Annotated in this window: 207 protein-coding genes, 1 tRNA gene, 3 pseudogenes and 2 riboswitches (1 of these 213 running past the window's edge); of the genes and pseudogenes, 86 read left to right on the top strand and 125 right to left on the bottom strand. The window is 63.5% G+C overall.

The genetic code is table 11. The annotated features are described in order from the left end of the window. From PIN31009_RS02465 to alkB, 5 genes are all read left to right on the top strand, one after another. A protein-coding gene (locus PIN31009_RS02465; RefSeq protein ID WP_150682864.1) for a copper resistance CopC family protein crosses the window boundary here: on the top strand, positions 1–9 show its end. It extends 414 nt beyond the left edge of the window; only the last 9 of its 423 coding nucleotides appear in the window; its start codon lies off the left edge, out of view; it ends in the stop codon at positions 7–9. Then, entirely contained in the window at positions 9–998 is a 990-nt protein-coding gene (locus tag PIN31009_RS02460) for a copper resistance D family protein (RefSeq protein ID WP_150789192.1), read from the top strand. The genes PIN31009_RS02465 and PIN31009_RS02460 overlap by 1 nt, the downstream gene beginning before the upstream one ends. Before the next feature lie 105 nt (positions 999–1,103). Next, complete coding sequence (gene ada, locus PIN31009_RS02455; RefSeq protein WP_150789191.1) at positions 1,104–2,357, top strand: bifunctional DNA-binding transcriptional regulator/O6-methylguanine-DNA methyltransferase Ada; 1,254 nt, start codon at positions 1,104–1,106, stop codon at positions 2,355–2,357. Beyond that, on the top strand, positions 2,354–3,100 hold the full coding sequence (locus PIN31009_RS02450; protein WP_150789190.1) for a 2OG-Fe(II) oxygenase: 747 nt from the start codon (positions 2,354–2,356) through the stop codon (positions 3,098–3,100). Before ada ends, PIN31009_RS02450 begins: the two co-directional genes overlap by 4 nt. After that, positions 3,097–3,765, top strand: a complete 669-nt coding sequence (gene alkB, locus PIN31009_RS02445; RefSeq protein WP_150789189.1) for a DNA oxidative demethylase AlkB — start codon at positions 3,097–3,099, stop codon at positions 3,763–3,765. Before PIN31009_RS02450 ends, alkB begins: the two co-directional genes overlap by 4 nt. Positions 3,766–3,875: 110 nt before the next feature. On the opposite strand, the gene PIN31009_RS02440 is transcribed toward alkB, so the two are convergent. Then, entirely contained in the window at positions 3,876–4,496 is a 621-nt protein-coding gene (locus PIN31009_RS02440; protein ID WP_150789188.1) for an NAD(P)-dependent oxidoreductase, read from the bottom strand. An 82-nt stretch (positions 4,497–4,578) separates the two neighbouring features. Continuing rightward, positions 4,579–5,319: a DsbA family protein gene (locus PIN31009_RS02435; protein WP_150789187.1), complete on the bottom strand. Its 741-nt coding sequence runs from the start codon at positions 5,317–5,319 to the stop codon at positions 4,579–4,581. 156 nt (positions 5,320–5,475) lie between these two features. Here PIN31009_RS02435 and PIN31009_RS02430 point away from each other — a divergent pair, with 156 nt between their 5' ends. Further along, on the top strand, positions 5,476–6,408 hold the full coding sequence (locus tag PIN31009_RS02430; protein ID WP_150789186.1) for a LysR family transcriptional regulator: 933 nt from the start codon (positions 5,476–5,478) through the stop codon (positions 6,406–6,408). A gap of 1 nt (position 6,409) precedes the next feature. Here the strand turns inward: PIN31009_RS02430 and PIN31009_RS02425 are convergent, their stop codons facing one another. After that, the gene (locus PIN31009_RS02425) at positions 6,410–7,834 is read right to left on the bottom strand and encodes a Fic family protein (RefSeq protein WP_246185482.1); all 1,425 of its coding nucleotides are present in this window, start codon (positions 7,832–7,834) and stop codon (positions 6,410–6,412) included. 386 nt (positions 7,835–8,220) lie between these two features. On the opposite strand from PIN31009_RS02425, the gene PIN31009_RS02420 reads away from it, so the two are divergent. Next, entirely contained in the window at positions 8,221–9,930 is a 1,710-nt protein-coding gene (locus tag PIN31009_RS02420) for an acid phosphatase (protein WP_150789185.1), read from the top strand. A 117-nt stretch (positions 9,931–10,047) separates the two neighbouring features. On the opposite strand, the gene PIN31009_RS02415 is transcribed toward PIN31009_RS02420, so the two are convergent. Next, on the bottom strand, positions 10,048–10,503 hold the full coding sequence (locus PIN31009_RS02415) for a MarR family winged helix-turn-helix transcriptional regulator (protein WP_150789184.1): 456 nt from the start codon (positions 10,501–10,503) through the stop codon (positions 10,048–10,050). 195 nt (positions 10,504–10,698) lie between these two features. Here PIN31009_RS02415 and PIN31009_RS02410 point away from each other — a divergent pair, with 195 nt between their 5' ends. The 6 genes and pseudogenes from PIN31009_RS02410 to PIN31009_RS02385 all read left to right on the top strand — a co-directional run bounded on the left by PIN31009_RS02410 (position 10,699) and on the right by PIN31009_RS02385 (position 15,805). Beyond that, positions 10,699–12,402 (top strand): FAD-dependent monooxygenase, encoded by a 1,704-nt coding sequence (locus PIN31009_RS02410; RefSeq protein ID WP_150789183.1) that lies wholly within the window; start codon positions 10,699–10,701, stop codon positions 12,400–12,402. A 66-nt stretch (positions 12,403–12,468) separates the two neighbouring features. Further along, complete coding sequence (locus PIN31009_RS02405) at positions 12,469–12,654, top strand: DUF2783 domain-containing protein (RefSeq protein WP_150682852.1); 186 nt, start codon at positions 12,469–12,471, stop codon at positions 12,652–12,654. A 96-nt stretch (positions 12,655–12,750) separates the two neighbouring features. After that, positions 12,751–14,154, top strand: coding sequence for an MFS transporter (locus tag PIN31009_RS02400; RefSeq protein ID WP_150789182.1), 1,404 nt, complete (start codon positions 12,751–12,753; stop codon positions 14,152–14,154). Between the two features lie 33 nt (positions 14,155–14,187). Continuing rightward, positions 14,188–14,955 (top strand): annotated as a pseudogene (locus PIN31009_RS02395) (NYN domain-containing protein); the annotation flags it as partial. Between the two features lie 136 nt (positions 14,956–15,091). Then, positions 15,092–15,168 (top strand) — tRNA-Val (locus PIN31009_RS02390). 337 nt (positions 15,169–15,505) lie between these two features. Then, positions 15,506–15,805 carry a PXPV repeat protein gene (locus tag PIN31009_RS02385; protein WP_087690137.1) on the top strand — a complete coding sequence of 100 codons (300 nt, stop codon included), beginning with the start codon at positions 15,506–15,508 and terminating at the stop codon, positions 15,803–15,805. Positions 15,806–16,043: 238 nt separating this feature from the next. Here the strand turns inward: PIN31009_RS02385 and PIN31009_RS02380 are convergent, their stop codons facing one another. Further along, on the bottom strand, positions 16,044–16,973 hold the full coding sequence (locus PIN31009_RS02380; RefSeq protein WP_150789181.1) for a LysR family transcriptional regulator: 930 nt from the start codon (positions 16,971–16,973) through the stop codon (positions 16,044–16,046). 168 nt (positions 16,974–17,141) lie between these two features. Between PIN31009_RS02380 and PIN31009_RS02375 the strand changes: the two genes are divergently transcribed. The 8 genes from PIN31009_RS02375 to PIN31009_RS02340 all read left to right on the top strand — a co-directional run bounded on the left by PIN31009_RS02375 (position 17,142) and on the right by PIN31009_RS02340 (position 25,578). Beyond that, positions 17,142–17,825, top strand: coding sequence for a glutathione S-transferase family protein (locus PIN31009_RS02375; protein ID WP_217426752.1), 684 nt, complete (start codon positions 17,142–17,144; stop codon positions 17,823–17,825). A gap of 156 nt (positions 17,826–17,981) precedes the next feature. After that, positions 17,982–18,866 carry a pyridoxamine 5'-phosphate oxidase family protein gene (locus PIN31009_RS02370; protein ID WP_246185516.1) on the top strand — a complete coding sequence of 295 codons (885 nt, stop codon included), beginning with the start codon at positions 17,982–17,984 and terminating at the stop codon, positions 18,864–18,866. Between the two features lie 160 nt (positions 18,867–19,026). Continuing rightward, the gene (locus PIN31009_RS02365; protein WP_150789179.1) at positions 19,027–19,212 is read left to right on the top strand and encodes a hypothetical protein; all 186 of its coding nucleotides are present in this window, start codon (positions 19,027–19,029) and stop codon (positions 19,210–19,212) included. Between the two features lie 191 nt (positions 19,213–19,403). Next, entirely contained in the window at positions 19,404–20,252 is an 849-nt protein-coding gene (locus PIN31009_RS02360; protein ID WP_150789178.1) for a DMT family transporter, read from the top strand. 121 nt (positions 20,253–20,373) lie between these two features. Beyond that, on the top strand, positions 20,374–21,270 hold the full coding sequence (locus PIN31009_RS02355; RefSeq protein ID WP_150789177.1) for a LysR family transcriptional regulator: 897 nt from the start codon (positions 20,374–20,376) through the stop codon (positions 21,268–21,270). Positions 21,271–21,372: 102 nt separating this feature from the next. Then, a complete protein-coding gene (gene argG, locus PIN31009_RS02350) occupies positions 21,373–22,707 on the top strand; it encodes an argininosuccinate synthase (RefSeq protein WP_150789176.1) in 1,335 nt (444 codons plus the stop codon). Between the two features lie 242 nt (positions 22,708–22,949). Beyond that, positions 22,950–24,350, top strand: a complete 1,401-nt coding sequence (locus tag PIN31009_RS02345) for an HdeD family acid-resistance protein (protein ID WP_150789175.1) — start codon at positions 22,950–22,952, stop codon at positions 24,348–24,350. Between the two features lie 55 nt (positions 24,351–24,405). Continuing rightward, positions 24,406–25,578 carry an alpha/beta fold hydrolase gene (locus PIN31009_RS02340; RefSeq protein ID WP_150682842.1) on the top strand — a complete coding sequence of 391 codons (1,173 nt, stop codon included), beginning with the start codon at positions 24,406–24,408 and terminating at the stop codon, positions 25,576–25,578. Between the two features lie 265 nt (positions 25,579–25,843). On the opposite strand, the gene PIN31009_RS28445 is transcribed toward PIN31009_RS02340, so the two are convergent. From PIN31009_RS28445 to PIN31009_RS02315, 5 genes are all read right to left on the bottom strand, one after another. Further along, complete coding sequence (locus PIN31009_RS28445; protein WP_322788735.1) at positions 25,844–26,014, bottom strand: DUF6726 family protein; 171 nt, start codon at positions 26,012–26,014, stop codon at positions 25,844–25,846. Between the two features lie 233 nt (positions 26,015–26,247). After that, positions 26,248–26,529: a DUF1653 domain-containing protein gene (locus PIN31009_RS02330; RefSeq protein WP_150789173.1), complete on the bottom strand. Its 282-nt coding sequence runs from the start codon at positions 26,527–26,529 to the stop codon at positions 26,248–26,250. 32 nt (positions 26,530–26,561) lie between these two features. After that, on the bottom strand, positions 26,562–27,353 hold the full coding sequence (locus PIN31009_RS02325) for a bestrophin-like domain (RefSeq protein WP_174996899.1): 792 nt from the start codon (positions 27,351–27,353) through the stop codon (positions 26,562–26,564). Between the two features lie 156 nt (positions 27,354–27,509). After that, complete coding sequence (locus tag PIN31009_RS02320; protein ID WP_150682838.1) at positions 27,510–27,986, bottom strand: GNAT family N-acetyltransferase; 477 nt, start codon at positions 27,984–27,986, stop codon at positions 27,510–27,512. Further along, entirely contained in the window at positions 27,973–30,093 is a 2,121-nt protein-coding gene (locus tag PIN31009_RS02315; RefSeq protein WP_150789171.1) for an ATP-dependent helicase, read from the bottom strand. Before PIN31009_RS02315 ends, PIN31009_RS02320 begins: the two co-directional genes overlap by 14 nt. Before the next feature lie 123 nt (positions 30,094–30,216). On the opposite strand from PIN31009_RS02315, the gene PIN31009_RS02310 reads away from it, so the two are divergent. Next, a complete protein-coding gene (locus tag PIN31009_RS02310) occupies positions 30,217–31,224 on the top strand; it encodes a DUF72 domain-containing protein (protein ID WP_150789170.1) in 1,008 nt (335 codons plus the stop codon). Here PIN31009_RS02310 and PIN31009_RS02305 read toward each other — a convergent pair. Beyond that, on the bottom strand, positions 31,210–32,547 hold the full coding sequence (locus tag PIN31009_RS02305) for a voltage-gated chloride channel family protein (protein ID WP_150789169.1): 1,338 nt from the start codon (positions 32,545–32,547) through the stop codon (positions 31,210–31,212). The genes PIN31009_RS02310 and PIN31009_RS02305 overlap by 15 nt on opposite strands. Before the next feature lie 146 nt (positions 32,548–32,693). Further along, positions 32,694–32,772: riboswitch (Fluoride riboswitch) on the bottom strand. Between the two features lie 166 nt (positions 32,773–32,938). Between PIN31009_RS02305 and PIN31009_RS02300 the strand changes: the two genes are divergently transcribed. Further along, positions 32,939–33,496 (top strand): PDDEXK family nuclease, encoded by a 558-nt coding sequence (locus tag PIN31009_RS02300; protein WP_150789168.1) that lies wholly within the window; start codon positions 32,939–32,941, stop codon positions 33,494–33,496. A 14-nt stretch (positions 33,497–33,510) separates the two neighbouring features. Next, complete coding sequence (locus PIN31009_RS02295; RefSeq protein WP_150789167.1) at positions 33,511–34,059, top strand: hypothetical protein; 549 nt, start codon at positions 33,511–33,513, stop codon at positions 34,057–34,059. Between the two features lie 95 nt (positions 34,060–34,154). Here the strand turns inward: PIN31009_RS02295 and PIN31009_RS02290 are convergent, their stop codons facing one another. Further along, complete coding sequence (locus PIN31009_RS02290; protein ID WP_150789166.1) at positions 34,155–35,624, bottom strand: catalase; 1,470 nt, start codon at positions 35,622–35,624, stop codon at positions 34,155–34,157. A 186-nt stretch (positions 35,625–35,810) separates the two neighbouring features. Continuing rightward, positions 35,811–36,587: an SDR family NAD(P)-dependent oxidoreductase gene (locus PIN31009_RS02285; protein ID WP_150789165.1), complete on the bottom strand. Its 777-nt coding sequence runs from the start codon at positions 36,585–36,587 to the stop codon at positions 35,811–35,813. A gap of 172 nt (positions 36,588–36,759) precedes the next feature. On the opposite strand from PIN31009_RS02285, the gene gcvA reads away from it, so the two are divergent. Next, positions 36,760–37,674 (top strand): transcriptional regulator GcvA, encoded by a 915-nt coding sequence (gene gcvA, locus PIN31009_RS02280; protein WP_087721714.1) that lies wholly within the window; start codon positions 36,760–36,762, stop codon positions 37,672–37,674. Positions 37,675–37,766: 92 nt separating this feature from the next. Here the strand turns inward: gcvA and PIN31009_RS02275 are convergent. From PIN31009_RS02275 to PIN31009_RS02265, 3 genes and pseudogenes are all read right to left on the bottom strand, one after another. Continuing rightward, positions 37,767–38,924, bottom strand: a pseudogene (locus PIN31009_RS02275) (cysteine desulfurase family protein); the annotation flags it as partial. A 130-nt stretch (positions 38,925–39,054) separates the two neighbouring features. Then, positions 39,055–40,467, bottom strand: a complete 1,413-nt coding sequence (locus PIN31009_RS02270) for a sensor histidine kinase (RefSeq protein ID WP_150789163.1) — start codon at positions 40,465–40,467, stop codon at positions 39,055–39,057. A gap of 54 nt (positions 40,468–40,521) precedes the next feature. Continuing rightward, positions 40,522–41,226: a response regulator gene (locus PIN31009_RS02265; protein ID WP_150789162.1), complete on the bottom strand. Its 705-nt coding sequence runs from the start codon at positions 41,224–41,226 to the stop codon at positions 40,522–40,524. A gap of 154 nt (positions 41,227–41,380) precedes the next feature. Between PIN31009_RS02265 and PIN31009_RS02260 the strand changes: the two genes are divergently transcribed. From PIN31009_RS02260 to PIN31009_RS02245, 4 genes are all read left to right on the top strand, one after another. Next, entirely contained in the window at positions 41,381–42,484 is a 1,104-nt protein-coding gene (locus PIN31009_RS02260) for an ABC transporter substrate-binding protein (protein WP_150789161.1), read from the top strand. Between the two features lie 169 nt (positions 42,485–42,653). Next, entirely contained in the window at positions 42,654–44,417 is a 1,764-nt protein-coding gene (locus PIN31009_RS02255) for an ABC transporter permease (RefSeq protein ID WP_150682826.1), read from the top strand. Next, positions 44,410–45,480: an ABC transporter ATP-binding protein gene (locus PIN31009_RS02250; protein ID WP_150789160.1), complete on the top strand. Its 1,071-nt coding sequence runs from the start codon at positions 44,410–44,412 to the stop codon at positions 45,478–45,480. Before PIN31009_RS02255 ends, PIN31009_RS02250 begins: the two co-directional genes overlap by 8 nt. A 97-nt stretch (positions 45,481–45,577) precedes the next feature. Then, positions 45,578–46,663 carry a porin gene (locus PIN31009_RS02245; protein ID WP_058376929.1) on the top strand — a complete coding sequence of 362 codons (1,086 nt, stop codon included), beginning with the start codon at positions 45,578–45,580 and terminating at the stop codon, positions 46,661–46,663. A 98-nt stretch (positions 46,664–46,761) separates the two neighbouring features. Here PIN31009_RS02245 and PIN31009_RS02240 read toward each other — a convergent pair whose 3' ends face one another. The 9 genes from PIN31009_RS02240 to PIN31009_RS02200 form a co-directional block, all read right to left on the bottom strand. Continuing rightward, positions 46,762–48,288: an ABC transporter substrate-binding protein gene (locus PIN31009_RS02240; protein WP_174996983.1), complete on the bottom strand. Its 1,527-nt coding sequence runs from the start codon at positions 48,286–48,288 to the stop codon at positions 46,762–46,764. A 65-nt stretch (positions 48,289–48,353) separates the two neighbouring features. After that, positions 48,354–49,058, bottom strand: a complete 705-nt coding sequence (locus PIN31009_RS02235) for a GntR family transcriptional regulator (protein ID WP_150789158.1) — start codon at positions 49,056–49,058, stop codon at positions 48,354–48,356. Next, positions 49,055–50,824: an ABC transporter ATP-binding protein gene (locus PIN31009_RS02230; protein ID WP_246185481.1), complete on the bottom strand. Its 1,770-nt coding sequence runs from the start codon at positions 50,822–50,824 to the stop codon at positions 49,055–49,057. The genes PIN31009_RS02235 and PIN31009_RS02230 overlap by 4 nt, the downstream gene beginning before the upstream one ends. Further along, complete coding sequence (locus tag PIN31009_RS02225; protein ID WP_058376928.1) at positions 50,821–51,642, bottom strand: ABC transporter permease; 822 nt, start codon at positions 51,640–51,642, stop codon at positions 50,821–50,823. Before PIN31009_RS02225 ends, PIN31009_RS02230 begins: the two co-directional genes overlap by 4 nt. Then, positions 51,639–52,583: an ABC transporter permease gene (locus tag PIN31009_RS02220; protein ID WP_058376927.1), complete on the bottom strand. Its 945-nt coding sequence runs from the start codon at positions 52,581–52,583 to the stop codon at positions 51,639–51,641. Before PIN31009_RS02220 ends, PIN31009_RS02225 begins: the two co-directional genes overlap by 4 nt. Positions 52,584–52,703: 120 nt before the next feature. Further along, a complete protein-coding gene (locus PIN31009_RS02215) occupies positions 52,704–53,573 on the bottom strand; it encodes an alpha/beta hydrolase (protein WP_087690192.1) in 870 nt (289 codons plus the stop codon). A gap of 85 nt (positions 53,574–53,658) precedes the next feature. Continuing rightward, positions 53,659–54,801: a C45 family autoproteolytic acyltransferase/hydrolase gene (locus PIN31009_RS02210; protein WP_058376925.1), complete on the bottom strand. Its 1,143-nt coding sequence runs from the start codon at positions 54,799–54,801 to the stop codon at positions 53,659–53,661. A gap of 133 nt (positions 54,802–54,934) precedes the next feature. Then, positions 54,935–55,576: an FMN-binding negative transcriptional regulator gene (locus PIN31009_RS02205; protein ID WP_150789157.1), complete on the bottom strand. Its 642-nt coding sequence runs from the start codon at positions 55,574–55,576 to the stop codon at positions 54,935–54,937. 59 nt (positions 55,577–55,635) lie between these two features. Then, entirely contained in the window at positions 55,636–56,625 is a 990-nt protein-coding gene (locus tag PIN31009_RS02200; RefSeq protein WP_150789156.1) for an alpha/beta hydrolase fold domain-containing protein, read from the bottom strand. Between the two features lie 155 nt (positions 56,626–56,780). On the opposite strand from PIN31009_RS02200, the gene PIN31009_RS02195 reads away from it, so the two are divergent. Next, positions 56,781–57,599 carry an AraC family transcriptional regulator gene (locus PIN31009_RS02195; protein ID WP_174996897.1) on the top strand — a complete coding sequence of 273 codons (819 nt, stop codon included), beginning with the start codon at positions 56,781–56,783 and terminating at the stop codon, positions 57,597–57,599. Positions 57,600–57,633: 34 nt separating this feature from the next. Here the strand turns inward: PIN31009_RS02195 and PIN31009_RS02190 are convergent, their stop codons facing one another. Continuing rightward, positions 57,634–58,704 carry a porin gene (locus tag PIN31009_RS02190; protein WP_150789154.1) on the bottom strand — a complete coding sequence of 357 codons (1,071 nt, stop codon included), beginning with the start codon at positions 58,702–58,704 and terminating at the stop codon, positions 57,634–57,636. Positions 58,705–59,110: 406 nt separating this feature from the next. Next, positions 59,111–60,139 carry a histone deacetylase family protein gene (locus PIN31009_RS02185; protein ID WP_150789153.1) on the bottom strand — a complete coding sequence of 343 codons (1,029 nt, stop codon included), beginning with the start codon at positions 60,137–60,139 and terminating at the stop codon, positions 59,111–59,113. A 139-nt stretch (positions 60,140–60,278) separates the two neighbouring features. Here PIN31009_RS02185 and PIN31009_RS02180 point away from each other — a divergent pair, with 139 nt between their 5' ends. After that, complete coding sequence (locus PIN31009_RS02180) at positions 60,279–60,764, top strand: Lrp/AsnC family transcriptional regulator (RefSeq protein ID WP_058376919.1); 486 nt, start codon at positions 60,279–60,281, stop codon at positions 60,762–60,764. Positions 60,765–60,898: 134 nt separating this feature from the next. Here the strand turns inward: PIN31009_RS02180 and PIN31009_RS02175 are convergent, their stop codons facing one another. The 4 genes from PIN31009_RS02175 to PIN31009_RS02160 all read right to left on the bottom strand — a co-directional run bounded on the left by PIN31009_RS02175 (position 60,899) and on the right by PIN31009_RS02160 (position 65,534). After that, positions 60,899–61,996, bottom strand: coding sequence for a saccharopine dehydrogenase family protein (locus PIN31009_RS02175; RefSeq protein WP_058376918.1), 1,098 nt, complete (start codon positions 61,994–61,996; stop codon positions 60,899–60,901). A gap of 351 nt (positions 61,997–62,347) precedes the next feature. Continuing rightward, a complete protein-coding gene (locus PIN31009_RS02170) occupies positions 62,348–62,623 on the bottom strand; it encodes a hypothetical protein (protein WP_246185480.1) in 276 nt (91 codons plus the stop codon). Positions 62,624–62,889: 266 nt separating this feature from the next. Continuing rightward, on the bottom strand, positions 62,890–63,441 hold the full coding sequence (locus PIN31009_RS02165) for a hypothetical protein (protein ID WP_150789152.1): 552 nt from the start codon (positions 63,439–63,441) through the stop codon (positions 62,890–62,892). Then, on the bottom strand, positions 63,438–65,534 hold the full coding sequence (locus PIN31009_RS02160; RefSeq protein WP_150789151.1) for a DUF637 domain-containing protein: 2,097 nt from the start codon (positions 65,532–65,534) through the stop codon (positions 63,438–63,440). Before PIN31009_RS02160 ends, PIN31009_RS02165 begins: the two co-directional genes overlap by 4 nt. A gap of 512 nt (positions 65,535–66,046) precedes the next feature. On the opposite strand from PIN31009_RS02160, the gene PIN31009_RS02155 reads away from it, so the two are divergent. From PIN31009_RS02155 to PIN31009_RS02145, 3 genes are all read left to right on the top strand, one after another. Continuing rightward, positions 66,047–67,198: a porin gene (locus PIN31009_RS02155; protein ID WP_058376914.1), complete on the top strand. Its 1,152-nt coding sequence runs from the start codon at positions 66,047–66,049 to the stop codon at positions 67,196–67,198. A 191-nt stretch (positions 67,199–67,389) separates the two neighbouring features. Then, complete coding sequence (locus tag PIN31009_RS02150) at positions 67,390–68,487, top strand: asparaginase (RefSeq protein ID WP_174996895.1); 1,098 nt, start codon at positions 67,390–67,392, stop codon at positions 68,485–68,487. A gap of 236 nt (positions 68,488–68,723) precedes the next feature. Continuing rightward, positions 68,724–69,488, top strand: coding sequence for a COG4705 family protein (locus PIN31009_RS02145; protein ID WP_150789150.1), 765 nt, complete (start codon positions 68,724–68,726; stop codon positions 69,486–69,488). A 215-nt stretch (positions 69,489–69,703) separates the two neighbouring features. On the opposite strand, the gene PIN31009_RS02140 is transcribed toward PIN31009_RS02145, so the two are convergent. From PIN31009_RS02140 to PIN31009_RS02115, 6 genes are all read right to left on the bottom strand, one after another. After that, positions 69,704–70,291 carry a hypothetical protein gene (locus tag PIN31009_RS02140; protein ID WP_246185479.1) on the bottom strand — a complete coding sequence of 196 codons (588 nt, stop codon included), beginning with the start codon at positions 70,289–70,291 and terminating at the stop codon, positions 69,704–69,706. Positions 70,292–70,566: 275 nt separating this feature from the next. Further along, positions 70,567–72,396 (bottom strand): glutamine--fructose-6-phosphate transaminase (isomerizing), encoded by a 1,830-nt coding sequence (gene glmS, locus PIN31009_RS02135; protein ID WP_150789148.1) that lies wholly within the window; start codon positions 72,394–72,396, stop codon positions 70,567–70,569. Between the two features lie 94 nt (positions 72,397–72,490). Beyond that, a complete protein-coding gene (gene glmU / locus PIN31009_RS02130) occupies positions 72,491–73,852 on the bottom strand; it encodes a bifunctional UDP-N-acetylglucosamine diphosphorylase/glucosamine-1-phosphate N-acetyltransferase GlmU (RefSeq protein ID WP_150789147.1) in 1,362 nt (453 codons plus the stop codon). 124 nt (positions 73,853–73,976) lie between these two features. Next, positions 73,977–74,933, bottom strand: a complete 957-nt coding sequence (gene ttcA, locus PIN31009_RS02125; RefSeq protein ID WP_150682809.1) for a tRNA 2-thiocytidine(32) synthetase TtcA — start codon at positions 74,931–74,933, stop codon at positions 73,977–73,979. A 1-nt stretch (position 74,934) separates the two neighbouring features. After that, a complete protein-coding gene (locus PIN31009_RS02120; RefSeq protein ID WP_087690214.1) occupies positions 74,935–75,330 on the bottom strand; it encodes a dihydroneopterin aldolase in 396 nt (131 codons plus the stop codon). Between the two features lie 21 nt (positions 75,331–75,351). After that, positions 75,352–76,197 carry an SDR family oxidoreductase gene (locus PIN31009_RS02115; RefSeq protein WP_246185478.1) on the bottom strand — a complete coding sequence of 282 codons (846 nt, stop codon included), beginning with the start codon at positions 76,195–76,197 and terminating at the stop codon, positions 75,352–75,354. Between the two features lie 238 nt (positions 76,198–76,435). Here PIN31009_RS02115 and PIN31009_RS02110 point away from each other — a divergent pair, with 238 nt between their 5' ends. The 4 genes from PIN31009_RS02110 to PIN31009_RS02095 all read left to right on the top strand — a co-directional run bounded on the left by PIN31009_RS02110 (position 76,436) and on the right by PIN31009_RS02095 (position 80,212). After that, positions 76,436–77,650 (top strand): class I SAM-dependent methyltransferase, encoded by a 1,215-nt coding sequence (locus PIN31009_RS02110; RefSeq protein WP_150789146.1) that lies wholly within the window; start codon positions 76,436–76,438, stop codon positions 77,648–77,650. A gap of 30 nt (positions 77,651–77,680) precedes the next feature. After that, complete coding sequence (locus PIN31009_RS02105; RefSeq protein WP_058376905.1) at positions 77,681–77,875, top strand: DUF2905 domain-containing protein; 195 nt, start codon at positions 77,681–77,683, stop codon at positions 77,873–77,875. Between the two features lie 261 nt (positions 77,876–78,136). After that, positions 78,137–79,048, top strand: coding sequence for a glutamate/aspartate ABC transporter substrate-binding protein (locus tag PIN31009_RS02100; protein ID WP_150789618.1), 912 nt, complete (start codon positions 78,137–78,139; stop codon positions 79,046–79,048). Positions 79,049–79,306: 258 nt separating this feature from the next. Next, on the top strand, positions 79,307–80,212 hold the full coding sequence (locus tag PIN31009_RS02095) for a YopJ family acetyltransferase (protein WP_174996893.1): 906 nt from the start codon (positions 79,307–79,309) through the stop codon (positions 80,210–80,212). Between the two features lie 3 nt (positions 80,213–80,215). Here PIN31009_RS02095 and PIN31009_RS02090 read toward each other — a convergent pair whose 3' ends face one another. The 4 genes from PIN31009_RS02090 to PIN31009_RS02075 all read right to left on the bottom strand — a co-directional run bounded on the left by PIN31009_RS02090 (position 80,216) and on the right by PIN31009_RS02075 (position 85,232). Beyond that, positions 80,216–81,469, bottom strand: coding sequence for a multifunctional CCA addition/repair protein (locus tag PIN31009_RS02090; protein WP_150789144.1), 1,254 nt, complete (start codon positions 81,467–81,469; stop codon positions 80,216–80,218). Continuing rightward, the gene (locus tag PIN31009_RS02085; protein ID WP_150789143.1) at positions 81,466–82,110 is read right to left on the bottom strand and encodes a glutathione S-transferase family protein; all 645 of its coding nucleotides are present in this window, start codon (positions 82,108–82,110) and stop codon (positions 81,466–81,468) included. Before PIN31009_RS02085 ends, PIN31009_RS02090 begins: the two co-directional genes overlap by 4 nt. Before the next feature lie 104 nt (positions 82,111–82,214). After that, entirely contained in the window at positions 82,215–83,165 is a 951-nt protein-coding gene (locus tag PIN31009_RS02080; RefSeq protein WP_150682804.1) for a complex I NDUFA9 subunit family protein, read from the bottom strand. Between the two features lie 51 nt (positions 83,166–83,216). Next, entirely contained in the window at positions 83,217–85,232 is a 2,016-nt protein-coding gene (locus tag PIN31009_RS02075; protein ID WP_150789142.1) for a lytic transglycosylase domain-containing protein, read from the bottom strand. A 24-nt stretch (positions 85,233–85,256) separates the two neighbouring features. Here PIN31009_RS02075 and PIN31009_RS02070 point away from each other — a divergent pair, with 24 nt between their 5' ends. The 6 genes from PIN31009_RS02070 to PIN31009_RS02045 all read left to right on the top strand — a co-directional run bounded on the left by PIN31009_RS02070 (position 85,257) and on the right by PIN31009_RS02045 (position 89,779). Beyond that, a complete protein-coding gene (locus PIN31009_RS02070) occupies positions 85,257–85,940 on the top strand; it encodes a 5-formyltetrahydrofolate cyclo-ligase (RefSeq protein ID WP_246185477.1) in 684 nt (227 codons plus the stop codon). 3 nt (positions 85,941–85,943) lie between these two features. Further along, positions 85,944–86,597, top strand: coding sequence for a 5-oxoprolinase subunit PxpB (pxpB, locus tag PIN31009_RS02065; protein ID WP_150789141.1), 654 nt, complete (start codon positions 85,944–85,946; stop codon positions 86,595–86,597). Then, positions 86,594–87,628, top strand: coding sequence for a 5-oxoprolinase subunit C family protein (locus PIN31009_RS02060; RefSeq protein WP_150789140.1), 1,035 nt, complete (start codon positions 86,594–86,596; stop codon positions 87,626–87,628). The genes pxpB and PIN31009_RS02060 overlap by 4 nt, the downstream gene beginning before the upstream one ends. Positions 87,629–87,671: 43 nt before the next feature. Next, complete coding sequence (gene pxpA, locus PIN31009_RS02055; protein ID WP_150682800.1) at positions 87,672–88,412, top strand: 5-oxoprolinase subunit PxpA; 741 nt, start codon at positions 87,672–87,674, stop codon at positions 88,410–88,412. Between the two features lie 162 nt (positions 88,413–88,574). Continuing rightward, positions 88,575–88,967 carry a VOC family protein gene (locus PIN31009_RS02050; protein WP_150789139.1) on the top strand — a complete coding sequence of 131 codons (393 nt, stop codon included), beginning with the start codon at positions 88,575–88,577 and terminating at the stop codon, positions 88,965–88,967. Between the two features lie 11 nt (positions 88,968–88,978). Then, positions 88,979–89,779, top strand: a complete 801-nt coding sequence (locus PIN31009_RS02045) for a CmcJ/NvfI family oxidoreductase (protein WP_150789138.1) — start codon at positions 88,979–88,981, stop codon at positions 89,777–89,779. Positions 89,780–89,906: 127 nt separating this feature from the next. Here PIN31009_RS02045 and PIN31009_RS02040 read toward each other — a convergent pair whose 3' ends face one another. Together PIN31009_RS02040 and aptA are read right to left on the bottom strand one after the other, a co-directional pair. Next, positions 89,907–91,433, bottom strand: a complete 1,527-nt coding sequence (locus tag PIN31009_RS02040) for a CoA-acylating methylmalonate-semialdehyde dehydrogenase (RefSeq protein WP_058380023.1) — start codon at positions 91,431–91,433, stop codon at positions 89,907–89,909. 37 nt (positions 91,434–91,470) lie between these two features. Further along, positions 91,471–92,799, bottom strand: a complete 1,329-nt coding sequence (aptA, locus tag PIN31009_RS02035; RefSeq protein WP_150789137.1) for an omega-aminotransferase AptA — start codon at positions 92,797–92,799, stop codon at positions 91,471–91,473. Positions 92,800–93,127: 328 nt separating this feature from the next. Here aptA and PIN31009_RS02030 point away from each other — a divergent pair, with 328 nt between their 5' ends. Continuing rightward, positions 93,128–94,576, top strand: coding sequence for an aminotransferase-like domain-containing protein (locus tag PIN31009_RS02030; protein WP_150789136.1), 1,449 nt, complete (start codon positions 93,128–93,130; stop codon positions 94,574–94,576). Here the strand turns inward: PIN31009_RS02030 and PIN31009_RS02025 are convergent. The 8 genes from PIN31009_RS02025 to PIN31009_RS01995 all read right to left on the bottom strand — a co-directional run bounded on the left by PIN31009_RS02025 (position 94,500) and on the right by PIN31009_RS01995 (position 104,602). Then, positions 94,500–96,080, bottom strand: coding sequence for a TolC family protein (locus PIN31009_RS02025; RefSeq protein WP_150789135.1), 1,581 nt, complete (start codon positions 96,078–96,080; stop codon positions 94,500–94,502). The genes PIN31009_RS02030 and PIN31009_RS02025 overlap by 77 nt on opposite strands. 74 nt (positions 96,081–96,154) lie before the next feature. Beyond that, complete coding sequence (locus PIN31009_RS02020) at positions 96,155–98,320, bottom strand: peptidase domain-containing ABC transporter (RefSeq protein ID WP_150789134.1); 2,166 nt, start codon at positions 98,318–98,320, stop codon at positions 96,155–96,157. A 15-nt stretch (positions 98,321–98,335) separates the two neighbouring features. Further along, positions 98,336–99,589 carry an HlyD family secretion protein gene (locus PIN31009_RS02015; RefSeq protein ID WP_150789133.1) on the bottom strand — a complete coding sequence of 418 codons (1,254 nt, stop codon included), beginning with the start codon at positions 99,587–99,589 and terminating at the stop codon, positions 98,336–98,338. Between the two features lie 49 nt (positions 99,590–99,638). After that, positions 99,639–100,427 (bottom strand): hypothetical protein, encoded by a 789-nt coding sequence (locus PIN31009_RS02010; protein WP_150789132.1) that lies wholly within the window; start codon positions 100,425–100,427, stop codon positions 99,639–99,641. Between the two features lie 219 nt (positions 100,428–100,646). Continuing rightward, the gene (locus PIN31009_RS02005) at positions 100,647–101,819 is read right to left on the bottom strand and encodes a radical SAM protein (RefSeq protein ID WP_150789131.1); all 1,173 of its coding nucleotides are present in this window, start codon (positions 101,817–101,819) and stop codon (positions 100,647–100,649) included. A gap of 79 nt (positions 101,820–101,898) precedes the next feature. Then, positions 101,899–102,057, bottom strand: coding sequence for a hypothetical protein (locus PIN31009_RS27805; protein WP_174996892.1), 159 nt, complete (start codon positions 102,055–102,057; stop codon positions 101,899–101,901). Between the two features lie 243 nt (positions 102,058–102,300). Continuing rightward, on the bottom strand, positions 102,301–103,287 hold the full coding sequence (locus PIN31009_RS02000) for a GlxA family transcriptional regulator (protein ID WP_150682790.1): 987 nt from the start codon (positions 103,285–103,287) through the stop codon (positions 102,301–102,303). 22 nt (positions 103,288–103,309) lie between these two features. Further along, the gene (locus PIN31009_RS01995) at positions 103,310–104,602 is read right to left on the bottom strand and encodes an MFS transporter (protein ID WP_150789130.1); all 1,293 of its coding nucleotides are present in this window, start codon (positions 104,600–104,602) and stop codon (positions 103,310–103,312) included. A 556-nt stretch (positions 104,603–105,158) separates the two neighbouring features. Here PIN31009_RS01995 and urtA point away from each other — a divergent pair. From urtA to ureG, 17 genes and pseudogenes are all read left to right on the top strand, one after another. After that, positions 105,159–106,325 (top strand): annotated as a pseudogene (gene urtA, locus PIN31009_RS01990) (urea ABC transporter substrate-binding protein); the annotation flags it as partial. Positions 106,326–106,487: 162 nt separating this feature from the next. Then, positions 106,488–108,119 (top strand): urea ABC transporter permease subunit UrtB, encoded by a 1,632-nt coding sequence (gene urtB / locus PIN31009_RS01985; RefSeq protein WP_150789129.1) that lies wholly within the window; start codon positions 106,488–106,490, stop codon positions 108,117–108,119. Continuing rightward, positions 108,120–109,331 carry an urea ABC transporter permease subunit UrtC gene (gene urtC / locus PIN31009_RS01980; protein WP_150789128.1) on the top strand — a complete coding sequence of 404 codons (1,212 nt, stop codon included), beginning with the start codon at positions 108,120–108,122 and terminating at the stop codon, positions 109,329–109,331. Next, positions 109,328–110,206, top strand: a complete 879-nt coding sequence (gene urtD / locus PIN31009_RS01975) for an urea ABC transporter ATP-binding protein UrtD (protein ID WP_150789127.1) — start codon at positions 109,328–109,330, stop codon at positions 110,204–110,206. The genes urtC and urtD overlap by 4 nt, the downstream gene beginning before the upstream one ends. A 2-nt stretch (positions 110,207–110,208) precedes the next feature. Next, on the top strand, positions 110,209–110,910 hold the full coding sequence (gene urtE, locus PIN31009_RS01970) for an urea ABC transporter ATP-binding subunit UrtE (protein ID WP_150789126.1): 702 nt from the start codon (positions 110,209–110,211) through the stop codon (positions 110,908–110,910). Between the two features lie 104 nt (positions 110,911–111,014). Further along, on the top strand, positions 111,015–111,872 hold the full coding sequence (locus PIN31009_RS01965) for an urease accessory protein UreD (RefSeq protein WP_425495453.1): 858 nt from the start codon (positions 111,015–111,017) through the stop codon (positions 111,870–111,872). A gap of 369 nt (positions 111,873–112,241) precedes the next feature. Further along, complete coding sequence (locus PIN31009_RS01960; RefSeq protein WP_150683413.1) at positions 112,242–113,012, top strand: transporter substrate-binding domain-containing protein; 771 nt, start codon at positions 112,242–112,244, stop codon at positions 113,010–113,012. An 18-nt stretch (positions 113,013–113,030) separates the two neighbouring features. Then, on the top strand, positions 113,031–113,711 hold the full coding sequence (locus tag PIN31009_RS01955; RefSeq protein ID WP_150789125.1) for an amino acid ABC transporter permease: 681 nt from the start codon (positions 113,031–113,033) through the stop codon (positions 113,709–113,711). Further along, on the top strand, positions 113,708–114,358 hold the full coding sequence (locus PIN31009_RS01950; protein WP_150682784.1) for an amino acid ABC transporter permease: 651 nt from the start codon (positions 113,708–113,710) through the stop codon (positions 114,356–114,358). Before PIN31009_RS01955 ends, PIN31009_RS01950 begins: the two co-directional genes overlap by 4 nt. Then, positions 114,345–115,067, top strand: a complete 723-nt coding sequence (locus PIN31009_RS01945) for an amino acid ABC transporter ATP-binding protein (RefSeq protein WP_150682783.1) — start codon at positions 114,345–114,347, stop codon at positions 115,065–115,067. Before PIN31009_RS01950 ends, PIN31009_RS01945 begins: the two co-directional genes overlap by 14 nt. A gap of 171 nt (positions 115,068–115,238) precedes the next feature. Further along, a complete protein-coding gene (locus PIN31009_RS01940; protein ID WP_058376877.1) occupies positions 115,239–115,541 on the top strand; it encodes an urease subunit gamma in 303 nt (100 codons plus the stop codon). 51 nt (positions 115,542–115,592) lie between these two features. After that, positions 115,593–116,228: a HupE/UreJ family protein gene (locus PIN31009_RS01935; RefSeq protein WP_150789124.1), complete on the top strand. Its 636-nt coding sequence runs from the start codon at positions 115,593–115,595 to the stop codon at positions 116,226–116,228. Between the two features lie 31 nt (positions 116,229–116,259). Continuing rightward, the gene (locus tag PIN31009_RS01930) at positions 116,260–116,565 is read left to right on the top strand and encodes an urease subunit beta (protein ID WP_058376875.1); all 306 of its coding nucleotides are present in this window, start codon (positions 116,260–116,262) and stop codon (positions 116,563–116,565) included. Then, positions 116,562–118,262 (top strand): urease subunit alpha, encoded by a 1,701-nt coding sequence (gene ureC, locus PIN31009_RS01925; protein WP_087690275.1) that lies wholly within the window; start codon positions 116,562–116,564, stop codon positions 118,260–118,262. The genes PIN31009_RS01930 and ureC overlap by 4 nt, the downstream gene beginning before the upstream one ends. Positions 118,263–118,382: 120 nt before the next feature. Next, positions 118,383–119,201, top strand: a complete 819-nt coding sequence (gene ureE / locus PIN31009_RS01920) for an urease accessory protein UreE (RefSeq protein WP_150789614.1) — start codon at positions 118,383–118,385, stop codon at positions 119,199–119,201. Continuing rightward, a complete protein-coding gene (locus tag PIN31009_RS01915) occupies positions 119,170–119,895 on the top strand; it encodes an urease accessory protein UreF (protein WP_150789123.1) in 726 nt (241 codons plus the stop codon). The genes ureE and PIN31009_RS01915 overlap by 32 nt, the downstream gene beginning before the upstream one ends. An 81-nt stretch (positions 119,896–119,976) precedes the next feature. Then, positions 119,977–120,615, top strand: coding sequence for an urease accessory protein UreG (gene ureG / locus PIN31009_RS01910; RefSeq protein ID WP_058376870.1), 639 nt, complete (start codon positions 119,977–119,979; stop codon positions 120,613–120,615). Positions 120,616–120,646: 31 nt separating this feature from the next. On the opposite strand, the gene PIN31009_RS28440 is transcribed toward ureG, so the two are convergent. The 14 genes from PIN31009_RS28440 to PIN31009_RS01840 form a co-directional block, all read right to left on the bottom strand. Continuing rightward, entirely contained in the window at positions 120,647–120,949 is a 303-nt protein-coding gene (locus tag PIN31009_RS28440) for a type II toxin-antitoxin system RelE/ParE family toxin (RefSeq protein ID WP_174996890.1), read from the bottom strand. Continuing rightward, the gene (locus PIN31009_RS01900; RefSeq protein ID WP_150789122.1) at positions 120,946–121,317 is read right to left on the bottom strand and encodes a hypothetical protein; all 372 of its coding nucleotides are present in this window, start codon (positions 121,315–121,317) and stop codon (positions 120,946–120,948) included. The genes PIN31009_RS28440 and PIN31009_RS01900 overlap by 4 nt, the downstream gene beginning before the upstream one ends. 147 nt (positions 121,318–121,464) lie before the next feature. Next, the gene (locus tag PIN31009_RS01895; protein ID WP_322788724.1) at positions 121,465–122,412 is read right to left on the bottom strand and encodes a TraB/GumN family protein; all 948 of its coding nucleotides are present in this window, start codon (positions 122,410–122,412) and stop codon (positions 121,465–121,467) included. A 50-nt stretch (positions 122,413–122,462) separates the two neighbouring features. Then, entirely contained in the window at positions 122,463–123,509 is a 1,047-nt protein-coding gene (locus PIN31009_RS01890) for a peptide ABC transporter ATP-binding protein (RefSeq protein ID WP_150789121.1), read from the bottom strand. Further along, positions 123,506–124,531, bottom strand: a complete 1,026-nt coding sequence (locus PIN31009_RS01885; protein WP_150682777.1) for an ABC transporter ATP-binding protein — start codon at positions 124,529–124,531, stop codon at positions 123,506–123,508. Before PIN31009_RS01885 ends, PIN31009_RS01890 begins: the two co-directional genes overlap by 4 nt. Then, positions 124,528–125,448 (bottom strand): ABC transporter permease subunit, encoded by a 921-nt coding sequence (locus PIN31009_RS01880; RefSeq protein ID WP_150789120.1) that lies wholly within the window; start codon positions 125,446–125,448, stop codon positions 124,528–124,530. Before PIN31009_RS01880 ends, PIN31009_RS01885 begins: the two co-directional genes overlap by 4 nt. A gap of 12 nt (positions 125,449–125,460) precedes the next feature. Further along, positions 125,461–126,465: an ABC transporter permease subunit gene (locus tag PIN31009_RS01875; protein WP_150679690.1), complete on the bottom strand. Its 1,005-nt coding sequence runs from the start codon at positions 126,463–126,465 to the stop codon at positions 125,461–125,463. Positions 126,466–126,665: 200 nt separating this feature from the next. Beyond that, on the bottom strand, positions 126,666–128,306 hold the full coding sequence (locus PIN31009_RS01870) for an ABC transporter substrate-binding protein (RefSeq protein ID WP_150682775.1): 1,641 nt from the start codon (positions 128,304–128,306) through the stop codon (positions 126,666–126,668). Between the two features lie 261 nt (positions 128,307–128,567). After that, complete coding sequence (metF, locus tag PIN31009_RS01865) at positions 128,568–129,398, bottom strand: methylenetetrahydrofolate reductase [NAD(P)H] (RefSeq protein WP_087690290.1); 831 nt, start codon at positions 129,396–129,398, stop codon at positions 128,568–128,570. Positions 129,399–129,435: 37 nt separating this feature from the next. Further along, positions 129,436–130,305 (bottom strand): TlyA family RNA methyltransferase, encoded by an 870-nt coding sequence (locus PIN31009_RS01860; RefSeq protein WP_150789119.1) that lies wholly within the window; start codon positions 130,303–130,305, stop codon positions 129,436–129,438. A gap of 99 nt (positions 130,306–130,404) precedes the next feature. Continuing rightward, positions 130,405–130,764 (bottom strand): phage holin family protein, encoded by a 360-nt coding sequence (locus PIN31009_RS01855; RefSeq protein ID WP_058376861.1) that lies wholly within the window; start codon positions 130,762–130,764, stop codon positions 130,405–130,407. A 115-nt stretch (positions 130,765–130,879) separates the two neighbouring features. Continuing rightward, entirely contained in the window at positions 130,880–132,295 is a 1,416-nt protein-coding gene (gene ahcY, locus PIN31009_RS01850) for an adenosylhomocysteinase (protein WP_150789118.1), read from the bottom strand. 32 nt (positions 132,296–132,327) lie between these two features. Continuing rightward, positions 132,328–132,455: riboswitch (S-adenosyl-L-homocysteine riboswitch) on the bottom strand. Positions 132,456–132,578: 123 nt separating this feature from the next. After that, positions 132,579–133,262: an LrgB family protein gene (locus tag PIN31009_RS01845; RefSeq protein WP_058376859.1), complete on the bottom strand. Its 684-nt coding sequence runs from the start codon at positions 133,260–133,262 to the stop codon at positions 132,579–132,581. A 123-nt stretch (positions 133,263–133,385) separates the two neighbouring features. Continuing rightward, the gene (locus tag PIN31009_RS01840; protein ID WP_150682773.1) at positions 133,386–133,844 is read right to left on the bottom strand and encodes a CidA/LrgA family protein; all 459 of its coding nucleotides are present in this window, start codon (positions 133,842–133,844) and stop codon (positions 133,386–133,388) included. A 198-nt stretch (positions 133,845–134,042) separates the two neighbouring features. On the opposite strand from PIN31009_RS01840, the gene PIN31009_RS01835 reads away from it, so the two are divergent. The 3 genes from PIN31009_RS01835 (at position 134,043) to PIN31009_RS01825 (ending at position 136,654) form a co-directional block, all read left to right on the top strand. Continuing rightward, a complete protein-coding gene (locus PIN31009_RS01835; RefSeq protein WP_058376857.1) occupies positions 134,043–135,005 on the top strand; it encodes a LysR family transcriptional regulator in 963 nt (320 codons plus the stop codon). 126 nt (positions 135,006–135,131) lie between these two features. After that, positions 135,132–135,905 (top strand): exodeoxyribonuclease III, encoded by a 774-nt coding sequence (locus PIN31009_RS01830; RefSeq protein ID WP_087690298.1) that lies wholly within the window; start codon positions 135,132–135,134, stop codon positions 135,903–135,905. Positions 135,906–135,916: 11 nt separating this feature from the next. After that, positions 135,917–136,654, top strand: coding sequence for a hypothetical protein (locus tag PIN31009_RS01825; RefSeq protein ID WP_150789117.1), 738 nt, complete (start codon positions 135,917–135,919; stop codon positions 136,652–136,654). On the opposite strand, the gene PIN31009_RS01820 is transcribed toward PIN31009_RS01825, so the two are convergent. From PIN31009_RS01820 to PIN31009_RS01725, 20 genes are all read right to left on the bottom strand, one after another. Then, positions 136,639–137,949: an AmpG family muropeptide MFS transporter gene (locus PIN31009_RS01820; protein WP_150789116.1), complete on the bottom strand. Its 1,311-nt coding sequence runs from the start codon at positions 137,947–137,949 to the stop codon at positions 136,639–136,641. The genes PIN31009_RS01825 and PIN31009_RS01820 overlap by 16 nt on opposite strands. A gap of 125 nt (positions 137,950–138,074) precedes the next feature. Next, positions 138,075–138,749: a methionine biosynthesis protein MetW gene (gene metW, locus PIN31009_RS01815; RefSeq protein WP_246185476.1), complete on the bottom strand. Its 675-nt coding sequence runs from the start codon at positions 138,747–138,749 to the stop codon at positions 138,075–138,077. Beyond that, positions 138,746–139,954 carry a homoserine O-succinyltransferase MetX gene (gene metX / locus PIN31009_RS01810; protein ID WP_425495452.1) on the bottom strand — a complete coding sequence of 403 codons (1,209 nt, stop codon included), beginning with the start codon at positions 139,952–139,954 and terminating at the stop codon, positions 138,746–138,748. The genes metW and metX overlap by 4 nt, the downstream gene beginning before the upstream one ends. A 379-nt stretch (positions 139,955–140,333) precedes the next feature. Beyond that, a complete protein-coding gene (slmA, locus tag PIN31009_RS01805; RefSeq protein WP_150682768.1) occupies positions 140,334–140,990 on the bottom strand; it encodes a nucleoid occlusion factor SlmA in 657 nt (218 codons plus the stop codon). Positions 140,991–141,000: 10 nt separating this feature from the next. Beyond that, positions 141,001–141,819: a pyrimidine 5'-nucleotidase gene (locus tag PIN31009_RS01800; RefSeq protein WP_174995943.1), complete on the bottom strand. Its 819-nt coding sequence runs from the start codon at positions 141,817–141,819 to the stop codon at positions 141,001–141,003. A 180-nt stretch (positions 141,820–141,999) separates the two neighbouring features. Beyond that, positions 142,000–143,400: an MFS transporter gene (locus PIN31009_RS01795; protein WP_246185475.1), complete on the bottom strand. Its 1,401-nt coding sequence runs from the start codon at positions 143,398–143,400 to the stop codon at positions 142,000–142,002. A gap of 426 nt (positions 143,401–143,826) precedes the next feature. Then, entirely contained in the window at positions 143,827–144,873 is a 1,047-nt protein-coding gene (locus tag PIN31009_RS01790; protein WP_150683411.1) for a porin, read from the bottom strand. Between the two features lie 195 nt (positions 144,874–145,068). Beyond that, positions 145,069–145,539 carry a nuclear transport factor 2 family protein gene (locus PIN31009_RS01785; protein WP_246185474.1) on the bottom strand — a complete coding sequence of 157 codons (471 nt, stop codon included), beginning with the start codon at positions 145,537–145,539 and terminating at the stop codon, positions 145,069–145,071. After that, positions 145,536–146,312: an alpha/beta fold hydrolase gene (locus tag PIN31009_RS01780; RefSeq protein ID WP_150789114.1), complete on the bottom strand. Its 777-nt coding sequence runs from the start codon at positions 146,310–146,312 to the stop codon at positions 145,536–145,538. Before PIN31009_RS01780 ends, PIN31009_RS01785 begins: the two co-directional genes overlap by 4 nt. Then, a complete protein-coding gene (locus PIN31009_RS01775; RefSeq protein ID WP_150789610.1) occupies positions 146,309–147,457 on the bottom strand; it encodes a 4-oxalomesaconate tautomerase in 1,149 nt (382 codons plus the stop codon). Before PIN31009_RS01775 ends, PIN31009_RS01780 begins: the two co-directional genes overlap by 4 nt. A gap of 2 nt (positions 147,458–147,459) precedes the next feature. Continuing rightward, positions 147,460–148,173, bottom strand: a complete 714-nt coding sequence (locus tag PIN31009_RS01770; protein WP_174996888.1) for a 4-carboxy-4-hydroxy-2-oxoadipate aldolase/oxaloacetate decarboxylase — start codon at positions 148,171–148,173, stop codon at positions 147,460–147,462. After that, positions 148,170–148,925: a PIG-L deacetylase family protein gene (locus tag PIN31009_RS01765; RefSeq protein WP_058376845.1), complete on the bottom strand. Its 756-nt coding sequence runs from the start codon at positions 148,923–148,925 to the stop codon at positions 148,170–148,172. Before PIN31009_RS01765 ends, PIN31009_RS01770 begins: the two co-directional genes overlap by 4 nt. 50 nt (positions 148,926–148,975) lie before the next feature. After that, positions 148,976–149,686 (bottom strand): ABC transporter ATP-binding protein, encoded by a 711-nt coding sequence (locus PIN31009_RS01760; RefSeq protein WP_150789113.1) that lies wholly within the window; start codon positions 149,684–149,686, stop codon positions 148,976–148,978. Continuing rightward, positions 149,679–150,428, bottom strand: a complete 750-nt coding sequence (locus PIN31009_RS01755) for an ABC transporter ATP-binding protein (RefSeq protein WP_087721760.1) — start codon at positions 150,426–150,428, stop codon at positions 149,679–149,681. The genes PIN31009_RS01760 and PIN31009_RS01755 overlap by 8 nt, the downstream gene beginning before the upstream one ends. Beyond that, positions 150,425–151,510 (bottom strand): branched-chain amino acid ABC transporter permease, encoded by a 1,086-nt coding sequence (locus tag PIN31009_RS01750; RefSeq protein WP_150789112.1) that lies wholly within the window; start codon positions 151,508–151,510, stop codon positions 150,425–150,427. Before PIN31009_RS01750 ends, PIN31009_RS01755 begins: the two co-directional genes overlap by 4 nt. Before the next feature lie 13 nt (positions 151,511–151,523). Beyond that, positions 151,524–152,396 carry a branched-chain amino acid ABC transporter permease gene (locus PIN31009_RS01745; RefSeq protein ID WP_058376841.1) on the bottom strand — a complete coding sequence of 291 codons (873 nt, stop codon included), beginning with the start codon at positions 152,394–152,396 and terminating at the stop codon, positions 151,524–151,526. A gap of 118 nt (positions 152,397–152,514) precedes the next feature. Further along, entirely contained in the window at positions 152,515–153,711 is a 1,197-nt protein-coding gene (locus PIN31009_RS01740) for an ABC transporter substrate-binding protein (RefSeq protein ID WP_150682763.1), read from the bottom strand. 395 nt (positions 153,712–154,106) lie between these two features. Further along, positions 154,107–155,447, bottom strand: coding sequence for a LysR family transcriptional regulator (locus PIN31009_RS01735; protein WP_058376839.1), 1,341 nt, complete (start codon positions 155,445–155,447; stop codon positions 154,107–154,109). 13 nt (positions 155,448–155,460) lie between these two features. Beyond that, complete coding sequence (locus PIN31009_RS01730; RefSeq protein WP_087690323.1) at positions 155,461–155,820, bottom strand: protocatechuate 3,4-dioxygenase; 360 nt, start codon at positions 155,818–155,820, stop codon at positions 155,461–155,463. Next, on the bottom strand, positions 155,817–156,659 hold the full coding sequence (locus PIN31009_RS01725; RefSeq protein ID WP_150789111.1) for a gallate dioxygenase: 843 nt from the start codon (positions 156,657–156,659) through the stop codon (positions 155,817–155,819). The genes PIN31009_RS01730 and PIN31009_RS01725 overlap by 4 nt, the downstream gene beginning before the upstream one ends. A 214-nt stretch (positions 156,660–156,873) precedes the next feature. Here PIN31009_RS01725 and PIN31009_RS01720 point away from each other — a divergent pair, with 214 nt between their 5' ends. The 4 genes from PIN31009_RS01720 (at position 156,874) to PIN31009_RS01705 (ending at position 160,860) form a co-directional block, all read left to right on the top strand. Continuing rightward, complete coding sequence (locus tag PIN31009_RS01720; RefSeq protein WP_058376836.1) at positions 156,874–157,542, top strand: GntR family transcriptional regulator; 669 nt, start codon at positions 156,874–156,876, stop codon at positions 157,540–157,542. A 96-nt stretch (positions 157,543–157,638) separates the two neighbouring features. Further along, positions 157,639–158,697 carry an aromatic ring-hydroxylating dioxygenase subunit alpha gene (locus tag PIN31009_RS01715; protein WP_150682761.1) on the top strand — a complete coding sequence of 353 codons (1,059 nt, stop codon included), beginning with the start codon at positions 157,639–157,641 and terminating at the stop codon, positions 158,695–158,697. Continuing rightward, a complete protein-coding gene (locus tag PIN31009_RS01710) occupies positions 158,694–159,638 on the top strand; it encodes a PDR/VanB family oxidoreductase (RefSeq protein ID WP_150789110.1) in 945 nt (314 codons plus the stop codon). The genes PIN31009_RS01715 and PIN31009_RS01710 overlap by 4 nt, the downstream gene beginning before the upstream one ends. 61 nt (positions 159,639–159,699) lie before the next feature. After that, positions 159,700–160,860 carry a hypothetical protein gene (locus tag PIN31009_RS01705; protein WP_150789109.1) on the top strand — a complete coding sequence of 387 codons (1,161 nt, stop codon included), beginning with the start codon at positions 159,700–159,702 and terminating at the stop codon, positions 160,858–160,860. Here the strand turns inward: PIN31009_RS01705 and PIN31009_RS01700 are convergent. The 3 genes from PIN31009_RS01700 to mdlC form a co-directional block, all read right to left on the bottom strand. Continuing rightward, complete coding sequence (locus PIN31009_RS01700) at positions 160,828–162,213, bottom strand: MFS transporter (RefSeq protein ID WP_150789108.1); 1,386 nt, start codon at positions 162,211–162,213, stop codon at positions 160,828–160,830. The genes PIN31009_RS01705 and PIN31009_RS01700 overlap by 33 nt on opposite strands. Positions 162,214–162,322: 109 nt before the next feature. Continuing rightward, positions 162,323–163,783 carry an aldehyde dehydrogenase gene (locus tag PIN31009_RS01695; protein WP_150789107.1) on the bottom strand — a complete coding sequence of 487 codons (1,461 nt, stop codon included), beginning with the start codon at positions 163,781–163,783 and terminating at the stop codon, positions 162,323–162,325. Between the two features lie 116 nt (positions 163,784–163,899). Further along, on the bottom strand, positions 163,900–165,528 hold the full coding sequence (gene mdlC / locus PIN31009_RS01690; RefSeq protein ID WP_150789106.1) for a benzoylformate decarboxylase: 1,629 nt from the start codon (positions 165,526–165,528) through the stop codon (positions 163,900–163,902). Positions 165,529–165,736: 208 nt separating this feature from the next. Between mdlC and PIN31009_RS01685 the strand changes: the two genes are divergently transcribed. Further along, entirely contained in the window at positions 165,737–166,642 is a 906-nt protein-coding gene (locus tag PIN31009_RS01685) for a LysR family transcriptional regulator (RefSeq protein WP_150789105.1), read from the top strand. Between the two features lie 9 nt (positions 166,643–166,651). Here PIN31009_RS01685 and PIN31009_RS01680 read toward each other — a convergent pair whose 3' ends face one another. The 4 genes from PIN31009_RS01680 to argB form a co-directional block, all read right to left on the bottom strand. Next, on the bottom strand, positions 166,652–167,641 hold the full coding sequence (locus PIN31009_RS01680) for a hypothetical protein (protein ID WP_150789104.1): 990 nt from the start codon (positions 167,639–167,641) through the stop codon (positions 166,652–166,654). A gap of 97 nt (positions 167,642–167,738) precedes the next feature. Next, a complete protein-coding gene (locus PIN31009_RS27800; protein WP_174996886.1) occupies positions 167,739–168,737 on the bottom strand; it encodes a hypothetical protein in 999 nt (332 codons plus the stop codon). 81 nt (positions 168,738–168,818) lie between these two features. Beyond that, positions 168,819–169,511 (bottom strand): adenine nucleotide alpha hydrolase, encoded by a 693-nt coding sequence (locus PIN31009_RS01665; RefSeq protein WP_150789101.1) that lies wholly within the window; start codon positions 169,509–169,511, stop codon positions 168,819–168,821. A gap of 144 nt (positions 169,512–169,655) precedes the next feature. After that, entirely contained in the window at positions 169,656–170,561 is a 906-nt protein-coding gene (gene argB / locus PIN31009_RS01660; protein WP_150682751.1) for an acetylglutamate kinase, read from the bottom strand. A 435-nt stretch (positions 170,562–170,996) separates the two neighbouring features. Here argB and PIN31009_RS01655 point away from each other — a divergent pair, with 435 nt between their 5' ends. Beyond that, positions 170,997–171,263: a cysteine-rich CWC family protein gene (locus PIN31009_RS01655; protein ID WP_246185473.1), complete on the top strand. Its 267-nt coding sequence runs from the start codon at positions 170,997–170,999 to the stop codon at positions 171,261–171,263. A gap of 24 nt (positions 171,264–171,287) precedes the next feature. Here PIN31009_RS01655 and PIN31009_RS01650 read toward each other — a convergent pair whose 3' ends face one another. Then, the gene (locus tag PIN31009_RS01650; protein ID WP_150789100.1) at positions 171,288–171,788 is read right to left on the bottom strand and encodes a copper chaperone PCu(A)C; all 501 of its coding nucleotides are present in this window, start codon (positions 171,786–171,788) and stop codon (positions 171,288–171,290) included. A gap of 218 nt (positions 171,789–172,006) precedes the next feature. On the opposite strand from PIN31009_RS01650, the gene PIN31009_RS01645 reads away from it, so the two are divergent. Together PIN31009_RS01645 and PIN31009_RS01640 are read left to right on the top strand one after the other, a co-directional pair. Further along, the gene (locus PIN31009_RS01645; RefSeq protein WP_087690349.1) at positions 172,007–173,275 is read left to right on the top strand and encodes an ATP-binding protein; all 1,269 of its coding nucleotides are present in this window, start codon (positions 172,007–172,009) and stop codon (positions 173,273–173,275) included. Further along, positions 173,272–173,814: a response regulator transcription factor gene (locus PIN31009_RS01640; protein ID WP_058376821.1), complete on the top strand. Its 543-nt coding sequence runs from the start codon at positions 173,272–173,274 to the stop codon at positions 173,812–173,814. Before PIN31009_RS01645 ends, PIN31009_RS01640 begins: the two co-directional genes overlap by 4 nt. Positions 173,815–173,920: 106 nt before the next feature. Here PIN31009_RS01640 and hslU read toward each other — a convergent pair whose 3' ends face one another. The 7 genes from hslU to PIN31009_RS01605 all read right to left on the bottom strand — a co-directional run bounded on the left by hslU (position 173,921) and on the right by PIN31009_RS01605 (position 181,929). Further along, positions 173,921–175,279 carry an ATP-dependent protease ATPase subunit HslU gene (gene hslU, locus PIN31009_RS01635; RefSeq protein ID WP_058376820.1) on the bottom strand — a complete coding sequence of 453 codons (1,359 nt, stop codon included), beginning with the start codon at positions 175,277–175,279 and terminating at the stop codon, positions 173,921–173,923. A gap of 198 nt (positions 175,280–175,477) precedes the next feature. Further along, on the bottom strand, positions 175,478–176,029 hold the full coding sequence (hslV, locus tag PIN31009_RS01630) for an ATP-dependent protease subunit HslV (protein ID WP_058376819.1): 552 nt from the start codon (positions 176,027–176,029) through the stop codon (positions 175,478–175,480). Positions 176,030–176,313: 284 nt separating this feature from the next. After that, positions 176,314–178,401, bottom strand: a complete 2,088-nt coding sequence (locus PIN31009_RS01625) for a TonB-dependent receptor (protein WP_425495461.1) — start codon at positions 178,399–178,401, stop codon at positions 176,314–176,316. A 273-nt stretch (positions 178,402–178,674) separates the two neighbouring features. Further along, the gene (locus PIN31009_RS01620; RefSeq protein ID WP_150789099.1) at positions 178,675–179,148 is read right to left on the bottom strand and encodes a hypothetical protein; all 474 of its coding nucleotides are present in this window, start codon (positions 179,146–179,148) and stop codon (positions 178,675–178,677) included. Between the two features lie 285 nt (positions 179,149–179,433). Beyond that, complete coding sequence (gene dksA / locus PIN31009_RS01615) at positions 179,434–179,853, bottom strand: RNA polymerase-binding protein DksA (RefSeq protein WP_058376817.1); 420 nt, start codon at positions 179,851–179,853, stop codon at positions 179,434–179,436. Positions 179,854–180,242: 389 nt separating this feature from the next. Beyond that, the gene (locus tag PIN31009_RS01610) at positions 180,243–181,343 is read right to left on the bottom strand and encodes a CobW family GTP-binding protein (RefSeq protein ID WP_150789098.1); all 1,101 of its coding nucleotides are present in this window, start codon (positions 181,341–181,343) and stop codon (positions 180,243–180,245) included. A 91-nt stretch (positions 181,344–181,434) separates the two neighbouring features. Continuing rightward, entirely contained in the window at positions 181,435–181,929 is a 495-nt protein-coding gene (locus tag PIN31009_RS01605) for a Fur family transcriptional regulator (RefSeq protein WP_150611035.1), read from the bottom strand. 135 nt (positions 181,930–182,064) lie between these two features. On the opposite strand from PIN31009_RS01605, the gene PIN31009_RS01600 reads away from it, so the two are divergent. Continuing rightward, complete coding sequence (locus PIN31009_RS01600; protein WP_058376814.1) at positions 182,065–182,940, top strand: DMT family transporter; 876 nt, start codon at positions 182,065–182,067, stop codon at positions 182,938–182,940. 50 nt (positions 182,941–182,990) lie between these two features. Here PIN31009_RS01600 and PIN31009_RS01595 read toward each other — a convergent pair whose 3' ends face one another. From PIN31009_RS01595 to PIN31009_RS01575, 5 genes are all read right to left on the bottom strand, one after another. Continuing rightward, positions 182,991–184,205, bottom strand: coding sequence for a class I SAM-dependent rRNA methyltransferase (locus PIN31009_RS01595; RefSeq protein WP_150789097.1), 1,215 nt, complete (start codon positions 184,203–184,205; stop codon positions 182,991–182,993). Positions 184,206–184,352: 147 nt separating this feature from the next. Continuing rightward, entirely contained in the window at positions 184,353–185,240 is an 888-nt protein-coding gene (xerC, locus tag PIN31009_RS01590; RefSeq protein ID WP_150789606.1) for a tyrosine recombinase XerC, read from the bottom strand. A gap of 159 nt (positions 185,241–185,399) precedes the next feature. Next, complete coding sequence (locus tag PIN31009_RS01585; RefSeq protein ID WP_087690358.1) at positions 185,400–186,077, bottom strand: DUF484 family protein; 678 nt, start codon at positions 186,075–186,077, stop codon at positions 185,400–185,402. Positions 186,078–186,247: 170 nt separating this feature from the next. Continuing rightward, positions 186,248–187,099 carry a diaminopimelate epimerase gene (dapF, locus tag PIN31009_RS01580; RefSeq protein ID WP_150789096.1) on the bottom strand — a complete coding sequence of 284 codons (852 nt, stop codon included), beginning with the start codon at positions 187,097–187,099 and terminating at the stop codon, positions 186,248–186,250. A 42-nt stretch (positions 187,100–187,141) separates the two neighbouring features. Then, entirely contained in the window at positions 187,142–188,038 is an 897-nt protein-coding gene (locus PIN31009_RS01575; protein ID WP_150682744.1) for a lipid A biosynthesis lauroyl acyltransferase, read from the bottom strand. Positions 188,039–188,230: 192 nt separating this feature from the next. Here PIN31009_RS01575 and metK point away from each other — a divergent pair, with 192 nt between their 5' ends. After that, positions 188,231–189,409, top strand: a complete 1,179-nt coding sequence (metK, locus tag PIN31009_RS01570; RefSeq protein ID WP_150682743.1) for a methionine adenosyltransferase — start codon at positions 188,231–188,233, stop codon at positions 189,407–189,409. A 147-nt stretch (positions 189,410–189,556) separates the two neighbouring features. Here metK and PIN31009_RS01565 read toward each other — a convergent pair whose 3' ends face one another. Beyond that, positions 189,557–190,945 (bottom strand): coniferyl aldehyde dehydrogenase, encoded by a 1,389-nt coding sequence (locus tag PIN31009_RS01565; RefSeq protein WP_425495460.1) that lies wholly within the window; start codon positions 190,943–190,945, stop codon positions 189,557–189,559. Between the two features lie 199 nt (positions 190,946–191,144). After that, complete coding sequence (locus PIN31009_RS01560; RefSeq protein WP_150789095.1) at positions 191,145–192,809, bottom strand: isovaleryl-CoA dehydrogenase; 1,665 nt, start codon at positions 192,807–192,809, stop codon at positions 191,145–191,147. Between the two features lie 312 nt (positions 192,810–193,121). Between PIN31009_RS01560 and PIN31009_RS01555 the strand changes: the two genes are divergently transcribed. After that, the gene (locus tag PIN31009_RS01555; RefSeq protein ID WP_150789094.1) at positions 193,122–194,801 is read left to right on the top strand and encodes a GMC family oxidoreductase; all 1,680 of its coding nucleotides are present in this window, start codon (positions 193,122–193,124) and stop codon (positions 194,799–194,801) included. On the opposite strand, the gene PIN31009_RS01550 is transcribed toward PIN31009_RS01555, so the two are convergent. From PIN31009_RS01550 to gatC, 15 genes are all read right to left on the bottom strand, one after another. After that, entirely contained in the window at positions 194,772–195,662 is an 891-nt protein-coding gene (locus PIN31009_RS01550; RefSeq protein ID WP_174996884.1) for a prepilin peptidase, read from the bottom strand. The two genes, PIN31009_RS01555 and PIN31009_RS01550, sit on opposite strands and share 30 nt — an antisense overlap. 2 nt (positions 195,663–195,664) lie before the next feature. Continuing rightward, a complete protein-coding gene (locus tag PIN31009_RS01545; protein ID WP_150789093.1) occupies positions 195,665–196,777 on the bottom strand; it encodes a type II secretion system F family protein in 1,113 nt (370 codons plus the stop codon). A 36-nt stretch (positions 196,778–196,813) separates the two neighbouring features. Then, positions 196,814–198,538: a GspE/PulE family protein gene (locus PIN31009_RS01540; RefSeq protein ID WP_174996882.1), complete on the bottom strand. Its 1,725-nt coding sequence runs from the start codon at positions 198,536–198,538 to the stop codon at positions 196,814–196,816. Next, complete coding sequence (locus PIN31009_RS01535; protein WP_150789091.1) at positions 198,522–198,998, bottom strand: hypothetical protein; 477 nt, start codon at positions 198,996–198,998, stop codon at positions 198,522–198,524. Before PIN31009_RS01535 ends, PIN31009_RS01540 begins: the two co-directional genes overlap by 17 nt. Further along, complete coding sequence (gene pilO2, locus PIN31009_RS01530) at positions 198,988–200,283, bottom strand: type 4b pilus protein PilO2 (protein ID WP_150789090.1); 1,296 nt, start codon at positions 200,281–200,283, stop codon at positions 198,988–198,990. Before pilO2 ends, PIN31009_RS01535 begins: the two co-directional genes overlap by 11 nt. A gap of 1 nt (position 200,284) precedes the next feature. Next, on the bottom strand, positions 200,285–202,045 hold the full coding sequence (locus PIN31009_RS01525; protein ID WP_150789089.1) for a secretin N-terminal domain-containing protein: 1,761 nt from the start codon (positions 202,043–202,045) through the stop codon (positions 200,285–200,287). Between the two features lie 50 nt (positions 202,046–202,095). Further along, positions 202,096–202,614 carry a toxin co-regulated pilus biosynthesis Q family protein gene (locus tag PIN31009_RS01520; RefSeq protein WP_150789088.1) on the bottom strand — a complete coding sequence of 173 codons (519 nt, stop codon included), beginning with the start codon at positions 202,612–202,614 and terminating at the stop codon, positions 202,096–202,098. Between the two features lie 41 nt (positions 202,615–202,655). Next, the gene (locus tag PIN31009_RS01515; RefSeq protein ID WP_174996880.1) at positions 202,656–203,279 is read right to left on the bottom strand and encodes a type II secretion system protein; all 624 of its coding nucleotides are present in this window, start codon (positions 203,277–203,279) and stop codon (positions 202,656–202,658) included. Between the two features lie 526 nt (positions 203,280–203,805). Beyond that, entirely contained in the window at positions 203,806–206,970 is a 3,165-nt protein-coding gene (locus PIN31009_RS01510) for an efflux RND transporter permease subunit (RefSeq protein ID WP_150789086.1), read from the bottom strand. Continuing rightward, entirely contained in the window at positions 206,967–208,325 is a 1,359-nt protein-coding gene (locus PIN31009_RS01505; RefSeq protein WP_150789085.1) for an efflux RND transporter periplasmic adaptor subunit, read from the bottom strand. Before PIN31009_RS01505 ends, PIN31009_RS01510 begins: the two co-directional genes overlap by 4 nt. A gap of 204 nt (positions 208,326–208,529) precedes the next feature. Further along, positions 208,530–209,336, bottom strand: a complete 807-nt coding sequence (locus PIN31009_RS01500; protein WP_058376798.1) for a polyphosphate kinase 2 family protein — start codon at positions 209,334–209,336, stop codon at positions 208,530–208,532. Between the two features lie 254 nt (positions 209,337–209,590). Next, the gene (gene gatB / locus PIN31009_RS01495) at positions 209,591–211,063 is read right to left on the bottom strand and encodes an Asp-tRNA(Asn)/Glu-tRNA(Gln) amidotransferase subunit GatB (RefSeq protein WP_150789084.1); all 1,473 of its coding nucleotides are present in this window, start codon (positions 211,061–211,063) and stop codon (positions 209,591–209,593) included. A gap of 118 nt (positions 211,064–211,181) precedes the next feature. After that, positions 211,182–211,715, bottom strand: a complete 534-nt coding sequence (locus PIN31009_RS01490) for a hypothetical protein (RefSeq protein WP_246185470.1) — start codon at positions 211,713–211,715, stop codon at positions 211,182–211,184. Positions 211,716–211,717: 2 nt separating this feature from the next. Continuing rightward, on the bottom strand, positions 211,718–213,208 hold the full coding sequence (gene gatA, locus PIN31009_RS01485) for an Asp-tRNA(Asn)/Glu-tRNA(Gln) amidotransferase subunit GatA (protein WP_150682730.1): 1,491 nt from the start codon (positions 213,206–213,208) through the stop codon (positions 211,718–211,720). A 154-nt stretch (positions 213,209–213,362) separates the two neighbouring features. After that, positions 213,363–213,662: an Asp-tRNA(Asn)/Glu-tRNA(Gln) amidotransferase subunit GatC gene (gatC, locus tag PIN31009_RS01480; protein ID WP_058376796.1), complete on the bottom strand. Its 300-nt coding sequence runs from the start codon at positions 213,660–213,662 to the stop codon at positions 213,363–213,365. Between the two features lie 549 nt (positions 213,663–214,211). On the opposite strand from gatC, the gene PIN31009_RS01475 reads away from it, so the two are divergent. The 10 genes from PIN31009_RS01475 to PIN31009_RS01430 all read left to right on the top strand — a co-directional run bounded on the left by PIN31009_RS01475 (position 214,212) and on the right by PIN31009_RS01430 (position 225,128). Next, complete coding sequence (locus tag PIN31009_RS01475) at positions 214,212–215,255, top strand: rod shape-determining protein (RefSeq protein WP_010805637.1); 1,044 nt, start codon at positions 214,212–214,214, stop codon at positions 215,253–215,255. A 184-nt stretch (positions 215,256–215,439) separates the two neighbouring features. Continuing rightward, on the top strand, positions 215,440–216,408 hold the full coding sequence (gene mreC / locus PIN31009_RS01470; RefSeq protein ID WP_150789083.1) for a rod shape-determining protein MreC: 969 nt from the start codon (positions 215,440–215,442) through the stop codon (positions 216,406–216,408). Positions 216,409–216,417: 9 nt separating this feature from the next. Then, on the top strand, positions 216,418–216,930 hold the full coding sequence (gene mreD, locus PIN31009_RS01465; RefSeq protein ID WP_150682728.1) for a rod shape-determining protein MreD: 513 nt from the start codon (positions 216,418–216,420) through the stop codon (positions 216,928–216,930). Between the two features lie 52 nt (positions 216,931–216,982). Next, the gene (gene mrdA / locus PIN31009_RS01460) at positions 216,983–219,268 is read left to right on the top strand and encodes a penicillin-binding protein 2 (RefSeq protein WP_150789082.1); all 2,286 of its coding nucleotides are present in this window, start codon (positions 216,983–216,985) and stop codon (positions 219,266–219,268) included. After that, positions 219,268–220,416, top strand: coding sequence for a rod shape-determining protein RodA (gene rodA / locus PIN31009_RS01455; RefSeq protein ID WP_150683401.1), 1,149 nt, complete (start codon positions 219,268–219,270; stop codon positions 220,414–220,416). Before mrdA ends, rodA begins: the two co-directional genes overlap by 1 nt. 274 nt (positions 220,417–220,690) lie before the next feature. After that, on the top strand, positions 220,691–221,641 hold the full coding sequence (locus tag PIN31009_RS01450; RefSeq protein WP_150789081.1) for a hypothetical protein: 951 nt from the start codon (positions 220,691–220,693) through the stop codon (positions 221,639–221,641). A gap of 150 nt (positions 221,642–221,791) precedes the next feature. Then, positions 221,792–223,111 carry a protein-tyrosine phosphatase family protein gene (locus tag PIN31009_RS01445; protein ID WP_150789080.1) on the top strand — a complete coding sequence of 440 codons (1,320 nt, stop codon included), beginning with the start codon at positions 221,792–221,794 and terminating at the stop codon, positions 223,109–223,111. A 129-nt stretch (positions 223,112–223,240) separates the two neighbouring features. Beyond that, a complete protein-coding gene (locus tag PIN31009_RS01440) occupies positions 223,241–224,119 on the top strand; it encodes a hypothetical protein (RefSeq protein WP_150789079.1) in 879 nt (292 codons plus the stop codon). Beyond that, positions 224,094–224,477, top strand: a complete 384-nt coding sequence (locus tag PIN31009_RS01435; RefSeq protein ID WP_150789078.1) for a CesT family type III secretion system chaperone — start codon at positions 224,094–224,096, stop codon at positions 224,475–224,477. The genes PIN31009_RS01440 and PIN31009_RS01435 overlap by 26 nt, the downstream gene beginning before the upstream one ends. A gap of 30 nt (positions 224,478–224,507) precedes the next feature. Further along, the gene (locus PIN31009_RS01430) at positions 224,508–225,128 is read left to right on the top strand and encodes a hypothetical protein (protein WP_150789077.1); all 621 of its coding nucleotides are present in this window, start codon (positions 224,508–224,510) and stop codon (positions 225,126–225,128) included. A gap of 66 nt (positions 225,129–225,194) precedes the next feature. Here PIN31009_RS01430 and PIN31009_RS01425 read toward each other — a convergent pair whose 3' ends face one another. Genes PIN31009_RS01425 through PIN31009_RS01415 form a run of 3 tightly spaced genes read right to left on the bottom strand, consistent with a single transcriptional unit; the run spans position 225,195 to position 228,471 of the window. Next, a complete protein-coding gene (locus PIN31009_RS01425) occupies positions 225,195–227,639 on the bottom strand; it encodes a hypothetical protein (RefSeq protein ID WP_150789076.1) in 2,445 nt (814 codons plus the stop codon). A 14-nt stretch (positions 227,640–227,653) separates the two neighbouring features. Then, complete coding sequence (locus PIN31009_RS01420) at positions 227,654–227,995, bottom strand: hypothetical protein (protein ID WP_150789075.1); 342 nt, start codon at positions 227,993–227,995, stop codon at positions 227,654–227,656. Between the two features lie 8 nt (positions 227,996–228,003). Then, entirely contained in the window at positions 228,004–228,471 is a 468-nt protein-coding gene (locus PIN31009_RS01415) for a hypothetical protein (RefSeq protein ID WP_150789074.1), read from the bottom strand. Positions 228,472–228,640 lie beyond the last annotated feature (169 nt).

Below are 228,640 nucleotides of genomic sequence, written 5' to 3'. Positions count from 1 at the left end.
GTGAAGTGATGCCGGCCGATCTCGCGGCGGGCACCTGGCAGCCGGCAACCGCCGGCCTGCTCAACCTCGCGCTGGCGTTGGCGCTCGGCGTGTTGTTGCTGCGCAGTCCGCACGCGGTGCGCCGCGGGCTCACGTTGCGTGTGCTGCCGGGGTTTGCGGCCGGGCTCGCCGTCGTGGCGTGGGCCGCCTATGTGCTGGCGAGTACGCAGGCCATGACCGGCGGCGATTGGGAGAGCACGTCCGCCATGCTCGGCGACGTGTGGCTGGTACTCACGCAATCGCATTACGGACGCATGCAATGGGTCGCGGCGCTGGGCGTCGCGCTGCTCTGTGCGGGCGCGTGGACGTGGTACGACGCGCGCCGCCGTTTGCGCGACTCGCCGCCTGTCGCAGACGATCCCCGCGACCGTCACCATCTCCGCGAGCATCAGCAGGAGCGTCACGCACGCACCATCTACGCGGTCGGGGCCGTGTTGCTGGCACTGGCCCGGGCAGGCACCGGCCACGCCGCCGACGCGCCCATGCCGTGGCTTGCCATCGGCATACACACACTGCACGTGGGTGCGGCGGCAACGTGGACCGGCGTACTGCTGGTCGCCGGCTGTGTCATCCCGGGCTGGCGGCATTGGCCGGTCGGCGCGAGAGCCGCCTACGGCGAACGTCTGTCGTCGGTGGCCACGCTGGCGATGTTCGTCGCGCTCGTTACCGGGGCGTTCAACGCGTGGCGTACGCTGGGCGAGACGCCCTCTATGTGGTTTGCAACGCAGAACGCGCCGTATCTCGCGTGGCTGATCACCAAGCTCGTGCTCGTCGCCTGTGCTGCCGTGCTGGGCGCATGGAACCGCTGGCATTTTCTGCCGCGTCTGGCGCTCGATACCGGCGAGGCGCATCTGGACACCACGGCCTTCGCTCGCGTGATCGCCATCGAAGCCCTCGTGCTGGTGATGGTCATGAGCTTCGCGGCCAAACTCGGCACAACCATGCCACCGGGCGTGTGAGCCGCGCCGGCACTGGGTCGAATTCAATAGCAAGAAGCGGAGCGCGGTATCGCGGCCGGCTCCCTACACTGAAGGCAAGTCATCAGTCATTGGGAGAACACTGCGATGTGTGCCAATCAAGTGAGTACCAAGCCTTCAGTTCGTCACGTCAGCCCTGCGAGTGCCGGCCATACGCCGGATAGCGCGAATACCCATACCGCGAAGCACACGAATGGCGCACGCCAGTCTTCGGCAACGGCGGGGCAGTCGAATACGTCCGCGACCCGGTACGCGACCGACGCCGCCAAATGGGCTGCCGTCGCCGCGCGCGATAAAGAGGCCGACGGGGCATTTTTCTATTCCGTGCGCACGACCGGCGTGTATTGCCGGCCGTCGTGCGGGGCACGTCTTGCACTGCGCGAGAACGTGGCGTTTCACGCCGATATGGCCGAGGCCGAGCGGGCTGGTTTTCGTCCGTGCAAGCGTTGCAAGCCGGATCAGGGCACGCTCGATGCACGTCATGCCGAACTGATCACCGCCGCGTGCCGCCGTATCGACACAGCCGAGGTCGCGCCACGTCTGGAAGACCTCGCCGCCGAGGCCGGTCTCAGCCCGCATTACTTCCATCGCCTGTTTCGGGCCGTCACCGGTGTGACACCGCGTGCCTATGCCAACGGACGCCGCGCCGAGCGCGTGCGCGATGCCCTGCCCGCCGCCGGCAGCGTGACATCGGCGTTCTACGACGCAGGCTTCAACTCAAACGGCCGTTTCTATGAGAACGCCGATGCGTTGCTCGGCATGAAACCGGCCGCATTCCGCGCCGGCGGACAAGCGGAGTCGATTCGCTTTGCCGTCGCGCAGTGTTCCCTTGGCGCGTTGCTCGTGGCTGCCACGCCGCGCGGGTTGTGCGCGATCTCGCTGGGCGACGATCCGGAAACCCTTGTGCACGAATTGCAGGATCGTTTCCCGAAAGCAGAACTCACGGGCGCCGATGCCGAATTCGAGCGCTGGGTCGCCCAAGTGGTCGGCTTTATCGAGTCGCCGCGCCTCGGGTTGTCGCTGCCGCTGGATGTGCGGGGCACCGCTTTTCAGCAACGGGTCTGGCAGGCGTTGCGCGATGTGCCGGCAGGCAAGGTCGCAAGCTATTCCGAGATCGCCGAGCGGATCGGCGCGCCGCGAGCCGTGCGGGCCGTCGCACAGGCCTGCGCATCGAACACGCTGGCCGTGGCGATTCCGTGTCACCGGATCGTGCGTCATGACGGCGGGCTGTCGGGCTATCGCTGGGGCGTGGAGCGCAAGCGCGCACTGCTCGCGCACGAACAGGCCGAGATGGTTGGCGCGGTCGGTGCGGTTGGCGCGTCCGCAAAGGGGAAGCGATGACCGCGCGTGAACAGGTCGGCCGGGTGCAGACGCTCGACTGGCAAGCGATCGAAGGCGAGCTCAATGGTTTCGGTGCCGCACGTGTACCGAATCTGTTGAGCGCAGCGGAATGCGCGGCGATCGCCGACATGTATGGCGAGACCGACGGCCGCCCGAGCATTACGCCAACGTCATCGCGCTTTCGCAGCCGGGTGGTGATGGCGCGCCACGGTTTCGGGCTGGGGGAATACCAATATTTCGCCTATCCGCTGCCACCGCTCGTTGCCGAATTGCGCGAAGGGTTCTACGCGCCGTTGCGAGAGATCGCCCACCGCTGGCACGCCGCGCTTGGCATCGACGTTCGTTATCCATCGACACACGCCGCGTTTCTCGAACAGTGTCACGCGGCAGGTCAGCGCCGCCCGACACCGCTCCTGCTGCGATATCGCACCGGCGACTACAATTGCCTGCATCAAGACCTTTATGGGGAACATGTGTTCCCGTTGCAGGTGGCCATTCTGCTTTCGCAACCGGGCGAAGATTTCACCGGCGGCGAGTTCGTGCTGACGGAGCAGCGTCCGCGGATGCAATCGCGCGCCGAAGTGATGCCGTTAATGCGCGGGGATGCGGTGGTGTTCGCCGTGAATCATCGCCCGGTGAACGGCACACGCGGCGTGTATCGCGTGAATCTTCGCCATGGCGTGAGCCGCCTGCGCAGTGGTCACCGGCACACGCTGGGCCTGATTCTGCACGACGCCACATGACACTCGACCTCTTCTCTCATTCCAACGATTCGCCAGATTCCCGCGCGACGCAAACCGTGCAGGCCGACGAACTCGGCCCCGGCGCGTTCGTGCTGCGCGGCTATGCCGGTGCGAGCCTCGATGCGTTGCAAACCGATATCGATGGGGTGATGGCACAGGCGCCGTTACGCCACTGGCTCACGCCGGGCGGCAAACGCATGTCGGTCGCCATGACCAATTGCGGCGAAGTGGGTTGGATCAGTGACCGGATGGGGTATCGCTATGGCACTAGCGATCCGCTCTCGGGAAAGGCGTGGCCTGCCATGCCGGCGTCGTTCGTGAAACTGGCGCGGGAGGCGGCAAACGCCGCCGGGTACGCCGACTTCGCGCCGGATGCCTGCCTGATCAATCGCTACACGCTGGACGCACGTCTCACGCTGCATCAGGACAAGGACGAACGCGAGTTGGGCGCACCGATCGTATCGGTCTCGCTCGGCTTGCCGGCGGTCTTTCTCTGGGGAGGATTGCAGCGCGGCGACCGCACGCGAAAGGTGCGGCTGGAACCGGGGGATGTCGTCGTGTGGGGCGGCCCGTCGCGGCTCGTCTATCACGGCATCGCCAGCGTGGAAGGCAGCTTCGACGCCGACGCGGTGCGTTTTAACCTGACGTTCCGAAAGGCACGCTGACGTCAGCGTTCAGCGATGATTCTCGACCGCGCCAAAGACTTCGAGCGAGGACGTCACCGCCCTCGCTCGATATCCGATCCGCCGTCAAACCGCCGCGGCTGCGTCGCGAATCAGTACCCGATGGTGAAACGCGCGCGCGGGTGCTGATTCTTTTCGAGTTCATCGACCAACGCGATGGCGTAGTCTTCCATCGAAATCCAGCTCTTGCCGTTGGCATCGACCAGCAGGCCATCGCCCCCGAGACGGAACTTGCCCGTGCGCTCACCCGGCTCGAACAGGGCCGACGGCGACAGAAAGGTCCAGTTCAGCGACGAGTCTTTGGGCTCGGCACGCAGCACGTTAAGGAAGTCGCGGCCCGCACTGGCTTCCGCCTTGTACGCTTCGGGAAATTCCGGCGTGTCGATCAGTGCCTTGCCCGGCGCCACCTCCAGACTTCCCGCACCACCCACGACGAGCAGACGCGGCACGCCTGCGCGCTTCACGGCGTCGACCAGCTTCGCTGCGTCCATCGACACGAAACGACCGGCGCTGATCACGGCGTCGTTGCCTGCGAGCAGCGGCGCGAGCGATGCCGGATCGGCAGCATCGCCCTTGACGACGCGCAGGCCCGCTTCGGCTTCGACGCGCTCGGGGTTGCGGGCAATACCCGTGACCGTGTGACCACGTTGCAGCAACTCGGCCGCAACACGCGTACCCACGCGGCCGGTAATACCAATCAATGCGACTTTCATCGGGAGTCTCCTGAGAGTGGGGGAAAAGTGAGGGGGGAATTCAGCGGTGGTGGCGTCATCCGCCGACGCCACCGCCGCAGCATCAGATTGCGCAGCCGTCGGGGCCGCATTGCGGGGGCGTGCCGGCGTCGTTGCCGGTGGTTTGGGCGCCCGCCGAGGCGTTGCCTTGCACCGCTTGCGCCGCGAGCAGGCGTTCACGCAGTGCGTCGCGCCACGCGTCGGGTTTGCCGAGATAGCGCCCCGGTTCCAGTCGTTCGAGTTGGCCGTCGATCTCCAGCGCGAACGTCGGAAAGCCACTGCCGCCGACACGCGTCAGCCACGCGCGGCTTTCGCGGAAATGGCGCATGAGCGCGGCATCGTCCTGCGCATCGAACGCGTCGGCAAAGGCGTCGCGATCGAGACCGAGTCCGGCAGCGAGATCGATGAGCACATCGCGATCGGCGATGCGCTTGCCGTCGACGTAGTGCGCCCGTTGCAGGGCGGCAAACATATCGAGACCACGCCCGGCGAGCGTCTCGGCGGCCAGCACGGCGGCCGTCGGCGGTGCCGAGTCGAATACGGCGCTGTCGTCACGCAGCAGGCCTTCGAAGTAGGCATCGCCAAACGGCTGGCCGGTGAGCGCGGCGATGCGGTGATCGTGCGGCATCACGTAATTACGCAATTGCGGCGTGACCGCCTGCGCATTGGGCCCGGCCATCATGCCGCCGCCGTGCAGGGCGATGTCGAGACCGGCGACGTCACGGGCAGCGCGTACGAGCGGTGCGGCGGCGTAGCACCAGCCGCACAGCGGATCGGCGATGTAATGCAAACGGGCTTGAGTCATGTCGGGGGTGTCCTTTTGAACGGGCTGCCGGCGTACCGGCGCTCTTGCTTGCCTGCGTCGGCGCTCGACGCGTTCCATGAGTGACATCGTAGACGCGCCAATCGCTCAGAAAAAGCCCATAATGACGATCACTTTGTTGCATCGATCGAGCAAATCATGGATCGGCTGACAGCCATGCGTGTCTTTACCGAAGTGGCCGAGCGCGGCTCGCTTACGGCGGCGTCGCAGCGGCTCGACATGTCGCGCGCGATGGTCTCGCGTTATCTGGCGGAGTTGGAGGCGTGGCTCGGCACGCGGTTGTTGCATCGCACGACGCGGGCGGTGAGTTTGACGGAGGCGGGGCTCGACGCGCTGCCCCGGTGCCGCGAGATGCTGGGCATCGCCGACGATCTTGCCAGCGTGTCGCATGACGACACGACCCCGCGCGGGTTGTTGCGGGTGGCGTGCAGCACGTCGCTCGGGCAGGCGTTTCTGGCAGCGGCGGTCACGCGGTTCATTGCGCGGCATCCGGGCGTGGCCATCGATCTCGTGGTGGCGGATCGCACCGTCGATCTGGTCGACGAGCGCATCGATCTGGCGATTCGCGTGACATCCGAGCCGGCGCCGGGATTAATCGTGCGGCGGCTGGCGACCTGCCATTCCGTGGTGTGTGCAGCACCGGCGTATCTGCAACGCCATGGCACGCCCTCGCGCGCCGAAGATCTGGCGTTGCATAACTGTCTGACGTACACGTACTTCGGCAAGAGTCTGTGGCAATTCACGCATGACGGTACGCCATTGGGCGTCCCCGTCGGCGGCAATCTGTCGGCCAACGAGGCCAACGTATTGCTCTCGGCGACGCTGGCCGGTGCCGGCATCGGCATGCAGCCGGTGTATGCGGCGTTGCCACACCTGCGCGACGGCACGTTGCAGGCGCTGCTACCCGATTACGTGCCACGCGAAATGACGGTGTACGGCGTCTACACGTCACGTAAGCAGATGCCGAGCGCACTGCGTGCCCTGCTCGACGATCTGGTCGAACAGTTCCGTACCGGGCTGTTTGAGGATAGTGGGTACAACGCCTCTAAGCCTGCGACGCGCAACCTCTGAATCAACTCGGGCGCCCCGCATCAATCCACGTTTGCGTCATATGCGGTGTCAGGTAATAGCGTGCGCAGTTGAAAGGCCCGAGCTCCGACAACTCCTCCTCCAGAATCGGCACAAAGGTTTGGCAGGCGCCCGTCGTGAGACTGAGTGCCGATACCGCATCCGACACCGTGGCGCCGGCCCGGACGATGCGATCGATCGCGACAGTCAATTGCGCGCGAAAATTCACACGCTCCAAATCCGGTGAATCATCCGAGAGCGCCGCAGTGGCGTACTTCGTCAACGATCTGCGGTAAGTTCGTTCGAACAGCCGAACTGCGAGCGATGTGTCGCGAAACTCGTACACGCCGATCATGGCTTGCGCATATTCCATCGGATCAACATCAAGAAATGACAGTGGCGCGCAGTTCTTGAGCATCAACGGCACATTGGCAGCGAGGCGGCTCGTTCGCTTGTTGCCGTCTTCGAACGGTTGCAGATACGGCAACTGCACCCAGAGGAAGAATGCCGCCTCGATAGGATTTCGGATTTCTGCCGCCTTCGTCACGATCTGCGTGAACATTTCGTCGAGCACGCAAGGTGTCTGCTCCGGCTGAAAGCGCGTATCCGTAATACCAACGGGCCGGCACCGGATCGTGCCGAGGGCGTTCCGGTTTGAGAGCAGGTCCTGCATAAGCAAGGCGTGCAAATTGCGCAGCAAGCTCGTGGTTAGCCCCTCATGCGGCACCGCATCCACCAGAAACTCAATCGCGCGTTTGTGATTGAGCAACATCACCGCATCGCGATCCCCGTCGATCGTCTTTTCGCGAAACAGTGCTTCGGTTTCCAGCAAGCTATAGCGGTTACCTTCCAGTCGCGACGACGACCACGACAGATCGATCAGCAATTCCTCCAGCACACGCCGTGCAAATGTGCCCGCCGGTTGACGGCCGGGAAGCCGCCCTGCCCCAAACAATCCGCGCGCCAACTCCGCGGGCAATAGCGATGTTTGATTGGGGACGTAACTGTCGACGAAATCCCGCAGGTAGCCCACCGCAGTGCGCGTCGAGAGCGGTGCCTCCAGTCGACGGCGCAACACCGCCTCCGGCGACGTGTCGGCCCACACTGCCTCGGTGTCGGTTGCAGGGGACGTATCAAGCGGCGGACTGACGTCGTGCGTCAAATGCGGTTCGCAAACAACGCTGCCTGCCGCCTCGCTCACCACGACGTATCGTGGGGCCTCGCCGCCCCCAAGCCGAACCACATCGCCCCCTGCCCACAAGCGGCCGAGTGCATCGCGCACGGTTTCAAGGCCAACCGTTGTCGCGTCGGCAAGTTGTTCGGAGGTCGACATCTCCTGCCCTTCCATCGATCGCTCTCGCATGACGCGAAGCAAGCGAACATCGAACGGCAGGTCGGACCGCAGGCGGGTACTCAGTAGGGAAGTCATTGGCGGGATGGGCAACATGCCCCGAACATGCGTCCGGGGAATTGGGGAATTGGGCGAATGGAGATACGGAGAATCGGGACACTTTCGAAGTGCAACGGTGCATTGTAGAAACCGCAAAGCCCGCGTGGCACATCGCCCCAAAACATTCGGAATTTCCCCGCCGCACCCTGCCGCCCCCCGTAGCACCTAGCCCGCCCCAGCCACTTCCGCCCCCTCACCGGGAAGTGCCTTTGTTTCGTCACTGAATTGTCACAATCGACGCGTAAAAACGTCGTCTGCCTCGCCCGCCCGGGCAGGGTGACGACCTGACTCGTACGTCGTACCCTTGCCGACCGTCTGCGGGCGCCCACGCGCGCACCAAGCCCGACACGTCACACAAGGACATCATGACGCACGACGCCACGCCCCAGCCGCACGACCCCGCCCTCGACAGTCAGGACGACAATCCGTCCGACCCGTCGCGTCGCCGCATTCTGCAAGGCCTGGCCGCCATCGGTGCCGCCGGTGCCGCAGGCGCCACCACCGCCCTCACGGGCTGCGCCGCCGAAGGCGGTGCCGGTGCCCCGACCGTTGTCGCGCCCGGCGGTACGTTCGACGCGCAGCTCAAGGCCAGCATCAAGACCGTGGTCGTGATCTACCTCGAGAACCGCAGCTTCAACAACCTGTTCGCCGACTTCCCCGGCGTCGAGAAGCCGCTCTCGAAGGTGCCCGCCTCCGCCTACACGCAGATCGATCGCGACGGCAAAACGCCGATGTCGCTGCTCCCGCCGTTCTTCGATGGCCTCGTGCCCAAGGCCCAGACCATCGGCGGCAAGAAGTACCACATCACCGAAAAAGACATCCCGCGCCAGCCGAACGCCCCGTTCATGCTCAAGGACGCCGAAGGCAAGCTGCTGCCGGAATCGGTCATCACCCGTGACCTCTGGCACGTGTTCTGGCAGAACCAGATGCAGATCGCCGATGGCACGAACAACCAGTTCGCCGCGTGGGCCGACTCCGGTGGCCTCGTCATGGGCTACTACGGCGAGACCGCCAAGACGCTCAACATGTACAAGATCGCGCAGCAGTACACGATGTGCGACAACTTCTTCATGGCGGCTTTCGGCGGTTCGTTCCTGAATCACCAGTTCCTGATCACCGGCCGCCCGCCGGTGTACCCGAACGCCGCGCAAAGCCCGGCCAAGGACAAGATCGCCGTGCTCGCCGACGGCCCGCAAGGCGTGCGTCTGGCCGTGCATGCCGAATCGCCGGCCGCCGCGGCCGACGGCAAGCCGAAGTTCGTGCGCGACGGGGCCATCACGCCCGATAACTTCGCCGTGAACACGATGATGCCGCCGTATCAGCCGTCGCCGGTCAAGCCGTCGGCCAGTGGCGACAAGAACCTCGCCGATCCGTCGAACCCGAGCACGCTGCCGCCGCAAAACTTCGCCACCATCGGCGACCTGCTCTCGTCGAAGGGTGTCTCGTGGGCCTGGTATGCGGGCGCATGGCAGGCCGCGCTCGATCACAAGGGCGGGCCGGATACGCCGAACTTCCAGTACCACCACCAGCCGTTCAACTACTTCGCCCAGTTCGCACCCGGCACCGCCGCGCGTGAAGAACATCTGCGCGACGGCGGTCTCGGCGACGGCCCGATCTCGAACAAGTTCATCGCCGACGCCATCGCAGGCAAGCTGCCCGCCGTGACGTTCTACAAGCCGCAAGGCAACCTGAACCAGCACGCCGGCTACTCGGATGTGGAGTCGGGCGATCAGCACGTGGCGAACATCCTCGCCCACCTGATGAAGTCGCCGCAGTGGCAGAACATGATGGTTGTGATTACGTACGACGAAAACGGCGGCTGGTGGGATCACGTCGCCCCGCCCAAAGGCGACCGCTGGGGCCCGGGTTCGCGCATTCCGGCACTCGTCGTGTCGCCGTTCGCCAAGCGCGGCAATGTCGATCACACGTTCTACGACACCACCTCGGTGCTGCGCTTCATCACACGTCTGTATGACCTGCCCACGCTCGAAGGCATCGCCTATCGCAATGCCGCCTTCGCGGCACGCGGCGCCATGCCGCCGGGTGACCTGACGAAGACGCTTTCGTTCGCGTAATGGCTGCGGGGCGTCAGCCACGCTGCTGAACCGCCGGACGTCGCCGCAATGCAAGAGGGGCACCGACTCACGTGGGTGCCCCTCTTCTTTTGAAGCTTTTGTAAAGTCGGGTCGCGCTCAGTCCGACCCATCCAGTTCATCCGAGCGCAACAGCAACTTGTCGAGCAATCGCTCGTAAACGCGCATCTCTTCATCTGTGAGCGCTTCGAACAAGTGTTCATAGTGCTCGCGCGCCGCACCGATCACCACGCGCCACACGGCCTCGCCTTCCGGCGTCAACGTGACCTTCACTGCCCGGCCGTCGAATTCATCCGGCGCGCGCCTCACCAGCCCGCGCGACACCAATCCGTCCGCACCACGGCTCGCCTGACTCTTGTCGAGATTCGCACGCCGCGCCAGCTCGGAGTTCGACAACGCCCCCGCCGAACCCACCGCCGCCAACACGCGCGATTCGGCCAGACTCAACTGCGCCGCATCCGCGTACGACTGCGCAATGCGCTTGTCGTGCTGCTTCATCAGGCGGTGCATCTTGTACGTCAGGAACTGATCGAGGGTCTTGTGAGCAGGCCGCATTTCAGTGTTTTCCCCTAGTCAAAATGAGACGATATTTGGTTGCGGGCGCAACCTTAGCACACTAGAATGGTTGCGTTAGCAACTAAATACGCAAAGGCCAGATTGGCCTTTCCTGCGCGCTTGTGCTGGCCGGCTCTGCGCTGACACGAGACGGTCGACGGCGGGCGCGTCGAGCCGTTTTTCGGGTGTCGCACCATGCATCGACCAGAGACTTCCCCGCGCGCGTCGCTTTATCACGCGTACCGCGTCCATCCGCACTTTTTCCCGCAAGGCGAGCCGCCCGAAGTGCCTGTCGCCATCGTCGGCGGCGGCCCGATCGGCATGGTCGCGGCGCTGGCGCTGGCGCGTCATGGCGTGCGCTGCGTGGTGCTGCAAGCCGAGCAACAAGTCTCCGAAGGCAGCCGCGCGATTGTCTTCACGCGCCGCTCGCAGGAGATTCTGCAAGCCGTCGGTGTGGCCGAGGCCGTGGTCGCGAAGGGCTTGCCATGGACCAGCGGTAATTCGTTCTATCGCGGCCAGCGCGTGTTCCGCATGGAATCTCCCGTGAGCGAGGATGATCGCTTCGCCCCGCTCATCAACCTGCAACAGAACGTGCTCGAGAGCTATCTGGTGGACGCCATCGAGCGCGAGCCGCTCGTCGAGATTCGTTGGGGGAACAAGCTGGTCGGCGTGACACAAAGCGAGCAGAACAAGCAGAACAACGGCCAAGTCACGCTGCAAATCGACACGCCCGACGGCGAATACACGCAACACGCGCAGTGGCTCGTAGCAGCGGATGGCGCGCGCTCGACGGTGCGCACGGCCATGGGACTGCGCTTCGAAGGGGCGAGTTACGAAGGGCGCTTCGTGATCGCCGACATCCGCATCGATCTCGACCTGCCGACCGAACGCCTCGCCTATTTCGCACCGGACTGGAACCCGGGCAACACGGTGCTGATGCATCGCGAACCCGACGGCATCTGGCGAGTGGATTATCAGTTGCCCGCCACGGAAACCTCCGAACACGCGCTGCAACCGGAGACGATCCGCGAGCGCATCAACGCGCAGCTCGACATGATGGGTCTGGGCGGTAAACCGTGGGAGCTCGACTGGTGCTCGGTCTATTCCGCGCGCGCACTCACGCTGCCCGATTACGTGCACGGACGCATTCTGTTCGCGGGCGATGCCGCTCACCTGCTGCCGATCTTCGGTGTGCGCGGCGCGAATACCGGCTTTCAGGACGCCATCGATCTGGCATGGAAACTGGCCGCTGTGGCCAAAGGCGTGGCACCGTCGGCGTTGCTCGCGTCGTACACGCATGATCGCGTGGGTGCCGCGCGCGAGATCATCGCCGAAGCGGGCAAGAGCACGCGCTTCATGACACCGCCTTCGCATGGCTTCCGCCTGCTGCGCGACGCCGTTCTCGACCTGTCGCTCGACCACGCATTCGTGCGGCCGCTGTTCCACTGGCGCACGTCGCGTGCACACGACTATCGCGACTCACCATTGAACAGTCTCAGCGATGACAACGCTTGCATGAGTGCCGGTCCGACCGTCGGCGCGCCCGCACCGAACGTGAAGCTCGGCGCGAACGACTATCTCTACGATCATCTCGGCGCCGCCTTCCATCTCGTGACCTTCGGCGACGCGCCACTCTCCGGCGCGCTGCGCGACACCATCGCGACGTGGCGTGAGCGCGGTGTGCCCGTGACGGTGATCGCATTCGCCGACAAGCAAACCGCGGTGGCCGGTGCCGACATCACGTTGCCCGATCCGACGGGTCATGCGTTCGAACGGTACGGTGCAGAACACGGCACGGCCTATCTCGTGCGTCCCGATCACCACATCTGCGCGCGCTGGCAGACGCTCGACGCCGCGCGTCTTGCCGATGCGCTCGCGCACGCGACCGCCTGCGTCTGAACCGCGTGAAGTGCTGCACGCGTTGCAGCATTTCACACACCACGTACTTTTGGGGAAGCCCCTGTCATGACCGCACAACCCACCGCCATCGCCGGGCTTGAAGAGATTTACGACACCCTCGCGCTGGCCATCGATGCCGCCCCCGCAGACCGGCGTGAACTGCTGCTCGCCAAACTCGCCTTGTTGCTAGCCAACGAGATCAGTGACCCGCAGCGCGTGATCGAACTCATTGGCGAAGCCGCACGCACCTGATCGATTCTTTCGGCGCCTGCCCTCGACGGCAGGCCCGCTTTCCTTACACCGCCACACGACAAGTCAAGGCGGGGCGCGTTGGAGAAGACACTTATCATGAGCCGCACGACCCCTGCCGCCAGCCTCGCTGGCGGCATTGCTACACCTGTACCCGTTGCATCGCACGCCGACGCGCCCAGCGCCGCCATGGAGCAAGCAGTCGTCCGCAAAGTCTCGCGACGCCTGCTCGGCTTTCTGTTCGTGCTGTTCCTGTTCTCGTTTCTCGATCGCATCAACGTCGGCTTTGCCGCGCTGACGATGAGTCAGGACCTCGGACTCACGAGCACCATGTTCGGCATGGCGTCGACGGTCTTCTATCTGACCTATGTGCTGTGCGGCGTGCCGAGCAATCTGATGCTCGTGAAGTTCGGCGCACGGCGCTGGATCGGCGCCATCCTCATCGCGTGGGGACTCGCCTCGAGCGCCACGATGTTCGCGCACGATGCCACCAGCCTCTACCTGATTCGCGCGATTGTCGGCATTACCGAAGCGGGCTTTCTGCCGGGCATGCTGCTGTACATGGGCGACTGGTTTCCCTCGGCGGCACGGGCACGCGCGAACGCGTGGTTCATGATCGCGATGCCGGTCACGTCGGCGCTCGGTGCGGCGGCATCCGGCTATTTGTTGCGGCTCGACGGTGTGGCAGGCCTCGCCGGCTGGCAATGGCTCTTCGTGCTCGAAGGGTTGCCGACGGTGTTGCTGGGCTTCGCCACGTGGTGGTATCTCGACGACAAACCGGCGGATGCACGCTGGCTCTCCCCCGCAGAGAAGCGCACGCTCGACGGCATGATTGCACGTGACCGTGAAGCGGCGATTGCCGTCGCGCAGCAGGCTGGCAATCGTCACGCCGCGACGCAGACACACAGCGTCTGGCGCGCCATCCTGACGCCCACGGTGGCGAAGTTCGCACTCGGCTACTTCTGTCTGGTCAACACGCTCTCACTCGCGTCGCTGTGGATTCCGCAGATCGTGAAGAGCTTCGGCACGACGAGCAGCAACGTCACCATCGGCCTGCTCGCCGCCATTCCCTCGCTTTGCACCATCGCCGGCATGATCTGGTGGGGGCGCCGCTCCGATCGCCTGCAAGAGCGCCGCTGGCATCTCGTGCTGCCGATGTTGTTCTCGGCGGCGGGCTGGGTCGTCACTTGTTTCGCACCCGAAGCGTCGCTGCGTCTCGCCGGGGTTGCCATGGCCTCGACCGGGGCGTACACCGCGATGGCGATCTTCTGGACCGTGCCCGATCGCAGCCTCACGCCGCAAACACGCGCGCTCGGGCTCGCCGTCATCAATGCGGTGGGCAACCTCGGTTCGGCACTGAGCCCGATCGTCGTGGGGGCGCTCAAGGACTGGACACACTCGTTCACGTCGGGGCTGCTGTTTGCCGCCGCGAGTCTGCTGGTGGGGATTGCCGTGTTGTGGTTTGCGCCGCTGGGACAGCACCGGCGGCAAACCGCGCCATAATGCGTTACCTCTTCGCCCACAGGGAACCCATTCATGTCACCGACTTCCGCAGTGGCCGTTCAAGGATCGACCCTCGTCGTTCTCATCGACGCCGATAACGCCGCGCCCGCCATCGTCGAAGGTCTGCTCACTGAAGTGGCCAAGTACGGCGTGGCGAGCGTGAAGCGCATCTATGGCGACTGGACCAAGCCGAATCTCGACGGCTGGAAGAAGTGCCTGCTCGAATATTCGATTCAGCCGATCCAGCAGTTTCGCTACACGGTCGGCAAGAACGCGACCGACAGCGCGATGATCATCGACGCAATGGACCTGCTCTACACCGGGCGCTTCGACGGCTTTTGCCTCGTGTCGAGCGACAGCGACTTCACACGGCTGGCCTCGCGCATTCGCGAACAAGGGCTGATCGTGTACGGCTTTGGCGAGCGTAAGACCCCGCAGCCGTTCGTCACCGCCTGCGACAAGTTCATCTACACCGAACTGCTGCGGCAAGATCACGAACGCGACGATGACGACGACGAGGAAGCGCCCACGCGGCGTAATAAACGCCGCAGCGCCGCCGAACTCAAGCGCGATGCGCGTCTCGTGCGGCTGCTGCGCAACGCCGTGACGGACGTCTCGGATGAGGACGGCTGGGCCAGTCTCGGCTCCATCGGCAGCCACGTCGCCAAGCAGGCACCGGACTTTGATTCGCGCAACTACGGGTTCGGCAAGCTCAGCGATCTCGTCTCGACCATCGGCTTGTTCGATGTGGAGCAGCGCGCAGGCACGGGCGGCAAGCAAGGCATCTGGGTGCGACTCAAGCCAACCAAGCCGCGCCGTGGCACGGCAAAACGCGGCGAGGCGTGATCGATACGAAAGCGCTTCACAAATTTTTTTCAGAAATTTTCGCCAAAGACTTGCCACCTTCAGAAATTGACCCTATACTCGCGGTCTTTCTAGGCTCGTAGCTCAGCTGGTTAGAGCACCACCTTGACATGGTGGGGGTCGTTGGTTCGAGTCCAATCGAGCCTACCAACGAACAAAAGCACAAGGCGTCCCGCGTTTTTCGCGTGACGCCTTTTGTTTTTTCCGCCGTGCCTTTTCACTTTCTGGCGTGCCCGACGTCCCACCGCTTTGCCGTCCTCTGCGCGTGACGTGACAAGGGAAGAGCGCGTCCACTCGCGTTACAAAACGACACATCCCCGACAGACTCGTTGCACCTGCCACGCCGTGCGCTCGCTACACTTGGCTCAACGATTCGACAACAGGCCAACACAGTGCTTCGTGCGAATCGATCCGACTCACCGCAAGCGCTCGCCTCATCTCGCACCGACACATCGTCACCGATTCGCGAGCGCCACTGGAGGACACCATGAAACGCTTTCTCATCATCGCTGCCCTTGGCGTAGCCGCCGCTGCCGCATCAGGTGCCGCATCGGCTCACGTGGACGTCGGTGTGTATCTCGGCGTGCCGGCACCGGTCTATGCCGCGCCGCAGCCGGTCTACGTGGCACCGCAACCGGTGTACGTGCAGCCGCGCCCTGTGTATGTCGAACCGCGCCCGGTGGTCTACTACGGCCGCGATCGCTGGGACGACTGGCGCGAACGCCGCTGGGACGATCGCCATGACCGTCATGACCGCGGCTGGCATCGCGGCTGGCGCCGTGACTGATCGCGCAGTTCGCGATTAGCCCCCTTCCACGCGATGGGCGCGATGAGCACCTGACGCATGACGCCCAAGCCTCTGATACAGCGATCGACTCGTACGATTCACACGGTTCGAGCGACATGAACGAAGCGGCCCGCCGGTTGGCGTCGGCGGGCTTTTTAGCGGAAAGCGGCACTGTCGCTTTCCGCCTTCTTTTGTCTGGCGCCCGAATTTCGCTTCGATGCCCGCCTTCGCGCATGCCTCACACCATCGGCACGTCGCGCAATTCCTTCTTCATCCACTCGACGAATGCACGCGTGCGCGACGGCAGCAGCCGTGCGTGCGGATAGACGATGCTGACCGGACGCGCGGGTCCTTCGTAGTCCGTGAGTACGCGCTTGAGGCGGCCATCGGCCAACGGCCCGACCACCTGATAGGACAAGAAGCTGCCATAGCCAAGTCCGCCGATGCAGGCCTCGATCGCCGCCAGTCCGTGATTGACCTCCAGATTGCCGTCGACCGGCACCGCAAACTCGCGGCCACCTTCGCCCTTCTCGCCCTTCTCCCCTTTTTCGCCTTTCTCCCAGAAGCGCCACTGCGCGTAACCGACCCCATAAGCACGGATACAGTTCTTGCCGATCAACTCGCGCGGATGCGTCACCTCGCCCTGCTCCGCCAGACACGCGGGGCTGGCGACCACCACGCGCCGGATGGCACCGAGCGTCTGCGCGACCAGCGTGGAGTCGTCGAGCGGTGAGATGCGAATACCCACGTCGATCCCCTCTTCCCACAAATTCACCACGCGGTCGTTCAGCAACAACCGGCATTTGATGGCGGGATACGCCCGCAGGAAGCGATGCAAGGCGGGCGCCACGTGCAACTGGCCGAAGAGCACCGGCGCCGTGACCACGAGCGTGCCGGTCGGCGCCTCGTGGCGTTCCGCCAGACGTGCCTCGGCCTCGTGCAACTCACCGAGGATCCGGCGGCAGGTGTCCAGATAGGCGAGCCCTTCTTCGGTCAGCGCCTGACGCCGCGTGGTGCGGTTGAGTAATCGCACGTCGAGCGAGGTTTCGAGCGCCGCCAGCGTGCGCACCACCGCCGGCAGTGAGGAATCGAGGGCGCGCGCCGCCGCGCTCAGGCTGCCCTGATCCACGATGGCGACAAAGGTCTGCATGGCACGAAGTTTATCCATGGGAAGTCACATTACTCCACTTACCGGAGTAGTCAAATCAGTTCTTCGCCATTTATCCGGAATTCAATAGGAATAACAATGCAGGTGTCGGATACGTGAATGGCGCGCCGGTAGCAGAAAGTGCGACGCCAGCGCGCCCACAACTCGCGACGTCACCGGAGCTTTCTCATGACTGCATCAGCCGCTTCATCCCACGCTTCCCCGAACCACCTGAACCGCCCGATCCGGCTGTATCGGTTCGCCCTCTCTGGGCACTGTCATCGCGTCGAGCTGATGCTGCACCTGCTGAACCTGCCGTTCGAGACGGTCGATGTCGATCTTCCGGGCAAAGAACATTTGCAACCGCCGTTTCTCGCCATCAATCCCTTCGGACAGGTGCCGGCGATCGACGACAACGGCGTGATTCTCAGCGATTCGAACGCCATTCTGGTCTACCTCGCGTCGCGTTATGACCCGGCCGGCACGTGGCTGCCGCGCGATCCGGTGGCGGCCGCTAACGTGCAACGCTGGCTTTCGGTCGCCGCCGGCGATCTGGCCTTCGGGGCGGCTGCCGCCCGCATCGTGGTGGCGTTCAAGCGCCCGGGCGATACCGTGGACATGATCCAGCGCGCCAACCAGTTGCTCACGCGCATGGAAGCGCACCTGACGGCGCCGGCCGCGACAGCATTCCTCGCCAGCGCCACACCCACGATTGCCGATCTCGCCTGTTACGCGTATCTGGCGCACGCCCCGGAAGGGAATGTGACGCTCGAACCCTATCCGGCTGTGCGTGCGTGGCTTGAGCGCGTCGCCGCATTGCCGGGGTTCGTGCCGATGGCATCGCTGCCGTGCGGCCTGAACGCGGCCGCGTGAACCGAGTGTGAGGCGATCATGAACGACATCCGCCATGCTCCCGCTGACTGGGAGAATCTGTTGCCGCTGCCGCTGCCCGTGCCGATCTTGAGCCCCGACTCGCCGTTCCACGCGGGCGAAGCGGTGGTGCAAACGCTCGCGGGCTCGCGTGAGGCGATGGCGGAAGTCGGTCCCAAAGTGATCCGCACAGCAATGCCCGAGCAGCATCGCCAGTTCTTTCCGCAACTGCCGTTTCTGGTGGTCGGCGGGCTGGATGATGCCGCGCAACCGTGGGCCACACTGCTTAGCGGCACGCCGGGTTTCGTCCACTCGCCCGATCCCACGGTGCTGCGCGTCGATGGGCTGCCGCCGCCGACCGATCCGCTCTACGGCACGATGACGCCCGGCGCCCCGGTAGGCGTACTCGGACTCGAACCGTCGACGCGACGCCGCAATCGCATCAATGGGCCAGTCATCGAGAGTGATGCGCAGGGCTTTGCCGTGCGTGTAGCGCAGAGTTTCGGCAATTGTCCGCAGTACATCCGCAAGCGTGAGATCACGCCGGAGGCGCATGCTGCGCCGCCCGAAGCCGAGGCGCCGCAGACCGCACTCGACGACGACGCGCAGTGGCAAATCGCCAGCGCGGAAACCTTCTTCGTCGCGTCGTTCTACGCCGGCGAAAGCGCCACCGCACGCAGCGCGGGCGCCGACGTATCGCATCGCGGCGGCAAGCCGGGGTTCGTGCGCGTCGACGATGCGCACACGCTGACGTGGCCCGACTTTCGCGGCAACTCGTTTTTCAATACGCTGGGCAATTTGCTCGTGAACCCGCGCGTCGGGTTGCTCTTCGTCGACTTCGCTTCAGGCGATTTTCTGCACGTGGCGGGCGATGCCGAAATTCTTTGGCATGACGAAACACAGAGCGGCTTTGTCGGCGCGTTGCGGCTCGTACGTGTTCACGTGCGTGAAGTACGTCGCGTGCGCGGCGCGTTGCCCGTGGCATGGCGCGATGGCGAGACCTCACCGAGCGTCGAACGCACTGGGGACTGGCAAATGGCGTGAGTGCAGGTGCTGCGAGCGACTGATCTCGAACGGGCGAAGCGGCACATGCGTTCAAAGGGTCGCCGCTGCGCCAACCAACTTGCCGCCAGCGAATGTGCCGTGTACAGTGTGTGCACGCCCGTCGAGTGACGTGCGCATTTTTCATCACCCAATTTTCTCCATGACTGCTCACGCGTCCATCCGCCTTGCCGTATCGCCGCCCTCGCGCGGTGTCGGCTCGCGCCTGCGAGGACGCTTTGCAGCCGTAGCGCCTCCCCCGCCAGCCGGCGTGGCACCGCCCGACGCTGTCGTCGTCGCGGCTGTCGCCAGTGTCGTGGCCGTGGTGACCGACGTCACCGTGGTCTGACGCCACCGGACGTCGTTCGGGTGTTTGACACCCGCAGCGCGACGTCCTGATTCGATTCCGAATTCTGTTCCTCCTGTTGCGTCGTCTCGCCATGACGACAGCGTTACCTCGTGCGCACGACAACGCGCATTGCGGCACGCATGTCATGGCCATACGCCACAGGCCGGACTACCTGCGTAGGGGAAAGCACAATGCAAGTCGATGGTCTCTGGTTGCGCCGGCATGGCACAACGATGTTGTTCGTCCTGCTGTGGAGCGGCGGCGCACTCGCTGCCAAATGGGGGCTGACGCACGCGTCGGCATTCGCGTTTCTGGTAATACGTCTCGGTGTGGCGCTGGCCGCGCTCACGTTGCTCGCCATCACGCGGCGTCAGTGGTGGCCAGCACCCGGCACACGCTGGCGCGTTGCAGGTACCGGGGTGCTGCTCATCGGCGGTTATCAGGCGGCGTATCTGCTGGCACTGGCACACGGCATCACGCCCGGTGCGCTCGCCACGGTGCTCGGCGTGCAGCCGATTCTCACGCTCGTGGCGCTTGAGCGATCGCGCAGCGCGCAACGCCTCGCGGGGCTGGCATTGGCGCTGGGCGGTTTGGCACTCGTCGTGGCGCAGAGTCTGATGTCGGCGCGGTTGTCGGCGGCCGGGTCGATATGGGCACTCACCGCGCTCGCCTGCATGACGCTCGGCACGATTGCGCAGAAGGGCTCCCGGCAGACGCCTCTCGACGTGCTGCCCCTTCAGTACGCCGTCGGGTTGGCACTCGCCGTGCTGGTCGCGCCGACACAGCCGTGGCACTTCGATAACTCGGCGGGCTTCTGGTTGCCGCTGCTCTACATGGGCGTGGTGATTTCGGTCGGTGCGACGCTGCTGCTCTACCGCATGATCGCGGCGGGCAACCTCGTGACGGTGACCAGCCTGTTTTATCTCGTCCCCGTGGTGACTGCGCTACTCGACTGGGGCATCTTCGGGCATCAACCGACCCTGCTCGCCGTCGGCGGCACAGCGGCGATTCTGCTCGGACTGCGGCTGGCATTGCGGTAAGGCGCCGAACCGTCCCGGGACAGTTCATAGGACTCGGTTAAGATTGTCGGCTCTCAGGTGACAATGACGCCGCATCGCTGCGCGTTGTCACCTAACCCTTCCCATGACTGGAATTTGACGGATGGATCTGCTCGACGACATGCGCATCTTCGTGAGCGCGGTGGAAGCGATGAGCTTTACCGGGGCGGCGGCCAGACTCGGCTTGTCGAAGCAGTTTGTGAGCCGGCGCATCTCGACGCTGGAACAGAACCTTGGCGTCCGGCTACTGCTGCGCACGACGCGGCGGCTTGCCGTGACCGACCTCGGCCAGATCTACTACGCTCGGGCACGGCGCATTCTCGATGACGTGGAAGCCGCCAATCTTGCTGTGAGCAGTCAGGGCGAGCGCCCGCGCGGCAATTTGCGCGTCTCGGCGCCGATGTCGTTCGGCACGATGTTTCTCGGCTCGGTCATCCCGTCGTTTCTGGCGACCTACCCCGACGTCACCATCGAACTCGAGTTGAACGACCGCACGGTCGACATCATCGGCGAAGGCTACGACGTGGCGGTGCGCATCGGCGCGCTGGCCGATTCGTCGCTGATTGCGCGTGCGGTGGCGCCCATGCGCATGGTGACGTGCGCCAGCCCCCGCTATCTGGCCGCCCACGGCACGCCGCTCACCCCCGAAGACCTGCGCGAGCATGCCCTGCTGCCCTACGGCCATAGCCAGCGTGTGAGCTGGACTTATGCGCGCGACGGGAGTCCGGTAGAGATTTCCGTGTCGGGCCGTCTGCGGGTCAATAACGGCGAATTGGCACGCGATGCCGCCGTGGCGGACCTCGGGCTGACGTGGCTGCCGGTGTTCATCGTCGCGCCGGCCTTGCTGAGCGGGCGTCTGGTCACCGTGCTCGATGACTTCGCCCCGGCGCCGACGGCCATTCACGTCGTCTACCCGCAGCATCGTCAGGCATCGCTCGTGATTCGCGCGTTTTCCGAGTTTTTGGCCTCGGCATGCAGCGTGGCGGGGGTGCAGTGGTAGCCCGAAGCCCATCCTAATGGATGGGAATCGGCCATCAGACTTGACCATCCATAGCCCTGACAGGGATACTTGACAGGTTAAAAACCCAGCTTTTCCACGCCGATGACCACGATTCTGCAACACATTCCCACGGGACAATCGGTCGGCATCGCCTTCTCGGGCGGTCTCGACACCAGCGCTGCGCTGCTTTGGATGCGCAAGAAAGGCGCGATTCCCTACGCTTACACGGCCAATCTCGGTCAGCCGGACGAACCCGATTACGACGAAATCCCGCGCCGCGCGATGGCCTACGGTGCCGAACAAGCCCGTCTGGTCGACTGCCGCGCCCAACTCGTGTCCGAAGGGATCGCCGCCCTGCAATCGGGCGCGTTCCATATCTCGACGGCCGGCGTGACGTACTTCAACACCACGCCGATCGGCCGCGCCGTCACGGGCACGATGCTCGTGGCCGCCATGAAGGAAGATGGCGTCAATATCTGGGGTGATGGCAGCACGTTCAAGGGCAATGACATCGAGCGCTTCTATCGCTACGGTCTCTTGACCAACCCGGGCCTGCAAATCTACAAGCCGTGGCTCGATCAGCAGTTCATCGACGAACTCGGCGGCCGCAAGGAAATGTCGGAGTTCCTGATCGCCAACGGCTTCGACTACAAGATGTCGGTCGAGAAGGCTTATTCGACCGACTCGAACATGCTCGGCGCCACCCACGAAGCCAAGGATCTGGAACACCTGAATTCGGGCATCAAGATCGTGCAGCCGATCATGGGCGTGCCGTTCTGGCGCGATGACTGCGCGATCAAGGCCGAAGAAGTCACGGTGCGCTTCGAAGAAGGCCAGCCGGTGGCCCTGAACGGCAAGACGTTTGCCAACGCCGTCGAACTGTTCGAAGAAGCCAACCGCATCGGCGGCCGTCACGGTCTGGGCATGAGCGATCAGATCGAGAACCGCATCATCGAAGCGAAGAGCCGCGGCATCTACGAAGCCCCGGGCCTCGCGCTGCTGTTCATCGCCTACGAGCGTCTGGTGACCGGCATCCACAACGAAGACACCATCGAGCAGTACCGCGAAAACGGCCGCCGTCTGGGCCGTCTGCTGTACCAAGGCCGTTGGTTCGATCCGCAGGCCATCATGCTGCGCGAATCGGCACAACGCTGGGTGGCGCGCGCCGTGACCGGCGAAGTGACCATCGAGCTGCGTCGCGGCAACGATTACTCGCTGCTCAACACCGTGTCGCCGAACCTGACGTACAAGCCGGAGCGCCTGACGATGGAAAAGGGCGAATCGAGCTTCACGCCGCTCGACCGTATCGGCCAGCTGACCATGCGCACGCTCGACATCGTCGACACGCGCGAGAAGCTGATGACGTACGCCAAGGCCGGTCTGCTCACCTCGACGAGCGACGACGCCCTGCCGCAACTCGAAGGCAAGAAGGACTAAGACGGGCCGTCCGGCAGCCCAGCCCCCCGATGTTGTAAGGGGCGGTTAGGGTGCCGGCGCTGTCTTGCCGCAACAAAGGCGGCGCGTTCCTCATGGAGCGCGCCGCCTTTGTTTTTGGCCTGTCACGGTACACGCGCTAACATAGCACCACAAAACAAGCTTTTTCCCACATCCCCCGTGAACGGGATGCCCGTGACGCCCGGCACCGACGGCGTTGCGACGCATGCGATGGAGACCCTGCGTTGGTACGTCTGATCCTGTTGTTGCTCGGCGTCGATTATTTGCGCCGGCGAGCCCGTGCGCTGATCTGGATTGGCGCGCTGTTCTTTGCCTTCGGGCTGGCACTCATCGTCGACGCGCTCGACGGTGTCGTGCATTTCCCGATCAACGTGTTTGCGTGGCTGTTGCTTGCCGAAGGGCTGGCGACGCTGGCCATTGTCGGCATCGGCGTCGGCGGACAGCGCATCGTGCGCAGTCTGAAGGGCGGTACGTTCACGCTCACGGCGCTGCTGGTGCTCTTCTTCCATCAACAGCATGGCAACTTCTGGCTGTCGATGCTGTTCGGCACGCTGTTCCTCGCGGACGGACTGCTCCAGTGCGTTGCCGCCTACGTCGTCCGCTACCCGCGCTGGGCATGGGCGATGGCTGGCGGTATTTTCGAAATCGCCGTGGCGGTGTTCTTCTATCAGCCGTACCCCACGCATTACAAGGGCACGCTGCCGTATGCCATCGGGCTGGGGCTCGTGTTCACCGGCTGGAACGTGCTGGTGCTGGCCATGCGCGCACGCCGCATGCGCAGCAGCTTCCGCGTCGAGCAGATTCTCGGCAGCCCCGAAGACAAGCGCAAGCTGTGGCGTGACCGTCCGCGCGCACCGCGCTGGGAAGGCCCGCCCTCCGAAGGCGAGCCGGCGCTGACGGTGCACGTCTGGACGCCCTCCGGCTCGTCCAAGGCCCCTGCGCGGCGACAACCGCTGATCGATCGCTATATCGCCGCCGTCGACAAGAACGGTGTGATTTCGACCGGTCACGCCGCGCTCGAAAGCCACGAAGGCGTGTATCTGAGCCTGTATCCCGCGCAAGAGATCGACCGCTCGCCGGATCAATTCGGTCAGTTGCTGCGCGCGACCCGCGAGAACGACGTGCCCGGTGTGTTCCAGCCCGATTACGTGACCGAGTCGAAAGCGTGGTGCCCGTCGACCGTCAAAGTGCGCATCCGGAACTACAGTCCCCAGCAGTTGACCGCGTTCTGGGAGACGTACCGGCAGAACCCCACGTATAACCTCACCCACCGCAACTGTTCGAGCAGCGTGGCGAAGGCCCTCGAAGCCGCTATCGAAGGACGCGTCGGACGACTGACCAATGGCGACGATGCGGGCTGGTGGACGTTCGTTCGTCTGTGGCTCACGCCCGAATTGTGGGTCGCCGCACAATTGCGCAAACGTGCCAAGACGATGGCGTGGACCCCGGGTCTCGTCCTCGATTACGCGCGGGCGGTGAGCATGCTGGTCGACCCGCGTCCGTTCGGCTGGATCACGATGTCATCGCTCGCCTTACGCCGCATGCGCCGGTCGCGTCGCGCATGGCGTGAGGCTGCCGAGCAGGCCGCCGCACAAACCCAAAGCAATCAGGCCTCGCACGGCTGAAATCGCCGGACGAGGGTTGCCATTAGCAGCAGTCAACTCACGAGGACAGCTCAACATGTTCAACCGTCTGTGGCGTTACGCGAGCGCCGCCCTGTTCGCCAGTCTGGTCATCGGACGTGCCGCTCACGCGGTCACGCCCGAGGCCGCCCCCACCGTCATCCCGCACGGCGCCATCGTCGAGCGATTACCGCTCGAAGCCGACCACGGCCTGCCAGAAGCCGGGGAACAGTTCCGTATTCGCTATAGCTCCATCGATGGCGTCGGCGGTATCGAAGCCCGCGAGGACACCGGTGCCGTGTTTCTGCCGAAGGGCCCGACGCCCGCCGGTGGCTGGCCCGTCGTCCTCTGGGCACACGGCACGGTCGGCGTGGCGAGCCCCTGTGCACCGTCGCTCAACGTGCGCAGCCAGCGCGACACCCAGTATCTCGGTACGTGGCTGTCGCTCGGCTTTGCCGTGGTGGCGCCCGATTACGCCGGTCTGGGCTCGCCGGGGTTGCATCACTATCTGAATGCGCGCGCCGAGGCGTACAGCGTGCTCGACAGCTTGCTGGCCGCACGCAGCGTGTTCCCATTGCAGAACCGGGTGGTGATCGTCGGGCAGTCGCAAGGCGCGCACGCGGCGTTCGCCGCCGCCGGGTATCAGCCGGTGTACGCGCCGGACATGAAAGTGATCGCAACGGTGCTGACGGGCACGCCGTACTTCAACGCCCAGACCTCGGCGGCCGCCATCTTCGCCGGCCAGCCCGACCCCGGCGCCCCCGATCCGAAGATTCCCTACGCGATGTACATCTTCCTGTCAGCGGCCGATCGAGACCCGTCGCTGCAAGCGTCGCGCTACTTCTCGCCGCAGGCACTGCCAGTGCTGGATATGGCGCGCTCGCTGTGCATCGGCGAATTGACCGAACGCTCCACGGCCGCCGGGCTGAACGGGGGCAACAGCATGCAACCGGCGATCCAGAAGCTCATGCATAACCAGACGCCGTCGCTGCGTTACCCGACGCTGCGCATCAAGCATCCGGTGTTCATCGGCATGGGTTCGGAGGACATCGACGTGCCGGTCATGATGCAGCAGGCTTTCGCGCGCGATGTCACGGCGGCCGGTACGACCACGGTGGTGCGTGTCTACGAAGGGCTCGACCACGATGCAGCGGTCAATCCGTCGCTCAGAGACTCGGTGCCGTTCATCCTCAAGCAGATGTCACCCGAGAAGCGTGCACGCGCACAATAAATAGAGGGGTGATTCGGAATCTGGGAAAGACAGGAGTGAGGCGAGTTGGCAACAATAGAAATAAGTCTTTGATTTATTTGAAATTATCTCTCGTTGCATGAACGCAACATGCGGACACTTACGCAAAACTACATATGGTGCGTCGCAACACGTTGTCCTATACTGAACTCGTCTCCTCCATGTCTCCTCCTGATATGGATTAAGCCCGCAACTCGCGGGCTTTCTTTTTTTCTGCGCTCGAAAACTCTCTTAGTCGCTTAGTCGATTAGTCGATCACGGCGGCACAGGCGTCGGTCGGCGCCGCCAGCACACCTCCCACACCCGGCACGATCTTCAAGCCCGCCGAGGCCACGCGGCACGGGGCCGCGACCAGCCCGCATCCCGCCACCGAAGTCACGAACGGCAGCACGGCAAACAGCGCCCACCAGCGACGCAGATTGCGCGGTGCGGGCGTTGATACCGCACGTGCATCGTCCGCTGACGGCGCTGCGGAAGGCCGGGACGGCTGCAGCGAACGGCGCGAATCATCCGCCTTTGGCTGAGCCGGTTGGGCAGGCGGGCGGGACATCGAAGCTACGGTGTTCATAGGCGTGAAGCATCCAGAAAGAAGGCTCGGGGGGCCGGATAGCGTGATAGCGCGGGTAGCGCGAATAGCGTGAAAATCGCCGGTTACTCGGCAGGTGACGTGTGCCCGACATACGTGAAGCGTGCCACCGGGCCGTCGTCCATCGTCACAGGCTCGTTCCAGACGCGCAACAAGCGAGTGCTCATCGGCAGGCCTTCGCGCGGATAAAGGCGGGTGTAGACCACCACCGGCTCATCGGTCTCGTCGGCGCGGGCAATGCCGAGCGCGAGGTAGTAGTTGCCTTTGTAGTGGCGGTAGACGCCCGGGCGGAATGCCTCGATCTCAGGCGTGGATTCGGCGGAAGGTGCCGGTGAATTAGGAAACATCGTCTTCAACTCCTGCAAACTACAAACGGCTGTCACTTGGGAATGACGATGCCGACCGATTTCGCCAGCGGCGCCGGCGAGATCCCGGACACGCCACGAAATGGCTCGTCCAGATTAATGATCAGTGCGACCACCATCCCGATCGCGCCCATGTGCAGCGCAATGATGAAATTGCTCTTCCACGACCCCGGATACCGGCCGTTCATCGCCATGGCCGCGACCAGAAACAACGTAATCACCCACCAGAACACCGAGGGCACCGTCTTCGTGGAGTTCTCGAAGCGGCCCTGCCGCGCTTCCTCCAGACGGTCGAGCAGTATGCGTATCGAGCTGGCGCTTTCGTCGTGCTCCTTCAGCACCCGTCGGGTCGCACCGACGAAAGCCGACAACGCGTCTTCCGTGCGGGGCGAGAGATCCGGGTCGGCGGTACTCAGCGTCTTCCACTCGTCGTTGACGGCGGACGTCACATAGTTGCGCAGCAACACCCGCGCGGCTTGCGCATCGGCGTCGCCAACGGCCTTCAACTCGCGGTCGAGACGCCGCACCACCGACGCTTCGTGCAGCGCCTGATCGTCGGCATGTCCGAGATTCGCGCGCACGTCGGTAAGCACGTGGGCCAGCACAAAAACAATGAAGGCGAGCAGGCTGCCGTGCACCACGTCGGCCACGGTGCCGCGCACTTCGGAGGGGTCGGCCAACCGGTCGAACAACCAGACGCGCGCAAGCCACGCCACGGCCACGGCCGTGAGGGCTGTCACGATCGCCAACGACACGAGCAACAAGCCCGTCGGCATCAGCGTCATTTGGTCAACCAGCCATTGCATCCGTCCCTCTCCCCTGACAATGTTATTGGGGCGAACAGGCATCCCGCATCAGGGTACCCGCCGCCGATGCGGCGACTATACCTGATGCGCCGAGGACGGCAACCTTGCGAAAATTTCCGCGCATGTCGGCGGAAAGGAAAAAGAAGATGGCAGCGCTCAGAGCGCTTTCGTCAGCAGTACCGTGGTGAAACCGCTATCCCATTCCTCGTCGGGATACGTCGCGACCTCGGCATAACCGTGCTTGCCGTAAAACGCGCGGCTCTGCGTGTTGAACGTATCCGTTTCGAGCCGCGCCAGTGTCTGCCCGCTCGCACGCATCTGCGCTTCGGCATGGACGAGCAGCTTTGCCCCGACACCCAATCGCTGCCGGGCCGGCGAGACGTGCAGCGCGTCGATGAAATCGCCCACCACGTGCACCATGCCCACCACGGCCCCATCAACGGTAGCGACCGTGAATTCCGGCCAATGCGTCTCCACATAAGCGCGGGTTCGCTCGCCCGAGCCGTGCGTCGCAGCGGCCTCGGGGCGCAGTTCCGGTGCCCATGTGGCGAGATAGGTTTCCATCAGCAGCGCGGTCACCGCATCGATATCCGCCGCACTGGCCGTGCGCAGTGTCACTTCAGGACCAGGCATTACGAAGCCTCCGTGCTACGTCGATATGCACCGTCACATCGCCCACCGGACCGGCAGGCCCCTCACCTTCTCGCGGCTTGGGCAGCATCTCGAACAGCGGCAGCATCTTGTCGGAGACGAAGCGGCTGCGTGTGCCGTACACGTGACGGTCGCCCAGACCGGTTTGCTGATGCACGTAGAACCGTTGCGGCACCACCAGTTGCAGCGACGCCTTCGCGCGCGTCATGGCCACGTACAGCAAACGGCGTTCTTCCTCGATGTCCTCGTCGTCGCCGGTACTCATATCGGACGGGATACAACCATCGACCACGTTAAGCACGTAGACCGAGTTCCACTCCTGCCCCTTCGCGCTGTGAATCGTCGAGAGAATCAGATAGTCCTCATCGAGTAGCGGCGGGCCGGATTGGGCACTCGTCGCGTCGGGCGGATCGAGCGTCAGTTCGGTCAAAAACTGTTCGCGCGAACCGTAAGTCCCGGCAATGCGGGCGAGCTGTTCGAGATCGGCCTGACGCACTGCCGCGTCGTCGAAGCGCTGGGTGAGCAGCGGCGCGTACCAGCGCAAGGCGAGATCGACGTCGGCGGGCCACGCAAGGCGCGTGTCATTCAACGTTCTGAACACCTCCACGAAACCGCGCCAGTCATGCGCGGCGGCCGACGGCGGTTTGAAATCGGTCAGCACCTGCACCGGCGTCGCGGACTGCGCCATCGCATCGAGCAGGCGCGTGGCGCTCACGGGCCCGATACCGGGAATGAGCTGCGCCACACGAAAACCCGACAGCCGGCTCGCGGGGTTATGCGCCCAACGCAGAATCGAGAGCATGTCCTTAACGTGCGCTGCTTCGAGAAACTTCAAGCCGCCGAACTTCACGAACGGAATGTTGCGCCGTGTGAGTTCAAGCTCGAGCGCGGCGCTGTGACTGCCCGTGCGAAAAAGCACGGCCTGTTGTTTCAGCTTCGTGCCGGTCTCGCGCTGTTCCAGCACCTGATCGGCAACCCAGCGCGCCTGACCGGACTCATCGCTGACGTTGACCAACTGCGGCAATTGCGTCGACTGACGATCCGTCCAGAGCGCTTTGGCGTAACGCTCGGTCGATTCCGCAATCACGGCATTCGACGCATCGAGAATGGGCTGTGTCGACCGGTAATTGCGCTCCAGCGTGATCACGTGCGCCGGCTCGGCAAACTGCCCGGGGAAGTCGAGGATGTTGCGAATGGTGGCGGCACGAAACGCGTAGATCGACTGGGCATCGTCACCGACCACCGTAAGCCCCCGTCCGTCCGGCTTCATCGCGAGCAGAATCTGCGCCTGAAGGCGGTTGGTGTCCTGATACTCGTCGACCAGCACGTGATCGAAGCGCGCCCCGAGTTCGCGCGCCAGTTCGGGCGCCGTCATCATCTCGGCCCAGTACAGCAGCAGGTCGTCGTAGTCGAGCACGTGCTGCGACTGCTTGGCGTCGACGTACGCGCCGAACAACGTCTTCAACTGCGCTTCCCACTGCGCGCACCACGGAAAGTGTTTCGCCAGCACCTCGGCGAGCGGCGCCTGACTATTCACGGCCCGCGAGTAAATCGACAGGCAGGTGCCTTTCAGCGGAAAGCGGGACTGCGTGGCCGAGAAGCCCAGTTCATGCCGCGACAGGCCGAGCAGGTCTTCCGCATCGCTACGGTCATGAATAGTGAACGCTTCCGAGAGCCCGATACGCGTTGCGAAGTCGCGCAACAGCCGCGCGCCGATGGCGTGGAACGTGCCCGCCCATGGCAGCGACGGCGGTTGCGACGAGGCCAGCCCGAGCACCTTTTGCAGCACGGCACCGGCGCGGCGCTCCATCTCTCCCGCAGCGCGCCGGGAAAACGTCAGCAACAGGAGGCGATTGGGGTCGGCCCCGCGCGCGATCAGGTTGGCCACGCGATGGGCCAGCGTACTCGTCTTGCCGGAGCCTGCACCTGCGATGACCAGCAGCGGCCCGCCGGGCGTGCCGTCGTCGCCCACGCCGTAGTCGACGGCTTCGCGCTGGCGGTCGTTGAGTTCGGCCCACGGGTCGCGGGCGGCGGGCGGCGGCGCAGGGTTCGGCGCTGGAGTCGGCGCTGGAATCGGCTTATCTGACATGCAAGACAAGGGAGGCTGGAGGTTCGGCGAGTCGGTGAGCCGGGCGACGGGCGCACCGACTACTGTATATTTATACATTATAACGATCGCATCGACGCTCATCGAGTCACAGGGTTTCGAGTCATGACATTGCGTGTCGGCACATCGTCCTGGACCGACCGGACACTCATCGCCTGCGGGCGTTTTTACCCCCCGGGCGTCAACACGCCCGAAGCGCGGCTGCGCCACTACGCATCGCGTTTCGATCTGGTAGAAGTCGACAGCAGCTACTACCACCTGCCAGACGCAGGGATGGCGTGGCGCTGGACGCAACGCACCCCGCCGTCGTTCCGCTTTCACATCAAGGCCTTCCGGGCGTTCACCGGACACACCACACCCGTCAGCGCGTTGCCTGCGGATATTGCTGCCGCGCTGGGTTCGCCTCACGACCCGACGTTGGATTCTGCCGACGCTCCCACCGACGTCTCAGCCAATCTCCCTGCCGAGCTTCGCGACGAGCTTTGGCGACGTTATCTGGAAGCCATCGAGCCGCTGCGCCAGAGCGGGCAACTGACGGCGATCCATTTCCAGTTCTCGCCGCGCGTGAAGAACGACCGCGCCGGGCGCGCACTCGTGTTCGACACCGCCAGACGGCTCGACGGCGAGCGCCACGCGATCGAGTTTCGACATCGCAGTTGGTTCGACACACCCTCCCGCGAAGCCGCCACGCTGGCGATGCTGCGTGAGACGGGCGCCGCACACACCATCGTCGACAGCCCCACCGAATTCGAAAACACCGTGCCCGCCGTCTGGGCGACCACACGCGACGACCTTTGCGTCGTGCGTCTGCACGGGCGCAATGCGGCGGCGTGGAACCGGCGTGGCCTCACCGCGTCATCGGGCCGATTCGTCTATGAATACAGCGCGAGCGAATTGATCGACATTTCGGCACGCGTGGCGCGCATCGCCGCGAAGGCAGACGACACGCACGTGCTCTTCAACACCAATCACGAAGATCAGGGCATGCGCAATGCGGCGGCGTTCCAACGCACGATTGCGGGGCTGGCGCGAGGCGACATTGCACTGAACACCACCGATGCCGACGACGAATGGGACGCCCTCGATCCACACGGCACGTCACCGTGGCGGTGACTCGTCGTTGATCTGCGCGCGCGAGCGCTGCACCTCACGCCATGCGGGCAGATCGGCCAGACGCGCCCCTTCGGGCACAACGCCATGCTTGCCGTGTCCGAGGCGTTGCGATTTGTAGATGCCCGTATGTCCCGAGCAGAGATACGCCAGCACGCAGGCGATGGCGGCATACCCGCCGATTTGCGGACCGAAGATTTCGATGGCCATCAGCGTCGACGCAATCGGCGTATTCGCCGCGCCGGCAAACACGGCCACGAAGCCAACCCCGGCGAGCACCGCGGCGGGCAGCGTCAACACATGGGAGAGCGCGTTGCCCAGCGTCGCGCCGATATAGAACAGCGGCGTGACTTCGCCGCCCTTGAAGCCCGAGCCCAGCGTCACCACGGTAAATAGCGACTTGCCGAGAAAGTCGTACCACGGCAGCGTCGTGTGGAAGGCGTCAACGATAGTCGGAATGCCGAGGCCAAGATACTGCGGCGTGCCGAGTGCCGTCGCGGCGACGGCGACCAACACCCCGCCCACGACCGGACGCAGCGGTGCGTAGGCGATACGGCGTTTCATGAACGCCGACATGGCGTGCGTCGCCTGCGCGAAGCCCATCCCGACGAGACCGCAGGCCACGCCCGCGACGGCCGCGCTCATGGCCCCCGCCAACGACATCGACGCGCCGAACAGTTGCGGCGCAATGGCATACGCCGTGTGATGCACGCCCCACGCGCGCGTCACCGCGTCACCGACGAGCGCGGCGACGAGGCACGGCAGTAAGGCGTCGTAACGCAAGCGGCCAATCGCGAGCACTTCCAGCCCGAATACGGCCCCGGCAAGCGGAGTGCCGAACACCGAGGCGAAACCCGCCGCGATCCCCGACATCAACAACACGCGCCGCTGCTCGCCGGAGAGCCGGAAGACGTGCGTGAGTTGATCGGCCAGCGCACCGCCCATCTGCACGGCCGTGCCTTCACGGCCCGCCGAGCCGCCGAACAGATGCGTGATGACCGTACCGGCGAGCACCAGCGGCGCCATGCGCAGGGGCACGACGCGGCGAGGGTCGTGAATCTCGTCGATCAACAGGTTGTTACCGGCCTCCACGCTCGCGCCAAGCCGCAGGTAGATCCAGCCCACGGCAAAGCCCGCGATGGGCAGCAGCCAGAGCAGCCACGGATGCAGGAGACGCGTGTCGGTCACGAATTCGAGTGCGACGAGCAGCAGCGCGCTGGCGCTACCGGCCATCACGCCGACAAGCGCGGCCAAAGCACTCGCGCGTGCGGCACGCGGCAGCACATCGGCCAGCTCGCGCAAAGGGGAATGGTCAAACATCTTCATGGTTGTGCGCACAGGGCAACGCATCGGACGGGCCGATGCCATCGACGAATCGCCTGAACATTACCGGGGGAAGCAACGAGGAAACACGGAGGAATGAGACGCGAAGAACGTCCGCACGCATAGCCCGCAACCTCCCGGCACGCCAGGATCTTGCAGGCATCATCAGCCCCGAGGCGGGGCGGTTTGCGAAACGAACGCCGGAGGTATGCCATCTCCGTTGAAGCTGTCGCCATGCTATCAGGAAGCGAGGGCACTCACAATGCGTGACACTTTTGCCCCGTTTCATGGGCCGGAATGCCATAGCCCATCAGGACTTTCCGATATATCGACCCGTTACCGTTTTGCTTGCATAACCGCCTCTAGAATCGGCAACGGATCGACGGAGGTTGGCATGACCGCAGACACGCAATACATCGATCGGGTGAGTCGCTACGACTGGACCGACATCACGCAGCTATGGCATGCGGTGATGACGTGCGCCACCCCGGGCTGGGACCCGGGCAAGGCGCTGGAGTATTTGGTACTCAAAGGCTTCGAGTTGAGCGGCGCGGAGGTTCGGTGGCCGTATCGGGTGACCGTGTTGGGTGCAAAAAATGCGGAACAGATCGACGGACTGGTTTATCTGTCCGGCATCAACGCAATGATCGAGTGCAAAGATCTTTCAGATATCCGGAAGCGCAGAAAGCAACGGATCGAATTCACGCCGATTGCGAAACTACGCAGTCAGTTGGCACGGCGACCGTCTGATTTGATCGGCTGCATCTTCACGAGTGGCGATTACACGGATGCGGCGGTCACGATGGTCAATTTCACCAAACCGCAGACCATCCTGTGCTGGACAGGACAGGAAATCGAGGCATGCATTCAACGACAGGATTTCGCGCACCTGATGCGCACGAAATATGAGGAATGTCTCGAATACGGCAAGCACTACGATCAACCCAAGTAAAGAACGGATCTCACATGAAACGCTGTATCGTCTGCCCGTCGGAGAGTGGCTTCAAACTGCTGAAGGCGTGGCTTCCAACCGAAATTGCGGATTCCTCGCGATTCTTCGTCAGCACGGGTGTGTGGCGAACCGTACCGATCGCACAAGGGGCAGTATTCCACGAGAAAGCACCCACGCTATTGATACAGAACGCCTACACGGTGGATGACACGTGGGTCATGGATCAACAGGGAAGTGCCGAATCCATGCTGTCGTTGGCGGGATCGCCAAGTCGGTATGAAGTCCGTATGGCAGCGCCAACGCTTGAAGTGATGCTCTTCGAGACGGCGGAAATGATGGATGCTGTCTTCGGCGAGAAAGTGACCGACGTACTGCGCTTGTTGGGCTACTACGACCCCCAGCGGGCGATTCGTGAGGCGGGTACGACGGTGGACGAGATCATCGAGCGTATGAGTCCTACCACCATCGATTTGCTCCGTGCCACACCTACGGCGCAGAACATACTCGATGGCATCACCACGCTCGACGCAAAATACGCTGCCTGGGAGTACGCAGAACTATAACGGCGGGGACGATGCCACGCATCGCCACCCGCCGCTATCGCCCCGGGGTTGCCGGGGCGCTTACCTTTGGCTGAAGCTTGCGCTTAAGACTTCGACTACTTCTTCGCGCTCTTCACCGCTTTCTCGATACGCGCGCCCACGTCGGCGTCGATCTGCTTCCAGTAATCGAACGCGCGTTCCAGCACCGGGCTTCGCACGCCCGCGAGCAACGCGCCCGACACTGTCTCGACGAGACGTGCCCGTGCGGCGTCGTCAAACACGTTGCGCACCAGATTTCCCGGTTGCGAGAAATCGTCGTCTTCCTTGTGCAGCGTGTAGGCGTTGCGCACCATGTCGCCGTCCGATTCCCAGCCGTCTTCCGCCGCACCGGTCTGATCGGCATACGGACGTCCGCCGCTGTTCGGCACGTACGTCGGCGCATTGCCGCTATGTTCGAACGCCATATGGCCGTCGAACATATATGACTGCACCGGTACCTTCGGGCGGTTGACCGGCAGTTGGTGGAAGTTCGTGCCGATACGATTGCGCTGTGCGTCGTTGTATGCGAACGCACGGCCCAGCAGCATTTTGTCCGGCGACAAACCGATGCCCGGCACCGTATTCCCCGGCGAGAAGGCCGCTTGTTCGATCTGCGCGAAGAAATTCTCCGGATTGCGGTTGAGCGTCATCTTGCCCACCTTGATCAACGGATAGTCCTTGTGCGACCACGTCTTCGTGAGATCGAACGGGTTGAAGCGGTACTGCTTGGCGTCTGCATACGGCATGACCTGCACCGACATGATCCAGCTCGGGTTTTCACCGCGGGCAATCGCGTCGAACAGATCGCGGCGGTGGAAATCGGCGTCCTGCCCCGACATCGTCGCCGCTTCGGCGTTGCTGAAGAATTCCATCCCCTGCTCGGTATGGAAGTGATACTTCACCCAGAATTTCTCGCCGCTGGCATTGACCCACATGTAGGTATGCGAACCATAGCCGTTCATGTTCCGCCAGGTACGTGGCAGACCACGATCGCCCATCAGATACGTGACCTGATGCGCCGACTCCGGATTGTTGGTCCAGAAGTCCCATTGCATGTGGTTATCGCGCAGGCCTGAATCCGGCAAACGCTTCTGGCTCCGGATGAAGTGCGGAAACTTCATCGGATCGCGAACAAAGAAGATCGGGGTGTTGTTACCGACGAGATCGTAGTTGCCTTCGTCGGTATAGAACTTGAGGGAGAAGCCACGCACGTCGCGCCACGTATCCGGGCTGCCGGATTCGCCGGCGACGGTGGAAAAACGCGCAAGCATCTCGGTTTTCGCGCCTTTCTTGAACAGCGACGCCTTCGTGTAACGACTCACATCCTCGGAGGTTTCGAAGACACCGAAGGCACCGGCGCCTTTGGCGTGAGGCTGGCGCTCAGGCACCTTCTCACGGTTGAAATGCGCCATCTGTTCGATGAAGTGAACGTCATGAAGCAACAGCGGACCGTCCGGCCCGACCGACAGCGTATTGCGATCGCTCGCCGCCGGGGCGCCTGCACCGGTAGTGGATCCGGTGTCGTGACGTTCTTTCTCTTTGCTCATACATACCTCCAGACATCAAGGTGGGTGGGGAGAGGGAGAGAATAGATTTGCAAGTGGTTCAAAGCATAATACAGGACGGTGACTTTGACCCATCAAGGCGACGCGCGTTGAATATTCGTCAACTTGCGACAGATCAATTCGCCGACGCTCCCCTCTCACTACCGATTGAAAATCGCGCGTGCGATATCAAGCCTGACGCCCGGCCATTACCCCGCCGTCGACCGGCAGCACCGTGCCTGTGATCCACGACGCGGCGTCCGATGCAAGAAACAGAATTGCCTCGGCCACATCGCGCGGCTGACCGTTACGGCCAAGCGGGTGGAACGCGTTGAACGCGGGCAGTGTGGCTTTGACTTCGTCATCGCTCATGAACGTGTTGTAGACCGGTGTCTCGACCACGGCCGGTGCCACCGTATTGATGCGAATGTTGAGCGGCGCGAGCTCGATGGCGAGATTGCGCGTGAGGGCATGCACACCGGCGTTCGCGGCTGAGTACGCCGATGAAGGCGTGGCCCCGATGGCTTGCAACGCCCACAGCGAGCCGGTCTGCACGATGGCACCGCCGCCGCGTTGCATCATTGCCTTGGCGGCAGCCTGCGCCATGAAGAACTTGCCCTTGAGGATGATGTCGACAAAGCCGTCGTATTCCTCCTCGTTCAGTTCCAAAAACGCCTTGGGACGGAAAACGCCCGCGTTGTTCACAAGCACGTCGACGCCCCCGAAGGCCGACGTCGCCACCTCGACCAGCGCCGACGCCGTCGTCGGTCGAGCGATGTCGCCCGCCAGATAACGCACATTGACGCCCGTCGGGTCGATTTGTGCGGCCGCCGCCACGAGCTTGGCCGCGTCACGACCACCGATCACCACGCGGGCGCCCTCGGCGACCAGCCGCGTTGCCACTTCCTTGCCGATGCCGGATCCGCCACCCGTAATGATGGCAACCTTGGAAGAAAAACTTTTCATTTTGCTGACTCCTGAAGACTTGTCCGTGACTCGATAGATAACGCCGGATGTCGCTACGACATGCACCTTTAACGCGCACCACTTTCGTTGTTCGATATCCACATTGTTGGCGTCCGACGGGGTCTTCACAAATCAGTTATTCTGCGTCGCATTGAAAGAAAATCTTTCCATCATGAAAGCACCGGTGTTCCTCAATGCGCTACGGGCGTTCGAAGCCAGCGCGCGGCATCAGAGCTTTTCTGCCGCCGCTGCCGAGTTGAACGTGACGCCCGCGGCCGTCGGCCAGATGGTGCGCAGTCTCGAAGCATGGCTGGGCGTACCGCTCTTCGAGCGCAGCAGCACCGGGCGGGCGCGTCTCGTGCCGACACAGGCCGCGCAGCGGGCATTGCCCGACATTCGCGACGGCTTCGATCGTCTCAACTTGGGGTTTGCCAAACTACGAGAAGGGTCTGCCGTCGGCGTGCTCACGGTGACGGTCAGTCCCGCGTTCGCCGCGAAATGGCTGCTGCCGCGCATCGACGACTTCCAGAGCGCGTGGCCGGACACCGACGTGCGGCTCGACACCAGCCTCAAATTGGCAGACTTCGTCGCGCAAGGCATCGATATCGGCGTGCGTTACGGTCAGGGGCACTGGCCGGGGCTGAAGGCCGAGAAATTGATGGATGAACAGGTCTTTCCTGTCTGTGCCCCCTCACTGCTGCGCGAACATCCGTCGTTGCAGCATCCAGAGGATCTGCGGGGCATGACGTTGATTCACGACCTGTCGGTGGACACTGCGGCGGGCTTCGTCACATGGCCGTCTTGGCTGGCACACGCTGGCGTATCCGATGTCACTACCCGCGCCGGTCTGAAGGTCAACAACTCGGCGGCCGTGTTGCAGGCGGCCATCGATGGCCACGGCATCGCCCTTGCCCGCAGCGTGCTCGTGCGTGACGATCTCGCCGCGCAGCGACTCGTGCGGCTCTTCCCCGAGGTGGATTGCGCGTCGACGCTCGCGTACTACATCGTCTATCGCGCCGAGTGTGCGACGCTGCCACGGCTGGCAGCGTTTCGCGACTGGTTGAAGCAAGCCGCCAGCGATCAATGACGGGCCCCCAATAAAAAAGCGCCGTTCCTTAGAACGGCGCCTTGCTTTGCTCACGCTTCGCAGCAGCGCTGCGACTCACCTCATCCGCATCACGCAGCCAACGCTCGGCACTGACAAAGTGCGCGTTCAAAACAAGCGATCGCAAAGTCGACCGAGGCTTCGTCGGTGAAGCGCCCAAGGCTCACGCGCACCGTGCGGCCTGCGGCCTCGCTGTCCACGCCAATGGCGCTCAACACGTGCGACGGCTGGCCCGAGGCCGAATTGCAGGCCGATGTCGACGAGATCGCCAGATTAGTGTTCAGCATGAACGTGAAGAACCCCGGGTGATTCACCGTCAGGCTCAACGTATGCGGAATCCGGCGCGCAGTCGCTGCGTTGTGCGTCACGTTGCCCAATGCAAGCACGCTATCCAGCAAGCGGCGGCTGAGCTTGCCGATGCGCTCGTTATCCACCGTCATGCCCCGCATGGCCAGCTCGCACGCCGTGCCCATGCCGACGATCTGATGCGTCGCCAGCGTGCCCGAGCGCAGGCCGCGCTCATGGCCACCGCCGTGCATCTGCGGCGCGATACGCGCCATCACATCCTTGTTGACGTACAACGCGCCGATGCCCTTCGGCCCATAAACCTTGTGCGCCGACATCGACAGCATGTCGATGCCCATGGCCTTCACGTCGATCGGCGTCTTGCCCAGCGCCTGCGCTGCATCCACATGCAGCAGCGCCCCGGCGTCGTGCACCACCTTCGAGATCGCCGCCACGTCGGTCAGCGTGCCGAGTTCGTTATTGACGAGCATCAGCGACACCAGCCCGGTGTCCGGCCGCAATGCGGCAGCCACCGTCTCCGCCGTGATTTCACCGGTGGCCGAAGGCGTCACATACGTGACAGGCGTGCCGTGCTTTTCCAGATAGGCCATCGTGTCGAGAATGGCCTTGTGTTCCATCACGCTCGTGATCAGATGCGGGCGCGCCTGCGCGAGTTCGGCATAGCCCTTGAGCGCAAGATTGTTCGATTCGGTCGCGCCGGAGGTCCAGACGATCTCCACCGTGTCGGCACCGATGAGCGCCGCCACCTGCGCGCGCGAGCGCTCCACGAGCCGGCGGGCGGTCGTGCCTGCCGAGTGCGAACTCGACGCCGGATTGCCGAACACGCCGTCGACGCCAAGGCAATCGGCCATCGCCGCAATCACGGCCGCATCGGCCGGCGTGGTGGCAGCGTAATCGAAGTAGTGAAGTTGTTCTTTTTCGCGCATGATCGGGTCCCTGCAAAAATGTGCATCGATCGTACGCGTCGAAAACGAGAAAAGGCTTGCAAAATCACTCGTTGATTTCGACGATCAAGCCAATTTATTCCTCAAAACAACCGAAATCGGGAAATTTTTACTATGCGGCGCCGGAGGACGCATCCGAGCCCGAAAATCGTACAGTGACGGCCAGTCCACCGCCCGGGGCGTCGGCCAGCGTGACTTCGGCGCGATGCATGCGGGCAATCTCCCGCACGATCGCCAGTCCGAGCCCGGAGCCGTCCACGGCCTGTCCGGTTGTTTCGCTGCGATAGAACCGCTGAAACACGGCGTCGTGCTCGTGCGCGGGGATGCCCGGTCCGTTATCGACCACCTGCAACACCGGCGCGCCGTGCTCGACCCCGACGCGCACGGTAATGACGGCGCCATCCCCCGCGTACCGAATCGCGTTGTCGATCAGATTGCCGCACATCTCGGCGAGCAATTCCCGCTGCCCCAATACGTCGACCGCCCCGTCGTGCTCAAACCCGAGATCGATGCTGCGTGAGCGCGCGACCGGCGACCAGTCCAGCGTCGTGTTGCGCGCCACCTCATCGAGTCGAAGCGGCACCTTCGCAGCAGGGGCACCGACGTCGGCTTCCAGCCGCGACAGCGACAGCAACTGCCGGACACTCTTCGCCGCCTGCTTCACCGCCAGATTGAGCCGCTCGACGCGCTCCCGTGCGCTCGCGCTCAACGTCTCGCGCAACGTCAGTTCCGACTCGGCCTGAATGATCGCCAGCGGCGTCTTCAACTGGTGCGCCGCATCGGCAAAGAAGCGCTGCCGCGATGCCTGCATGCGCCCGACGCGCCCCACATACTGATTGATCGACTCGACCAGCGGCTCGACCTCGGTCGGCAAGTCCACGTTATCGAGCGGCGTCGTGTCGTCTTCACTGCGCGCGGCCACCTTCGCCGACAGTCGATTGAGCGGACGCAAACCGCGCGTCACCCCGAGCCACACGATCGCCAGCGCCAGCACCACCAGCAGCACTTCCTGCTGCAACGCCCCGGTCAGAATCTGGCGGGCGAGTTCGTGACGCGACTCGGTGGTCTCGCCCACCACGATCCAGACGACACGCGTCTTGGCATTCGGCACATCGTGCACGGGCAGACGCAGTGCCCCCATACGCAGCGCCTCGCCGCGATAGGTCGCGTCGTAGAACACCGAGTGATAGGGCTCCGGCGTGACCACCGAAGGCGGCAACGGCAGATCGTGATACCCGGTCACAGCACGCTGACCGTCTTCGCGAATCACGTAATAGATCTTGCCGCCGCGATCCGATTCGAACATCTCCAGCGCGAGGTACGGCAAGTTCACCTGCACCTCGCCGTCGATCAACTGCGTGCCCTCGCGAATCGATTTGATCGAAAATTCCAGCGACCGGTCGAACGCGGAATTGGCGGCACTCATCGCACGCTGATACGTGAGCCAAGTATCGAGCGCAAGCAGTCCGAGCAGTGGGAACAGCAGCCAGAGCGCCAGTTGGCGGCGAAGATTCGGTTGCGGCATCAGGCAGAGGGGCTCAAGGGGGCGCGATGGTGAACTCGATAGTGAACGCGACGACTACGCCGAGGGTGTCGTGACGGCAGTGGTTGCAGTGTCGGGTTTCGCTTCCAGCAGATAACCGAGTCCGCGCAGCGTGACGATGGCGACACCGCTGCCTTCAAGCTTCTTGCGCAGGCGGTAGACGTAGATTTCGATGGCGTCCGGATTCACCGACTCGTCGATACCGAAGAGTTTCTCCGACAGCGCCTCTTTATTAATCGCCCGGCCACCGCGCAAAATCAGCACTTCGAGCACGGCGCGCTCGCGTTTGGTCAGCGCCAGCAATTCGCCATCAAGCCGAAAACTGCGCTCCACCCCATCGAACAAGAGCGGCCCACAAGTCACATCGGCGCTCTCATGGCGCTGCGACCGGCGAATCAATGCGCGCGCACGGGCCTCCAGTTCATCGAGTTCGAACGGCTTCGACAGATAATCGTCGGCCCCGAGATTGAGCCCCTTCACGCGGTCTTCAAGCGAGCCGTGGGCGGTGAGAATCAGCACCGGCACCATGTTGCGCCGCTGGCGCAGCCGACGCAGCAGCTCGAGGCCGTCGAGGCGCGGCAGGCCCAGATCGAGGATGACGAGCGAATACTCCTGCGTGCGCAGCACGTGATCGGCGGCTTCGCCATCGTGCATGCAATCGACGGCGAAATGCGCCTGCGTGAGGGCTTCGGCAAGGGATTTGGCCAGACTCGGATTGTCTTCGACAAGCAGGATGCGCATGAAAAGGGACCAGACCCTAGGGAAATCCATGACCCGAAAAACCGCTCATGGGCCGGATTCGACACGAAATCGAAAGCGAATTGAAAGTTCCGGCAAATTACCATGCGCCACGAGAAAACGACAAACCCCGTTCAAGGGGTCTCTGGAGGAAGACATGAAGCAAACGCAACTGCTTGGGCACTGCGTGGCCGCTGCCGCACTGTTCGCGACCGGCCTGTCCGCCGCTCACGCGCAGGTGCCCGCCGGCTACCCGGCGAACTATCAGGCCACCATCGACAGCGCAAAAAAAGAAGGCAAGCTGATCGTGTACTCGGTGACCGACACCGCCCTCGTGCGTCCGCTCATCAAGGACTTCGAGGCGCTCTACGGTGTGAAGGTCGAGTACAACGACATGAACAGCACCGAGCTGTACAACCGCTACATCAGTGAGTACGCCGCCAACAGCACCAGCGCCGACGTGCTCTGGAGCTCGGCCATGGACCTTCAGGTCAAGCTCGTGAACGACGGCACGATGGCGAGCTACGAGTCGCCCGAGTCCACGCACATCCCCCAATGGGCGCAGTACCAGAAGCAGGCTTACGGCACGACCTACGAACCACTCGCCATCGTCTACAACAAGCGTCTGCTGCCGGCCGACCAAGTGCCGCAAACGCGCGTCGAACTCATCAAGCTGTTGCAGTCGGACCCAGCCAAGTTCAAGGGCAAGGTCACGACCTACGACATCGAGAAGTCCGGCGTGGGCTTCAACTACCTCACGCAAGACGCGCGCGTGAACCCGGAAGTCACGTGGGAACTCGTGGGCGCGATGGGTGCCCTCAACCCGAAGCTGCAATCGAGCACGGGCGCGATGATGGAGCGCATTTCGTCGGGTGAGAACCTGATCGGCTACAACATTCTCGGCTCGTACGCGTTTGCCAAGGCGAAGAAGGACCCCTCGATCGGCTACGTCTACCCGCGCGATTACACGCAGGTGGTGAGCCGTCTGGTCACCATCTCGAAGAAGGCCAAGAACGTCAACGCCGCCAAGCTGTGGGTCGACTACCTGCTCTCGAAGCGCGGCCAGACGCTGCTCGCGAATCAAGCCAACCTGTTCTCGATCCGCGCCGACGTGGAAGGCGAGACCTCGATGGCCAACCTCACGCAGCAACTGGGCGCCGCGCTCAAGCCGATTCCGATCGGTGCGGGCCTGCTCGTCTACCTCGACCAATCCAAGCGCCTCGAATTCCTGAAGCGCTGGCAACAGTCGATCAAGCGCTAATCGGTCTGGCGCAGCCAGTCTTGCTGCGCCGCCGGTTCGCCTGATGCACACGATTCACCCGATGCACCCGATGCACCCGATGCACCTGTAATTCTGGCGGCCGCGCACGCGGCCCGCCTCTCCCCAAGCCATTCTCGATATGCGCCCTGCGTGGCGCAGGGAGACCTTCATGCTGTCGTCTACTACCGACACCCGCTCTGCGGTGCCGTCCGCACGCTCGCGCGCTGGCGTGCCTCATCTTGTTGCGTCGCCATGGCGTGCGCTCGCGGCGACCTCGCGCTGGATGGTCATCGCCGTGCTCACGATTGCCGTGTTGCTGCCGCTGTCTTTCATCGTCGTGCAGAGCCTGCTGTCAGCGCCGTTCTTCGATGCGAACCGCACGTTCGGTATCGACGGCTACCGCTTCATCTTCACCGACCCCGACTTCTGGTCGGCGGTGAAAAACTCTTTCATCATCGCGTTCGGGATGCTGTTCATCTCGATCCCGCTCGGCGGCATTCTCGCGTTCCTGATGGTGCGTACCGATCTGCCGGGCCGCCGCTGGCTCGAACCGCTGCTGCTCACACCCGTCTTCGTCTCGCCGATGGTGCTCGCGTTCGGCTACGTGGTCGCCGCCGGCCCCGTCGGCTTCTACTCGGTGTGGTTCCGCGAACTCACGGGCATGGATGCGCCGTGGTCGGTCTACTCGATCTTCGCGATCACCGTAATCGTTGGCCTCACGCACGTGCCGCACGTCTACCTCTACTCGTCGGCTGCGCTGCGCAACCTCGGCTCCGACGTGGAAGAAGCCGCCCGCGTCGCCGGTGCGCGCCCGTTCCGCGTTGCACTCGACGTCAGCCTGCCGATGACCATGCCTGCGCTGCTGTTCGCGGGCGTGCTGGTGTTCTTCCTCGGCTTCGAAGTCTTCGGTCTGCCGCTCGTGCTGGGCGACCCTGAAGGTCACTTGGTGCTGGCGACCTACTTGTACAAGCTCACCAACAAGCTCGGTGTGCCGTCGTATCACCTGATGGCAGCCGTGGCGATGTGCATCGTAGCGATCACCTTCCCGCTCGTGTTGTTGCAGCGTCACTTGCTCAAGCGCGCCAACAAGTACGTGACGGTCAAAGGCAAGGCTGGCCGTCAGACCGTGCTGCCGCTGGGTGTGTGGCGCTGGATTGCACTGGGCATCGTCGTGACGTGGCTGCTCGTGACGGTAATCGTGCCGATCTCGGGCATCGTGCTGCGCTCGTTCGTCACGCACTGGGGCGAAGGTGTCGCGCTGAAAGAAGTGCTCACGCTCTCGAACTTCGAAGAGCTGTTCGAGCAAGACAACCTCGTGCGCGCCATTCTCAACACGCTCGGCATCGGCGTGATCGGTGGCGCGATGGCCGTAGGTTTCTACTCGCTCGTCGCCTTCGCCGGACACCGTCGCAACGACTGGGCAGCCAAGCTGCTCGACTACATCGTGCTGCTGCCACGCGCCGTGCCGGGCCTGCTCGCGGGTCTGGCGTTCCTGTGGATCTTCCTGTTCGTGCCGGGCCTGAAGGAACTCAAAAACTCGATGTGGAGCATCTGGGTGGCCTACACGGTGGTGTGGCTCGCCTATGGCATGCGACTCATCCAGAGCGCGCTGTTGCAAGTCGGCCCCGAACTCGAAGAAGCGGGCCGCAGCGTGGGCGGCACGCGCAGCCGCGTGAGTCTCGACGTCACGCTGCCGCTGGTGCGTTTCGGCCTGCTCGCTGCATGGCTGCTCATTTTCATGATTTTCGAGCGCGAATACTCCACCGCCGTCTACCTGCTCTCGCCGGGTACGGAAGTGATCGGCTCGCTGCTCGTGTCGCTGTGGGCGACCGGCGCAGTCGATCAGGTAGCTGCGCTCTCTGTCATCAACATCGCGATGGTCGGCGCCGGTCTGGGCGTGGCGTTGCGCTTCGGAGTCAAATTGCATGGATAAGCTCGTCGTCGACAACCTCTTTCTGAGCTATGGCACCAACCCGATTCTCAAGGGTGTGTCGTTCGAACTCAAAGCCGGTGAAGTCGTGTGTCTGCTCGGCGCATCGGGCAGTGGCAAGACCACGCTCCTGCGTGCGGTAGCCGGTCTCGAACAACCGTCGGAAGGCCGCATCGCGCTGGACGATCAGGTCTTCTTCGACGGCGCGAAAAGCATCGATTGCCCCGTCGAACAGCGCTCACTCGGGCTGGTGTTCCAGTCGTATGCGCTGTGGCCGCACCGCACGGTGGCCGATAACGTCGGCTACGGGCTGAAGCTGCGCAAGGTCGGTGCTGCTGAGCGCCGCGAACGCGTACAGAGCGCACTCGATCAACTGGGTTTGGGCCATCTTGCCGAGCGCTTTCCGTTCCAGTTGTCCGGCGGCCAGCAACAACGCGTGGCCATCGCCCGCGCCCTCGTCTACAACCCGCCGGTCATTCTGCTCGACGAGCCGCTCTCTAACCTCGACGCCAAGCTGCGCGAAGAAGCACGGGCGTGGCTGCGTGAGTTGATCGTCTCGCTGGGGCTGTCGGCCCTGTGCGTGACGCACGACCAGACCGAAGCCATGGCGATGTCGGATCGCATTCTGCTGCTGCGCAACGGCCGCATCGAGCAGGAAGGCACCCCGGCAGAGCTCTATGGCTCGCCGCGCTCGCTCTACACGGCGGAATTCATGGGCAGCAACAACCGCATCGACGCGACCGTGAGCGCCGTCGATGGCGAATTCGTCACGCTGGCAGGCGACGGCTTTGCCTTGCAGGCCCGCGCCCGCGACACGCTCGCACCGGGTCAGGACGCACAAGCCGTGATTCGCCTTGAGCGCGTGCAGGTCGCCGACGGTCCGGGTCACAACCGCGTGGGCGCGCAACTCGTCACGTCGATGTATCTGGGCGACCGCTGGGAATACCTGTTCCATTGCGGCTCGCTGCGCTTCCGTGCGTTCGGTCACGTGCCGCGCGACCCCGGCCATCACTGGATCGAATTCCCGGCCAACGACTGCTGGGCGTTTGCGCAATCCAACGCGTAAGCCATCCCTACAAGACCGGAGACAGACGCCATCCCAAGCGACGCGCGGGCGCTCTCCCGCGCAATACCAAGAGAAACAGAAGAAAGAGGAGACAACAATGAAACGAAGCAGTATCGGTCTGGCCGCAACGACGGCACTGGGCGTGCTGGGCGCCGCACTGGCCAGCCAGGCTCACGCACAGTCGAACGTGACGATTTACGGGATCGTCGACGCCGGCGTGGAATATGTGAACCATGCGAGCGACAACGGCGGTGCAGCGCGCGCCGTGTCGGGCGGCAAGAACACGTCGCGCTTCGGCTTCAAGGGCTCCGAAGATCTGGGCAACGACCTCAAGGCCGTGTTCCAGTTGGAAAGCGGTATCAATCTGGTCAACGGCCAGTTTGATGACGGCCCCGGCGCGATCTTCGATCGCCGCGCCACGGTCGGCCTCTCGCAGAAGAAGTGGGGGCAAGTGACCATCGGCCGTACGTTCACGACCACGTACGACTACATGCTCCAGTTCGACCCGATGGGTTACGCACCGAACTACTCGTGGGCCACCAGCTCGACCGCCACGGGCGCCCGCAAGGACGGCCTGTTCTCGCGCTCGGCCAACGCCGTGCGCTACGACGGTGAATTCAACGGTCTGAAACTCGGTGCGATGTATGGCTTCGGCAACGTGCCGGGCAGCATGAAGACGAGCTCGAAGTACGACTTCGCCGTCGGCTACGAAAACGGTCCGTTCGCCGTGGTGGCGACGTACGACCGCCAGAACGGCGCCGGTACGAGCACGAGCCCTGCCGACACGACCGACTACATTCAGGGGATTCACGCGGGCGCGAGCTACAGCTTTGGCCCTGCGAAGGTAATGGCCGGGTATCGCAACTACAAGAAGACGTTCATCACGGCAGGTACGGCATCGCTGCGCAGCGATATGTACTGGCTGGGCGGCTCGTACGACTTCACGCCGGCCTTCACGCTGTATGGCGCGATCTACCATCAGGACATCAAGGATGCGGGCGATGCCGACCCGACGCTGATCTCGCTGCGCGCGCAATACGCGATGTCCAAGCGCACGTCGCTGTACCTGTCGGGTGGCTACGCGTTTGCGAAGCACGGCCAGAAGGTCAGCTTGTCGCGCGACCTCGTCGGTGCCGCCGACACGCAGGTCGGTGTGACCGCCGGCATTCAGCACCGCTTCTGATCTCGTTACGATGTAATCGCTGACGTTTTTCCTCAGGTGACGGCCTGACCATAGCGGGGGGTACCGCTAAACGCGCAAGTCAGGCCGTTACCGTTTTTTTATTTCGTGAGTCGCGTCTGCCACAGGCGCGGCTTGCCTTCCCAAGCGGCAAAACCTTCCACGCGGCGGCCGACGGCCCACGGTTCAACGCCATTGCTCAGCAAGATGAGCGGCACCTGATCGAGCATCATGGTGTGCAGTTGGTCGAACATGGCCTGCCGCTTCACAGGGTCGGCTTCTTCGCGGCTCTGATCGATCAACGCCAGCGCGCGCGGATCGTCCCAGACCTTCTGTGGCTGCTTCGTCTTGTCGCCCGAGAACTGCTCATAGCTCAGTGCCGGGTCGATGCGCGACGAATACGAGAACGAGCTGATCTGATACGCGCCGCTGTAATAGCGATCCAACTGCGTCGTCCACTCCAGCACCTCGATCACCGCATTGATCCCCACGGCCTGCATCATGGCCTGCGCGATAACGGCGATGGTGTAGCTCGGCACATTCACGCGCTTGTTGGCGAAGATCACGATCTTCTGGCCCTTGTAGCCCGCCTCTTTCAGCAGACGTTTGGCCAGTGCCGGGTCGTAGGTGTAGCTCTTCTTTTGCGTCGCGTCGTAGTACGACGACGTCGTCGGCACCGCCGATGAATTGGGGCCGCCGTGGCCTTCCGAAATGGCCTCGGCAATCTGCGGAATATCGAGCGACGCGGCAATCGCCTGACGCAGCTTCTGGTTGCCAACCACCGGATCGCGCGTCTGGATCAGCAGCGCGTTCTTCGACGCCAACTGGCCGACGATGATCTTGAGCCGCTTGTCGGCCTGAAGCTCCACCACGTCTGACGGTGCCACGCGTGCGACGGACAACGCGCCCGACTGCAGCCCGGCCTTGGCGCTCGCCGTATCCGGCACGATGGCGAACTTCACCGCGTCGACCAGCGGGGCTTTCGCACCCACGTAGCCATCGGGGCGCGTGCCCGGCGGCGACTTGTACCCGGCATACGCGTTCATCATCACGTACTCGCCGCGCTTCCACTCCGTCAGCTTGAACGGCCCCGTGCCGATGGGCTTGTCCCACGTGCCGTCGGGCTTCAGCGACGCCTTGTTGATCACCGCCGTCATGCCACAGTACGTGCGCGCCAGCGTATCGAGGAACAGGCTCGCCGGGCGGTTGAGTTGCATCACCACGGTGTACGGATCGGGCGCGCTGACCTTCGTCACCTTCAGGCCCTTGCGACCATCGAACTCATCCAGACAGGCCCAGCCCGTCTTGGGGTTCGTGTAGCGCTGCCAGCTCCAGAGCACATCGGCCGACGTGAGCGCTGCTCCGTTATGGAAATGGACGTCGCGCCGTAGCTTGAACGTGTAAGTCATGCCGTCTTTCGAAACGTCCACCGACTCGGCCAGCAGCGGGGCAACGGTGCCGTTCTCGCGATAACCGACCAGCCCTTCGACCACATGCAACACGACGGCGTCGGTCATGTCGTCGCGGTTCACGCCGGGGTCCGTCGAGCGGATATCGGCGGCAAGCGCTACGTTGAGCGTCTGCGCGAACGCTGCGCCCGGCAGGCACAGCGCACCGGCCACTGCCATCGCGCCCACGGCGCGCACCCCCGGAAGATTGCGAACGACCTGCCAGCCAGCCAACGAACGATGTCTCATTTCTTCTCCACGGACGACTTGGTTTTGACGGTGCCACGCGACGCGCTCGCTTTGCCGGACTTGGCCGTCGTGGCCAGTTTGGCGGGCGTAGCCGGCTGTCGCACGTGCGCCGCGATGACGCGTTGCAGCGCCTTGAGATCGCGGGCTTCGACGGCATCGACGATGGCAAAGTGCTCAAGCGACGACGCTTCGATACGCGCGCGCGTGCGGTTCTGCGTCGCCATGCCCGACGGCATGCGGGTGCGCAGTTCCAGAATCAGTTTCGGCAGTTCTTTGTTCTGGCAGGCGGAGTACAGCAGACCGTGAAACTCCGCGTTGACGGGGTGCATGTCGAGCACCGTGCCGTCGAAGGTCAGCGCATGAAACTGCTCGGCAAGCTCGCGCAACCGGACAATCTGCGCCGGGGTCACGTGATCGATCAGATCGGCGGCCGCCCCGAGTTCCACGATGACGCGCATCTCGCGAATGTCATGCAGACGGTCGGTGTCGATCGACTCGATGTGATAACCGCAGTTGGGCACGTGCGCCGTCACACGCATGACCGTCAACTGGTCGAGTGCGCGCCGCACTTCCAGACGCGTTACGTCGTAGCGGGTCTGCAAATCGATCTGCTTGAGCCAGCTGCCGGGCGTGAGCACGCCCGCTTGAATATCTTGGACGATGCGGTCCACCAGGTTTTGCGCGCTTTTTTCGGTACTCATATTGCCGATGTCTCCGGTCCACACGAACGCTGACGCAGGGCGACACCGCCACCGGACGTGGGGGTAAGCATCGGTATCGCGCGCAGCAATTCGCGAGTGTATTCGTGTTGCGGCGCATCGAACACTTCGTCGCGTGTGCCCTGTTCGACAATGGCGCCGTCGCGCATCACGATAACCCGGTCGGCCAACTGTTCCACCACACCCAGATCGTGGCTGATGAACAGGCACGAGAAGCCATGGCTGCGCTGAAGTTTGGCAAACACTTCGAGCACTTGTGCGCGCACCGTGACGTCCAGCGCGGAGACGGGTTCGTCGGCAATCACGAACGACGGCCGCCGCACGATGGCGCGGGCAATCGCCACGCGTTGGCGCTGTCCGCCAGAGAGTTCGTGCGGCAGACGTGCCCCGTGGGCCGCTTCAAGCCCGACTTCGGTGAGCACTTCATCGACACGGCTCTGTACATCAGCGCGCGACAGCCCCGATACATGACGCAGCCCCTCCCCGACCAGCTGACGCACCGTCATTCTCGGATTGAGCGACGCGCTCGGGTCCTGAAACACCATCTGGCAATTCAGACGGTATTCGCGCCATGCCGAATCGGAGCGATGGATCGCGCGGCCATCGAACAGAATCTCGCCGCCCGACGGTTGAATCAGCCCGGCAATGGTGCGGCCAAGCGTCGTCTTGCCCGACCCCGACGCCCCCACTACCGCGACCACTTCCCCCGGGCGCACATGGACGCTCACGTCCTTCAACGCCTGCTTGCGTTCTGTCTTGGAGAACAGCCGCTGACGTCCCGCGTATTCGACCGACAGCCCTTTCACGTCGACCACCGGCGCGAGCGTAATCGGCTCGCGTGCGGGAAGCCGATGCGGCATCGCCATCAACAGCTTGCGGGTGTACGGCTCGCGCGGCGCGGCGAGCACATCCGCCGTCGTGCCGCGCTCCACCACCTTGCCGCGCTCCATCACCACCATGCGCTCGGTGTAACGCGCGACCATCGGCAGATCATGACTGATCATCAGCACGGCGGTGTCGTGCTCACGGGTGAGCGATACCAGCAACTCAAGCACGTCGCGCTGAACGAGCGCGTCAAGTGCGGTGGTCGGTTCATCAGCAATCAGCAGCGCCGGTGCGAGCAACATCACCGAGGCGAGCATGATGCGCTGGCGCATACCGCCCGAGAACTCATGCGGCCACGCCGTCAGCGCCCCTTTGGGGTCGCGCATACCGATGCGGTTGAGCATGTCGAGAATGCGCTCGTTGCGCTCGGCCGCCGACATCTTCGGGCGATGCAGACGCAGCGCCTCGCCCAACTGCCGCCCGATGGTCATCGATGGATTGAGCGACGTCATCGGCTCCTGAAACACCATGCCGATACTGCCGCCGCGCAACTCGCGCAGCCGCTTCACGCTGGCCTGCGCCATATCTTCACCGGCAAACACGATACGTCCGCCTGCCCGCACCACCGGCTCGGGATTCAGTCGCAACACGGCGCGCGCCGCCTGCGTCTTGCCGCTGCCCGACTCGCCCACGATGCCGACGATCTCGCCGGGAGCGATGTCGAACGACACGTTGGAGACGATCTCGCGGCCACCCTGACCGATCGTCAGCGTGAGGTTTTCCACCGAAAGCACCGACTTCGCGGGGATAGCGCGTGCATCGGGGGCGGCAGACACGTTCAGAGAAGACGACGAATGCGGCATCGCAGAGGGCCCGGACGAAAGATCGATGTGCTCGGAGAGCTCGGAACGCGCAAGGCTCATTTCATCCCCCGCATGCGTGGGTCGAGGCGGTCTCGCACGGCATCGCCGGCGAGGTTGATGGCCAGCAGCGTGAGCGCGATGCACAGGCCCGGGAAGATCGACAGATAGCTTGCCTGCGAAATAAACGGACGGGCCGACGCAAGCATGTTGCCCCACGTGGGCGCGGGCGGCGGCACGCCGAGACCGAGGAACGACAGCGCGCTCTCGGCCAGAATCACCCAGCCGAACATCGACGTCGCCAGCACCGAGATCGGCGCAATGCAATTCGGCAGCACATGACGGAACATCGTGTACAGATCGGAATTGCCGAGCACGCGCGACGACTCCACGAATTCCCGTTCACGCAACGACATCACTGCACCGCGCACCACGCGCACTACCGACGGCGTGTACGCCAGACACAGCGCGAGCACGATGCCGTACTGGTTCGGACCGACGATCGTGAGCAGGCCGAGCGCCAGCAGCAGCCCCGGAAACGCCAGCATCGCGTTGTTGAACGTCATGATGATGCGGTCGGTCCAGCCGCGGGCGAAGCCCGCCAGCAGGCCGATCGTGCAGCCAAGCACGATGGCGAAGAACACCGTCAGCGAGGCGATCAGAAAGCTCGTCGCCGCGCCGCTGAGCAGTCGCGACAACTCGTCGCGGCCGAACTCGTCGGTGCCCAGCAGGTGCACACCGCCCGGCGGATGCAGGCGCGTCGGGAAATGAATGCGCAGCGGATCGAACGGCGTCCATACCGCGCCGAGAATGGCGCAGATGACCAGAAACGCGAGCAGCAGGCCACCAATCGTGGCGTTGGAGAAGAGGCGTTTTCTCATTGCACCGTCACCCGGGGATCAAAGAGGGGATAGCAAAGATCGATCACGAGGTTCACCACGACGTACACCGTCGCCACACACAGCAGACACCCCTGAATGACCGGATAGTCGCGGGCGAAGATCGAGTCGACGAGCAAACGGCCAAGCCCCGGAATAGTGAACACCGTCTCCACCACGGCAATGCCGCCGAGCAGGTTGCCAAGCACCAGACCGATCAGCGTCCACGTCGGGCCGAACGAATTTCGGAACACGTGATTCATCAGCACCGCACGCTCCGACAGCCCCTTGGCGCGGGCATGGGTCACGTAGTCGAGACGCAACACGTCGAGCGTGCTGGCACGGGCCATACGAATCAGCACGCCGATTTCATGCAGGAACAACGTGAGAATCGGCATGACGAGATACAGCATCCCGGCGCGCCAGTCGTCGGCAATCGACACGTAGCCCACCACCGGCAGCCATTGCAGCTTCAGCCCGAAGAACAGCAGGATCAACAGACCGAGCCAGAACGCGGGCATCGACACCAGCAGCGTGGCACCGCCCACGAGCAACAGATCGGGCAACTTGTTCTGCTTCCACGCAGCGATCATGCCGGCGGGCACCGAGACGAGGGCCGCGAACAACACGGCACACAGCACGACCTGCGCGCTGGTGATGAAGCGCGCCCAGACCAGCGAGCGCACCGGCTCACCGGTAGTGATCGACGTGCCCAGATCGCCGTGCAACGCGCCGGAGAACCAGATCCAGAACTGCGTGGTCCACGGCTGATCGAGCCCCATCTTGACGCGCATGGCGGCGAGCGAGACCGGATCGGCCAAGTCGCCGAGCAGCAACTGCGCGGGGTCGCCCGGCACCAGCCGGATCATCACGAACACCGACACCGTCACGATCAACAGCGTGGGTGTCGCGGCGAGAATCCGGGACAACAGAAAACGAAGCATGTTCGCGCTCCCTAGTTAGGACGACCGCATGGCACAACTGCGGGGGCTGCAATGGCGTTCGTGGCGCTCGCGGCGCACATCGGTGACATCGGTGGAATCCGTCAGCGACCGGCCAACGGCTCAGGCATCGCCGCGCTTCTTGCGAAGCACATCGGCAAGGAAGTCCTGCACGGCAGGCACGGCCAGCATGCCGTTGTGCGGCATGTTGTCGATCACGTCGAAGGTCACATCGACGCCCGCACGTTCGAACGAATCGCGCAGCGAGGCGAGGCGCTCCTGCCGATTGGCACCGGCCGAATTGGCACCCGGCATGAAGTGCGGGCCCCCTTCTCGGTGCGTGATTTCCCACGTTTCGAGGTCGGCTTTACCAACGACCATGTGCACCGGCACGCTGCGCAGCGCATCGAGATCGAGCGCCTTGCCGAAGCGTTGCTGCATGTCGCCAATACCAACCCACCAGTTCTGCTGCGCATCGAGCAGCGTGACCGAACCCGGTGCGCCAATCGACAGCGCCCACAGACGTTCCGGATGCAGGTAGCCGAAGCGATTGACGAACTGGCCGCCGCCCGAATAGCCGAACAGCGCGAACTTGTCGAACGACGCTTCGTACTTGCGGCTGACTTCATCGACCATGCCCAGCAGCACGTCGTCGTAGCGGATGTCCGCTTCGACCAGATGTTTGAAACCGCCGGGGTTGCCGTCGCCGCGCACGCCGACCGGGAACAACGGGCACAGGATCAGGCAGTCTTGCCAGCGGCCAAACTCGGCGAACGCATCGCGATAGTTGGTGAACTGGCGGCCCGTGCCGTGCACGACAACTACGAGCTCAACGCGATTGCCCGGCTGCGTGATGGCCTTCGGGACATACAGGGCGTAGGCAAAACGCGGATCGCCCGCGTAAGAAAAGATCGTCGTCGAGCCGAGGTCGTAAAGGTTGCGGGTGCGAGCTTCAGTGCTCAGATTGGCGGCGTCGGTAGTGGTCTTGGTCATGGTTGTTGCGAAGTGTTTTTCGTATTCGAGAATTTGGGTGACTGCCGTGCGGGATCGGGCGCTCGGACTGGCGCCCGTGATCGCCTTACGCTTCGAGCAGCGTCGGTTCGCCTTCGAGGCGATAGCGCGTGAACACGCGGTTGAGGGCGGGCATCGGTGCCACGTCCATCTCGCCGACGGCGGGTTCCATCACGACCATCGCCACCGAGGCCGTCATCGAGTGACGCACCCCTTCGCGCGGCGGACGGCACACGGAGAACGGCGTGCCGAAGTCGTCGAACAGCGCCTGCTTGAGGCTGTCGCGCGAAATCATCGGCGTGCTGTTGAGCAGCTTGCGCACACGCCAGTCGCGGTAGTAGCTGTCGGCCGAGTTCTCGCATCCGGTATCGACCAGCTTCGTGCGCGCGACCGGGCTCACCCAGTGGTTGGCGTGCACGATCAGTTGATCGTCGCCGGGGTACAGCGGAAAAGCTTCGTTGGTGGTGCACTCGAAGTCGATGGCAAACCCTTGCGCCATGCCGAGCATGATGTTGTTCGAGCACGACTTCGGCGTGGTGGCGACGGCCTTCAGGGCATTCGCGAACACCGGCTGATCGAGCACCTTGCGGCGAAGAATCGCCAGCGGCACGCCCAGCTGCTTGAAGTCGCGGTCTGATTCCAGATAGTTGGCGGTAATGGAAACGCCTGCGCTGTTCATACCGCTGCGCGCCAGACCACCGGCTTCCACGAACGTCAGAAAGTCGGGCCCGTCGTCGCGTTGCACACGCAGCACCACGCCAGTGTTCACGCAGTCGGCGCGCCAGTCCCAGTTCTGGGCGTGCAGCAGATTGCCGCTGGCCGAGCGCTCCGGCAGCACGATGGCGCCGGTGCAACCGTCCTGAAGCTCTTCGCCCTCTGCGGTGGCCTGATCGGCACGGGCTTTGGCCAGCACTTCGGTGCGGGCGTTGATCATTACGATGTCGGCGAACGACACGCCGGCGCCATCGGCAATGCCGTGCATCTCGTCGAGATAGGTCGGGTCGACCGTGCCGATATGCCCTTCAAAGTGCTTGAAGAGCGCTGCGCGAGCGCTGGCGGTGTAACCCAGTTCGTCGATCGTGCGGCCGTACATGGCCGCGCTCGCGCGCACACGGTCTTGCGCCTGCTTGCCGTACTGCACGCCCCGGTCGTAAGGGCGGCCGCTTACGGAAATGAAGGGAAACTGCGGAAACTGCTGGAATGTCGTCATAGCGTGACTAAGCTCCGGAATAGCGAAACCTGTGACATCGACCCCATCGGCTGCGACGTTTGCACAGATACCGGCATGATTTAGCCAATCATATTGGCGCCAAAAACTGGAAAAAAATTATTTACGTCGGTGTTTACGCTGACCGTTCCCCGGCGTCCAACGTGGCTCGCATGAGCGCCGCAATCTCACGGCCACCAGCGTCGTCGCGCGATTCCAGTGCGGCAATCACGCCTTGTTTGTCGGCATCGCTGTGGTCCTGATTGAGCTTGAGTGCGCCGTCCAGCCGCGAGACTTTCATCACGACCCCTGCGATTTTCGGCAGGCGCAAGGCGGTCTGTTCCGCAGGGATGCCGGCGAAGGTCCACTCCCCTGCAATCGGCCCGTCGAACGTCTCGACCACGCGATCGAGGATGTGCTTGATCCCGTCGGCGTCGTCGACCACCTGAATGTCGCCATACGCGTGAATCGCGGCGTAATTCCACGTGGGGAACGTGCGCTTCTCGTCGTACCAGCTCGGCGAGATATAGGCGCTGGGGCCCTGAAAGATCACCATGGCGTGGCAGCCTTGGCTCAGGTCGTCGTATTGCGTGTTGCGGCGCGACAAATGGGTCGTCAGCAGCGTGTTGCCGTCGGCATCGACGTCGATCAGAAACGGCAGATGCGTCGCGGTCATACCCGACGGGCCGAACGTGACGAGCGCGGCGAATGGCCAGCGGCGCATGAGCGAGCGCAACGTCTCGGGTGAGTTTTCTTGATAGGGTTCCGGGCGGTACATCAGCGATCCTGTTCCTGTAGGCAGACAACTTGAATTTGGGGGTACGGCGCGGACGCGGGTCATGCGCTAACGCGCTGTCTGATCCATTCGGCCTGCTCCGCGAATGCCCGATCACTGACGCCAGCGATCGACACGGCTTCGAGAAAGCTGTGGATCGTGCCCGGGTACACCGTCGCGCTCACGGGCACACCGGCATCGCGCAGCCGTTCGGCCATCTCGATGTTCTCGTCGTAGAGCGGATCGAGTTCGGCAATGGCGAAGCAGGCAGGCGGCAGGTTGTCGAGGCTCGCCACAATCGGGCGGCAGCGCGGGTCAGAGAGGTCGTCGCGGTGATTGATGTAGCGGTTCACGAAGCACACCATGTCGTGCGACGAGAGCGAATACTCGCCGCCTCCGAAGCGGGCAAACGAGTCACGCCACGGAATCATGTCGAACGCGCCGTAGTTGAACACCATGCCGCGCAGCAGGCTCTCCCCAGCGTCGCGCAATTGCAGCGCCGTGCCTAGTGACAGGTTGGCACCGGCGGAGTCGCCACCGATGAGCATTGCCTGTGCGTCGAGCCCCAGCGTGTCGGCGTGGCGATGCAGCCAGCGCGTCACGTCGACAATCTCTTCGAGTGCGCGCGGGAAGCGGGCTTCCGGCGAGCGCGAATAGTCGATGCCCACCACCACCACGCCCGCGCGCGCGGCGTATTCACGCATCACACGGTCATGCGTATCGAGACTGAACACGACGAAGCCGCCGCCGTGCAGATAGATCAACGCGGGCAGCGATGCCTGTTCATGCGGGTAATAAACGCGGATGCGCACGTCGCCGTGCCTCGTAGGCACAGCGCGCTCGACGGTGCGATACATCTGCGGGCCGCCGCTCGCCCAACGATGGCGAATCACTTCGAACGCCTCGCGCGCTTGCGCTGCGGTGCCGAGGTCCCAACGCGCGAACGCAGCGCCGTCTTCGCTTTGCAACGCCATGAAGCGCGTCATGTCGGGATCGATCGGCGAGGGTCCCGGATCGTCTGCGGCATGAAGTAGGTGAATCTCTTTATTCATTTTCCGGTTCAGATTGTTAGTGTGGCAACAGGGCCAAATGCGGTGGCAGATGAAATGTCATGCCAATGACAACGAACCGAAAAAATTTTAGAGTTCCAAAAATCAAGTCGCCGCGTGCGCAGGGACATCCAGTAGCGAAATCGGGCCAACATCCAATGCAGAAAAGTACTCACTCCGTCGACTATCAGGATTTGCCACGGCCCGTCGCGGTCATGGTTTCCGATTTCAGCGACTCCACACTGCTAGACGCAGACCCGCCACATTCGCATCCGCGTGCGCAACTGCTCTTCGCCGTCGAAGGCGTGTACACCATCGAGACCGCCACCGGCACGTGGCTCGTGCCACCGCATCGCGCCGCGTGGATTCCCGCCGGCGTGACGCACAACTGCAACGGCCGGGGTCAGGCCATCCTCGCGTGTTCGCTCTACATCGACCCGGCGGTATCCGCCGAGCTGCCGAACGCGTGCTGCATCATCGAAGTCTCCACGCTGTTGCGCAGCCTCATCTCCGAAGCCATCGACATCCCCTCGCTCTATGACCCCGAGGGCCGCGACGGTCGAGTGATGTCGTTGATCGTTGACGAGATTTGCCGGGCACCCACGGTGCCGTTGCACTTGCCGATGCCGCACGATCCGCGCTTGCTGCGCATCTGTCGCCTGTTGCTCGCGGAGCCGGGGAACGATGGCGATCTCGATGACTGGGCGCGTGTCGGCAACGTCGGCCGCCGGACGCTCACGCGCCTTTTCCGCAGCGAGACGGGCATTACGTTCTCGCACTGGCGTCAGCAATTGCGGCTGATGGTGGCGCTTTCGCGTCTTGCCGCAGGCGACGCCGTCACGACCATTGCGCTGGATCTCGGCTATGAAAGCCCGAGTGCGTTCACCTCAATGTTCCGTACGGCCATGGGCCGCACACCCAAGGAATATCTCGGCGGGCTGGCACAGGCGCCGGTGGCGCGCCACGGCGCAGACTGAGAGGTCTCGCTCGCAGGTGCGCCCTGCCCCATCGTCAGAACCGGTGACGAACACCCGCCACGGTGCCGAACTGGTTCTGCCCCGCGATCACATTCACGCCCATTCCGCCGACGCCCAGATTCGAGCCGTTGCGGTTGAGCGCATACGACATATTCCAGTACAGGTCAGTGCGCTTCGACAGGTAGTAGCCCAGCGCCAGCACGAACGATGTCGGGTCTTGGTTCGAGCCGACGACATCCGTGTGATACACCGCGCCCGAGAGCGTCAGTGCGGGCGAGAAGTGTTGCGTGACGCCCGCCCAATAGAGATGCGTGTGCGTTTGCGTGCTGCCGACGGTCTGTTGCAGATAGCGGTATGCCGCGTAGAGATCGGTGCTGGTCAGCTTGTAGGCGATACCGACAATGACGCGTCGTGCCGTATCGTCGGCGGAATCGATCGAGGTGCCCTGACGCTGGTCGTACACGAGGCCGACGTCGAGCGGACCGCTCTGGTACATCACGCCCGCGCCCATGTCGCGACCCACTTTCGAATGGCCCGGCACTTGCGCGCCGCTGGGGATGGTGGAGTCATAGCCGCTGCTGTACATCGTCGAGAACGTGAGTCCGCCGAACTTGCCCGTGTACTTGACGGTGTTGTCCGTGCGCGCGGCGAGATACGGGTCGTGTGAGTAAGCGGAGTACGACGCGGCGTAGAACATCGGGTCGTAGCGAATGGAGATGTCGTAAAGCAGGTTCTGCTGACGGCCGAGCATCACCGTGCCGAAGGCGCCGCTCAGGCCGACGAACGACTTACGGCCGAATTCGCGCCCGCTCTGCCCCGAGACACCTGTGTTGGCGCTGAAGCCATTTTCCAGCACGAAGATCGCCTTGTAGCCGCCGCCAAGGTCTTCAGTGCCGCGAATGCCCCAGCGCGAGCCGGCCATATTGCCCGAGGTTTCGCGCACGAGGGTGGTCTTGCTTCCGTTCGCGCCGGGGACGTTCGTGAGCGCTTCGATACCAAGGTCAACGATCCCGTACAGCGTGACATTCGATTGCGCATGTGCGCCGGAAGTGAGTGCAGCCAGCGTGCCCACGGCGACGCCAAGCCGGCAAAAGTGATGTTTCATGTCGGTCTTCTCTGTAAGTGAAAAATCAAACTCTCGCGAGGCCCGCACGTGTGATTCGCACGATGGCTTTGTCGATAAAAACTCGCGAGAGCGTGGCTCATGAAGCGTTGCTCGACTGCTCACTGCGACACTTCTGGAACTGATGGTAGGGGGCTGTTTTTTTGATCGCCCCGCCTACGAGGTCATCAAATCTCGAAATCGGGCCACACTTGAAATCGCGGCTTTTCCCGGACTTTTTGGCGACCGAATGCACCACCGTTGGCCTTCGACGTTGGTTTAACTTAGGGATGCGACTTAATTTAGATGGCCGAACGAATCCCGCCTGCGGCGTGGGTAACGCGCGCGGGATACGGAACAAACCAATGGGTGGGTTCTCTAGCGTTCGGCTAGTGGTTTGATGTCTTCTCTAACCATTCGAGAACCCTATGAGGGTGTTGCTGACATTGACGCCGATGTCTTCGACGCAGTAGCCGCCCTCCAAAACGAAGAGCGTGCTTCGGGCGATTTTTGAGATCGCACGGCCGATGCTCAAATAGTCTTCACTCTCCATGGTGAATCGACTGATCGGGTCTTTCTTGAAGGTATCGACACCCAGCGAGATCACCACGGCATCGGGGGCGTATGCCGCGATACGATCACATGCGTGGGTGAGTGCGGCGCGATAGTCGGCCCAACCTGTGCCGTGTGGCAGCGGCAGATTCAACGTGTAGCCGAGGCCATCGCCGATGCCGCGCTCATGCGCGTGGCCATAGAAGTACGGATACGACTTGTCGGTGTCGCCATGAATCGAGACAAAGAGCACGTCGTCGCGCGCTTCGAAGATGCTCTGTGTTCCGTTGCCGTGGTGGTAATCGATATCGAGAATCGCCACGCGAGACGCGCCGCTATCGATGAAGCCCTGTGCGGCGAGCGCAGCGTTGTTGAGATAGCAGTAACCGCCCATCGCTTCGCGCGACGCGTGATGACCCGGCGGACGACACAGCGCAAACGCACTCGATGCTCCCTGCGCAACGACACGCATCGCGGACAGCGCCACATCGGCGCTGGTGCGTGCACCGTCCCAAGTACCCGGCGTGATGGCAGCGAAGGCGTCGGCGGCGTAGAAGCCCAGCTTGCCTTCGATATGGGCGGGCTCGACATCCGACGTTGCGCCACGTGCGGGCCACACCAGTGGCAAGGCGTGATGGGTGCGTCCGTCTTCTTGCCAGATGCGCCATGCGTTTTCGAGAAAGCGAACGTAGCGCTCGCTGTGCACGGTCATGTAAGCGCGGCTGTCATGGCGTTCGGCGAGTTGGCATTCGCCAAGCGCGGCGGCGCGAATCGATGCGAGAACGTTGGCCGCGCGTGCGGGAGATTCCACGCTGGGGTGTTGCTCGCCGTTCACCCATTCGGTGCCTTGGTGAGTCAAATGTGCGTCGCTGTAGAGGGTGAGCATGCGTGGCTGAACTGATGCGAAAGGACGAAAACAATGGAATCGGACAGGCATCAGTATGTGGATCGGGACTTGAAATTGCTTTGCTTTTCTTTTTGTCTGACTTAGATTTTTTGTAAAAATCGACTCATCGGCGAGACAAATGAAAAACAATCGACTCTATTCCGAGCTGGATGCCACGGACCGGCAGATTCTGAGCCGTTTGCAGGAGGACGGCAGCGTCTCTACGGCGCAACTTGCCGATGCGCTGTCGCTGAGCGTGACGCCGTGCTGGCGACGACTCAGGAAGCTTGAGGACGAAGGATTCATTACCGGCTTTCAGGCGAATCTCGATCGACGCCGGATGGGATTCGGTTTGCTGGGCTTCGTGCAGATCGATTTCGACATTCATACCGATCACGACGCACCCGCGCAGTTCGAGCTGGCGATTCAGCAATGCCCGGAGGTCCTGTCGTGTCACAAGGTGACAGGACAAGCCGATTACATGCTGATGGTGGTGAGCGAAGATCTCGATGCGTATGGCGTCTTTGTCGATACCGTGTTGAAGATGCTGCCGGGCGTGACGGGCATTCACTCCACGCTGTCGTTGAAGGAAGTGAAAGCGTCGAGCCGTGTGCCGGTTCGGTGAGGGATGGGGTGATGCGCTGATTCCGCGATGCGTTGTTTCGTCGATTTGACGATTTGATGCGACGGAAATGACACTGCCCGCAGCCGAGTGCGGGCAGTGGTTGTGGCAGGTTTAACTGCGGGACGTGCTACGTATCAGGACAGCGATTCGATATGCGTCGAATGCGCGTAGGCCTGTCCGAAGCGGTTGGCGAGGAAGTCCGGCAGTGCAATCTGCTCCTGACGAATAAAGCCGCGCTGCGGCAGCTTTTCCGCGAAGAACAGATCGACCGCGGCGCACACTGCCGATGCCGTCGTGATCTGAATGGCGCTCGCGCTATGTCCGTTGTTACGTTCCGCGAAGATCTTGCGGGCGAACACTTCCTGCGTGAGCACGCCATTGCGCAGACCACTCACGACGACGAACACCAGCACCACGTCTTGCAGCGTGCTCGGCACGGCGCGCTTGAGCAGCGTCTTGAGCGTTTCCTGATCGTCTTTAAGACGCAGTTCGCTAAGCAGCACCTTCATTAATGCGCCGTGCCCCGGGTAACGCACCGACTTATAGTCGAGATCGCGCACGCGGCCGGCGAGCGTTTCGCAAAGCGTGCCGAGCCCGCCGGAGGTGTTGAAGGCTTCGTACTCAACGCCATCGAGCGAGAAGTGTTCGAGGTCTTCGAGCGGCTGCACGGTGATCGACGCGCCATCGCGAATGGCTTCACACGGCTGACAGTATTCATTGATGAGACCGTCCACACTCCACGTCAGGTTGTACTTCAGCGAGTTGGTCGGGAAAGCGGGCAGCGCACCGACACGCATCTTCACCACTTCGACCTGATCGAAGGCGGCGGCGAGATGATGCGCGGCGATCGAGATGAAACCGGGGGCAAGGCCGCATTGCGGCATGAGCGCGGTGCTGGCGCCTTCGGCAAGTTGGGCGATCGCGTGCGTGGCGGCGACGTCTTCGGTCAGATCGAAGTAATGGCAGCCGGCGGCGACAGCTGCCGTCGCGGCACTGGTGGCCATGGTGTAGGGCAATGCATTGATCACCGCATCGTAGCCCGCGATTGCCTTTTGCAACGTGCCCGTGTCGCTGTCGGTGAGTTCATACACGGCGTCGGCATTCTCTCGGACGTGGGCAAGCGCCTGTGCGCTGCGGTCGAACACGCTCACGTGATAGTCACCGCTGTCGCGCAACAGACGAGCAATGGTTTGGCCGATGTGGCCAGCGCCAAGCAAGGCAATCTTCTTCATGGTTTTTCCCCTGGTTAGTGGTGATGGATGCTGTTAGAAGACAGCAAGACGGACACCGCGCAAAGGCCCGTGTGGCAGGGCTTTCACGCTGCGGCACGTCTCGCGCCGTTGCATCGATTCTAAGCAGGGGTGCTGATGAAATGTAGCGTGATTTCGTCGTAAGCTCGGCAATTACTGACGTAATGACGAGTTTGTTTGACGAAATGTATTTGATGGTGAAAAAGGGGGCTTGCTGGGGGAGTTTGTGGGTGGGGGTTGTGTGGATTTAGCGGAGGGCGTTATCCTGCGCGCGATCTATGTAATGGGTTGATGCGAGATTACTCGGACGGGTTATGTACGCTTACGACCTCGTCACCGCATGTCAGAGGCTTCCACCGTTGCGAGCGCATACCTACCGCAGTCCGCCAAAAACGCCTCAACTTCATAAGCATCGGGTGCGTTGTCGTCACCAAATACGAGTACCACTGAGACAATCGTGCCGAGCGGCAACACAACGACATCGCGCTCGCCGATTACGGTGGCCTCGACGGGCCCCGACAGCGCAAATACATCGCCCTCTCTCATCTTTCCCGCCTTTTTCTTCAGAAATCCCGTTACGCATCGAACCGTACAGAATCCGATCTTCATGAGTACAGACGTCGTATATATCGCTTATCCATACTCGCCCGCCTCCGGGAGGAGCTGCTTACAAGTTTGCCCTATTGAGTAGTTGTGGCCATGCCCCCCGCTATGGCAGGCTGAAAGCCGCCGCGACTCAACTTCCATTCAAAGTGCGTACGACCCCAGCAGCCCAGAACGCCTATTGCGCAACTTCCTGGAAGCCTAGGAGCAGCACATGCACCCTCCCCGATAGCGCCGGTGGTCTGGCTAAAGTCAGACCTACGCGAAGACGATCAGTGTGGAATCTTGATGTCAAACGACGGATTCGCATCCACGTTGAGCGTCAACCGCCCTCCGTCTTTCAGAAATTGAAAAGCTTCTGGCCCGATCCAGTAGGCATTAACTTTTGTCTTGAAGGTTTTCTTCATCGCGGCGAAGAACGCCCGCATCAACTGTTGTGCCGGCGTACTTTCTGACCAAGTTTGAATCAACCCATTGATAAGAACTTCGTTTTCCCAAAACCCTCCCGCATTGAACTCAATCGCGTCAGGACAATTCCCCTGCTCATACTCCGTCTTTTCTACGCCACCGTAGACTCTCGTGACAGGTTCCACATGCGTCGCCCGATTCACTACGAGGTACCGTTCGCAACTGGTGGTCTGCCGACGTGTCGCAATCCCTAGCGTCGGAATTTTTGCCGCAGACTCGTATTTTGGCGCGCAGCCTTGATGCTCGGAGAACAAGCCATGATGGGAAAGGATATACATTAGATCCAACCTCTCCTCAACAATGTTTGTTACGGCCAAGATGTCGCTTTTTGTCGCAAAAAAGAAGATGCGTTTCATTGTTGCAGCGCCTTTTTGATAGCTTGATTTATCTGGGCTTGGCTTGAGCCCTTCGGAATAAGGATCAACGTGTCGTTGGGGTAAGCCGCTTGTATTCTCCCAGCAGCTGCTTGTTCCGACGTAGTCGGCGTTACCCCATCTGATTTGGTGGTAACGGTCTGCACTCGAACAGTACTCCCGTTCGGGGATTTGGCCGTAATGTCCACATACGATCCCCCACTGGAACCCGGTCCAGAGCCTGGAATGTACTCCTCCGATGCAATACCACCGCCGGCTGTAACCTGATATCCATCCTTCGCCAGGGTCTGTCCCACGACATAATTTAGCTGGCGTGTATTAGTGTTTCCCCATCGACCGCCTGAGCCATCCAAATATTTGTCAGTGAACGTGGTTCCGCTTGAATTGTTTGTGGTAACACCGTTGCCTCCCCCAGACGACGAAGCACTGCTACCCCCGCCGCTTGAGTTTGCCGCCGATATCACGATGTTTGCACTACACAAAATCGGGGAGAGAATGCAGCGATTCGGGCGAGGAAAAGTTCCCGAGAATATTTCGCCGACCTTAGCCGGGAAAATCGTCGTCAGTTGCCAGAAGGTATCGACGAGAGAAGAGAACCCCGGCAAAGTGAAGTTCCACTTTCCAGAATCGTTCGGCGTCCCCTCAAGCCCATACTGGTCAGACAAACCTGATTGATTTGGAAACCATGTCCCTTTCGGACCGTCCGCGGGCCCCCCTCCCCCTCCGGCCCGTTGAATGGGCGGCGGCGTGGGAGGGTGTGCGTACTGATTGTTCTGCGCCTCGTTAGCTGCGGCGGTTGCCGCGGCATTCGGGTTCTGTCCGGTTAGTCCGGCGACGAGCGCTCCCGAAATCGACACTATCCCGACAGCAAGTGCGATTTGCTCCGGTGACAGCTTTTGCGCTCCTGGAGTCCCATCCAGCAATGATTGTCCAATCCAGGGGCTAATCAGCGCACTGGTCGCTCCACCGATCGCTCCGCCTGCGCATCCAGTACCAACGGCAGCCGAACTCGCACAGCCCAACACTGCGTGGGCAAGCGATGCCCCCAAACCAACCTGGAGCTTATCGACCCATAGGTCAGACTCAATATCCCCAAAAGCGCTATCTAACTTGGCGTCTCCGATTTTGAACGCCAGCGCCGCGCTCAAATTGCCAACGCCACTAACCTTCAACGCCTCAAGGAAACTCCCCCCCTGAATCGTCGACTGCACACCCGCTTGAATTACCGACTGACCGAGGATGGCGAACCCTTGTGTGATCAGCTTATCGGCAGAGGCCGTCGCTGCTTGGCTTACCGCGCCATCGACGAAGGTCGGTTTCACCCCCGCGAGACTGCTTAAGCTATTCGGCGATCCAGCAGTAGCTGAGAACCCAAAACCATCGGCGTTCGAGTACGTGATCCCGTTCAACAACCCTGCCGTAATCGCCGCCGAAGCGCCCGACGTCAGCAGTGAACCGAAATCCACCGAGCCGTTACTGACCAACTGTGTGAACACCCCACTCGTCATGGCGGTCAGCGCTGCGCTGGCCATCACGTTACCCAGTCCACCCACCACGAACGTCGCGGCCACGCTACCCAGTTGCGCTGCGACAAGCCCTGAGAACAATGGCCCGAGTGCACCGCCCATCATGGCCGTGACCATGATCATCCCGACCTGCTGAATCCCGAAGTTGCCGCCTTGCTTGACGAACTCCGTATGCAGGTCGTCTTGCAGCGCTTGCTGGACGAACTTGTCGCCCAATTGCGCCGACACCCCAGCGATAAACGCCTGTGTCGCAGCGTGGTCGATCTGGCCGTTCGGGTCCAGCAGCGAGAGCATCCCGCCGATCTGGTTGAACTGGTCCACGTTCAACGTCAGACCGCCCGCCGCTGCGCTCATGAAACCGCCCGGCTGCACCATCGTGCCGGTCGTCTTCAAGTACCCCGTGTCCTTGATGTAGCTCCACAGCTCGCCCACATCCACCACGTTCGCGCGGTTCGTCAGCGTGCCCGTGTTCACCGTCAGCGTCCCGCCGGACGTGATCGAACCCGTGTTCAGTACGCTGCCACCCGTCGCGCTACTGCCGAAATTCAACGACAGATCATTGCTCGCCAGAATCTGTCCGCCCGCCGGCCGTCATGCACTCGTTGTCCTTCTCGAGCTTGCCGTAGTTCTCGTGCACCTGAACCGGCGGGGGCAGCGTGTTGGTAGTGCCGCCCGCGATGGCTATCGATAGGTTCGTGTTCGCTTGCGCAGAGAGTGTCGCGCCCTTCGATTCAGTCTTCGGCCTATGAAAGGCTGCCTAAACTTTGCACTACGGACTTATTTTTCTTCTATGTGGCCGTCAATGCAAAAAAAGTGCGCCGGAGAAGATCGCACGATTGATCGTTTATACGTGCCCCAGATGTCATCCGCATGAAACCGGGCCAGAACCGCTTGTCTTCGTTTTGCTCGTTGCAACATCGACACATCTCTCGTGAAATTTCATCTGCACACCTACAGATTCCGGGACAGCTTCGATATAGTTCGGCCCGAACCCACGGGGCGCCTGATGTCAGGCGAAGGGGTTCGCAACATTTCAAAGCTATCGAACAAGGAATCGACCGATGAAAAAGACGCATTTGGCTGCGGCGCTGTGTGCCCTCCTCGCTGCCGGCGCAGCGCAAGCTCAAAGCAACGTCACCCTTTATGGTGTGCTCGACGGCGGTCTCGCCTATGTCAACAACGTGGGCGGCAACAAGAACACCAGCACCGCAGACGGCCTGCAATCGGGCAACCGCTGGGGCCTGAAGGGCTCGGAAGATCTGGGCGGCGGTCTGTCGGCCGTCTTCACCCTCGAAAACGGCTTCAACCTGATGAACGGCACGCTCGGTCAAAGCAGCCGTGAATTCGGCCGTCAAGCCTTCGTCGGTCTGTCGAGCAAATCGCTCGGTACGGTCACCATCGGTCGCCAATACGACTCCGTGGTCGACTACGTGAGCGGCCTGACCTCGGCCAAGCAGTTCGCCACCAAGCTCGGCGCGCACGTGGGCGACGTCGACAACCTGTACAACTCGTTCCGCCTCAACAACTCGATCAAGTACTCGAGCGCCAACTACGCCGGCTTCACGTTCGGCGGCCTGTACAGCTTCTCGAATCAAGCCAGCACGGGCACCAACGGCACCGGCTTCGCCAATAACCGTGCCTTCAGCCTGGGCGCCGCCTACGCGAACGGCCCGATCAAGTTCGGCATCGGCTACCTCGAAGTCAGCACCCCGTCGAGCGCGGGCAACACCGGTGGCGCCGTCACGGGCGACTACAGCGGCGACTTCTACACGACCCGCATCGGCACGACGTCGTACGGCGTAGACAAGCAGCGCGTGCTCGCCACGGGCGGCAGCTACAACTTCGGCCCGGCAACGGTCGGCGTGGTGTACAGCAACACCCAGATCAAGTATCTGAGCGGCACCGGCGCCCGTGTGTCGAACTACGAACTGAATGGTACGTACAACCTGTCGCCGACGCTGCTGCTGGGCCTCGCCTACACGTACACCGACGCCAGCACGCGTAGCCCGACCCTCGCCAACCTGAGCCCGAAGTACCACCAGATCAACGCCGCCGTGGACTACCTGCTCTCGCGTCGTAGCGACGTGTACCTGGTCGGTATCTATCAGAAGGCTGCCGGTGACGCGACCGCCGCTTCGATCAACGGCGCCGGCGGTGCTTCGAGCACGAAGTCGCAAGCTGCCGTCGTCGCGGGCCTGCGCCACAAGTTCTAAGCCTTCGTCTTCGCGAGACGTGTAGTACCTCGTTTGAGTGCTCCAGTATTGAGGGAGGCCCCACAAGGGCCTCCCTTTTTTCATGGGTCGCGCGCGTGCACCTTTCTTGAAATCGGAAATGTTGCCAATATGAAGGGAATCGCGCCGGCCGCCGGCACGGTTCCCCCCAACGAGAAGAGAGGAGCACACCCATGACGTTGACCAAGCAACGCAAATCCGTCGTACTGCCGAGCATGATGGCCGCTGCGCTGGCGTTGACCGCAGGCAGCCATGCGTTCGCGGCAGATACCACCACGGCCAAGCGCGCGCCGCGCATTCTGGTGCTCGCCACCGGCGGCACCATCGCCAGTACCGGCGACGCGCGCTCAGCCATCGGCTACAACGCGGGCGGCGTGACCGGCGAGCAACTTACCGCGAGCGTCCCCGGCCTCGACAAGCTGGCTTCGATCAAGGCCGAGCAGATCTCGAACATCGGCTCGCAGGACATGAACAGCAAGGTCTGGTATCAACTGGCCGCGCGCATCAAGCAAGCCTTCGACCGCGACGAAGCCGACGGCATCGTGGTCACCCACGGCACCGACACCATGGAAGAGACCGCCTTCTTCCTCGATAACGTGCTCGCCACCAGCAAGCCGGTGGTGCTGGTCGGGTCGATGCGTCCGAGCACCGCCGTGAGTGCAGACGGCCCGGGCAATCTCTACGAAGCCGTGGAAGTTGCCGCCAGCCCGCAGTCGCAGAACCGAGGCGTCCTCGTCGTGATGAACGACACGATTCATGGGGCGCGCTGGGTCACGAAGACCAACACGACGTCGGTGCAGACGTTCCATAACCCGAATGCGGCACCGGTCGGCTATGTCGATCCGGCGTCGATTCGCTATCTCGCGCCCGCGCCCGCAGGCCGGAAGAAGGCGCTTGAGGTGCCCAGCGGTGGTCTGCCGCGCGTCGAGATCGTCTATGCCCACGCCGACATGGACGCCGTGCAGATCGACGACGCCGTGCGGCACAACGCGAAGGGGATCGTGCTGGCGGGTGTCGGCGACGGCAACGCATCTCAGGCGGCACTCGATGCACTGGAAGCCGCGGCACGCAAGGGCGTCGTGGTCGTGCGTTCGTCGCGCGTCGGCAGTGGCTTCGTCAACCGGAACGTCGAAGTGTCGGACGACAAGACCGGTTTCGTCGTCTCTTACGACCTGAACCCACAAAAGGCACGCGTGCTCACGCAGTTGCTGATCGGCAACGGCGTGACGGCAGCCGATAAGGTGCAGAAGGCGTTTGATGTGACGTACTGAGGCGGTTACAGCGGCTGATGCGGCCGTCGGTTGCTGTGACTGTGGATGCGAAAAGGGCAGGTTGCCATGATTGGCAGCCTGCCCTTTTTGTTGTCTGTTGCGTTGACTGGCCGAAACCGCTTCGTCACAGGGGACTATGCGTGAACTAAGTAAACGGCGCGACACTTCGCCTGTTCTCAAGTGAATCGTGACCTCCCGGCATAACGCACGGGGGCGTCCACACGACAGGTGCATGCATGAACACAAACACAAACGTACACAAAGCGCTCGCCAAGGTGCCGGAAGTCACGCTCATGTTCTGGGTGGTGAAGATTGCCGCGACGACCTTGGGCGAGACGGGCGGCGACGCGGTTTCCATGTCGATGAACCTTGGCTATCTCGTCGCCACGGCGATCTTTGCCGTGGTCTTCGCCGTTTTGGTCTCGGCGCAGATCCGGGCGAAGTCGTTTCATCCGGCGCTGTATTGGGCCACGATCATCGCCACGACAACCGTCGGGACGACGCTCGCTGACTTCGCCGATCGCTCGCTAGGCATCGGCTACGCCGGTGGGTCGACGATCCTTCTGGCGCTGCTGCTGGGCTCCCTGTGGGTCTGGTACCGGACGATGGGATCAGTGTCCGTCAACGCGGTCGATTCGCCTAAGGCGGAAGTGTTCTATTGGGTCACGATCATGTTCTCGCAGACCCTCGGCACCGCACTGGGCGATTGGACGGCGGACACCGCCGGGCTCGGCTATACCGGTGCTGCCGTTGTCTTCGGCGCGTTGCTGCTGATTCTCGTGGGGATGTACTTCTGGACCCGAACGTCGCGCGTCTTTCTCTTCTGGGCAGCGTTCATTCTGACGCGACCGCTGGGCGCAGTCGTTGGCGACTTTCTGGATAAGCCGATCAGCGCAGGCGGTCTCGCACTGAGCCGGTATTCGGCATCCTTCGCCTTGCTGGCGTTTATTCTGACCAGCTTGCTGCTTGTGCGGCAGCGCGCTGCGGCGAAAGCGCATTAGCGAAAGCTTTGCGGTGCGCAAGTTGGAGACTTGACCGCACGGACTGCCGCATATTAGTATTTGCGTCGAAAACCTACGTACGAGCGGGTGTAAAAAACGTAGCGCCGCCCAGACAACTGGGTCCCACCCGGAGTGGGAGTTCTACAGAAATGTAGATAGAGATTCCCGCATGCGACGGCCACCGAAAGGTGGCCGTTGGTCTTTCCGCCATCCGATTACGCGCGAATCGGCGTGCCCTTCTGAATGTTGCGCAGCAACGTGGCTAACGCGATCTTTTTCGCGTGACGTTGCCGCTTGGTCAAACCTTCCTCAAGCACGTAGGCGGATTGAACGCGCAATATGAGTCGCTTGCGCGACTTGTCCCTCTCAACTTCAAAAAACACCGCGTAAAGCAAGATCCCCCCGCTAGCTTCGTCGACGTGCTCAAGCGTCACGAAATTGGGACGTCGGTCATCTGCCAACGTGATGCGGCGTGATTCGAGATTCGTCACGATTTCGCGGAGAAACTGTCGCGAGAGGTTGTAGCGCTGTTCACAGAGCACTCGTCGCTCACGCTCGTCCACGTAAAGCTCATGATCCGGAATCGTCAAAGAAGGACGTGGATCCCACCGGAAGCTTTTGGTGAAGCAGTGACAGGAAAAGAGCACGAATACCGACACCTCGAGACCTTGGCCCACATGCATCTTGAATGCGAAAGGGGCAAGGTGACTCAGATCCCAAGAGGCGCCTCGAAACGCAACGGCGCCGAACGGCTGCGCCGGCACTTGCCCCTGATTCGCAGCCGGCATCTCAACCAACAGCATTCGCTCGTGCTCTTCCTTTGACAGTCGAGCATTCTATTGCCTAGGTTTCCTAATCGCTCAGGCACCACATGTAACTCCTGACCAGAGCAGCGAATCCCGATAACGCTGCCTATCACTCGAACGCCCTCAATTCGCAGGAAATTCTGATCGTGACGCATGAAAAAAGGCCGGTTCGCTTACAGCGGAACCGGCCTTGATCAAACCAAACTTTCGGAAAATTCGCCCTGATACTCGGGTTGATGGCGACTTGCCGAATTACGACTTAGCGATCGCGATCACTCCACAGTCACCGACTTCGCCAGATTGCGCGGCTTGTCGACGTCGGTGCCGCGTGCGCACGCGGTGTGATACGCGAGCAGTTGCAGCGGTACCGTGTGCAGAATCGGCGAAAGCTGGCCGTAGTGCTCCGGCATGCGGATCACGTGGATGCCCTCGGCATTCGAGATTTGCGTGTCCGAATCGGCAAATACGTACAACTGGCCGCCACGCGCACGCACTTCCTGCATGTTCGACTTCAGCTTCTCGACCAGCGCATCGTGCGGCGCCACCGTGACCACCGGCATCTGATCCGTCACCAGCGCCAGCGGGCCGTGCTTCAACTCGCCAGCCGGGTAGGCTTCCGCGTGGATGTACGAGATTTCCTTGAGCTTGAGTGCACCTTCCAAAGCAATCGGATAGTGCAAACCACGGCCCAAGAACAATGCATTCTCGCGGCGCGCAAAATCTTCAGCCCACGCAATGATCTGCGGCTCCAACGCCAGCACGCTATGCAGCGCCGCCGGCAGGTGGCGCAGTTGCGTCAGATACTCAGCCTCTTGCGCTTCCGTCAGACGGCCGCGCAGCTTGGCAATCGTCAGCGTAAGCAGGAACAGCGCAGTCAGCTGCGTCGTGAACGCCTTCGTCGACGCCACGCCAATTTCCGTGCCCGCACGCGTGAGGTAATGCAGCGCCGTCTGGCGCACCATCGCGCTCGTCCCAACGTTGCAGATCGCAAGCGTGTTCGTCATGCCCAGCGACTGCGCATGTTGCAGTGCCGCCATCGTGTCGGCCGTCTCACCCGACTGCGAAATGGTGACCACCAGCGTCTTCGGATTCGGCACGCTGTCGCGGTAGCGATACTCGCTCGCCACTTCGACCTGCGTCGGAATCTGTGCCAGCGACTCAAGCCAGTACTTGGCCGTCATGCCCGAGTAATAACTCGTGCCGCACGCGAGAATCAGGATCGAGTCGACGTTGCGCAGCACGGCTTCTGCCTTCTCGCCGAACAGCGTCGGCGAGATGCCTTCCACGCCTTCCATCGTGTCGCCGATGGCGCGCGGCTGCTCGAAGATTTCCTTCTGCATGTAGTGCCGGTACGGGCCCAGCTCCACCGCGCCGGAATACGCCTGCACGGTGCGCACTTCGCGCTCCACAGCGACGTCGTTGCGGTCGACGATCTTCACGCCATTCAGCGTGAGTTCGACCACATCGCCTTCTTCCAGATAGATGAACTGATCGGTCGTGCCCGCGAGTGCCAACGCATCGGACGCGAGGAAGTTCTCGCCATCACCCACACCCACCACCAGCGGCGAACCGGCGCGCGTGCCGATGACGCGATGCGGCTCCTGCTTGCGGAACACGGCGATGGCGTATGCACCATGCAAGCGACGCGTCGCCAGACGCACCGCTTGATACAAATCGCCCGCTGCGCCGTTGGACAGCAAATGATGAATCAGATGCGCGATGACTTCCGTGTCGGTTTGCGACACGAATTCGTAACCCAGACCGCGCAATTCATCGCGCAGGCTTTCGTGGTTCTCGATGATGCCGTTATGCACCAACGCCACTTCGTCGCGCGAGAAGATCGGATGCGCATTGTTCGTGACCGGCGCGCCGTGCGTCGCCCATCGCGTATGTGCGATGCCGGTCTCGCCGGACAATTGCGTCTGCTTGACCTGCTCGTCAAGGTCGGCCACGCGCGACACGCTGCGCGCGCGTTGCGGCACGCCATCCTGCAAGACAGCCACGCCACAGGAGTCGTAACCGCGATACTCCAGACGACGCAGCCCCTCGACCAGCACCGGTACTACATTACGTCGCGCTACCGCGCCGACAATGCCGCACATATTCGCTATTCCTTACGCCAGATGCCCTGGCCCATTCGTTTTTTACCCGCCGGCGCGCGCTCCTGCCCTGCGCGCCAGCACATAACCGCCGATTTTACTGCTTCTGCTTGCGCGGGCGGACGTAACCGTCTTTCGCCACCTGCGTCTTGCCATTGAGCACCAGCGCATTTTCCGGCGTGTCTTTCCACACCGTCGTCCCCGCGGCGATGGTCGTGCCGCGACGGACCGTCACGGGTGCCACCAGTTGCGAGTCGGAACCGATGAAGACGTCGTCCTCGATCACCGTGCGATGCTTGTTCGCACCGTCGTAATTGCAAGTGATGGTGCCCGCGCCGATATTCACTCGCGCGCCGACGGTCGAATCGCCCACATAAGCCAGATGATTCGCCTTCGAGCCCTTGGCGAGCGTAGCGTTCTTCACTTCGACGAAGTTGCCGATATGCACATCGTCGGCAAGATCGGCTCCCGGACGCAGACGGGCATACGGCCCGATATGCGCATCGGCACCCACCACGGCGCCGTCGAGATGGCTGAACGCCTCGATGCTGGTACCCGCGCCGATGGTCGTGTCGCGAATCACGCAGTTCGGGCCGATCGTCGCGCCGTCACCGATCACGACCTTGCCTTCGAACACACAGTTCACGTCGATCGACACGTCGGTACCGCACTCGATCTCGCCGCGCAGATCGAATCGATTCGGATCGATGAGCGTGACCCCCGCCGCCAGCAAGGCCCCCGCCGCGTTGCGTTGATAGTCGCGCTCCAGTTCTGCGAGCTGCGCCTTGTCGTTCACGCCGTTGGGCTCCCACGCGAACGCCGGCTGCGTGGTCACGACCGGCACGGCATCGGCCACCGCACAGGCGATGACGTCGGTAAGGTAGTACTCGCCCTGTGCGTTCTGGTTCTTCAAGCCGGCCAGCCAGCCCTTCAGGTGGCGCGTGGGCGCGACGAGAATGCCGGTGTTGATCTCGCGGATCGCGCGCTCGGCTTCGTTGGCGTCCTTCTGCTCCACGATGCGCAGCACATTGCCCGCGGCGTCGCGCACGATCCGGCCATACCCGGCCGGGTTGTCCAGATCGACCGTCAGCACGCCGAGCTTGTCGTTGCCGGCAGCATCGAGCAGTCCCTGCAGGGTCTCGGCACGCGTGAGCGGCACGTCACCGTAAAGCACCAGCGTCGGCACCGATTCGTCGAGCAGCGCCACCGCTTGCTGCACGGCGTGGCCGGTGCCCAGTTGTTGCGCCTGCTCGGCGAAACACACGTCGTCGGCAGCGACCGCGTCGCGCACCGCTTCGCCACCATGGCCGATCACGACGATCAGTTTGCCCGGCGAGAGCGTACGCGCCGTCGCGATCACGTGCGAGAGCAGCGGGCGGCCCGCCAGCGGTTGCAGTACCTTGGGCAGCCGGGAGCGCATGCGCTTACCCATGCCGGCCGCGAGAATCACAATATTCATGGCGAGATGACGACTCGTAAAAAGAGAGGTGCTTTTCGTGGAATGCTTATCGTGCGCACCGGAGTTCACGATGCGCACGGTGGCTTGGCGTAGTTGCCGACTTGCCGGTCGGGCAGCTCGGCGCTCAGTCGTCGAACTGGGCGATGCGGATGATCCCGGCATCGCTTTCGTCGCCGCACGGCACTTCATCGAATGCCGTATCGCCGAGCGGATCGGGTTGCCCCGTCGCGCGCAGATTCTTGAAGTCGTGAATGCCCGCGTCCATCAAATGCGACGGAATCACGTTCGACAGCGAGCTGAAAATCGACTTGATGCGGCCCGGATGCTGCTTTTCCCATTGGCGAATCAACGCCTTCATTTCGCCACGCTTCAGGTTCGGCTGGCTGCCGCACAGCGTGCACGGAATGATCGGGAACTGCTTGTACTCGGCATAACGTTCCAGATCCGACTCGCGCACGTACGCGAGCGGACGAATCACCACGTTCTTGCCGTCATCCGATTGCAGCTTGGGCGGCATGCCCTTGAGCTTGCCGCCGTAGAACATGTTCAGGAACAGCGTCTCGATGATGTCGTCGCGATGATGGCCCAGCGCAATCTTCGTCGCCCCGAGTTCGCCCGCCACGCGGTACAAAATGCCCCGGCGCAGACGCGAACACAGCGAACACGTGGTCTTGCCCTCGGGCACCACGCGTTTGACGATGGAGTACGTGTCCTGATTCTCGATATGGAAATCCACGCCGATGGCGCGGAAATAATCGGGCAGCACATGCTCCGGGAAACCCGGCTGCTTCTGATCGAGGTTCACCGCGACGATGGAGAAGTCGATCGGCGCGCGCTCGCGCAGCTTGAGCAGAATGTCGAGCATGGCGTAGCTGTCCTTGCCGCCGGACATGCACACCATCACGCGATCGCCCTGCTCGATCATGTTGTAGTCGCCGATGGCCTGCCCCGTCAGACGGAACAGCCGCTTCTCGAGCTTGTTGTTCTCGAACGCGAGCTTCTGGGCCTTCTTGACGCTATCGACGGCAACATTACCGGTCGCGGCCGAGGTGGCACCGGTCTCGGAAATCACGGCACTCATCTCAGGCACCCTTCATCTTGAACACCTCGATACCCACCGAGTGGCAATCGGGGTAGACATCGGGCTTCTCGGTCGACACGCCCACGGCACGCACGCGCGGGTGGGCCAGCAGGGCTTCCGCCACGTCGTCGCAAAGGGTTTCCTGCAAATGGATGTGGCCTTGTCCCACGCGCTTGGCGATGGTCTCGCGCATGAAGTCGTAGTCGACCACTTCGTCGAGCTTGTCGGCCACGGGGGTGCTGTCGGCCAGCGGCACGAACAACTGCACGTTGATCAGCACGCGCTGCTCGCCACGCTTCTCGTGATCGTGAACGCCGATGTTGATGAACACTTCATAGTCGCGCAGGAACATGCGACGGCAGTCCATCAGGCGAGGGTGGGAAAGAGCGCTATGCATTTTGAAAACTCGTAATGACAATCAACGAGACCGGTCGGCGTCGGCCGGCTCGGTCAGAAATTTTACGTCCCGCGACGAGGCGGCGAGATGCTGGCCGCCATCGACATACAGTACGGTGCCGGTCACCGCCGGTGCGTCTGCCAGATACGCCACCGCCTGCGCGATGTCCTCCGGCGTCGACGATGCCCCCAACGGCGTGGCGGCATGCGCGGCGGCAAAACCCGCCGGGGTCTGATCCACAGACAGCAGCGTCACCCCCGGCGCCACACCCACCACGCGAAGGCGGGGCGCAAACGCCTGCGCCAGCAACGTGGTGGCGACGTCGAGCGCCGCCTTCGACAACGTGTACGACAGGTAATCGGGGTTCGGATTCGCCAGCTTCTGGTCGAGCAGATTGACGATCACGCCACGTCCCGTCTCGCCCAATGCCGTGTACATCTCGCGCGCCAGCACCAGCGGCGCCCCCGCGTTCACGCGCATGTGGCGCTCAAGGGCTTTATAGCTGAAATCTGCGGCGCTATCGTACTCGAAGCGCGAGGCGTTATTGACCAGACAGCTCGGCACGCCCAGCGCGTCCGTGCACCGGGCGATCAGGCCCGCCGTGGCGTCTTCGTCGGCCAGCGAAGCCTGTAAGGCGACGGCACGGCGGCCCAGCGCCTCGATGGCCGCGACCGTTTCAAGCGCCTCGTCGTGCGAGCGCTCGTAGTGCACGGCCACATCCCACCCCATGCCGGCGAGCCGCAGCGCAATGGCGCGGCCGATACGGCGCGCGCCGCCCGTGACGAGCGCTACGCGCGGCACGGCAGGCGTGCGGGCGTTGGCGTCGCTGGCGGCGGGCGTGGAGCGTGGCGTGGGTGCAACGGTCATGCGTCGGTTTCCTGTCAGGGGGCCGGGAAATCAGGGTTATTCGGGCGCGTTCGGGGCCAACCGCAGGCCCCCGTGTCCGGTGGCATTCTGCGAAGCGCCTTGTCCGGCAACGGTTCGGAGCGCCCCATGAAGCGGGCGAACAGGGTGCAAACCGGCGGCAAATCGCCTGTTTACGGGGTCTCGCGCCAGATGACACGGCACGGCAGATAGTCTGCGCCGACTCCGTTACAATGCCGGCATGAATCAGGCCGCACCGAAACCCCATAGTTTACCCGTTCCAGAGGCCGACGCGCTCGAACACTCGCGCCGCCTCACGGCCCATCTCGCCGACGCGATCGACGCGGCCGGCGGCTGGCTGCCGTTCGATCGCTTCATGGAACTGGCCCTGTACGCGCCCGGGCTCGGCTATTACGCCGCCGGTGCCGCCAAATTCGGGCGTCTGGCCGCCGATGGCAGCGACTTTGTCACCGCGCCGGAACTCACCCCGTTCTTCGCCGGAACCATCGCCCGTCAGATCGGCGAAATCGTCGAACAGACGGGCGACGCCGAGGTGCTGGAGTTCGGTGCCGGCTCGGGACGGCTCGCCGCCGACCTGCTGCTCGCGCTCGACGCGCAAGGCACGCCCTGCGAGCGCTATTCGATCATGGAGCTCTCCGGTGAGCTCCGGGCCCGCCAGCGCGCCACGATCGAACGGCTCGCCCCGCACCTGCTCGACAAGGTGACCTGGCTCGACTTTCTGCCGGACGCTTTCAAGGGCGTAATGCTCGGCAACGAAGTGCTCGACGCCATGCCCGTGCGCCTGTGGGCGCGCCGCCCGGATGCCGACGGCCAGCCAGTCTGGTTCGAACGCGGCGTCACGATGACGGCGGACGGCTTTGCGTGGGAAGAACGTCTGCACGACGGCCCGGTGCCCGAGGCGCTGGCCGCGCTCGACGACCTGCCGCCCACGCAGGAATACCTGACGGAAACGCACGAAGCCGCGTCGGCCTTTGTGCGCAGTGTGGCGCCGCTGCTCGCCCGTGGCGTGCTGCTGCTCATCGATTACGGCTTCCCGGCGCGCGAGTATTACCATCCGCAACGCGCGCAGGGCACGCTAATGTGCCACTACCGCCATCACGCACACGACGATCCGTTCTATTACCCCGGTTTGCAGGACATCACCGCGCACGTGGAATTCTCGGGCATCGCCGATGCGGGCGTGGAAGCCGGTCTCGATCTGCTGGGTTTCACCTCGCAGGCGCGATTCCTGATGAATGCCGGCATCGTCGACCTGATGAGCGCGCTCGACCCGACCGACCCGGCAACGTTCTTGCCTGCGGCCAATGCCGCCCAGAAACTCCTGTCGGAAGCGGAAATGGGCGAGCTCTTCAAGGTGATCGCCTTCGGACGCGGCATGGACGAATGGGCCGGTCTCATCGGCTTTGCGACCAGCGACCGCAGTCACGCCCTCTGACCGCACTTCTCTCCTGACAAGGCCCCGCCGATGTTTCGCTGGATGTTCACGATCTTCATCGCGGTCTGCATCCTCTCGGCAGCCTCACCCTGGCTGTCGAAGCTCGGCATCGGCCGCCTGCCGGGCGACTTGCGGTTCCGCTGGCGCGACCGGGAGATGGTCTTCCCGTTCGCTTCGACCGTCGTGCTCTCGCTCGTCTTCAATCTGCTGATTCGCCTGCTTTGACCGTCGGCCCGGCTGCAACACGTGTTGCAGCCGCATTCGACCGATTTCCCCGCCGCTCTGAATCCTCGCAACACCCGCTGTATCAGGGTGCGCACGCCTGCGCGTGTCGTCCTGCTCGCCTGCACCCGCCTATGCCCGCTTAACCCCATTCCATCTAGGGTTAACAAGCATTTGATCATTTGTTGCAAAAAAATTACCATGAAACAAATGATTCAGTCGTGAATCACGGTGAGACCTTTTCAGGAGCAGGACATGATCAAGATGCAGACCAAGGTGCGATTGACCGGGGTGATGCTGGGCGTGGCGATGTCGATCGGTACCGCCGCGGGCACAGCACAAGCGCAGAGCACATCGGAGACGCTGCAAAAGATCGAGACCAGCGGGGTGATTTCGATCGGCCATCGTGAGTCGTCGATTCCGTTTTCGTACTACGACAACAATCACAACGTCATCGGCTACTCGCAGGACCTCTGCAACAAAGTCGTCGACGCGGTGAAGGCCAAGCTCAAGAAGCCCGATCTGCAAGTGCGCTTCATTCCCGTGACGTCGCAGAACCGCATTGCGCTCGTGCAGAACGGCACGGTCGACATCGAGTGCGGCGTGACCACCAACCTGAAGGCACGTCAGGCACAGGTCAACTTCTCGGACACCTTCTTCGTCGCCGGCACGCGCCTGCTGGTGAACAAGAATTCGGGCGTCAAAGACTTCCCGGATCTCGCCGGCAAGGCTGTCGTGACCAACGCGGGCACCACGTCGGAGCGCATCCTCAACAAGATGAACAACGACAAGAAGATGAACATGAGCGTGATCGCGGGTAAGGATTACGGCGAGTCGTTCATCATGCTGCAAGGCGGTCGCGTTCAGGGCTTCATGATGGACGACGTGCTGCTCGCGGGCGCCCGCACCATGGGCCGAAACCCCGACGACTGGATCGTGACCGGCACGCCGCAGTCGTTTGAAGCCTACGGGTTCATGATGAAACACGGCGACACGGTGTTTAAGAAGCTCGTCGACGACACACTCTCGGGCGTGATGAAGAGCGGCGAGATCAACGCGATGTACAAGAAGTGGTTCGAATCGCCGGTGCCGCCGAAGAACATCAACTTCAACTTCCCGATGAGCGAACAGCTCAAGCAGCTCTACGCGAACCCGAACGATCAGGCGTTCGAGTAATCGCTGCGGGTGATGTTGTTGGCAAGTGCGGATTGGACGAAATGCCGAAATCCGCAACTTGAGTAGCAAAGCGAGCGAGAGGAGGAAGCCGCCATCATGGCGGCTTTTTTCTTTCCCCCGACGCTCATGCACCCTTTATCCAGTTGGTCTCGCACCCGAAGCTATTCAGTCCCGGCCGGCGTTTCAGACGCATCGACCATCGCGGCTCGCGCCATCACGGCGTTCCCCACAGGCGAGCCAGTCGCCGAAATGCGCGCCATGCGAAACGTCGATGCCGCGACTTCGATGCGCTATTCACTGCCCCGGACATTGCGCGGTTATTACAATTTTTCCGTCGCCTTTCTCTCGGCCCAGAAGCAATGTCCGAGCATGGCGCAGGCCGACGCGAAGTTTCTCCCGATGCTGATCGAGTCCGAAGCCACCCATCAGCCCGGCATGCGGTTATCGCAGCACCGGTCCCCCGACGAGTTGGTGACCTACCTGTTGCAGCGATGCCGCTTGCCGGACGTGGAGGGCCGCGAGCAGGGCATCGTCAACATGGGGCCCGACGGCATCCATTTCGCCGCCTTCGATCTGGCCATTCGTGACGGTCAGCCTTCCGTGCTTCTCGTCGAGTCGGGTTCGATGAATGATGAGGGCGGCTCAAGGCTTGCCTTCCGTTTGTGTCAGGCGATGACACGGCACGCTCCCGCCGGGCACGATTGGCCCGATCGCGCGCTGTTGATCCTCGAAACCCGAATGCAACAGAGTTCGGTCGACTGCGGCATGTTCAGCCTCACCAACTGCAAGGCGATGTTCAAGGAAGCGAGTAGTTTCGAATCGATTCACACGCGATTGCGTGCGGGAGCATTCGACGACGATGCCGTGTTTCACCACTTCCCTTTCGACAAGAGCGATGAACTGCTGCCGCCGTCGATCATGCGGCACACGCAGTCAAAGCGGCGTCTCAAGGGTTATTCGGAGCGGCATCGCTGCGACACGATGGCGGAGAACGCCGGGATGCAAAGAACCCTCAGTCGTCAGAAAGGGCTCACCTTCGATCGCGAAAACCGAAGCTACAGCGTGTCGATTGAATTCGAACGGATCAAGGCCGCAGGGCGGGCGTTGCCGCCCCCGCTGGAATCGCCGGAATCGCTGGAAGATACGTTCTTGCAGAATTTGTGACGCTCAGGCGTCCTGCGCTGCGCCAAGTCCGGCGGCCTCGACGGCTTCGATTCGTGCGGCCTGAACCGCCTCGCGAATCTTCCCCGGATTGTCGGCAAACTGCCCCGCGACGGCGCCCGCATCGACCGACCGAGCGGCCGCGAGCGCCGCCATCAGACGGTCTCGCTGCACGTACTGTGCCTTCGGAAAATCGCCGCCCCGGCCACGGGCATCCGCTTCGCACGCTTGCAGAATCTCGCCAAAGCGCTCGGGCTTGCGCAGCGCGTCGCAACGCTCGAGCAGGCGCACCAGCGCCGACGCCCCGAACTTCCCGCTCGCATGAATGTTGCCGTGCTCGCGCGCGACTACCTGCGCGAGCTCGCGGCATTCGACCGGCACCCGCAGACGTGCACACAACGGGCCCAGCAGATCGACGCTGCGGCCTTCGTGTCCGATGTGACGCGGCAGCACGTCGTCCGGCGTGGTGCCCTTGCCGAGATCGTGCGTGAGCGCGGCAAAGCGCACCGGCAGCGAATATCCCTGCGCGGCAGCGAAGTCGAGCACCATCATCACGTGCACGCCCGTATCCACTTCGGGGTGATAGTCGGCGCGCTGCGGCACGCCCCACAGCCGGGCCAACTCAGGCAGGATGCGCTCCAGCGCCCCCGACTCACGCAAGACTTCGAACATGCGCGACGGCCGGTTCTCCATCAACCCGCGAGATAACTCCTGCCAGACCCGCTCTGCCACCAACGCATCGACTTCCCCGTTGGCGGTCATTTCGCGCATCAGATCGAGTGTCTCGTCTGCGACCGAGAAGTCGGTGAAGCGCGCCGCAAAGCGGGCGCAGCGCAGAATCCGGACCGGGTCTTCCGCAAACGCCACGCCGACGTGACGAAACAGCCGTGCCTTCAGATCGCGCTCGCCACCGTACGGATCGACCAGCGTGTCCGACAGACTGTCGTCGGGCAACACCTCGCGCGCCATCGCGTTGATTGTGAAGTCACGGCGGATCAGGTCTTCTTCGAGCGTGACTTCCGGCGCGAAGTAGAACGAGAAGCCGTGATAACCGCGCGCGGTCTTGCGCTCGGTACGCGCGAGTGCGTACTCGGCGCGTGTCTTCGGATGGAGGAAAACAGGGAAGTCTCGACCGACCGGCTTGTACCCCAGCCGGACCATCTCCTCGGGCGTAGCCCCCACCACGACGTAATCGCGGTCTTTGACCGGCAGACCCAACATGGCGTCGCGAATGGCGCCGCCGACTGCATAAATCTTCATGGACGCACTTCGTAATAGTCGACGCGAATCGTCTCGGCCTTGGCCGCCGCCACCCATGCCTGCACGGCGGGAACTTCGCGAATGCGGTCGGCGTAAGCCTGAGCCACGGCCGAGAGGGCCGGTTCGAACGTCGCGAAGCGCATCACCACCGGGGCGTAGAACGCGTCGGCGATGGTGAATTCACCAAACAGAAACGGGCCGCCATGACGCGCGAGACAGTCTTCCCAGATCGCCTCGACGCGACGGATGTCGGCGAGCGCCTCAGGCGTTGCCGCCGCCCCCGGCCAATGCGCGCCAATGTTCATGAACATGCTGCTGCGCAGCCCGCCAAAGCCGCTGTGCATCTCGGCGCAGACACTGCGCGCATGGGCACGGGCTTCGCGCGACGACGGCCACAACGGCACGTGCGGATAGCTCTCAGCGAGGTACTCGCAAATCGCCAGCGAGTCCCACACAGTGATGCCGTTGTCGATGAGACACGGGACCTTGCCGGTCGGCGAGTAGCGCAGAATCTGTTCGCGCGAATCGGGCTGTGCGAGCCAGACGTTGCACTCTTCGAACGCGATACCAAAGTGCTTGAGCAAAACCCATGGCCGCATCGACCACGAGGAATATCGCTTATTGGCGACGATCAGTTGCATGAGAACTTTCCTTGCGCACGCACGATGCGCACGCGATAGCGGGAATCAAAGCGGTCATAGCGAGGTTGCCGCAGAACCCGTAGCCGAATCAGCCGATCCGTCGATCAACGCCCGGCGTAGCGCCGGTAATCCGACAGCCGCCGCTCCCAGTTGTCGCCATCGAGATAGTCGACGGCGATCTCGAGACCATTGGGCGTGAGGTCGAGTTCTGGCGCCAGCGGGCCGGTCATGACGTTATCGACACGCATCGAATCGAGATTGTCGCGCGTGATGATCGGGTCACCGGGCAACTTCTCGAAGAACGTGGCCTGCAATCGGGCGGCGCCATCGGTGAGCGGCAAAATCGGCCGTTCGCAGCCACACACGGCACCGGCAAAACGCACCAGTTCTTCCAGCGTGTACACCTGCGGCCCACCCAACTCGTAGGTCTTGCCGAACGTGGCATCGTTATCGAGCGCCGCCACGAACGCCTGCGCCACGTCGATCACATAGATCGGTTGAAAGCGCGCCTTGGCACTGGCGAGCGGCACCACCGGCAAGCGGCGTTGCAAACGGGCAAACGTATTGAGGAAGTTATCGCCCGGGCCGAAGACGACCGACGGGCGGAAGATCGTGACCGGAATACCGGTCTCGCGAATCGCCTTCTCGCCATCGCCCTTCGAGCGCTGGTACATGCTCGGGCCATTCGAGTCAGCACCGAGGGCGCTCATGTGCAACAAGCGGTCGATGCCGCGATCGCTGCATGCCTGCGCGATCTTGCGGGGCAGTTCCACATGCGCCCGGGCGAAGGCTTTGCCGTAAGGCGTGCCGCGATCGCTGTGAAGCACCCCGACGAGGTTGATCACGGCGTCGCTGCCGGCGATCACGCGCTCAAGGGCGCGCGGATCATGCACATCGCATTCGACGAGTTCCACGCCCGGCAGTACGCCGAGCGCCTTGGCGGCTTCGACGCGCCGTGTCGGCAGGCGCACGGCATGCCCCGACGACACCAATCGGGCAACCAGATGACCACCGATGAAGCCGGTGCCACCGACGACACAAACGTTATAGCGCATGCGTCACCTCCGAGTCATGACCTTGGGCGCGCGGCCCGCGCCCCTGATCCGTCACTGGGGCAGGATTACGCCGAGCCGCTCCTTGAGCGATTGCGGACGCCCCGTAATCAGGGCCGAGTAGTAATTGGTGTTCGACAGCACGTTCTCGACGTAAGCCCGCGTTTCGTTGAACGGGATCGTCTCGGCGAAGATCGCGCCTTCCACCGGCCGATCGAGCGTGGAACGCCACGTACGCGGGCGTCCCGGGCCAGCGTTATAGCCGGCCGATGCCAGCACGGCCGAGCCGTCGAACTGGTTGTAGATCGACGACAGATAGCTCGTGCCAAGACGAATGTTGACGTTGATGTCGTGCATCATGCCCGGCTCGTAGTCCATGCCGATCTTCTTGGCGACCATCTTGGCCGTGGCCGGCATGATCTGCATCAGACCACCGGCGCCCGCCGACGAGCGCGCATCGATGATGAACCGCGATTCCTGACGGATCAGACCATAGGCCCACGCTTCATCCAGATCGACCGCTGCGGCGTTGCGCTCCAGCACATCGCGGAACGGCATCAGATAGCGCAGCGTGAAGTCGTGCTCGACCTTCGTACGATCGGCGGTATTGACGGTGCGATCGAACAGTTCGATGTTCTTGGCGTACTGGGCGGCGGCGAGCAACTGACGATCCGTCATGTTGCGCAGTTCCCAGTTCCACTCGCGATTGCCTTCGAAACGCAGCCCCATCGCATAGAACTTGGCCGCGCGCTGGAAGCCCGCGTTCGTGCGGTTGGCATCCACCTCGGCTTGCGTGACGGTGGTGCGCGGCGGCACCAGCGTCTTGTTGCCCAGTTCTTCGTTCGCCAGTTGGCCGTAGAAATTCGGCTGCATTGCAATCTTCTGGAATTGCGCGCGCGCGGCATCGCCCTGACCCGCTTCGCGCAGCGCGCGACCGTACCAGTACGTCCACACGCCATCGTCGCGCAGCGAAGCCGGCATCACTTCGATGCCCGTGCGCACCAGATTCCAGTCACCGGCGCGCAATGCGGCGCGAATCTTCCATTCCTGCGCGGTGTTCGAGAGCTTGGCCGTCCCGGCCTGACGATACCAACTGATCGCCATCGGGTTCTGCGACAGCGCACCGCGCATGCCGATTGCGCCCCAGCCGATCGCGCGCTCGTCCTGCGACAAGCTGCCCGCCACGCCCGCAAAGCTGCTTGCGGCCAGCCCAGCATCGGAGCGGGCCATGCGCACGGTCGCCAGCAAGGCGAGTTGACGCGATTGCTCGGAGCCATCCACGCCACGGGCGAGTATCTGTGTCGGGCGGGTGGCGGCCATCTCGAGCAGGCTGTCATCCGGGCGCACGGCGCCGAGCGCATCGGCGATCTGCTTGCCGAGCGAGGTGTAGTTCTCCTCGTAGGCCAGACGAACCTGATGCCAGACTTCCTTGCGCGGCAACTGCCCGTTCGCCGCCAGCGTGTTGATCATATCGATGCAACCTTCGCCGTAGTACTTCGGCGAAGTCAGCAGATCGGTGGCGGCCTGCGTCACGTTCTCGCCACGGGCGGCACGCGACATCAGTGCATAGCACTTGACCTGCGTGTCGTCGTCGAGCGCGAACTTCGGATATTCCGCGTCGAACGTCTGCCAGTCGTGGCGCTTGCCCAGCACCAGCAGCCAGTCGTTGCGCATGCGATCGGCAATGGCCTGACCGTCATACGTCCGCAAGAAGGCCTTGATCTCGTCGTCAGGGGTATCCAGCAGCGCCTTGCCCGAACGATCGAACATGCGCGGCTTGATCTGGAAGTACTGGACGTACGACGGCACGTCGTAGTCGGTGAGCATCGCCGCGAGTGCCGTGGCACGGGGCGCGTCGTTGTTGCGGGCGGCCTCGCGCAACGCCGTGAAGATGTCGTCCGGCGAGCGCTGCGAGAGCGCGTCGGCAGAAGTGGCGGAAGGTGCCGAGCGGCTCGCGGCCGGTTGCGCCTTGGGGCGGCCGGTCGCTTGCGTGGTGCTGCACGCAACAAGCGCAGCGGCGCTCAGGGCAAGCGCGGCGGCGCGATATACTCGGGACAAACGTTCGGACATCTTCGGGGGAGCGTCGGGTAAAAAGTGGATTCAAGCATAGCACGGGACATCGCCCAAACGGCGGCCGACGCCCACCAGAAAAGGGAGCTGCGCCGTTCGCTGCTGGCCACACGCGAGGCGCTCGCCGGGCGCGACACGCTCGATGCCGCACTTGCCCGCCGGCTCGCCGACGAAATCGCCCGGCGCGCGCCGCGCTGCATCGGTTTCTACTGGCCGATTCAGAGCGAATTCGATGCGCGGGGCGTCGTCAGTGCGTGGCTTGGCGAATTGGCCCCGGCCTCAGACGCGGCAGATTCGGCCGCGGCATCTCTCCCCCGCCTTGCTGCCCTGCCCGTCGTCACCGCCCCGGCCACGCCGCTGGTATTCCACCGCTGGACGCCCGACACCCCCATGACCGAAGGCCGCTACCGGATTCCCGTGCCGCAGGACACCGAAGTGCTGGTGCCCGACCTGCTGCTCGTACCGTGCGTCGGTTTCACACGCGACGGCCTGCGTCTGGGCTACGGCGGCGGCTTCTACGATCGCACCCTGCACGCGCTCGCCCCTCGGCCTCAGACGCTCGGCATCGCCTACGACGCGCTCGAAGTCGCCAGCCTCGTCGCCGAAGCCCATGACCTTGCGCTCGACGCCATCGTGACCGAATCGGCCACTTATAGCGCGGGCGGCACGCTCGCCCCCTCCGAACGCCCTCACGGCACCACCCGCTAATTCATGACGACGCTCAAGATCCTGCCGCTCGGCGACAGCGCCCTCGTTTGCGAACCCGGCACCGCCCCCAGTCTGGGCGCCCAACGCCGTGTCTGGCATGTGGCTGCGCTGGCGCGCGATTGGCCCGACGTGCGAGAAGTCGTGCCGGGCATGAACAACCTGACGCTGCTGTTCGACCCGCTCGCGACCGATCAGGAAGCGCTCGGCGAGCGCCTGCGCGAGGCATGGCAAACCCAACCGCCCGTGGGTGAAGTCGGCCGCGACATTGAGATTCCCGTGCATTACGGCGGCGAACACGGCCCCGATCTGCACGACGTCGCCAAGCACGCCCGGCTGCAACCCAAGACCGTCGTGCAACGCCATACGGCACCCGAATACATCGTGTACTTCCTCGGCTTTCAGCCGGGCTTCCCGTATCTGGGCGGCCTCGACGAATCGATTGCCATGCCGCGTCGCGCCGAACCCCGGTTAGCCGTGCCCGCTGGCTCGGTCGGCATCGGCGGCAGCCAGACCGGTGTGTACCCACTCACTTCGCCCGGGGGCTGGCAGATCATCGGCCATACCGCCAGCGCCCTGTTCGACCCCGCCGCGACCCCGCCCGCCTTGCTGGCGCCGGGCGATCGCGTGCGCTTCACTATCGCGAGCCTCGACCTGTGATCGACATCCTACGTGCCGGCCTGCTCACCACGGTTCAGGATCTGGGCCGTACCGGACAGCGTGAATTCGGCGTCGCCAGCGGCGGCGCCATCGACCCGTTGGCCTGCATCGTCGCCAACCGCCTCACCGGCAACGAGCTGAACGCCGCCACCCTCGAAATCACGATGGGAACCTGTGCGCTGCGCTTCTCGTCGGCCACCGTCGTCGCCCTCACCGGTGCCGACTGCCATGCCGATCTCGATGGCGTGCCCGTCTGGTCATGGTGGCGTTTTCCCGTCGCGCGCGGACAAACGCTCACATTGCGCCCCTCGCGTTTCGGCATGCGGACTTACCTCGCAGTGGCTGGTGGCATCGACGTGCCGGTGGCGCTGGGCTCATGCAGCACGGATCTGGCCGCCGGTTTCGGCGGCCATGAAGGCCGCGCGTTGCGTGACGGCGATCGGCTGGGTATCGGCAAAGGCGGCGAGGGCGGCAAGGGCCACGCAAGCGCCGACACACGCAACGTCGCGCCGTTGGGGGTACGTCCACCGCTGTGGCTGTCCGACCCGCTCGCACATCGCGTGCGCGTGTTGCCGGGCCCCGAGTACGACGACTTCACCGCAGCCACGCACAAGACGTTCTGGGAGAACCCTTGGCAAGTCACGCCCAACAGCAATCGCATGGGCTATCGGCTGGCCGGACCGGAGGCGCTTTCGCGTAAGAAGAACCGTGCGAATGACCTGCCCTCGCACGGGGTGTTGCCCGGCGTGATTCAGGTGCCACCGTCGGGGCAGCCGATCATTCTGCTGGCCGACGCGCAGACCACCGGGGGATATCCCAAAATCGGCACGGTCATCAGCGCCGACCTTTGGCGTCTGGGGCAAGCCCGGCTGGGCAGCACCCTGTATTTCTCGGAGTGCACGCAAGCCGAGGCACGTGAAGCGTGGCGCGAACAATTGCGTTACCTTGCGCAAATCGAGCGCGCCCTTGCGTGGCATGATCGCGGCATTTTGGACACGCCACGCCGCCCGGCCATCACCCGCAAGCGCTGACGCCCACCCCCGCATTTGCGCATCCCCGCAGGAGAACCCCACAATGAAAATCGACCTCAACGTCGACCTTGGCGAAGGTTGCGATTACGACGAGCCGTTGCTCGCCCTGGTCAGTTCGGCCAACGTTGCCTGCGGCTGGCACGCGGGCGACGCCGGCACCATGCAACAGGTGGTGCGCTGGGCGCTCGCCAATGGTGTCGCCATCGGTGCGCACCCGAGCTTTCCCGATCGCGAGAACTTCGGCCGCACCGAAATGCAACTGCCTCTCGATGAGATTCGCGCCGGCATGCTGTATCAGATCGGCGCCCTCGCAGCGATGGTGCGCGCGCAAGGTGGCTGGCTCTCGCACGTGAAGCCGCACGGCGCGCTGTATAACCAAGCCGCGCGCGATCCGGCGCTCGCCGAGACGATCGTCGAGGCGATCCGCGCGTTCGACACCGATCTCGCGGTGTTCGGGCTGGCGGGGGGCCAACTGGTGAAAGCCGCCAGCGCCGCCGGTATGCATGCCGTGGAAGAAGTCTTCGCCGACCGAGGCTATAACGCCGACGGCTCGCTCGTCAAACGCGGCACGCCCGGGGCGTTGATCGAACGTGAAGACGATGCGCTGGCGCAAACGCTGATGATGGTGCGCGATCAACGCGTGCGCGCCATCGACGGCACGCTGGTGCCGATCAATGCGCAAACGGTCTGCCTGCACGGTGACGGCGATCACGCGCTCGAATTCGCCCAACGGATTCGCAGCTTCCTGACCGACGAAGGCATCGAGATCGCGCCGGTACGTTAATCGCCGCCGACGAAAAGCAGGTAAACCAAGCGTATTTCCTATAGGTCTTTAGGAATTCCCTGCCGCACAGCGTTGTGTCCGCTCAGTAGACTGAATTTCCTCTGCCCCGCACTTCCGATGCGGGCGGGGACACTCCTTCTCAGGCGATCAAAGGACACAACGATGATTCTCTACACGACGCTCGGCTCAAGCGATCTGGCCCGTTCGAAAACGTTCTACGACGCCATCCTCACGCCCTTAGGCGCGACCATCGTGCACGACGATGACCATGCTCTCGGCTATCGTGCCGGCGCTGGCCCGAGCGCCGGACTCATGTTGATGAAGCCGCACAACGGGGCACCCGCCTCACACGGCAACGGCGTGATGGTGGCGCTGGCCGCCGACAGCCCCGATCAGGTGGACGATATCTACGACGCCGCAATGGCGACCGAACTCGCGACATGCGAGGGCGAACCGGGTGAGCGCGACTGCGTTCCCGGTCTCTATGCCGCCTACTTCCGCGACCCCGACGGCAACAAGCTCGGCGCACTCTACTTCGGCCCGGGGCCGGCATGAGCGCGGCGCCGATGAGTGAGACCGCAGGCGGTACGTCCGGCACATTGCTGTTCGTTCCCGCGCAAGACGAAAACGCGACGGCGACAGTGCCGCGCACGGTCCGCGTACACGATGTGCGGTCGCTGCCGCTGCCCCCATCGCTCGACCGCGAAGGCTTCGCCGTATTTCTCCACACCCCCACGGTCACCGCTTGCATGATGCCCAACGACATTGACGTCAGCGCACTCAACGGTGTCGCCAAGACCATTAGCGCGGCCACTGGCGCCAAGCGCGTCATTGTTTTCGACTTCACGGTACGCGGTGCGGGAGAAGGAGAGACCGGCATGCCGCTCGAGCGCGATGAAAGCGGCGAAGTCGTCAAGCGCAAGGCTGACCACCGCGCACACTGTGATTACACCGCCGTATCGGGCCCGCGCCGGGCGGCGGAGGTGCTCGCAGATTTCGCACCAGACATATCGTTGCCTACGCACTTTGCGATCTACAACGCATGGCATCCGTTGATTGGCCCGCTACGCGACAATCCGCTCGCGCTGTGCGACACACGCTCCATCACCCCGGAGGATCTTCACCCGGTCGACATCCAGCAGGCGGGAGGACGCAAAGGGCAGGTCTACGAGGTGCAGCATCGAGACACCCAACGATGGCACTACGTGAGCGACATGCAGCCGGAAGAAATGCTGCTGTTCGTCGGCTACGATTCGAGCGAACCGACGCGGTTCGTGCCTCACGGAGCGTTTGACGATCTGCACGCGCGGGCCCCGGTGCCACCACGCGCGAGTATCGAGTTCCGTGCGCTGGCGCTGTTCGATTGATCCGCAGACGTTCGTGTGGACCGCTTAACGATCGGCTAGCCACGCAATGTCTCTCGACGAAAAAGCCGCGTGCGAAACAGTGTTCGCACTCGGCTTTTCTTTGCAGACGACGGGTAGCCTGCTTCCGCTATTGCCCCAGCGTCGGCATGACCAGCGACGACGTGGCGTTGGCGGGACGTCCTTCCGACCAGCGACGCGTCACCACCTTCGAGCGCGTGTAAAAGCGCACCGACTCCGGCCCGTAGATATGCTGGTCGCCGAACAGCGAATTACGCCAGCCGCCGAACGAGAAGTACGACACCGGCACCGGAATCGGCACGTTCACGCCGACCATGCCGACTTCGATCTCGTCTTCAAAGCGCCGCGCGGCGCCGCCCGAGGTCGTGAAGACTGCCGTGCCGTTCGCATACGGGTTGCGGTTGATCAACGCAATCGCCTCTTCCAGCGTCTCGACACGGACCACCGAAAGCACCGGCCCGAAAATCTCGTTGCGGTAGATCGACATCTCCGGCGTCACATGGTCGAACAGGCACGGCCCGATGAAGAAACCATCGTCGCGCTGTGCGACCTTGAGCCCACGGCCGTCGACCACAAGTTTTGCCCCTTCATCGACACCCGCATCGACAAAGCCGCGCACCTTGTCGCAATGCGCACGCGTGATCAGCGGCCCCATCTGCGCGATGGGGTCGGTACCGTCGCCAACGGGCAACGTGCTCGCCACGTTGGCCAGCCGCGCGACCAGCTTGTCCGCCACGTCGCCCACCGCAACTGCGACGGAAATCGCCATGCAGCGCTCGCCCGCCGAGCCGTAGGCCGCACCGATCAGCGCGTCGACGGTGAAATCGAGATCGGCGTCGGGCATCACCACGCCGTGATTCTTCGCACCGCCCAATGCCTGCACGCGCTTGCCGTGTGCCGATGCCGTGCTGTAGATGTACTGCGCAATCGGCGTCGAGCCGACGAACGACACCGCGTTCACGTCCGGATGCGTGAGCAGCGCGTCCACCGCAGCCTTGTCGCCGTTCACCACGTTGAGCACGCCGTCCGGCAGCCCGGCTTCTTTCGCCAAACGCGCGAGCAGCAACGCCGCCGACGGCACCTTCTCGGACGGCTTCAGCACGAACGTGTTACCGCACGCAATCGCCATCGGGAACATCCACAACGGCACCATCGCGGGGAAGTTGAACGGCGTGATACCCGCGCAGACGCCCACGGGCTGATGGATCGAATACGTATCGACACCCGTGCCCACCTGCGGCGCGATCTCGCCCTTGAGCAGATGCGGAATGCCGATCGCGAACTCCACTACCTCCACGCCACGGGTCACTTCGCCACGGGCGTCGTCGAGTGTCTTGCCGTGCTCTTGCGTAATCAGTTGCACGATGGCTTCGCGATTGACGTCGAGCAGCTCGCGGTACTTCATCATCACGCGGGCACGCTTCATCGGCGGCGTCGCGCGCCAGCCGGGCAGTGCCGCACGCGCAGCGGCCACGGCACGCGCCACGTCGGTCGCGCCGCCCAGTGCGACCTGCCGGATCACTTCACCGGTGGCCGGATTCGTCACTTCGCCGAAGCGTTGCTCTGCTTCGTCCGACGCCACATTCGCGCCGCCAATCCAATGCTCGATACGTTCCGTGCTGACTCGTTGATTCATGTCGATTTCCGTGAAATTCATGTAGCCGGGAGGCGATTTATGCCGTTTCGCGAATCGCTTCGGCAACGATGCCGAACAGTTCGTCGATCTGGGTTTCATTGATGATGAGCGGCGGCGAGAAGGCCAGAATGTCGCCGGTGTAGCGCACCATCGCGCCCTTTTCGAAGCATTTGACGAAGATCTCGTGAGCGCGGGCACCGGGCTTACCGTCGCGCGTCGACAGCTCGATACCGCCGACCATGCCGAGATTACGAATGTCGACAACGTTCGGCAGGTCGCGCAGACCGTGGATCGCCTTCTCAAAGTGCGGCGCCAGTTTCGCGGCACGCTCGAACAAGCCTTCGCTCTTGTACAGATCGAGTGCGGCGCAGGCGGCAGCCGCAGCCAACGGGTGGCCCGAGTACGTGTAACCGTGGAAGAACTCGATAGCGCCCGCATTGCCGGCATTGACGATGGTGTCGTGCACGCCGGTCTTCACGGCGACCGCACCCATCGGCACGGCGGCATTGTTCACGCCCTTGGCCATCGTGATGATGTCCGGCGTCACGCCGAAATACTGCGCAGCGAACGGTTTGCCCAGACGGCCAAGGCCGGTAATCACTTCGTCGAAGATCAGCAGAATGCCGTGCTTGTCGCAGATCTCGCGCAGCTTTTGCAGGTATCCCTGCGGCGGCACCAGCACACCGGTCGAGCCGGCCAGCGGTTCGACGATCACCGCAGCGATGGTCGAGGCGTCGTGCAGCGTCACAATGCGCTCGAGTTCATCGGCCAGATGCGCGCCCCACGACGGCTGGCCCTTCGTGAACGCGGCTTCCTTGATGTTCAGCGTGTGCGGCAGATGGTCGACGGCCGGCAGCAGTTGGCCCGAATACGCCTTGCGGTTCGGCGAGATGCCGCCGACCGAGATGCCGCCGAAGCCCACGCCGTGATAACCGCGCTCGCGGCCGATGAGACGCGTGCGCTGGCCTTCGCCACGGGCACGGTGGTAAGCGAGGGCAATTTTCAGCGCGGTGTCGACGGCTTCCGAGCCCGAGTTCGTGAAGAACACGCGATCGAGGCCTTGCGGCGTGATCTCGGCGATCTTGCTCGCGGCTTCGAAGGCCTTCGGGTGACCCATCTGGAAGGTCGGTGCGAAGTCCATCTCGCCGGCCTGCTTGCGAATCGCCTCGACGATCTCCGTGCGGCAATGGCCGGCGTTCACGCACCACAAGCCGGCAGTGCCATCGAGAATCTTGCGCTGGTCCGACGACGTGTAATACATGCCCTCTGCGCCGACGAGCAGGCGCGGGCCGCTCTTGAACTGGCGGTTATTGGTGAACGGCATCCAGAACGCCGTCATGTCGAGGTTCAGTTCATTCATGTTCATCGCGGGTCTCCCCCAGTCTCTCTCGATCAGGAATCCCGTCGCCCGCACGCAGAATGCGCACCGCTCCGGGTAGATGGATCGATCCTACGAGAGCCGGACCGGTACAGACATGTACAGTGACGCGGAAAATGTATATTCTGTATCGGTCAATCGCCTCAACTGTATTGGCAACAGCCAATAGTGCGTGCGCGCGGCAAACCGCCGTCACACGGGAAGGCGGGCTTATTTCGTGCATTCCCGCTGCTTTGGCCACCTGTACAGGCCGTGGCGGCCCGGTGCGGGCCTTTTTAGCCCAGCGCCCTATGTTTTCTGTCGTCCCCCCGTAGCCATGGTCCAGCCGCTCGCTTTCTCCCTGAACCGCGCCCAGCCTGAAGCGCTGGTCGATCAGCTCGTGCGCGAGGTCGAGCGCGCCCTGCAACGCCAGACCCTGCACGCCGGCATGCGCATGCCGTCGATCCGCGCGCTGGCGAAGGCGCACGGCATTAGTACCTTCACCGTGGTGGAAGCTTATGACCGGCTGGTGGCGCACGGCACGCTGGTGGCGCGACGCGGGGCGGGGTTCTTCGTGGCCGGTTCGTCCGATGCGCGCGACACCGGCACCGCCAGCCCGGGCGCGGCGCGCGTGACCAGTGCCGCGGCAAGCGAAGTCACCAACGCATGGCTGCTCTCGGAAATCTTCGCCGACGACAGCATCGCCGTGAAAAGCGGCTGCGGCTGGCTGCCTGACAGTTGGTTGGACGAAGACGGTCTGCACGGCGCGTTGCGCACGCTCTCGAAAGGCCCGGGCGCGCACTTCGCCCATTACGGCCATCCTCACGGCTACGGGCCGCTTCGGCAGTGGCTCGCACGGCGGCTGGGCGAGTTGTCCATCGACGCCCCACCGGAGCAAATCGTGCTCACACAAGGGGCAACGCAGGCGCTGGACCTCGTGGTGCGCACGCTGCTCAAGCCGGGCGACACTGTACTGGTCGAAGCCCCGGCGTACTGCAATCTGCTGGCGGTATTGCGACTGGCGGGGGTGAACGTCGTCGGCATTCCGCGCACGGAGGCTGGTCTCGATCTGGCCGCACTAGAGCAGGCGGCGCAAACGCACCGTCCGCGGGCGCTGTTCGTGAACCCGGCGTTGCAGAACCCGTTGGGTACGTCGCTGACGCCCGCCTGTGCGCACCGCATCCTGCAATGCGCCGAGCAGCACGGCTTCTGGATCGTCGAGGACGACATCTATCGCGAGTTGGCGCCTGCCGGGACACCGTCGCTAGCGGCTATGGACGGCCTGTCGCGCGTCATCTACGTATCGAGCTTCTCGAAGACGATCTCGCCGTCGGTACGCGTGGGTTATCTGGCCTGTTCGCGTGAACTGGCGCACGAGATTGCGCGTAGCAAGATGGTTGCGGGGCTGACGTCGTCGGAAATCAACGAACGTATCGTGCACGCGATCCTCACCGAGGGACGCCATCGCAAACACATCGAACGATTGACTGACCGGCTCACTCGCTCGCGCGCCCGGCTCATCACCCAGTTGCAATCGCACGGCGTGACGTTGCTCGCGCAGCCCGAGGGCGGCATGTTCGTGTGTGGGAGTTTGCCGGATACCGCACTGCCGGCGCGTGAATTGGCAGAAGCGGCACTGTCGGAAAGCATCATGCTCGCGCCGGGCGAATTCTTCCTCGCGCACAACGAGCCCTGCCGGTGGTTCCGCTTTAATGTGGCGTATTCGGATGACGCCCGGCTTTTCCGCTTTCTCGATCGGGCGGCGGCCGGGAAGCAGGCGGCGTAGAGCCGGAGTCAGCGTTAACGTCGGGGCTTGGGCTTGAGCTCGGATTCACGCTGGGGCCATGGCTTGGGCTAACGTTAGCGCTGATTCCGGGGTCAAGCGTCCTGCCGGGAACACGAACATCGAGTTGTCCGATACTGATCGCCAGCCGCAAACGCACCGTCTGCCACCGCGCGCGCGAGGCCACGATGACATGCTTTGCATCGGCGAGCGCTGTTTGCGCAGTGACCAGCGCCTCCATAGTTCCGGCCCCTTCGCGATACCGGCCACGTGCCATTTCGAATGACTGCCTCGCGTCGGCGAGCAATCGCTGTTCCACGGCCCCGCGCGCCGACAACGCACGCAGTGCCTGATAGTTCTGCCAGACCGCCATCGCGACACCTCGTTCGGCTTCTGCCAGCTTCGCCTGTTCCACGTCGACCAACGCGTTTGCCGCCGCCGTGCGGTACCGCCGGTCTCCGCCGTCGTAGAGGGGAATGCTGATCCGGATGCCGATGCTGGCCGCCGTCACGGGGCCATCGACGGCAAACGCACCATGACGCGTTTCACGATTGATGCCACCCACTAGGGTGACGCTCGGTGCCCACGCATAGCGCAAGGTGTCGCGCCTTGCCTGCTCCGCATGGACCTCGGCGCTCGCGGCGCGCAACGCGGGATGGTGATGCCGGGCAAGCGCCAGCAATTCATCTATCGAGTGCATCGAAAACGATGATGCTGATGCTGATGCTGATGCTGATGCTGATGCTGATGCTGATGCTGATGCTGATGCTGCCAGCATATTCTCCGAATCCCGTTGCGGAAGCGGGTCGACGGTCCCGCCGCTTTCCACGTCATCGAGTCGAAACACGGTGTTCATATCGGCGCCAATCATCGCTGCCAGTGCCCCCATGCGCGAGACCGCACTCGTCAAGGCTTCCAGACGGGTGAGCTCAGCGCGAGCGTGGGCCGTTCTTGCTTGCAGTACATCCGCGAGCGTACCCGCGCCGGCTTCGTGCCGGGCACAGGCCGCCGCGACGCTGTCGAGAGAGAGTTGCTCCGCCACGCGCGCGGCGCGCAGCAGCGACTGCGCTTCGAACGCCGCGTAGTAGGCGCGAGCCACATCGAACGCCGCCTGCTGAAGACTGGCATCCTGTGTCGCCGACGCGGCGGCAAGCCGGCTGCGCGCTTCGTTCAGACGGGCTTCGCGCGAGCCGAAATCCAGCAGCAGCCAACTCATGTTGATTCCCTGATCGCCCTCACTCCCAACACCGTGCGCTGCGCCCTCCCCTTGACCACCCCAGCGTGAATACCGATTCACGCGCGACACCGCAGCGTTGACATCAATCGACGGAAAATACGCCGCACGCGCCACACCGATGTCCGCCGATCGACGCGCGACAGCGGCCCACGTCTGCCGGACTTTGGGATCGAATGCCAATGCCTGCCGTATCGCGTCATGCAACGACAACACCATGCCCACATCATTGGAAGCCGCGGGCAATGTCGATGCGTCTGCATCGATCGGCATGCACCTCGCCCCCGTAACGTCATTCGCGATCAAGCATGACAGCAGTAGGCCGCGTAGGAGCCAACGCCGGTGAATCACGATGTTGGCGCCACGGCCGTGGCATCGGCTGGACGATTCGGTTGCGGCTGGTCAGCGACGATTCGGCCGCCATGGAGGGCTATCACCCGGTCAGCCGTGGCAATTGTCTCCGCACGATGCGCGATGATCAGCCGCGTCATGCGTAGTGATCGAACCGCCTCGTTCACTTGCTTCTCGTTGTCCGCATCAAGATGGCTCGTCGCCTCGTCGAGCAGCAACATTCGGGGGCGCTTGTACAAGGCCCGAGCGAGCAAAATGCGTTGCTTCTGCCCGCCAGAGAGCACCGTCCCCATATCGCCGACGAGGGTGTTGTAACCCATCGGCATGGCCTCGATCTCTTGGTCGATACAGGCAAGCCGCGCGCACTCATGAATCCATGCGGCGTCCGCCTGCGTGTCGAAGAAACTCACGTTGTCGGCGAGCGACCCGGCCAGCAGCGTGTCGTCCTGCATGACGGTACCTACGGCCTGTCGCAAACGACTCACGCCCAACGCACCCACTGGCTTACCCGAGAGCAGGATCTCGCCGGCTGTCGGCGTAAGAATGCCGAGCAGCAAATGCGCCAGCGTCGACTTCCCACACCCCGACGGTCCGACAATCGCCACCGATTCGCCCGCCCGAATGAAGAACGTGACGTCCTCAAGAATGAGGCGCTCGTACTCGCTATAGCGAAAGCTGAGTCGCGTGACCGCAAGCGCCACATCGCCGTCGGCAGACGTTTCCGGCGTGGACGTCGAGAAGTCGATGGCGGGTGACTCCGGTGCGCTCAACGCAATATCGGCCAGTCGCGCGGCCTGCAACCCCAGCATCCGGTACTCGGCCAGTTTGTCGATCAACGAACTCATCCGCGTCTGAAACTGCAACTTGTACGCGAGCAACGCGATCAGTGCGCCTGCCGTGAATCGACCGTCAATCACGAACGTGGCGCCCAGCCAGACGATCAGAATGTTCTCAGCCCCCATCAGGAAACCGTTGGCGTGTTTATGGATCATCGTCAGCCGCTGAATCCGCAGATCGGCGTTGATCTGGCGCACGAGCAACGTCAGCCACGTCGAGCATCGATCGTCCTCTCGCGAGAAAAGCTTGATGGTCTTGATGCCTCGCAACGTCTCCAGAAAATGACTCTGTTGACGCGACGCATGGACCAGATGCGCCTCGGTTGCGCGGCGTAAAGCACGAAACAGGCCGAGTCGCAGCACCGCGTAGAACACCATAAAACCAAGCGCAATAGTGGCCAGCGGCGGACTGTAGACAAACATGAGCGCCAGCGTCAGGAACGCCATCGCGCCATCGAGCACGCCCTCGATGAATGACATGGTGAGCGTGCGCTGAATTTCATCGACCGCGCCGAATCGCGAAAGCACGTCCCCGAGATGGCGGCGGATGAAGTACTGCACCGGGAGACGCACCAGATGAGAGAACAGATTCGCGCGCCACTGAAGATTCCACGTCGCCCCCAATCGCATGAGTGCCCAAGACCGAAGCGCAGCCACGCCGTGCTGACACACCAGCAACAAAGAGAACCCGATCATCAGCGTGAGCAATAGGTCACGGTCACCCGAGACCAGCGCGTGATCGATGACCCATTGCAGATAGAACGGCGAGACCAACACGAAGATTTCCAACGACAAGGCCAGCACAAACACCTGTGCCATGGCCGGGATCAAACCGGTGACGGTACCCAGCAGGTCCGTCATGCGCGTATTCCGCGTTTCGTTTCGAGCGACAAACGCTTCGTGCGGCCATAGCTCAAGCGCTACACCGGTGAAAGATCCCGACGCCTCCGTCAGGCTCACCCTGCGCGGCCCCTGTGCGGGATCGTGAATCGTGAGGTCGCGCGAACCGACGCGCACCAGCACGACAAAGTGGTTGAAGTTCCAATGGAGAACGCAGGGGAGTTTCAGCTTGCCGAGCGCATCGAGATCGAGACTGACCGGCCGGCTGGCAAGATGCAGACAGCGGGCGATGCTGACGAGACTCGCTAGCGTCACGCCCATCTGCGACATCGGAAAGCGCGCGCGCAGCGACGGCAAATCGATTTGATGGCCATGAAAGCCAGCGATCATCGCCAGACACGCGAGGCCGCATTCGGCCGCCTCGGTCTGGAGGACGGACGGCGTGCGCCGGCCAAAGGCGTCGTTCAGCCGGAACCTATCGAACATAGAACAACTCACCCCTCACCATTGCTGTCGCAGACCTTGCAACGGGTGAAATGCCCACTCATAAAGGCGTCGCGTCTCCCGCATGACATCGGCATCGAGTTGCATGCCGGCACGTAGCACCAACGGTCGAGTGCCGGCGTGGGTCGACGGATCATCCAGACGGACTTTGACGAGATAAAGCGGTGTCTGCGTGCCCTTACGGCCCTCATAGGGATCGATGTCGGCGATCTCCGCATGCGGGAGCGCGGCCCATGAAACCGACGTCACCGTGCCCGGAAACTGACCGAACTTCTGATGTGCGAAGGCACGATAGCGAAGGCGTACCGGGTCGCCCGCCTGCATAAAACCGACGGCGTCGCTCGTCACGTAAAGGTGAGCTTCGAGCCGCGAGTCCGTCGGCACGATCGACATCAGCGGCATCGCGGCGGTGACCGTTTGCCCAACCTCCGCCATCACTGCCGTAGCGATACCGTTGGCGGGCGCAATCACGGAGAACGCTCGCTTGCCTTCGCTCTCGGCCAGTTCCTGCTTCAGTAGGGCAAGCTCGCGTGTGCGCTGCGAGCGCTCGACCCGCTGTGCGTGGGGCAGCGCATCAAGCCGCTGCCGATCGGCGCTCAACATCCGGGTCATGACTACCCGCTCGCGTTGAAGCGACTGAAACTGGGCACGTTGTTCGAGATACGTTGCGCGCTTTTCCTGACTTTGCTCACGAGAGACGTACGACCGGGCAAGCAAGCGCGCATACCGATGGGCGTTGGCACTGGCGAGCGCCACTCGCTCACGTTGGCTCTGAATCAGGCCATCGAGCTTTGCCAGCTCCTCCGAGCGTGCTGCAATCGTTTGTCGCTGCGTCTCTAGCGCTATCGAGTGCATGCGTGTCATATCGGTCAGATCCTCCTGAAGCGACGCCACACGCGCCTCGATTCGCTGGGCCACCTGCGAGCCGAGCCCATCCCCCGCCGCACTGCGACGCTCGGCGGAGAGCACAAAGAGCACATCGCCTTCATTGACGCGCTGTCCTTCTGCGACATGCCGCCTGATCACAACGCCGACACTCGGTGCATACACCTTGGCAAACCCCGCTGAAGGCACCAACCGGCCGACGACGGTGGCGCGATGTGTGTACGTCCCCCAGACCAGCAACATCACGGTCGCCGCCGCCACGACCGTCGAAGCGACGGCGGCCACCCGCAGGGACGTTGGGGGTATCAGCAGGACTTCGCCAAGCCATTGCGGCCGGTCGGCCGCCAGCGCTGCGTCGCGAAACATGGACTCCCCGGGGGATATGGACGTCGTCGTCCGACTATCGAAAGGTGACTCAGCCGGTCACGCCGCGCGCTGGAACACCTTCGAGAAAGACAAAGCGATGGCGATCGTCGTCGTGAAACAGAATGCGATCTTTGAGAATGTCCATGCCGATCGACCCCAGACTCACGATGCCTTTGTCGCGCAGCGCCAATGCCGGCGTTACCGGGTGACGCATCACTGTCTCGCCGTTGATCGTGAGATCTACGAGCCTTGCGCGCTCATCGCTCGCGATGGCGTTTCCTAGCAGGTCAATGCTCATGGGGAGTCGAAGACCGGCGGGCGAGTGTTCGATCACGCGCCCCAGCAGCGTCGTGCCGGAAGCCCCGGAATCCACAACGACCGGCACGCGTGCACCCAACACCCCTAGGGGGATCGCCATCACCCGATGCGGGTTCGGCAGTGAACGCCCGGCGGACATGACAAATTTGCCGCCGGCCACGGGATCGAACCGCTCGCTTACGAAGAAGCAGTCATGCTTGAAATCGATGACCGAGACTTTCTCTTGTGCAAGATATTGCGGGCTGATGATCCCTGAAAAGCCGTCCACCATCAGCGGCGTTTCATCGATCACATAAAACGATTGTGTTACCCGTCTGCCTTGCGCATCGACCAAGTCGAGAACCGTGCGTTGGGCTAACGTGGATGACGCAATAGCGTGAAGGGTTTCATCCTCCTCAACCTCCCCCGAAGTTGCATCTGCGGCAGGAGATTCATCGGCCGTCACACCCCGGTCTCCCCCGAGCAATCGTTTGTCCCAGATCACGTGCACGTTGGAGCCGGTATCCAGCAACATCTTCACGGGCTGGCCGCGCGTCGTGAGCGTGATGTACGGGTCCGACTTCTTGACGTCGTCGCTATATCGAATCGCCGATTCCAGCATCGGCTTGACGTTTGGCCACGGCGCGCTGCATGTGCCGGCGTTCGCATCGTGCGCAAACGGCCACAGACATGAAAGCGCAAGCGCGCCGTGCCGGAATATTCGCGGCAAAAATGAACTGACCAACAACTTGCCTTGCATTTAATGCGTCTCCACAAGATTTCTCGAAATGTCCCGAATGGGTACCCCTCGTAACGCGAGATACTCGGCGCCTTTTTCGTAGGTCGCCTTGAGGCAATCGCAATACACGGTGTGTTGGTCTGCCACGCCGGACTTGCAGCGATGGAGCGCCGTATCCGTGCGGGTGGCGATCTCGCAGATGTCTCGCCAGACACAGACACGGCATACGCTGGCCACCGAGTGCCGCACCAGCAATGCGCTGATCGTGCCGTGCCACGCGAGAAATTCGGTAAACGTGACATCGGCGACGTTCATGCCGGCGTAGAAAATCTCCGGGATCACATTGCGCAGCGTGTCGTCGTGCCCAAGGTCACCGGCGCTCGATAGCGTGAACACCGTGCTGTGCGTGAGCTCGTCATGAATCGCCGCCTTGCGCGGGCCATCGGCCAGAATCGCGTCAAGCACACGATCGAAGGACCGAATGCGCACGGTGCCTCGCTCGTCATCCATCCAGCACTGAAACAGCGACTTACTGAACTGCGTCAGCGCTGCCACATTCGCGGGATCGACCGAGTCGTGCGTTTCATCCGGAAACAGAAACTGCAACTGTGTGATGCCGAGCGAGCGGGTCAGCGTGTCGTAGACCTGCTGCGCATCGAATTTCGGATTCATGACGCAGATCGCCCCCAGCCCGGGAATTCGCTTCGCCTCCGCGGCTTGTCGAATCAGTGCAATCTTTTCCACCGTTCTGTCGAAGGTGCCCTCGCCGTTCTTGTCGACACGATTCTCGTCGTGATAAATCTTCGGCCCGTCGATGCTCACGCCCACATAGATATTCAGACGCGAGAACAGGTCCAGCCATGTCTCGTCGACCAACAGCGCGTTGGTCTGCACGGTGAATTGCACGGCCTCAGCATCGGCAAGTCCATCGCGCAGAATGGTCACGATCTCCTCGAAACGCTCGGGCTTCAGCATCAACGGCTCGCCGCCGTGGAGATCGATCTGGAAGGTGGTGTCTTTGAGATGCGGCGCTGACGACGTGAGGAATCTGACGAAATCCCTCGCGGTCTTGGCCGACAGATAAGGCGGGTTGTCTTCGTAATCCTTGTTTTCCTTGTTGAAGAAATAGCAGTACGTGCAGTTGATGTTGCACCGCTCGGACATCTTGAGAATCACTTCGACATACTGTTTCACGGCTTGCCTCCTCCCGCTGCAAGCGGGCGCCGGTCTCAATCACGACCGGCGCCCGCCAGAATCGCTGCTCGACCGTGCGTTACATCGCACGGCTCCACGTAGCGTTCACAAACGCATTGCCGCGACCGGCCCCCGAGATTTGCTCGAGTTCGTTTTGCGGAATTTCCTTTATCGAACCGTCGTCCTTGGCAGCGTTCTGTTTTTCGGTCAGTTGCGCGATGAGTGCTTGCTTCGACATGGAGACATCTCCTGATAGCCCGCGAGAAGAATCGTCCCGTTGGCTGCGGGCCGCCAACGAGACGTCATGCGAGGGAGACTGGAGAGACAGCAGGGGGCGTCAGTCAGGCAGACATGTTGACTGGATGACGCAGCACTTGATATCGGAGAATTCCGAAAATTGTTGTGCGATGACGCGCGTCAGGTAACACGGTACGCGACGCGCGGAAAACGAAGGGGGTGTGGCGGGTGCGTGGTGTCGGGCTCAGAGCGAGGTTTCGACGCCAAACCGCTCACGGTACGCAGCCGGCGTAACCCCGTACTGACGCACGAACGCGCGCCGCAGGTTTTGCTCGTCGCCGAAGCCCACGCGCGACGCAATACGTTTGAGCGGTGCTTCGGAGTCGAGCAACGCAAATCGCGCTGCTTCGAGACGCATGCGCTCCACGGCTTTCGCCGGCGTGGTACCGGTCTTGGCGAGATAGCTTCGCGCAAACGTACGCGGGCTCATGTTCGCCTGCTCAGCAAGACGCATCACCGACAAGTCACCGTCCAACCGATCGGCCATCCAGCCGTGCAGCTCACCGAACGGTGCGCCTGCGGCGAACTGCTCCTGCAACGGCGGGCTGAACTGCGACTGCCCGCCTGCGCGCTTGAGAAACACCACGAGTCGGCGCGCCGCCTGCAAGGCGACATCTACACCGAGATCGTCTTCCACCAGCGCCAGCCCGAGATCGATCCCGGCGGTAATGCCTGCCGACGTCCATACGGGGTCTTCGCGCACATAGATCGGGTCGGATTCGACGCGCGCCTTGGGATAGCACGTCTGCAACATGGCCGTGTCGAGCCAGTGCGTGGTGGCGCGGCGTCCGTCGAGCAACCCGGCAGCGCCAAGAATGAAGGCCCCTACGCAGACGGAACACACCCGACGAACGCGCGGTGCGTAATCGCGCAGCCAGTCACCCACCACATCCGGCACCGCAGGCCGGTGCATCACTGCGCCACCCACCGCAATCAACGTGTCCACATCCATCGAAGCCAACGAGTGCATCGGCTCGGTGTGCAGCGTGATACCCGAGCCCGTCTCCACCGGTCCGCCGTGCGCCGACACCACCACCGTGCGATACGGCGCCGGTTGCCCAAGCTCCGTCACGTTACGGATCACCGCGTGAAACGCATCCAGCGGCCCGGCAAGATCCAGCAGCACAAACGGCGGCACGATGAGGAAGGCGACGAGGCGAGGTTCGGTCATGGCGCTAGGCGGTCACTGAGGATTAGCGAGTCAGCGCGTGGGCCGTACGACGTCGCGCATCGACGGCATACCAGAGCGTCGCAAGCGCTGCGATGGCGAGCAACGGAAACGTCGCCTGATTGATCGTCGCCCAACCGAAGCGCGCCAGCAGTTGTCCGGCAAACAGGCTCGAGAGCGCGGTGCCCGCAAACGTGATGAATTCATTGGCCGCCTGCGCACGGGCCCGCTCGGCCGGGCGGTAGGACAACGTCAGCAACGTCGTGCCGCCCACGAACATGAAGTTCCAGCCCACACCGAGGAACGCCAGCGCCGCGTAGAAGTACGGCAGGCTCGTCGACATCAGCGCCAGCACGCCGCACAACGCGCTCATGCCAATACCGATGAACAACACCGGCACCACGCCCCAGCGCTTGACCAGATGCCCGGAGAAGAACGACGGCGCGTACATCCCCACCAAATGCCATTCGATGATGTGTGCCCCATCGTCGATGCTGTGACCACACGCAACCGCCGCAATTGGCGTAGCCGTCATCACGAACATCATCACCATGAAGCCGATCAGGTTGTTGGCAAGCGCCGCCATGTAGATCGGCTGACGCATGATCTCGCCGAGTCCGCGCGCGGGCAAGGCCGCGGCATCCCCTGCGGTGCCTGTCGCTACATGGACGGGCAGGTCGCGCAAAAAGCCCAGTAGCAGCAACAACGAGATGCCCGACAGCAACGTGACGACGAGGTACGATCCCGCGAAGGTCACGGGCGCCAGCCAGTCCTTGCTGCCCGCCGCGAGCGCCGGGCCGATCACGGCAGCGATCACGCCACCGGTCAGTACGATCGAAATGGCGCGCGGCTTGTCTTCGACAGGCACGACATCGGCTGCGGCGAGCCGGTAGTAGCGGGCGAACGCCTGAAACACACCCACACAAGCGGTCCCCGCGCAGAACATGGCGAAGTGCTGTTGGTAGATCGCCATCACCGACACCAGACCGCCCACCGTCCCGAAGGCGGCCCCCAACGCGAAACCGAAGCGCTGCCCGATGCGTTGGATCAGCATCGACGCGAAGATCGTCGTGATGGCCGAGGCCACCGTAATCAGCGAGAACGGCAGGGTGGCGTAGCCCTTGTCGGACGCCAGCACGTAGCCGACCAGCCCGGTGAGGGTGAGATCGACGGACAGCGCGGCCGTATAGAGCGCCTGACACGCCGCCAGCACGGCGGCATAGCGGCGCCCCAGTTGGCGGGCGCGGCGGGCAGCAGGCTCGCTGCTATGGTCGGGATCGGACGGTGGCGCGGTGCGCCCGGCAACGGCATCGGTCATAGGAGTGTCGCTATGTCTTGGCGGGATGATGGGACTTCCGGAGACTTCGGGGGACTTCGGGAGACTTCGGAAGCCGTCATCTTGCCGTCGGCCGATTTGGCACGAATGCCAATCATGCATCAAAAAATGCCACTCGGTGGCAGACGGCACCGTCCGGCCTGCCTGCGCGCCAATTCAGTGCGCACCAACTCAGCGCGCGCCCGCACCAACGTGCCTCGCCCGCAACGTTGCCCATCAGCCGAAAGTCGGATGCCCTGCGAGGAAATCCCGCCCGTTCGCACCCCATAGCAACTTGGATGCAAGTTTGAATACCGGCGTGAATTCAGGGGTTGGCACGCTTGCCAGCACGTCCGATCCGGCAAGCGGATGGCAGAGATCACAACGAACATGCGTCGCTGGCACGGCCCTTGCGTTAGTCCCCGGGTACCGGATCCACCGGTCTAACCAGGAAAGGGGAAGACGTATCATGAAACGACGCACGCTACTCCAGATGGCGGCCCTCTCGGGCGCCGCTTCGCTCACCGGCATGGCGCCCAACTTGTTCGCACAGAGCAAGCAGCCCATCAAGGTCGGCATCCTGCACTCGCTCTCGGGCACGATGGCCATCTCGGAGACGTCGCTCAAGGATGTCGCGCTCATGACCATCGCCGACATCAACGCCAAGGGTGGCGTGATGGGCCGCCCGCTCGAAGCCGTGGTGGTCGACCCGGCTTCGAACTGGCCGCTCTTCGCCGAAAAGGCCCGCCAACTGCTCACGAAGGACAAGGTCTCCGCCGTGTTCGGCTGCTGGACGTCGGTCTCGCGCAAGTCGGTGCTGCCGGTCTTCGAAGAACTCAACGGGTTGCTCTACTACCCGGTGCAGTACGAAGGCGAAGAGATGTCGAAGAACGTCTTCTACACGGGTGCCGCGCCGAACCAGCAGGCCATCCCCGCCGTGGAATACGTCATGAGCAAGGAAGGCGGCGGCGCCAAGCGTTTCTTCCTGCTCGGCACCGACTACGTCTACCCCCGCACGACGAACAAGATCCTGCGCGCCTTCCTGCATTCGAAGGGCGTGGACGACAAAGACATTCAAGAGGTCTACACGCCGTTCGGTCACAGCGACTATCAGACCATCGTCGCGAACATCAAACAGTTTGCCCAAGGCGGCAAGACCACGGTCATCTCGACCATCAACGGCGACTCGAACGTGCCGTTCTACAAGGAACTCGGTAATCAGGGGCTCAAGGCCACCGACGTACCGGTCGTCGCTTTCTCGGTGGGTGAAGAAGAACTGCGCGGCATCGACACCAAGCCGCTCGTGGGCCATCTGGCCGCGTGGAACTACTTCATGACGGTGAAGAACCCGACCAACGACGCGTTCAAGAAGGAATGGTTTGCCTACGTCAAGGCGAAGGGCCTGCCGGGCGGCGACAAGCGCGTGACCAACGACCCGATGGAAGCCACCTTCGTGGGCATGCACATGTGGAAGCAGGCGGTTGAGAAGGCCGGCAGCGTCGACGTGGACAAGGTCCGCACGGCCATGATCGGCCAGACCTTCAAGTCGCCCGACGGCTTCGACATGGTGATGGACGGCAACCACCATCTGCACAAGCCCGTGATGATCGGCGAAATCCGCCCGGACGGTCAGTTCAACGTGGTGTGGAAGACCAAGGCACCGATTCGCGCCCAGCCGTGGAGCCCGTTCATCGCAGGTAACGAAGGCAAGCCCGATAAAGTCTGACCTCGGCCTGACCCAGTCTGAACCCGGTCCGATGCCACCGATGTTCTGCCGTCGCCGCGTGCCGCCCTGACCGGCGCGCACGCGGCGCAAAAATTCCTCGCGCTGATCAGCGGTCAACAGCGGCCACCGCTTTGACCGTAGCCAGCGCACGGAGACGTTTCGATGATAACGATAAGACGCTGGACCGCTGCCACCCTTGTCCTGCTATCACTGGGTGCTGCGCTGATGACACCGATGGCCGCCCGTGCGGCCGTCACCGACGCCGATGTCGCCGCACTCGCAGGCGACGACTTCGATGCCAAAGCGCAAGCCGTCGACCACCTCGCCGCAGACGCTTCGCCACAGGCCGTCGCCTTGCTCAAGGCGCTGGCCGACGACACGGCCGTAACGGTCGGCGACACGACCCCGCGCATTGCCATTCAGGACGGCGACAAGTACATCGACCCGATCACGGGCGCGGCCGTCAAAGCCGACGATGCGCAATCGCTCACGCTCAACAATGTGCTGCGCGCCAAAGTCGCCACGGCGGCCGCCGCCGGTGCACTGCTCTCGGCCGACCACGATGCCCGCGCGCAAGCCATCGACACGATGTTGCAAAACCCGTCGCCCGCATTCAAGACATTGATCGAACAGGCGCGCCAGAAAGAGTCCGATCCGGTTCTGAAGAAACGGCTCGACCAGCTCTGGGCCCAATCGGCGCTGCACGATGCGTCGCCGGCCAAGCGCCGCGAAGCCATTGACCTGATCGCCTCGGCAGGCGACCCACAGATGCGCGACCTGCTGCTGCCCATCGTGGCCAAACAACCCGACGGCAGCTATGCAGAACCCGACGCCAACGTGCGCAGCGCCGCCGACATCGCCCTCACGCAACTCGCTGCCGCACAGCGTCGCAGCGAGTTCTTCGGCACGATCTTCGCCGGGCTGTCATTAGGCAGCGTGCTGTTGCTCGCCGCGCTGGGACTTGCCATCACCTACGGTCTGATCGGCGTCATCAACATGGCGCACGGCGAATTCCTGATGGTCGGCGCGTATGCCACGTACGTCGTGCAGACGCTCTTCCATCGCTTTGCGCCCGGCGCGTTCGACTTCTATCTCGTGGCCGCCGTGCCCGCTGCATTTTTCGTCGCGGCGGCCCTCGGCTTCGTGCTCGAGCGCACCGTCATCAAACACTTGTACGGCCGCCCACTCGAGACGCTGCTCACCACGTTCGGTATCAGCCTGTTGCTGATTCAGGCGGTGCGCACGCTCTTCGGCGCGCAGAACGTTGAAGTGGTGAACCCCACGTGGATGAGCGGCGGCATTGCCGTGCTGCCGAACCTGATCCTGCCGTACAACCGCATCGTGATTCTTGTGTTCGCACTGGTCGTCGTGGCACTCACGTGGGCGGTGCTCAACCTCACGCGTCTGGGCCTGTTCATCCGCGCCGTGACGCAGAACCGGTCGATGGCTGCTTGCGTGGGCGTGAAGACCGGCCGCGTCGACAGCTATGCCTTCGCGTTCGGTGCGGGCATTGCGGGGCTGGGCGGCTGCGCCCTCTCGCAGATCGGCAACGTCGGCCCCGATCTCGGACAGAGCTACATCATCGACTCGTTCATGGCGGTGGTGCTTGGCGGCGTGGGTCAACTCGCGGGCACGATCGTCGGCGCCTTCGGTCTGGGCGTTGCCAACAAGTTGCTCGAACCGATGTGGGGTGCCGTGCTCGCGAAGATCGCCGTGCTGATTCTGATCGTGCTGTTCATCCAGAAACGCCCGCAGGGCATGTTCGCGCTCAAAGGGCGCAGCGCGGAGGCCTGAATGCAGACACCCAACTTCCTGCCGCCCGGCATTACGCCGTCGGTCTCGCTCGACGTGCCGTCCCGCGCACGGCTGCTGCCAAAACATGTGGCGCCGGTGCTGTTCGCGTTCGTACTCGCCGTGCTGATTCTCGTGCCGGTGTGTGCGCTGGTGCTGCCGCCGGCGCATCCGCTGCATCTGTCCGCATACGCCATGACGCTGGTCGGCAAGATCATGTGCTACGCCATCGCCGCGCTGGCGCTCGACCTCGTGTGGGGTTACTGCGGCATTCTGAGCCTCGGCCACGGCCTGTTCTTCGCGCTCGGCGGCTATGCGATGGGCATGTATCTGATGCGCTCCATCGGCCGCGACGGCGTGTATCACAGCAACCTGCCCGACTTCATGGTGTTTCTCGACTGGAAGGAACTGCCGTGGTACTGGACGGGCACCGAGCATTTCGCGTGGGCGATGTTCCTCGTGGTGGCACTGCCCGGCGCGGTCGCGTGGATCTTCGGCTATCTGGCGTTCCGCTCGCGGGTGAAAGGCGTGTATCTGTCGATCATCACGCAGGCCCTCACGTTCGCGGCGATGCTGCTCTTTTATCGCAACGAAACCGGCTTCGGCGGCAATAACGGCTTCACCGACTTCAAGCGCATCCTCGGCTACTCGGTAACGTCGGCCAATACGCGCATGGTGCTGTTTCTCATCACGTTCGCGGTGCTGGTCGGTGCGTTGCTGCTGTGCCGTGCGCTGGTCGTCTCGAAGTTCGGCCGCGTGGTGACGGCGATTCGCGACGGCGAGTCGCGCGCGATGTTTCTCGGCTATCGGCCGCTCGGCTACAAGCTGTTCGTCTGGACACTCTCGGCCATGCTGTGCGGTATCGCAGGTGCGCTGTACGTGCCGCAGGTCGGCATCATCAACCCGAACGAGATGGCCCCGGTGAACTCCATCGAAATGGCCATCTGGGTCGCCATCGGCGGGCGCGGCTCGCTCATCGGCGCCATCGTCGGCGCGTTTCTCGTGAATGGCGCCAAGAGCTACTTCACGGCTTACTTCGCCGAGTACTGGCTGTTCTTCCTCGGCGCCATGTTCGTGCTCGTGCCACTGTTGTTGCCGCAAGGCGTGATCGGGCTCGTGACGCAACTCTCGCGCAAGCGCAGCCCGCAGGCCCAGCACGCCCCGGCGCATGCCGAAGGCGACGCTCCGCATCCTGTTACCGGAGACCGCGCATGATTCCCGCCATCGATGTCGGCCACGTCGCCGAAGCACAGCACGAGAAGAAAGAGACGTCGGTCAGTGGCGACACCACGGGTATGTCGCACTTTCTGGTGCCGGGCGAGATCGACACGTCGCACGGGCTGATTCTCTATCTCGAAAACATCTCCGTGTCGTTCGACGGATTTCGCGCACTCAACGACCTGTCGCTCGCGATTCACACCGACGAACTGCGCTGCATCATCGGCCCGAATGGCGCCGGAAAAACCACGATGATGGATGTCATCACCGGCAAGACGCGCCCCAGCGCCGGCCGCGCGTTTCTCGGTCAGACGCTCGACCTCACGCGACTCGATGAGCCAGCCATCGCCGAGGCCGGCGTCGGGCGCAAGTTTCAGAAGCCGACAGTATTCGAGCAGCACAGTGTCTGGGAAAACCTCGAACTCGCCTATGCGGGCGAGAAAGGCGACAAGCGCTGGTTCCGTGCGTTGTGGGCCTCGCTCACGCCTGCGATTCGCCGCCGTATCGAAGAAGTGCTCGCATTGACCCATCTGGAACATCAGGCGCATGTGCAGGCCGGGCAGTTGTCGCACGGACAGAAGCAGCGGCTGGAGATCGGCATGCTGCTCATGCAGCAGCCGCAGTTGTTGCTGCTCGACGAGCCCGCCGCCGGCATGACCGACGAAGAAACTGCGCAGCTCGCCGACTTGCTCAACCGCCTGCGCGGGCACTGCTCGATGATGGTGGTCGAGCACGATATGGCGTTCGTCGCCGCACTCTCCGGTGACACTGGACTCGTGACGGTGATGGCCGAGGGCCGTGTGCTCGCGGAAGGCACGCTCGATGTCGTGCAGCGCGACGAGCGCGTGATCGAATCGTATCTGGGACGCTGACCATGCTCGAAATTCACGCTCTCAATCAGTACTACAGCGGCAGCCACATCCTGCGTAACGTGGAATTCACCGTGCCCGACGCGCAGCTCACCGTGCTGCTGGGCCGTAACGGTGTGGGCAAAACGACGCTGCTCAAATGCCTCATGGGCGTGGTGCCGGTGAAGTCGGGCAGCATCGCATGGCGCGGCAAGACACTCACCTCGGCACCGCCCTTCGCGCGCGTGGCCAATGGCCTCGCTTACGTGCCGCAAGGCCGCGAGATCTTCCCGCGTCTGACCGTCGAAGAGAACCTGCTGATCGGTGCGGCGAGCAAGCCCGCTCGCGAGGCCAAGCGCGGCATTCCGAGTCATATCTACGATCTGTTTCCGGTGTTGCGCGACATGAAGCAGCGACGCGGCGGCGATCTGTCAGGCGGTCAGCAGCAACAACTCGCCATCGGACGCGCACTCATGAGCGACCCGCAACTGCTGATTCTCGATGAACCGACCGAAGGCATTCAGCCGTCGATCATCAAAGACATCGGCGCAACACTGCGCCGGCTGGTGGACGAGCGCGGCATGACGGTGTTGCTCGTCGAGCAGTATTACGACTTCGCCCTCGCGCTCGCCGATCACTATCGCGTGATGAGCCGGGGCGCCATCGTGGCCAGCGGTCTCGGGGAAGACATGGAAGCCGATGGCGTACGGCACATGGTGGCCGTCTGACCTTCGCGATATCGCTGTACTGCGTTTTGCGGAGGCGGCCGCCGTTCGGTCAAGCCGATGACGGCGCCGCCCCGTGCTAGATTTCGGGCAATCCGAATCGCCTGATGCTCATGAACACCCCGAACCCTTCCACCACCGGCTGGCATGCCGCGCTGTCGCTCGGCTTTGCACGCACGGGCGAGCGCACCGTGCTCGCGACGCGTCGTCATCAAGGCCCGCTCGTCGTGCAGAAATCGTTGCATCCCGAGGGCCCCGGCATTTGCCACGCCGTGATCGTGCATCCCCCCGGGGGGATCGCGGGCGGCGACAGTCTCGACATCGACGTCCGGCTTGAAGATCACGCGCACGCGGTGCTGACCACGCCCGGCGCGACGAAGTGGTACAAGTCGCAAGGCCGCGTCGGCACGCAGGACATCGCGCTCACGCTCGGCGCGGGTGCAAAACTCGACTGGCTGCCGCTCGAGAACATCGTGTTCGAGCAGGCCGATGCGAAGCAGAACATCCGCGTGCGTCTCGGCGAGAACGCCACCGTCATCGGCTGGGACGCCACCCTGCTCGGCCGTCAGGCAGCAGGCGAACAATGGACGCAAGGCCAGTGGCGCGCGACGTTCGAACTGCGCGACGCGCAAGACCGCTTGCTCTGGGCCGAGCAGGCCGTGCTCGGTGCCGACGATGCGCAGCGCACCGGCGTGACCGGTCTTGCAGGCTTTCCGGTGTTCGCAACGCTATGGGCGGTTGGCCCGGCGTGCACGCGTGAGTTCGCCGAAACGCTCGCCGCCGACCTGCCGTTTCAGGATGATTTGCGTGCGGGCGTGACCTGCCTGCCGGGCAACGTGCTGGTATTGCGCGTGTTGGGTCACGACATGGAAACCGTGCGTCAGTTGATGATCCGCCACTGGCTGGCATTACGCCCGATCGTGCATGGCGTACCCGCCGAACCGCTGCGTCTCTGGGCAACCTGAGCCCCGGCACCAAAACGGTGACACCCTCCTTCGCCACGCCCTGCTGACGCACCAATTCAGGGCGTTATCGGCAGCGCATGGCCCGGCGCAGCGCGTTCCCGACACGGCAATGCGCGCGCCGATCTGCCCGGCAGCACCGCCGCGCGGTCTTTCTCTGCGTCAGGCACGATTCCTGCTACCTCACTGTATCGACCGGTCAGACCAGATGATCCGGCCGCCGGGACGCTCCTGTCGCCGGATCACTCGCCCCCGATACTCCGAACCGAGGTTGCCGCTATGCTGCCGTTCACCCGTACTGCCGTCCCGCACCATGCTGTCGTCGCTACCGTCGGCGCACGCGCTCGTGCCCGCCGTGTCTTCACGGCATTGATGCTCTCGATGAGCGCCATCGCCGCGCTCGCTGTCGCCATGCCGCGAGCGGCCCATGCCGACGGCTTGGACGACATCACCAAGCGTGGCACGCTGCGCGTGGCAGTCCCCGCCGACTTCCCGCCGTTCGGCTCGATCGGCCCGGACATGAAGCCGGTCGGCTATGACATCGACACCGCCGCGCTGCTCGCCAAGGGCATGGGCGTGAAGCTCGAACTCGTGCCGGTGACCAGCGCCAACCGCGTGCCGTACCTCACCACGAACAAAGCCGATCTGGTGATCTCGAGCCTCGGCAAGAACGCCGAGCGCGAGAAGGTCATCGACTTCTCCGAAGCCTACGCACCGTTCTACAACGGCGTGTTCGGCCCGAAAGACATCGCCGTCGCCAAGCCCGCCGATCTCTCGGGCAAGACCATCGGCGTGACGCGCGGCGCCGTGGAAGATCTCGAACTCTCCAAGGTTGCTCCGCCCGACGTCACCATCAAGCGCTTCGAAGACAACAACGGCACGATCTCGGCGTTCCTGTCGGGTCAGGTGCAACTGGTAGCCACCGGCAACGTGGTCGCCGCCGCCATTCTCGCCAAGCATCCGCCCAAGCTGCCGGAGCCGAAGTTCCTCATCAAGAACTCGCCTTGCTTTGTCGGCCTGAACAAGAACGAGCCGCGCCTGCTCGCCAAGGTCAACGACATTCTGACGGCCTCGAAGAAGGATGGCTCGCTGGGCAAGATCTCGCAGAAGTGGCTCAGCGCACCGCTGCCGGCCGACCTGTAAAGCGGGTCTGCCCCTTCGATGCACTACGTTCTCGACTTTGCCGATCTGCGGCAATACCTGATGTTGTTCGTAAAGGGTGCCGCGCTGACGGTGGCACTCACGGCCGTGTCCACGGTGGTGGGTGTCGTCATCGGCGCGCTGTGCGCCGTCGCTCGCGAGGAGGGTTCGCGCTGGTTTAAGGCCATCGCGGGCCTCTACGTCGAGCTGATTCGCAACACGCCCTTCATCGTGCAGCTCTTCTTCATCTTCTTCGGGCTGCCGAGTCTGGGCATTCATATTGACGAGACCACGGCGGCCGTCATCGCCATGAGCGTGAACCTCGGCGCCTACGCGACCGAGATCATCCGAGCCGGTATGCGCGCGGTGCCACGCGGGCTGTCGGAAGCCGGGCAATCGCTGGCGATGACGCGCGCACAGATTCTGCGTCACGTGATTCTTCCGCAGGCATTTGCGAAGGTGTTCCCGGCACTCGCCAGCCAGATCGTCATCGTGATGCTGGGCTCGGCCGTGGTGTCGCAAATCTCGGTGCCCGATCTCTCGTACGCCGCCAACTTCGTGCAGTCGCGCACGTTCCGCGCGTTCGAAAGCTACTTGATCGTCACGGCGGTGTATCTCGTGCTGGCCATCGCGCTGCGGCGCGTGCTGATGCGTTGCGCACGGCGCCTGTTCCGCGGCACGGTCAAAGGGGGTGCGCGATGATGGAATTCACCCTCTGGGACATGCTGCGCGGCCTGCTGATGGCCGGGCGCTGGACCCTCGCGCTCTCGGCGATCGCCTTCGTCTGCGGCGGGCTCGTCGCACTCGTGCTGCTCATCATTCGCGTGGGCCGCGTGCAATGGGCCGCGCGTGCAGTGGCGCTGTATATCGAAGTGTTTCAAGGCACGCCGCTGCTCATGCAGTTGTTTCTCGTCTTCTTCGGCTTGCCGTTACTGGGTCTGGAAGTCTCGCCGTGGGTCGCGGCTGCCGTGTGTCTCACGCTCTACACCAGCGCCTACCTCACGGAGATCTGGCGCGGTTGCGTCGATGCCATTCCGCACGGGCAGTGGGAAGCGTCGTCGAGCCTCGCCATGCGTTACGGCGAGCAGTTGCGTCACGTGATTCTGCCGCAGGCGCTGCGCATCGCTATCGCGCCGACGGTCGGCTTCTCGGTGCAGGTGGTCAAGAGCACGGCGCTCGCGTCGATCATCGGGTTCGATGAGCTGACCAAGACCGGCACCATGCTCACCAACGCGACCTTCCAGCCGTTCACCGTCTATGGGCTGGTCGCTCTGTTCTACTTCGCTGCCTGCTATCCGCTGTCGCTATGGGCGCGTCATCTCGAAAGGAAACTCCATGTCGCTCATTGAAGTCAGGGGCATGCAAAAGCGCTTCGGCGAAAACCCCGTGTTGCGGGGGATCGACATGAGCGTCGAGCGCGGTCAGGTCGTGTCGATCATCGGCAAGAGCGGCTCGGGCAAGAGCACGCTGCTGCGCACGCTCAACGGTCTGGAGAGTTTCGATGCCGGCAGCGTAGCGGTCGACGGCGTGCTCGTCGGCGCGCGCGACACCGACCTGCGCGCCCTGCGCCTGAAGGTCGGCATGGTGTTCCAGCAGTACAACCTGTTTCCGCATCTGTCGGCCGGCGAGAACGTGATGCTCGCGCAAAAGGTCGTGAAGAAGACGGCATCCGGCGAGGCACGCGAAGTCGCCCGCGCCATGCTCGCCAAGGTGGGGCTCGCCGACAAATTCGACAGCTATCCGTCGCAACTCTCGGGTGGTCAGCAGCAGCGAGTCGCCATTGCGCGTTCGCTGGCCATGTCGCCCGCGGTGCTGCTGTGCGATGAAATTACGTCGGCGCTCGACCCGGAGCTGGTCGCCGAAGTGCTGAAGGTGCTGGAGGATCTGGCGGCGGAAGGCATGACGCTGATTCTGGTCACGCACGAGATGCGCTTCGCGCGCCACGTGTCGGATCGGGTGGTGTTCATGCATCAGGGCAAGATCTGGGAATCGGGCGAACCCGAGGCGCTGTTCACGCAGCCGACGACGCCGGAATTGCAGCGTTTTATCTGCCAATAAAGTCTCAGTGGAAAGGCGCTGCCGATCGGTCATTCGCACGATTTTGGTGCACCCTCTAATCGTGTCAAAGAGCAGTGGCGCGGCGTGATCGCCGTGCTTATGATGAGCAGCTACAGCGCGCCTCAGGGCCTGTCCACCCTAATTGCTTCGCATTGAAATTCACCTGTCACGATGAAGCTCACTCCTCGCGAAAAAGACAAATTGCTCATCTTCACCGCCGCCCTGCTCGCCGAACGCCGGCGCGCACGTGGCCTGAAGCTGAACTATCCGGAGGCCGTGGCCTTCATCAGCGCCGCGCTCATGGAAGGCGCGCGCGATGGCAAGACCGTCGCCGAACTCATGCACTACGGCACGACGTTGCTCACGCGCGATGACGTGATGGACGGCGTGCCCGAGATGATTCCCGACATTCAGGTCGAGGCCACGTTTCCCGACGGCACGAAACTCGTGACCGTGCATCACCCGATTCCGTAATCCGGCAATCCACGTCAGTACACATCGATAACAACACCCGAAGGACGCACCATGTCACGCGATCACTCGTTCACCGTCTCCGCCACTTCGTCGGCACGCCGCTGGTCACGCGCGGCTGCCGGTCTCGCCCTGCTCGCCGCATCAGGCGCCGCCCTTGCGCATCCGGGCCACCCGGGGCATGACGCCGCCAGCAGCTTTGCCGCAGGCTTCGTCCATCCGCTCACCGGCGCCGACCACTTGTGCGCCATGATCGTCGTCGGTCTGTGGAGCGCGCTCACCTCGCGCCGCGTCTGGCTGGCACCCATTGCGTTTGTCGCGATGCTTGCGGTCGGTGGCTTGCTCGGCATGTCGCACTGGTTCGCGTTGCCGGGCGTCGAGCCGATGATCGCCGTCTCACTGCTGGTGCTCGGGCTGATGCTCGCCACGCGCACGAAGCTGCCGGGCTGGGCTGGCGCGGCCGTGGTCGGTGCGTTCGCCATCTTCCATGGTTTCGCGCACGGGGCCGAGTTGCCGGACGAAGCCAGCGCCATGCATTACATGGCCGGCTTCCTGCTCGCGACGGGCATGCTGCATTGCATCGGTATCGCGGCGGGTGTGGCGCTGCGCGAGCGCACGGTGTGGGTGCCGCGCCTGTTGGGCGCGGGTGTGCTGGCGTACGGCGTGTCGCTGCTGGCTGTTGCGGCCTGAGCGCGGACGAAGCCCCCTTGAGGAGACTCGCATGATTCCCGGAGAGCTGCTGACCGCCGCTGGCGAGATCGAGCTGAACGTGGGACGCCCCACGATCAGCGTGACGGTCGCCAACACCGGCGACCGGCCGATTCAGATCGGCTCGCATTTCCATTTCTATGAAGTCAACGACGCGCTGCAATTCGACCGCGAAGCAGCGCGCGGATTTCGTCTGAACATTGCCGCCGGCACTGCCGTGCGGTTCGAGCCGGGTCAGCAACGCACGGTCGAGTTGGTTGCGCTGGCGGGCGATCGGCGCGTGTTCGGCTTTGCCGGGCGTGTCATGGGGGCCTTATGAAGATTTCACGCCGCGCTTATGCGGAGATGTTCGGCCCGACCACCGGTGACCGGCTGCGGTTGGCCGACACGGAACTCATCATCGAGATCGAGCGCGATTACACGATCTACGGCGAAGAGGTGAAGTTCGGCGGCGGCAAGGTCATTCGCGACGGTATGGGCCAGTCGCAACGCACGCGCGCCGACGTGGTGGACACGGTCATTACCAATGCTGTGATCATTGATCACTGGGGCATCGTCAAGGCCGATATCGGGTTGAAAGACGGCCGCATCTGGGGCATCGGTAAGGCGGGCAATCCGGACATTCAGCCGGGCGTGACGATTCCCCTCGGCGCTGCCACCGAAGTCATCGCGGGCGAAGGCATGATCGTCACGGCGGGCGGCATCGATTCGCACATCCACTTCATTTGTCCGCAACAGATCGAGGAAGCGCTGTCGTCGGGCGTAACCACGCTGCTGGGCGGCGGCACTGGACCGGCCACGGGCACCAACGCCACGACATGCACGCCCGGGCCGTGGCACATCGAGCGCATGTTGCAGGCGGCGGACGGCTGGCCGATCAACCTCGGCTTTCTCGGCAAGGGCAACGTGAGTCAGCCCGAGCCGCTTACCGAGCAGATCGAAGCCGGTGCCATCGGGTTGAAGTTGCATGAGGACTGGGGCTCGACCCCGGCGGCCATCGATGCGTGTCTGTCGGTCGCTGACGCCACCGATACGCAGGTCGCCATTCACACCGACACGCTCAACGAGGGCGGCTTTGTCGAAGCGACGGTCGCGGCGATCAAGGGCCGCACGATCCACACGTATCACACCGAAGGTGCGGGCGGCGGGCATGCGCCTGACATTCTCAAGGTCTGCGGCGAGCCGAATGTGTTGCCGTCGTCGACCAACCCGACGCGGCCTTACACCATCAACACGCTCGATGAACACCTCGACATGTTGATGGTGTGCCATCACCTCGACCCCGCGATTGCCGAGGACATTGCGTTCGCTGAATCACGCATCCGGCGCGAGACGATTGCCGCCGAAGACATCCTGCATGACTTGGGCGCGCTGTCGATGATCTCGTCGGATTCGCAAGCCATGGGGCGAGTCGGCGAAGTGGTGCTGCGCACGTGGCAGACGGCGCACAAGATGAAAGTGCAGCGCGGCGCGCTCGGCACGGATTCGGCGCAAGCGGACAACTTCCGCGTGAAGCGTTACGTGGCGAAGTACACGATCAACCCGGCCATTACGCACGGCATGGCGCATGAAATCGGGTCGATCGAAGTGGGCAAGTGGGCGGATCTGGTGTTGTGGGAGCCGGCGTTTTTCGGCGTGAAGCCGTCGCTGATTCTCAAGGGCGGCATGATCACGTCGGCGCTGATGGGCGATCCGAACGCGTCGATCCCGACGCCGCAGCCCGTGCACTATCGCGAGATGTTCGGGGCACGGGCCGGGGCGATGGCGCGCACCTCGCTGACGTTCGTGTCGCAAGCGGCGTACGATGGCGACGTGGCGGGCCGTTACGGCCTCTCCAAGCGCATCGTGCCGGTGCGCAATATCCGGCAGGTGACCAAGGCCAACATGATCAACAACGACTGGCTGCCGCAGATCAGCGTCGACCCCGAGACCTATCAGGTCATCGCCGACGGGCAACTGCTGACGTGCGAGCCAGCGACCGTGCTGCCGATGGCGCAACGTTATTTCCTTTTCTAGACCATGTCGCAAGCCTCCGATTCCGCGCAAGATTCCGCGCCCGATTCCTCCTCTCATCTGCACGCTGACGATGCGGCGGATGCTGTGTCGTCTTCGTCGTCGGCTTCTTCTTCGGCGACGCTGCGCCGCGTCGAGAAGCGCTTCGAAGCCGGCCGCATCGCGGCACCGCTCGCACGGCGTGCGCCTGCGCTGGTGCTGCCTTTCGATGCGCGCGGCAAAAGCCGTCTGCGTGCCACGCTGGAAACCGGTGAAGAAGTCGCGGTGTTCCTGCCGCGCGGCACGGTGCTGCGCGGTGGCGATGTGCTGGTGGCAGATGACGGCGGATTGATTCGCGTGGAGGCCGCGCCGGAAACGGTGTTGCTGGTGACGGCGTCGACGCCGCTCGCGCTCACTCGGGCGGCGTATCACCTCGGCAATCGTCATACGCCGGTCGAAGTCGGCGACGGGTATCTCAAGCTCGAATCCGATCCGGTGCTGCGCGACATGCTCCTGCGATTGGATGTCGACGTGGCCGAAGCGCTGATGCCCTTCGAGCCGGAAGCCGGTGCCTACGGTGGTGGCCACAAGCACGGCCACGACGCGACATTCGCGGAAGACTATGCGCTTGCGCAGCAGGTGTTCCATGAGCACCATGGACATTCGCATGACCATGGTCATGGGCACTCGCACTCGCATTCCCATGACCACGATCACGGGCACTCGCACGAGCATGTGCATACCGCTGAGTGTGGTCATGATCATGGGCACGTTCATGGCCCCGATTGCGGGCATGACCATGCACATCATGGTCACACGCACGCGCCTGTACATGTGCATGGCCCTGACTGCGGCCACGATCACGCGCATACGTCCTCCGGCGAGGACGATGCGACGGTGAATCCTTCTGCTTCTCCTTCGAGCGCTCCCGATGACGGCAAGTCTGGCCAGTCCTCTCACTGAGCCCGTTGCGGCTGCGTCGCTGCAATCGCTTGCGGCGCTGCTCCACCTTGCGTCGCCCGCGCTGCCCATCGGGGCGTTCAGCTATTCGCAAGGACTCGAAGCCGCCGTTGAGCACGGCATCATCGTCGACGCCCCCGGTGCCGAGCGCTGGATCGCAAGCCAACTCGACGGCGTGTTCACCACGGGTGAGCTGGCACTGCTGGCGAGGCAATGGCGTCACTGGCAAGCGAACGACTTCGCTGCGCTGATCCGCGTGAACGACTGGCTGCTGGCGACGAGAGAGGCGGCTGAACTTCGCGCCGAAACCGAACAAATGGGCTGGTCGCTCACGCAACTGGCCATGTCGCTCGAATGGGGCACGGCTGCGCAGCGCGAGCAACTGGCGTCGATTCGCCCGATCGCGTTGCCGACGGCATTTGCGTTCGCCGCACTCACGCACGGTGCGCCGCTCGCGGACATGCTCGTCGCCTACGCATTCAGTTGGTTGGAGAATCAGGTCGCGGGTGCACTCAAAGCGGTGCCGTTGGGGCAACTCGCTGCGCAACGGGTGATCGTGGCACTGCGGCCTCGCATCATCGACGCGGCACATCGCGCCGCGACATTGCCCGACGATCGAATCAATACGTTTTCCCCGGCGCTCGCGATTCTGGCGTCGCGCCACGAGACACAGTATTCAAGGCTGTTCCGTTCGTGAGGGGTGAGCGTGCTTCGCACGCTCGCCGCTTCACTCCCCCAATTGGACTCTCATCACTCTGCGCCACTCACGACACTCCTTATGACGACATCTGCCAACGCCCGTCGTACCAAGAAGAATCCGCCGCTGCGTGTCGGTATCGGCGGCCCGGTCGGCTCCGGCAAAACCACGCTGACGGAGATGCTCTGCAAAGCCATGCGGGATCGTTACGATCTCGTCGTGATCACCAACGATATCTATACGAAGGAAGATCAGCGCCTGCTGACCGTTGCTGGCGCGCTCGAACCTGAGCGCATTCTGGGCGTGGAAACGGGCGGTTGCCCGCATACGGCGATTCGCGAAGACGCCTCGATCAATCTCGAAGCGGTCGAGCGCATGCTGGAGCGTTTTCCCGATGCCGACGTCGTGTTCATCGAATCGGGTGGCGACAATCTCGCGGCCACGTTCAGCCCCGAGCTATCCGATCTGACGATCTACGTGATCGATGTGGCCGGCGGCGAGAAGATTCCGCGCAAGGGTGGCCCCGGCATCACCAAGTCGGATCTGCTGATCATCAACAAGACCGATCTCGCGCCTTACGTCGGCGCGTCGCTCGACATCATGCGTGCGGACACGCAAAAGATGCGCGGCATGCGTCCTTTCGTCATGGGCAACATGAAGGAAGGCAAAGGCCTTCAGGAAATCATCCAGTTTATTGAAGCGCGGGGGATGTTGGCTTGAGGGGATGCGAGGGCCGTTGCGGCAAAAAAAGTCAGTGGTTGAATGGATAGTCCCTGGGCGGCCAGGGACGATTCACGTTCCGCAATGACACGATGGTGACTACACTCTCCTTTAATTCGTAAATCATTCTGTAGCGTTTGTGAGGTATTAGCATGCGGGCGTTACTGGCTCGGTTAAGACGCCCCATAGCTGGAAAGATTCGCAAGTTCCTGAGCGCCCGTTCCACACATGTATTCAAATTCAAAGCTGCGCTGGCATTAATGTTGGCGAGTTGATTCCAGATAATGACGCGTTCGCGCAACGCGAATTTCGACCAACGAATCGTTACTCTCACAGCGTTTTCTGCAGCTCCCGGCAGCGTTCATCGAACAGAGTACTAACGACCTCATCTGGTACGGTACGCCCCTCTTCAATATCCTTGAGCCCCATGAGGAGACTTACGAAATCCTCAACATCGACTTCGCTGGGATCCTGCGGACTCTCGAAGTACTCCTCGTTCAGATCGATCGAACACCCAGTCTTCACGACCTCGCAGGGCAGCTTGCGACCCGACGCGACATCGGCAAGTCCACGGATCGTGGCCTCATAGAGAATTTGCGCTTCCGCCAGAATGGCGGGTGAGGGATAGCAGGGCGAATCGAGATCCGCCAGCAGATGGAGATGACGCACAGAGAGATCGGCGCGTTGCTCGATAGTTTGCATCGTGATTCCTGACTAGGATTTTGGCGGGGGGCCACTCACACGAGTGCTGCCAAATTAAACGTCGGGAATAGGTCGAGTCAATACAGGTCGGGGAGTTATCGGGCGATTCCTAACGGAACCGCCCTGATGTCCGAAGCGGGTTTCGGACTATCGCTGCGCTACCGAGAAGCCATGCTCTCGCAGCAGTTGCAGCACGCCATGCGGGCCGCCAAGATGCAGCGTGCCGATGGCAACGAACACCGGCTTGCCCGGGTCCGCGAGAAACAGCATCCGCGCCAAAAAGCGGCGGTTGCGTGAGTACAGAATGCGCTCGTCGATGGCATCGGCCAGCGCCACATTGCGTCGCACTTGTGCCGCCTTGCCCTGCGACCAGTCGAACACCAGCTCCGCATCGCCCGCGCGCCACAGCCGGTGCAACTCCTCCACCTGTGCCGTGGCCTTCTTCGGGGTCAGCACCAGCTCCTGCGCCAGCAACTCGTTTTGCTGTGCCGCCGACAACCCCGTGAACGCATCCATCTGCTCGGCCAACGACTCCAGCCCGACAATGCGCCCGCGGTAAATGTTCTCCAGCTGATTCTCGGTGCCGTATTCGGTTTGCAGATCGGCGCCCATCGAGTCGAGCGTCTCCACGAGCAGCGCCGCCAGCCACGGCCGCATATGACGAATCTCGGTGAGCATCGCCGGATTGCCCTTGAGGCGGTCGCGCAACTTGCGCCATAGCGGCGCCGGAATCATCCGCGGCAGACACGCGCGCGTGCACATGCCGTACTTCTGCACGTCGTCCTGCGACATCGTCAGATCGTCAGGCGAGAGCTCGAACGCCACCACCTTCGAGACGCGCAGCGCATCGACCACCACTTTGCGGAACGGATAGTCGTCGGGCTTGCCGACGTGCAGGGTACCCATGACGTAGATCGTCATGTCGCCCTTGCGGGCTTCGTAGAACGGCAGATTGGCGCCGGGTGGCGATTCGCCCGGCTCGGGCACCACCAGCGGCAACGCCCGCGGCGTAACGACGCGGGGTGTCACCGTCGATGCCGCATCGAGCGTGACGGCGAGCGTCATCAGCAGGCAGCCCAGCAGCCAACCGGTCAAAGCGACGCCCCGACGGACATGCGTCGCGCGTGGTGGTCCACCCAATCTCGTCATCCCTCAATGTCTTCAACCCGATGGCACGCCACCAGACGTCCGTCGAGCTCGCGCAATTGCGGCACTTCCTCTCGGCAATGGTCGACGGCATACGGACAGCGCGGCGCAAACGCACACCCCGGCGGCGGGCGCAGCGGTGACGGCAACTCGCCGATCAGCGCAATCTTCACGCGCCGCTCGCTCGGCTTGATGGCCGGCGTCGCCGACATCAGCGCCTTGGTGTACGGATGCAGCGGCCGGCCAAACACGGCGGCCTTGGGACCGTGTTCGACCGCGCGGCCGAGATACATCACCATCACGTCGTCGGCCACATGCTCGACCACGGCGAGATTATGCGACACGAATACGTAACTCGTCGCGTATCGGTCCTGCAAATCCATGAAAAGATTCAGGATCTGTGCCTGAATTGAGACATCCAGCGCCGAGACCGGCTCGTCCGCCACCACGATCGCGGGCGACAGAATCATCGCCCGCGCGATCGCCACACGCTGCCGCTGCCCGCCCGAGAACATATGCGGATACCGCGCCACATGCTCCGGACGCAGCCCCACCGTGCGCATCATCGCGGCAATCTTCTCGCCCCGCTCGGCGCGGGTGAGCGCCGTATTGATGGCCAGCGGCTCGTCCAGCGCCTGCCCGACCGTCTTACGCGGATTGAGCGACGCGTACGGGTTCTGGAACACCATCTGCACCCGCGTACGCAATGGGGCCAGATCGCCCGCCGATGCCCCGGTTGTCTCGGTCGCGTCGATGGCGAGTGTGCCGGACGTCGGCGGCTCGATCAACGTCAGCACCCGTGCCAGCGTCGATTTGCCGCACCCCGACTCACCCACCACGGCCAGCGTCCGGCCAGCCGACAACTCGAACGACACGCCGTTCAAGGCCTTGACGCTCGCATCCGCGCGGAACATGCCCCGGGTGACGGTGTAAAAACGCTTCAGATCGCGGGCGGCCAGCACCGTGCGATTCGGCTCGCGCTCACGCGTCGTGGTTCGCGGTGCGTCCGGGCCGCCCGGCGGCGTCGCGAAAACGGTTTCACTCATTGCGCACCTCCGGTGACCAGTCCACCTGCCGCCCCACCCGCCAGACCACCCGCCGCATGCGGCAGTGGCTTGAAGCACCGCACGCGCGGCGACCCGACGGCTGTCGGCCCGGTATAGGGCTCAAGCTTGGGCTGCACCGTGCGGCAATGCTCGTCGGCATAAGGACAGCGCGGCGACAGCAGGCACCCGGCCGGCCGGTCGTCACGGCCCGGCACCACACCGGGCAAGGTGTGCAGGCGCCGTACGCCCCGGTTGTGTTCGGGAATCGCCGCGAGCAGCGCTTCGGTGTAGGGGTGATGCGGCGCATCGAACAGCGCCGGCACCTGCTGCACCTCGATCACCTGCCCCGCATACATCACGGCCACGCGGTGCGCCACTTCGGCCACCACGGCCAGATCGTGCGAAATCAACACGAGCGACATGCCATGATCGCGCTGCAAACGCAGCAGCAACGCCATGATCTGCGCCTGAATGGTCACATCGAGTGCGGTGGTCGGTTCGTCGGCAATCAGCAACTTTGGCTGGCAAGCAATCGCCATCGCGATCATCACGCGCTGGTTCATCCCGCCCGAGAGTTGATGCGGAAACGCGCCGAGCCGGTTCGCGGCATCGGGAATTTCCACCTGTTCGAGCAACTCCACGATGCGATCGCGCAGCGCCCGGCCGCGCAGTCCCATGTGCCGGCGCAGCACTTCACCGATCTGATAGCCGATGGAATAGCTCGGATTCAGGCTCGAGAGCGCGTCCTGAAAGATCATGGAAACATCGCGCCCGACGATGTTGCGCCGCTGCCGTGCCGAGGCGTGCAGCAGATCGCGGCCGTCGAAGCTGACTTCGTCGGCGGTCACACGTCCGGGGGCGTCGATCAGCCCCATGAGCGCGAGCATCGTCACGCTCTTGCCGGAGCCGGACTCGCCGACCACGCCGAGAATCTCGCCTTGGCCGACGTCGAGGTCGATGCCTTCGACGGCGCGCGCCCCTTCGAAGTCGACCGATAAATTGCGGATTGTGAGCAGGCTCATGCGATTCGCTTCAGTTTGGGGTCGAGGGCGTCGCGCAGGCCGTCACCGACCAGATTGATCGCAAGGACCGAGATGACGATCGCAAGCCCCGGCAGCGTCACAATCCACCAGGCACTTTCCATATAGTCGCGCGCCGACGCGAGCATCGAGCCCCACTCGGCGAGTGGCGGTTGCACGCCCAGCCCGAGAAAGCCGAGCGCCGCCGCATCGAGAATGGCTACCGAGAAGCTCAGGGTCGCCTGCACGATCAGCGGGGCCGCACAGTTCGGCAGCACGGTCGAGAACATCAAGCGCAGCGTGCCGGCACCGGCCATGCGCGAGGCGGTCACGTACTCGCGCTGCAATTCGCCGATGGCGGCCGCGCGCGTGAGACGCACATACGCGGGCAGCGTCACGATGGCAATCGCAATGGTCGTGTTGGCGAGCCCTGGGCCGATGATGGCCACCACGGCCACGGCCAGCAGCAGCGACGGCAGCGCCATCATCATGTCCATCAGCCGCATGATCGGCGTGTCGAGCCAGCGCGGGAAAAACGCCGCGAGCAGGCCCAGCAGAATGCCCGGAATCAGCGACAACACCACCGACGACAGACCGATCCAGAACGACAGGCGCGCGCCGAAGATCAGGCGTGAAAGGATGTCGCGGCCGGCTTCATCGGTACCCAGCAGAAATCGTGCGTTGCCGCCTTCAAACCAAGCGGGCGGAATCTTCACGAAATCGCGGTACTGCTCGATGGGGCTGTGCGGCGCGATCATCGGCGCAAAGATGGCCGCGAGGAACATCAGCAACAAAATAATCGCGGCGAACGTCGCGCCGCGATTGGCGGTAAAGCTGCGCAGAAACTCCCGCACCAGCCGCGCACGAGGCGTGGCGGTGACGGCGGCGGGCGGCGGCAGCGTAGCAGGCGTGTCACTCATCGTTGACCTCCTTCAGTGCCGAATGCGCGGGTTGACGACGCCGTAGAGCACGTCGACCAGCAAGTTGACCAGAATGACGCCCGTCGCGATGAGCAGAATCCCGCCCTGCACCACCGGATAGTCGCGTCGCAGAATGGCGTCGATCAGCCACTTGCCGATGCCGGGCCACGAGAACACGTTCTCCGTGAGCACCGCGCCCGCCAGCAGCGTGCCGACTTGCAGCCCAATCACGGTAATCACGGGAATGAGCGCGTTGCGCAGCGCATGCACGACGATCACGCGCCACGGCGAAAGCCCCTTCGCACGGGCCGTCCGGATGTAGTCCTCACGCAGCACTTCGAGCATGGCCGAGCGCGTCATGCGGGCGATCACCGCCAGCGGCACAGTGCCGAGCACGATGGTCGGCAGAATCAAGTGACTGACAGCGGACGAAAATGCGCCTTGATCGCCGGAAAGCAGCGTATCGATGAGCATGAAGCCGGTCACGACCGGCACGTCGTATTCCACTCCGATGCGCCCCGACACGGGCGTCCATTGCAGATCGACCGAGAACAGCATGATCAGCAACAGCCCCCACCAGAAGATGGGCATCGAATAGCCGGTCAGCGCCGCCCCCATGGTGGTGTGGTCGAGCATCTTGCCGCGCCGCAACGACGCGGCGACACCGGCCGGCAGACCGACGATCAGCGCGAAGAGCATCGCGCACGTGGCCAGTTCGAGCGTGGCGGGGAAGCGCGCGAAGAACTCGTGCAGCACGCCTTCATTGGTCACGATGGAGCGCCCGAGGTCGCCTTGCGCGGCGTGCTTCAGGTAGACGAAGTATTGGGTGGTGAGCGGCTGATCGAGCCCGAGCCGTTTCATGGCTTCGGCGTGCATGACGGGGTCGAGGTTTCGCTCGCCCACGAGCACTTCGATCGGATCGCCGGGAATGAGGTGGATCAGCGCGAACGCCAGGACGGTGATGCCGATGAAGGTCGGGATCACCATGCCCAGTCGTCGCAGGACGAATCTCAGCATATGAGGGTTCCGTGGGCTTGCGCACCGCCCGCCCCCGGCGGCAGGACGGGTGGCGCTGTGCCGCGTTATTCAGTCGTCGACGACTGTTTGTCTTGGTGCCGCAGGCAGACCCGGCGCGGCGGCCGGGTCTGCCTGCTTGATACCAATCTATTGCGTGTTACCGGGTAGTGAAACCCGATCAGTCGAGCATTTATCGCGTATCAGTCGAGAGACACACCAGCAAAACTGTTACGGCTGAACGGGCTGAGCTTGAAGCCCTTCACGTTCGTCGCCATCGGCTTGTATTGCGTGGAGTGCGCGATGGGCGAGAACGGCAGTTGTTGCGCGAAGATTTCCTGCGCCTGCGTGTACAGCTTCGTACGCGCTGCAACGTCCGTGGTCTGACGCGCCTGCTTGATGAGGTCGTCGAACGGCTTGTAGCACCACTTCGAGAAGTTGTTGCCGTTCATCGAATCGCAGCCGAGCAGTACGCCGAGCCAGTTGTCCGGATCGCCGTTGTCGCCGGTCCAGCCAATCAGCAGTGCATCGTGCTCGCCGGCCTTCGCGCGCTTGATGTACTCACCCCACTCGTACGTGACGATGTTCGCCTTCACACCGATCTTCGCCCAGTCGGCCTGAATCATTTCCGCCATGAGCTTGCCGTTCGGGTTGTACGGACGCTGCACCGGCATCGCCCACAGCGTGATTTCGATACCCTTCACGCCCGCCTTGTCGAGCAGCGCCTTGGCTTTCTCGGGGTCGTAGCCGGCCGGCTTGATGTTCTTGTCGTAGGACCATTGCGTCGGCGGCATCGGCGCGCCGTTCGACAACTGTCCGGCCGAGCCGTAGACGGACTGGAGGATCGCCTGCTTGTTGATCGCCATGTCGAGTGCCTGACGCACTTCCACACGATCGAGCGGCTTCTTCTGCACGTTGTAAGCCACGTAACCGAGGTTGAAACCGACCTGATCCGGCATCTTCAGCTTCGAGGCCTTGCCCTGCGCCGAGATATCGGCCTTGAGCGAATCGACGTCAGCCGGACGCGGGTACGTCGCGACCTGACATTCGTTGCGCTTGAGCTTCTGGATACGGACGTTGGCGTCGGTCGTGATCGCGAAGATCAGCTTGCCGACCTTGGGCGGCAGATTCGTATTCCAGTAGTCTTTGTTGCCGTCCAGTCGCAGCGTGGCGTCCTTCGTGTAGCTGCGGAAGATGAACGGCCCGGTGCCGACCGGCTTGAGCGCGATGTCGCGGGAATTGTTCGCGGCGAGCAGCTTGTCCGCGTATTCCTTCGAGAGGATCGACGCGAACGACATGGCCAGATTCTGGATGAACGGCGCGTCGACCTGCTTCAGCACGAAGCGCACGGTGTACGGATCGACGATCTCGATGCGGTCGATATCCTTCTGGAGCCCCATGTCGACGAAATACGGGAATTCAGCCGGATATGCCTTGCGGAAGGGCATCTCGCGATCGCCCATGCGCTCGAACGTGAACTTCACGTCTTCGGCATTGAAATCACGCGTGGGCGTGAAGTAGTCGGTGGTGTGGAATTTGACACCTTTGCGCAGATGGAAGGTGTAGATCTTGTTGTCCGGCGAAATGTCCCACTTCTCGGCGAGCGACGGCATCACCCCGGTTTCGCCCGGCACGAAGGCGATCAGACGGTTGTAGATGGCGTCGGCAGGATCGAAGTCGGTACCGGTGGTCAGTTGCCCCGGATCGAATCCGGCCGGGCTGCCCTCAGAGCAATACACAAGGGTCTTGTTCGGGAGCTCGACTGCTGCGGCGGACTGGATCGCGGTCGCGCCGGCAAGCAGGGTAGCCGCCAAAAGCAAACGCAGGGTGTGGGTTCGTTTCATAGGCTCCTCGGAATGATATTTTTCGAGGCTCAGGCCGGTTCGTCCGGTTGGGGGTCGCCGCCGAGCACCCGGGAATATTACTGAAGGTTACCTCGCGTCACAACACGCCAAATCCCTAGCAATTCGCCAATTTGCAGCGTTTTTTATTAGGAAATCACTTAATTTTGATTAGGATTGACATTCAAGCGCCAAATCTGAGCAATCAGCGCTCAATAAGACGATGGTTCCCAAAGGTGCAGCGCTGCACCCTTGGGGATCGGCTTACAGACCCAGCCGCTGCCACATCGCCTTGGTGGCGGCTGCCGCGTTGAGCGTATAGAAATGCAGGCCCGGCGCGCCGTCGGCGAGCAGTCGCTCGCACAGCGCGGTCACCACGTCGAGGCCGAACGCGCGAATCGACTCGCGGTCGTCGCCGAAGCCTTCGAGGCGCTTGGCGATCCAGCGCGGCACTTCGGCACCACACATTTCCGAGAAACGCATCATCTGCGAGTAGTTCGTGATCGGCATGATGCCCGGCACGATCGGCACGTTCACGCCGAGGCGTGCGGCATCGTCGACGAAACGGAAGTAGGCGTCGGCATTGAAGAAGTACTGCGTGATGGCAGCATTGGCCCCGGCCTTCACCTTGTTGGCGAAGTGTTCGAGGTCCAGACGCGGCGACTTCGCCTGCGGGTGGTACTCGGGGTAGGCCGCCACTTCGATGTGGAACCAGTCGCCCGTCTCGGCGCGAATGAATTCGACCAGCTCCGACGCGTAACGAAATTCACCGATTTCGCCCATGCCCGACGGCAGGTCGCCACGCAGCGCCACGATGTGACGGATGCCGTGACTGCGGTACGTCTGCAAGATGTCGCGGATGTTGTCTTTGGTCGACCCCACGCACGACAGGTGCGGTGCCGCTTCGACGCCTTCGCGTTGGATTTCCACCACCGTATCGATCGTACCCTGCTGGGTCGAACCGCCAGCACCGAACGTCACCGAGACGAATTTCGGGCCGAGCGGAAACAGTTGCTGGCGCGTCGCGCGCAGCTTCTCCGCGCCTTCGGCGGTCTTGGGCGGGAAGAATTCGAAGCTGAAAGAGGGTTGCGTCATGATCTTCTGATTATCGAGGGAGTCGTTCGTGTGGCACTCATGCCGCCTTGGCAGGCGTGGCGTGTACGAAAAACTCCCGGTTACCGTCGCCGCCCGTAATCGGGCTGTCGAACCAGCCGGCCACCGTGAGGCCGAGCGACTCGCAGGCGGTGCGGATCTTTGTCTCCACTTGCGCGTATTGCGCTTCGTCGCGCACGAGGCCGCCGCGCCCGATGTTCTCGCGTCCCACTTCAAACTGCGGCTTGACCAGCATAAGCAAGTCGCCGCCCGGCGCCAGCAGCGGCGCGAGCGCCGGCAACACCAGCGTGAGCGAAATGAACGACACGTCGCCCACGATCAGGTCGAAGCCCGCCTCGGGGGTCGTCGGTGCGGACACGAGCGCGGACACCGGCGCAGCCGCTTCCTCGCCCACCGCCGGCGACTTCCACTGCGCCAACTGCTCGTCGAGCATTTCGCGCGTCAGGTGCCGCGCGTTGATCCCCTCCAGCGAGATCAGTCGCGGCTCCGTCACCATTCGGCCATGCAGTTGCCCGTGGCCAACATCGACACCGATGACCTGCGCCACGCCCGCCTGCAACAGGCAGTCGGCGAACCCGCCGGTCGACAACCCGACGTCGAGCGCCGTGCGTCCTTTCAGGACATCCGCCCCCAGCCCGGCCGCCGCGAGTGCGCCTTCAAGCTTCAGCCCGCCGCGGGAAACGTAGCGATCCTCACCGGGCATGCCATCGACTGCGGCACGCACTTCGAGCACTTCATCGCTCGCCACGAGCTGGCTGGCTTTCTTGAGGACGGTGTCGGTGTCGGCAACGTACACCCGCCCCGCATCGATCAAACGCTGCGCGGCGGTACGCGATGACGCGAGGCCTCGTGATACGAGTGCCTGATCGACACGAAGGGATGGCGACATGACAACAAATTCCTGCGGAAGAAAGCAGGCACGCGGGTAAGCGCGTGCCGGTTAAGCATTGGGCTAAACGTCGCGTTGAACGTTGCGTTAAACGCTGCGTTAGACGTTAGTCGCGCGATCGCCGCCAAACACCAGCGCCGACAGAATCCACGAGATCAGGCTGTACAGCAGCGAGCCGAAGAGCGCCGCCCAGAAGCCCGAGACTTCGAACCCCTTGACCACGTTGGCGGCCAGCCAGAACAGCAACGCATTGATCACGAAGATGAACAATCCGAGCGTGACGACCGTGACCGGCAGCGTGAGCACCACAAGCAGCGGACGCAGGAATGCGTTGATCAGGCCGAGCACGACCGCAACGATCAGCGCCGTACCGATGCCCTTGAGCTGAACGCCCGAGATGATGTGCGGCAAAACGAGAAGTGCGATGGCATTGATGAGCCAAATCAGCAGCAGACGCATGGCAAGCTCCGAAGGACAAGCCGGTGCGAGACGTCGACGTCAACACCGGCAGTTACAAGAATTCGTACGCGGCTGCGCACTGGGCGCAGCCGCGTGGGTGCGACTTAACTAAAACTTAATAACGGTAGTGCGACGGCTTGAACGGACCGTTCTTGTCGACGCTGATGTACTTCGCCTGATCGTCGCTCAGCACGGTCAGTTCGGCACCGATACGGCCAAGGTGCAGACGCGCGACCTTCTCGTCCAGATGCTTCGGCAGCACGTACACGCTGTTCTTGTACTTGGCACCGTCCACGAACAATTCAATCTGCGCGAGCGTCTGGTTGGTGAACGAGTTGCTCATCACGAACGACGGGTGACCCGTAGCGCAGCCCAGATTCACGAGGCGGCCTTCGGCCAGCAGGATGATGCGCTTGCCGTCCGGGAAGATGATGTGATCGACCTGCGGCTTGATGTTTTCCCACTCGTACTTGCGGGTAGACGCGACGTTGATTTCCGAGTCGAAGTGACCGATGTTGCACACGATCGCCTGATTCTTCATGGCAGCCATGTGGTCGTGATCGATCACGTGGAAGTTGCCCGTGGCGGTCACGAAGATGTCGGCCTTGTCGGCGGCATATTCCATCGTCACGACGCGGTAGCCTTCCATCGCGGCTTGCAGCGCGCAGATCGGGTCGATTTCGGTGACCCAAACGGTTGCGCCCAGACCACGCAGGCTTTGCGCGCAGCCCTTGCCCACGTCGCCGTAACCGGCCACGAGTGCGATCTTGCCGGCGATCATCACGTCGGTCGCGCGCTTGATACCGTCGACGAGCGACTCGCGGCAGCCGTACAGATTGTCGAACTTCGACTTGGTCACCGAGTCGTTGACGTTGATGGCCGGGAACGGCAGCGTGCCGTCCTTTTCCATCTGATACAGGCGGTGCACGCCCGTGGTCGTCTCTTCGGTCACGCCTTGGATTTTCGACAGGCGCTTGCTGTACCAGTGCGGATCGAGGGCGATGTGACGCTTGATCGCCGCGTACAGGGCCACTTCTTCTTCGTTGGTCGGGTTGGCGACGACCGAGAGGTCCTTCTCGGCCTTGCTGCCCAGAATCAGCAGCAGCGTGGCGTCGCCGCCGTCATCGAGAATCATGTTGGCGAACTCGCCGTTCGGCCATTCGAAGATGCGGTGGCTGTATTCCCAGTATTCGTCGAGCGATTCGCCCTTGAACGCGAACACGGGGATACCGGCGGCGGCGATGGCCGCAGCGGCGTGATCTTGCGTCGAGAAAATGTTGCACGAGGCCCAGCGCACTTCGGCGCCCAGCGCGGTCAGCGTCTCGATGAGCACGCCGGTCTGGATCGTCATGTGGAGCGAGCCGGCGATGCGGGCGCCCTTGAGCGGCTGGGTGGCCTTGAACTCTTCGCGCGTGGCCATCAGACCCGGCATTTCGCTCTCGGCGATGCGCAGTTCCTTGCGGCCCCAATCGGCCAGCTTGATATCAGCTACGTGGAAATCGGTGAATTTCGAATCGACTACGGCGTTCATCACGCCTCCTTTCTCTAAATGTCTAGATAGTTGGGACGTGAGCGCCGTTCTTGGGGCTTACGCGCCGAACTATCCGGGGGAAACCGGGGGCCGGCGGGGGCCAATGGGAAGGATCTTGAGCCTGGCAGCGGTATCCGCTGTCGCAACGCTCCTCAAGACTGGCGCATTGTAGCAAAACTCATGCGGCGCGTCGGGTCAGGGGCGACGTTCGAAGGGTTATTTTTTGGGGGAGCAACAGCAGGAGGAACGGCGAAGAAGGTGCACGCGGTGCACCTTCCCATCATCAGATCGGCAAGTGCGTAAGCAGCGGCGCGGCGAACACCATCACGATGCCGTTGATCATCATCACGAGGCTCGCGACCACGCCCTCTTCGCTGCCGATCTGGCGCGCCTTGGCCGTGCCGAACCCGTGCGCCCCGGCGCCGAACGGCGCGCCACGCGCCATGCGGGTACGCAACGGCAGCCACGACAAGAGCGCCTCGCCTAGCAACATGCCGATGAAGCCGGTGACGATCACGAACAACCCCACCAGATCGCGCGAGCCGCCGACCTTGTCGGAGACCACGAGCGCAAACGGCGTCGAGATCGACCGGGCGAGCAGACTGCGCGCCATTTCCGGCGGCAACTCAAACAGACGCGCCAGCACGAACGAGCTGCCGACCGCCACGATCATCGCGACGAGCACGCCCACGGTGAGCGCAAATGCGTGACGGCGAATGATGTCGCGATGTTCGTAGATCGGCACGGCGAACGCGATGGTCGTGGGGCCGAGCAGCCAGACGAGCCAGCGCGAATCCGAGATGTAAGTGGTGTACGAGATATCGCCGCCGACCATCACGGCGATGAGCAGCACCGGCGCGAGAATGGCCGGGCCGAGCCACACCTTGCCGAAGCGCGCGTAAAGACGCTTCGACACGTAGTAGAAGACCACCGTAAGAGCGAGCAGAAGCAGCGCCGTATGATTCATGACAGTATCCGGCGAGAGATTAAGGCTGGCGTTGTGGCGCCACCCGCGGCGCCCGCTGCCACTATCGAAGTGAAGCGAGCGAGCCGTCAGGCGCCATTAGCGGCGATTAGCAACGATCAACAATCAGCGAACGTCGTGAGCGTGTGCGGCGCGGCGTGCCGGCAGGCGCACGAAGGCGGCCTTCATGCGGCGCTCGGCGCGGCAGGCGAGATCCACGGCCAGTGCCGTCGAGACCATCACGAGCACGGTGCCCACGCCGATCACGGCGAGCAGTTGCAGGCCTTCGTGGCGCAGCAGATCGGTGTATTGCATGACGGCGGCGACCATCGGCACGAAGAAGAGAATCATCTCGGCCAGAAACCAGTCGGCGCCGCGCTTGATCTTGTCGGCCTTGAGCACGCCGCTCATGAGCAGACCGACTACGGCGAACAAGCCGAGCACACCACCCGGCAGGGGCAAATTAAAATGACGCGCCGCAGCATCCGCCACCAGATAAATGCCGGTGAGCAGGGCGATCTGCCACACCACGTCCACGGCGCGCTTGCTGCGGCTATACAGACGGCTGGCGATCATCTTGGTCATGGCACTCTCCCTAGGGTTTTGCATCAACATGGAGTGCAGTATAGGAAGCGCTGCAACATAAATATAATGAATTACAATTATCAAATCGATTCCAAATTGGAATAATTTAAGTATTAACCCTAATAGTGCATGAGAAAGCCTTATCTGGCGGGGCTTTCCGGCCTTTAGCACCAAAATGGTGCAATCGGGAGCCCCGAAATGGAACTGCGTGCCTTGCGAGGATTTGTGGAAGTTGTGCGACAGCAGAGCTTCACGGCGGCGGCCGAAGCGCTCTTTGTCACGCAGCCAACGGTGAGCAAAATGGTCAAGGCGCTCGAAGACGAGCTCGGCACGCCGCTCATGCTGCGAGAAGAGCGCGGCATGGGCCGCCGGCTGCAACTCACCGACGCCGGCCGGGTGGTGTTCGAGCGCGGTCAGGACGTGCTCGCCGCCTACGCCCGTTTGCAACAGGAGCTGTCGGATCTGGAGTCGGTCGCGCGCGGTGAACTGTCGATCGGCATTCCGCCACTCGGTGGCGATCTGTTCATCCCGGTGATCGGGGCCTTTCACCAGCACTATCCGGATATCGAAATGAAGTTGTTCGAGACCGGCTCCCGGGCCATCGAGCAGGCGCTGCTGGCGGGCGACATCGAACTGGGTGCCGTGCTGCTGCCGATCGACCCGGCGATTCTCGACGTGCTCCCGGTGTGCCATTACCAGTTGCGCTTGATCGCACCGCGTGAGTCGTCGTGGGAAGGCCGCGCCTCGGTCGGGCTGGGCGAGCTTCGCGACGAGCCGTTCGTGTTTTATGGCGAAGGCTTCGCGCTGTCGGAATTCGTGATTGCGGCGTGCCGGCGGGCGGGCTTCACGCCGAAGATTGCCGGACGCTCAAGCCAGTGGGACTTCATTGCGTCGATGGTCGATAACGGCGTCGGCATTGCCTTGCTGCCCGAGCCGTTCTGCGCGCGGCTCGATCCGAAGCGCTTCGTCATCGCGGATATCCGCGATCCGGAGATTCCGTGGGATCTCGCGATGGCGTGGCGACGCGATTCTTATCTCTCGCATGCAGCGCGCCGTTGGCTCGCGCTCGCGCGCGACATCCTCGGCCCCGGCGGTGACGGCGACGTCAAGGCGGCACAAGCGGCGATTGCGGGCGCCACACGGCGCCAGCCTGCGCGCTGACACGCTGACAGGCCGACACGGCATCCACGCGCGGCCAACGACGCCCGCCTTCAAACGATTGCGGTATCCTTGCCGCTTACAAATTCTTCCCCCCGGCCGCGCGACGAGCGCGGCACATCGATACCTATGCGCATCATCACCGCGAATCTGAACGGCGTGCGATCGGCCTCCAAGAAGGGCTTTTTCGAGTGGTTCGGCAATCAGGACGCCGATATCCTGTGTGTGCAGGAAATCAAGGCACAACTGCCGGACATGACGCCGGACTTTCTCAAGCCGCACGACTATCAGGGCTACTTCCACTACGCCGAGAAGAAAGGCTACAGCGGTGCAGGCGTGTACGTGCGCCGCGAGCCCGACGACATCGTGATCGGCTGGGGTCAGCAAGAGTTCGACGCCGAAGGGCGTTATGTCGAAGTGCGCTACGGCAACCTGTCGGTGATTTCGGTGTACATCCCGTCGGGCTCGAGCGGTGAAGAACGTCAGGCGGCCAAGTTCCGCTTCATGGCCGACTTCATGCCGCACTTGCTGGCGTTGAAAGCCGCCGGGCGCGAAGTCGTGTTGTGCGGCGACGTGAACATCGCGCACAAGGAAATCGACATCAAGAACTGGAAGGGCAATCTGAAGAACTCGGGTTTCCTGCCGGAAGAGCGCGCATGGCTCACGCAACTGTTCGACGACCACGGCTATGTGGACGTCTTCCGTACGCTGGATCAGCGCGCGGAGCAATACACGTGGTGGAGCAACCGCGGGCAGGCGTATGCGAAGAACGTCGGGTGGCGCATCGACTACCAGATCGCCACGCCGGGCATCGCCGGCAAGGCCAAAACCACGTCCGTCTTCCGCGACATCAAGTTCAGCGATCACGCACCGCTGATCATTGACTACGATCACGCGCTGTAACGGATCGCCCGATGAAGACCCTGTTGTTTTGTACTTGCTACATGAAGGATGCCGAGGCTTGGCAGCAACGGTATCAGCGCTGGCTCGACTTCTACCGGAACGGACCGATCCACGCCGACAAGATGGTGATGATCGACGACGGCTCGCCGTATCTCCCGCCGGCCGGGCTCGTCCGTACGGTGCCCGCCGGCAGCGACCTCTCGGCGCATGACGACGTGCACGCCATCGTGCGCTTCGAGAACAATCTGGGGCGCCAGAGCATGAGCCTCTACCCCGGATGGTGGCGCAGCTTTCTGCACTCGGTGACGCTCGCGCGCGCCATGGGTGCCGACAAGATCGTGCACATCGAATCCGATGCCTACACGCTGAGCCAGCAGATCGTCGACTTCATCAATGACACCCAGTCGGGCTGGCACGTCATGTGGGCACAGCGCTACGCCATGCCGGAGACGGCGATTCAGGTCATCGGCCAGGATCAGTTCGACGTGCTGGAGACGCTCGCGAAAGACTATCCGAAGTTCGACTTCCCGGACATCGCGGAGCGTCTGCTGCCCTTCACCTCGGTGAACCGACAGTTCACGGGCGATCGGTATAGCGAATTCAAACGCAACCGGGGCATCTTCCGCTCGCGGAAATTCAACTTCCTGCCGATCTTCCAGCGCGACTTCTTCTGGGAGCCGATTCCGCCCGATGCGGACTTCGCCACACAAGTGGTCAAGCGCCAGAAGGTGGCCTATCGCGGCGTCTGAGCGACGCTGCCCTCATCGTCGGCATCGTCCGCATCGCCTGCATCGTCTGCGCCCCAAGGCGCGACCTTCGGCAGCAGCAGCATGCCGGGCACCGCCAGCACAGTGCAGATCAGGAAGAACGTCAGCCAGCCCACCCCATCCACGATGTACCCCGTGCCCGCGTTCGCAAACGTGCGCGGCACGGAGGCGAGACTGGTGAACAGGGCGAATTGCGTCGCGGTGTAGCGCGGGTCCGTCGTGCGAGCGATGTACGCCGTAAATGCCGCCGTCCCCAGCCCCGCCGTGAACGCCTCGAACGCGATCACCGCGCCGAGTCCCGCCACCACGGCGCCGGCTTCTGCCAGCCACGCGAAGCCGAGCACCGACACCAGTTGCAGCACGCCGAACACCCACAGCCCGCGGTTGATGCCTAGCTTGATCAGCCAGATACCGCCGATGATCCCGCCGGCCACGCTCGCCCACAGGCTCGTGGCCTTCGCTACGACGCCAATCTGCGTCTTGGTGAAACCCAGATCCAGATAGAACGACGTCGCCAGCGACGTCGCCATCGAATCGCCCAGCTTGTACAAGAAGATGAACGCGAGCACCAGCAGCGCTTTCGTCCAGCCACCGCGCGTTACGAACTCATGGAACGGCTCGACCACCGCTTCGCGCAGCGTCTTGGGCGGCGTGCCGCGAATGGCCGGTTCCTTGACGACCAGCGTCATCACCAGCCCCGGCAGCATGAATGCGGCCGTCACGAAGAACACCTGCGACCACGGCAGATGATCGGCCATGATCAGCGCGAGCGACCCGGGCACCAGCCCGGCCACCTTGTACGCGTTCACGTGCATCGCCGTGCCCAGCCCCTGCTCCCGGTCGGAGAGCAACTCGCGGCGGTAGGCATCGAGACAGATGTCGAGACTCGCACTGAAGAACGCAAGCGCCGCCGCGAGCGCGGCAATCGTCATCAGATCGCGTTGCGGCGAGTACGTCCCCATCAGCGCCACGGCCCCGGCCACGAGCAACTGCGTGACGAACATCCAGCCACGCCGGCGCCCGGGCTTCCACCCGAACAGATTCGGCGCGAAGCGATCCATGAGCGGCGCCCACAGAAACTTCCATGTGTAGGGGAATTGAATCAGCGCAAACAGGCCGATCGCCTTGAGGTCCACCTGCTCGCTGCGCAGCCACGCCTGCACGAGATTGAGCAGAATGAACAACGGCAAGCCGGAGGTGAAGCCGAGAATCACGCAGATGATCATCCGCGTGGGGTGGAACACTCGCCCGTCGTCGGGCGGCATCGAATCGGTCATGGACAGGACAATTGGGGCCGGCTGCGCGCGACGAACGGCCTCCGCCCCTCGCTCCCGTGCGTCGATCGTTGTCGACGTCGAATCAGGAGCACCCGGCGCGCCGCCCCGCCGCCGCAACCGTCGGTTCAGGAACGCTTGACGCGATAGACCGCAAGACTACCACGCCAGTTCGCGCCCACCGACACGAGACGCCCGTTATGCAGCACCGCGCGATCCAGAATCTCCACGCCGACTTCGGGGGCCAGCGCTTCGAAATCTTTGATCGTCAGCACCCGCACGTTCGGCGTGTTGTGCCACTGGAACGGCAGGCTCTTCGACACCGGCATCCGGCCCTGTAACACCGACAGCCGATGCGGCCAGTAGCCGAAATTCGGGAACGACACGATGGCTTCGCGGCCCACCCGCACCGTCTCGCGCAGAATATCTGCCGTGCGGTGAATGGTTTGCAGCGTCTGCGACAGGATGACCGTGTCGAAGCTGTTGTCTTCGAACAGCGCGAGCCCGCCTTCCATATTCTGCTGAATGACGTTGATGCCGCGCTTGGACGAGGCCAGCACGCCCGCGTCGTCGATCTCGATGCCGTAGCCGCTCACGTCGAGTTCGTCGACCAGCAGACGCAGCAGCGAGCCGTCGCTGCATCCGAGATCGAGCACCTGTGAGCCCGGCTCGATCCAGCGTGCGATCACGCGGAAGTCGGCGCGGTCGGCGAGCGACGCCGTAATCTGATTGCCCGATGCCGCGAGACGTGCGGCTTGCGCACTGGTCGTGGGCGTCTTGGACGGTTCCGTGGACTGGCTCATACCCCCACCTCCTCGGCGATACGTTCGTAATAAGCGCGCACCAGATTGTGATAGCGCGGATCGGTCAGCAGGAAAGCGTCGTGGCCGTGCGGCGCGTCGATTTCGGCGTAGCTCACGGTGCGGCGCGTATCGAGCAGCGCCTTGACGATTTCACGCGAGCGGGCCGGTGCGAAGCGCCAGTCGGTCGCAAACGACACGATCAGATACTTGGCCGTAGTGTGGGCGAGCGCACGCGAGAGGTCGCCGCCGACCGTGCGGGCCGGGTCGAAATAATCGAGCGCGCGCGTGATCAACAGATACGTGTTGGCGTCGAAGTACTCGGCAAACTTGTCGCCCTGATAGCGCAGGTACGACTCCACCTCGAACTCCACGTCGAAGCTGAAGCGATAGCTGTCGTCCTGAGCGGCAGCGCCGCCTTCCGCCCCCTTCACGCCATCGACCAGCACTTCCGCGCGACGCAGCGCACGGCCGAACTTGGTCGCCATGTCTTCGTCGGAGAGATAGGTGATGTGGCCGATCATGCGCGCGACACGCAAGCCACGACGCGGCACGACACCGTGCGCGTAGTAGTCGCCGCCATGGAAATCGGGGTCGGAGAGAATGGCCGAGCGGGCCACTTCGTTGAAAGCGATGTTCTGTGCCGAGAGCTTCGGCGTGGACGCGATCACCAGACAGTGCCCGACACGCTCGGGATACATGATGCTCCACGCCAGCGCCTGCATGCCGCCGAGGCTGCCGCCCATCACTGCCGCGAATTTCTGGATACCGAACACGTCGGCCACGCGCGCCTGCGCATTGACCCAGTCTTCGACGGTCACGACGGGGAAGCGGGCGCCGTAGGGCGTGCCCGTGGCTTCATCGAGACTCATCGGCCCGGTCGAGCCGAAGCACGAGCCGAGGTTGTTCACCCCGATGACGAAGAAGCGATTGGTGTCGAGCGGCTTGCCGGGCCCGACCATGTTGTCCCACCAGCCGATGTCCTTGGGGTTATCGGCGGCGATGCCCGCCACGTGGTGCGACGCGTTGAGCGCGTGGCACACCAGCACGGCGTTGCTGCGATCGGCATTCAACTCGCCGTAGGTCTCGACCATCAGGTCGTAGCCCGCGAGGGTGCTGCCGTTTTGCAGTGCCAGCGGCTGCGCAAAATGCATCCGCTGTGGCGTGACGATTCCGATTGACGATTCCATATTTCCTGTCCGAAACATGCCGGTCGCGCTGTCCGTAACAACGGCAGCGTTTCTTAGGCGTTCTGTGCGGGAAAAGGGGTCGACGAAAAACGGGCGGGGTGCGCGAACGACCTCTTTAGCCGCATTTGTATTGAGTGCCTTCGACGGAACAAGCCCCTGTCAAAGCCACTCGCGCGCCCGCAATCGAGTCACCAAATCGGCGCGCCAGTCATCGTAACAATACCGTCTGCATGGCAGCGGCTCATCACGAGTTGCAAAAGTATAACGTAATCTGCGGAATCGGCGCCCGACACATACATGCCCCATACATGAGGGCGAACGTCAGGTACCGGCAGCGGTCAAGTGCTCACGTGGACAAACGCATGGGCGAACGGTGCCGTTCGCCCATCGATGCCACTTAGCGCAGCAGCGCCGTAACTTGCGGGTCGGCGCCTTCGGTCGGCGTGCGCTTGAAGCCACTCTTGGCAAAACGGTGCCAGCGGCCCAGCACGTACGACACGAGCAGGTTGGCCCGCGAGTTTGCGTCGAACGTTTCCGGCAGCGTGCCCTGTGCGGCGGCCAGACGCAGCACCTGACGCAGCGACGCCTCGATACGGTCGAGCAGCTGGTTCATGCGCTCTTGCAGACGCTCGTGCTCGCCCACCAGCGCTTCGCCCGTAAGCACGCGGGTCATGCCCGGGTTCTTCTCGGCGAAACCGAGCAGCATCAGCACGATGGCGCGCGCTTGCGTCACGCCGTCCTGATCCTGTGCGGAGATCTGATTGATCAGACCGAAAATGGTCTGTTCGATGAACTCGATGAGCCCTTCGAACATCTGCGCCTTGCTCGCGAAGTGGCGATAGAGCGCCGCTTCCGAGACATCCAGGCGCGCGGCGAGCGCGGCCGTGGTGATCTTCTCGCCCTTAGGCGTCTCGAGCATGGCCGCGAGGGTTTGCAGAACCTGCACACGGCGCTCGCCCGGTTTGGGGCGAGTGGTCTTCACCGGCGCGGGGGCGGCCTCCAGCGCATCGGCGGTGCCGTAACCGGCCCCGCTCGAAGAGTTTTCCTGCTGCATCGTCTGGTCGTTATCGGTAGGGATTTGATTGTCGGGCGGCCCGGGCGATGCGTCTCGCGCCGGCCCCGGTCGCAAGGCGCGCCCGTAACTCGCGCAGAGATTGTACTTTGATATCCACATAGTGTGGGCGCCCACTGCGCGGCATCACGTCGCCGTGGCTGTTTCTCGTCGGCAGATGCCCCGTAATCCATACGGTGCCGATGCCGAAATGCCGCAGATGCTTCAGATGCGAGCGCGTATCTTCGACCAGCCACGTCCGGTGCGGCGCGAGGTCTTCCTTCGCCAACAACCGGCGCAGCATGATCGCGTCCGGTTTGGCTCGCCATGCATGCCGGTCGGCCATGTCTTCGATGCTGACGCAGCGCTCGAAATGCCGGCGAATGCCCAACGCATCGACAATCGCCATGGCGTAAGCCGCGGGGGCATTGGTCAGCAGAATCTTGCGCCCGGGCAACCCCGCGAGCAGCCGGCCGAGCCCGCGCTCGGCGCGCAGCACCTCGGCCAGCGGCGGCAGCTCGTGCACCCGTGCCAGAAAGTCGTGCGGATCGATGGCGTGATGCTTGATGAGCCCGAGCAGCACCGCGCCGTATCGTTGCGTATAGGAAAACCGCAGGCGGTTCGCCTCGTCGTGTGGCAAGCCCAGTTTTTCGACGATATACGCCGTCATCGCGCGGTTAATGCGCGGAAAGATCGCGTGCGACGCGCGATGCAGCGTGTTGTCGAGATCGAACAGCCAGACCGGGCCGCGGCCGCCATGTTCGCTGCGGGCGCGGTTCGCCCGGCGGCGTCGGCTCAGTACGTGAGAAGGAGACACGGGGGACACCGGCATTGGGGCGCGCAGTGCCCGGCGGGCACCGCAGCGAAACCACGGAAAGGCACGATGCTATCGCGCAAGGCGCGCTTTGACAAATCGACTCAGCCAGCCTTACGAGGACGGTAGCGGGGACGGAAGCAGGGTCAGAAGCCGGAACCCTTATGCAGCGCACGTCGCGACCGTCGCACATGTCGCCTAGGTCTTGGCGCTGGCCTTCGCCCTCACCCGCAGCAAACTGACCCCACCGCCCACCGCCGCCAGCACCGTCGCCGCCACCATCGCCGCGTGCGCCCCGGCAGCGCCATACACGTCGAAAAGCAACGCGACGAGCGCGGCCCCCAGCGTCATGCCAACCGTGCGGGCAATCGTCATCAGCCCGCTGGCTGCCCCGCTGCGCTCGCGCGGTGCGCCCATCATGATGATGCGATTATTGGGCGTCTGGAAGAACCCGAAGCCGATACCGCACACCGCCATGCGCGCGGCGATGCCCCAGTTCGAGGCGTCTGGCGGCAACCACGCGAGCGACGCCAGCCCCACGGCAAACACCCCCAGCCCCAGCGCACTCATGCGCGCGCTATCGAAGCGGTCGGACCAGCGGCCCGCGAGCGGTGCGACAAACACGATCACCAGTGGCCAAGGCGTGATCAGCAACCCCGTCACCGCTTCACCGCGCGCGAACGCATGCTGCAACAAAAACGGCATGCCGACATACGCGAGCGTCTGCGCCATATAACAGGCGATCGACGTGAGCGACGACAACGCGAGCACCGGCACGCGCATCAGATCCAGCGGCAGCAACGGCGACGTCTGTGCACGCTGATGACGCACGAGAATCACGGCGACCACCAGTCCGAGCACGATCTGCAACGCGGCCACCCCGTGGTGCCCCGCTTCGCCCACATGCCCTAGCCCGATGATGATGAGCGCCAAGGCCACCGCATTGAGCAGCGCACCCGGCACGTCGAGCCGCCGCTCGGCCCCCGGTGTCGCTGGCAGAAAACGCGACGATGCGACGAAAGCGGCCACACCGATCGGCAGGTTGATGGCGAACAGCCAGCGCCAGTCGCCCAGCGACAAAATTACCGCCGCCACGCTGGGGCCCGCCGCCGTCGAGAGCGCGACAGTCAACGCCAGTAACGAGATCGCGCGGCCGCCCATGTTCGGCGGAAAGACCATCCGCAACAGCGCCGGCACGATGGTCGACATGCACGCACCACACAAGCCCTGCACGACACGCGCCGCCACCAGCCACGCCAGATTCGGTGCGAGCGCACAGCCGAGCGATGCCACGGTGAAACCGGCCACACCAAACAGAAACACGCGCCGGTAGCCGAGCTTCTCGCCCAGCGCGGCGAGCGGCAGCACGGCCATGGCGAAAATCAGTTGATAGGCGTTGACGACCCACACCGTCGACGCCGGGTCGGCCACCAGATCGCGCGCGATGGTCGGCAGTGCGACGTTCGCAATGGACGCGTCGAGATTGCCCAGAAAGGTGCCGAGCAGGATGGAAGGCACGGCGATGCGCCGGGCGCGGGCGCTCAGTCCGTCGGCCAGCGGCGCGGAAGGTGGCATGGGTTGGGTCACGCTTTGGGACATGCGCAGGTTACCGGAAATGCAAAACGAGAGCGCGGCAGGGCAAGGTCGCAAGCGCGCGATACCCGCGGCGAAAACCACATCGCCGCCGACACTGACGGGGGAAAAATGGACGGCCCGGGGAACGGTCGACTGGACCACCCGGGCCGGGCAGGAAGATCGCGCGCGATGGTGCAGCTCGGGGAATGTACGGCTGCACACGGTACGGCCACGCGACGTCTGCCGGATCACTCTCTCGTGGTGCGCGGCACCGCCACCACGTCGTATGCCGCAGCAGGAGGGAGTGACGCGGCGCCGCACAGCATGTGAACCGCCCCCCCGGACGAATTCACGCGCGCAGCGCCGCGTATCGGTATCGCCGTCCGAGAACCGCGCAACAAAGCTCGCGGCTGCGGATCAGCGATGCAACGACGCAACGACTCCGTGCGATCAGAACGTGTGCTGAATACCCAGCATCGTGCCGAACTGGTTTGCACCGGTGACCACCGTGCCACCGGCGGCGATCGCCACGGCACCCTTCTGGCTGTTCGCGACCCAGCCGGCCATGCCGTACAGCGACGTACGCTTGGACAGCGAGTACGTAGCGCGGCCGATCAGCATGGTCGCGTTGGCACGGCTCTTCAGTTGGTAACGGATTGCCTGTGCATCGAACGCCCACGTGATCGTCGGCAGGTACGTGAAGCCGAGGAAGTAGATGTCCGAGCTGAGCGATGCGGCATCGGCGCTCACGTTGCGGTGAATCCAGCCACCGCCCACGCGGCCCGACGACCACTTGTAGTACGCATTGATCACAGCGTGCGAGTCGGTGTATTGCGAGCTCGTCAGCGGTGCGGCGGCGCCCGTGTTGCCGCGCATCTGGTCGTACGATGCCGAAATACCGAAGTTCTCGTAGTCGTAACCGATCAGGCCGGTGAACTGCTTACATGCCTGATAGTTGCCCGCCACGTTACCCGCGCAGTTCGTGGCCGACGGACCGCCGGCGGCCGAACCATCGCGCCCGAAGCTGTACGTCGCGCCCAACGTCACGCCATAGAACTTGCCCATGTAGCCCACAGCGCTGTCGCTACGCGCGTTGGCGATGTACGGGTCGATACTCGCGAGCGAGAAGATCGACGGTCCGATCACGTCCGCGTTACCCGTCACGTAGAACGTCATGTTGTTCTGGCGGCCGATGAGGAACGTACCCCACGAACCCGACAGACCGACGTTGGCCTGACGGCCGAACAGACGCCCGCCGTAGTTCAGGCCGCCCGTGCCCGGCTGGAAGCCGTTTTCCAACGTGAAGACAGCTTTGAGACCGCCGCCCAGATCTTCCACACCCTTGAAGCCGAAGCGCGACGGCACCTTGCCGGTCAGCGTCGGTTCACCGACGAAGCTGCCACCACCGGCAGCGTTGTTGTAATAGGCGATGCCGGTATCGACGATCCCGTACAACGTGACGTTGCTTTGTGCTTGTGCCAGGCCTGCACCCAGCATCAGGCCTGCGGCCAATGCGTATTTCAATTTCACTTCTGTCCCCTTGTTTTATGAATGCACTACTACCCCACGCCAAACGTCGGACTGGTGGCGATGACGCCGGCCCGCCTTTTGACTTCTTTTGCCCTGCTACCTCCAGACTGCAAACTGCTAAATCGTGAATCGCTCGTTACGTGTTACGCGCTACGTGACCCCTCACGCGTCGCGCACGAACGTGAAGCGCGCCTCGCGTCTCGCGATGCGCCAACCCTGTGCCGTCTTGACGAACGTGTCTTCGAACTCGCCCATCACCTGCCGGCCCTGCGCAGGACGCCCGAACGGCCCTGCCGCGTCTTGCGTCGACCCGCTCCACAGCAGCACGGTGCTGCTGCCGATAGCGCCGGTGGCCGACGTCACATCGATCAGTACGTTGCCGACGAGGTGCCGCGTGAGCCGCTCGGCAGGGCGGTCGGCATACGCCGCTGCGATTGCCGCCTGCCCGACCAACGGGTCGCTGCCCGGTCGCACCAACACGCCTTTCTCCGTGAAGAGCGCGGCGAGCCCCTGCGGATCGCGGCGGTCGTTGCATGCGGCAAAGCGCATCACGAGGTCCTGACACGCCTGCTTGGCGAGCATCGCGTCGAGGGTGTTCTGATCAATCGCGGGTGTTGTGTCTTGAGCGCTCATGCGGGTCGTGCCGTGATATCGGACTCGGAATCGGAATTGGAATCGGGATCAGAAGGCGCTGTCGCGAGCCATGCACGCAGCGCAGCGGCGACGGCTTGCGGGCGCTCCATCGGGCTCATGTGGCCGCTCTCTTCGATCACGCACAACGTGGCGTGAGGAATCATCCCCGCCATGATTTCGTGGCGGGCGAGCGGGCTCCACGTGTCTTGCCTGCCGCACAGAACCAGCGTCGGGCACTGAATACCGGCGAGTTGCGGTGTGGCTTCCGGGCGACCCAGCAGCGCATGAATCTGTGCGGCGAACTGATCGGGATGACTGCGCTCGATCATGTCGAGAATCGCGTCGAACAGCGGCGTGCCGATCTGGTCGGGATGCACCATGCCGGTGGCCCACACCTGCCCCATCGCGCGCATGCCCGCTTCACGCGAGCGCGCCAGCAGTGCAGCGCGGCCCGCGCGTTCCTTCTCGGCGGCTTCGCCTTCGGGCAGTGCCTGATACCCCGTGTCGAGCAATGCCAGATGGGTGACGCGTTCCGGTGCAAGCCGCACCACTTCCAATGCGATGCGCCCGCCCATCGAATGCCCGGCAACGGCGAAGCGCGGGTCGGTCACCGTCGCGAGCACGTGGCGCGCCATGGCCTCGATGGTGTCGAGGGCGCCCCATGCAGGCACGCGACAGTCGTGTTCCGGCAGCAGCGCGGCCGTGGCGGCCCACGCCACCTGATCGCAGAGCAAGCCGGGAAGCATGAGCAACGGGGGACGTTCGGTGCTCATGGCTTCCCTCCCTGCGCCCAGACGCTACGCGGTATGCACACCTGACCGTCGAAGAGCCAGCGCGCGGTGCGCAGCAGTCCGGCGCCCGTCACCTCGCTCTCGCCAGCGTCATTGCGCGCGAGCGTCAGACGCACGGTGAACTCACCGGTCGGATGTTCAATCGACAACAGCGGCGCAGCGTCATCGGGCACCACTGCCATCTCGTGACAGACGGTGCCCGGCAATGCCGCGGCCGTCGCCACACTGACCGCCGCCAGCACGCCGATCGACGAGTGGCAGCGATGCGGAATGAAACAACGCGTGAGCAGTGCGCCGCCCGCTTGCGGCGGTGCCACGAGACACATCTTGGGCACCGTACGCGAGCGCACGTCGCCAAGGTTCATACGCGGGCCGATGGCGAGACGAATCGATTCGATCTTCTCGCGCAGCGGCTGAAAATCTGCACCGGCTTCCAACTGCTCGCAAGACTCCGTGCCGGTACAACCCAGATCCGCCGCGCGCATCAGCACCAGCGGCATGCCGTTGTCGATGCAGGTCACGGCCACACCGTCGACGACATCCTGACGTTGTCCGGTCGGAAACAGCGCGCCGCAAGTCGAACCGGCGGTATCGCGGAACATCAGCGGAATCGGGGCGGCCGTGCCCGGCACACCGTCGATGGCCACGTCGCCGTCGTACTTCACCGAGTCGGCGGGTGTCTGCACTGTGGCGAGCGCCACCTGCCCCGTATTGACCATGTGAATGCCGACGTTCGTCACGTCGCCCGTCGTCGCCACGAGCCCCCGCTCGATCGCGAACGGCCCCACACCTGCAAGCAGGTTGCCGCAGTTTTGCCCGTAGTCGACACGGGCTTCGTCCACGACGACTTGGGCAAACAGGTAATCGACGTCGGCATCGCCACGCGTCGCGCGCGAGACGATCGCCACCTTGCTCGTGAGCGGGTCCGCGCCGCCCATGCCGTCGATCTGGCGCGCGTCGGGCGAGCCCATCGCAGCGAGCAGCACAGCGTCGCGCGTTGCGGCATCGGCGGGCAGATCGTCGGCGAGAAAATACAGTCCCTTCGACGTACCGCCGCGGATGACCGCCGCGTCGATGCGCGTTTGCGAGTGCAGGTGCAATGGCTTCACGAGTTCGCCCGGGGTCATCGTCACTTGCCTTCGGATGCGCCGAGCTCGTCGAGCGAGTCGACGTAGCGCAGGCCCTTGGCGGCGAGACGTTCGCGCATCTTGTAGTAGTCCAGACCCAGCGTGCCGCCCGCGAGCACACCGCGCTTGTATGCTTCGTCGGCACCGCGCGCCGCAGCGGCTTTCGCGACCGCTTGCGCCGTGGCGTACGGCACGACCGTCACGCCGTCGTCGTCGGCCACGATCACGTCGCCCGGATGCACGATCTGATTCGCACACACCACCGGCACGTTCACCGAGCCGAGCGTTTCCTTGACCGTGCCTTGCGAAGAGATGGCTTTCGACCAGACCGGGAATTTCATTTCCGTCAGCGTGGCGATGTCACGGCAACCGGCGTCGATGACGAGGCCTGCGACGCCGCGTGCTTTCATCGACGTGGCGAGCAGGTCGCCGAAGTAACCGTCGTCGCACGGCGAGGTCACGCCGACCACGACGATGTCGCCGGGCTGTGCCTGCTCGACGGCCACGTGCAGCATCCAGTTGTCCGACGGCGGTGCCAGCACGGTCACCGCGCTGCCGGCCACGGCGGCACCGGCGTAAATCGGGCGCAGGTAGGTAGCCATCAGGCCGAGACGGCTCTGCGCCTCATGCACGGTGGCACTGCCTGCGCTGCGCAGAATGTCGAGGGTGGCCGCATCGACGCGGGGAATTTGACGAACGACGACGCCGCGAATCATGACAGTTGCTCCGTAACGACGGGCGTCAGACGCATGAGCCCTTCTGCATATTTGATGTCGCGCGTGGCCGTGATGCCGATGTTGCGCTTGGCTTGCACGCCGCGTTGCAGGGCGACGCGCGTGTAGTAATCCCACAGGTGTTCCTGACCGGCCATGCACTCGATGGCGGCGCGCTTCGTCTCCCACACCGGCGTGATGTCGACAAACGTGTTGGGAATCCATTCGCACTGCTCGGTCTGGTGCGGTTCGAACGCCAGCACCGCCGGGGCGCCAATCACTTTTTCGCCCGGCTTGTGGCCTTCGGCCTGCGCAATCACGCGGGCTTCCTGCGTCACGTGCATCGCAAGCGGATGATCGAAGTTGTACGGGTCTTTCTCCGAGTGGCTCAGCACGAACGACGGCTGCAATTCGCGATAGATATCCACGAGACGGAACAGCGTCTCGTCGGACACACGCATCGGGTAGTCGCCGATATCGAGAAACTCGATTTCCGCGCCGAGAATGTCGGCCGCGCGTTGCGCTTCTTCACGGCGTGCCGCCTTGACCTTCGCTTCGGTCATCTCGGCACCCTTGCGCCAGAGCTTGGCCGACTCGCCGCGCTCGCCGAACGAGAGGCAGACGACCTTCATGCGATAGCCCTGCGCCACGTGCGTGGCGATGGTGCCTGCCGCGCGCCAGACGAAGTCTGCCGAGTGGGCGCTGACGACGAGGCCGGAGAGCGCCGTCGTATTGGTGTTCTGTGATGTCGTCATGATGTTCCGTCAATTCGTGATGCGTAATGCGTCGTGCCATCCACAGGCGATCAAACGCTTTCCAGCCCAACCAGCGCGCCGAGCAATTCCGGCGACGCCGCGAGTTCACTACTGCGCCCTGCCCAAACCTCGCGGCCCCGGTCGAGCACGAGCGCGCGGTCGGTCAACTCCAGCCCCAGTTCAGCGTGTTGCTCCACCAGCACGACGCCCATGCCACCGTCGGCACGCAGCTTCCAGAACGCGTCGACGAGTTGGTCGACGATCACCGGCGCGAGCCCTTCGAAGGGTTCGTCGAACAGCACCACACGGGGGTTGCCGATCAGCGCGCGGCCGATGGCGAGCATCTGCTGCTCGCCGCCCGAGAGTTGGTTGCCCAGATTGCGGCGACGCTCGGCCAGTCGCGGAAACAGGTCGTACACGCGCTCCAGCGTCCATGCGTCACCCATGGCCGAGACTTGCAGGTTCTCTTCGACGGAGAGCGACTTGAAGATCTCGCGCTCCTGCGGCACCAATGCGAGACCGGCGCGCGCCCGCTTATAGGCAGGCCAATGCGAGATGTCGTTTTCGAGATAGCGGATCACGCCGCCGTGGCGCGTGGTCAGCCCGAGCAGGCTGAGCAGCAACGTGCTCTTGCCCACACCGTTGCGGCCAAGAATGGCGATGGCTTCGCCAGCGGCCAGACGCAGGCTCAGGTCTTCGAGCACGATGGTCTCGCCATAGCCCGCGCTCAGGCCGCCGGCTTCGAGCAGGATGTCAGTCATGGCGACGCCCCAGATAAATGTCGCGCACACGCGGGTCGCGGCGCACTTCTTCCTTCTCGCCTTCCATCAGCACGGCGCCTTCCACCAACACCGTGATACGGCGCGCAAAACGGAAGACCAGATCCATGTCGTGTTCGATGACCATCACCGCCACGTCTTCAGGCAACCGTTCGAGCAGGTCGAACAACTTGCGGCCCTGTCCCGACGGCACACCTGCGACAGGTTCGTCGAGCAGCAGCACCTTCGGGTCGAGTGCCAGCCCCAGCGCAATCTCCACCTGACGGCGTTGGCCGTAGGCGAGCTCATCGATGCGACGGCCCGCGAGATCGAGCATGCCTAGCGCACGCAGACGCTCCGCCGCTTCTTCCACGACTTCGGGACGATTCGCCAGCGGCTTACCGATACGGCCGTCGAGCCCACGGCGCGAGGTGAGCGCGAGGCCCACGTTCTCGGCCACGGTCAGCGTGTTGAACAACGTGTTCAGTTGGAACGTACGCGCCAGCCCGAGCTTCACGCGCTTGTGCGAGGGCATCGACGTGACGTCGGTGCCGCCCACGCGCACCACGCCCGAGTTGGGCTTGAGCACGCCGGTGAGCAGGTTCATCAACGTGCTCTTGCCAGCGCCGTTCGGGCCGATCAGCGCGTGACGTGCCCCGGCTTGCAGCGAGAGCGTCACATTGCGCGTGACGTCGAGCTGGCCGAAGCGCTTCGACAGCCCTTGAATTTCGAGTGCGGCGCTCACAGCGTCACCTCCTTGTCTGCGCTCGCCTTGGCGGGCGCATCGACGGGTACGGAGGCATTGCCAACACTGCCAACATTACGGCGGCGCGCACGCAGCGCGAAACGATCCACCACACCGATGAGGCCGTCCGGCGCGAAGCGCACCACCACGATCAGCAGCACACCCAACGCGGCCAGCCAGTTGGTCGGATCGATGGCGGCAATGCGGTCGGACAACACCATGAACACCACGGCGCCGAGTACCGCGCCGTAAAGGCGCCCGGTGCCGCCCAGCGCCAGCATCACCAGCACGTTGGCCGACAGCGTGAACGACAGCGTGTCGAGTGCCACGATGTTGTTGACCTGCGCGGAGAGCGCACCGGCCACACCGGCCACCGCAGCAGCGATCGTGTACAGCATCAGGCGGCGAAAGCCCACGCGAACGCCCAGCAGCGACATGCGCATGGCGTTCTCGCGAATGCCCTGCACCGTCAGACCGAACGGCGAGTTGACGAGGAACTGCGTGAAAAGAAAGACCACCACCAGCACCACCAGCGCATAGACGTACGCCGTGTGGCCGTAGATATCGAACTCGAACAGGCCGAGCACCGGGGCGATGGTGTAGCCGGTGAGACCGTCGTCGCCCATCGTGATCGACTTGGCGATGTTGCCGGCTTCATACAGCAGCGTGGCGCACGCGAGCGTAAGCATGATCTGCGTGAGCCCGCTCACGCGCAGCACCACGATGCCTGTGATCAACCCGACCACCGCCGCGACAAGCGCACCGGCGACCAGACCCAGCAGCGGGTTCGGCGAGACGTGCAGCGCAAACAGACCGGCGGCATACGCGCCGCTGCCGAAGAACGCCGCATGACCGAGCGTTTCGATACCGCAGTAGCCCTGCACGAGATCGAGCGAGAGCGCAAAGATGATCATGATCACCACGCTCGTGGCGAGCGCGAGATACAGATCGGCAAAGAAGTACGTCGCCACCGCTGCGACGAGCAGCACGGCGTCGAGCACGCCAAGCCGCTTGCGGCGCAGCGCCGGGGCCACCTGTGCCACACCGGCCGCCGACAGTTGGGAGGGATTCGTGTTTTGCATCGTCACCCTCCGCTCACGCGCGCCCGACCAGCCCTTGCGGGCGGATCAGCAGAATGGCCAGCACGGCCAGATAGATCATGAAAGCGCCGAGCGCAGGCACGTAGTAGCGCCCCAGCGTATCGATGAGACCGAGCAGCAGACCGGCGTACAGCGAGCCACGCAGGCTGCCCAGACCACCGGCGGCCACCACGATCAGCACGAGCACCAGGTACTTCAGCCCGTAGTACGGCTCCAGCGGCAGAATCTGGCTGGACAACGCCCCGCCGAGCCCCGACAGGCCGCAACCGATCGCAAACGTGATCGAGAACACCAGCGGCACGTCGATGCCGACGCAGCGCGCCATGCGCGGGTTATCGACCGCCGCACGCAACTTGGCGCCGAACGGCGTGCGCTCCAGCCCCCACCAGATGCCAAGTGCCACGACGGCACTGCACACCAGCGCGAAGATGCGATAGATAGACACCGAGAAGCCGCCCAGATCCCATGTGCCGCGCAGGCCCTGCGGCACCGGAATGGTTTGCAGCTCCGTCCCGGCGAGATGCTTGGCGATGGCGCAGATGATGAACGCCAGTCCGATCGTCATGAGCAACTGCCCGAGACCGTTGGCCGTGTAGACCCAGCGATACAGCGTGCGCTCCAGCACGGCGCCGAGCACCATCGTGCCGGCCACGCCGACGAGCAGCGCGACGAAGAAGTCGAGCCCCGCGTGCTGCATGGCCCACAGGGTGAAATAACCGCCGATCATGGCGAAGGCGGAATGCGCGAGGTTGACAACGCGCATCACGCCGAGCGTGACCGTGAGACCTACGGAGATGAGAAACAGCAGCATCCCGTAAGCCACACCGTCGATCGACAACGACAGGAAGGTGGCAAGCGATTGCGTCATGAGGAATTACCGGGGGCGGGGGGAGCGAGCGCGTGGGCGCTCGCCATTACATCGGTCACATCGACCACATCGATGACGTTGATCGCATCGATCGCATCGATCACATCGAATGCGTGGATTACTTGGCCGCCACTTGCGGGTGGCTCAGGTGCCACGGCTCGACCACCGACTTGAACGTCTCGATGGGCTTGTTGCCGAGCTTGCCGTCGATGGTCTCTACGCGACGGATGTACACGTTCTGGATGATTTCGCGCGTCTTCGGGTCGATCGACACCGGCCCGCGCGCGCTCGTCCACGCGTAGCCCTTCACGGCGGCGATAGCCTTGTCGGCATCCTTCTTGCCCTTGGTGGCCTTGATCATCTGAGCGATGAGCGTCATCGAGTCGTACGCCGACACCGACGCAATCGACGGCAGCGCGCCCGGACCGTACTTGGCCTTGTAGGCCTTCACGAACGCCACGTTTTCCGGCGACGTCAGGAACGGCGAGTAGTGCAGCGCGGTGATCGTGCCCAGTGCGCTGTCGCCGATGGCCGGCAGGTCCGACTCCATCGTCTCGGTGGTCGCGAAGAGCTGAATACCGGCCTTGTCGAGCTCGCGCTCCTTGAAGGCCTTCACGAAGCCGGCCGACATCGGGCCCACCGGCATGAACATGAAGACGGCTTCGGGCTTGGCATCGCGCACACGTTGCAGGTAGCTCGAGAAGTCGGTGGTACCCAGCGGCACCTTCACTTCGACGCTGATCTTGCCGCCGGCTTTCTTGAAGGTTTCCGCGTAGGCGTCGATCGCGTCGTAGCCCGTGGCGAAGTCGGCCACCACGATGGCGGCGTTCTTGATGCCCTTGCTCGCGGCGTACTCGACCAGCGGCACGCTCACGGTCCATTGCGTGAAGCCGGTGCGCACGAAGTACGGCGACTTGAGCGTCACGCTCGACGTGCCGGAGTTGCCGATCACGAGCGGCGTCTTGGTCTGGTTGGCCACGTCGGCCATGGCCAGCACGTTCGGCGTGAACGAGCCGCCGAACAGGTACTGCACCTGATCGCGCACCACGAGTTCCTGTGCGAGCTGACGCGTGCGTTGCGGATTCACGCCGCCTTCGTCGCGCTCCAGAATCACGAGCGTGTCGTCACCGACTTTGTTCTTGTTCTGCTCCATCCACAGGTTGATACCGCGGCGGTACTCGGTGCCCCACCACGAGGCGGAGCCGGAGAACAGACCCAGCACGCCGATCTTGATGTCATCGGCGCGTGCGGCCATGGAGGTGAACTGGCAAACGCTCGCAAGTGCCACAGCGAGCCACAAGTGGCGCTTCATCATGGTGTCGTCTCCTCGTCGGCGTCGCGCGCCGCTCCGTTTTTTGTTGAGGTCCGCGCCGGGGAGGCGGGCCTTTTCGATGATGTCCGGAACAGCTTAGGCAGCCGAAAAGGTGACGTCGAATGAAACTCCCGAGTCCAGCGTTGCGTTTTTCGTATATCCCCGAGATTTCCCCTACGTTATGGAACGATTTCTACGCGCGTAATTTCGCGCTGCGGGACACGCGCATCACCACTGGTGGAACGCCCGCCGCACAAGGCTGTGCGGGCGGGCGTCGTCACGGTGCTGAAGTGGGAGAGTGCACTCGCGCGAGCGAGTCGCGCGACATGCAAGTCATGGCGATTCCGGCGAATTTCGCCGCGCTCGCTAAGGGAGTGGTGCGGGCGCGCCGCACGAGGTCAGTTGGGGTGCTGCACCGTCGGGGCGAGCGCCCGAAGTTCGTCGAGCAATTGCTCTGCGGCAGGCGACAGCAGACCGTCGCGACGCGTCGCGAGACCGATGGCGCGACGCGCGTGTTGAAGTGCGACCGGCACCACGGCCAGTTCGCCCGTACGCAACTCGGACGTAATCTGCACCGGCGAGAGCAACGCCAGCCGGTCGCTCGAGAGCAGCAAGCCGCGCACCACCGGTGAACTGCTCGCATGCACTTGCGTCTGCGGCAGCGCGAGTCCTTCCGCGCGAAACACGCGCTCGAACACGCCGCGCGCAGGGGTGCACGGCAGCGGGCTCACCCAGCCGTACTGCGCCAGTTCCGCGAGCGTCGGCTCGCGCCCCATCGTCAGACATGGGTGATCGGCCCGCGCAACCACCGACAGGTGATCTTCGAACAACGCTTCCTGCCGGATGTCGGCCGGCACGTCGTTCGCCCGCAACGCGCCGACGATCATGTCGACGTCGGCCTGTCGCAGCTGACGAACGAGTGCCTCGTACGTGCCATCGACAACCGTCACCGTGAGATACGGCGACTTGTGCAACAGGCTGTCGATGGCCTTCGGCAACAGAAAGCCGCTCGACAGCGGCAGCGCCGCCACGATCACCGTGCCCTGCTGACGTCCGCCGAACGGCGCGAGTTCGTCTTCCGCAATCGCCAGCTCGGCAAGCGCACGTTTGACCGGACCGAGCAATGCCTGCGCCTCGTCGGTCAGACGCGTGCCGCGCGGCGTGCGCCGGAACAGCTTGATGCCGATAAGGTCTTCAAGCTGATCGAGATTGCGTTGAATCGTCGGCTGCGAACATTGCAGACGGGTCGCCGCCAGCGGGCCGCTGCCCAGCTCCGCCACCGCGATAAAGCTCGTGAGTTGCTGGGGCGCCACCACCGCCGCGAAGCGGCTCGCCGCGCGTGCCCCGCCGTCGGCTTGTGACGCCGTGGCGGCAAACGCTTCACGATAGCCGTTGGCCAACTCCGCCAACGCACGCGTCGCGCGCACACCGAGACGCTGACCGGCGGCGTTGGGAATCAGGCCGCGCCCGCTGCGGTGAAACAACGGGAAGCCCAGCTCCGCTTCGATATCCGAAATCGAGCGTGCCACCGCCGATTGCGACAGATGCAACATGCGGGCCGCCCGCGCGACGGAGTCGCATTCGAGCACGGCAACCATCGCGCGCAAGCCACGCAACTTGCGGCATAGCAGCGAGGCGTCGTTGTTCTGCGGCGCGCGGCTCCACGTGCCGCGCTCGTGACAGGCGAGGCTCGACGTCGGGGGTGCGTTGGTGAGACTGATGACGGTGTCGATCGACATGCAAAGGGCTCGCTCAGCGCATCGTCGGCACGCGCCGCGTTGCCATGAAGTCGTCGAGCGACTCGCCACGCATGATCGCGTACACCTCCAGATTGGTCTTGCGCACCACGCGCGCAAACTTCTCCAGCACGAAGAAGTTCACGCCATGACGCACGAGACCCAGCCAGTCCTGCGCCTGCACCAGCGCCTGCTCCTCGGCCGACAAACCGGCGGCGGTCATCGCGGCGGCCGGATCGTTCAGAAACGTTTCGCGGTTCTCGGCGCGGATCATGTGCCAGAAAAAGCGATTGAGGTGCAGCGTGCGGTTGCTCACGCGCAGGTCGAACGCGTAAGTGCCGGTGATCGATTCGATGCCTTCGAGCTGCGGATTCATGCGGCTTCCTCCTCGTAGAGCGCGACGGTCATCGCCGTGGTGGTCGCCAAGTAGTAGTTCAGATGCAGACGCTTGATGTTCGGGCCGAGGGCACCGCGCATCGACAGCCACATGATTTGCTCGACGCTTTCGGCGCCGCCGCGACGCACGTAGTCCACGTGCTTGAGTTCGGCCAGCGTCTCGGGTTCGTGCTCAAGCAGTTCGAGGAATTCGCGATCCCATGCTTCGTCGTTGTAGCCCGTGCGCTCGCCGTGAATCTGGTGCGAGAGACCGCCCGTGCCCACGACCACGACGCGCAGGTCTTCCGGATACGACTCGATCGCGCGGCGCACGGCCTGCCCCAGCCGGTAGCAGCGGCGGCCCGTGGGCAGCGGGTACTGCAACACGTTGATGGCAATCGGCACAACGGTGCCCGGCCAGTCCGGCTTGTGCGGCCAGAGCAGAGGCAGCGGCGAGGCGCAACCGTGATCGATCGGTTTGTCCTGAAACACGGTGAGGTCGAACTCGTCGTTCACGAGCGACTCGGCAATGTGCGCCTGCAACGCCACGTCGCCGCGAATCGGCGGCAGCGGACGCAGCCCTGCGCCTTCGTCGGCAATCGGGAACGACTCGCCCACGCCCAGCGCGAACGTCGGATACATGTCGAAGAAGAACGTCGTGGCGTGATCGTTGTAGAAAAACACGAGCACGTCGGCCTGCTGCTCGGCCAGCCATTTCGCCACAGGCTCATAGCCCTGAAACAACGGCGCCCACGCGGGATCCTGCTGCTTGCCCTTGTCGTACGCCACGCCGATGGTCGGCACGTGCGACGTGCCAATCCCCCCAATGATCTTTGCCACGATAAGTCTCCGTCTCTTGTGTCTTGTAGTGCCGGGGGGCGTCATGACATGCATGACACCGCCCGCATTTATGCAGGGCCGAGTCTATACGGGATCCCATATTTGCATAAAGCAGGGTATCTACTGATGCGTTTTGGATTTACGGGATCCCATAATGAAAAAAAGCCGGACGGTTCCTGACCGGCAATGCCATTCAGCGACCCAAAGGAAACGCATGCTGCACCCCACGCCGACCACCGTTCAATTGCGCGAGATGATTCTCAAGGGCGAGCTCGCCCCGGGCGAACGTCTGGCCGAAGCCAAGCTCGCCGAGCAGCTTGGGGTCTCGCGCATGCCCATCCGGCAGGCGCTGCCGGTGCTCGCGGAGGAAGGGTTGGTCGTACGCGCCGGACAACGCGGTTACGCGGTGCGCGCCCACACCCGGGACGAGAGCGTGGAAGCGTTGCACCTGCGCGGCGCGCTCGAAGGCTATGCCGCCCGCCTGCTCGCAGAGAAGGGCGCGAGCGCCGAGTTGCTCAAGCAACTGCGCGACCTGCTCGCCGAAGGCGATGCGCTGCTGGCCGATCACACGATGACGCCGGAAGTGCAGATCGGCTACGCGTCGCTCAACGCGCGCTTTCACGATCTGCTCGTGACCGGTGCTCACAATCCGCTGCTCGAAGGCTTTATCGCGCGCTGCAATCTGGTGCCGTTCGTCGCGCCCCGCACGGTTGCGTTCGGGCACGAAGATCGCCGTCAGTACGCGGACATCATTGCGTATGCGCATCGCCAGCATCACGCCATCGTCGAGGCGATTGCCGCGCGCCAGCCCGACCGCGCCGAATTCATGTGCCGCGAGCACATCGTCACGCAAGAACACAGCATGGGGGCGCAGTTGCTCTGAGGGGTTCCGCCCCCGCGCACGCCCGCCGACCTTTTCCTCATTCCCTATCGAAACAAGAGCGCGCCATCCCCAGACGCGCCAAGGAGACAAACGATCATGTTCCTCAAAAACACTTGGTATGTGGCCTGCACGCCGGACGAATTTGCCGAGAAGCCGCTGGGCCGTAAGGTCTGCAACGAGCCGATGGTGTTCTTCCGCGACGGCGACGGTCAGGTGGCCGCACTGGAAGACTTCTGCCCGCATCGTGGCGCGGCGTTGTCGCTGGGCTTCGTCAAGGACGGCCAGTTGGTGTGCGGCTATCACGGCCTGACGGTCGACGGCGGCGGCAAGTGCACGAAGATGGTCGGCCAGCGGGTCGGCGGTTTTCCGAAGACGCGCGCGTTCCCGTGCGTGGAGCGCTACGGCTTCGTGTGGGTGTGGCCGGGCGACGCCGCACTCGCCAATGCCGACGAGATTCCGCATCTGGAATGGGCCGTGAGCGACCAGTGGGCGTATGGCGGCGGGCTGTATCACATCAAGTGCGATTACCGCCTGATGATCGACAACCTGATGGATCTCACGCACGAAACGTACGTGCACGCGAGCAGCATCGGACAGGAAGAAATCGAAGAAGCGCCGCCGAAGACGGTCACGGAAGGTGACAGCGTGGTGACGGCGCGTCACATGGAGAGCATCAAGGCGCCGCCGTTCTGGGCGAGCGCGCTGCGCGCGAACGGTCTGGACGATCAGGTGCCGTGCGATCGCTGGCAGATCTGCCGCTTCACGCCGCCGAGCCACGTGATGATCGAAGTGGGCGTCGCGCACGCGGGTCATGGCGGCTACAACGCCCCGGCCGACAAGAAGGCCGGCAGCATCGTCGTGGACTTCATCACGCCCGAGACCGACGAATCGATCTGGTACTTCTGGGGCATGGCACGCAACTTCAAGCCGGAAGACGCCGAGCTGACCGCGGCGATCAAGCGCGGCCAAGGCGGCATCTTCGCCGAAGACCAGGACGTGCTCGAAGCGCAACAGCGCAACCTGTCGGCGTATCCGGAGAAGAAGATTCTCAAGCTCAACATCGACGCCGGTGGCGTGCAATCGCGCAAGGTACTCGATCGTCTGATCGACGCCGAGCGTGCGGGTGCAACGCAAGGAACGGAGCACGCAGCATGAAAGTCAGGCTGGCGAACAAGCAGGATGTCGCAACCGATATCTGCGCCTTCGATCTGGTGAGTCTCGACGGCAGCCCGCTGCCGGGCTTCACCGCCGGCGCGCATATCGACGTGCATCTGCCGGGCGGACTCGTACGCCAATACTCGCTGTGCAATGCGCCGGGTGAAACCGAACGCTATCGCCTCGGCGTGTTGCGTGACCCCGCGTCGCGCGGCGGCTCGACCGGCATGCACGCACTGTCGCCCGGCGTCGAACTGGAGATCAGCGAACCGCGCAATCACTTCCCGCTGGTGGACACGGCGAAGCACAGCATTCTGCTCGCCGGGGGCATCGGCGTGACGCCGATTCTGGCGATGGCCGAGACATTGGCTGCGGCAGGGGCGTCGTTCGAAGTGCATTACTGCACGCGTGAGCCGGCCCGTACGGCGTTTGGCGAACGCTTTGCGCAGGCGGATCTCACTGGGAACACGCGCGTCTATCACGACAGCGAAGGGGCTCGCGCAGACCTCGACGCGATTCTTGCGCAACCGTCGGGCGGCAAGCATCTGTATGTGTGCGGACCGGCAGGTTTCATCGATGCCGTGCTCGCGCGTGCGGAAGCCGCGCAATGGCCCGAGGGCAATGTGCATCGCGAGTACTTTGCGGCACCGGCAGCGACCGATAGCGCGAGCGACGCTGCATTTCAGGTCAAGCTGCATTCGACGGGTCGTGTGATCGACGTGAAGGCGGACGAAACCATCGTGGCGGCACTCGCGGCACAAGGCATTGAAATCCAGATGTCGTGCGAGCAAGGTGTCTGTGGCACGTGTCTCACGCGCGTGATCGACGGCACCCCCGATCATCGCGACGTGTATCTGACCGATGAAGAGCGCGCCGCCAACGATCAGATGCTGCCTTGCTGTTCGCGCAGCAAGTCGGCCATGCTCGTGCTGGATCTGTAGCGCCATCCGACGCATCGCACGGTGATGTGAACGCCCTGCTTCGCTTTGCGAGCAGGGCGTTTTGTTTGCTGCACCGCCGCTCGCTTTCCCAACACCCCACGCACGAACCGACAACCCTCTGAACGGGACACTTCTACGATGGTGGGCGCTATCCGATCTGCGCCCGGCCCCCGTGTCCTGCCATCTTCGAGAGGTGATTCCCATCATGTTCGCGCTATCCCACAACGCATCCGTCAACGCGTCTGCCGGTTTCGCCGCCGCACCGTTTCTACCGCTCGTGCGACAACCTGTCCTTGCCTCGCCCGTCACTGATCGACTGGGGAACGATTCACTGCTCGCCGTGCAGCGAATGCGCCGAGACGGTGAAGACATGCGGCCTCTGAACGGCCGGCCCGTTAACCATGACCGGCCCAGTTCACCCCCCGCCGTCCTGACCAAGCTCGTGCCGCTCTCACAGCCGGTGCGTCACGTACCCCCCGCCTCCACGCGCAAAGGTGACGACCTGATCGACGCCTGCGCTGAGAAATGGCGCACGGCAAGCGTGCCCGACTGCGTTCACGACATCCGTAAGGCCCTGCACGACATCGCATTCAAGGCGCTTTATACGATCTTGCCTGCCGTGAATGGCTGTCCGGCAAAGCCGGCCACGCGGTGCTTCGAGCTGGGTCAGATGCTGGAGAAGAAAATGACGCAGTTAGGCTACGGTCAGGTGTTCGACCTGAATCACTTCTGCCGCGAGACGGGGTTGATGTCTCTCATGACGAGCGACCCGACACTCATGATCGGGTCACTCAACGCGTTGCAGTTCGATCAGTCATTTCAACTCGGGACCACGATTCCTGCCCCCTACCCCACCTTCGCGCGACACCGAAATGGCTTGATGAGGAACCGGCTGTACCAAGTTGCCACGGAACTGAACCGGCTCGCCGATCTGGGCACCACGCCGCCGGTCAACGCCGTCTCCGACTTTCATCTCGTCTCGATGGGTCTGCTCGACGCGCCGCCGGCCGAGAGCGATAAATCGGAGACGGCGTTTCGGGAGCATCTCTTGCGCCGCATCCGAACCGAGAACTTCCAGTTGCGTGAATACAGTCGTCATGAACCCTTACCCATCACCCAACACTTGGCACGCTGTGCGAATCGCGACGCGCCGCTCAGTTACCTGAGCGGCGCGCCTGCCATCACGCCATCACAGCGTGCGGTTTTTGGTCTCGCGCACTAGGAACGTCGAGACCAACGCCATCGCGGCCAACACGAGGAAGTACGCGATCACCGGCCAGATCTGGCCATGGCTCCACGCCAGCAGGCTCGCCGCGATCATCGGGGCGAGCCCTCCGCCCAGCACCGTCCCGATCTGCTTGCCCAGCGACACGCCCGAGAAGCGCACGCGGGTATCGAACAACTCCGAGAAGAAGCTGCCCTCCGGGCCGAACATCATCGGGTGGATCACCCCGGCGCCGATCACGATCGCCATCACGACCAATGCGGTCTCCTTGCTGCCCATCATCAGGAAGAACGGGTAGATGAAGATCGCCGTCGCCGCCAGCCCCATCAGGAACATCGGACGGCGCCCGAGCTTGTCGGAAAGCATGCCGAACGCCGGGATGGTGAGCATCGCCAGAATGTTCGCGTAGAGCACGCCGTCGGCCATCATGCCGCGCGGCAAGCCGAGCGTCTTGGTGCCATACGACAGCGAGAAAATCGCCACGAGATAAAAGAAGCTCGTCTCGGCCAGACAGATGAAGAACGTGACGAGCGTCGGGCGCCAGTAGTGCGTGAGCACTTCGACAACAGGCACCTTGGCGATCTCGCGGTGCTTCTCGACAGCCTTGAAGGTCGGCGACTCTTCGACCTTCAGGCGCACGTACGTGCCGAGTGCGACGAGCAGCAGGCTCACGAGGAATGGGATACGCCAGCCCCAGCTGAGCAGGTCGTCTTCAGGCAGTCGTGTGATCAGAACAATGGCGAGCGACGCGCCCACGATCGACGTCGGCCCCGCAGCCTGAATCAGTCCGCCGAACAGGCCACGCAGATGCGCCGGTGCCCCCTCGACCGTCATCAGCAAACCGCCGACCGATTCGCCGCCCAGTGCGAAACCCTGCACGAAACGCAGCGTCACGAGCATGATCGGCGCCCACATGCCGATCATGTCGTACGTCGGCAGCAAACCGATGAGCGTGGTCGCCACGCCCATGAGAATCAGCGTGAAGAGCAGGATCGACTTGCGCCCGATGCGATCGCCGAAATGCCCGAACACGATGCCGCCGATCGGCCGCGCGACGAAGCCGACGGCAAACGTCGCGAACACCGCGATCATCCCCGCCATCGGATCAAGCTGCGGGAAGAACAGCCGGTCGAAGACGATGGGCGCGAGAAACCCGTAGACGAAAAAGTCGTACCACTCGATGGCCGTGCCGAAGCAGCTTGCCGCCACGACCCGGCCGTAGCCCGCCGCAGCACCTTTCGGGGCGCTCGATGTTGCACTGGGTGCGGCACTGGCAGCGGCGTCATTGCGCGGCGAATCCGCCATCGGGTTGCCGCCGCCCGCAGGGGCGGTCTCATAAGGTTGTGACACAGTTGTCTCCTCCGGCCGTCTGTTCCGGTCTCCCGGCTGCGGCGGTATGGTGGTCTTGCATTACGAAACTGACGGGAACTGAATGACCGCGCTGGCCCGACCGTAAGGCTTAGAACGGGTAGTGACGCGGTGTCGTCTGCACCGTCACCCAGCGCAGATCGGTGAATTCATGGATACCGGCCTTGCCGCCGAAGCGCCCCCAGCCACTCGCCTTCACGCCGCCGAACGGCATCTGCGCTTCGTCGTGCACCGTGGGGCCGTTGATATGGCAAATGCCGGATTCGATGCGGGCGGCGACTTGCATCGCACGCGCGATATCGCGGCTGAATACCGCCGACGACAGGCCGTAGGCGTTGTCGTTGGCGCAGGCAATCGCCGCCTCGTCGTCTTTCACACGCACGATGCCCTTGACCGGTCCGAACGATTCTTCGCTGTAGATCTTCATGTCGGGTGTGACGTGATCGAGCAACGTCGCGGGCATCAGGGTCGTCTCGGCGCGGCCGCCGCAAAGCAGCGTTGCGCCTTTCGCCAGTGCATCGTCGATCAACGCGTTGCAGCGCTCGACGGTCGCCATGTCGATGACCGAGCCGAGTACGACCGGCCCGTTGCGCGGGTCGCCCAGCGGCAGCGCGCGCGCTTTGGCCGCCAGCTTTTCAGTGAAGGCATCGGCAATGGTTTCGGCCACGACGATGCGCTCGGTCGACATGCAAATCTGCCCCGAGTTGGCGAACGCGCCGAAGGCCACGCCATTCACGGCGGCGTCGAGATCGGCATCGTCGAGCACCAGACACGGCGCCTTGCCGCCCAACTCCAGCACGGCCGGTTTGATGTGCTCGGCGCAGCGCGTCGCAATGATGCGGCCCACGCGTGTCGAGCCGGTGAAGTTCACACGGCGCACGGCAGGCTCGGCAATCAACGCGTCGACAATCGCGCCCGCGTCTTGCGGTGCGTTCGTCACGAAGTTCACAACGCCCGGCGGCAAACCGGCTTCTTCCAGCGCGTCGGCAATCAGTCCATGCGTGGCCGGGCACAACTCGGAACCCTTGAACACCACCGTATTGCCACACGCGAGCGGCAACGCCAGCGCACGCACGCCAAGAATGACCGGGGCATTCCACGGGGCGATGCCAAGCACCACGCCTGCGGCCTGTCGCATGCCCATGGCGAGACTGCCCGGCACGTCCGACGGAATCACTTCGCCAGCAATTTGCGTCGTCATCGAAGCGGCTTCGCGCAAGCCTTGCGCGGCCAGATGCACGTTGAAACCGGCCCACAACCCGGAGGCACCCGTCTCTGCCGCCATCGCGGCCTGAAACTGTTCGACCTTCGCTTCGAGTTGATCAGCGGCCTTCATCAGCAGTGCACGCCGTTCCGTCGGGCCGGTCTTCGACCACGCCGGGAAGGCCGCCCACGCGGCACGCACGGCAGCGCGCGCATCGTCGAGTGTGGCTGCCGGGGCACGCGAGGCGACTTCGCCATCGAGCGGGTTACGTCGTTCGAACGTTGCGCCGTTGCTCGCGGCAACGCGTTGGCCGCCGATCAGCATGGTGAGCGTCTGAGGGGTTTGCATGCATGTCTCCTTGTATTGCTGAATTCGCAGGACGCAGCGAATGCGTCGTCACAGGTGGGCGTCGGCCGGGGTGTCGCATGACACCGTGCACGGTGCCGGCAGACGCGCGCTGTGCATCATGCCACCTCGATCTCGACCAGACGGGTCTCGCCGCTCTCGATGGCCTGCGACAAGACGTCGCGCAGCGCCAGCGCCTGCGTCACGCGCTCACCGCGCACGCCCATGCCTGCCGCCAAGTGAACGAAATCGAGATCCGGCAGATCGGTGCCCTGCACCGGGTCTTGCGGACCGAAGCCGAACGACGGCGCGAAGTCCTGCAACGCGGCATAGCGGCGGTTGTTCAGAATCACGAACGTGATCGGCAAGCGCAGTTGCGCGGCACTCCACAGCGCCTGAATCGAGTACATCGCGGAGCCGTCGCCAATCAGTCCGATCACGCGGCGGCCCGGGCTGGCCATCGCCACGCCGACAGCCGCGGGCATCGAATAACCGAGGCCGCCACTGTTCATCGTGAAGAACGTGCCGGCCTGCGTGAAGGGCAGGTATTGCTGCATGACCGAGCGCGCGCTCGGGGCTTCTTCAACGACGATGTCTTGCTCGGCCCGAAGGCTCGCTAGCGTTTGCAGCGCGAAGGCCGTCGACATCGGTGCGTCGCCGTTCTCCGGCATCGCTACCGGCGGGACGGCGCGCTGCGCGGGCAAGGCCCGCAGCCGAGGTGCCGCGCGCGTCAGCAGTGTCTCAACGCCAAGGCGCACGTTGCCGACCACGGACGCGCCCACTGGCGTCCACGCAGCCACACCCGGGTCTTCGATCAACTGGAACAGGGCCGCACCGGCCGGCACGTGCGGGCCGGCGCCTTCCACGTGATACGTGAAGGCCGGTGCGCCGATGACCAGAATCAGATCGTGGCCGCCCAGCAGGCCAACGATCTTCTCGCGCATCGGCGGCAGGAAGCCCGCGAACAGTCGATGGTCTTCCGGGAAGGCACAGCGTGCGCACATCGGCGCGGTGAACACGCGTGCGTTATGACGTTCAGCCAGTGCGACCACGGCATCGAAAGCCCCTGCACGATCGATCGACGAACCGACGACAAAGACCGGACGCTCACTCGCATCGAGCGCCGCCCCGAGTTGATCGAGCGCGGCGGCATCCGGCTGCACCCGCGTGCTCACCTGACGCGGCGGCACGGGTTCGGCCGCACGGTCCCAGTCGTCGACCGGAATCGATACGAAGACGGGGCCCTTCGGCTCCTGCATCGCGACGTGATAGGCGCGTGCCAAGGCGAGCGGCACGTCTTCGGCGCGCGCCGGTTCAAGGCTGAGCTTGACGTACGGTTGCGGCAATTCGGTGGCCCGTACCGAGGCGAGGAACGGATCGAACGGCAGGATCGAGCGCGCTTGCTGTCCGGCGGTGACGATCAGCGGCGTCTGGTTCTTGAACGCCGTGAAGATGTTGCCCATCGCGTTGCCCACGCCGGCCGCCGAGTGCAAGTTGATGAACGCCGCGTTACCGGTCGCCTGCGCGTAGCCATCGGCCATGCCCACGACGACCGCTTCTTGCAGTCCCAACACGTATTCGAAGTCGGCAGGAAAATCGCGGAACAACGGCAGTTCCGTGGAGCCGGGGTTGGCAAAGACCTTGGTCATGCCGTGGCGTCGCATCAGGTCGATGACGACCTCGCGCACAGTGAGTTGGGTCGTGGTGCCGGCGGCTTCGCCAGCACGCAGTTCTCGGCTGTCGTTCATAACTTGCGCTTGTCTCGTTGATCTCGTTGATCTTGTTGGTCCCAACCGTCTTCGCGATCCGGGCGGTCGCGGTGCGTCGGGTGATGCGAGCGAGTATAGGCAGCCGATATATGCACTGGAATTGCTTTTATGTGCCGAAGTCATTACGCTTTTGCATGACTTTTTTGCATGACTCTTTCGTGATGTCACTTCCTGAGATTGCCCGCCCATGAGCCTCAACCTTCAACAGTTGCGTGCGTTCACCACCATCGTCGCCACCGGCAGTCTCGGGCGAGCGGCGACGGAGCTGCATCTCACGCAGCCGGCGCTGAGCCGCACCATCAAGCGGCTGGAGACCGATCTGGGCGCAGCGGTGTTCGAGCGGCACAGCAAGGGCATGGAACTCACGGCGGTTGGCCAAGCGTTACTGCCGCACGCGATGTTGCTCGCCCGCGAGGCCGAGCTGGCACGCGAAGAAATCGATGCGCTGCGGGGGCTTTCCAAGGGCACGATCAAAGTCGGTGCCGTGGGTGCGATTGCCAGTCACGTTTTGCCGCTCGCGATCGATCGGGTGCTGACACGCTGGCCGAATCTGCGCGTGGAAATCATCGAAGGGGTGTGGGACCGGCTGGCGCAGGGGCTGATGCGTCACGAGATCGATCTCGCGCTCTCGACCGTCGCCCCCGACACTGACGACATCGTCGCGATCGGCGATTGTCATTGGCAGGACGACAGCTTTGTCGTCGCCGCTTGCGATCATCCGCTGCGCCAACAGAAACGGATCGCGCTCGCCGATACGCTGGGCGAGCGCTGGGCCATTCCCCCGCGCGGCACTGCGCCGTACGCGCATATGCAGGGTGTGTTTGCCGCGCACGGGCTGGGGCTGCCGAACATCGTCGTGGAAACGCGCTCGGTGCCGGTGCTCAAGAGCATGGTGACGCGCTGCGGCTTTCTGACGTGGATGCCGGAGCCGATGTACGACGTGGAAGCGAAAGCGCGCGTGATGGATACGCTGCCGATTCCGACCGTGCGCGCGACCCGCACGCTGACGGCGTTTCGCCGCCGGCAGGGCATTCTGCCCAGCCCTGCCGTGAAGTTGCTCGATGAGTTGCGGCGGCTGACGGCCGCCGAATAAACAATGCGGTCAACGGCCGAACAGTCTGAGCAGCATCGGTAACGGTCGATATTTGAAGACGGTGCCCACGAATCGCTGCCAGCGGCTCGGTTTGGCCGCGTCGTGGCACCGGCGCAAATGCGCTTTGAGCGGCGACGCATTGTTCGCCAGAAAATCGGCCGCTTCCGTAGGGCCCGTCACCGGGTGGCCGAACGAGTCGTCGCGTGTAATGCGATCCAGCATGTCGGTGGCGTCTTGCATTCCGTTGGCATGTGCATGGAATTGCAACGATTTGAAGTGGTGGGTGAACCCGCGATAAGGATCGCGCCCGTCAGGTCGTTCGGCGAGGATGTGTCTTATCGCGGCCCGGCCGGCAGCCTCGACTCTCGCGACGGGTTTTCGTAGGATTGCGCCGGCGTCGAGACCATGACGGCTTAACGTTTCGAAGCCGATGTCGTAGGCGATCGCACGGGGAGAACCCGGTAGATATTTCGCATCGTCGATCAGCAGTGACGGAATCTTGTGCGTGACCGCCATGCCGTTGACCGACACGTATCCGTCGATTTTCAAGCACTGGATGCGCTTCCAGAGTTCGCCTCTTAACGTCGCATTGTCTTGAAAATAGCCGTTCGGACAATCGCGCTTTGGCCGGAGCAATGTCAGCAGTTCCCCGAACACGGCGTTTTCGGCATTCGTGCGCAAGAATCGCGTGTGATCCTGCGGTGAAATTTCCCGCGCACCGTATCGGCTGTCGCGCGTGAATCCCCCTTGCGTCGGATAACGCGTGATACATCCATCCTTACGTATCTCGCGTGTATGGCGCGAGTGCGCGATACGCGGCGTTGGTGCGTTGCCAGTCACCTCGACGGACGCATCGCCCATGCGGTTCGACACGTTGTCGAAGTGGCGATTGAACGCACTCGCGCGTGAGCCGGCGATGCCGGGCAGCACCACTGGAGCACTCACGTTCAGACATCCGGGTGTTGGCGCCGACGTTAGGCAGGGCTGCAATGCGGGCATATCGATCCTCCTGAGAAATGTCGGGGGGATGATGTTGTCTTGCCACGCCGGGGGCTATTGTGGTCCGACGTTCGAATTGCGTAACTGCACGCCGATATCAAAATCGGGGAAACCAGTGTGCTTTGATGACGGGCTTCACGTACGCCGCGAAGAATTTCTCCCACGCACTCGGTTCGGCAGCACGTTCGCACTGTCGCAGATGGGCATCGAGCAGCGATGCCTCGTCCGCAAGAAAACTGGCCGCATCGGATGGCCCCGTCACCGGAGACCCGAAAGAGTCGTCGCGCGTGATGCGATCGAGCATGTCTGCGGCGTCGTGCATGCCGTTGGCATGCGCGTGGAACTGCAACGGTTTGAAATAGGGCGTGAAGCCGTGATAGGGATCTCGCGGGTTCATCCAGCCCCTCAGTATTGCCCGCACGGCGAATCGGCCCGCCCCTTCGATACGCGAAGCCGGGGTCTCGTCCAGCGTCCGAAGCGGCACACCCTCAAGCCTTAGCGCCTCGAAGCCGATGTCGTAAAAGACGGCGGCGACAGTGCCCGGGAAGTACCCCGGACCGTCTACCATCAGTGACGGAATCTTATGCTTCACCGCCATATCGCCAACGGATGTGTCGGCAAAGATGCCGAGGCAATACATGCGATGCATGAGTTCGTCTCTGAGTTCGACGCTCCAGATGTAGTTGCGATTCGGGCATCGATCGACCGGCCTCAGCATCTCCAGCAATTCTCCGAACACCGCGCTCTCGGCGTTCGCGCGCAGGAATTGCGTGTGGTTCTGCGGGGCAATCTGCTGGGGCGTGGACAGACTCTGGCGCGTGAAGCCACCGGCGCTCGGATAACGAGTGTTGCAGGGCGCGGGGAACGACGAGCGAGTGCGACGCGTGTGGGGCGAGGCCGCTGCGGACGTGCCCTCTGACGCGTGGTCTGCGCGGTTTGCCGCCACCTCGAAGTTCGTTGCAAACACGGCCCTGCGAGGCGCGGCTGCTTCGGCTTGCATCGGTGGCGCGAACGAGGAATCACTGACGTTCGGCAACGCGGGGGACGCGGCATGCGGCGATACATGCGGCGACAGATACGGCTGAATTGCAGGCATGGTCATCCTCCGAAAAGTATCGGCGATGATGTTGCCTCGATGAGCGCGCGGCTATCGACGCGCGACGCCCGGATGTCGCAATTACCTCGCCACGATGTGCGCGCGATGGTAGGGCGTGCCGCCGTACTCGGCCGGGCCATGGATGGTTTCGACGCGCTCGATGCGCCACGGCACGGGTTGTGAGAAGCGTGGTCCTGCGTATGCGAACGTGTGAAACTCGCCGTTCTCGCCGCACGCATCGACGTTGGCCGGCAAGTCGGCCAGCAACGCGTCGTCGTATTCGCGACCGACGAATTCCGGTCCGAGGTGGCGACCGTCGACGCACACGATCACGGCGCGATACCCCAGCGAGATGAACTCGTGGGCCAACACCAGACGCTCGCGCTGCCAAAGCGGCAACACCGCCGTCATGCCCGCCGCGGCGCAAACCTTTTCTTCCCAATCGCGATGCGGTTGCAGATCGATGTCGCCGAAGAGCCCGTGCGTGATGCCTTCGGCGCGCATCACCTGCAAGCGGGCGATGAATTCGGCTTCGTAACCTTTCCAGCCTGCTTGGCCGATATCGAGCGCAATGCCCAGTGCATCCGCCTGCGCCTGCATCAACTCGCGAGGCAAGCCGTGCGAGCGCGAGCTGTCACCCGTCTCATCGAACATCGCCAGTAGACGGCGCACGTCGAAATGCGGCGCACCGCTCGCGTCGCAAGACAGCGCGTGATGCAGGGCAAGGCAGGAGTCCTTGCCGCCGCTCCATGAAAAGAAGGCAGGCGTGGGCATGGTGTCGGGGCGAGATCGAACGCGTTTGATGGGGACCAATGCAAAGCGGACCCCGCAGGGTCCGCCAGTGAAGCTTAGTACGTCACGCTCAGCGCAGCGTACTTATTGCGTCGTACTTATTGCGTCGTACTCAGTGCAACGTACTTAGTGCGAACGGATCATCGTGCCGAACGGCTGTTCGGTCAGAATCTCGAGCAGCACCGAGTGTTCGATACGGCCGTCGACGATGTGCACCGACTTCACGCCGCTTTTTGCCGCGTCGAGCGCCGACGAAATCTTCGGCAGCATGCCGCCGGAGATCGTGCCGTCCGCAAACAGTTCGTCGATTTCGCGTGCCGACAGATCGGTGAGCAGATTGCCTTCGCGGTCCATCACGCCCGGGATGTTGGTCATCATCACCAGCTTCTCGGCGCCCAGCACCGTCGCGAGCTTGCCCGCCACGAGGTCGGCGTTGATGTTGTACGCCTGACCGTCTTCACCCACGCCGATCGGCGAGATCACCGGGATGAACGCGTCGTCTTGCAGCGCGCGCACCACGGCCGGGTTGATCGAGTCGACTTCGCCGACGAAACCGATGTCGATGAACTGGCCCGCGTTCTCGCGATCCGGCATCAACATCTTGCGGGCGTTGATCAGACCGCCATCCTTGCCGGTGAGACCGACCGCCTGACCGCCGTATTGGTTGATCAGCATCACGATGTCCTGCTGGACTTCGCCGCCGAGCACCCATTCGACCACTTCCATGGTCTCTTCATCCGTGACGCGCATGCCTTGGATGAACGTGCCCTGCTTGCCGATCTTCTTGAGTGCCTGATCGATTTGCGGACCGCCGCCGTGCACCACGACCGGGTTGATGCCCACGAGCTTGAGCAAAATGACGTCGCGCGCGAAGCCCTGCTTCAGGCGCTCCTCGGTCATCGCGTTGCCGCCGTATTTGATCACCACGGTCTTACCGTGATATTTGCGGATGTACGGCATCGCCTCAGCCAAAATCTCGGCCTTGAGAGCGGGTGCGATGTCGTCGATGGAATTCGGTTGCAGATCGGACATGGCGGGAACGTTTTCGCAGGTGGACCAGAAACACGGCGCATTGTACAGCCAAGAAGCCCGTGCGTGCTGGGCTTTGCCGGGTTTTGGAAGCACTTCCGTCTTGCCTGCGCGCGCCCGTCCCGCTACCCTTCCGGACCTGTCGGATGGCACCCGCAAAATCGGCCGATTCCGCCCCGTGACCGGGCTACGATGTCACGTGCGTATCACCCCTTTCACTCGACGGCGCACGCCCGCTAGTGGCCGATTTTTCCGGAACGTCTTCCAAACCCTGTCTCATGGGCCGTTTTCCGGTCTTCGTCGCGGGTGCTGTGGCCAGCCGATGACAACGCGGGGGCTGTTGCAGTTGTGCAACTTGGCAGGCGCCGGTGCGGCGACAATGAGCCGTCAGGCGCCGGCCGCTTCTCACTGGCTGGAAATCACAGACCGGGATCAAGTATGGAAGGTGAAGAAAAGATGTCGTTGCCCGCCGAAGGCAGCCGTTGCCCGCAATGCGGCAGCGTCGTGTCGTGCGGCGCGCAGTCGGAGGCGGCGGACGCCAGTACCACGACCGCAACTTGCTGGTGTCTCGACTGGCCGCATCTGCCCGCCTCGGCGCGGCTCGGCGTCGGCGCATGCCTATGCCCCGCGTGTCTGCGTGCGGCGCTGGCGGCCGCCGGGGTCAGCCTCGCTGGCACCCCGGCCGATCCAAACGCCAAAGTCTGAACCGGGCTTGCGCCCGGGTCAGCCTTACTGGCTATGCGAGCCGTGCGACATGCCCGGCATGGCGCTCATGGCACCGCCTGCCGCCGGGGCCGGCGCCGTCAGGTCGCGCACCTGCACTTGCACCTGTTGCTCCGACTTCTTGTGATCGGCACTCTCAAAGCGCAGCGTGACCGGCACCGTGTCGCCCTTCTTCAGTTGCGCCTTCAGGTCGTTGAGCATGATGTGATAGCTGCCCGGCTTGAGCTGCACCGGCTGGTTTGCCGGCAACGGCAGGCCGTTGGGCAGCGCGCGCATCTTCATGAGCGTGCCTTCGAGCTTCATCTCATGCACTTCCGCCGTGGCGGCGGCCGGGGTGCTCACGCCGACGAGCGTGGTCGCATCGCGCGACTGCAACGTCATGAACACGCCGGTGGCCGTTTGGCCGGGCACGGTGCCGCGCGCCCACGCGTCGGAGACGGCGACCTGTGCGTAAGCCGAGACCGTCGCCAGGCTCAGCGCAGCAGCCACCCAAATCTTGTGTTTCATGCAAACTCCTTTTGGTTGTGGGCCGGCGGATACCGGCCTTGTATCGCATGAGACGTTGCGCGACGATGTGCCGCGCAGGACGTGGACAATCATTGTAGTCGCGGCCCGCGCACGATGCGTGGCGGCGATGTAATACATGGCATTTCGCCATGCGGCAGAGTGTCGCAGCGCCCGGCGCGGCCGGACGGCCGGTGGGCCGCTCTTGGTACACTTGTCCTATGACTCATTTCCCTATCGAGCGAACCAACGTCGTTCAGCTTTTCTGGCTGCGCTGTCTGGCCATCGTCGGCCAGTTGGCCACTATCGGTGTCGCCCAACTCTGGCTCGGCGTGCGTCTGCCGCTCGAACCGATGCTCACCATCGTGGCGCTCGAAGTGCTCTTCAACGTGCTCACATGGATTCGGGCACGACGTGGGCTGGAACGCGCCAAGCGTCGCACCGATCTCGATCTGATGGGGCAGTTGCTGGTCGATCTGGCCGCGCTCACCGCCTTGCTGTTCTTCTCGGGCGGCGCCACCAATCCTTTCGTCTCGTTGTTCCTCCCCGGTCTGGCCATTGCCGCCGCCGTGCTGCCGTGGCGTAACGCCTCGCAACTGGCACTGCTCTCGCTCGTCGCTTACGGCGCGCTGAATTTCCAGTACGTGCCGCTCGATCTTGCAGACCCGGGCAACCTGCTGCGGCTGCACCTCGCGGGCATGTGGGTCAACTTCGTGGTGAGCGTGCTGGTGATCGCGTGGTTCGTGTCGCGCATGTCGCGTGCCCTGCGTGCCCGTGATGCCCAACTGGCCCGGGCGGAACAACGCCTGCTGCGCGACGAGCGCATGGCCGCACTCGGTGCGCAAGCCGCGAGCGTGGCCCATGAACTCGGTACGCCGCTCTCCACCATGGCCGTGGTCGTCGGCGAATTGCGCAGCGAGAGTGTGGGCAACGCTTCGCTCAAACCGTTCGAACCCGACTTGCAGACGCTGGAGCAACAGATTGCGCTGTGCAAGAGCGCCATCGGTCACGTGCAGATGCGGGCGGCGGCACCGGTGCGTCAGGCACTCGCGGAATGGCTGCCGGCCTTCACCACGCAATGGCGTCTGCGTCACCCGCAGGTGCAGTTTCAGTTGCATGTGCCGCCGCAACTGACCGCACGTATCGAAGACACCGTACAGGTCGGGCAGATCCTCACCATCCTGCTCGATAACGCCGCGTATTTCAGTCCGTCGTCGGTCACGCTCGATGTGGCGGTGGCCCCCGACGATCTGCGCTTTACCGTCTGCGACGAAGGCCCCGGCATGACGGCCGAGCTGCGTACGCGGCTGGGCAACTCTCCCGTCATGAGTACACACGGCGGACACGGCATGGGGCTGTATCTCGCCTTCGCCAGTGCGCAACGTCTCGGTGGCGACATCATCCTCACCCCCAATACGCCGCAAGGCACGCGCGCCGAGCTGCGCCTGCCGATGGCCACCTTCTTCTTCGGCTCGCGGAGTCAGACATGAACGCCTCCCATTTTCTTCTCATCGACGACGATGTCGTTTTCGCCGAAACGCTGGCTCGCGCACTCACGCGCCGCGGTTACGACGTGCAGATTGCCGCCGACGGCGCCGCCGCATTGCTCGCGGCACGCACGCGTCAGTTCGACCTGATCTCGGTCGACCTGCATCTCGGGCACGACTCGGGATTGCCGCTGATCGCGCCGCTGCGCGCCCTGCAACCGAAGGCGCGCATGTTGGTGCTGACGGGCTATGCGAGCATCGCGACGGCCGTGCAAGCCGTCAAGGACGGCGCCGACAACTATCTGGCCAAGCCCGCCAACGCCGACACCATCCTCGCATCGTTGCGCAACGATGCCAGCGAGACGCAGGCCGACGAGGCCTTCGAAAACCCGTCGCCGCTGTCGGTGGCGCGCCTCGAATGGGAGCACATCCAGCGCGTGCTCGCCGAGCACAACGGCAATATCTCCGCGACCGCGCGGGCGCTGAACATGCATCGCCGTACGCTGCAACGCAAGCTGCTCAAGCGACCGGTCAAGCAGTAAGGCGCGCAGGCAGTTCGGCAGCACGCTCGACGCCCACTCAACGCGCATAAAAAAAACGGCCCCGAATGGGGCCGTTCTTCATTTCGCGAACGATCGATCGATGGCGTTACAGAACGTAGCGCGACAGGTCTTCGTTCTGTGCGACTTCGCCAAGCGACGCGTCCACATAAGCGGCGTCGATGGTGACGACCTGATTCGCCTGCTTGCCCGCGTTATACGAAACGTCTTCCAGCAACTTCTCGATCACGGTGTACAGACGGCGTGCGCCGATGTTCTCGGTGCGTTCGTTGACCGAGAACGCGATCTCCGCGAGACGCTTGATGCCGTCCGGTGCGAATTCGAGTGCCACGTCTTCCGTCGCGAGCAACGCCTGATACTGCTTCACGAGGCTCGCATCGGTCTGCGTGAGAATCGATTCGAAGTCTTCGACGGACAGCGAGTCGAGTTCGACTCGGATCGGGAAGCGGCCTTGCAACTCGGGAATCAGGTCGCTCGGCTTGGCCAGATGGAACGCACCGCTCGCAATGAACAGAATGTGGTCCGTCTTGATCATGCCGAACTTCGTGCTCACGGTCGTACCTTCGACCAGCGGCAACAGATCGCGCTGCACGCCCTGACGCGACACGTCGCCGCCGCCGACTTCGCTGCGCGTGGCGATCTTGTCGATCTCGTCGAGGAACACAATGCCGTTCTGCTCGACGTTACGCAGCGCCAGTTGCTTGACCTCTTCGTCGTTGAGCATCTTCGACGCTTCTTCGTCGGTCAGAATCTTGAGCGCGTCCTTGATCTTGAGCTTCTGGCGCTTCTTGCGCTGGTTGCCCAAGTTCGCGAACATGCCCTTGATCTGCTCGGTCATTTCTTCCATGCCCGGCGGGCCCATGATCTCCATGCCCTGCGCCGGAATCTCGACTTCGAGCTCGACTTCCTTGTCGTCGAGCGCGCCTTCGCGCAACCGCTTGCGGAAGGTCTGACGCGTGGCGTTATCTTCCGTGCTGGGTTCCGGTTCATGCGACACCGAGCCGAAGCGGATGTCACGCGAGGACTCGCGGCCCGTCGGCAGCAGCAGATCGAGGATGCGGTCTTCGGCACGATCTTCGGCCGTGGTGCGCACCTTCTTCATCTCGGCTTCGCGGGTCTGCTTGATGGCGATTTCGGCCAGATCGCGCACGATGCTGTCCACGTCGCGGCCCACATAGCCCACTTCGGTGAACTTGGTCGCTTCGACCTTGATGAACGGGGCGTCGGCCAGCTTGGCCAGACGTCGGGCGATCTCGGTCTTACCCACGCCGGTCGGCCCGATCATCAGAATGTTCTTCGGGGTGATTTCCTGACGCAGCGGGTCCGCCACCTGCTGGCGACGCCAGCGGTTACGCAATGCCACCGCGACAGCCTTCTTGGCCTTGTTCTGGCCGATGATGTGTTTGTCGAGTTCGGAAACGATCTCGGAGGGGGTCATATGGGTCATGACGTTCGCCAAATTAGGGTTTCGATCAGGGTGACGCCCGGCCGGTCATACCCCGGCCGGCAAGTCACGCCGCAGGAGTCCACCTGCTGCGGCGTGCGCGTCGACCGTCGTCACTTGCTGCTCGTTGGTCGTGAGTCGTTGCGTTGAATGCCGTGCGGATTTGCCATGCAGATCCGCCTCGCCATTCGTTACTTCGCGTTACTTCGCAGCCTTCTGCGGCAGCGACTCGATGATGTGGTTCTGGTTCGTGTAGATGCACATGTCGCCCGCGATCGTGAGCGCCTTCTTCACGATTTCGGCCGGCGACAAGTCCGTGTTCTGCACGAGCGCGCGCGCCGCTGCCTCGGCGTACGAGCCACCCGAACCGATGGCGGCCACGCCGCCTTCCGGATCGAGCACGTCGCCGTTGCCGGTAATCACCAGCGTGGTCTCGGCATCGGCGACGATCATCATCGCTTCAAGCCGGCGCAGCATGCGGTCGGTACGCCAGTCTTTGGCGAGTTCGACGGCCGAGCGCGTCAGATGACCCTGGTGCTTCTGCAACTTCGCCTCGAAACGATCGAGCAGCGAGAACGCATCCGCCGTCGCGCCAGCGAAACCGACCATGACCTTGCCGTCATAAACGGTTCGCACCTTGCGGGCGGTGCCCTTCATCACGATATTGCCGAGCGTGACCTGACCGTCGCCGCCGAGCGCGACCTGATCGCCGCGCCGAACGGAGACGATGGTGGTGCCGTGATATTGCTCCATGCCTGTTCCTTTTCGGGGGGCGTCTTGCGCCCCGTAACGATTGGCCCGGACTTCACCGTGCACGCTCCCCATGCTGTGAGAACGTGTCCGACCGGGCGAGACGTGACTGTAGTTTAGGGCAATCGAAGGAATATCAAGAGGCGTCGACGGCGGCTTATTCGACGGGTTTTGCTGGCTGTTCGATGCGGCACGGAACGCGCCATCTGCGCGGCATTGCACCGTGCAGATGGGGGAATGACGGGGGAATTTCTCGGAAATTCCCCCGTTTGTGCGGCAGGTTCTGCTTAGAACGTAGTACGCAGACCGACGCGCACCGCACGGCCGCCCTGCGGTGCAATGTCGCGCAGGAACGAGCTGGCCAGACGCACTTCCTGATTCGTCAGGTTTTCGCCCTTGAGATACGCCAGCCACTGCGCGCCACCGGTCTTGAACTGATAGGTGAGCGCCGCGCCGAGTGTGGTGTAGCCGTTGGTCGTCAGGTCACCCGCCGGCACACGTCCCTGATTGCTCGCATGCACCACCTCCACGCGCGCGCCCCACGGGCCGAGGCCGTAGGCGAGCGCCGCCGTCAGACGCAGCGGTGCAATACGCGGCAGCGGCTCGCCGGTGTCGCGGTTGCGGCCCAGCGTGTAGTCGCCCCGCAGTTCCACATCGACGTTGCCGTAGCCCTGCCATACCCGAGCGCGGCCTTCGGCTTCCACGCCGTAAAGTTCGGCCGGCACGCCCGCATATTGATAGACCGGCTTACCGCCCGAGCTCACCTCCTCGCCTTCGTCATTCACCGAACGTCCGGTGTTCTCCAGCGCAATGAAATTGGAGAAGCGGCTGTAGAACACGCCGACGCTGCCCTTGTGCGGACCGTTCGCATAGCGCAGCGACAGGTCGGTCGAGAACGCCTTTTCAAGCTTCGATTGCGTATTGCCGATTTCCCAGATGCCGGTCGCCGCGTGCGGGCCGTTGGCATACAACTCGTAGAAGGTCGGCGCGCGTTCGGTATACGACGTGTTCAGCGCGACCGACCAAGCCGGCGCCAGCGCGAAGACGGCGCCCGCCGAGACACTGCCCGGCGTGAAGTTGCGCGTCGGCAGATTGTCGAAGCGCTCGCTGCCCCCCGCGGTCGGCTTCACGCGCGTGTGTTCGATGCGCGCACCGAACGAGAGCTTCACGGCTTGATTCACGGCCCATTCTTCGAGCGCGAAAAGCGCCACGTTGCTGGTATCGCTCTTCGGCACGAACGCCTCTTCACCGAGCGCCGAGAAAGTGTTCTGCGAGAACTGCACGCCGACGGCCCCTTCGAACGGACCGATCTTCGCGTGACGTGCTTCGATACGTCCCTCGTAACCGTGGTTCTTGAAGGTCGTGCCGGTCTCGCCGTTTTCGATCTCCTTGTGCTCGTAGTCGGTGTAGCCGAAGTTGAACTTGAGGGCCGTGAACGGACCGCTCAAATTGCGCACTTCGCTCGCCAGTGCGAGGCGCTGCTGACGCAGCCGGATGCGCGTGTTTTCTTCCGCCACCGTGCCGTAGTCGGAGTCGTAACCGGAGTAGGACAAACCGCTATAGCCGTTCGCCCACGTCCACGACGCACCGACGGCCGCACCGCTCGCCTGCCCATTGCTGTTGGGCAAGGTGCCCGACGGCTGCTCGGTGCCTTCGGGGTCACGGGCGCGCTGTTGTGCAGAACGCGCGAACCCCGGGATGCGCAGGTCCGTGCTCTTGCGTGCGAAGCCGTCGACGTGGAACGCAAACTGGCCGTTACCCACTTCGATCAACGCCGCGCCTGCACGCTCGCGATTGGCGCCGCCGTAACTCAGATCGGTCGCGCCCGAGACGCCGTTGATCGGCTCGCGCGGAATGCGGTTGTCGATGGTGTTGACCACGCCGCCCACGGCATTGCCGCCATAGAGTAGCGCCGCCGGACCGCGCACGATTTCGATGCGCTCGATGGAGAGCGGGTCTTGGGCCACGGCGTGGTCGTAAGACAGCGACGACGCGTCGAGCGCGCCCGTGCCGTTTTGCAGCACGCGGATGCGGTCGCCATCGAGACCGCGAATGATCGGGCGGCTCACGTTCGGACCGTACGAAGTCGATGAGACGCCGGGCAAGCCGTCGAGTGTCTCGCCAAGGGTGCCGGTACGGCGCAGCACTAGCGCGCGGCCGTCGAGTGCCGTGACGGGCACCGTGAGATCGGCCGCCGCCCGGCCGAGCGGGTTGCCGGTGACGAAGGTCGTCGAGAGTGCCAGCGCGTCGGCGCCGGGGACGGTCGCGGAGGTGGGGACGGTGGTGGCGTTAGGTGTGGCGGCGGTGCTGGCGTTGGTGGCGGCGGGGGTCGCGTCAGCCGCATTCGCCTGCATCGCTGCGAAGGCCAGCGTCAGGCAAACGGCGAGCGGTACCGGGGCAAAGGAGAACGAGACCGCAGCGCGCGCACGCGCCACGTTGAAGGTAGGAGATGCCATGTCGTTGTTGTGTTGTCAGGTCTGAGACGGGGTACCCGTCGATCGGCACGCACGAACGCCGTCGCAACATGCGCCGCAGCCGCGTGGGCGCAGACGAATGGCGACCTTGCCCGCAGCCGTCGGCAACGCCGCCAAGCTGTGTGGCAAATGAATAACGTTCAGCGGGAATTCGCGCGTGCAGCGCGTGGAAGATCAGACCGTGACAGGCGGGGCGCGGGAGCGAAACGACAGCGTGAGTGCGCTGGCATGCGAGCGGCCGGTGGCACGCGATGGTGTGAGATCTGTGTGGCGATCGGCGCGCCATTCCAGCACCGCGACAGCCATGGCGGCCGCCAACGTCGCGCCTTCGAACAAATGGCAGTGATGGTGATGGCTGCCGTAGGCTGCGTGAGCGAGGCTCGCGCTGACCGGCGCCCATGCGTTCTGCGCGTCGGCATCGTCATCGACGTCGGCATCGGCATCGGTATCGGCATCCGTATCTGCGGCGAGCGCCGACACGCCGATGTCCGACAGTTGCCGGGCGTGCACGATTTCGTGCTGCAAGCCCCACATCTGCACGCACAGCAGCGCCACGATGAGCCATGCGACCCAACCGCTGCGCCCACGATTCACCGGGGTGCGCAGACGCGCACGCCAGTATCGGAAGGGGAACGGGAAGGACGGCATGGAAGAGATGGCAAAGCTTAATTGCAACTGAGTTGCAATTCTGCCATAAAGCAGCCCCTACCGCGAGCGTTGTGTGACGTTGCGCGCAGGCGACAGTCGGCCCCCTCGGGTGCCCTCTCGATCAAAAAGAGAAAACAAAAAAGGCATGTCACGAAGACATGCCCTTTGCAAACCGAGGAGCCGAAGCACCGCCACCGCGCGGTGCCTGGCTTTAATGCATTTCGAAAGCAATCGATTCGGACCTGACTTGAAGCGGATTCAAATCAGGTTCAAATCGCGTTCCAATCAATCACCAAACAGTTTCTGACGCAGCTCGCGACGCTCTTGTGCTTCGAGCGACAGCGTGGCCGTCGGGCGGGCGAGCAAACGCGGGATGCCAATCGGCTCGCCGGTTTCTTCGCACCAGCCGTATTCACCCGATTCGATGCGGGCGAGCGACTGTTGCACCTTCTTCAGCAGCTTGCGCTCGCGGTCGCGGGTGCGCAGCTCGAGTGCGTGTTCTTCTTCGATCGTGGCGCGGTCGGCCGGATCAGGTACGAGAATGGTTTCGCGGAGGTTCTCGGTCGTCTGGCCGGCGTTACGCAGAATTTCCTCTTGCAGCTTTTCCAGACGATCCTTGAAGAAGGCGAGTTGATCTTCATTCATGTAGTCCTTCTCGCCCATCTTCAGAATTTCGGCCTCGGTCAAAAGTCTTTTCTTGCTCATGGGTTTTTGTGGCGTCTCTTTCGGATAGTCCGGCGACGCTCCTTTAGCGGGTGGAGCGTCTTGCTTGCCGGCGGTGCCGCTGGCGGCGTCCTGGGTTACGTTCCTGCCGGGTGATTTGGGCGGCCCCTTCTTGGCGGCGGCTTTCTCACCCGTCTTCGGCTTGCCTGCTGGAGCACGCTTGGCGCCCGCATCCGGCGCCGGTTCTGCCCGGCGCGTGGGGCGTGCGGTGGCTGTCTTGCGAGAGGCGGTGGCCATTGCGGTGCTCCCCTGCCTTCCCCCCGGTATGCCGCGTGAATTCGCTGGCGGCAACCCAGTGGGCAGCTATTGTAACCGAATCGGTCAACAGCCCCGTTTAAGGGGTTTCCCGTTGCCCAAAACGGCGGTCCCGCTCAGACCAGACAGCGCTCCAGCCCTTGCAGGATGATGTCTTTCGGCAGCTCGGCACCGATGAACACCATCTTGGTATTCGGTGTCTCGCCCGGTTGCCATTTCGTGCCCACGTCGCTGCCCATCATCTGGTGCACGCCCTGGAACACGACCCGGCGGTCGATGCCGCGCATGTTTAATACGCCTTTATAACGCAATAAGCGTTCGCCGTACACCTGGAGGATGCTTCCTAAGAAATCCTCCAGCTTGGCCGGATCAAACTGCTTTTCACTGCGGAACACGAACGACTTGATGGCGTCGTCGTGATGGGCGTGATGATGGTGGTGGCCATGATCGTGACCTTCGTGATCACAGTGGCCGTGATCGTGGTCGCAATGCGAATGATCACCATGGTCATGGCCGTGCTCATGTCCGTGATCATGCCCATGATCATGGTCGTGCGCGTGATCGGCGGCGGCGAGGAATTCCGGATCGATGTCGAGCTTGTCGTTCAGGTTGAAACCGTGAATGTCGAAGATCTCTTTCAAATCGGCCTTGCCGAAATCGACCACCTGCTGCGGCGCGCGCGGGTTCATGTGGGCGAGGCGATGCTTCAGGTCGCCCACGGCCTCGGGCGTCACCAGATCGGCCTTGGTGATGAACAGACGGTCGGCAAAACCGACCTGACGCTGCACCACTTCGTGCTCGTCGAGTTGCTTCTGGGCGTGCTTGGCGTCCACCAGCGTGATGATGGCGTCCAGACGGTAGGTGTCGGCCACTTCATCGTCGATGAAGAAGGTCTGCGCCACCGGGCCCGGGTTGGCCAGACCGGTGGTCTCGATGACCACGCGGTCGAACTGGATCGTGCCGGCATCGCGCTGGCTATTCAGATCGGACAGCGCCTGCACCAGATCGCCACGAATCGTGCAGCAGATGCAGCCGTTGCTCATCTGCACGATCTGCTCGGCGTTTTCCTGCACGAGGATGTCGTTATCGATGTTCTCTTCGCCGAACTCGTTCTCGATCACGGCGATCTTCATGCCGTGCGCTTCGGTCAGGATGCGCTTGAGCAGCGTGGTTTTCCCGCTGCCGAGAAAGCCGGTCAGGATAGTGACGGGGGTCATGAATGCAATGTCCTGTAGTGAAGCGGTGTGCCGCAGGCCGCTGGAATGCCGCTCAATGTACCCGAGCTGGCAAAAAGCGGCTTGGCACGCGTCAGTTGGGGGCGCCCGCGCACTGGGCGCAAGTGCCGTGAATCATCAGCTCGACCTGTTCGCCCACGAATCCCTTGGGCAGGCGCTTGAGTTCGCGCTCACTTAATTGGGGATGCTGGGGCCAATCGTCAAGGCAGAACGTGCGGTGGCAGCGTACACAACGGAAATGACCGTGTTGCGTATGCGGACGCGGCGAGGCGGCCCGCTGCGGGTCGACGTGCTCGGCCATGACGAACCGGAAGATGCGATCGTCGCCGGCCTGCTTGATCGCCCAGCCCTGCGCGACCAGCCAGTCGAGCACGCGATAGGCGGTCACACGGTCGAGCGGATCGGCGTCGGTCGCCAGATCGGCCAGCACTTCCTGATGGGTGAGCGGGCGGCCTGCCTTGAGCAGCAGGGCCAGTACACGGACACGTCCCGAAGTCACGCGCCCCGATTGCTCCTGCAAGCTCGCGCGGGCGGCTTCCAGATACGGTTGTAGTTGAGTAAGGCTCATGAATCGATTTAAGCACAGCGCCGTGAACGCTGCAACCGAGTTGCAAAAGTGGGCATTTCACGGGATGTCCACCCAAATTGGCGGAAAGCAGACAGGCGATGCGTCATACAATTGTCACAAAAAACGCCTCCTGCCATGTCGCCGACCGCCCTCGCCTTCGTTGTTACCGCCGCTTTTCTGCATGCCACGTGGAATTTTCTGGCAAAACGCATCGACACCACGGAAGGTGGCGGCCCCCAACTGGTCTTTCTCTACGCGCTGCTGACGGTCGTGCTCTACACGCCGCTCGCGCTGTTCTTTCTCATCGGCTCACACGCCGACTGGCCAGACTGGCGCGGCTGGGCCGTCATCGCCCTGAGCGCCCTGCTCCACTATGGCTACACGCTGGTGCTGCAACGCGGTTACCGGGTCGGCGACCTCTCGGTGGTGTACCCGCTCGCACGCGGTACCGGGCCGTTGCTCTCGTCGCTCGGCGCAATCGTCCTGCTGGGTGAACGCCCGGGCTGGCTGGCACTCGTCGGCATCGGGCTGGTGGTCGGCGGCGTGCTGATCATCGCCGGGGGCGAGCGGCTGTTCCGGCGCGGCACCATGCATGCCGGGGCCGGCTGGGGCGTGCTCACCGGCGCCTTCATCGCGGCGTATACGCTGGCCGATGCTTACGCCGTCAAGACGCTGATGCTCGTGCCGCTCGTCTACTACTACCTCGAGAACGTGGTGCGCGTGGTGCTGTCCGCCCCGGTGGCGCTGTCGCGGCCGGCCAGAGTGTCGCTGCTCTGGCGCGCCAACTGGCGCAAGATCGTGCTGATTGCGCTGATCTCGCCGATGTCCTATTTCCTGATTCTGACGGCGCTTCAATACGCACCCGTCTCGCACGTGGCCCCGGCGCGGGAGATGTCGATGATGGTGGCGGCCCTGCTCGGGGTACGGCTGCTGGGCGAAGGCGAGATGCGCCGCCGGGTCGGCGGCGCGGTACTGATTGCGCTGGGTGTCGTCGCGCTCACGCTGGGCTGATTTGCGCCGCGCGTTGGCGGTAACGTCCGGGGCCTGCGCCCCGGGGCACCTCAGATGCGCTGAAGCCAGAGGCCCTTGAGGTACTCGCCTTCGGGGAATTGCGTGAGCATCGGGTGATCCATGCCCGCCGACAGGCGGCGCAGGATACGCGCATCGACACCCGCGTCGACCGCAGCACCGGCCACGATCTTCTGGAACAGATCGGCGTCGATAGCCCCCGAGCACGAATACGTCAGCAACTGACCACCCGGGCGCAGCAGCTTGAAACCGGCCAGATTGATGTCCTTGTAGGCACGCGCGGCGCGGTCGACGTGGTGCGCCGACGGGGCGAACTTCGGCGGGTCGAGCACGATCATGTCGAAGGTGCGTCCCTCTTCACGCAAGGCCCGCAGCGTCTTGAACACATCGGCGTCGCGCCATTCGGTACGCGAGGCGTCGAAGCCGTTGAGTTCGACGTTGCGCGCGCCTATCGCCAGCGCCTCGCCCGACGAATCGATCGACAGCACGCTCTGCGCACCGCCGGCCAGTGCCGCGAGCGAGAAACCGCCCGTGTAGCAGAAGCAGTTCAGCACGTCGCGGCCCTTGGCCTGTTGCTTGACCAGCAGACGGTTGTCGCGCTGGTCGACGTAGAAACCGGTCTTGTGGCCGTGGCGCACGTCGACGTAGTACTTCACGCCGCACTCGTGCGTGGTCAGCGACTCGGGCGCTTCGGGCGGCTCGGCCCCGGCCAGCACGCCGGTAATGCTCGGCAGCCCTTCGCGCTCGCGCACGGCGGCGTCGGAGCGTTCATAGACGTTCGGGCAGCCCGTCGCGGCCACGAGCGCCTTGGTAATGGCGTCTTTCCACACTTCCACGCCGGCAGCCATGTACTGGCACACGATCTGATCGCTCGCGGGCTGGCCCGGTGCGGACTGGTAGCGGTCGACGATCAGGCCCGGCAGGCCGTCGGCCTCGCCGAAGATCAGGCGGGTCGCGCCGGTGTCGTGCACCATCTGCTCGCGATAGGCTAGCGCCGCCGACACGCGGCGTTTGAAGAAGGCGTGATCGACCGGTTCGTTCTCGTCGAACGTCCAGACGCGGGCGCGAATGGCCGAGACCGGGCTGAACGCGGCACGCGCCAGAAAGCGGCCGTCGGCGGCGCGCACCACGACCGTCGCGCCGGAGGCCGGTTTGCCTTCGACATTCGCCACGGCAGTGGCGTAAATCCAAGGATGGCGGCGCAGCAAGGATTTTTCTTTGCCGGGCTTGAGGATCAAGGTGTTCATGTGGAGCTGGCCAACGGTTGCATTCGGAGAGCGGCAAGTCTTACGGCACGGCGTGCGGCGTCGCCACGACTGGGCGTCGGCACACGGGCTGGACTTGCAGGGGAAGGACGCGATTCTACACCGAGTCGGGCTAGCGCCACCGCCGGCTCAGGTCTTCTTGCGGGCGCGCGGGTGTGCCTGATCGTAGACCTTGGCCAGATGCTGGAAGTCGAGCTTCGTGTAGATCTGCGTGGTCGAAATGTTGCTGTGGCCGAGCATTTCCTGCACGGCCCGGAGGTCGCCCGACGATTGCAACACGTGGGTCGCAAACGAATGCCGCAGCATGTGCGGATGGACATGCGTGGGCAGCCCTGCCGCCAGCGCATGACGCGACAGGCCCTGCTGCACGGCCCGCGCACCAATCCGCTTGCCGCGTGCGGACAGAAACAGGGCGTGCGGCTCGGCAGCCGTCAGCCCGGTGCGGATGTTCAACCAGTCAGTCAGTGCTTGCACCGCTTTCTCACCCACAGGCACGCGGCGTCGCTTGTTGCCTTTACCGGTGACGATCACCTCGCGTTCGGCCAGATCCAGCCAGCTCGCGGAGCGATAGGCATCGGCCTCCACGTAACGATGATCGAGCCCGGTCAGCTCCGACAACCGCAAGCCCGACGAGTACAGCAACTCGAACATCGCCCGGTTGCGCAGCGCTTCGGCCGACGTACCGGTCGAGTGCTCGACCAGCGCCGACGCCTGATCGGGCGACAGCGCCTTGGGCAGCGGCTTGGGTTGCTTCGGCGCGCGCACCCCGTCGACCGGGTTCGCCGCCAGCGCGGAACGCTGGGCCAGCCACGCGTAGTAACCGCGCCATGCCGAGAGCTTGCGGGCAATCGAGCGGCCAACCAGCCCCTGACTGTGCATCTGCATCACGAACTTGCGGATGTCGCCGTGTGCCAGCGCGTCGAGCGGACGGTCTTTGGCCATCATCTGCAATTGCCGCAGGTCGCGGGTGTAGTTCTCGAGGGTGAGCGCGGCGAGCTTACGCTCGCTCGCCAGCATGGTGAGATAGGCCTGAATGCCCGGCTGAAGGGGGACTTCAGGCGTATCTGGAATATCGGCGGATTCGGGCGCACCACCGGCGGCTGTGCCGCGCGGCTTGGGCGGTGCCTTGGCTTTCGGCTTGGCGTCTGGCTTGGCCACGGTGGCGCCCGGGACGACTCAGTCGTCCGCGCGCAGCTTGCTCAGCGCCGCGCCCGCGAGTTCGCCGATCTGCGACAGGAAATCGGTCGCCATGCCTTCGTGGAAACGGCGGGCGTCGTCCGAGCCCATCACCAGCAGGCCGAACACCGGGGCGTCGGCGCCTTGTTGCGCGAGCGGATCGCGCAAGGCGAGCAGCGCGACCGAGGCCGGATCGACCGGTGCGCCGAGCCACGTGACCGCTTCGAAACCGGTGTTCGCGCCGCAATACGGCGTGGCCAGACTCGACGCGAAAATCTTGACCTCTTCGCTCACGCTGCGGGCAAATTCGGCCGGTTGATACGGGGCAGACACGTTCCACACGCGGACGGCGGCGAACGGCACGTTGAACACGTCGCGCAGCCCGCGGGCGATGGCATCGGGCAGCGCATGCGGATCGCGCTCGCCGAGCAGGCCGAGGGTCCAGCGGTGCAGCTTGGCCGAGATATCGTCGTTTTCGTGGCCGTAACGCATCAGTTCGGCGAGGCGTCGCTCGATCTGCTTGGTCTTCTCGCGCTGCATCTCGATCTGACGCTCCTGCAACGACACCGCCCGTTGTCCGTGGGGGCTCGTCAGGCGCACGCCGGCCAGCAATTCGGCGTGGCGTTCGAAGAAGTCGGGATGCGCGATCAGGTATTCCGCAATATCTCGGTCGTTCATGAGTGTCCGTCTGCTGTTCATCGAAAGCCGCACCGCGCCCGGTTTGCACAACGGGAGCCGACGGCCGTCAGGGTCGCGAAATCAGAAGCTTCAGAAACCAAATCGGTCTTGCGGGCGCCCCTGTTCCCACCATGGCCGATGCCACGGGGCGCCTTGCGGGCAACACGGTATCAGATCTCGATGGTGCCCTCGAAGACCGTTGCGGCGGGCCCCGTCATGATGACCGGGCCGGCGGCGCCATCCCACTCGATGGTGAGGGTGCCGCCATGCGTCTCGATGGCGACCGGCGAGGCGAGCAAGCCCCGGCGAATACCCGCCACCGCCGCAGCACAGGCGCCCGTGCCGCAGGCGAGTGTCTCGCCCGCGCCGCGCTCATACACGCGCAGGCGTGCCTGATGCTTGTCGACCACTTGCAGGAAACCGGCGTTCACGCGGCGCGGGAAGCGCGCGTGGCGCTCGACCAGCGGGCCGTCGGTCTCGACCGGCGCGGTGTCGACGTTCTCGACCACCTGCACGGCATGCGGGTTGCCCATCGACACGACCGAAATCCACGTGGTCTTGCCGGCCACATCCAGCGGCCAGAGCGTGTCGTCGCCCTCGCGGCGGCCTTCCAGCCCGCTCGCGTCGAACGGCACGTCCGACGGCGTCAGAATCGGTGCGCCCATATCCACGCTGACCTGACCGTCTTCGCGTGCGGTGAGCGTAATCACGCCCTGCTGCACTTCGACGCGTACCGAGCGCTTGTCGGTCAGCCCCGTATCGCGCACGAACTTCACGAAACAGCGCGCGCCGTTGCCGCAATGCTCGACCTCACCGCCATCGGCGTTGAAGATGCGGTAACGGAAGTCCACGTCCGGCAATGCCGAGCGCTCGACGAGCAAAAGCTGGTCCGCGCCGACGCCAAAATGGCGGTCGGCGAGCGCACGCCACTGTTCGGGCGTGAAATCGATGGTCTGCGAGATGCCGTCGATCACGACGAAGTCGTTACCGGCGCCCTGCATCTTGGTGAATTTGAGCTTCATGCCGCTATTGTAGAGGAGAAGTCGACGCGCATCCGGTGCCGGTCAATACACGCCCGGCTGGCCTTCCGGGCGCGTCTTGAAACGCTTGTGCACCCAGTAGTACTGCTCCGGCATTTTCAGAATCTGTTCTTCCAGAAACGCGTTCATGCGGCGGGCATCGGCGTCCGGGTCGCCGCTGGGGTAGTTTTCCCACACCGGGAACACCTTGAGCCGGTAGCCCTTGTAGTTCGGCAGCACTTCGCCGATGAACGGCAGGATTTGCGCGCGGCCCACTTCGGCCAGTCGCGACACCGAGGTCAACGTGCAGGCCTCGACACCGAAGAACGGCACGAACGTGGAATTACGCGCGCCGTAGTCCATATCGGCGGCCAGCATGACCGGTTTCTTCTTGCGAAACATGCGCAGCACGTCGCGGGCGCTGTCGCCGCGCGGGATCATTTCGGCGTCGAACCGGCCGCGTTGCTCCCGGGCCATGGCATCGAACGCCGGGTTCGACATCGGCGTGTAGAGCGACGCGCAGGGCCGGTGCAGCGAGTAATTGATGAAAACCGAGCCGGCTTCGATCCCCACGAAGTGGAATCCGAGCAGGATGGTCGGCGGCATGTTCGGATCGCGCAGATCCACGGCCGAATCGAGCTCGATCAGCTTTTCCAGCTTCTTGCCGTCGGCAAACCACTGCACGCTGCGCTCGGCGTAGCTGCGAATGGCGTGCACGAACGACGCCCGCGCCACGCGCTCGCGGGTGGCGTCGTCCCAGTGCGGGAAACACAGGCGCAGATTGGTGTGCACCACGCGCTTTCGCGAGCTGGGAATGAGGTACAAAAGGTGTCCGAGGCCCGCGCCGAAACGCGCGACCCAGCTATAGGGGAGCAGGTTGAGCCCCCGCAGCAGGCCTACGCTCACGTAGTACCCGATGGATTTCTTGGGAGTGGTTGCCATGTCGCCAGCAGATTTTCTACAGGGGCGTATAATAAGCGACATCGCCGAGTTAACTGACAACTTGCGGGGCGATTCGAATGAGCCACCCTATCTAGGCAGCCCATTCGACTAATTTATCCGCTAAAGCGTCGCCGCTTCTTCTCCGATGACGGCTACGTGAGTCGCCAATCATTCGTTACAGAGGAGCCTGAAGTGGCGAACGACTATCTCTTTACTTCCGAATCGGTATCCGAAGGTCACCCGGACAAGGTCGCTGACCAAATTTCGGATGCTGTCCTTGACGCGATCCTGACCCAGGACAAATACGCGCGCGTCGCCGCCGAAACGCTTTGCAACACCGGTCTCGTCGTGCTCGCGGGTGAAATCACCACGACCGCCACGGTGGACTATCAGCAAGTTGCGCGCGAAACCATTCGCCGCATCGGCTACGACAACACCGACTTCGGAATCGACTACAAGGGCTGCGCCGTGCTGGTCGCTTACGACCGCCAGTCGCCCGACATCGCCCAAGGCGTGGACCGCGCCCATGACGACAACCTCGATCAGGGTGCCGGCGACCAAGGCCTGATGTTCGGCTACGCCTGCGACGAGACGCCGGAACTCATGCCGCTGCCGATCTACCTGTCGCACCGTCTGGTCGAGCGCCAGTCGCAAGTGCGCCGCGACGGCCGCCTGAACTGGCTGCGTCCGGATGCCAAGTCCCAAGTCACCATCAAGTACGAAAACGGCCGTCCGCACAGCATCGATACGGTCGTGCTGTCGACGCAGCACTCGCCGGACATCGGTCTGGACGCCCTGCGCGAAGCCGTCATCGAAGAAATCATCAAGCCGGTGCTCCCCGCCGAGCTGATCAAGGGCGACATCAAGTTCCTCGTGAACCCGACCGGTCGCTTCGTGATCGGCGGTCCGCAAGGCGATGCCGGTCTGACGGGCCGCAAGATCATCGTCGACACGTACGGCGGTGCCGCACCGCACGGCGGTGGCGCGTTCTCGGGCAAGGATCCGTCGAAGGTCGACCGCTCCGCCGCCTACGCCGGCCGCTATGTCGCGAAGAACATCGTGGCTGCCGGTCTGGCCTCGAAGTGCGTGATTCAGGTGTCGTACGCCATTGGCGTGGCGCGCCCGACGTCGGTCATGGTCAACACGTTCGGCACGGGCAAGATCAGCGATCAACGTATCGCCGAGCTGATCGAAAAGCATTTCGACCTGCGTCCGAAGGGCATCATCCAGATGCTCGACCTGCTGCGTCCGATCTACGAGAAGACGGCTGCCTACGGTCACTTCGGCCGTGAAGAGCCGGAATTCACGTGGGAAGCCACGGACCGCGCCGACGCCCTGCTGGCCGACGCCGGCCTGCGCGCCGTCGCGTAAGCTTCATACGCTGCCTGTCACCGTCGGCGCTCGCTGACGGCAGACGGGACGACGTACAGATGTAATGACGTAAAGAAAAACCCCGCTCGGGTCTTCCCGGCGGGGTTTTTCTTTGCCTGCGGTGCTTTCAAATTCCGGTGCGCCCACTCAGCGCAGCAACTGCTTGATCATCATGGCAAATCGTTTGCCATACGGCGGGTTGAGTAGACCAGCGCCATTGAATCGCGCCTGCCGGAAGATCGGCTTCTCCTTGGAGAACGTGCGGAACCCGGCTTCGCCGTGATAGCCGCCCATGCCCGACGACCCCACGCCACCGAATGGCAGCCCATGCTCGGCCACGTGCAGCAGGGTGTCGTTGATCGTCACACCGCCCGAAATCGTGCCATCCACCACCCGCTCGATACGCGTGTCGTCGGTATCGAACACATACAGCGCCAGCGGGCGCGGTCGGTCGTTCACATAGGCGATGGCCGCGTCGAGATCGTCATACGGCACGACCGGCAACAGCGGCCCGAAAATCTCCTCGCGCATGACACGCATGCCGTCGTGCACACCGGTGATGACCACCGGCGGCAAGCGTCGGCGCTCGGCTTGTGCAGGCGCATCGAACAGCGCATGCGACGTCGCCCCCAGTTCGGCAGCCTCGCCCGCGAGCCCCGTCAATCGTTCGAAATGGCGCGGTGAGACGATGCTCGTGTATTGCGGATTGTTCACTGCATCGGGATACAAGCGAGCCGCCACCTGACGTGCCGTCGCGACGAACGCATCAAGTTTTTCGCGCGGCACCAGCACGTAGTCCGGCGCGACGCAGGTCTGTCCGGCGTTGACCAGTTTGCCGAGCATGATGCGCTCGACGGCATGTTCCCAACGCGCCCCCGGCCCGATGATCGCCGGCGATTTGCCGCCCAGTTCGAGCGTGACGGGTGTGAGGTGTTCGCTCGCCGCGCGCATGACGTGATGCCCGATCGACGTTGCCCCCGTGAACAGCAGATGATCGAACGGCAGCGTGGAGAACGCGCGGGCCACTTGCGCGTCGCCGGTGACGACGGTCACCCATTCGGTGGGGAAAAATTCGGCGACGGCCTTCGCGAAAACGTGGGCAAAACGCGGCGTCACTTCCGAGACCTTGAGCATCACGCGATTTCCCGCCGCCAACGCATCGGTGAGCGGGCCAACCGCGAGAAACAGCGGGTAATTCCACGGCACGATCACGCCGACGACACCGAGCGGCTGCGGCACGATGGCCGTGCGCGCAGGCAGCAACCAGAGGTTGGCCCAACCGTGCGTGCCACGCATCCACCGGCGCGTGTGGGCCAGCGCATGCTTGAGGTTGCCGTGCGACGGGAACAACTCCAGCATGTCGGTTTCCTCTGCCGAGCGGCCACCGAAGTCTTCGTCGATGGCTTGAGCAAACGCCTCGCGATACTGGTGCAGCATCGCCTGCAAGGCCTTGAGATGCGCCTTGCGTGCCGGCCAGCCGACCTGCGGCGCGGCGTCGTGGGCCCGGCGCATCGCGTCGAAACGCGGCAACAGCATAGCGCGCGCGATATCGTCGTCGGATGCCGCGTGCAGCGCGGGCGGCGCGTCGTGCAGGCCGCCGAACTCGTGGTTATGTCCCATGCCGTCCTCCCTGTAGCGGCCGATGGCCGCCGTTGTCGTTATTGTCATTTGGTACTGCACGTCCTGCGAATTTTGCGAATACTGCGGGTGCTGCCGACCCTGCGAACGTCGACGTTCAGCCCGCAAACGCGCGATCCAGCCACGCGCGTTGCACACCCACGGCCAGCGAGTCGGGCATCACGCCATAGACGCGACCACCATGATTCGCCAGACGGCTTTCGACGAAGCCATGCGCCAGCTCGGCCGGCGCATGCTCGAGCAACAACGCGGCCTGTGCGAGCAGCACGATCTGTTGCGCAATCGCACGCGCACGCACGGCATGCGTTGCCGGGTCGGCAGCGAGCCAGCCGTGCAGTTGCGCCAGTGCCGCGCGCAACGGCGCGTGTGAGCTCACACGTTGGCCCAGCCAGTCGAACCATGCCTGCGCCACCTCCGGCTCACGCCCGATCGCGCGCAGCACATCGAGGCACATCACATTGCCCGAGCCCTCCCAGATGGAATTGACCGGCGCCTCGCGATACAACCGCGCGAGCGGCCCGGTTTCCACATAGCCGTTACCGCCCCAAACCTCCATGCATTCGCCTGCGAGTTCGAGCGCGCGCTTGCACACCCAGAACTTCGCGGCGGGCAACACGATGCGTCGCCATGCACGCTCAAGCGGGGCATCGTCATCCACCCCGGCCGCGTCGAACGACTGGGCCAGCCGCATCGCGAGCCATGTCGCCGCTTCCGACTCCAGCGCGAGATCGGCAAGCACGGTCGTCATCAGATCCTGATCGACCAGCTTTGCACCGAACGCGGTGCGATGCCGTGCGTGATGAATCGCCTGCACAACACCCGTACGCATCATCGCGGCGCTGCCGATCACGCAGTCGAGTCGCGTGTACGTCGCCATCTCGATGATGGTGGGAATGCCGCGTCCCTGCGCGCCTACGAGCGTGCCGTAAGCGCCCTGAAATTCCACCTCGCTGCTCGCGTTCGAGCGGTTGCCGAGTTTGTCTTTCAGGCGCTGAATCTGCACGGCATTCTTGTGGCCGTCGGGCGTGTAGCGCGGGACGAAGAAACACGACAGCGCGTCGCTGTCGTCAGCGCGGGCGAGCACCAGGTGCGCATCGCATTGCGGCGCAGAGAAGAACCACTTGTGACCGACCAGTGAATACGTGTCTCCGCCCAGCGCACGAGCGACGGTCGTGTTCGTGCGAACGTCCGACCCGCCCTGCTTCTCGGTCATGCCCATGCCGACGAGCATCGTGTGCTTCTGCGCGAGCGGCAGATCACGCGGATCATGTTGCGGCGCGAACAGCTTGTCCTTGATCGTGGGAAACAGCGACGGCACCTTCGACAGCACCGGAATGCTGGCAAACGTCATCGTGGTGGGACACAGCGACCCCGCCTCGTTCTGTGCATGCAGAAAATACGACGCCGTGCGCGCGGCCATCGCGCCCGCCTGCGGATGCGCCCATGGCAGCGACTGCAATTGTGCACCGCGCAAAAGCCCCATCAGCGCGTGCCAGTCCGGGTGAAATTCCACGTGATCGATGCGATTGCCGCGCGCATCGAAGGTCTGCAACTCGGGCTCGTGGCGATTCGCCGTCTCGGCCCATTGCTGCACTTCCGCCTCGCCCAGCCGTGCGCCCTGACGATGCAACTCCTTCGCATGCCAGCCGGCATTGAATGTCGTCACGGCGGCCTGCAAAGCAGCGTCGGTGGCGTACAGGTTGTAATCGACGAGCGGCGGCACCTGATTGGTGACGTCGTGGGTTTGCCAAGCCTCAGTCATCCGTGTCTCCCTCCGGGAATGCCAGCCGTGTGCGTGCCGTGCAGGTCGTTGATGCGTGTCGATGGACGCTATTGCGCTCGATCGGACGGTCACACCAAGTCGATCATTTCATCATAGCGGTTGAACTCCTCCGTCCGCACAAATTAGAGGAATGCTTCACATCGCGCGCGAATCGGGGAAATGTCTGCCTACAATGAGTGCCGCCGCTTCAGGTCACAGCCATCTGACGCCTGCGGTGCGGCGAATAGCAGTGCACAAGAAAGATAAATACAAAGCAGGCAATGCAGTGCCCATCCAAGGGAGGATGACAGCATGGACTATGACTACGTCATTGTCGGCGGCGGCTCGGCGGGCTGCGCGCTCGCCGCACGCTTGGCCGACGGCTTACCCGGGCGCACGATCGCCCTCATCGAAGCGGGTCCGCCCGACAACAGTTTTCTCGTCAGGCTGCCACTCGGGCTCGCGGCACTGGTGCCGTTCCGGTCGCGCCGTAACTACGGGTTTCGTACGACACCGCAGGCCGGTCTTGGCGGACGTCAGGGCTATCAGCCACGCGGCCGCGGTCTGGGCGGATCGAGTTCGATCAACGCCATGATCTACACGCGCGGGCACCCCGACGACTACAACGACTGGGCGCAAGCCGGCTGCACCGGATGGGGCTGGAACGACGTGCTGCCCTACTTCCGCCGTAACGAAAACAACGAGCGCGGCGCCGATGACTGGCACGGCAGCGGCGGCCCGCTCAACGTGGCGGACTTGCGCACCGTCAACCCGTTCTCGCGGCACTATGTCGACGCCGCACGCGAAGCGGGTTTCCCCGTTTCCAGCGACTTCAACGGTGCGCAATACGAAGGCGCGGGTATCTATCAGGTCACGCAAAAGGGGGGCGAGCGATGGAATGCCGCGCGCGCGTATCTGCATGGAAAAACGCGTGCGAATCTCCATGTCATCACCGATGCGCTCGTGCAGCGCATCACCTTCGACGGCATGCGCGCGACGGGCGTCACGCTGCAACGTCGCGGTGCGCTCGAGACGCTCAAGGCGCGTGCGGAAGTGATCCTCAGTGCCGGGGCTTTCAACTCGCCGCAGTTGCTGATGGGCTCGGGCATCGGCCCGGCAGAACAATTGCGTGAGCACGGGATTGCGGTACGCGTCGATTCGCCGAATGTCGGCGAGAACCTGCAAGACCATATCGATTTCATCATCAACAAATACGTCGCGCACAGCGATCTGGTCGGCTACACGCCACCGGGCCTATGGCACTTGCTGATGCAGGGCGTGGCGTATCTGCGCGACAAGCGCGGCCTGCTTGCGAGCAACGTTGCGGAAGCGGGCGGCTTCCTCAAGAGCGATCCGGGTCTCGTTCGTCCCGATCTGCAAATGCACTTCCTCGTGGGGATTTGCGACAACCACAACCGCCGGCTGCATCTGCGGCGCGGCCTGTCGTTGCATGCCTGCGTGCTGCGCCCGAAGAGCCGTGGCCGCGTCACGCTCGCCTCTGGCGATATGCGCGATGCGCCGCTGATCGACCCGGCATTCCTGCAAGCGCAGGAAGACGTCGACACCTTGCTGCGCGGCGCCCGCGTGATACGCCGGATTCTCGCGGCACCGTCACTCGCGCGCTTCGGTGGGAAGGAGCTTCACAGTCGCGGCGTGGAATCGGACGAAGCACTCACAGCACTGATTCGCCAGCGTGCCGACACCATCTATCACCCGGTCGGCACTTGCCGTATGGGCAGCGACGCGGCGTCGGTGGTCGATACCGAACTCCGTGTGCGCGGCGTTGAGGGGCTGCGCGTTGTCGACGCTTCGGTCATGCCGACGCTGATTGGCGGCAATACCAACGCGCCGTCGATGATGATCGGGGAGAAGGCGGCGGACATGATCCTGCGGCAAACACAGCGTCAGGTCGGCGGCGTAGACGCCGGTCGTGATCGCGCCGCCAACGCCGGGCATGCCACGTTAGCTGCCCGCGTACAACCACAGGCCTAGAAACCGCTCGCCCCAGAGCGCACTTGCTACGGCTCCGGCGGCGAGCCACGGCCCGAACGGCAGCGGCCCGCACATCGTGCGGCCGCGCAGAATGCCGAGCACGCCGAACGCGAGCGTCGCCGCCACGGCACCAAACGCCAGCGTGAGCGGCACGCCGATCCACCCGAGCCACGCACCGCAGGCGGCGACCAGCTTCACGTCGCCGCCGCCCAGTCCTTCGTTGCCGGTCAGCAGGAAGTGCCCCCCGGCAATGAGCCACATCGCGACGTAGCCCAACGCCGCACCGAGCACCGCGTCACCGACCGGCACCGTGACGCCCGCCACGCTCAACAGCAGGCCGATCCACAATAGCGGCAACGTAATCACGTCGGGCAACAGACGGGTTTCCGCATCGATGAGTGAAAGCGAGAGCAACGCCGCGCCAAAACCGCACCACGCGAACATCGTCGCGTACAGCATCAACGGCGCGAACGTCCAGCCGATTGCCGCGAACATGACCCCAGCACTCAATTCGACAATCGGATAACGCAAGCTGATGGCGACATGGCAATGCGCACAGCGCCCCCGCAACAGGAGGTAGCTCACAACGGGCAGGTTGTGCCAAGCGGGGATGCGGCTGTCGCAACGCGGACAACGCGAGGGCGGCCACGCCAGATTGAAGATCGGCGTGACCGGGGGCATGTGTCCGGCCCAATGGGCCGCTTCGCGCGCCCACTGCACTTCGAGCATGCGTGGCAATCGCCAGACCACCACGTTGAGAAAGCTGCCGACGAACAGCCCGAGAATGCCCAACATCGCGGCGAAACTCTCGCGCGGCAGGCTCTTGATCGAATGCACCAGCAGGTCCAGAGCGTTCGCCATCGTCAGATCATCGATTGCGCGTGCTCACCGGCGGCACGACCGATCTGCAACATACCGGCCACGGTCACCACGATCGTCAATCCCACTAACGCCATCAGTACGGAGCGCGCCGCCGCCGCCCGTGCCTTGATACGCTCGGCGGTCTCTTCGATGGTCATCAAACCGATCTTGCGAATACCGACGTCGAAGTTGGTCCGCCCGGAATATTCGACGAGACGATCGAACACCTCCTCGTTGAACAGCCCCGTATCCATCGCCTTGATCATGCTGCGGTCGCTCCTGAGCGATGCGCGCATGCGCAGCAGATGCGCGCGCATCCACGGTGAGGCCCCCGAGAGGAGCAACGAAATCGCATCGAAGACCGACGTCTTGGCACTGGTCAGTGCCGCCAGTGCCACCAGAAACTCACCGGAGCGCACGTCGCGATACACGGCGTACGGTCCGAAGTTGTCGAAGCGGCGCCGCAATGGCCCAGTCCAGCGGCTGAGCGACCACGACATCAGCACCAGCAACGCCAACGGCACGCCGTAGAGAAAGGGCCACCAATTGGCGACGAAACCCGACATCACGTACAACCACGCACCGATCATCGGAAACTTCTCCGGCGGCATGATCTCGGTCATGATCGGCATCATCCCGTAAGCCACCCCGAGTTGAATGGCCGCGAGCAGCACCGACATGAAGATCGGCAGCGTGATCGCACCGGTGATCGCGCTGCGTGTCTGCTGTTGCAGCGTGACGACGCGTGCGAGAAAACGCAGCGTGCCGGGCAGGTCACCTTTTTCTCCCGCCGCAATGACCACGAGATCGGCCTCGGGAATCGTGCCCTCCAGCGACTTGCGCAGGTTCTTCGAGCTGGCCCTGTCGCGCCACACGGCATACAGCGGCGCCATCGCATTGCGGCGCTCCTTCGCGCGGGCACACCGGCGGGAGAACAGGTCGAACGGATTTGCGCCGTCTTCGATCGCGTCGGCAAAGTCGCCGTAGAACTTCGCGCGGGTCTTGTGGAACTGGCGCTTCGCTTTGGCCAGCCCCGGATAGGCGTCACGCGGGGGAGAGAGTTTGGCGAGGAATCGATTGGCGGCGTCGAGCATGGCGTGGAGGGGAAACGTCAAAACATCATGGCAGTGGAAGCAAGCGCGCGCGACGGCTCACACGCTCGCGAGTCGTCGCGGCGGCGTCGCATTCGATGCAGTGGCTTGGGGAAGGTGATACTTCTTCAATTTGTAGAAAGACGCTTCGATGTCACGCGGGTCGATGCGGCCCTGCGACATCTTGTAGATCGCGTGCTCGATGGCGGTTTTCCCCGTCATGTCCGGGCTGGTGAGATCGCCGTTGTGACTCGCGCGCCATTGCCGCTCGGCTTCCCAGAAATGCGACTCGCGCAGCAGATCGAGCATCTCGTCGGTCAACTCGCAAACTTCGGCAACCACCGTTTGCCCTGCGGTGCCGCGCCCCTTGCACCGCTCGCACCCTGCGCCTTCTACACAGACATGGGTGACGTCGATACCGAGCGCCGCAATGACATCGAGCGCCGCCGTGTCGAGATTGCCCACTGCCGGCAATTTGCAGTGCTCGCACAGCACGGGGATCAGTTTCTGGTACACCATCGCCGTCAAGAAGTTGGGTGACGTGACGGCGGCGAGCGGCATGCCAATCTCATCGCTGACGAGACGCGGGATGATGCCGAACGCGCTCGACGCATGGACGGTGGACAGCACCTGATGGCCGGTCTCGGTCATCGATTTTGCAAACGAGCCCGTCTCCGAGTCGCGAATTTCGCCGGGCATGAGCTTGTCCGGATCGCCGCGCAACAACACCTTGGCCGCTGCGCCGAATGCGGACTCGCCTGCACCGTCCTCGGCCCGCCGCTGAATCGGAATCTGCGTCATGTGCGGCTGGATGTACTCGACCGGATCTTCGATGGAGAAGAATTTCTTGCCCGAGTCGCGCTCGTACATCATCAGCGTGCGCAGCGTGGTCGACTTTCCCGACCCGGTTTCCCCCGCAATGATCGTGAGTCCCGGGCTGCGATGCACCGCGTCTTCGAGCACTTCGACCTGATCGTCGGAATAACCGAGTTGCGAGAGCGACAGCACATCGCCTTCCACCGCTTCGTTGAGCAGCAACCGCAGCACCACGTCCACGCCGCGATTCTCTTTCACGCTCTGAAATCGCAGCTGATACTTGCGCTGGCGAATGGAGAGCGGAATCGAACAGCTTTGATGCTGATCTTCATCGAAGTGGTTATGACTGCGGCTGCTCGGATCGGCCCGCGAGTTGTACGCGGCGGACACCGCATCGAGCATCGCGTGATAGTCGCGCGAGAGCCGGTCGCTGTCGCTCGTCACCCGTAGCTTGCCGTGAATGCGCATGCGCACCTTCACATGCTGCGCGTCGCGAAACTCGAAGTGAATGTCTGACGTACCGGCCTCGACCGCCTTCTCGATGAGCAGATCGAAGTTGCGATAGGCGCCGGTGCGCTGCTCGTCGGAGCGGCCATCGTCGTCGCCCTGCTGCTGCAACTGCGATTGCATGAGCAGAATTTCTTCGGTGGTGCCGACATAGATGCCTTCGAGATCGAGACGATGCGTGGCGCGTACCGCCTGATCGAAACGTTCGAGCAGATCGGAGCCCTGCATGCGCACGAAAGTCGTGTGCTCGATCAGCACCAGAAACAGACGCGGCTTCATCGCCACCAGCACGAGCGAACCTTGCTCGGCGCCGGCCAGTGTCAGGCCGAGATCCTGCCGCCAGCCGAACGTCTGGATGTCCTCCGAGCGCAGGTCGGCGACCGGGCGGGCGACGGGACGTGTGCCGCTGCGCCCGTTCGCTCGCGCCCACATGACGCGCAGGCGTTCACCGATCGTCGCCATCGTGCCGCCCCTGTGCAGCATGCTGGACCGTCAAAGCATCGGGCAGCAGCAGACGCTTGAGTTGGCCATGCCGTTTCACGTCGACGAAATCGTCACCGATGCCGACCACCTGCCACTCGCCGACGCGATCGCCGCGCTTCACCGTGTGACCGAAGCGGCCGTCGACACGAAGGTACGCAACCGTAGTGTTCTCGACGCCCTGAATGAACAGCAACTCGGGGGGGATGTCGACCCGCGCGGGCTTGCCTGCCACATCGGGCACGGCGTTGTCCGGCGATTGCCCATTGCCCGCCGCTTTGTCCTCCTGTGCGTCTTGCGACGCCTTGAGGTGGGCGCGCGCAAACGCATCGATATTCTCTTCGGCGAACGCGGGCACGGCGGCTAAGGTGGCAAACGCGGGGGCAAGCACGGCGGCAAGTGACACCGCAAACCGTACGAGATGACGTGATCTAGTGGACATAGTAGGTGCCTTGAGCGGTGAAGACGGGCTTGCCGTCGCCGATGTCGATCTTCACTTCGCGCAGGGACATGTTGCCCGCGCGCATCATCAGACCGGCGACCGAATCGAGAAATGCGAGATGACCGGCCATCTGCCATTCGCCCTTGGCGATGGACGGCGGCACATCCTGCCCGGGTGCGGCGGCAGGCGGGGGTTTCACCAGCGGCTCGGCCATCGTGAGCGAGATATCCATGCCGTAGTCGCCCAACGCCTGCAAGCGCGCGCCTGCCGTGCGGAGAAACTGATTGCGGGGAATTGGGGTGACGCGGGTATCGGTGGCATCGGTGGCATCGGTGTCTGGCCCCTCACCGGCGATCGCCACAACCTCCTTCGCGTGATCCAGATCGACGATCACTGCGTCGGGCCGCTGCGAAAGCAGCAGATCGAACGTGCCGCCCTCTTTTCGCCGCCAGTCGATGCTGCAACGCACGGCATTGCACGCGATGCTCGCGGGACGCCATCCGCCCGCGCTGGCCGGCAGCGCTTGCACCAGCGATTGCAGGCGCTGCGCGTAATCGGCGCCAAAGGCAAACGGCTCGGCGGCGATGGCCCGTGCGAGCGAACGCTTGTAAGCATCGACCGGATCGACCCGATTGGCCGCCGCCAGCTTCTGCTGTTGCAGATCGTCGTACCACGACCAGCCCAGCCAGCCCGCGCCACCAAGTCCCACGGCCATCAGCAGTGCCACGGCGGAAATGGCCAGCTCCCGCGCCGGCAACGGTTTGCGCACGAGTTGCAGACGCGCTTCGGCAGGCCGCTCGCGGCGCGCGTGTTCGGCGATGGCGTCAAGCGAGAGCGGAACGTCCGGGGGCGGCAGATCGTCAAGTTCCGCGCCGGCAATCTTCACCGCACCTTCGACTTCGGCCGTCCATCCCGCCAGACGTGCCTTCAGATGCGCGAGCGGCAATACGGTATCGACGTCGGGGCGCCGGTCCCGCAGCGTGACGAACACGGCGGCCGACGGGTCGTCCGGATCGGCATGGACGAACGCGACATTCGCGCCGTCGACCATCTGCCCCAGCACGGCGGCGAGCGCATAGCGATCGGGCGCCATCTCGCCTTTGGCCGCGACGGGCAACGACATGAGTCCGACGGTGCGGGTGCCGGAGCCGTCATCGGCGAGAGCGAAGTGCGACGCATCGCGGCTGCGGGCGAGGCCACGAACCTCCGTCGGCTCCTTCTGCAAGCCGATGAGCGTCTCCCACTGCGCGCCAACGACGAGATGATTAGAGAGTGCGCGCGTCATCTCATACGCCCTCGGTCAGTTCCGGCGAGATCACGATGACGACCTCGTTCACCCGCTGGCGCGCTTCTTTCGTACCGCCCTCGTAAGCAAAGATGCCATCGCGGTCGGTGCTGTCGTCCTTGCGCCGGAAGCCACTGAGCACCAGCGTATCGCCCGACTTCAGCGACGCGCGCTGCATCGTCTGGATCGACGCCGTGAGGGGCAGTTGCATGAACGTGCCGGTACCGAGGCCATCGTCGTGACGGGATTTGTCGTCATCCTTGTCACCGTCGACGGCGACCTTCACGTCCTTGCCGTCGACGCTGACACTCGTCCCGCCTCCCCCCTTGGCTGCGGCATCGCTGCCGCTCGGTGCCTCTTTGCCGGTGCGCAGATTGATCTTCTCGAGCTTCTTCAGATCGGACATATCGATCTGCACCTGCAACATCACGCTGCGGTTGTCCATCACGGTGGGCAGCAAGTTCATCACGAAGCCCGTGGTCAGCACGGACTGCTCGGCGGTGACAACGGCTTGACCGCCGTAGTTGCCGGGCGTCATGCTGGTCTGCGCGACGAAGCCTTGATTCTGCGTCACGGCCACAGGCGCGGGCTGGTTGTTCAGCGTGACGACGGTCGTGTCGATGATGGCGCTGACCCGTCCCTGCTGACTGAGTGCTTTGATGAACGCCGTGGAACCGGCCAGCACGCCGCGAGGAATTTTGCTCACGCTCAGGCCGCCTTTGCGCGCCATGAGCGCACCGCCGAGCGCCGGCCCGCCGAGGCCCGCGACCAAACCACCCGCCGATTGATAGACCAGATTCCAGTCGATGCCGGCCGCGGAGTTTTCTTCGAGCGTGACGGAGTACACCTGCACGCGCAGCTTGACCTGACGGCCCAGCACGGCATTCTCGGCATCGATGTATCGCTTCACACGTTCCATCACTTCGGCGGTGTCGGTGACGACGAGCGAGCTCGTGACCACCGACGGCGTAACGCGTCCGCCATCGGAGAGCATGTCGGAGACGGTCTTGACGAGATCGGCCCAGTAATCGAGTTTGGATTCCGTCGTCACCTTGGCGTCGGCATTGAAGTCGAGTTTGACGCCGCCTGCCGCCCCACCACCGCCGCCGCTGCCGCCCGACGCGCCGCGATCCGCCTTCATTTCCGACTTTTTGCCCACCGATGCGCTGAACGTCGAACTCCCCGGCATCATCTTGATCTGGAAGCTGCGCGTGACGTAACGAGTGAACTGCACGACACCATTGCGATACGACCAGTGCGTACCCGAGCGATACGCAACGGTATCGAGCAGGCCGGACAACGTGCCGTTGTAGTGCAGCGGCACGGCGGGCTCGCCGCTGTCGGTGCAGTTCATCTGGAAGAGTTTTGACGATCCACCGCCACCCCGGCTGCCGCCGCGTCCCGAACCGCCACCGTCGTCGCACGACACATCCGCCGCGACGCGAATCGTCAGCCCATTGCCGCGTGCGATCTGCCCGAGCACGACTGACATGGCGAGTGGTGCTCCGGTGGAAAAGCGGACGTTACGTTTGAAGAAGTCCGGAAGGGATTCGGTGGCTTCGATCGCGACGGAATGTCTGGCGAGCCACGCGCCGTCGACATGCTCGATGGTGCGAATCGGTATGGCGGATTTTGCGTCGATTGCCGTACGCACGGCTTGCTGTGCCTGCGTGACGTTCTCGTCGGTCTTGCCGAGCATTCCCGGCGTACCGCACGCCGCCAGTAACGTGGTGGCGCACAATACGCCGAGTCGCTTTCTCATGGGTTGCGGGTCTTTTTAATGGTGAACTGCCGTGTAACGCACGACGAACGTTATTGCGTGGCGTGCACGACACGCAGCACACGATTGGCTTCGTAGACTTTCACGCGAATCGGTGCGTCGCTGTTTTGCAGCGACAGCACCACCTGCTCGATGATGCCGAGGAAGTCGCCCGTGAACGTCGCCGGATACTCGATCGGAAAGTCACGCTCGATTTCCCATGCGAGTTGCCAGCCGTGCTTTTCGACAAACCGCTTGATCGCTGACGACACGCGACCATCCTCCGGCTGCATGGCGAGTTCGACAGTGACCGGCGCCTCTCGCCCGGCCGGAGCATTGGGCACCGCTTGCAACGGCAATCCATCTACCGCCGGCGCAATGACAGGGGCGGAATCCGGCACCGCGGGGAGGGGCGCCAACGTGCCGTTGGCCGCGCTCACCAGCGGCAGGTGACTCGCAAGAAACACGGTCCCGTTACGCGCCAACGATGCTTGCTCCTGCCCGCTTGCCACCGGCACCACGGCAATCAGGGCCACCAGCAGGATTCCGACATCAACTCTTTGATTGGCCATGCTCACTCACGTCTCGTCTATGTCCGAGGGAAAGTCATGATTCAGCCGGCGATGGTGAATACCATGTCAGCTTTCGTGGAATCCACACCCGTGTCGCCCGTTCCGTCTGCGCCCAGTCCAGTCGATCCACAAGCGGTGTTGATACGCGTCGCGTTTTCGGTGGAGCGTGTCTTGATTTCCACGCCGTTGATCGAGAGTGTCGAGAAGACATTCAGCAGCTTGGAACCAAATTCTTTGCATTGCTCCGTGGGATAGTCGGCGGAGGTCACCGTCACGCCACTCGACGGAAATGGGGCGGTACCGATGCCGACCACCGTCACCACGCCACCAAAGCGATTGAGGATGGTGGTCGCGGTCGGCTTATTGAAACTGTCCACGATGCCTGCGGCAGTAACATCGGCCTGCGTGGCGGTATTGAGCAAGCGCCCTGAGGCAACGGCGTTCTGCACCGAGATCGACGCCATCTGCCAATCCTTGATTTCCTGCGTCAGCTTTACGCTGGCCATCAATCTGGGCACCCCCATCATCGCCCCGGCCATGATCAGCCCCATCACGGCCACTGCCACCGCCAGTTCCACCAGCGTCACGCCGCGCTGGCGGCGTTTGTTCAGGCGCTGGGTCATATTCGTTTTGAATTGTGCGAGCGCACCTGCATTCACTTGCATAGCCATAAGTCCTCGTCCGAGATCAGAAGTTATTGAGAGGGGAAAGATTCGAAGCGCCGCAGAATTCGCCTTCGCAACGACAGGGCCGATTTATGCCTGAAGGCAATGCGCCGCGTTGTCGGGTGCGAACCGCGTCTTTAGCAAATTGACAATCGGCACAGGCGTGAAAACGCCCATTCAAACGTGGTTTCCGATAGGAGGCGTCACGCGGCCGCAGCGGTCTGAATCGTCGCGTGCTCCCGCCCGGTCAAGGCGATGCAGGCAGAGGTCTGGAGAAATGCCGTCATGTCGCGATCGACGACATTAAGAATCGAACCAACCGCAGAACGAGTATTCGCGGCGGAAGGCGCTTTCGCCGCGATTCAGCGGTTTCACAAGCCACGTTGCATGGCCCGTTTTCACATCACCGATGAAATTTCCGACACCGCTCGAAGGCACCCCGCAGCGGTGCCAATAAAAATGGCGGCAGATCACGCGACACCGTCGCGCCACCTGCCGCCATCCTCATACGTCGAACCTTATAACGTCAGTGCGCGCCCGCCGCATGACGTTCGGTATGCTCGGCACGTGCCACACCATGTCCGGCATCGGCATCGCTGCCATCGTCACCGCCATCGTTCGCAGCACGATCCCCCGGCAGCACCAGCGGACCTTTACCGGCGAACCGGTCGAGGTAGAGATAAATCACCGGCGTGATGTACAGCGTAATCACCTGCGAGAACAGCAACCCGCCGACCACTGCCAGCCCCAACGGCTGACGCAATTCCGCGCCTGCCCCGAGACCCAACGCAATCGGCAACGCGCCCATCAGCGCCGCCAGCGTAGTCATCATGATCGGCCGGAAGCGCAGTGCGCACGCCTGCCGGATCGCCTGATCGGGCGTCATGCCGCCGTTGCGCTGCGCGTCGAGGGCGAAGTCGATCATCATGATGGCGTTCTTCTTCACGATGCCGATCAGCATCAAGATACCGATCACCGCAATCAACGACAGATCCATGCCGAACAGCCGCAACGTCAGCAACGCGCCGACGGCTGCCGACGGCAAGCCCGCCAGAATCGTGAGCGGATGGATATAGCTCTCGTAGAGCACGCCAAGCAGCACGTAGATCACGAGCAACGCGCCCACCAGCAACACCACCTGACTCGACTGCGACGCCTGAAACGCTGCCGCATCGCCGCCCCAGCTCGTGATGATGCTCGGCGGGAAACCGAGTTGACGCTGGAAGCCGACGATCTTCTTCGACGCATCGCCCAGCGCCGCCCCCGGCGCGAGATTGAACGACAGCGTGACCGCCTGCAACTGACCTTGGTGATTGACCGACACCGGCCCCATCTTGCGTTCTACCGTCGCCACTGCCGACAGCGGCACCAGCGCACCGCCCTTGCCTCGCACGTAGATCTTGTCGAAGGCGCCTTCGTCGCGACGGTCGTTATCCGCCGCTTGCAGAATCACCTGATAGCTGTCGCTCGGCGTATAGATCGTCGACACCTGCCGCTCGCCGAACGCGCTATACAACGCGCTGCGAATGTCGCCAATCGCCACGCCCAGCGTGTTGGCCTTGTCGCGGTCGATGGTGAGCTGCGCTTGCAGGCCCTTCATCTGCGCGTCGGTCGTCACGTCGCGGAAGATCGGGTCGGCGCGCATCAGATTCATCAGCTTGTCCGACCACACCTGCATCTCGCCCGGCTTCACGCTCTGCATCACGTACTGATAGCGGCTCTTGCTCTGCTTTCCGCCCAGTTGCAGGTTCTGCACCGGGTTGAAATACACGTTCAGGCCCGGCACCTGCTTGACGTCGCGGCGAAGCGTCTCGAGCACCTCGCTCATGTGCGGGCGCTCGCCATGCGGCTTCAGGTTGATGAACATGCGCCCCTGATTGCTGTCGCTGGCCGACACGATGGCCGTATCCACGGCAGGATTCGCGCGAATGATGTCGCCCGCCTGACGCAGCAGCGTCGACATCGCCGTGAACGAGATATCCTGCGCGCCTTCGGCCGTCACCTGAATCTGACCGATGTCTTCGCTCGGGAAGAAGCCCTTCGGAATCGTCGCGAACAGCACCCCGGTCGCGACAAACGTCGCCCCCGCCGCGCCCATCACCCACTTGCGATTCGCCAGACACCAATCCACGCTGCGCACGTAGCGGTCCTGCACCCACACGAAACCGTCTTCGAACCACTGCGTGGCGCGCAGCCCCAAGCCTTCGCTCTGCTCATGTTTCAGATAGCGGCTGCACAGCATCGGAATCAGCGTGAGCGAGACGGCGGCGGACACCAGAATTGCCAGCGACACCACCACCGCGAACTCATGGAACATCAACCCGATCACCCCCGGCATGAAGAAGATCGGGATGAACACGGCCACCAGCGAAATCGAGATCGACAGAATCGTGAAGCCCATCTCGCGCGAACCGACGAGTGCGGCGCGCAGCGGCGGCACGCCGTTCTCGATGTGGCGCACGATGTTCTCGAGCATCACGATGGCGTCGTCCACCACCAGCCCCACCGCGAGCGTGATGCCCAGCAGCGAGATGTTGTCGATGGAGTAGCCCATGCCCTTCATGAGCGCGACGGTGCCGATCAGCGACACCGGCAGCGACATCACCGGGATCATCGTCGCGGCCAGCCGGCGCAGGAACAGGAAGATCACGAGCGTGACCAGAATCACCGTGAGGCCCAGCGTGAACTGCACGTCGTCGATCGATTCACGAATCGACACCGAGCGGTCGTTGAACAACTTGACCTGAATCGACTGCGGCATCTGCTCGGCCAGACGCGGCAGCGCCGCCTTCACCTGATCGACCGTCGCCACCGTGTTCGCATTGGGCTGACGCAGCACGGCCAGCACGATCGAGCGCTCGCCATTGACCCAACTGCCGGTCTTGACCGATTCGACGCTGTCTTGCACTTCGGCCACGTCGCGCAGATAGACCGGGCTGCCGTTCACGCTCGCGATGATCAGGTTCGCGAACTGGTCGGCCTTGGTCATCTGGCGGTTGGCTTCGATGGTCAGCGTCTGGCGGCTGCCGTCGAGCGTGCCCACGGGGCTGTTGGCGTTGGCCGAGGCCAGTGCGCGGGCCACGTCGTCGAGCGTGAGCTTGCGGGCGGCGAGCGCATCGGGGCGCGCCTTCACACGCACCGCGAAACGCTTCTGCCCGAAGATCAGCACCTGCGCGACGCCGGGCAGCGTGGAGAGCGTTGGCGAGACGAGGTTTTCGGCGTAGTCGTCGAGTTCGGCCAGCGACATCGACGGCGAATTCATCGCGAGGAAGAGAATCGGCGCGTCGGCCGGGTTCACCTTGCGATACGACGGCGGTGTGGTCATCTCTACCGGCAGCTTGCGCTGCGCACGGAAGAGCGCGGCCTGCACGTCGACGGCGGCGGCGTCGATATCACGATCGCTATCGAACTCGATGATGATCGAGGTGGTGCCTTGGGTATTGGTCGAACTGATGACCGCGACGCCCGCAATCGTCGAGAACTGCTTCTCCATGGGCGCCGCAACGGATGCCGCCATGGTCTCCGGACTCGCCCCGGGCAGCGTCGCGGTGACCTGAATCACCGGCGAGTTGTAGCTCGGCAAGGCCGAGATCGGAATCTGTCCGTAAGCGATCAACCCGGCGACGACCGCTGCCACACACAGCAGAATCGTCATCACCGGCCGACGGATACATAGTTCGGAGAGGTTCATGGCGTGCTCTTCCGCGTGGTGACGTCAGCAGCGTCAGCGGTACGCACTTCGGTGGACGTGGCAGCGGCGGCCTTCGTTGCGTCCTTCGTCTGCGGTGTCGCGTCGCCCCCTTCGCGCGAGGCGACCACGGTCACCTTGTTACCGGGCCGCAGATTCTCCGCGCCCTCCTGCACCACGCGCGCGCCTGCGGGCACGCCTTCGACGACGGCGAGCTTCGCTTCCACGTAACCGACCTTCACCGGCTTGGCGCTCACCTTCCCGTCCGCACCGATCACGTAGACGAACTTGCCATCCGGGCCGGTCTGTACCGCTTGCGGCGGCACCACGCTGGCCTGCTTCAGAATGCGGCCGATCACGGCGATGTTCAGATACATCCCCGGCCACAGCTTCGCATCGCGGTTGTCGTACGCCGCCTTCAGGCGAATCGTGCCGGTCTGCGAGTCCACCGCGTTGTCGATGAAGCTGAGTTGACCGGTTGCGGTCATCCCCGTCGTGCCCAGCGTGGCAGTCACCGCCACCGGGCCACCGGCGCGTGCCGCCTGTAATTCAGCCAGCGCGCCTTCCGGCAGCGTGAAGCTGATGTCGATCGGATCGAGTTGGGTAATGGTCACGAGCGCCGCGCCACCCGGCGTCACGAGACTGCCCGGGTGCACGTTGATGGCCCCGGTGCGGCCGTCGATACCGGCGCGAATCTGGTTGTAGTCGACTGCGACCTGACTGGCCGAGATCGCCGCACGGTCGGCCGCGACCTGCGCGGTGAGGCTATCCACGCCGCTCTGCGCCGTATCGAGCGCGCTTTGCGAGACGAAGTGCTCGGCGATCAGTTGCTTCGTGCGCGCCAGCGTGCGGCGTGCGTTGGCCAGATCGGCTTCGTCCTTGGTGAGTTGTGCCTGCACCTTCTTGAGGTTGGCCTCGTCCATGCGCGCGTCGAGCGAGAACAGCAATTGCCCGGCTTTGACGAAGTCGCCTTCCTTGATATGCACCTGACGGATGATGCTGGAAATCTGCGGGCGCACTTCGATGGTCTGCCGCGCGGTGACCGTCCCGTTCGCCACCAATCGCACGGGCACGTCACGTACGTCGACCGTCGCTGCCGTCACCGAGGGCGCCAGCGCCGCCTTGACCGGCTTTTCGGCGCCGCGCGAGCGCAGCCACGCCCCGGCGCCTGCCACCACCACGACCGCCAGTACGGCGGCCACCCAACGGCGGGGGCGCTTGTTAGCCGATTTGTTACCCGATTTGCCACCCGAAGCCGCTTCACCCGCCGTCGCCGCGCCATGGCCGGCCTGCGGTTGATGGGCGGCAGCCTTGTCCCCCGCCACCGGCAATGGCCGGCGGGCGTTCTCGTCACTCATCTTCTTCCCCGTTTCCCCATGCGGCGCGATCCGTTCGACCTGTTCGATCTATTCAACAGGTCCGATACGCCCATTCAGCACGACAGGCCCCCGCCCGTCCGGCTGCGCCGGTTTCTTCTATTAAAACGGCCGTGGTCTCCCACGGCCGCTCACGTCACCTCAATACTGCTTTGCTTCGACATTCGACCCGGACCCTGCAAGGTTTCATTCCACCTTCATGCCCGTCAATTCGGGTCTTGCCGGTGGATAGGACAACTTCAGGTCAGTCAGCGCTTGCACCAGCAACTCTGCCACCATCAGATTACGGTGACGTTTCGAGTCGGAAGGCACGATATACCACGGCGCATTTTCCGTCGAGGTCGCCGATAAAGCCGCTTCGTATGCCTTGGTGTATTGCGGCCAGAAGCTGCGTTCCTTGAGGTCGCCCAGCTCGAATTTCCAATGCTTGTTCGGGTCGTCGATACGCTCCTGCAAGCGCTTGCGCTGCTCTTCGTTCGAGATATGCAGGAAGCACTTGATGATGGTCGTGTTGTTATCGACCAGCAGTTGCTCGAAGTTGTTGATGTGCGTGTAGCGGCGCTTGCACTCGTCGGCATCGATCCAGTCGTGCACGCGCGTGATCAGCACGTCTTCGTAGTGGCTGCGGTTGAAGATGGCGAGCTCGCCCGCGGCGGGCACCACCATGTGCACGCGCCACAGAAAGTCGCGCGCCAGCTCGATGGGCGTGGGCGACTTGAAGTTGGCCACGCGAATGCCCAGCGGGTCCACGTTCTGGAACACAGCGCGAATGGTGCCGTCCTTGCCGCTGGTGTCCATGCCTTGCAGCACGAGCAATACCCGGTGCTTGCTGTTGGCGTGCAGGATGGTCTGCAACTCGTCGAGCTTCGCGGCCAGCTCCGCCAACCGCTCCTTGTCGTCGTCTTTGCTATCGCCCGAGAACGGCTTGTCGGCCGGATCGTAGTCCGACAGGTCGAGCTTCTTGCCAAACGGTACGCGGTATTTCTCGAACATCGCCAACTCCTTCGTGACAAGCGCACGCCCTTGGGGCGCCAGAGTGGCAGTATCGCGCAATTTGCGGAGGGGAGAAAAAAAGCCCGATATAAGCGAATCACGCGGGCAGATAAGGCGGGGGGCCGGGGAAGCGAAGCGTGAGCGCGGAGCGGGGGGAGCCAGTAAGGGGGCTAGAAGCAGACCGTAAACGCAAAAGCGCGGCACCATAACGGCTGCCGCGCTTTTGCATGAGGCGCTGAACCTTAGGCGCTCATTCAGGCGCCCAGCTTCTTCTTGAGCAACTCGTTGACTTGCGCCGGGTTGGCCTTGCCCTTGGTGGCCTTCATCGCCTGACCGACCAGCGCGTTGAACGCCTTTTCCTTACCGGCCCGGAATTCCTCGACCGACTTGGCGTTGGCCGCCAGCACTTCGTCGATGATCTTCTCGATCGCGCCGGTGTCGGTGATCTGCTTCAAGCCCTTCGCTTCGATGAGGCGATCGGCAGCGCCATCGTCGGTGGCGCGCTCTTCCCACATCAGTTGGAAGACTTCCTTGGCGATCTTGTTCGAGATCGTGTTGTCGGCGATTCGGGCCAGCAGACCGGCCAACTGCGCGGCCGAGACCGGGCTGGCATCAATACCGATGTCTTCGCGGTTGAGCAGCGACGAGAGCTCGCCCATGATCCAGTTCGCGGCCGGCTTGGCGCTGGCCGCACCGGCCTTGGCCACCACGGCTTCGAAGTAACCCGCCTGCGCCTTCGACTGCGTGAGCACAGCGGCGTCGTAATCCGACAGGCCGTATTGCTCGACAAAGCGCACTTGCATGCCGGCCGGCAGTTCAGGCAGCCCGGCGCGCACGCGCTCGATCCATTCGGCATCGATCACGAGCGGCATCAGGTCCGGGTCCGGGAAGTAGCGATAGTCGTGCGCGTCTTCCTTGCTGCGCATCGAGCGCGTTTCTTTCTTGTCCGGGTCATACAGACGCGTTTCCTGCACGACCTTGCCACCGTCTTCGATCAGCTCGATCTGACGGCGCACTTCGTACTGAATCGCCTCTTCGAGGAACCGGAACGAATTCAGGTTCTTGATTTCGGCGCGCGTACCGAATTCCTTCTGACCGACCGGACGCACCGACACGTTGGCGTCACAGCGGAACGAGCCTTCCTGCATGTTGCCGTCGCAAATACCCAGCCACACCACCAGACCGTGCAGAGCCTTGGCATACGCCACGGCTTCGGCCGCGCTGCGCATTTCCGGCTCGGTCACGATTTCCAGCAACGGCGTCCCGGCACGGTTCAGGTCGATGCCCGTCATGCCCGCGAAGTCTTCGTGCAGCGATTTGCCGGCGTCTTCCTCCAGATGCGCGCGCGTGAGCGTCACGACCTTCTCGTAAGCTTCACGACCCGTGCGGGCATCGGCTTCGACCTGAATCTTCAGCGAGCCGCCCTGCACCACCGGAATCTCGTACTGGCTGATCTGGTAGCCCTTCGGCAGATCGGGGTAGAAGTAATTCTTGCGCGCGAAGATGCTGCGCGGCGCGATGGTCGACCCGATGGCGAGACCGAACTCGATCGCACGCTCGACGGCGCCGCGATTGAGCACGGGCAGCACACCCGGCAGCGCCAGGTCCACCGGACACGCCTGCGTGTTGGGGGCCGCGCCGAATTGCGTCGATGCGCCCGAGAAAATCTTGGAAGCGGTGGAGAGCTGTGCGTGCGTCTCCAGACCAATAACGACTTCCCATTGCATAAGGTTCACCCTGTCTTAGCTTGTCGGCACGGCGCGCTCGCCCTGCCGTTGCTGCGGGTTCGTCACCGGTATCGCGTTGTGCGATGTCCCCGGCAAACGTCCCCGCCTGTTCGTCAAATTACCGGCGCGTGCCCGCCGCGCAAATGCCCGAGCGCGGATCGAAGCTCACGGGCCACGCGTTCTCATAGACGCCCGGCGTGCAATACGCCTCGCAGTTCGCGTGACCGATCGTCACGTTGCCCGGGTCTTGCCAGATCAGCAGCTTGCAACTGCCGCTGTTCGCGCGCAACTCGATACTCGGGCGCGATTGCGTCTGATGAAAATCCGCCAGATTGAAGTGGCAACTGCCGCGCTTACCCACCCACAAGCGCCAGTCGAGTGCCTGCACCTGATTGGCCGACACCTTCAACGTCGCCTGCTCGCGAAAACCGTCTTCGTCCGTCTGCGAGCAATAGCCCGACAGATTGATTTCGCGGTACGCAATTGGCGTAGGACGGCTGAACGGCAGACTACACGACGCGAGCGTGAGCACGGTCGCGGCCAATCCGGCCAGTGCCGCCAGACGGCCCACGCGCTGCCTCGTGGCAGCGGGACGCGCACGGTCGCCGGCAGTACCGGCGAGGGGCGAAGTCACAACGCGCTGGCGGGCCATCGTTATACGCCCGCCGGCGCGCGCTTGTGCCAGTCGGTCGCGCGCTGGAACGCGTCGGCCACTTGCAGCAGGCGGGCTTCGTCGAAGTAATTACCGATCATTTGCAGACCGACCGGACGCGATTCGCGGCCCTGTCCCACCGGCAGGCTCATGCCCGGCAGACCGGCCAGACTCACCGACAGCGTGTAGATATCGGCCAGATACATCTGCACCGGGTCGGCGCTCTTTTCGCCGAGGTTCCAAGCGACCGACGGCGCGACCGGGCCCATGATCACGTCGCACTGGGCAAACGCGTTCTGGAAGTCCTGCGCGATCAGGCGGCGAATCTTCTGCGCCTGCAGGTAGTACGCGTCGTAGTAGCCATGCGACAGCACATACGCGCCCACCAGAATGCGGCGCTTCACTTCGGTGCCGAAGCCTTCGGCACGCGACTTCTTGTACATGTCGAGCAGATCGCCGTACTCGGCCGCGCGATGGCCGAAACGCACGCCATCGAAGCGCGACAGGTTCGACGAGGCTTCCGCCGGGGCGAGTACGTAATAAACGGGGATCGACAGCTCGGTTTTCGGCAGCGTCACCGGCACGCGCACGGCGCCGAGCTTCTCGAATTCGGCCAGCGCGTTGTCGATGGCTTCGCGCACGTCGGCGTCGAGCCCTTCACCGAAGTACTCGGCCGGCAGACCGATACGCAGACCGGCGAGCGGCTTGTCGGCGGTGGCGCCGTCGAGCGGCTTGCCCAGACCGCGCGCGAAGTCCTCGTCGGCGCGCTCCAGACTGGTGGAATCGCGGGCATCGAAACCGGCCATGCCGTTGAGCATCCACGCGCAGTCTGCGGCGCTATGGCCGAACGGGCCGCCCTGATCGAGCGACGATGCGAAGGCGATCATGCCGTAACGCGACACGCGGCCATACGTCGGCTTGATGCCGGTCACACCGCAGAACGCGGCCGGTTGGCGAATCGAGCCGCCGGTATCCGTGCCCGTAGCCACGGGCGCGAGGCGTGCCGCCACGGCCGCGGCCGAGCCGCCCGACGAGCCGCCGGGCACGGCGCGCTTGTCCCACGGGTTTTTCACCGGACCGAAGTACGAGTTTTCATTCGACGAGCCCATCGCGAACTCGTCCATGTTGGTCTTGCCGAGCGTGACCATACCGGCACCGGACAGACGCTCGACCACGGCGGCATCGTACGGGCTCACATAGTTTTCGAGCATGCGCGAGCCGGCGGTGCTGCGCCAGCCGCGCGTGACGAACACGTCCTTGTGCGCGACGGGAATGCCCAGCAGCGGACGGTTAGCCCCTTCACCGGCGGCAATGCGCGCGTCGGCGGCACGGGCTTGGGCGAGGCTGGCCTCGGCGTCGACCTGCACGAAGGCGTTGAGGTCGGCTGCATCGGCGATGCGCGACAGATAGTGTTGCGTGAGCTCGACGCTCGATACGCGCTTAGCGTCGAGCGCGGCGCGCAGGTCCTGCAAATGAATCAGATCTTGTTCCATGGTGGCGGCAATAGAGCGCATGAGGGAGTGACGGGGCGCGATGGGCGTATTCACGCAGCTAACGCATGTAATGCATGTAGTGCACGTAACGCCGGCGCGCCGTAACGTGTCGCGCAGTGACCGGATAACCCGGTGCAGTTGCGCGCGGCGGTTGTCACTCGATGACCTTCGGCACCAGATACAGGCCGTCCTGAACCGCAGGTGCCGGACGCTGATTGGCGTCGCGATCGACCACTTCGGTCACGGCATCGGTACGCAGTCGCTGGGCAACTGCCTGAATTTGCTCAATCGGATGCGCGAGGGGAGCGACGCCGGTCGTGTCGACCGACTGCATCTGCTCGACGAGCGCGAAGAAGCCGTTGAGCTCCTTTTCCATGTGAGCCGCCTCGTCATCCGCCAGCTCCAGACGTGCGAGATGAGCGATGCGTTTGACGTCGGAGAGATTCAAAGCCATGAAGAAATCCCGAAAAAATGCGCATTGGAGAGCAGCCGGATGCAGGCCTGACGCCGAAATTAGGGACAGGATGCGGAGAATGCGCGCTCGCGTTGGCGATCACGCGCGGTTTTACTCCGCGCACCGGGCTGCGCAGGAGGGCTGGCGCGCCATGCCACGGGGCTTTCGGCGCGAGGGCCGGGGGAGCCGAATGTGGTGTCAACGTGCTCGTTTTTCCTGCAAAACCTGCGAAATTATAAGGTATCATTGCGCATTAAATTTGCGTCGAAGCGTGTTTTTGCACCCTTCGCCGCTGTCGCGCAGGTGGGCCACGGCAAGTCCGGGGGGCGTGACAGATGATCGCGCAGTCCATTGGATGACCCTGACGCGACGAATTTACGAAGGCAGCCCCGCCTCCTGCCGGCACAGCATTCCTCGGTTTGTCCGCACGATTCGCGAGCCGCCGCGTGGCGCCTGGCGTTTTTTTTGCGAACAGTCCGGAACCCAGATGACAGGCAGCCGTCCCAGTCACATCCCTTGGGGCGGTCTCACGCAAACACAGGATTTTGCATGTTCGGTTTTCTTCGCAGCTATTTCTCCAACGACCTGGCCATCGACCTCGGCACGGCAAACACTCTGATCTATATGCGCGGCAAGGGCGTCGTCCTCGACGAACCGTCAGTCGTTGCTATTCGTCAGGAAGGTGGCCCGAGCGGTAAGAAGACGATTCAGGCCGTCGGTAAGGAAGCCAAGCAGATGCTTGGCAAAGTACCGGGCAACATCGAGGCGATCCGCCCGATGAAGGATGGCGTTATCGCCGACTTCACGGTCACCGAACAGATGATCAAGCAGTTCATCAAGATGGCGCACGAATCGCGCCTGTTCTCGCCTTCGCCCCGCATCATCATTTGCGTACCGTGCGGTTCGACCCAGGTCGAGCGCCGCGCTATTAAGGAAGCCGCACACGGTGCCGGCGCCTCGCAGGTCTATCTCATTGAAGAGCCGATGGCTGCCGCCATCGGTGCCGGCCTGCCGGTCTCGGAAGCCACGGGCTCGATGGTCGTCGACATCGGCGGCGGCACGACCGAAGTCGGCGTGATCTCGCTGGGCGGTATCGTCTACAAGGGTTCGGTCCGCGTCGGTGGCGACAAGTTCGACGAAGCCATCGTCAATTACATCCGCCGCAACTACGGCATGCTGATCGGCGAACAGACGGCAGAAGCGATCAAGAAAGAGATCGGTTCGGCTTTCCCGGGTTCGGAAGTCAAGGAAATGGAAGTCAAGGGCCGCAACCTGTCGGAAGGCATTCCGCGCGCCTTCACGATTTCCAGCAACGAAATTCTCGAAGCCCTGACCGATCCGCTGAACCAGATCGTGTCGTCGGTGAAGATCGCCCTCGAACAGACGCCGCCGGAACTGGGCGCCGACATCGCCGAGCGCGGCATGATGCTCACGGGCGGTGGCGCATTGCTGCGTGATCTGGATCGCCTGCTCGCCGAAGAAACCGGTCTGCCGGTGCTCGTCGCCGAAGACCCGCTCACGTGCGTGGTGCGTGGCTCGGGCATGGCGCTCGAGCGTATGGACAAGCTCGGCAGCATCTTCTCCTACGAGTAAGCCAACGTGCGTGGTCCGTCGTCCGGCGCGGTGGGGCAACACCATCCACACCCCGCCAGACCGGACGGGCTACGCTGCACTCATACGCGCACGGGGGGCATTGCCATGCCACCCGGTCGCGCCCGACTGACACCATTCGCGCACCGCAGCGCCTTGCTGCGCGTGCTCCCCTGAAGGGCCCACCATGCAGTACAGTCCGCCGCCACTGTTCAAACAGGGTCCGTCGGCGTTGGCCCGGCTGATCTGTTTTGTCGCGCTCGCCATCGGCCTGCTCGTGGTCGACTCGCACTACAACACGCTCGAGCGAGTGCGCACTGTCGTCGGTACCGCCCTCTATCCCGTCCAGCGCATGATGCTGCTGCCGCGCGATGCCATCCTGAACGTCGCAGGCTTCTTCTCGACGGAAAACCAGCTCACGACCGAGAACGGCACACTGCGCGAGAAAAACCTCGAACTCGCAGTCCAAGCCCAGCGCAACAATCAGCTCGTCGCCGAGAACGAACACCTGCGCCAGTTGCTCACGCTGCGCGAACGCCTGCCGGTACCCAGCATTCCCGCCGAAATCGAGTACGACACGCGTGACCCGTTCACGCAGCGCGTGGTCATCGATCGCGGCACGAAGCATGGCGTGAAGCTTGGCGCGCCGGTCGTTACCGAGCAGGGCCTGCTCGGTCAGGTCTCGCGCGTGTTCCTGCTGCAAAGCGAAGTGACGCTGCTGACCGACAAGGAACAGGCTGTGCCCGTGCAAGTCACCCGCAGCGGCGTGCACAGCGTGATTTACGGCGGCCTGCGCGGCGACGTGCTCGATCTGCGCTTCATCCCGCTGTCTGCGGACGTGAAGGTCGGCGACGAAATCGCCACCAGCGGTCTGGACGGCATCTACCCGGCCGGTCTGCCCGTGGCCCGCATCACCAAGGTCGATCGTGTCTCGGACACCGCCTTCGCACGCATCCTGTGCCAGCCGGTCGCCAACCTTCGCAGCCAGCGCCAGGTGCTGGTCCTGCAATACACCACGCCGCTCGCCCTGCATCCGGACGCCGCCGCCGATCTCGCGCGCGCCTCCGATCCGTCGGCCAGCGGTGAAAAGCCCGGCCAGAAGGGTGCCACGCGTGCCGATCCGAAGCGCACGCCGTCCCTCAAGAAAGGCCACTAAGGAATCGACATGCCACGACCGCAATACATCCTGCTGCCGGTCAATCCGTACTTCATCACGCTCAGTCTCGTGGTGGCGTTTCTGGTCAACCTGATGCCGTGGGGCCATGCCCCCGCCATGCCCGACTTTGTCGCGCTCGTGCTGATGTTCTGGAACATCCACCAGCCGCGCAAAGTCGGCATGGGCGTGGCGTTCCTCGTCGGCCTGCTCATGGACGTGCACAACGCCGGCTTGCTGGGTGAGCATGCGCTCGCTTACACGCTGCTGTCGTACGGCGCTATCATGATCCACCGCCGGGTACTGTTTTTCACGCTGCTCGGTCAGGCGTTGACTGTCTTGCCGTTGCTGTTACTTGCCCACGTGGTGCCGTTCATCATCCGGCTCGCCACGGGTGCTGCGTTTCCGGGATGGTGGCCGCTGGCCGCCAGCTTCGTCGAAGCGCTGCTCTGGCCCGTGATCAGTATCCTGCTGCTGGCGCCTCAGAAGCGCGCCGTCGACCGCGACGACACGCGTCCGATCTGATGGGCCACCACCCGAACGATCGCACCACCATGGCCCGCCCGTACCCGCCAGCATGACCGAGTTCAAGAATCCCCAGCAGCAACTACAGACGTTTCACCTGCGGGTGACGGCGGCCGCGCTCTTCGTGCTGATCTGCTTCAGCCTGCTCGCGGTCCGCTTCGTCTATCTGCAAGTCTTCCGCCACAATCAGTACGCCCTGCAAGCCGACGAAAACCGCGTCTCGCTCGCCCCGATCGTGCCCAACCGCGGCGTGATCATGGACCGCAACGGCGTGGTGCTCGCGCGCAACTATTCGGCTTACACGCTGGAAATCACGCCGTCGAAGATCGGCCGTCCGCTCGAAGATCTGATTACCGATCTGTCCGACGTGATCGACATCACGCCGCGCGACCGCGCCCGCTTCAAGAAGCTTATGGACGACAGCAAGAGCTTCGAGAGCCTGCCGATCCGCACGCGCCTGACCGACGACGAAGTGGCCCGCTTTACCGCGCAACGCTTCCGCTTCCCCGGCGTGGACGTGCACGCGCGTCTGTTCCGGCAATATCCGCTGGGCGAGACTGCCGCGCACGTGATCGGCTACATCGGCCGGATTTCGCTGCGCGATCGCCAGCGCATCGAGGCGATGAGCGACGAGAACGACAGCGACAGCGCGAAGTACGACATCCGCCGCGACGTGAACAACTACAAGGGCACGGACTACGTCGGCAAGATCGGCGTGGAACAGAGCTACGAGACGCAGTTGCACGGCATCACCGGCTTCGAAGAAATCGAAGTGACCGCCGGCGGCCGGCCGGTGCGCACGATCTCGCGCACGCCTGCCACGCCCGGCGACAATCTGGTGCTGTCGATCGACATCAAGCTCCAGCAGGTCGCCGAGCAGGCATTTGCCGGACGGCGCGGTGCCGTGGTCGCGATCGAGCCGAAAACGGGTGACGTGCTCGCCTTCGTCTCTGCGCCGAGCTTCGACCCGAACATGTTCGTCGAAGGCATCGACCAGCAGAACTGGGACGCCCTGAACAACTCGGCCGACCGCCCGCTGCTCAACCGTCCGCTGCGCGGCACATACCCGATCGGTTCCACCTACAAGCCGTTCATGGCGCTCGCAGCGCTGACGCTGGGCAAGCGCACCACGAACTGGGGCTTTCAGGACACGGGTTCGTTCACGCTCGGCAATCACACGTTCCGTAACGACGTGCGCAACGGTCAGGGCTGGATCGACATGTACCGCTCGATCGTGGTGTCGAACGACACGTATTACTACATGCTCGCGCACGACCTCGGCGTGAACGCGATCCACGACTTCATGAAGCCGCTCGGCTTCGGCCAGTTGACCGGCATCGACATCGAAGGCGAGGCGCGCGGCATCCTGCCCTCGACCGAGTGGAAGCGCAAAGCCTACAAAACGGCCGCGCAGCAGAAGTGGTACGACGGCGAGACGATCAGTCTGGGCATCGGTCAGGGCTACAACTCGTTCACGATTCTGCAACTCGCCCACGCCACCGCCACGCTGGCCAACGACGGCGTGGTGATGAAGCCTCACCTCGTGAAAGCGGTCGAAGACCCGGTGTCGCATTCGCGCCAGCTCACCGTGCCGCACGAGAGCGCGCGGCTGCCGTACAAGCAGGCCGACATCGACTTCGTCAAACGCGCGATGGTCGGCGTGATCAAGGAAGGCACGGGCCGTCAGGCGTTTGCGGGCGCCCCGTACGACGCCGGTGGCAAGACCGGGACGGCGCAGGTCTACTCGCTGGGCAAGAACGAGAAGTACAACCACAACGCGATTCCGGAGTTCAAACGCGACCACGCGTTGTTCATCGCCTTCGCACCGGCCGAAAACCCCAAGATCGCCATCGCGCTGATCGTGGAGAACGCCGGTTGGGGTGGCGCGCAGGCCGGTCCGGTGGCACGCCGTCTGCTCGACTACTATCTCGTGGACGAACCGAAGGAGCGCGCTGCCGAAGCGGCCGCGCTGCAAGCCGGGGCGTCGGTAGCGGGCGCCGCGTCCGGCGTTGCGGGCGTGTCGGCTGCACCGGATGCACCGCCCGCCAGCGCCGCCGAACTGGGCCTGCGTGCGGCGGCGGGCTACGGCCCGGCCACCACGACGGTCTCGCGCGTTGCGCCGGGACCGGGTGTCACGGGGGTTGCCTCGGCAGCCGTCGCGGGCGCGGCACGCCCGGCGGATGGCAAAGCCTCAGCGCCGAGTGCTGCAAACACCGCCAAAGCACCCCCCGCACCGCCAGCGCCGCAGCGTCAGCCTGCCGTGAGCCCGACCGTTGCCGATGAAGCCCGCCATCGTGCGGCGATCCGTGCACAAAGCGCGCAAGGAGGAACGCCATGATGGCGCTCGACAAACATACGTGGAAAGAACAGGTCAAGCGCCTGTTCGTCGCCTTCGACAAGCCGCTCGCGCTGATCGTGTTCCTGTTGCTGTGCGTAGGGCTCGTCACGCTCTACAGCGCCAGCATCGACGTGCCCGGGCGCGTCGAAGACCAGATCCGCAACATCGTGCTGACCTTCATCCTGATGTGGGTGCTCGCCATGATGCCCACCCAGACACTGATGAAGTTTGCCGTGCCGCTCTACACGGCCGGGGTGGCACTGCTCATTGCCGTCGCCATGTTCGGTCTGACGAAGAAGGGCGCAAAGCGCTGGCTGAATGTCGGCATGGTGATCCAGCCGTCCGAAATCATGAAGATCGCCATGCCGCTGATGCTCGCGTGGTACTTCCAGAAACGCGAAGGCAACATCCGCTGGTTCGATTATCTGGCCGCGCTCGCGCTGCTCGGCGTGCCGGTGGGCCTGATCGCCAAGCAGCCCGACTTGGGCACCGGCCTGCTGGTGGCCGCCGCCGGGCTGTACGTGATCTATCTGGCCGGGTTGTCGTGGAAGCTGATTCTGCCGGTGCTCATCGCCGCAGTCATCGGCATCGGCACGATCCTCGCGCTCGAAGACAAGATTTGCCAGCCCGACGTCGAATGGCACATCCTGCACGACTACCAGAAGCACCGCGTGTGCACGCTGCTCGACCCCACGTCGGATCCGCTGGGCAAGGGCTTCCACACGATTCAATCGGTGATCGCGATCGGCTCGGGCGGCACGATGGGCAAAGGCTGGCTCAAGGGCACGCAGGCGCATCTGGAATTCATTCCCGAGAAGCACACCGACTTCATCTTCGCCGTGTTTGCCGAAGAGTTCGGGCTGATCGGCGAAGGGGTGCTGATTCTGCTGTATCTGCTGCTGGTCGCGCGCGGGCTGATGATTGCCGCGTCTGGGGCCACGCTGTTCGGCCGCTTGCTCGCGGGGGCCGTGACGATGATCTTCTTCACCTATGCGTTCGTGAACATGGGCATGGTGAGCGGCATTCTGCCCGTGGTGGGCGTGCCGCTGCCGTTCATGAGTTACGGCGGTACGGCGCTCGTGACGCTCGGTCTGGGCGTGGGCATTCTGATGAGTGTCGCGCGCGAGAAGCGATTGATGCAGAGCTGACGGCGCTCAACGTCCCTCGCGCATCACCCCGGCGACACCCTCTCAACGTGTCGCCACAACAACGGCAGAGCCTTCGCTCTGCCGTTTGTTTTTCATCGTCCGCTCACCGCGCCGACGATGAGCGTTATCTGCGAGTCGCTGGTAGGCGCATCGCGTAAAACCAAATCTGATCCTGCACGGCCCGGCACAAAACCCTTGCCAGCGGCATCCGGAACACCGGTGTCTCTCGCGGGACTGCGTGCGCGTGCGTCACATTGGAAGAGGAGATTACGCCATGTCAAATACGCTGCAATCGGTCGCCACCCAGTCTTCGGCGGCGTTGGAATATCTGAGAACGGGAGCCTTCGATACGCAAGACATGCGCATCGGCATTCGCAAGGACGGTTCGCTCGCGCTCTACAAGGGCATGCAGTACTTGCTGCATCCGAAGGAAACGCATCGGGCGTTGAAATTTCTCAAAGAAAACAAATTTAGCGAGAGCGCGAAATCAACGCTCCAACAAGATTCGCTCCGCCTGAGCAAGCCCGCCGCGCAGAACTTGGTCATGACGTTGCGAACGCATCGCACGTCTTACGCGGCACCGCCCCCGCAAGCCCGCAAGTCGTCGTCCGCGCAACGCCCCCGGTCAGCTAGCGCGCCCACGCTCACGACACCGACACCGACACCAAAGACCACCACGCCTAACGCGCGATCCCGTGCCAGCAGCGTTGACACCTCGCCCATGCCGAGCAAGGTGGACTGGAGCCTGTTGCCGGAGATCTTGGCTGAACTCGCGCGTGGTCCCGACAATGCGCCGCCGCTGCCGCCGAAGATGAATCGCGAGGCGTTATGTAGCAGCGTTGAAGCCGCACGGCGAGCCGCTGGCGTGGCCGTGCCGGTCGCGGCACCGCGTCGCTCACCGGGGTCGGTGCCTGTCGCGATCGCAGCAACCGCCGGGCGTCCTACGCCAATGCTGCGCAACGCGTCGCTTCCGAACGTGGCCACAGCGGCGCCGGCACCGCTGGACGTGACCACGGCAGCGTCGAAACCTCCGGTGCCTAAGCCACGCCCTAACATCGCGCGCAGCGCCACCTTCACGGCAGCGAGCCAGAACGCCGTACGTGCAGCACGCGTCGCCCGTGCACTGCAAACGGCTCAGCCCTTCACCTTCATGGAACAGTTGCAGCAACAGTCCGGGGTCGATTCGAATCTGCTCAGGCGCATGCTCACAAACCGCGGCCTCTGATCCGGCGTAGTGTCCCCCCGCCCCGGCTGACCGGCGGTGCCCGCGCGGCCGGGGCCAACCTACGCGATGAGCCAAACATGCAAGCGCCATTCAGGCGCGACGACGACCATGAATCCATGCTCGTTCTGGATTTTGGAGGAAACCCGGCGCATGGCCTCGATCCACACGCAGATCAACGCTGCGACCCTGACCCGTCATGAAGCCGAGCGTCTGCACCGTCTCATATGCCGCCACGCGATCGACCCCGCCCGCACCACGATTGGGGTGAATCATGACGGCTATCTGATGTTGCTCATCGGCTGGACTGCCTACCGGCATCCCCGGCAATGGCGACGCGCACACGAGATGCTCGTCGCGGCGCAGTTGCCATGCCCGCCGGGCGGTATGACCGTTCGCCCTCGCGGCTTCGCGCGTCTTTTCCCGAACACACGCGCGACGCGGCTCGACCAGCCGCACGTGCTCGTCTGGCTGCTGCGCAACGCCACGGCAGGCCTTAAGGACCGGATGCTTCAGCGCATCGGGCGTCACATCCGTTGGCGGGATCACGACAGCCTGTGCAGTATCGAAATCGCCGGGCGTTGCCTGCCGCACGACGCACTGTCGGAGCTCAAGCTGCGCATGGGGTCGGCGCAAAGCATTACCGGCTTGTACAAACGGCTGACCGCTCGGGGCTCGCCCTATCGCGAACAATTTCATCGCGAATTGTCGACGAGCCGCGACCGCAAGCTCTGGGTCTCGCGTCAGACCGTGCTGCGCGGGCGCAACGGTGCGCTGCTGCCGGCCAGTGTCATACACGTCGCTGGCCGCAGGGTGGCAGTGGCGTGTCAGGCGCCCGGGCCTGCCGACATCGAACGCCATCTGGAACTCCTGATGACGCTGCGCCCGAATGTCGTCGTGCACGTGACGGCCCACGTCGCGCCGGACAGCCCTTCACCCGCGCATTGCCTGTGCGCGCCCCCCCCGGACGATGGCCGCAAGCGTCAGATTCGCATCGACACCCGCCACATCGCCACCAGTGCGGCGGCGACTTGCATGACGGACTTCAGCCTCTACGCGACCACACTGAAGTCGGCATCGCGGGAGGCGACCTTCGCCGTGCTGCACGCGCCGTACCGGCACGCGCCGGAAGTCGCGGCCGACAAACTGTACGTGACCCAGACCCTTCAGTTCATCGAAGACGCTACCCGGCATGTGCCGCCGCCCGCCGCGCCGCACGACAAAACGCAAGGTCCGGCTGCCGGCGGCGCGGTCATCGTGTTCGACGACACCGATGGCATTGCCGGTGTGCTCATCGCCGCCATCGCGCTGTATGCCGGCGCACCGGGCCAGTGTCATCAGGTCAGTGTCGAGGAGGCGATCACCGACATTCGCCTGACGGGATCGCCGCAGTTGATCGGCTCTGCCCATCAGATCGACGTCATCGGTGCATTTGCCGACGACCTGCGGTTGCCGTTGCTCAAAGACCGCTGACTCCGTCACGCGCTCATGTAATTCCGCAATTCCGTCATCCCGACATTGCGGCGGCGCCGCGACCGGCCCGCCGTTCCTTAGCTCGCACGAACCACATCACGCGACGCCCTCGCGTGCGGGAGATCTGCCATGTTGCCCACTGCCATCGAACCCTCGTCCATCGGGCCCGCTGCGACAGCGCTATGCCGCCCCACGGGTGGCAAGCCGGCGCCCTGCAAGCGTCCGCATGAAAATCCGGCACTGTGTCATGCCGGCCGGGTGCTGGCGGTGCGGCGCGAGCCGCCCAGGTCGACGGGGGTCGAGCGCTATCTGCATCGCTGGTTCACGCACCCGCCGTCGGTGCTGGTCACGTTGGCCTCGGATAGCGAACTGCTGGCCCGCAACGCCGGGTGTCCGACGTTGTCGTGTGTCAATCGACGCTTCGGCGACATCGCATACTCGACTTATGTGCTCGCGCAAAACGTCAGTCCGCTGGACGGTATTCACATGCGTACCTGCGTCGTCACGCTCACGCACGACAGCGGCATCGTGACGTTTCCCGCGGTGCAGGCGTGGACACGAGACGCCGCCCCGATCTTGCACGCCGAAGCGCTGGTCCATCTGCATCAGCTCACCGAACAGATCAGAACCGGCACGCCCGCCCGTCATACGCGCCGCAATAGTTTCTTCAACGTCGAAACCGTGCCGCTGGCAACGCAGTGTCCTGCCGTGCAAGCCATTCACCGCACCGCACGGCTGGGCATGTGGCTCACCATGGCGGCGTTGTTCGAGCGTGGCAGTACGCCGCTCGACAACGTGCTCAGAGACATCCGTATCGGTACGCTCCGGTTCGACCCGACCTTCGCCCAGTATCAGGAACTCACACGGCTCGCCAGGATGCGCCATCGTCGCGCGCCGGTCAGCGACCTGTCGCCCTCGCTTCCTGCATCGCGATTCGCCCTGCCTTCGAACGATTCCCCCTCACTGCCAAGGACGCTCCACGATGCAAGATCTGCACCCTTTTCATAACGTTGTCGGCGAGCTGTTGCTGCATATCGGTTTTCCGGCCTTCGCGCCCGAACCCGATCAGGAAGTCGTGAGTCTCGACGTGGAAGACCGGCTGTCCGTGCACTTCGGCGCCATCGACCATGTGTCGTGGTTCATGCTCGCCCAGATCAACGAGCGGCCGTCGACCGAGTCGATGATCGCAGCACTGCAAGCCAATCACCTGCGCGCCGATCGCTATCAACCGGTGATCTCGATTAGTGACGAAGGACAGCTGAATTGCTGGCTGAAGATGCCGCTCGAAGGTCACGACCGCGTGTCGCTCGCCGACGCGTTCGGCGAGCTGATCGATGTCGCTCAGACATTGCCCGGTGCGGGGTAAATGCCCCGCGCTTTCATTGGAGACAACACGATGCCATCCATCCAACCGACTCAACACGCCTGCGTCAGCGACTTCGTGAACCTTCCCAAAAACACAAGAATCGGCATGACCGAGAAGGAGCAATTCGTCTCCTATGGCGGAACGAGCTTTTACTTCCACCCAGAGCAGACCCTCCGTGTCAGCCGCTTCATGAAGCCCACTTCGAAAGTGGAGGCCGACGGGACGTTGCATCGCATCAGTCGATGGCAGCGATTTCTCAATGACGTGCGGGCGGTGTTTCAGGGAGTCAAGGCCAGCAGCTTCATTAAACGCTACTCGCGTGGTCACAGCGCGGTGGTGCCTTCGGAACCGCCCGCTGCGCCCCCAAGTGAAGCCCGAATCAGGTTTGAACAGTCGATCACCGCCGTCTTGGCCGCGGAACGTTTCAGCGAAGCCGGTGCCCGGACGCCGACCCAACCAGCTGCCATCCGACGCAGCACGTCACGTGCACCGGCCCCGCCCGGCAGCCCCGACCTCTCCCCGACCCTTCTGGCAAAGATCCATTTACGCCCGCCGAAAACCCACCAGCCAGTGGCGAGTCCCGTAGAAGCGCGAACCTGGTCCGCCCCGCCACAGCTCACACCGCCCGCCATCCGAAGCGGCACCTTGTAGCCGTCAGCGGCAGACAGCACCGGCGCGGCTTGCACCGCGTCGGCGGCAGCTCAGTCGCGTAGTGGCTCAGCCAGCGAGCGCAAACGGATCACGCAGCGCCGGCCGGAGCGGGTGCGGCTCAAGGCGTGGTATGCGACGCGGCGGCATCGCCACCGCATCGTCTCTGCCCTCGTCGCGCGCGCGCTTACGGTCCGACGCGTGCACCCAGTTACCCCTGACCTCTGCGCCGTAGCCACCTTTGGCATAGGCAATGAACAGCTCGGCCAGCGCGTCGTGTGCTTTCTTGCGACGTGACGGCGTGGGCACGTCGGACATGCGCTGCGCGCACGCGATCAGCCGCTCGAGCCGAGGCGCCGCCGATGGCACTTCACGCACGATGTTTCGCAAGTCAGCGTGCAAGGCACTGTCCGGGGCGCCGTCGGCGATGTTGAAGAACAGCCGGTCGAAGGTTTCACGTTGCCGCTCGGTGAAAGCATCCCACCACGGCCTGCCGCCGTGCGTCGTACCCGCGAGCCGTGTTCTCGCAATGGGCAGCAAGATATCCAGACAACTGCTGCCGAAAACCAGCGATTCGGCCATGACCGATGTCGACGTCGTCGTCAGACTTGCCGAGACCGGCGCGAACGGAATTCTCGACGCCGAGCGATAGCTCGTGGCGCCCCCGGTCGTTGCATACAGCAACGCCGCACCGTTTTCCTTGAGCTTGTAGCGCAGCGTGGTCTGGAGGCCTGCGTCGTACGTGATGTCCCCGCCCTTGATGGCCGCGACGATGTGAGTCACATCCCACGCGCCGCCGAGCGTCACGCCGGCCAGTGTCAGCGCTTCGTCCGCGCCGCCGACAACATTGAGCGCACCGGCGATCTTGATCTCAAGAAAGCTGCCGCAATAGTAAGGGTCCTCGTCGCGCGTCACTTTCTCGTAGGTCACCTGTACCGCGCCGCCGTTCGCCAGCTCCTGACAAAACCCCACGCTCAGATCGAGTGCCGCTTGCCATTTATCCTGCCGGCAATTGATCTCGTGAGTGGCCAGCGCCTTGGGGCGGAGGATTCGCTGAAACTCGTCGATGAGCGCCATGCAGTGCGCTTCCTCCTGCGGCGTCAGCCGCTGCGACAGTTGGAGCAGCACGAACTGCTGGAGCAACGCCCGCGAGTGCATCTCCATCGCCTTGATCGCGTTGTTCTTCACACCGGTCATCAGCTCGGACGTCACGGCCGTGCTCGACTTGTCGACGTGGGCGACCAGCGCCTGCGTCAGCGACTTCAGATCGTGCCGCAGCACCACACCTCTCAGTACACTTCGCGCGGCTTCCGGTCGCGTCCGGGCAAGATCGATAATGTCGAGCCGCGTGCGTTTGGTGGTTCTCAACTTTGTCGCGGCGACGTTCACGTTGGCCGACACGACGAGATCGACCGACGCACCGATGCTTACCGTGCCGGCGATAGTGTTGTGCTGCTCCAGTGGCGCCGGCTCTGGCTTACGGGTAAGAATGTCGATACTCCGCCCGTCAATCTTTCGCATGTGGTGATCGAGAAACGGCCGGCAGATGTCGGCACGTGCCTGATCGCTCGGATACGCGGACGACAGCGAAAACAGATCGCGAATCCTGCCCAGCAGCGCAATCGGCCCTTCGTTGAGCCAAGTCCTGAACTTGTGGCTGGCACTGGCCACATAGTCCGACAACGACGCATAGATGTCCGCCTGCGACGCCGTCACGCCGGCCGAACAGTTGGCCAACAGGAAACGCATGAGTTCGACATCCCCGGCCAGCGACGCGGACCGTTGGGTGCTGTCGACAACCCACTCTGTCGGCGAGACCGAAACCCCGGATTCGTAGGCAAGATCGACCCCTACCCCCGCCCCCGGCACGACCTCACCGCGCACGTTCAACGTGGCCGACCACGACTTGGACGACCCCGGCGTCATCGTTGCCATGCGCTCGTACAGCGCATTGTCGAGCGTCTCCTTGATGACCTCGTGCGCGCTGGCGCGAAACTGCCACTTCATGGCCCGGCTGACGTAGAGCGCACTGGTAAAGACATCGTCTTTGACCGGCGGCCGGCCTCCGAGCTTTTCGAGCTTTTCGAGCGCATGCTGCATCGAGCGAAAGAATCGATACGTCTCGATCATGTCCGCCGCGTCTGCCTCGTGTCCCGCATCGCGCGCCATCAAACTCGCGTAGCGCTGCGCGAGTTGCTGCTCCACACGGCCGCTCCCGGCGATTTGCCGTTGTTCGCGAAGATTCATCAGCACTTTTCCCAGTGCCACCGCCACGTTCTGCACATCGCGGGTGGACACCGGCGCACCGACGGCCGAGGGACGGCGTTCTCGCTGGATCAGCACGTCGTTGTCATTGCTGTCGTTGCTGCCCTTGGCGGCGCCCAGCGCGACGGCATCCGTGCCAATCTCCATATCGGATGCGTGGCTTGACGTCTCGACCACGGCATGTGCTTTCCCGACGGTTTTTTCGACCCACGGGGTCAGCGGAATATTCGCTCGGTTCATTTCAATCATCAGGTGATGCTCCTTCAGAGAGATCCGGCAAGGCATCTCTCAACCAACGCCACAATGGCGGCCCTCGTGGGGCTGACATTGCTGGCATGAATCAATTGCATCCGATGCGACCGGAAGTGGGCCGGGCCGCACAGCCACCACGCGCCGCCCACGCCATGCTCCCCGTAGCGAACGCCGGGCAGCGGCGCTTCGGCAGACACCGCCACCATCAACGTCAGCCGGCCGTGTCCATATTCCAGAATCCAGAACGGGTCCATGCCCGCCAGCGAGCGCACCTGAAAGAACGTGCCGACGGCGTCGGGCAATTCCGCCTGAAGCGTCGGCACGAGGAATGCGAAGCCGTCGTCATTCGTCACGTCATTCGTCACGCCATGACCTCGCGCTTGATTTGCGTCGACGCGACGAGGAACTCGCGAATGGCCGCCACGCGCGCGTCGAAGTCCGTCGATGAGGGCACGTAGCCATGCAACACCAGCGTGTTGTCTGTCACGCCGAAGGCCAGGGCCCGGCGGCACAACGCCGGATTCAGCGCCAGCGCCTGTGCCGTGCGGGTATCGCCGAGATCCGCCATGCGGCGCTCGATCCGCGTGCCACCGGTGTGCCGGATAACGCAGACATCGCCGTCGCGGGTTTCGAGAAAAATGACGTCGCGACGCAGCGTGACGTCTGCCTGCCAGCGATGGCGCATGGCGTCGCACAGGCATTGCGCCGTGACGGCATCGGGATCGGGCGTCGACGAAGTCATCGACGCCATCGGGTCGCCTCGCCCCCCCTGCGCTCTGCGCAGTTCGGTGGACGACATCGACCGGGCGGTGGGGGTGGGCACTTCCATGATTTCTGATAGGGGGACGATTTTTTGGAATACGTCTTGCTTGCAGCCATGATCCCGGTCTTGTTGCTTTGCTGAATTCCATCTTTCGCCCACCTGCCTCAGCCCTATGGGTCAGGTCAACGCTTCCGGAGAGGGAAATCACCCATTTATGAAGCGCCGCCAAGGGGAA

The sequence above is a fragment of the Pandoraea iniqua genome (genome assembly GCF_902459685.1).
Taxonomy (GTDB): Bacteria; Pseudomonadota; Gammaproteobacteria; order Burkholderiales; family Burkholderiaceae; genus Pandoraea; species Pandoraea iniqua.
This window is presented reverse-complemented; position numbering and strand designations above follow the sequence as displayed.

Excerpts from the sequence above, each read along its gene's own strand:
- PIN31009_RS01490 (WP_246185470.1), bottom strand. The coding sequence starts at position 211,715 with ATGGCCCGCCAGCGCGTTGTGACTTCGCCCCTCGCCGGTACTGCCGGC.
- PIN31009_RS02405 (WP_150682852.1), top strand. The coding sequence starts at position 12,469 with ATGACCGCACAACCCACCGCCATCGCCGGGCTTGAAGAGATTTACGAC.
- metX (WP_425495452.1), bottom strand. The coding sequence starts at position 139,954 with ATGTTTCGGACAGGAAATATGGAATCGTCAATCGGAATCGTCACGCCA.
- PIN31009_RS02315 (WP_150789171.1), bottom strand. The coding sequence starts at position 30,093 with ATGTCAGATAAGCCGATTCCAGCGCCGACTCCAGCGCCGAACCCTGCG.
- PIN31009_RS01575 (WP_150682744.1), bottom strand. The coding sequence starts at position 188,038 with ATGGCAACCACTCCCAAGAAATCCATCGGGTACTACGTGAGCGTAGGC.
- PIN31009_RS02265 (WP_150789162.1), bottom strand. The coding sequence starts at position 41,226 with ATGCGCATCCTGCTTGTCGAAGACAATCCGAGTCTGGCCAAATCCCTT.
- urtC (WP_150789128.1), top strand. The coding sequence starts at position 108,120 with ATGCAGACACCCAACTTCCTGCCGCCCGGCATTACGCCGTCGGTCTCG.
- PIN31009_RS02330 (WP_150789173.1), bottom strand. The coding sequence starts at position 26,529 with ATGTTTCCTAATTCACCGGCACCTTCCGCCGAATCCACGCCTGAGATC.
- PIN31009_RS01565 (WP_425495460.1), bottom strand. The coding sequence starts at position 190,945 with ATGCTGTTGCCGCGTTTCGACGCGATGCGCCGGGCCCACGACGCCGCG.
- urtB (WP_150789129.1), top strand. The coding sequence starts at position 106,488 with ATGATAACGATAAGACGCTGGACCGCTGCCACCCTTGTCCTGCTATCA.
- PIN31009_RS01515 (WP_174996880.1), bottom strand. The coding sequence starts at position 203,279 with ATGCAAGTGAATGCAGGTGCGCTCGCACAATTCAAAACGAATATGACC.
- PIN31009_RS02355 (WP_150789177.1), top strand. The coding sequence starts at position 20,374 with ATGGATCTGCTCGACGACATGCGCATCTTCGTGAGCGCGGTGGAAGCG.
- PIN31009_RS02370 (WP_246185516.1), top strand. The coding sequence starts at position 17,982 with ATGGCGGAAGTCGGTCCCAAAGTGATCCGCACAGCAATGCCCGAGCAG.
- glmS (WP_150789148.1), bottom strand. The coding sequence starts at position 72,396 with ATGTGCGGCATTGTCGGCGCGGTAGCGCGACGTAATGTAGTACCGGTG.
- PIN31009_RS01555 (WP_150789094.1), top strand. The coding sequence starts at position 193,122 with ATGGACTATGACTACGTCATTGTCGGCGGCGGCTCGGCGGGCTGCGCG.
- PIN31009_RS02145 (WP_150789150.1), top strand. The coding sequence starts at position 68,724 with ATGAACACAAACACAAACGTACACAAAGCGCTCGCCAAGGTGCCGGAA.
- PIN31009_RS02375 (WP_217426752.1), top strand. The coding sequence starts at position 17,142 with ATGACTGCATCAGCCGCTTCATCCCACGCTTCCCCGAACCACCTGAAC.
- PIN31009_RS02295 (WP_150789167.1), top strand. The coding sequence starts at position 33,511 with ATGAAACGCTGTATCGTCTGCCCGTCGGAGAGTGGCTTCAAACTGCTG.
- PIN31009_RS01715 (WP_150682761.1), top strand. The coding sequence starts at position 157,639 with ATGTTCCTCAAAAACACTTGGTATGTGGCCTGCACGCCGGACGAATTT.
- PIN31009_RS02175 (WP_058376918.1), bottom strand. The coding sequence starts at position 61,996 with ATGAAGAAGATTGCCTTGCTTGGCGCTGGCCACATCGGCCAAACCATT.
- gatB (WP_150789084.1), bottom strand. The coding sequence starts at position 211,063 with ATGCAATGGGAAGTCGTTATTGGTCTGGAGACGCACGCACAGCTCTCC.
- metF (WP_087690290.1), bottom strand. The coding sequence starts at position 129,398 with ATGACGCAACCCTCTTTCAGCTTCGAATTCTTCCCGCCCAAGACCGCC.
- PIN31009_RS02245 (WP_058376929.1), top strand. The coding sequence starts at position 45,578 with ATGAAACGAAGCAGTATCGGTCTGGCCGCAACGACGGCACTGGGCGTG.
- PIN31009_RS02235 (WP_150789158.1), bottom strand. The coding sequence starts at position 49,058 with ATGAGTACCGAAAAAAGCGCGCAAAACCTGGTGGACCGCATCGTCCAA.
- PIN31009_RS01585 (WP_087690358.1), bottom strand. The coding sequence starts at position 186,077 with ATGAACGACCGAGATATTGCGGAATACCTGATCGCGCATCCCGACTTC.
- PIN31009_RS01685 (WP_150789105.1), top strand. The coding sequence starts at position 165,737 with ATGAGCCTCAACCTTCAACAGTTGCGTGCGTTCACCACCATCGTCGCC.
- PIN31009_RS01945 (WP_150682783.1), top strand. The coding sequence starts at position 114,345 with ATGTCGCTCATTGAAGTCAGGGGCATGCAAAAGCGCTTCGGCGAAAAC.
- PIN31009_RS01665 (WP_150789101.1), bottom strand. The coding sequence starts at position 169,511 with ATGCCCACGCCTGCCTTCTTTTCATGGAGCGGCGGCAAGGACTCCTGC.
- PIN31009_RS27800 (WP_174996886.1), bottom strand. The coding sequence starts at position 168,737 with ATGCCTGCAATTCAGCCGTATCTGTCGCCGCATGTATCGCCGCATGCC.
- PIN31009_RS01735 (WP_058376839.1), bottom strand. The coding sequence starts at position 155,447 with ATGTCGATCGACACCGTCATCAGTCTCACCAACGCACCCCCGACGTCG.
- PIN31009_RS02225 (WP_058376928.1), bottom strand. The coding sequence starts at position 51,642 with ATGAGAAAACGCCTCTTCTCCAACGCCACGATTGGTGGCCTGCTGCTC.
- mrdA (WP_150789082.1), top strand. The coding sequence starts at position 216,983 with ATGACCGAGTTCAAGAATCCCCAGCAGCAACTACAGACGTTTCACCTG.
- rodA (WP_150683401.1), top strand. The coding sequence starts at position 219,268 with ATGGCGCTCGACAAACATACGTGGAAAGAACAGGTCAAGCGCCTGTTC.
- PIN31009_RS02040 (WP_058380023.1), bottom strand. The coding sequence starts at position 91,433 with ATGAATCAACGAGTCAGCACGGAACGTATCGAGCATTGGATTGGCGGC.
- PIN31009_RS02115 (WP_246185478.1), bottom strand. The coding sequence starts at position 76,197 with ATGACCGTTGCACCCACGCCACGCTCCACGCCCGCCGCCAGCGACGCC.
- PIN31009_RS01610 (WP_150789098.1), bottom strand. The coding sequence starts at position 181,343 with ATGACCCCCGTCACTATCCTGACCGGCTTTCTCGGCAGCGGGAAAACC.
- PIN31009_RS01645 (WP_087690349.1), top strand. The coding sequence starts at position 172,007 with ATGACTCATTTCCCTATCGAGCGAACCAACGTCGTTCAGCTTTTCTGG.
- PIN31009_RS01525 (WP_150789089.1), bottom strand. The coding sequence starts at position 202,045 with ATGAGAAAGCGACTCGGCGTATTGTGCGCCACCACGTTACTGGCGGCG.
- PIN31009_RS01445 (WP_150789080.1), top strand. The coding sequence starts at position 221,792 with ATGGCCTCGATCCACACGCAGATCAACGCTGCGACCCTGACCCGTCAT.
- PIN31009_RS01845 (WP_058376859.1), bottom strand. The coding sequence starts at position 133,262 with ATGAATCATACGGCGCTGCTTCTGCTCGCTCTTACGGTGGTCTTCTAC.
- PIN31009_RS02290 (WP_150789166.1), bottom strand. The coding sequence starts at position 35,624 with ATGAGCAAAGAGAAAGAACGTCACGACACCGGATCCACTACCGGTGCA.
- PIN31009_RS01875 (WP_150679690.1), bottom strand. The coding sequence starts at position 126,465 with ATGCTGAGATTCGTCCTGCGACGACTGGGCATGGTGATCCCGACCTTC.
- PIN31009_RS01710 (WP_150789110.1), top strand. The coding sequence starts at position 158,694 with ATGAAAGTCAGGCTGGCGAACAAGCAGGATGTCGCAACCGATATCTGC.
- PIN31009_RS01680 (WP_150789104.1), bottom strand. The coding sequence starts at position 167,641 with ATGCCCGCATTGCAGCCCTGCCTAACGTCGGCGCCAACACCCGGATGT.
- PIN31009_RS02045 (WP_150789138.1), top strand. The coding sequence starts at position 88,979 with ATGAGTGAGACCGCAGGCGGTACGTCCGGCACATTGCTGTTCGTTCCC.
- PIN31009_RS02425 (WP_246185482.1), bottom strand. The coding sequence starts at position 7,834 with ATGACTTCCCTACTGAGTACCCGCCTGCGGTCCGACCTGCCGTTCGAT.
- PIN31009_RS02080 (WP_150682804.1), bottom strand. The coding sequence starts at position 83,165 with ATGCGCTATAACGTTTGTGTCGTCGGTGGCACCGGCTTCATCGGTGGT.
- PIN31009_RS02200 (WP_150789156.1), bottom strand. The coding sequence starts at position 56,625 with ATGAATAAAGAGATTCACCTACTTCATGCCGCAGACGATCCGGGACCC.
- PIN31009_RS01915 (WP_150789123.1), top strand. The coding sequence starts at position 119,170 with ATGACGGCAAGTCTGGCCAGTCCTCTCACTGAGCCCGTTGCGGCTGCG.
- PIN31009_RS02250 (WP_150789160.1), top strand. The coding sequence starts at position 44,410 with ATGGATAAGCTCGTCGTCGACAACCTCTTTCTGAGCTATGGCACCAAC.
- PIN31009_RS01550 (WP_174996884.1), bottom strand. The coding sequence starts at position 195,662 with ATGGCGAACGCTCTGGACCTGCTGGTGCATTCGATCAAGAGCCTGCCG.
- PIN31009_RS01650 (WP_150789100.1), bottom strand. The coding sequence starts at position 171,788 with ATGAAACACAAGATTTGGGTGGCTGCTGCGCTGAGCCTGGCGACGGTC.
- urtD (WP_150789127.1), top strand. The coding sequence starts at position 109,328 with ATGATTCCCGCCATCGATGTCGGCCACGTCGCCGAAGCACAGCACGAG.
- PIN31009_RS01535 (WP_150789091.1), bottom strand. The coding sequence starts at position 198,998 with ATGTCCACTAGATCACGTCATCTCGTACGGTTTGCGGTGTCACTTGCC.
- mreD (WP_150682728.1), top strand. The coding sequence starts at position 216,418 with ATGCCACGACCGCAATACATCCTGCTGCCGGTCAATCCGTACTTCATC.
- PIN31009_RS02180 (WP_058376919.1), top strand. The coding sequence starts at position 60,279 with ATGAAAAACAATCGACTCTATTCCGAGCTGGATGCCACGGACCGGCAG.
- PIN31009_RS02285 (WP_150789165.1), bottom strand. The coding sequence starts at position 36,587 with ATGAAAAGTTTTTCTTCCAAGGTTGCCATCATTACGGGTGGCGGATCC.
- PIN31009_RS02270 (WP_150789163.1), bottom strand. The coding sequence starts at position 40,467 with ATGCCGCAACCGAATCTTCGCCGCCAACTGGCGCTCTGGCTGCTGTTC.
- PIN31009_RS01785 (WP_246185474.1), bottom strand. The coding sequence starts at position 145,539 with ATGAGCGCTCAAGACACAACACCCGCGATTGATCAGAACACCCTCGAC.
- PIN31009_RS02310 (WP_150789170.1), top strand. The coding sequence starts at position 30,217 with ATGACATTGCGTGTCGGCACATCGTCCTGGACCGACCGGACACTCATC.
- PIN31009_RS02120 (WP_087690214.1), bottom strand. The coding sequence starts at position 75,330 with ATGCATAGCGCTCTTTCCCACCCTCGCCTGATGGACTGCCGTCGCATG.
- PIN31009_RS01450 (WP_150789081.1), top strand. The coding sequence starts at position 220,691 with ATGTCAAATACGCTGCAATCGGTCGCCACCCAGTCTTCGGCGGCGTTG.
- PIN31009_RS01595 (WP_150789097.1), bottom strand. The coding sequence starts at position 184,205 with ATGAACACCTTGATCCTCAAGCCCGGCAAAGAAAAATCCTTGCTGCGC.
- PIN31009_RS02105 (WP_058376905.1), top strand. The coding sequence starts at position 77,681 with ATGTTTCGCTGGATGTTCACGATCTTCATCGCGGTCTGCATCCTCTCG.
- PIN31009_RS02240 (WP_174996983.1), bottom strand. The coding sequence starts at position 48,288 with ATGGCAGTGGCCGGTGCGCTGTGCCTGCCGGGCGCAGCGTTCGCGCAG.
- PIN31009_RS01930 (WP_058376875.1), top strand. The coding sequence starts at position 116,260 with ATGATTCCCGGAGAGCTGCTGACCGCCGCTGGCGAGATCGAGCTGAAC.
- ada (WP_150789191.1), top strand. The coding sequence starts at position 1,104 with ATGTGTGCCAATCAAGTGAGTACCAAGCCTTCAGTTCGTCACGTCAGC.
- PIN31009_RS01620 (WP_150789099.1), bottom strand. The coding sequence starts at position 179,148 with ATGCCGTCCTTCCCGTTCCCCTTCCGATACTGGCGTGCGCGTCTGCGC.
- PIN31009_RS02215 (WP_087690192.1), bottom strand. The coding sequence starts at position 53,573 with ATGACCAAGACCACTACCGACGCCGCCAATCTGAGCACTGAAGCTCGC.
- PIN31009_RS02090 (WP_150789144.1), bottom strand. The coding sequence starts at position 81,469 with ATGAAGATTTATGCAGTCGGCGGCGCCATTCGCGACGCCATGTTGGGT.
- PIN31009_RS02150 (WP_174996895.1), top strand. The coding sequence starts at position 67,390 with ATGACGTTGACCAAGCAACGCAAATCCGTCGTACTGCCGAGCATGATG.
- PIN31009_RS01855 (WP_058376861.1), bottom strand. The coding sequence starts at position 130,764 with ATGCGTCTGCTGCTGATTTGGCTCATCAATGCCATCGCACTTCTCGTT.
- PIN31009_RS01950 (WP_150682784.1), top strand. The coding sequence starts at position 113,708 with ATGATGGAATTCACCCTCTGGGACATGCTGCGCGGCCTGCTGATGGCC.
- PIN31009_RS01770 (WP_174996888.1), bottom strand. The coding sequence starts at position 148,173 with ATGATTCGCGGCGTCGTCGTTCGTCAAATTCCCCGCGTCGATGCGGCC.
- PIN31009_RS01435 (WP_150789078.1), top strand. The coding sequence starts at position 224,094 with ATGCAAGATCTGCACCCTTTTCATAACGTTGTCGGCGAGCTGTTGCTG.
- PIN31009_RS02205 (WP_150789157.1), bottom strand. The coding sequence starts at position 55,576 with ATGTACCGCCCGGAACCCTATCAAGAAAACTCACCCGAGACGTTGCGC.
- PIN31009_RS02410 (WP_150789183.1), top strand. The coding sequence starts at position 10,699 with ATGCATCGACCAGAGACTTCCCCGCGCGCGTCGCTTTATCACGCGTAC.
- PIN31009_RS02000 (WP_150682790.1), bottom strand. The coding sequence starts at position 103,287 with ATGACCGAACCTCGCCTCGTCGCCTTCCTCATCGTGCCGCCGTTTGTG.
- PIN31009_RS01500 (WP_058376798.1), bottom strand. The coding sequence starts at position 209,336 with ATGTTCGAGAAATACCGCGTACCGTTTGGCAAGAAGCTCGACCTGTCG.
- PIN31009_RS27805 (WP_174996892.1), bottom strand. The coding sequence starts at position 102,057 with ATGTCGAAGCAAGCACTCATCGCGCAACTGACCGAAAAACAGAACGCT.
- slmA (WP_150682768.1), bottom strand. The coding sequence starts at position 140,990 with ATGCAGCAGGAAAACTCTTCGAGCGGGGCCGGTTACGGCACCGCCGAT.
- PIN31009_RS01800 (WP_174995943.1), bottom strand. The coding sequence starts at position 141,819 with ATGCCGGTGTCCCCCGTGTCTCCTTCTCACGTACTGAGCCGACGCCGC.
- PIN31009_RS02430 (WP_150789186.1), top strand. The coding sequence starts at position 5,476 with ATGGATCGGCTGACAGCCATGCGTGTCTTTACCGAAGTGGCCGAGCGC.
- PIN31009_RS01440 (WP_150789079.1), top strand. The coding sequence starts at position 223,241 with ATGTTGCCCACTGCCATCGAACCCTCGTCCATCGGGCCCGCTGCGACA.
- PIN31009_RS01995 (WP_150789130.1), bottom strand. The coding sequence starts at position 104,602 with ATGACCGATGCCGTTGCCGGGCGCACCGCGCCACCGTCCGATCCCGAC.
- PIN31009_RS02260 (WP_150789161.1), top strand. The coding sequence starts at position 41,381 with ATGAAGCAAACGCAACTGCTTGGGCACTGCGTGGCCGCTGCCGCACTG.
- PIN31009_RS01830 (WP_087690298.1), top strand. The coding sequence starts at position 135,132 with ATGCGCATCATCACCGCGAATCTGAACGGCGTGCGATCGGCCTCCAAG.
- PIN31009_RS02400 (WP_150789182.1), top strand. The coding sequence starts at position 12,751 with ATGAGCCGCACGACCCCTGCCGCCAGCCTCGCTGGCGGCATTGCTACA.
- glmU (WP_150789147.1), bottom strand. The coding sequence starts at position 73,852 with ATGAATATTGTGATTCTCGCGGCCGGCATGGGTAAGCGCATGCGCTCC.
- ureG (WP_058376870.1), top strand. The coding sequence starts at position 119,977 with ATGACGACATCTGCCAACGCCCGTCGTACCAAGAAGAATCCGCCGCTG.
- hslU (WP_058376820.1), bottom strand. The coding sequence starts at position 175,279 with ATGACCCATATGACCCCCTCCGAGATCGTTTCCGAACTCGACAAACAC.
- PIN31009_RS01840 (WP_150682773.1), bottom strand. The coding sequence starts at position 133,844 with ATGACCAAGATGATCGCCAGCCGTCTGTATAGCCGCAGCAAGCGCGCC.
- gatC (WP_058376796.1), bottom strand. The coding sequence starts at position 213,662 with ATGGCTTTGAATCTCTCCGACGTCAAACGCATCGCTCATCTCGCACGT.
- PIN31009_RS01775 (WP_150789610.1), bottom strand. The coding sequence starts at position 147,457 with ATGACCCCGGGCGAACTCGTGAAGCCATTGCACCTGCACTCGCAAACG.
- PIN31009_RS01600 (WP_058376814.1), top strand. The coding sequence starts at position 182,065 with ATGTCGCCGACCGCCCTCGCCTTCGTTGTTACCGCCGCTTTTCTGCAT.
- dksA (WP_058376817.1), bottom strand. The coding sequence starts at position 179,853 with ATGAGCAAGAAAAGACTTTTGACCGAGGCCGAAATTCTGAAGATGGGC.
- PIN31009_RS01765 (WP_058376845.1), bottom strand. The coding sequence starts at position 148,925 with ATGACGACATCACAGAACACCAATACGACGGCGCTCTCCGGCCTCGTC.
- ureC (WP_087690275.1), top strand. The coding sequence starts at position 116,562 with ATGAAGATTTCACGCCGCGCTTATGCGGAGATGTTCGGCCCGACCACC.
- aptA (WP_150789137.1), bottom strand. The coding sequence starts at position 92,799 with ATGAACATGAATGAACTGAACCTCGACATGACGGCGTTCTGGATGCCG.
- PIN31009_RS02420 (WP_150789185.1), top strand. The coding sequence starts at position 8,221 with ATGACGCACGACGCCACGCCCCAGCCGCACGACCCCGCCCTCGACAGT.
- PIN31009_RS02085 (WP_150789143.1), bottom strand. The coding sequence starts at position 82,110 with ATGCAACTGATCGTCGCCAATAAGCGATATTCCTCGTGGTCGATGCGG.
- mreC (WP_150789083.1), top strand. The coding sequence starts at position 215,440 with ATGCAGTACAGTCCGCCGCCACTGTTCAAACAGGGTCCGTCGGCGTTG.
- PIN31009_RS01655 (WP_246185473.1), top strand. The coding sequence starts at position 170,997 with ATGGAAGGTGAAGAAAAGATGTCGTTGCCCGCCGAAGGCAGCCGTTGC.
- xerC (WP_150789606.1), bottom strand. The coding sequence starts at position 185,240 with ATGCTGGCGAGCGAGCGTAAGCTCGCCGCGCTCACCCTCGAGAACTAC.
- PIN31009_RS02095 (WP_174996893.1), top strand. The coding sequence starts at position 79,307 with ATGCGAAACGTCGATGCCGCGACTTCGATGCGCTATTCACTGCCCCGG.
- hslV (WP_058376819.1), bottom strand. The coding sequence starts at position 176,029 with ATGGAGCAATATCACGGCACCACCATCGTCTCCGTTCGGCGCGGCGAT.
- mdlC (WP_150789106.1), bottom strand. The coding sequence starts at position 165,528 with ATGAACGACAGCCGAGAACTGCGTGCTGGCGAAGCCGCCGGCACCACG.
- PIN31009_RS02325 (WP_174996899.1), bottom strand. The coding sequence starts at position 27,353 with ATGCAATGGCTGGTTGACCAAATGACGCTGATGCCGACGGGCTTGTTG.
- PIN31009_RS02170 (WP_246185480.1), bottom strand. The coding sequence starts at position 62,623 with ATGAAGATCGGATTCTGTACGGTTCGATGCGTAACGGGATTTCTGAAG.
- PIN31009_RS01900 (WP_150789122.1), bottom strand. The coding sequence starts at position 121,317 with ATGCAAACTATCGAGCAACGCGCCGATCTCTCTGTGCGTCATCTCCAT.
- PIN31009_RS01935 (WP_150789124.1), top strand. The coding sequence starts at position 115,593 with ATGTCACGCGATCACTCGTTCACCGTCTCCGCCACTTCGTCGGCACGC.
- PIN31009_RS01795 (WP_246185475.1), bottom strand. The coding sequence starts at position 143,400 with ATGTCCCAAAGCGTGACCCAACCCATGCCACCTTCCGCGCCGCTGGCC.
- PIN31009_RS02435 (WP_150789187.1), bottom strand. The coding sequence starts at position 5,319 with ATGACTCAAGCCCGTTTGCATTACATCGCCGATCCGCTGTGCGGCTGG.
- dapF (WP_150789096.1), bottom strand. The coding sequence starts at position 187,099 with ATGAAGCTCAAATTCACCAAGATGCAGGGCGCCGGTAACGACTTCGTC.
- metW (WP_246185476.1), bottom strand. The coding sequence starts at position 138,749 with ATGAGCCAGTCCACGGAACCGTCCAAGACGCCCACGACCAGTGCGCAA.
- PIN31009_RS02385 (WP_087690137.1), top strand. The coding sequence starts at position 15,506 with ATGAAACGCTTTCTCATCATCGCTGCCCTTGGCGTAGCCGCCGCTGCC.
- PIN31009_RS02300 (WP_150789168.1), top strand. The coding sequence starts at position 32,939 with ATGACCGCAGACACGCAATACATCGATCGGGTGAGTCGCTACGACTGG.
- argB (WP_150682751.1), bottom strand. The coding sequence starts at position 170,561 with ATGTCCGATCTGCAACCGAATTCCATCGACGACATCGCACCCGCTCTC.
- alkB (WP_150789189.1), top strand. The coding sequence starts at position 3,097 with ATGACACTCGACCTCTTCTCTCATTCCAACGATTCGCCAGATTCCCGC.
- PIN31009_RS01430 (WP_150789077.1), top strand. The coding sequence starts at position 224,508 with ATGCCATCCATCCAACCGACTCAACACGCCTGCGTCAGCGACTTCGTG.
- PIN31009_RS01540 (WP_174996882.1), bottom strand. The coding sequence starts at position 198,538 with ATGGCGACGATCGGTGAACGCCTGCGCGTCATGTGGGCGCGAGCGAAC.
- PIN31009_RS01520 (WP_150789088.1), bottom strand. The coding sequence starts at position 202,614 with ATGGCCAATCAAAGAGTTGATGTCGGAATCCTGCTGGTGGCCCTGATT.
- PIN31009_RS01740 (WP_150682763.1), bottom strand. The coding sequence starts at position 153,711 with ATGATGAAGCGCCACTTGTGGCTCGCTGTGGCACTTGCGAGCGTTTGC.
- PIN31009_RS01560 (WP_150789095.1), bottom strand. The coding sequence starts at position 192,809 with ATGACTGAGGCTTGGCAAACCCACGACGTCACCAATCAGGTGCCGCCG.
- PIN31009_RS02075 (WP_150789142.1), bottom strand. The coding sequence starts at position 85,232 with ATGTCCGAACGTTTGTCCCGAGTATATCGCGCCGCCGCGCTTGCCCTG.
- PIN31009_RS01835 (WP_058376857.1), top strand. The coding sequence starts at position 134,043 with ATGGAACTGCGTGCCTTGCGAGGATTTGTGGAAGTTGTGCGACAGCAG.
- PIN31009_RS01605 (WP_150611035.1), bottom strand. The coding sequence starts at position 181,929 with ATGAGCCTTACTCAACTACAACCGTATCTGGAAGCCGCCCGCGCGAGC.
- PIN31009_RS02110 (WP_150789146.1), top strand. The coding sequence starts at position 76,436 with ATGAATCAGGCCGCACCGAAACCCCATAGTTTACCCGTTCCAGAGGCC.
- PIN31009_RS02165 (WP_150789152.1), bottom strand. The coding sequence starts at position 63,441 with ATGAAACGCATCTTCTTTTTTGCGACAAAAAGCGACATCTTGGCCGTA.
- PIN31009_RS02450 (WP_150789190.1), top strand. The coding sequence starts at position 2,354 with ATGACCGCGCGTGAACAGGTCGGCCGGGTGCAGACGCTCGACTGGCAA.
- PIN31009_RS02025 (WP_150789135.1), bottom strand. The coding sequence starts at position 96,080 with ATGCCGATCGATGCAGACGCATCGACATTGCCCGCGGCTTCCAATGAT.
- PIN31009_RS02015 (WP_150789133.1), bottom strand. The coding sequence starts at position 99,589 with ATGTTTCGCGACGCAGCGCTGGCGGCCGACCGGCCGCAATGGCTTGGC.
- argG (WP_150789176.1), top strand. The coding sequence starts at position 21,373 with ATGACCACGATTCTGCAACACATTCCCACGGGACAATCGGTCGGCATC.
- PIN31009_RS02100 (WP_150789618.1), top strand. The coding sequence starts at position 78,137 with ATGCAGACCAAGGTGCGATTGACCGGGGTGATGCTGGGCGTGGCGATG.
- PIN31009_RS02190 (WP_150789154.1), bottom strand. The coding sequence starts at position 58,704 with ATGAAACATCACTTTTGCCGGCTTGGCGTCGCCGTGGGCACGCTGGCT.
- PIN31009_RS01760 (WP_150789113.1), bottom strand. The coding sequence starts at position 149,686 with ATGACTGACATCCTGCTCGAAGCCGGCGGCCTGAGCGCGGGCTATGGC.
- PIN31009_RS02230 (WP_246185481.1), bottom strand. The coding sequence starts at position 50,824 with ATGAGCCTTGCGCGTTCCGAGCTCTCCGAGCACATCGATCTTTCGTCC.
- PIN31009_RS02320 (WP_150682838.1), bottom strand. The coding sequence starts at position 27,986 with ATGCCTGGTCCTGAAGTGACACTGCGCACGGCCAGTGCGGCGGATATC.
- PIN31009_RS01750 (WP_150789112.1), bottom strand. The coding sequence starts at position 151,510 with ATGCAAAACACGAATCCCTCCCAACTGTCGGCGGCCGGTGTGGCACAG.
- PIN31009_RS01730 (WP_087690323.1), bottom strand. The coding sequence starts at position 155,820 with ATGAATCCGCAGCTCGAAGGCATCGAATCGATCACCGGCACTTACGCG.
- PIN31009_RS01820 (WP_150789116.1), bottom strand. The coding sequence starts at position 137,949 with ATGACCGATTCGATGCCGCCCGACGACGGGCGAGTGTTCCACCCCACG.
- PIN31009_RS01940 (WP_058376877.1), top strand. The coding sequence starts at position 115,239 with ATGAAGCTCACTCCTCGCGAAAAAGACAAATTGCTCATCTTCACCGCC.
- PIN31009_RS02380 (WP_150789181.1), bottom strand. The coding sequence starts at position 16,973 with ATGGATAAACTTCGTGCCATGCAGACCTTTGTCGCCATCGTGGATCAG.
- PIN31009_RS02340 (WP_150682842.1), top strand. The coding sequence starts at position 24,406 with ATGTTCAACCGTCTGTGGCGTTACGCGAGCGCCGCCCTGTTCGCCAGT.
- PIN31009_RS01955 (WP_150789125.1), top strand. The coding sequence starts at position 113,031 with ATGCACTACGTTCTCGACTTTGCCGATCTGCGGCAATACCTGATGTTG.
- PIN31009_RS02140 (WP_246185479.1), bottom strand. The coding sequence starts at position 70,291 with ATGCTGTTGGTTGAGATGCCGGCTGCGAATCAGGGGCAAGTGCCGGCG.
- PIN31009_RS01640 (WP_058376821.1), top strand. The coding sequence starts at position 173,272 with ATGAACGCCTCCCATTTTCTTCTCATCGACGACGATGTCGTTTTCGCC.
- PIN31009_RS02195 (WP_174996897.1), top strand. The coding sequence starts at position 56,781 with ATGCAGAAAAGTACTCACTCCGTCGACTATCAGGATTTGCCACGGCCC.
- PIN31009_RS01475 (WP_010805637.1), top strand. The coding sequence starts at position 214,212 with ATGTTCGGTTTTCTTCGCAGCTATTTCTCCAACGACCTGGCCATCGAC.
- PIN31009_RS01860 (WP_150789119.1), bottom strand. The coding sequence starts at position 130,305 with ATGTCGCCATCCCTTCGTGTCGATCAGGCACTCGTATCACGAGGCCTC.
- PIN31009_RS01425 (WP_150789076.1), bottom strand. The coding sequence starts at position 227,639 with ATGATTGAAATGAACCGAGCGAATATTCCGCTGACCCCGTGGGTCGAA.
- pxpA (WP_150682800.1), top strand. The coding sequence starts at position 87,672 with ATGAAAATCGACCTCAACGTCGACCTTGGCGAAGGTTGCGATTACGAC.
- PIN31009_RS02210 (WP_058376925.1), bottom strand. The coding sequence starts at position 54,801 with ATGACGACATTCCAGCAGTTTCCGCAGTTTCCCTTCATTTCCGTAAGC.
- ttcA (WP_150682809.1), bottom strand. The coding sequence starts at position 74,933 with ATGAGTGCCGTGATTTCCGAGACCGGTGCCACCTCGGCCGCGACCGGT.
- PIN31009_RS01505 (WP_150789085.1), bottom strand. The coding sequence starts at position 208,325 with ATGAGTGACGAGAACGCCCGCCGGCCATTGCCGGTGGCGGGGGACAAG.
- PIN31009_RS02185 (WP_150789153.1), bottom strand. The coding sequence starts at position 60,139 with ATGCTCACCCTCTACAGCGACGCACATTTGACTCACCAAGGCACCGAA.
- PIN31009_RS02255 (WP_150682826.1), top strand. The coding sequence starts at position 42,654 with ATGCTGTCGTCTACTACCGACACCCGCTCTGCGGTGCCGTCCGCACGC.
- urtE (WP_150789126.1), top strand. The coding sequence starts at position 110,209 with ATGCTCGAAATTCACGCTCTCAATCAGTACTACAGCGGCAGCCACATC.
- PIN31009_RS01790 (WP_150683411.1), bottom strand. The coding sequence starts at position 144,873 with ATGCTGGGTGCAGGCCTGGCACAAGCACAAAGCAACGTCACGTTGTAC.
- PIN31009_RS01780 (WP_150789114.1), bottom strand. The coding sequence starts at position 146,312 with ATGAGCACCGAACGTCCCCCGTTGCTCATGCTTCCCGGCTTGCTCTGC.
- PIN31009_RS01965 (WP_425495453.1), top strand. The coding sequence starts at position 111,015 with ATGCTCATGAACACCCCGAACCCTTCCACCACCGGCTGGCATGCCGCG.
- PIN31009_RS02365 (WP_150789179.1), top strand. The coding sequence starts at position 19,027 with ATGACTGCTCACGCGTCCATCCGCCTTGCCGTATCGCCGCCCTCGCGC.
- PIN31009_RS01870 (WP_150682775.1), bottom strand. The coding sequence starts at position 128,306 with ATGAAACGAACCCACACCCTGCGTTTGCTTTTGGCGGCTACCCTGCTT.
- PIN31009_RS02305 (WP_150789169.1), bottom strand. The coding sequence starts at position 32,547 with ATGAAGATGTTTGACCATTCCCCTTTGCGCGAGCTGGCCGATGTGCTG.
- PIN31009_RS01745 (WP_058376841.1), bottom strand. The coding sequence starts at position 152,396 with ATGACGCAATCGCTTGCCACCTTCCTGTCGTTGTCGATCGACGGTGTG.
- PIN31009_RS01695 (WP_150789107.1), bottom strand. The coding sequence starts at position 163,783 with ATGCAAACCCCTCAGACGCTCACCATGCTGATCGGCGGCCAACGCGTT.
- PIN31009_RS01825 (WP_150789117.1), top strand. The coding sequence starts at position 135,917 with ATGAAGACCCTGTTGTTTTGTACTTGCTACATGAAGGATGCCGAGGCT.
- PIN31009_RS02360 (WP_150789178.1), top strand. The coding sequence starts at position 19,404 with ATGCAAGTCGATGGTCTCTGGTTGCGCCGGCATGGCACAACGATGTTG.
- gcvA (WP_087721714.1), top strand. The coding sequence starts at position 36,760 with ATGAAAGCACCGGTGTTCCTCAATGCGCTACGGGCGTTCGAAGCCAGC.
- pxpB (WP_150789141.1), top strand. The coding sequence starts at position 85,944 with ATGACGACGCTCAAGATCCTGCCGCTCGGCGACAGCGCCCTCGTTTGC.
- ahcY (WP_150789118.1), bottom strand. The coding sequence starts at position 132,295 with ATGAACGCCGTAGTCGATTCGAAATTCACCGATTTCCACGTAGCTGAT.
- PIN31009_RS01415 (WP_150789074.1), bottom strand. The coding sequence starts at position 228,471 with ATGGAAGTGCCCACCCCCACCGCCCGGTCGATGTCGTCCACCGAACTG.
- PIN31009_RS02440 (WP_150789188.1), bottom strand. The coding sequence starts at position 4,496 with ATGAAAGTCGCATTGATTGGTATTACCGGCCGCGTGGGTACGCGTGTT.
- PIN31009_RS01880 (WP_150789120.1), bottom strand. The coding sequence starts at position 125,448 with ATGAGTGACACGCCTGCTACGCTGCCGCCGCCCGCCGCCGTCACCGCC.
- PIN31009_RS02460 (WP_150789192.1), top strand. The coding sequence starts at position 9 with ATGCCGGCCGATCTCGCGGCGGGCACCTGGCAGCCGGCAACCGCCGGC.
- PIN31009_RS02415 (WP_150789184.1), bottom strand. The coding sequence starts at position 10,503 with ATGCGGCCTGCTCACAAGACCCTCGATCAGTTCCTGACGTACAAGATG.
- PIN31009_RS02220 (WP_058376927.1), bottom strand. The coding sequence starts at position 52,583 with ATGCTTCGTTTTCTGTTGTCCCGGATTCTCGCCGCGACACCCACGCTG.
- PIN31009_RS01510 (WP_150789086.1), bottom strand. The coding sequence starts at position 206,970 with ATGAACCTCTCCGAACTATGTATCCGTCGGCCGGTGATGACGATTCTG.
- PIN31009_RS02155 (WP_058376914.1), top strand. The coding sequence starts at position 66,047 with ATGAAAAAGACGCATTTGGCTGCGGCGCTGTGTGCCCTCCTCGCTGCC.
- gatA (WP_150682730.1), bottom strand. The coding sequence starts at position 213,208 with ATGGAACAAGATCTGATTCATTTGCAGGACCTGCGCGCCGCGCTCGAC.
- PIN31009_RS01890 (WP_150789121.1), bottom strand. The coding sequence starts at position 123,509 with ATGAGTGAAACCGTTTTCGCGACGCCGCCGGGCGGCCCGGACGCACCG.
- PIN31009_RS01885 (WP_150682777.1), bottom strand. The coding sequence starts at position 124,531 with ATGAGCCTGCTCACAATCCGCAATTTATCGGTCGACTTCGAAGGGGCG.
- PIN31009_RS01720 (WP_058376836.1), top strand. The coding sequence starts at position 156,874 with ATGCTGCACCCCACGCCGACCACCGTTCAATTGCGCGAGATGATTCTC.
- PIN31009_RS02020 (WP_150789134.1), bottom strand. The coding sequence starts at position 98,320 with ATGTTCGATAGGTTCCGGCTGAACGACGCCTTTGGCCGGCGCACGCCG.
- PIN31009_RS01960 (WP_150683413.1), top strand. The coding sequence starts at position 112,242 with ATGCTCTCGATGAGCGCCATCGCCGCGCTCGCTGTCGCCATGCCGCGA.
- PIN31009_RS02050 (WP_150789139.1), top strand. The coding sequence starts at position 88,575 with ATGATTCTCTACACGACGCTCGGCTCAAGCGATCTGGCCCGTTCGAAA.
- PIN31009_RS02030 (WP_150789136.1), top strand. The coding sequence starts at position 93,128 with ATGGTCCAGCCGCTCGCTTTCTCCCTGAACCGCGCCCAGCCTGAAGCG.
- pilO2 (WP_150789090.1), bottom strand. The coding sequence starts at position 200,283 with ATGACGCGCGCACTCTCTAATCATCTCGTCGTTGGCGCGCAGTGGGAG.